General features: G+C 70.2%; 193 protein-coding genes, 1 tRNA gene, 1 other RNA gene and 4 pseudogenes (1 of these 199 running past the window's edge). 77 read left to right on the plus strand and 122 right to left on the minus strand.

Annotated features, from left to right (window positions below):
* The 5 genes from C464_RS13730 to C464_RS13750 form a co-directional block, all read right to left on the minus strand.
* Nucleotides 1-483, minus strand: partial view of a M28 family peptidase gene (locus C464_RS13730; RefSeq protein ID WP_006114357.1) — the beginning only. 840 nt of this gene lie to the left of the window's left edge; only the first 483 of its 1,323 coding nucleotides appear in the window; the start codon lies at nucleotides 481-483; its stop codon lies beyond the left edge, outside the window.
* A 122-nt stretch (nucleotides 484-605) separates the two neighbouring features.
* Nucleotides 606-1,265, minus strand: coding sequence for a DUF420 domain-containing protein (locus C464_RS13735; protein WP_006114358.1), 660 nt, complete (start codon nucleotides 1,263-1,265; stop codon nucleotides 606-608).
* A 94-nt stretch (nucleotides 1,266-1,359) separates the two neighbouring features.
* Nucleotides 1,360-2,412, minus strand: coding sequence for an NAD(P)-dependent glycerol-1-phosphate dehydrogenase (locus C464_RS13740; protein ID WP_006114359.1), 1,053 nt, complete (start codon nucleotides 2,410-2,412; stop codon nucleotides 1,360-1,362).
* Between the two features lie 66 nt (nucleotides 2,413-2,478).
* Nucleotides 2,479-3,177: a LysE family translocator gene (locus tag C464_RS13745; protein ID WP_006114360.1), complete on the minus strand. Its 699-nt coding sequence runs from the start codon at nucleotides 3,175-3,177 to the stop codon at nucleotides 2,479-2,481.
* Nucleotides 3,178-3,365: 188 nt separating this feature from the next.
* Nucleotides 3,366-4,166 carry a DUF2103 domain-containing protein gene (locus tag C464_RS13750; protein ID WP_006114361.1) on the minus strand — a complete coding sequence of 267 codons (801 nt, stop codon included), beginning with the start codon at nucleotides 4,164-4,166 and terminating at the stop codon, nucleotides 3,366-3,368.
* A gap of 90 nt (nucleotides 4,167-4,256) precedes the next feature.
* Between C464_RS13750 and C464_RS13755 the strand changes: the two genes are divergently transcribed.
* On the plus strand, nucleotides 4,257-5,018 hold the full coding sequence (locus C464_RS13755; RefSeq protein WP_006114362.1) for a hypothetical protein: 762 nt from the start codon (nucleotides 4,257-4,259) through the stop codon (nucleotides 5,016-5,018).
* Entirely contained in the window at nucleotides 5,015-5,668 is a 654-nt protein-coding gene (locus tag C464_RS13760) for a hypothetical protein (protein WP_049911195.1), read from the plus strand. Before C464_RS13755 ends, C464_RS13760 begins: the two co-directional genes overlap by 4 nt.
* Here C464_RS13760 and C464_RS13765 read toward each other — a convergent pair.
* A complete protein-coding gene (locus C464_RS13765; protein WP_006114364.1) occupies nucleotides 5,665-6,816 on the minus strand; it encodes an ArsA family ATPase in 1,152 nt (383 codons plus the stop codon). The two genes, C464_RS13760 and C464_RS13765, sit on opposite strands and share 4 nt — an antisense overlap.
* A 508-nt stretch (nucleotides 6,817-7,324) precedes the next feature.
* Between C464_RS13765 and priS the strand changes: the two genes are divergently transcribed.
* The 3 genes from priS (at nucleotide 7,325) to C464_RS13780 (ending at nucleotide 10,886) form a co-directional block, all read left to right on the plus strand.
* Complete coding sequence (gene priS / locus C464_RS13770; RefSeq protein ID WP_006114365.1) at nucleotides 7,325-8,488, plus strand: DNA primase small subunit PriS; 1,164 nt, start codon at nucleotides 7,325-7,327, stop codon at nucleotides 8,486-8,488.
* A gap of 10 nt (nucleotides 8,489-8,498) precedes the next feature.
* Nucleotides 8,499-9,569 (plus strand): hypothetical protein, encoded by a 1,071-nt coding sequence (locus tag C464_RS13775; protein ID WP_006114366.1) that lies wholly within the window; start codon nucleotides 8,499-8,501, stop codon nucleotides 9,567-9,569.
* Nucleotides 9,570-9,635: 66 nt separating this feature from the next.
* Nucleotides 9,636-10,886: an MBL fold metallo-hydrolase gene (locus C464_RS13780; protein WP_006114367.1), complete on the plus strand. Its 1,251-nt coding sequence runs from the start codon at nucleotides 9,636-9,638 to the stop codon at nucleotides 10,884-10,886.
* Nucleotides 10,887-11,377: 491 nt separating this feature from the next.
* Here the strand turns inward: C464_RS13780 and C464_RS13785 are convergent, their stop codons facing one another.
* The gene (locus tag C464_RS13785; RefSeq protein WP_006114368.1) at nucleotides 11,378-11,635 is read right to left on the minus strand and encodes a hypothetical protein; all 258 of its coding nucleotides are present in this window, start codon (nucleotides 11,633-11,635) and stop codon (nucleotides 11,378-11,380) included.
* Nucleotides 11,636-11,752: 117 nt separating this feature from the next.
* Here C464_RS13785 and C464_RS13790 point away from each other — a divergent pair, with 117 nt between their 5' ends.
* The 4 genes from C464_RS13790 to C464_RS13805 all read left to right on the plus strand — a co-directional run bounded on the left by C464_RS13790 (nucleotide 11,753) and on the right by C464_RS13805 (nucleotide 15,199).
* On the plus strand, nucleotides 11,753-12,604 hold the full coding sequence (locus C464_RS13790; RefSeq protein ID WP_006114369.1) for an inositol monophosphatase family protein: 852 nt from the start codon (nucleotides 11,753-11,755) through the stop codon (nucleotides 12,602-12,604).
* 464 nt (nucleotides 12,605-13,068) lie between these two features.
* Nucleotides 13,069-13,599, plus strand: coding sequence for a DUF5817 domain-containing protein (locus C464_RS13795; protein ID WP_006114370.1), 531 nt, complete (start codon nucleotides 13,069-13,071; stop codon nucleotides 13,597-13,599).
* Between the two features lie 68 nt (nucleotides 13,600-13,667).
* Nucleotides 13,668-14,684: a DUF7490 domain-containing protein gene (locus tag C464_RS13800; protein ID WP_006114371.1), complete on the plus strand. Its 1,017-nt coding sequence runs from the start codon at nucleotides 13,668-13,670 to the stop codon at nucleotides 14,682-14,684.
* The gene (locus C464_RS13805) at nucleotides 14,681-15,199 is read left to right on the plus strand and encodes a hypothetical protein (protein WP_006114372.1); all 519 of its coding nucleotides are present in this window, start codon (nucleotides 14,681-14,683) and stop codon (nucleotides 15,197-15,199) included. The genes C464_RS13800 and C464_RS13805 overlap by 4 nt, the downstream gene beginning before the upstream one ends.
* A gap of 36 nt (nucleotides 15,200-15,235) precedes the next feature.
* Here the strand turns inward: C464_RS13805 and C464_RS13810 are convergent, their stop codons facing one another.
* Both C464_RS13810 and C464_RS13815 read right to left on the minus strand, forming a co-directional pair.
* Nucleotides 15,236-15,604: a hypothetical protein gene (locus tag C464_RS13810; protein WP_006114373.1), complete on the minus strand. Its 369-nt coding sequence runs from the start codon at nucleotides 15,602-15,604 to the stop codon at nucleotides 15,236-15,238.
* 87 nt (nucleotides 15,605-15,691) lie between these two features.
* Nucleotides 15,692-16,531: a hypothetical protein gene (locus C464_RS13815; protein WP_006114374.1), complete on the minus strand. Its 840-nt coding sequence runs from the start codon at nucleotides 16,529-16,531 to the stop codon at nucleotides 15,692-15,694.
* A gap of 264 nt (nucleotides 16,532-16,795) precedes the next feature.
* Here C464_RS13815 and ppc point away from each other — a divergent pair, with 264 nt between their 5' ends.
* A complete protein-coding gene (ppc, locus tag C464_RS13820) occupies nucleotides 16,796-19,498 on the plus strand; it encodes a phosphoenolpyruvate carboxylase (protein WP_006114375.1) in 2,703 nt (900 codons plus the stop codon).
* A gap of 17 nt (nucleotides 19,499-19,515) precedes the next feature.
* Here the strand turns inward: ppc and C464_RS13825 are convergent, their stop codons facing one another.
* Nucleotides 19,516-19,992: an MOSC domain-containing protein gene (locus C464_RS13825; RefSeq protein ID WP_006114376.1), complete on the minus strand. Its 477-nt coding sequence runs from the start codon at nucleotides 19,990-19,992 to the stop codon at nucleotides 19,516-19,518.
* A gap of 261 nt (nucleotides 19,993-20,253) precedes the next feature.
* Between C464_RS13825 and C464_RS13830 the strand changes: the two genes are divergently transcribed.
* The gene (locus C464_RS13830) at nucleotides 20,254-20,682 is read left to right on the plus strand and encodes a CopG family ribbon-helix-helix protein (protein WP_006114377.1); all 429 of its coding nucleotides are present in this window, start codon (nucleotides 20,254-20,256) and stop codon (nucleotides 20,680-20,682) included.
* Between the two features lie 384 nt (nucleotides 20,683-21,066).
* Here the strand turns inward: C464_RS13830 and C464_RS13835 are convergent, their stop codons facing one another.
* The 5 genes from C464_RS13835 to C464_RS13855 form a co-directional block, all read right to left on the minus strand.
* The gene (locus tag C464_RS13835; protein ID WP_006114378.1) at nucleotides 21,067-21,522 is read right to left on the minus strand and encodes a 30S ribosomal protein S19e; all 456 of its coding nucleotides are present in this window, start codon (nucleotides 21,520-21,522) and stop codon (nucleotides 21,067-21,069) included.
* Nucleotides 21,523-21,657: 135 nt separating this feature from the next.
* Nucleotides 21,658-23,001 (minus strand): hydroxymethylglutaryl-CoA synthase, encoded by a 1,344-nt coding sequence (gene hmgB / locus C464_RS13840; RefSeq protein WP_006114379.1) that lies wholly within the window; start codon nucleotides 22,999-23,001, stop codon nucleotides 21,658-21,660.
* Between the two features lie 81 nt (nucleotides 23,002-23,082).
* A complete protein-coding gene (locus C464_RS13845; RefSeq protein ID WP_006114380.1) occupies nucleotides 23,083-24,627 on the minus strand; it encodes a carboxypeptidase regulatory-like domain-containing protein in 1,545 nt (514 codons plus the stop codon).
* A 105-nt stretch (nucleotides 24,628-24,732) separates the two neighbouring features.
* A complete protein-coding gene (locus C464_RS13850) occupies nucleotides 24,733-26,439 on the minus strand; it encodes a hypothetical protein (protein WP_006114381.1) in 1,707 nt (568 codons plus the stop codon).
* Between the two features lie 70 nt (nucleotides 26,440-26,509).
* Nucleotides 26,510-26,704: a hypothetical protein gene (locus tag C464_RS13855; protein WP_006114382.1), complete on the minus strand. Its 195-nt coding sequence runs from the start codon at nucleotides 26,702-26,704 to the stop codon at nucleotides 26,510-26,512.
* Nucleotides 26,705-26,892: 188 nt separating this feature from the next.
* On the opposite strand from C464_RS13855, the gene C464_RS13860 reads away from it, so the two are divergent.
* Nucleotides 26,893-27,618 carry a nucleoside phosphorylase gene (locus C464_RS13860; protein WP_006114383.1) on the plus strand — a complete coding sequence of 242 codons (726 nt, stop codon included), beginning with the start codon at nucleotides 26,893-26,895 and terminating at the stop codon, nucleotides 27,616-27,618.
* A gap of 23 nt (nucleotides 27,619-27,641) precedes the next feature.
* Here C464_RS13860 and C464_RS13865 read toward each other — a convergent pair whose 3' ends face one another.
* A complete protein-coding gene (locus C464_RS13865) occupies nucleotides 27,642-28,088 on the minus strand; it encodes a UPF0179 family protein (RefSeq protein WP_006114384.1) in 447 nt (148 codons plus the stop codon).
* A gap of 130 nt (nucleotides 28,089-28,218) precedes the next feature.
* Here C464_RS13865 and tmcA point away from each other — a divergent pair, with 130 nt between their 5' ends.
* Complete coding sequence (tmcA, locus tag C464_RS13870; RefSeq protein ID WP_006114385.1) at nucleotides 28,219-30,555, plus strand: tRNA(Met) cytidine acetyltransferase TmcA; 2,337 nt, start codon at nucleotides 28,219-28,221, stop codon at nucleotides 30,553-30,555.
* Between the two features lie 289 nt (nucleotides 30,556-30,844).
* Here tmcA and C464_RS13875 read toward each other — a convergent pair whose 3' ends face one another.
* A complete protein-coding gene (locus tag C464_RS13875) occupies nucleotides 30,845-31,174 on the minus strand; it encodes a 4Fe-4S dicluster domain-containing protein (RefSeq protein WP_006114386.1) in 330 nt (109 codons plus the stop codon).
* 131 nt (nucleotides 31,175-31,305) lie between these two features.
* Nucleotides 31,306-33,078 carry a glutamate--tRNA ligase gene (locus tag C464_RS13880; RefSeq protein WP_006114387.1) on the minus strand — a complete coding sequence of 591 codons (1,773 nt, stop codon included), beginning with the start codon at nucleotides 33,076-33,078 and terminating at the stop codon, nucleotides 31,306-31,308.
* 362 nt (nucleotides 33,079-33,440) lie between these two features.
* On the opposite strand from C464_RS13880, the gene C464_RS13885 reads away from it, so the two are divergent.
* The gene (locus C464_RS13885) at nucleotides 33,441-33,680 is read left to right on the plus strand and encodes a hypothetical protein (RefSeq protein ID WP_006114388.1); all 240 of its coding nucleotides are present in this window, start codon (nucleotides 33,441-33,443) and stop codon (nucleotides 33,678-33,680) included.
* Between the two features lie 78 nt (nucleotides 33,681-33,758).
* Here the strand turns inward: C464_RS13885 and surE are convergent, their stop codons facing one another.
* The 3 genes and pseudogenes from surE to C464_RS19995 form a co-directional block, all read right to left on the minus strand.
* A complete protein-coding gene (gene surE / locus C464_RS13890; RefSeq protein WP_006114389.1) occupies nucleotides 33,759-34,628 on the minus strand; it encodes a 5'/3'-nucleotidase SurE in 870 nt (289 codons plus the stop codon).
* Between the two features lie 165 nt (nucleotides 34,629-34,793).
* A pseudogene (locus C464_RS13895) lies at nucleotides 34,794-35,537 on the minus strand (carbamoyl phosphate synthase small subunit); the annotation flags it as partial.
* 5 nt (nucleotides 35,538-35,542) lie between these two features.
* Nucleotides 35,543-35,746, minus strand: a pseudogene (locus C464_RS19995) (carbamoyl-phosphate synthase domain-containing protein); the annotation flags it as partial.
* A gap of 96 nt (nucleotides 35,747-35,842) precedes the next feature.
* Between C464_RS19995 and C464_RS13900 the strand changes: the two are divergent.
* Together C464_RS13900 and C464_RS13905 are read left to right on the plus strand one after the other, a co-directional pair.
* Nucleotides 35,843-36,256, plus strand: a complete 414-nt coding sequence (locus C464_RS13900) for an Lrp/AsnC family transcriptional regulator (RefSeq protein ID WP_006114390.1) — start codon at nucleotides 35,843-35,845, stop codon at nucleotides 36,254-36,256.
* 176 nt (nucleotides 36,257-36,432) lie between these two features.
* Nucleotides 36,433-36,945 carry a hypothetical protein gene (locus tag C464_RS13905; protein WP_006114391.1) on the plus strand — a complete coding sequence of 171 codons (513 nt, stop codon included), beginning with the start codon at nucleotides 36,433-36,435 and terminating at the stop codon, nucleotides 36,943-36,945.
* A 74-nt stretch (nucleotides 36,946-37,019) separates the two neighbouring features.
* On the opposite strand, the gene C464_RS13910 is transcribed toward C464_RS13905, so the two are convergent.
* Nucleotides 37,020-37,952: an isoaspartyl peptidase/L-asparaginase gene (locus C464_RS13910; protein WP_006114392.1), complete on the minus strand. Its 933-nt coding sequence runs from the start codon at nucleotides 37,950-37,952 to the stop codon at nucleotides 37,020-37,022.
* Between the two features lie 86 nt (nucleotides 37,953-38,038).
* Between C464_RS13910 and C464_RS13915 the strand changes: the two genes are divergently transcribed.
* The 11 genes from C464_RS13915 to C464_RS13965 all read left to right on the plus strand — a co-directional run bounded on the left by C464_RS13915 (nucleotide 38,039) and on the right by C464_RS13965 (nucleotide 48,035).
* On the plus strand, nucleotides 38,039-39,550 hold the full coding sequence (locus tag C464_RS13915; protein WP_006114393.1) for an HTTM domain-containing protein: 1,512 nt from the start codon (nucleotides 38,039-38,041) through the stop codon (nucleotides 39,548-39,550).
* 119 nt (nucleotides 39,551-39,669) lie between these two features.
* Nucleotides 39,670-40,650, plus strand: coding sequence for a glycosyltransferase (locus C464_RS13920; RefSeq protein ID WP_006114394.1), 981 nt, complete (start codon nucleotides 39,670-39,672; stop codon nucleotides 40,648-40,650).
* 123 nt (nucleotides 40,651-40,773) lie between these two features.
* Complete coding sequence (icd, locus tag C464_RS13925) at nucleotides 40,774-42,036, plus strand: isocitrate dehydrogenase (NADP(+)) (protein ID WP_006114395.1); 1,263 nt, start codon at nucleotides 40,774-40,776, stop codon at nucleotides 42,034-42,036.
* Between the two features lie 128 nt (nucleotides 42,037-42,164).
* Complete coding sequence (gene cofD, locus C464_RS13930) at nucleotides 42,165-43,217, plus strand: 2-phospho-L-lactate transferase (protein ID WP_006114396.1); 1,053 nt, start codon at nucleotides 42,165-42,167, stop codon at nucleotides 43,215-43,217.
* A complete protein-coding gene (locus C464_RS13935) occupies nucleotides 43,214-44,038 on the plus strand; it encodes a tRNA-dihydrouridine synthase (protein WP_006114397.1) in 825 nt (274 codons plus the stop codon). Before cofD ends, C464_RS13935 begins: the two co-directional genes overlap by 4 nt.
* Nucleotides 44,035-45,084, plus strand: a complete 1,050-nt coding sequence (locus tag C464_RS13940) for a triphosphoribosyl-dephospho-CoA synthase (RefSeq protein WP_006114398.1) — start codon at nucleotides 44,035-44,037, stop codon at nucleotides 45,082-45,084. The genes C464_RS13935 and C464_RS13940 overlap by 4 nt, the downstream gene beginning before the upstream one ends.
* Nucleotides 45,081-45,785 (plus strand): DUF447 domain-containing protein, encoded by a 705-nt coding sequence (locus C464_RS13945; RefSeq protein ID WP_006114399.1) that lies wholly within the window; start codon nucleotides 45,081-45,083, stop codon nucleotides 45,783-45,785. Before C464_RS13940 ends, C464_RS13945 begins: the two co-directional genes overlap by 4 nt.
* 101 nt (nucleotides 45,786-45,886) lie before the next feature.
* On the plus strand, nucleotides 45,887-46,081 hold the full coding sequence (locus tag C464_RS13950; RefSeq protein ID WP_006114400.1) for a 30S ribosomal protein S17e: 195 nt from the start codon (nucleotides 45,887-45,889) through the stop codon (nucleotides 46,079-46,081).
* 128 nt (nucleotides 46,082-46,209) lie between these two features.
* A complete protein-coding gene (locus tag C464_RS13955; protein ID WP_006114401.1) occupies nucleotides 46,210-47,445 on the plus strand; it encodes a tripartite tricarboxylate transporter permease in 1,236 nt (411 codons plus the stop codon).
* A gap of 142 nt (nucleotides 47,446-47,587) precedes the next feature.
* Nucleotides 47,588-47,767, plus strand: a complete 180-nt coding sequence (locus C464_RS13960; RefSeq protein WP_006114402.1) for an HVO_2753 family zinc finger protein — start codon at nucleotides 47,588-47,590, stop codon at nucleotides 47,765-47,767.
* Nucleotide 47,768: 1 nt separating this feature from the next.
* Entirely contained in the window at nucleotides 47,769-48,035 is a 267-nt protein-coding gene (locus tag C464_RS13965) for an elongation factor 1-beta (protein ID WP_006114403.1), read from the plus strand.
* A 138-nt stretch (nucleotides 48,036-48,173) separates the two neighbouring features.
* On the opposite strand, the gene C464_RS13970 is transcribed toward C464_RS13965, so the two are convergent.
* Entirely contained in the window at nucleotides 48,174-48,611 is a 438-nt protein-coding gene (locus C464_RS13970; protein WP_006114404.1) for a DUF5809 family protein, read from the minus strand.
* Between the two features lie 36 nt (nucleotides 48,612-48,647).
* Nucleotides 48,648-49,142, minus strand: a complete 495-nt coding sequence (locus tag C464_RS13975; protein ID WP_006114405.1) for a DUF5810 domain-containing protein — start codon at nucleotides 49,140-49,142, stop codon at nucleotides 48,648-48,650.
* Between the two features lie 182 nt (nucleotides 49,143-49,324).
* Between C464_RS13975 and C464_RS13980 the strand changes: the two genes are divergently transcribed.
* The 5 genes from C464_RS13980 to C464_RS14000 are packed head-to-tail and all read left to right on the plus strand — an operon-like array spanning nucleotide 49,325 to nucleotide 52,475.
* A complete protein-coding gene (locus tag C464_RS13980) occupies nucleotides 49,325-50,569 on the plus strand; it encodes a translation initiation factor IF-2 subunit gamma (RefSeq protein ID WP_006114406.1) in 1,245 nt (414 codons plus the stop codon).
* A 1-nt stretch (nucleotide 50,570) separates the two neighbouring features.
* Nucleotides 50,571-51,032 carry a DUF188 domain-containing protein gene (locus C464_RS13985; protein WP_006114407.1) on the plus strand — a complete coding sequence of 154 codons (462 nt, stop codon included), beginning with the start codon at nucleotides 50,571-50,573 and terminating at the stop codon, nucleotides 51,030-51,032.
* A 21-nt stretch (nucleotides 51,033-51,053) separates the two neighbouring features.
* On the plus strand, nucleotides 51,054-51,629 hold the full coding sequence (locus tag C464_RS13990; RefSeq protein ID WP_006114408.1) for a DNA-directed RNA polymerase: 576 nt from the start codon (nucleotides 51,054-51,056) through the stop codon (nucleotides 51,627-51,629).
* On the plus strand, nucleotides 51,629-51,826 hold the full coding sequence (gene spt4 / locus C464_RS13995) for a transcription elongation factor subunit Spt4 (protein WP_006114409.1): 198 nt from the start codon (nucleotides 51,629-51,631) through the stop codon (nucleotides 51,824-51,826). The genes C464_RS13990 and spt4 overlap by 1 nt, the downstream gene beginning before the upstream one ends.
* 25 nt (nucleotides 51,827-51,851) lie before the next feature.
* The gene (locus C464_RS14000) at nucleotides 51,852-52,475 is read left to right on the plus strand and encodes a GTP-dependent dephospho-CoA kinase family protein (protein ID WP_006114410.1); all 624 of its coding nucleotides are present in this window, start codon (nucleotides 51,852-51,854) and stop codon (nucleotides 52,473-52,475) included.
* A gap of 17 nt (nucleotides 52,476-52,492) precedes the next feature.
* Here the strand turns inward: C464_RS14000 and C464_RS14005 are convergent, their stop codons facing one another.
* Complete coding sequence (locus C464_RS14005) at nucleotides 52,493-53,074, minus strand: hypothetical protein (RefSeq protein WP_006114411.1); 582 nt, start codon at nucleotides 53,072-53,074, stop codon at nucleotides 52,493-52,495.
* 149 nt (nucleotides 53,075-53,223) lie between these two features.
* On the opposite strand from C464_RS14005, the gene C464_RS14010 reads away from it, so the two are divergent.
* From C464_RS14010 to C464_RS19870, 4 genes are all read left to right on the plus strand, one after another.
* Nucleotides 53,224-53,529 (plus strand): 30S ribosomal protein S24e, encoded by a 306-nt coding sequence (locus tag C464_RS14010; RefSeq protein ID WP_006114412.1) that lies wholly within the window; start codon nucleotides 53,224-53,226, stop codon nucleotides 53,527-53,529.
* 9 nt (nucleotides 53,530-53,538) lie between these two features.
* Entirely contained in the window at nucleotides 53,539-55,281 is a 1,743-nt protein-coding gene (locus C464_RS14015) for a bifunctional N(6)-L-threonylcarbamoyladenine synthase/serine/threonine protein kinase (protein WP_006114413.1), read from the plus strand.
* 94 nt (nucleotides 55,282-55,375) lie between these two features.
* A complete protein-coding gene (locus tag C464_RS14020; protein WP_006114414.1) occupies nucleotides 55,376-55,678 on the plus strand; it encodes a DUF5808 domain-containing protein in 303 nt (100 codons plus the stop codon).
* Nucleotides 55,679-55,780: 102 nt separating this feature from the next.
* Nucleotides 55,781-55,915 (plus strand): hypothetical protein, encoded by a 135-nt coding sequence (locus tag C464_RS19870; protein ID WP_006114415.1) that lies wholly within the window; start codon nucleotides 55,781-55,783, stop codon nucleotides 55,913-55,915.
* Here the strand turns inward: C464_RS19870 and C464_RS14025 are convergent.
* The 4 genes from C464_RS14025 to pyrH all read right to left on the minus strand — a co-directional run bounded on the left by C464_RS14025 (nucleotide 55,912) and on the right by pyrH (nucleotide 59,629).
* Nucleotides 55,912-56,808 (minus strand): sensor histidine kinase, encoded by an 897-nt coding sequence (locus C464_RS14025; RefSeq protein WP_006114416.1) that lies wholly within the window; start codon nucleotides 56,806-56,808, stop codon nucleotides 55,912-55,914. The genes C464_RS19870 and C464_RS14025 overlap by 4 nt on opposite strands.
* Before the next feature lie 89 nt (nucleotides 56,809-56,897).
* Nucleotides 56,898-57,152, minus strand: coding sequence for a DUF7573 domain-containing protein (locus C464_RS14030; protein WP_006114417.1), 255 nt, complete (start codon nucleotides 57,150-57,152; stop codon nucleotides 56,898-56,900).
* Nucleotides 57,153-58,913: a lysine--tRNA ligase gene (gene lysS, locus C464_RS14035; RefSeq protein WP_006114418.1), complete on the minus strand. Its 1,761-nt coding sequence runs from the start codon at nucleotides 58,911-58,913 to the stop codon at nucleotides 57,153-57,155.
* A complete protein-coding gene (pyrH, locus tag C464_RS14040; protein ID WP_006114419.1) occupies nucleotides 58,910-59,629 on the minus strand; it encodes a UMP kinase in 720 nt (239 codons plus the stop codon). Before pyrH ends, lysS begins: the two co-directional genes overlap by 4 nt.
* A 129-nt stretch (nucleotides 59,630-59,758) precedes the next feature.
* Between pyrH and C464_RS14045 the strand changes: the two genes are divergently transcribed.
* From C464_RS14045 to C464_RS14060, 4 genes are all read left to right on the plus strand, one after another.
* Nucleotides 59,759-60,616 carry a molybdopterin synthase gene (locus tag C464_RS14045; RefSeq protein ID WP_006114420.1) on the plus strand — a complete coding sequence of 286 codons (858 nt, stop codon included), beginning with the start codon at nucleotides 59,759-59,761 and terminating at the stop codon, nucleotides 60,614-60,616.
* A gap of 346 nt (nucleotides 60,617-60,962) precedes the next feature.
* The gene (locus C464_RS14050) at nucleotides 60,963-61,223 is read left to right on the plus strand and encodes a DUF7123 family protein (RefSeq protein ID WP_004597322.1); all 261 of its coding nucleotides are present in this window, start codon (nucleotides 60,963-60,965) and stop codon (nucleotides 61,221-61,223) included.
* A 196-nt stretch (nucleotides 61,224-61,419) separates the two neighbouring features.
* Nucleotides 61,420-62,568 (plus strand): site-2 protease family protein, encoded by a 1,149-nt coding sequence (locus C464_RS14055; protein WP_049911199.1) that lies wholly within the window; start codon nucleotides 61,420-61,422, stop codon nucleotides 62,566-62,568.
* Entirely contained in the window at nucleotides 62,561-63,436 is an 876-nt protein-coding gene (locus C464_RS14060; RefSeq protein WP_006114422.1) for an FkbM family methyltransferase, read from the plus strand. The genes C464_RS14055 and C464_RS14060 overlap by 8 nt, the downstream gene beginning before the upstream one ends.
* 1 nt (nucleotide 63,437) lies before the next feature.
* On the opposite strand, the gene C464_RS14065 is transcribed toward C464_RS14060, so the two are convergent.
* The 4 genes from C464_RS14065 to C464_RS14080 all read right to left on the minus strand — a co-directional run bounded on the left by C464_RS14065 (nucleotide 63,438) and on the right by C464_RS14080 (nucleotide 67,133).
* Entirely contained in the window at nucleotides 63,438-65,111 is a 1,674-nt protein-coding gene (locus C464_RS14065) for an ABC1 kinase family protein (RefSeq protein ID WP_006114423.1), read from the minus strand.
* Between the two features lie 3 nt (nucleotides 65,112-65,114).
* Nucleotides 65,115-65,489, minus strand: a complete 375-nt coding sequence (locus C464_RS14070) for an Hsp20/alpha crystallin family protein (RefSeq protein ID WP_006114424.1) — start codon at nucleotides 65,487-65,489, stop codon at nucleotides 65,115-65,117.
* A gap of 90 nt (nucleotides 65,490-65,579) precedes the next feature.
* Nucleotides 65,580-66,272, minus strand: coding sequence for a hypothetical protein (locus C464_RS14075; RefSeq protein ID WP_006114425.1), 693 nt, complete (start codon nucleotides 66,270-66,272; stop codon nucleotides 65,580-65,582).
* A 90-nt stretch (nucleotides 66,273-66,362) separates the two neighbouring features.
* Nucleotides 66,363-67,133: an alpha/beta fold hydrolase gene (locus tag C464_RS14080; RefSeq protein ID WP_006114426.1), complete on the minus strand. Its 771-nt coding sequence runs from the start codon at nucleotides 67,131-67,133 to the stop codon at nucleotides 66,363-66,365.
* Nucleotides 67,134-67,353: 220 nt separating this feature from the next.
* On the opposite strand from C464_RS14080, the gene C464_RS14085 reads away from it, so the two are divergent.
* Nucleotides 67,354-67,605, plus strand: a complete 252-nt coding sequence (locus C464_RS14085) for an Hsp20/alpha crystallin family protein (RefSeq protein ID WP_006114427.1) — start codon at nucleotides 67,354-67,356, stop codon at nucleotides 67,603-67,605.
* Nucleotides 67,602-69,869, plus strand: a complete 2,268-nt coding sequence (locus C464_RS14090; protein ID WP_006114428.1) for a CDC48 family AAA ATPase — start codon at nucleotides 67,602-67,604, stop codon at nucleotides 69,867-69,869. The genes C464_RS14085 and C464_RS14090 overlap by 4 nt, the downstream gene beginning before the upstream one ends.
* A 45-nt stretch (nucleotides 69,870-69,914) precedes the next feature.
* On the opposite strand, the gene C464_RS14095 is transcribed toward C464_RS14090, so the two are convergent.
* On the minus strand, nucleotides 69,915-70,157 hold the full coding sequence (locus C464_RS14095; RefSeq protein WP_006114429.1) for a hypothetical protein: 243 nt from the start codon (nucleotides 70,155-70,157) through the stop codon (nucleotides 69,915-69,917).
* 421 nt (nucleotides 70,158-70,578) lie between these two features.
* On the opposite strand from C464_RS14095, the gene C464_RS14100 reads away from it, so the two are divergent.
* On the plus strand, nucleotides 70,579-73,734 hold the full coding sequence (locus tag C464_RS14100; RefSeq protein ID WP_006114430.1) for an adenosylcobalamin-dependent ribonucleoside-diphosphate reductase: 3,156 nt from the start codon (nucleotides 70,579-70,581) through the stop codon (nucleotides 73,732-73,734).
* A gap of 122 nt (nucleotides 73,735-73,856) precedes the next feature.
* Here C464_RS14100 and C464_RS14105 read toward each other — a convergent pair whose 3' ends face one another.
* From C464_RS14105 to C464_RS14110, 3 genes are all read right to left on the minus strand, one after another.
* A complete protein-coding gene (locus C464_RS14105; RefSeq protein WP_006114431.1) occupies nucleotides 73,857-74,291 on the minus strand; it encodes a hypothetical protein in 435 nt (144 codons plus the stop codon).
* A 129-nt stretch (nucleotides 74,292-74,420) separates the two neighbouring features.
* The gene (locus tag C464_RS19305; RefSeq protein WP_167539343.1) at nucleotides 74,421-74,576 is read right to left on the minus strand and encodes a hypothetical protein; all 156 of its coding nucleotides are present in this window, start codon (nucleotides 74,574-74,576) and stop codon (nucleotides 74,421-74,423) included.
* Nucleotides 74,577-74,668: 92 nt separating this feature from the next.
* Nucleotides 74,669-75,646, minus strand: a complete 978-nt coding sequence (locus tag C464_RS14110) for an aldo/keto reductase (protein ID WP_006114432.1) — start codon at nucleotides 75,644-75,646, stop codon at nucleotides 74,669-74,671.
* Nucleotides 75,647-76,013: 367 nt separating this feature from the next.
* Between C464_RS14110 and C464_RS14115 the strand changes: the two genes are divergently transcribed.
* The 3 genes from C464_RS14115 (at nucleotide 76,014) to C464_RS14125 (ending at nucleotide 82,222) form a co-directional block, all read left to right on the plus strand.
* A complete protein-coding gene (locus C464_RS14115) occupies nucleotides 76,014-76,949 on the plus strand; it encodes a helix-turn-helix transcriptional regulator (RefSeq protein ID WP_152420961.1) in 936 nt (311 codons plus the stop codon).
* Between the two features lie 653 nt (nucleotides 76,950-77,602).
* The gene (locus C464_RS14120; RefSeq protein ID WP_049911201.1) at nucleotides 77,603-80,686 is read left to right on the plus strand and encodes a right-handed parallel beta-helix repeat-containing protein; all 3,084 of its coding nucleotides are present in this window, start codon (nucleotides 77,603-77,605) and stop codon (nucleotides 80,684-80,686) included.
* 9 nt (nucleotides 80,687-80,695) lie between these two features.
* A complete protein-coding gene (locus C464_RS14125; RefSeq protein ID WP_006114435.1) occupies nucleotides 80,696-82,222 on the plus strand; it encodes a PGF-CTERM sorting domain-containing protein in 1,527 nt (508 codons plus the stop codon).
* Between the two features lie 73 nt (nucleotides 82,223-82,295).
* Here C464_RS14125 and C464_RS14130 read toward each other — a convergent pair whose 3' ends face one another.
* Entirely contained in the window at nucleotides 82,296-82,493 is a 198-nt protein-coding gene (locus C464_RS14130; RefSeq protein ID WP_006114436.1) for a hypothetical protein, read from the minus strand.
* A 190-nt stretch (nucleotides 82,494-82,683) separates the two neighbouring features.
* Here C464_RS14130 and C464_RS14135 point away from each other — a divergent pair, with 190 nt between their 5' ends.
* A complete protein-coding gene (locus C464_RS14135) occupies nucleotides 82,684-84,408 on the plus strand; it encodes a cryptochrome/photolyase family protein (RefSeq protein ID WP_006114437.1) in 1,725 nt (574 codons plus the stop codon).
* A gap of 3 nt (nucleotides 84,409-84,411) precedes the next feature.
* Here C464_RS14135 and C464_RS14140 read toward each other — a convergent pair whose 3' ends face one another.
* A complete protein-coding gene (locus tag C464_RS14140; protein WP_006114438.1) occupies nucleotides 84,412-84,657 on the minus strand; it encodes a hypothetical protein in 246 nt (81 codons plus the stop codon).
* Between the two features lie 97 nt (nucleotides 84,658-84,754).
* A complete protein-coding gene (locus C464_RS14145) occupies nucleotides 84,755-84,934 on the minus strand; it encodes a DUF7470 family protein (protein WP_006114439.1) in 180 nt (59 codons plus the stop codon).
* Nucleotides 84,935-85,073: 139 nt separating this feature from the next.
* On the opposite strand from C464_RS14145, the gene eif1A reads away from it, so the two are divergent.
* Nucleotides 85,074-85,364 carry a translation initiation factor eIF-1A gene (gene eif1A / locus C464_RS14150; protein ID WP_004597376.1) on the plus strand — a complete coding sequence of 97 codons (291 nt, stop codon included), beginning with the start codon at nucleotides 85,074-85,076 and terminating at the stop codon, nucleotides 85,362-85,364.
* A 174-nt stretch (nucleotides 85,365-85,538) separates the two neighbouring features.
* A complete protein-coding gene (locus C464_RS14155; RefSeq protein ID WP_006114440.1) occupies nucleotides 85,539-86,438 on the plus strand; it encodes an ATP-grasp domain-containing protein in 900 nt (299 codons plus the stop codon).
* Between the two features lie 23 nt (nucleotides 86,439-86,461).
* Here the strand turns inward: C464_RS14155 and C464_RS14160 are convergent, their stop codons facing one another.
* Nucleotides 86,462-86,842 carry an Hsp20/alpha crystallin family protein gene (locus C464_RS14160; protein ID WP_006114441.1) on the minus strand — a complete coding sequence of 127 codons (381 nt, stop codon included), beginning with the start codon at nucleotides 86,840-86,842 and terminating at the stop codon, nucleotides 86,462-86,464.
* A gap of 216 nt (nucleotides 86,843-87,058) precedes the next feature.
* Between C464_RS14160 and gap the strand changes: the two genes are divergently transcribed.
* Nucleotides 87,059-88,111, plus strand: coding sequence for a type I glyceraldehyde-3-phosphate dehydrogenase (gene gap, locus C464_RS14165; RefSeq protein WP_049911202.1), 1,053 nt, complete (start codon nucleotides 87,059-87,061; stop codon nucleotides 88,109-88,111).
* 108 nt (nucleotides 88,112-88,219) lie between these two features.
* A complete protein-coding gene (locus C464_RS14170; protein ID WP_006114443.1) occupies nucleotides 88,220-89,449 on the plus strand; it encodes a phosphoglycerate kinase in 1,230 nt (409 codons plus the stop codon).
* 31 nt (nucleotides 89,450-89,480) lie between these two features.
* On the opposite strand, the gene lrp is transcribed toward C464_RS14170, so the two are convergent.
* Nucleotides 89,481-89,939: an HTH-type transcriptional regulator Lrp gene (lrp, locus tag C464_RS14175; RefSeq protein ID WP_006114444.1), complete on the minus strand. Its 459-nt coding sequence runs from the start codon at nucleotides 89,937-89,939 to the stop codon at nucleotides 89,481-89,483.
* Between the two features lie 126 nt (nucleotides 89,940-90,065).
* Between lrp and glnA the strand changes: the two genes are divergently transcribed.
* Nucleotides 90,066-91,436, plus strand: a complete 1,371-nt coding sequence (gene glnA, locus C464_RS14180) for a type I glutamate--ammonia ligase (protein WP_006114445.1) — start codon at nucleotides 90,066-90,068, stop codon at nucleotides 91,434-91,436.
* A gap of 51 nt (nucleotides 91,437-91,487) precedes the next feature.
* Here the strand turns inward: glnA and C464_RS14185 are convergent, their stop codons facing one another.
* The 3 genes from C464_RS14185 to C464_RS14195 all read right to left on the minus strand — a co-directional run bounded on the left by C464_RS14185 (nucleotide 91,488) and on the right by C464_RS14195 (nucleotide 95,088).
* Entirely contained in the window at nucleotides 91,488-92,480 is a 993-nt protein-coding gene (locus C464_RS14185) for a phosphatase PAP2 family protein (RefSeq protein ID WP_006114446.1), read from the minus strand.
* 75 nt (nucleotides 92,481-92,555) lie between these two features.
* Nucleotides 92,556-93,878: a YihY/virulence factor BrkB family protein gene (locus C464_RS14190; protein WP_006114447.1), complete on the minus strand. Its 1,323-nt coding sequence runs from the start codon at nucleotides 93,876-93,878 to the stop codon at nucleotides 92,556-92,558.
* Nucleotides 93,879-93,957: 79 nt separating this feature from the next.
* Entirely contained in the window at nucleotides 93,958-95,088 is a 1,131-nt protein-coding gene (locus C464_RS14195; RefSeq protein ID WP_006114448.1) for a tRNA (guanine(26)-N(2))-dimethyltransferase, read from the minus strand.
* A gap of 183 nt (nucleotides 95,089-95,271) precedes the next feature.
* On the opposite strand from C464_RS14195, the gene C464_RS14200 reads away from it, so the two are divergent.
* Entirely contained in the window at nucleotides 95,272-96,159 is an 888-nt protein-coding gene (locus C464_RS14200; protein ID WP_049911205.1) for a hypothetical protein, read from the plus strand.
* A gap of 22 nt (nucleotides 96,160-96,181) precedes the next feature.
* Here C464_RS14200 and C464_RS14205 read toward each other — a convergent pair whose 3' ends face one another.
* The 29 genes and pseudogenes from C464_RS14205 to C464_RS14340 all read right to left on the minus strand — a co-directional run bounded on the left by C464_RS14205 (nucleotide 96,182) and on the right by C464_RS14340 (nucleotide 113,873).
* Entirely contained in the window at nucleotides 96,182-96,889 is a 708-nt protein-coding gene (locus C464_RS14205; RefSeq protein WP_006114450.1) for a universal stress protein, read from the minus strand.
* 425 nt (nucleotides 96,890-97,314) lie between these two features.
* Nucleotides 97,315-97,716, minus strand: coding sequence for a type II toxin-antitoxin system VapC family toxin (locus C464_RS14210; RefSeq protein ID WP_049911207.1), 402 nt, complete (start codon nucleotides 97,714-97,716; stop codon nucleotides 97,315-97,317).
* Nucleotides 97,713-97,865, minus strand: coding sequence for a hypothetical protein (locus C464_RS19310; protein WP_006114452.1), 153 nt, complete (start codon nucleotides 97,863-97,865; stop codon nucleotides 97,713-97,715). The genes C464_RS14210 and C464_RS19310 overlap by 4 nt, the downstream gene beginning before the upstream one ends.
* 250 nt (nucleotides 97,866-98,115) lie before the next feature.
* The gene (secY, locus tag C464_RS14215) at nucleotides 98,116-99,597 is read right to left on the minus strand and encodes a preprotein translocase subunit SecY (RefSeq protein ID WP_006114453.1); all 1,482 of its coding nucleotides are present in this window, start codon (nucleotides 99,595-99,597) and stop codon (nucleotides 98,116-98,118) included.
* Between the two features lies 1 nt (nucleotide 99,598).
* On the minus strand, nucleotides 99,599-100,093 hold the full coding sequence (locus tag C464_RS14220; RefSeq protein WP_006114454.1) for an uL15m family ribosomal protein: 495 nt from the start codon (nucleotides 100,091-100,093) through the stop codon (nucleotides 99,599-99,601).
* Nucleotides 100,090-100,554: a 50S ribosomal protein L30 gene (locus tag C464_RS14225; protein WP_006114455.1), complete on the minus strand. Its 465-nt coding sequence runs from the start codon at nucleotides 100,552-100,554 to the stop codon at nucleotides 100,090-100,092. The genes C464_RS14220 and C464_RS14225 overlap by 4 nt, the downstream gene beginning before the upstream one ends.
* Entirely contained in the window at nucleotides 100,554-101,201 is a 648-nt protein-coding gene (locus tag C464_RS14230) for a 30S ribosomal protein S5 (RefSeq protein WP_006114456.1), read from the minus strand. Before C464_RS14230 ends, C464_RS14225 begins: the two co-directional genes overlap by 1 nt.
* Complete coding sequence (locus tag C464_RS14235) at nucleotides 101,194-101,751, minus strand: 50S ribosomal protein L18 (RefSeq protein WP_006114457.1); 558 nt, start codon at nucleotides 101,749-101,751, stop codon at nucleotides 101,194-101,196. The genes C464_RS14230 and C464_RS14235 overlap by 8 nt, the downstream gene beginning before the upstream one ends.
* Nucleotides 101,751-102,212 (minus strand): 50S ribosomal protein L19e, encoded by a 462-nt coding sequence (locus C464_RS14240; RefSeq protein WP_006114458.1) that lies wholly within the window; start codon nucleotides 102,210-102,212, stop codon nucleotides 101,751-101,753. Before C464_RS14240 ends, C464_RS14235 begins: the two co-directional genes overlap by 1 nt.
* On the minus strand, nucleotides 102,205-102,912 hold the full coding sequence (locus C464_RS14245) for a 50S ribosomal protein L32e (RefSeq protein WP_006114459.1): 708 nt from the start codon (nucleotides 102,910-102,912) through the stop codon (nucleotides 102,205-102,207). The genes C464_RS14240 and C464_RS14245 overlap by 8 nt, the downstream gene beginning before the upstream one ends.
* A gap of 3 nt (nucleotides 102,913-102,915) precedes the next feature.
* Nucleotides 102,916-103,449: a 50S ribosomal protein L6 gene (locus tag C464_RS14250; protein WP_006114460.1), complete on the minus strand. Its 534-nt coding sequence runs from the start codon at nucleotides 103,447-103,449 to the stop codon at nucleotides 102,916-102,918.
* 2 nt (nucleotides 103,450-103,451) lie between these two features.
* Nucleotides 103,452-103,844 (minus strand): 30S ribosomal protein S8, encoded by a 393-nt coding sequence (locus C464_RS14255; protein WP_004597419.1) that lies wholly within the window; start codon nucleotides 103,842-103,844, stop codon nucleotides 103,452-103,454.
* Nucleotides 103,845-103,846: 2 nt separating this feature from the next.
* Nucleotides 103,847-104,020 (minus strand): 30S ribosomal protein S14, encoded by a 174-nt coding sequence (locus C464_RS14260; protein ID WP_004597423.1) that lies wholly within the window; start codon nucleotides 104,018-104,020, stop codon nucleotides 103,847-103,849.
* Nucleotides 104,017-104,457: pseudogene (locus tag C464_RS14265) on the minus strand (50S ribosomal protein L5); the annotation flags it as partial. The gene C464_RS14260 and the pseudogene C464_RS14265, both read right to left, overlap by 4 nt.
* Nucleotides 104,458-104,530: 73 nt before the next feature.
* On the minus strand, nucleotides 104,531-105,244 hold the full coding sequence (locus C464_RS14270; protein ID WP_006114462.1) for a 30S ribosomal protein S4e: 714 nt from the start codon (nucleotides 105,242-105,244) through the stop codon (nucleotides 104,531-104,533).
* A complete protein-coding gene (rplX, locus tag C464_RS14275) occupies nucleotides 105,241-105,597 on the minus strand; it encodes a 50S ribosomal protein L24 (RefSeq protein ID WP_006114463.1) in 357 nt (118 codons plus the stop codon). Before rplX ends, C464_RS14270 begins: the two co-directional genes overlap by 4 nt.
* A 2-nt stretch (nucleotides 105,598-105,599) precedes the next feature.
* A complete protein-coding gene (locus tag C464_RS14280; RefSeq protein WP_004597429.1) occupies nucleotides 105,600-105,998 on the minus strand; it encodes a 50S ribosomal protein L14 in 399 nt (132 codons plus the stop codon).
* A complete protein-coding gene (locus tag C464_RS14285) occupies nucleotides 105,998-106,342 on the minus strand; it encodes a 30S ribosomal protein S17 (RefSeq protein ID WP_006114464.1) in 345 nt (114 codons plus the stop codon). Before C464_RS14285 ends, C464_RS14280 begins: the two co-directional genes overlap by 1 nt.
* A complete protein-coding gene (locus C464_RS14290; RefSeq protein WP_006114465.1) occupies nucleotides 106,333-106,791 on the minus strand; it encodes a ribonuclease P protein component 1 in 459 nt (152 codons plus the stop codon). The genes C464_RS14285 and C464_RS14290 overlap by 10 nt, the downstream gene beginning before the upstream one ends.
* 1 nt (nucleotide 106,792) lies before the next feature.
* On the minus strand, nucleotides 106,793-107,011 hold the full coding sequence (gene rpmC / locus C464_RS14295) for a 50S ribosomal protein L29 (RefSeq protein ID WP_006114466.1): 219 nt from the start codon (nucleotides 107,009-107,011) through the stop codon (nucleotides 106,793-106,795).
* Nucleotides 107,011-107,949: a 30S ribosomal protein S3 gene (locus C464_RS14300; RefSeq protein WP_006114467.1), complete on the minus strand. Its 939-nt coding sequence runs from the start codon at nucleotides 107,947-107,949 to the stop codon at nucleotides 107,011-107,013. The genes rpmC and C464_RS14300 overlap by 1 nt, the downstream gene beginning before the upstream one ends.
* A complete protein-coding gene (locus tag C464_RS14305) occupies nucleotides 107,949-108,413 on the minus strand; it encodes a 50S ribosomal protein L22 (protein WP_006114468.1) in 465 nt (154 codons plus the stop codon). Before C464_RS14305 ends, C464_RS14300 begins: the two co-directional genes overlap by 1 nt.
* Nucleotides 108,414-108,416: 3 nt before the next feature.
* The gene (locus C464_RS14310; RefSeq protein ID WP_006114469.1) at nucleotides 108,417-108,842 is read right to left on the minus strand and encodes a 30S ribosomal protein S19; all 426 of its coding nucleotides are present in this window, start codon (nucleotides 108,840-108,842) and stop codon (nucleotides 108,417-108,419) included.
* On the minus strand, nucleotides 108,839-109,561 hold the full coding sequence (locus tag C464_RS14315; RefSeq protein WP_049897897.1) for a 50S ribosomal protein L2: 723 nt from the start codon (nucleotides 109,559-109,561) through the stop codon (nucleotides 108,839-108,841). The genes C464_RS14310 and C464_RS14315 overlap by 4 nt, the downstream gene beginning before the upstream one ends.
* Before the next feature lies 1 nt (nucleotide 109,562).
* Nucleotides 109,563-109,817, minus strand: coding sequence for a 50S ribosomal protein L23 (locus C464_RS14320; RefSeq protein WP_006114470.1), 255 nt, complete (start codon nucleotides 109,815-109,817; stop codon nucleotides 109,563-109,565).
* Nucleotides 109,814-110,560, minus strand: a complete 747-nt coding sequence (gene rpl4p, locus C464_RS14325; protein ID WP_006114471.1) for a 50S ribosomal protein L4 — start codon at nucleotides 110,558-110,560, stop codon at nucleotides 109,814-109,816. The genes C464_RS14320 and rpl4p overlap by 4 nt, the downstream gene beginning before the upstream one ends.
* A 3-nt stretch (nucleotides 110,561-110,563) precedes the next feature.
* Nucleotides 110,564-111,580: a 50S ribosomal protein L3 gene (locus C464_RS14330; RefSeq protein WP_006114472.1), complete on the minus strand. Its 1,017-nt coding sequence runs from the start codon at nucleotides 111,578-111,580 to the stop codon at nucleotides 110,564-110,566.
* A gap of 4 nt (nucleotides 111,581-111,584) precedes the next feature.
* Nucleotides 111,585-112,451 (minus strand): putative RNA uridine N3 methyltransferase, encoded by an 867-nt coding sequence (locus C464_RS14335; protein WP_049911251.1) that lies wholly within the window; start codon nucleotides 112,449-112,451, stop codon nucleotides 111,585-111,587.
* Between the two features lie 159 nt (nucleotides 112,452-112,610).
* The gene (locus C464_RS14340) at nucleotides 112,611-113,873 is read right to left on the minus strand and encodes a PQQ-dependent sugar dehydrogenase (protein ID WP_006114474.1); all 1,263 of its coding nucleotides are present in this window, start codon (nucleotides 113,871-113,873) and stop codon (nucleotides 112,611-112,613) included.
* A gap of 97 nt (nucleotides 113,874-113,970) precedes the next feature.
* On the opposite strand from C464_RS14340, the gene C464_RS14345 reads away from it, so the two are divergent.
* Together C464_RS14345 and C464_RS14350 are read left to right on the plus strand one after the other, a co-directional pair.
* Nucleotides 113,971-114,041: transfer RNA gene (locus tag C464_RS14345), tRNA-Gly, on the plus strand.
* A gap of 441 nt (nucleotides 114,042-114,482) precedes the next feature.
* Nucleotides 114,483-115,325: an aldo/keto reductase gene (locus C464_RS14350; RefSeq protein WP_049911210.1), complete on the plus strand. Its 843-nt coding sequence runs from the start codon at nucleotides 114,483-114,485 to the stop codon at nucleotides 115,323-115,325.
* Nucleotides 115,326-115,361: 36 nt separating this feature from the next.
* Here C464_RS14350 and gfo6 read toward each other — a convergent pair whose 3' ends face one another.
* Complete coding sequence (gene gfo6 / locus C464_RS14355; protein WP_006114476.1) at nucleotides 115,362-116,453, minus strand: D-xylose 1-dehydrogenase Gfo6; 1,092 nt, start codon at nucleotides 116,451-116,453, stop codon at nucleotides 115,362-115,364.
* A gap of 79 nt (nucleotides 116,454-116,532) precedes the next feature.
* Nucleotides 116,533-117,081, minus strand: a complete 549-nt coding sequence (locus tag C464_RS14360) for a redoxin domain-containing protein (protein ID WP_006114477.1) — start codon at nucleotides 117,079-117,081, stop codon at nucleotides 116,533-116,535.
* A gap of 136 nt (nucleotides 117,082-117,217) precedes the next feature.
* On the opposite strand from C464_RS14360, the gene C464_RS14365 reads away from it, so the two are divergent.
* Nucleotides 117,218-117,766, plus strand: coding sequence for a VTT domain-containing protein (locus tag C464_RS14365; RefSeq protein ID WP_006114478.1), 549 nt, complete (start codon nucleotides 117,218-117,220; stop codon nucleotides 117,764-117,766).
* A gap of 30 nt (nucleotides 117,767-117,796) precedes the next feature.
* Here the strand turns inward: C464_RS14365 and C464_RS14370 are convergent, their stop codons facing one another.
* The 3 genes from C464_RS14370 to C464_RS14380 form a co-directional block, all read right to left on the minus strand.
* Nucleotides 117,797-119,602 carry an acyl-CoA carboxylase subunit beta gene (locus C464_RS14370; protein ID WP_006114479.1) on the minus strand — a complete coding sequence of 602 codons (1,806 nt, stop codon included), beginning with the start codon at nucleotides 119,600-119,602 and terminating at the stop codon, nucleotides 117,797-117,799.
* An 87-nt stretch (nucleotides 119,603-119,689) separates the two neighbouring features.
* Nucleotides 119,690-120,583 carry a class 1 fructose-bisphosphatase gene (locus C464_RS14375; protein ID WP_006114480.1) on the minus strand — a complete coding sequence of 298 codons (894 nt, stop codon included), beginning with the start codon at nucleotides 120,581-120,583 and terminating at the stop codon, nucleotides 119,690-119,692.
* Entirely contained in the window at nucleotides 120,583-121,386 is an 804-nt protein-coding gene (locus C464_RS14380) for a class I fructose-bisphosphate aldolase (RefSeq protein ID WP_006114481.1), read from the minus strand. The genes C464_RS14375 and C464_RS14380 overlap by 1 nt, the downstream gene beginning before the upstream one ends.
* Before the next feature lie 213 nt (nucleotides 121,387-121,599).
* Between C464_RS14380 and C464_RS14385 the strand changes: the two genes are divergently transcribed.
* On the plus strand, nucleotides 121,600-122,457 hold the full coding sequence (locus C464_RS14385) for a 3-hydroxyacyl-CoA dehydrogenase family protein (RefSeq protein WP_006114482.1): 858 nt from the start codon (nucleotides 121,600-121,602) through the stop codon (nucleotides 122,455-122,457).
* Between the two features lie 67 nt (nucleotides 122,458-122,524).
* Here the strand turns inward: C464_RS14385 and C464_RS14390 are convergent, their stop codons facing one another.
* From C464_RS14390 to C464_RS14405, 4 genes are all read right to left on the minus strand, one after another.
* Nucleotides 122,525-123,205, minus strand: coding sequence for a hypothetical protein (locus C464_RS14390; RefSeq protein WP_006114483.1), 681 nt, complete (start codon nucleotides 123,203-123,205; stop codon nucleotides 122,525-122,527).
* A 71-nt stretch (nucleotides 123,206-123,276) separates the two neighbouring features.
* Nucleotides 123,277-123,555, minus strand: a complete 279-nt coding sequence (locus tag C464_RS14395; protein ID WP_006114484.1) for a hypothetical protein — start codon at nucleotides 123,553-123,555, stop codon at nucleotides 123,277-123,279.
* Between the two features lie 112 nt (nucleotides 123,556-123,667).
* Complete coding sequence (locus C464_RS14400) at nucleotides 123,668-124,984, minus strand: MFS transporter (RefSeq protein ID WP_006114485.1); 1,317 nt, start codon at nucleotides 124,982-124,984, stop codon at nucleotides 123,668-123,670.
* Between the two features lie 98 nt (nucleotides 124,985-125,082).
* Entirely contained in the window at nucleotides 125,083-126,867 is a 1,785-nt protein-coding gene (locus C464_RS14405; RefSeq protein ID WP_006114486.1) for a PAS domain S-box protein, read from the minus strand.
* A gap of 143 nt (nucleotides 126,868-127,010) precedes the next feature.
* Between C464_RS14405 and C464_RS14410 the strand changes: the two genes are divergently transcribed.
* The 4 genes from C464_RS14410 (at nucleotide 127,011) to C464_RS14425 (ending at nucleotide 130,603) form a co-directional block, all read left to right on the plus strand.
* Nucleotides 127,011-128,468, plus strand: a complete 1,458-nt coding sequence (locus C464_RS14410; RefSeq protein ID WP_006114487.1) for a DNA polymerase Y family protein — start codon at nucleotides 127,011-127,013, stop codon at nucleotides 128,466-128,468.
* Between the two features lie 49 nt (nucleotides 128,469-128,517).
* The gene (locus C464_RS14415) at nucleotides 128,518-128,973 is read left to right on the plus strand and encodes a hypothetical protein (protein ID WP_006114488.1); all 456 of its coding nucleotides are present in this window, start codon (nucleotides 128,518-128,520) and stop codon (nucleotides 128,971-128,973) included.
* Between the two features lie 66 nt (nucleotides 128,974-129,039).
* Entirely contained in the window at nucleotides 129,040-129,624 is a 585-nt protein-coding gene (locus C464_RS14420; RefSeq protein WP_006114489.1) for an NUDIX hydrolase, read from the plus strand.
* A 100-nt stretch (nucleotides 129,625-129,724) separates the two neighbouring features.
* Entirely contained in the window at nucleotides 129,725-130,603 is an 879-nt protein-coding gene (locus tag C464_RS14425; protein ID WP_006114490.1) for a CPBP family intramembrane glutamic endopeptidase, read from the plus strand.
* A gap of 21 nt (nucleotides 130,604-130,624) precedes the next feature.
* Here C464_RS14425 and panB read toward each other — a convergent pair whose 3' ends face one another.
* Nucleotides 130,625-131,431 carry a 3-methyl-2-oxobutanoate hydroxymethyltransferase gene (gene panB / locus C464_RS14430; RefSeq protein WP_006114491.1) on the minus strand — a complete coding sequence of 269 codons (807 nt, stop codon included), beginning with the start codon at nucleotides 131,429-131,431 and terminating at the stop codon, nucleotides 130,625-130,627.
* 134 nt (nucleotides 131,432-131,565) lie between these two features.
* On the opposite strand from panB, the gene C464_RS14435 reads away from it, so the two are divergent.
* Nucleotides 131,566-131,931 carry a DUF5822 domain-containing protein gene (locus C464_RS14435; protein ID WP_006114492.1) on the plus strand — a complete coding sequence of 122 codons (366 nt, stop codon included), beginning with the start codon at nucleotides 131,566-131,568 and terminating at the stop codon, nucleotides 131,929-131,931.
* 25 nt (nucleotides 131,932-131,956) lie between these two features.
* Here the strand turns inward: C464_RS14435 and C464_RS14440 are convergent, their stop codons facing one another.
* The 16 genes from C464_RS14440 to C464_RS14510 all read right to left on the minus strand — a co-directional run bounded on the left by C464_RS14440 (nucleotide 131,957) and on the right by C464_RS14510 (nucleotide 143,796).
* Complete coding sequence (locus C464_RS14440) at nucleotides 131,957-132,526, minus strand: HAD family hydrolase (protein WP_006114493.1); 570 nt, start codon at nucleotides 132,524-132,526, stop codon at nucleotides 131,957-131,959.
* Nucleotides 132,523-133,710 carry an acyl-CoA dehydrogenase family protein gene (locus tag C464_RS14445; RefSeq protein ID WP_006114494.1) on the minus strand — a complete coding sequence of 396 codons (1,188 nt, stop codon included), beginning with the start codon at nucleotides 133,708-133,710 and terminating at the stop codon, nucleotides 132,523-132,525. Before C464_RS14445 ends, C464_RS14440 begins: the two co-directional genes overlap by 4 nt.
* Before the next feature lie 84 nt (nucleotides 133,711-133,794).
* Entirely contained in the window at nucleotides 133,795-134,832 is a 1,038-nt protein-coding gene (locus C464_RS14450) for an AIR synthase family protein (protein WP_006114495.1), read from the minus strand.
* Nucleotides 134,829-136,064, minus strand: coding sequence for an alanyl-tRNA editing protein (locus tag C464_RS14455; protein ID WP_006114496.1), 1,236 nt, complete (start codon nucleotides 136,062-136,064; stop codon nucleotides 134,829-134,831). The genes C464_RS14450 and C464_RS14455 overlap by 4 nt, the downstream gene beginning before the upstream one ends.
* A 386-nt stretch (nucleotides 136,065-136,450) precedes the next feature.
* On the minus strand, nucleotides 136,451-136,651 hold the full coding sequence (locus C464_RS14460; protein ID WP_006114497.1) for a dodecin: 201 nt from the start codon (nucleotides 136,649-136,651) through the stop codon (nucleotides 136,451-136,453).
* A 92-nt stretch (nucleotides 136,652-136,743) separates the two neighbouring features.
* Nucleotides 136,744-137,178: a pyridoxamine 5'-phosphate oxidase family protein gene (locus C464_RS14465; protein WP_006114498.1), complete on the minus strand. Its 435-nt coding sequence runs from the start codon at nucleotides 137,176-137,178 to the stop codon at nucleotides 136,744-136,746.
* A 48-nt stretch (nucleotides 137,179-137,226) separates the two neighbouring features.
* A complete protein-coding gene (locus tag C464_RS14470) occupies nucleotides 137,227-137,565 on the minus strand; it encodes a DUF7116 family protein (protein ID WP_006114499.1) in 339 nt (112 codons plus the stop codon).
* A 117-nt stretch (nucleotides 137,566-137,682) separates the two neighbouring features.
* The gene (locus C464_RS14475; protein WP_006114500.1) at nucleotides 137,683-137,928 is read right to left on the minus strand and encodes a DUF5816 domain-containing protein; all 246 of its coding nucleotides are present in this window, start codon (nucleotides 137,926-137,928) and stop codon (nucleotides 137,683-137,685) included.
* A 95-nt stretch (nucleotides 137,929-138,023) separates the two neighbouring features.
* Entirely contained in the window at nucleotides 138,024-138,398 is a 375-nt protein-coding gene (locus C464_RS14480; protein ID WP_006114501.1) for a HesB/IscA family protein, read from the minus strand.
* Nucleotides 138,399-138,449: 51 nt separating this feature from the next.
* The gene (locus C464_RS14485; RefSeq protein WP_006114502.1) at nucleotides 138,450-139,592 is read right to left on the minus strand and encodes a mechanosensitive ion channel family protein; all 1,143 of its coding nucleotides are present in this window, start codon (nucleotides 139,590-139,592) and stop codon (nucleotides 138,450-138,452) included.
* A gap of 61 nt (nucleotides 139,593-139,653) precedes the next feature.
* Nucleotides 139,654-140,931 carry a histidinol dehydrogenase gene (gene hisD, locus C464_RS14490; protein ID WP_006114503.1) on the minus strand — a complete coding sequence of 426 codons (1,278 nt, stop codon included), beginning with the start codon at nucleotides 140,929-140,931 and terminating at the stop codon, nucleotides 139,654-139,656.
* Nucleotides 140,932-141,003: 72 nt separating this feature from the next.
* Nucleotides 141,004-141,213 (minus strand): hypothetical protein, encoded by a 210-nt coding sequence (locus C464_RS14495; RefSeq protein WP_006114504.1) that lies wholly within the window; start codon nucleotides 141,211-141,213, stop codon nucleotides 141,004-141,006.
* Between the two features lie 8 nt (nucleotides 141,214-141,221).
* Nucleotides 141,222-142,187: a phytoene/squalene synthase family protein gene (locus tag C464_RS14500; RefSeq protein WP_006114505.1), complete on the minus strand. Its 966-nt coding sequence runs from the start codon at nucleotides 142,185-142,187 to the stop codon at nucleotides 141,222-141,224.
* A gap of 159 nt (nucleotides 142,188-142,346) precedes the next feature.
* On the minus strand, nucleotides 142,347-142,478 hold the full coding sequence (locus C464_RS19875; protein ID WP_006114506.1) for an HVO_2523 family zinc finger protein: 132 nt from the start codon (nucleotides 142,476-142,478) through the stop codon (nucleotides 142,347-142,349).
* Between the two features lie 87 nt (nucleotides 142,479-142,565).
* Nucleotides 142,566-143,117 carry a hypothetical protein gene (locus tag C464_RS14505; protein WP_006114507.1) on the minus strand — a complete coding sequence of 184 codons (552 nt, stop codon included), beginning with the start codon at nucleotides 143,115-143,117 and terminating at the stop codon, nucleotides 142,566-142,568.
* Between the two features lie 100 nt (nucleotides 143,118-143,217).
* Nucleotides 143,218-143,796: a cysteine hydrolase family protein gene (locus C464_RS14510; RefSeq protein ID WP_006114508.1), complete on the minus strand. Its 579-nt coding sequence runs from the start codon at nucleotides 143,794-143,796 to the stop codon at nucleotides 143,218-143,220.
* Nucleotides 143,797-143,979: 183 nt separating this feature from the next.
* Between C464_RS14510 and C464_RS14515 the strand changes: the two genes are divergently transcribed.
* Nucleotides 143,980-145,737, plus strand: coding sequence for an Hvo_1808 family surface protein (locus C464_RS14515; RefSeq protein ID WP_006114509.1), 1,758 nt, complete (start codon nucleotides 143,980-143,982; stop codon nucleotides 145,735-145,737).
* Between the two features lie 110 nt (nucleotides 145,738-145,847).
* On the plus strand, nucleotides 145,848-147,008 hold the full coding sequence (locus tag C464_RS14520) for a nicotinate phosphoribosyltransferase (protein WP_006114510.1): 1,161 nt from the start codon (nucleotides 145,848-145,850) through the stop codon (nucleotides 147,006-147,008).
* 85 nt (nucleotides 147,009-147,093) lie between these two features.
* On the opposite strand, the gene C464_RS19880 is transcribed toward C464_RS14520, so the two are convergent.
* From C464_RS19880 to C464_RS14530, 3 genes are all read right to left on the minus strand, one after another.
* Nucleotides 147,094-147,228: a hypothetical protein gene (locus C464_RS19880; RefSeq protein ID WP_275039722.1), complete on the minus strand. Its 135-nt coding sequence runs from the start codon at nucleotides 147,226-147,228 to the stop codon at nucleotides 147,094-147,096.
* A gap of 2 nt (nucleotides 147,229-147,230) precedes the next feature.
* On the minus strand, nucleotides 147,231-148,058 hold the full coding sequence (locus C464_RS14525; RefSeq protein WP_006114511.1) for a DUF7260 family protein: 828 nt from the start codon (nucleotides 148,056-148,058) through the stop codon (nucleotides 147,231-147,233).
* A gap of 238 nt (nucleotides 148,059-148,296) precedes the next feature.
* Nucleotides 148,297-148,899: a TIGR00296 family protein gene (locus C464_RS14530; protein WP_006114512.1), complete on the minus strand. Its 603-nt coding sequence runs from the start codon at nucleotides 148,897-148,899 to the stop codon at nucleotides 148,297-148,299.
* Between the two features lie 129 nt (nucleotides 148,900-149,028).
* On the opposite strand from C464_RS14530, the gene rnpB reads away from it, so the two are divergent.
* Nucleotides 149,029-149,361, plus strand: an RNA gene (gene rnpB, locus C464_RS15615) — RNase P RNA component.
* A gap of 411 nt (nucleotides 149,362-149,772) precedes the next feature.
* On the opposite strand, the gene htpX is transcribed toward rnpB, so the two are convergent.
* Nucleotides 149,773-150,642: a zinc metalloprotease HtpX gene (gene htpX / locus C464_RS14535; RefSeq protein ID WP_006114513.1), complete on the minus strand. Its 870-nt coding sequence runs from the start codon at nucleotides 150,640-150,642 to the stop codon at nucleotides 149,773-149,775.
* 141 nt (nucleotides 150,643-150,783) lie between these two features.
* Here htpX and C464_RS14540 point away from each other — a divergent pair, with 141 nt between their 5' ends.
* A complete protein-coding gene (locus tag C464_RS14540; protein WP_006114514.1) occupies nucleotides 150,784-151,722 on the plus strand; it encodes an NAD-dependent epimerase/dehydratase family protein in 939 nt (312 codons plus the stop codon).
* Between the two features lie 38 nt (nucleotides 151,723-151,760).
* Here C464_RS14540 and flaJ read toward each other — a convergent pair whose 3' ends face one another.
* The 10 genes from flaJ to C464_RS14590 all read right to left on the minus strand — a co-directional run bounded on the left by flaJ (nucleotide 151,761) and on the right by C464_RS14590 (nucleotide 163,783).
* Nucleotides 151,761-153,497, minus strand: coding sequence for an archaellar assembly protein FlaJ (flaJ, locus tag C464_RS14545; RefSeq protein WP_006114515.1), 1,737 nt, complete (start codon nucleotides 153,495-153,497; stop codon nucleotides 151,761-151,763).
* Nucleotides 153,498-153,546: 49 nt separating this feature from the next.
* Nucleotides 153,547-155,220, minus strand: a complete 1,674-nt coding sequence (locus C464_RS14550) for a type II/IV secretion system ATPase subunit (protein ID WP_006114516.1) — start codon at nucleotides 155,218-155,220, stop codon at nucleotides 153,547-153,549.
* 68 nt (nucleotides 155,221-155,288) lie between these two features.
* Nucleotides 155,289-156,038 (minus strand): ATPase domain-containing protein, encoded by a 750-nt coding sequence (locus tag C464_RS14555; RefSeq protein ID WP_006114517.1) that lies wholly within the window; start codon nucleotides 156,036-156,038, stop codon nucleotides 155,289-155,291.
* A 1-nt stretch (nucleotide 156,039) separates the two neighbouring features.
* Complete coding sequence (locus C464_RS14560; RefSeq protein ID WP_006114518.1) at nucleotides 156,040-156,534, minus strand: flagellin; 495 nt, start codon at nucleotides 156,532-156,534, stop codon at nucleotides 156,040-156,042.
* On the minus strand, nucleotides 156,535-157,011 hold the full coding sequence (locus C464_RS14565) for a flagellin (RefSeq protein WP_006114519.1): 477 nt from the start codon (nucleotides 157,009-157,011) through the stop codon (nucleotides 156,535-156,537).
* The gene (locus C464_RS14570) at nucleotides 157,001-158,956 is read right to left on the minus strand and encodes a FlaD/FlaE family flagellar protein (RefSeq protein WP_006114520.1); all 1,956 of its coding nucleotides are present in this window, start codon (nucleotides 158,954-158,956) and stop codon (nucleotides 157,001-157,003) included. Before C464_RS14570 ends, C464_RS14565 begins: the two co-directional genes overlap by 11 nt.
* A gap of 146 nt (nucleotides 158,957-159,102) precedes the next feature.
* The gene (locus C464_RS14575) at nucleotides 159,103-159,690 is read right to left on the minus strand and encodes a chemotaxis protein CheD (RefSeq protein WP_006114521.1); all 588 of its coding nucleotides are present in this window, start codon (nucleotides 159,688-159,690) and stop codon (nucleotides 159,103-159,105) included.
* Nucleotides 159,687-160,877: a chemotaxis protein CheC gene (locus C464_RS14580; protein WP_006114522.1), complete on the minus strand. Its 1,191-nt coding sequence runs from the start codon at nucleotides 160,875-160,877 to the stop codon at nucleotides 159,687-159,689. Before C464_RS14580 ends, C464_RS14575 begins: the two co-directional genes overlap by 4 nt.
* The gene (cheY, locus tag C464_RS14585; protein WP_004597560.1) at nucleotides 160,877-161,233 is read right to left on the minus strand and encodes a chemotaxis protein CheY; all 357 of its coding nucleotides are present in this window, start codon (nucleotides 161,231-161,233) and stop codon (nucleotides 160,877-160,879) included. The genes C464_RS14580 and cheY overlap by 1 nt, the downstream gene beginning before the upstream one ends.
* A 210-nt stretch (nucleotides 161,234-161,443) precedes the next feature.
* On the minus strand, nucleotides 161,444-163,783 hold the full coding sequence (locus tag C464_RS14590) for a BGTF surface domain-containing protein (protein WP_006114523.1): 2,340 nt from the start codon (nucleotides 163,781-163,783) through the stop codon (nucleotides 161,444-161,446).
* Nucleotides 163,784-163,992: 209 nt separating this feature from the next.
* On the opposite strand from C464_RS14590, the gene C464_RS14595 reads away from it, so the two are divergent.
* Nucleotides 163,993-164,442, plus strand: coding sequence for a zinc ribbon domain-containing protein (locus C464_RS14595; RefSeq protein ID WP_006114524.1), 450 nt, complete (start codon nucleotides 163,993-163,995; stop codon nucleotides 164,440-164,442).
* Between the two features lie 36 nt (nucleotides 164,443-164,478).
* Here C464_RS14595 and C464_RS14600 read toward each other — a convergent pair whose 3' ends face one another.
* The 5 genes from C464_RS14600 to C464_RS14620 form a co-directional block, all read right to left on the minus strand.
* Nucleotides 164,479-165,294: a DUF7500 family protein gene (locus C464_RS14600; protein WP_006114525.1), complete on the minus strand. Its 816-nt coding sequence runs from the start codon at nucleotides 165,292-165,294 to the stop codon at nucleotides 164,479-164,481.
* Nucleotides 165,295-165,378: 84 nt separating this feature from the next.
* The gene (locus C464_RS14605; RefSeq protein WP_006114526.1) at nucleotides 165,379-166,032 is read right to left on the minus strand and encodes an archaellin/type IV pilin N-terminal domain-containing protein; all 654 of its coding nucleotides are present in this window, start codon (nucleotides 166,030-166,032) and stop codon (nucleotides 165,379-165,381) included.
* A 2-nt stretch (nucleotides 166,033-166,034) separates the two neighbouring features.
* Nucleotides 166,035-166,655, minus strand: coding sequence for an archaellin/type IV pilin N-terminal domain-containing protein (locus C464_RS14610; protein ID WP_006114527.1), 621 nt, complete (start codon nucleotides 166,653-166,655; stop codon nucleotides 166,035-166,037).
* A 316-nt stretch (nucleotides 166,656-166,971) separates the two neighbouring features.
* Nucleotides 166,972-167,556 carry an SHOCT domain-containing protein gene (locus C464_RS14615; protein WP_006114528.1) on the minus strand — a complete coding sequence of 195 codons (585 nt, stop codon included), beginning with the start codon at nucleotides 167,554-167,556 and terminating at the stop codon, nucleotides 166,972-166,974.
* Between the two features lie 241 nt (nucleotides 167,557-167,797).
* Complete coding sequence (locus C464_RS14620; RefSeq protein WP_006114529.1) at nucleotides 167,798-168,142, minus strand: hypothetical protein; 345 nt, start codon at nucleotides 168,140-168,142, stop codon at nucleotides 167,798-167,800.
* A gap of 186 nt (nucleotides 168,143-168,328) precedes the next feature.
* Here C464_RS14620 and C464_RS14625 point away from each other — a divergent pair, with 186 nt between their 5' ends.
* The gene (locus tag C464_RS14625; RefSeq protein ID WP_004597591.1) at nucleotides 168,329-168,667 is read left to right on the plus strand and encodes a helix-turn-helix domain-containing protein; all 339 of its coding nucleotides are present in this window, start codon (nucleotides 168,329-168,331) and stop codon (nucleotides 168,665-168,667) included.
* A gap of 19 nt (nucleotides 168,668-168,686) precedes the next feature.
* Here C464_RS14625 and C464_RS14630 read toward each other — a convergent pair whose 3' ends face one another.
* Entirely contained in the window at nucleotides 168,687-169,418 is a 732-nt protein-coding gene (locus C464_RS14630; protein ID WP_006114530.1) for an RAD55 family ATPase, read from the minus strand.
* A 144-nt stretch (nucleotides 169,419-169,562) separates the two neighbouring features.
* Between C464_RS14630 and C464_RS14635 the strand changes: the two genes are divergently transcribed.
* The 5 genes from C464_RS14635 (at nucleotide 169,563) to C464_RS14655 (ending at nucleotide 173,529) form a co-directional block, all read left to right on the plus strand.
* Entirely contained in the window at nucleotides 169,563-170,126 is a 564-nt protein-coding gene (locus C464_RS14635; protein ID WP_006114531.1) for a HalX domain-containing protein, read from the plus strand.
* Nucleotides 170,127-170,349: 223 nt separating this feature from the next.
* Nucleotides 170,350-171,276 carry a spondin domain-containing protein gene (locus C464_RS14640; RefSeq protein WP_006114532.1) on the plus strand — a complete coding sequence of 309 codons (927 nt, stop codon included), beginning with the start codon at nucleotides 170,350-170,352 and terminating at the stop codon, nucleotides 171,274-171,276.
* Between the two features lie 3 nt (nucleotides 171,277-171,279).
* Entirely contained in the window at nucleotides 171,280-172,866 is a 1,587-nt protein-coding gene (locus C464_RS14645; RefSeq protein ID WP_006114533.1) for a molybdopterin-dependent oxidoreductase, read from the plus strand.
* A gap of 85 nt (nucleotides 172,867-172,951) precedes the next feature.
* A complete protein-coding gene (locus tag C464_RS14650) occupies nucleotides 172,952-173,233 on the plus strand; it encodes a winged helix-turn-helix domain-containing protein (RefSeq protein ID WP_006114534.1) in 282 nt (93 codons plus the stop codon).
* The gene (locus C464_RS14655) at nucleotides 173,230-173,529 is read left to right on the plus strand and encodes a hypothetical protein (protein ID WP_006114535.1); all 300 of its coding nucleotides are present in this window, start codon (nucleotides 173,230-173,232) and stop codon (nucleotides 173,527-173,529) included. Before C464_RS14650 ends, C464_RS14655 begins: the two co-directional genes overlap by 4 nt.
* A gap of 63 nt (nucleotides 173,530-173,592) precedes the next feature.
* Here the strand turns inward: C464_RS14655 and C464_RS14660 are convergent, their stop codons facing one another.
* Nucleotides 173,593-175,011 carry a DHHA1 domain-containing protein gene (locus tag C464_RS14660; protein ID WP_006114536.1) on the minus strand — a complete coding sequence of 473 codons (1,419 nt, stop codon included), beginning with the start codon at nucleotides 175,009-175,011 and terminating at the stop codon, nucleotides 173,593-173,595.
* Between the two features lie 119 nt (nucleotides 175,012-175,130).
* On the opposite strand from C464_RS14660, the gene C464_RS14665 reads away from it, so the two are divergent.
* From C464_RS14665 to C464_RS14675, 3 genes are all read left to right on the plus strand, one after another.
* Entirely contained in the window at nucleotides 175,131-176,480 is a 1,350-nt protein-coding gene (locus C464_RS14665) for an O-acetylhomoserine aminocarboxypropyltransferase/cysteine synthase family protein (RefSeq protein WP_006114537.1), read from the plus strand.
* Nucleotides 176,477-177,775 carry a homoserine O-acetyltransferase MetX gene (gene metX, locus C464_RS14670; RefSeq protein WP_006114538.1) on the plus strand — a complete coding sequence of 433 codons (1,299 nt, stop codon included), beginning with the start codon at nucleotides 176,477-176,479 and terminating at the stop codon, nucleotides 177,773-177,775. The genes C464_RS14665 and metX overlap by 4 nt, the downstream gene beginning before the upstream one ends.
* Before the next feature lie 455 nt (nucleotides 177,776-178,230).
* Complete coding sequence (locus C464_RS14675; protein WP_006114539.1) at nucleotides 178,231-179,883, plus strand: long-chain fatty acid--CoA ligase; 1,653 nt, start codon at nucleotides 178,231-178,233, stop codon at nucleotides 179,881-179,883.
* A gap of 41 nt (nucleotides 179,884-179,924) precedes the next feature.
* Here the strand turns inward: C464_RS14675 and C464_RS14680 are convergent, their stop codons facing one another.
* Complete coding sequence (locus tag C464_RS14680; RefSeq protein WP_006114540.1) at nucleotides 179,925-180,374, minus strand: DUF5807 family protein; 450 nt, start codon at nucleotides 180,372-180,374, stop codon at nucleotides 179,925-179,927.
* A gap of 339 nt (nucleotides 180,375-180,713) precedes the next feature.
* Here C464_RS14680 and C464_RS20000 point away from each other — a divergent pair.
* A pseudogene (locus tag C464_RS20000) lies at nucleotides 180,714-181,188 on the plus strand (DEAD/DEAH box helicase); the annotation flags it as partial.
* Nucleotides 181,189-181,216: the final 28 nt, after the last annotated feature.

Raw genomic sequence — 181,216 nt, forward strand, 5'->3', positions numbered from 1 at the left:
CGTCCCCTCGACGTGGTTGACGAAGACGAAGGCGGCCGCGCCCGCGTCGACCGCGCGGTAGTACTTCTCGCGGCGGTGGACGAACCGGTCGACGGAGTCCGGCGTGTCCGACGACACCATCACGACCTTCCCCGCGAGGTCGGCCTCGAAGTCCTCGGGAACGCCGTGCCCGAGGTCGACGAACTCGCCGGTCGCCTCCGCGCTCGGGCTCCGCGGCAGCGCGATACAGGCGTTCGGGCCGACGGCGACGGCGTCTCCGGTCGCGGCGTCCCGGATCGCGCTGTCGCCGCGCTCCCAGCCCTGAATCTCGAACCCCTCGACGGCCGCGTTCCGCGCGCCCGCGTCGGCGAACGCGTCGCGGGTCAGTTCCAGCGCCTCGCGCTCGCCCGACGAGCCGGCCATCCGGTCGCCGACGTCGACGAGGTCGATGAGGTGGTTCCAGCCCGCGTCGCTCGTGAACGTCTCGCCGATCCAGTCGGTCATGCGCGTGAGTGTCGCGGCCGCCGCTCAAGCGTTTCGGTGGCGGCGGGGGCGGCCGGGATCGGGCGAGAGGATGAGTCGGGTGCTCGGCCCGGGAGCGACGGTCGAGTGCTCGGCCCGGGCGCTCAGACCGGGACGGCCGGCAGCAGGACCGCCGCGGCCTCGGCGGCCGCGAACGTCGAGTCGTACAGGTGGTTGAGGAGGAGGTAGGTGACGACTCCGAGCACGAGCGAGAGGATCCACGCGCTCGCGGCGATCCGCCCGACGCGCCGGTGGGGCGTCTCGGTCCGGAGCTCCCGTTCGGAGTGGGTGAGTCCGAGGACGATGGCGTACAGCACGACGGGGACCGACACCACGGAGAGGAGGATGTGGATCGCGAGCATGATCAGGTACGCCGGGTACACCCAGTCCCACAGCGGGACCCACGCGTACGCCGAGTCCAGCACGAACTCCTTCGTTCCCCCGCCGGCGACCTTCGGAAGGTACATCGCGAGGAAGAGGAGGATGAGTCCGAACGACGTCGTCATCGCCGCGGCGTGTTTCTTCACATCGTCGTTGCGGATCCAGTACCACCCGAGCGAGAGCGTGATCACGGTGACCGTGTTGACGGCGGCGATGGCGTGAGCGAGGAGGTCGACGGTGCCCTTCGTGAGCGTCGGGAACAGCGCCTGAAACTCGGGCACGAGGAACACGCCGCCGACGGCCCCGTAGCCGACGACGGTGAGGAGGGCGGTTATCGCCCCCGGGTGTTCTCCGGCCCTGTCGCGAACGCTGGCGGTGGACATACCGATCCTACTGCCGGGAGCGTTATTGTCCTTTCGAGGTCGGTCCGACAGCGTGCCCTCGTCGACGTGATCGGCTCGCCGCGAGCGCGCGCGGTCAGTCCTCGATGACCCCCGTCGCGGTCGCGACCTCCACCGCCGCCTCCTCGTTGATCCCGCCCTGGAGGATGGTGTAGCGGTCGCGGATCTCGTGGGCGCTGGTGAGGGCGGCGATCAGCTCGGCGTCGTCGACGCCCAGTTCGCTCGCAGTCGTCGGGGCGTCGAGCTCGTCGAGCGCGTCGCGGATCGCCGCCCACCGACCGTTCTCGCCGCTGTGGAGGAACTCGGTCATGATCGACGCCACGCCGACCTGGTGGCCGTGGAGCGCCTTGCCGGGCGCGATGCGGTCGAGCTGGTGCGAGATGAGGTGTTCCGCGCCGGACGCGGGCCGCGAGGAGCCGGCGATGGACATCGCGACCCCCGAGGAGACGAGCGCCTTCACGACCACCCACGCCGACTCCTCTAACCCCGGGCGGATCATGTCGGCGTTCTCGACGAGCAGCTCCGCCGTCATCTCCGAGAGCGCGCCCGCGTACTCGCTGTACTCGACGTTGCGCAGGCGGCGGGCGAGCCGCCAGTCCTTCACCGCGGTGTAGTTGGAGATGATGTCCGCACAGCCCGCGGTCGTGAGCCGCCACGGGGCGTTCGCGAGCAGCGTCGTGTCCGCCACGACGGCGAGCGGCGGGTCCGCGGCGACTGAGTGACGCGTGTCGCCCTCGGGGATCGAAGAGCGCCCCGAGACGATGCCGTCGTGGGAGGCGACCGTCGGGACGGAGACGAAGCCGACGTCGAGGTGGTCGGCGGCCATCTTCGCGATGTCGATCGGCTTGCCGCCGCCGAGCGCGATGAGGTAGCCGGGGTCGACCGCCTCTGCGGTCTCCTTCAGGTCCTCGACGGCCGCGAAGGAGGCGTTCTCCACGACCGCGGTCGCGGGGTCGTCGAACTGCGCTCTGACGCGGTCGCCCGCGATCTCGTTCGGCGTCGGGCTCGTCACGATCAGCGGCCGCCCGGTAAGGTAGAGTTCGCCGACCGCCTCCCCGAGGTCGTCGAGGACGTCGTGTCCCACGAGGACGTTCCGCGGGAGCTTGATCCACGTCGTCTTCTCGAACATACGGGACGGTCACGCCGACGGGTCAAAGCCGTTGTCCATGCGGGCGAGGACCCGTTCGGCCGCCCGCTACGCTCCGAGCGCCGCCAGCGTCGTCGCCGCGTCGTAGAGGAAGTAGACGCCGAAGCCGGCGAGCACGACCGCGGAGGCGACGGCGACGAGCGGCGCGAACGTCTCGATCCGGCGCTCGGCGGCGACGAGCCCCGTCGGGAAGCCGACGATCCAGACCAACACGCCGAGGAAGAACCCGCCGATGAGCGCGGGCGAGCCGGTGGCGACCACGAGCGTCCCAGTGAGGTCGGCTCCGACGACCGGGAGCCGGGACAACACGTCGAGTTCGCCCGGTCGGAGCAGGCCGACGCCGATCGTCAGCCAGAACAGCACCTGGTACGGGTTCGTCAGGGCGAGCACCAGCGCCTTGCGGAACCCCTTCCCCTCCGCCGCGATCGTCTCGCCCCCCGAGGTCGGGTGGAACGACGCCCGCGCGCCCTGCGCCGCGCCGACGGCGAAGTACAGCATGAGGACGCCGCCGACCGCGATCATGACGCCCTGTAACAGCGGGAACGACTCCACGACCGCGACGACGCCGACGTACGCGAGGAGGAAGAATATCGCGTCGGCGGTCGCCGCGCCGAGACCGGCCCGGAAGCCGGCGAAGCGACCGCGGAGGACTGCCTCCTCGGCGATCACCGCGTTCATCGGGCCGGGCGGCGCGGCGAGCGCCAGTCCGAAGACGACGCCCGCGCCGAGCGTAACGAGGGTGCTCACACCGGTCGCAACGCCCGGTTTCGTGAAAAAGCCCGCGACAGCAACGTGGTCGGTAGCGACCGTTTCCGGACGCTGCGACCGAGATGCGGACACCGGACGCCAGATCCGCACACGCCCGGCGCGGCCGCGGCGACGAACCGATGGCGACGGCCCGGCGAAGCGAGCGCGTCCGACCCGAGACGCCGGAACTACTCGTCTTGGAGTTCCGCGTCGCGGAGCGCCTCGTTGAGGTCCTCGCGGACGCGCTCGCCGGTCTCGCGGTCCATCGCCGTGGTGACGATCCGGTTCTCCTGAACGCTGGAGCCGTCCCGCAGGAGCAGCCGGACGTTACCGTTGGTCCCCGCCCGCGTCGCCTTCGCGCGGAGGCCCGTCCGCGACCCCGTTCCGCCGGCGTCGATGGGCCCGGGGACGATCTTCTTGACGTGCGGGTGTTCCGCGACCGTCTGGACGGCCTTCCGCCCCTTGCGATCGCCGATGAGCGTCGAGTGCGACCCGCCGATCTTCTCGCGCGGCGGGGTCTCGACCACCGCCAGCGACCGGTCGCCCCGGCGGTCGAGGACCCACCGAACCACCGGGCTCGCGTCCGCTCCGTCGTCGCCGTCCCGGGAGCCGTCCGCCGCAGTGCCGCCGCCCCCGTTCCCGCCCGCGCCGTCGTCGGGAACCCGGTAGAACTCGTGGTGAAGCTGCGCGCGCGTCTCGCGGAGCGGCTCGCGCTCGCCGGCGGCGTAGACGGTCTCGGGGCGTTTTCGCCGGATCTCGTCGGCGACGCGTCCGGCGAAGTTCCGCAGTTGGACCTCGGTCAGTCGCTCGTCGTCCTCCGGGCGCGTGGTGACCGTCGTCTCGCCGACGACGGCGTCCTCGTCCAGCATCGTCAGGCGCGCGCGGTCGGCGTCGAACTCGGCGACGACCGCGTCGACGTTGGCGGTGTTACAAGTCAGACAGTAGTCCCCCGGCTTCTGTAACGGGGTTCCACACCGCCGGCAGTTCATACCGGACGGAAGCGCGTGGCGGGTAAAAGCGCGTCCGTTCGTCCCCTCGCGGAGGCAACCCATATAGTGCGGGCCGACTTGGTGGTGCGTATGAACTCCGACCGCTCCGCGGCGGACGCCTCAGGCGGGGAGTCCGACGGCGAGGTCGAGGGGCGCGATCCGGACGCTCCGAGTCCCGGCGGTTCCGACTCGCTCGATCGCGTTCTCGGCGACCCACATCCGGACGACCCGGAGCCAGACGTTCCCGGCGGCGACGCCATCGAGGACCGCGTGGCGCGGCTGTTCCGCAGCGGGCGGACGAACGCGGTGATCGCTTGGGCGATGGTGGCGGTGCTCGTGGGGGTGTTCGTCGAGAGCCTGCTCGGGTTCGACTTCCTCCCGATGGTCCTCGTCGCCGCCATCACCGCCGTCGTGGTCGCGCCGGCGGTCGCGGCGCGCGACCCGCGAGTGATGCTCCCGTGGGAGGTGCTCGGTCTCGCGCTCCTTCCGGTGTTGGTGCGGGCGCTTCTCGGCGGCGAGCTGGGGACGTTCTCGACGTATCTGGCGATCGCCGCGTTCGCGCTCATCGTCACCGTGGAGCTCCACATGTTCACCTCGCTGCGGGTCACCCACTGGTTCGCGGTCCTGTTCGTCGTGCTGACGACGATGGCGACGGCGGCCGCGTGGACGGTGCTCCGGTGGAACGCCGATCGGCTGCTCGGCACCTCCTTCTTGACGACGAACGAGGCGCTGATGAGCGAGTGGATCTACGTGATGCTGGCCGGACTCGCCGCCGGCGTCCTCTTCGACGCGTACTTCCGGCGGCGCGGCGCACGACTTCGGAGCGCCATCTGGCGGGTGGTGCGCCGATGAGCGTCCGCGGCGTCCTCCGCGCTCGCCCGTCGATTCGGACGCAGCGCCGACTCACGAGAGTGATGCAGGTCCTGCTGGTCGCCATCGTCGCCTACGGGGCGGCGTTCGGCCAGCCGAAGGCGATCACCAACGGCGGACTCGGGCTGTTCGTCACGTTCGTGCCGGCGCTGGTCGAGCGCAACTACGACATCCCGCTCGACCCGTGGCTCGGCGTGTGGATCACGTCGGCGGTGTTCTTCCACACGCTGGGGTCCGCGTGGTTCTACGCGCAGATCGGCTGGTGGGACCACGTCACTCACGCGCTCTCCGCGTCGCTGATCGCCGGCGCCGGATACACGACCCTGCGCGCGATCGACATCCACAGCGACCGGATCCAGATCCCGGCCCGCTTCGCCTTCGTGTTCATCTTCGTGGTGGTACTCGCGTTCGGGGTCGTCTGGGAGCTGTTCGAGTTCGCGCTCGACATCGTCGCCGACGAGACGGGGATCTCGATGCCGCTCGCGCAGTTCGGACTCGACGACACGGTGCTCGATCTCATGTACAACTCCGTGGGGGCGCTGGTCGTAGCGACCTTCGGACAGGCGTACCTCTCGGGCGTCGCGGAGCGAGTCCGAGAGGGACTGTTCGGCCCGTCGGAGGAGCGACCCTAGCGTAGACACGCGGCCACGACCCGCAGCGCGGCCTCGCCCCGAACCTCGTTCGCGAGCAGCGGGACCCGCTTCACCTCGCGACCGCGGAACAGGTCGGTCGCCTCGCGGAGCGCGTTCTGTTGAACCTCCCACCGGCGCGCGCAGAACTCGCAGGTCTCGGGGTTCGGCTCGACGACCCAGTCGGGGTCGATCCCGGCCCCGTCCTCGCCGGCCACGTCGCCCACCCCCTCCATCACGCGGTTGACGACGAGCGTGTCCACCGGAATGCCGAACTCGTCGAGCCGCGCGACGAGCCGCTCGGACTCGACGACGCTCATCTCTTCGGGGATCATCACGACGCGGAAGTCGGTCTTCGCCGGATCGCGCAACACCGCGCGGAGCCGCTCGATGCGCTCGCGCAGCTCTTCGAGGTCGGCGGAGGGGTCGGGGTCGTCGTCGTCGCCGCCGAACATCCCCTTGATCCCGTCCATCATCCCGGAGAACCGCTGGCGGAGCTTCATCACTCGGCCGAGCATCGAGTCCATGATCTCCGGCAGCTGGAGCAGGCGGAGGGTGTGGCCGGTCGGCGCGGTGTCGACGACGACGCGGTCGAACCGCGGGTCGTCGAGGTACTCCAGCAGCTGGCGCATCGCCGCGGCCTCGTCCGCGCCGGGCATCGTCCCGCCGAGCAGTCCGCCGAGCCCCTCCTCGCCGTCGTCCGCGGCGTCGGCACCCCCGCCGGGCCCCATCCCGCCCATCGCGCCGAGTCCGCCGAGCGGGTCGCCGTCCGCCCCGAACATCCCCTCGTCGACCGCGGCGTCGGGGTCGATCTCGGCGGCGTACAGGGGGACATCTTCGCGGATCCGCGCCGGCTCGGCGGGGATCTCGGCCTCGTAGGTGTCGGACAGCGAGTGCGCCGGGTCCGTCGAGACGACGAGCGTCCGGACGCCGCCCGCGGCCGAGGCGAGTCCCGTCGCGGCCGCCATCGTCGTCTTCCCGACGCCGCCTTTCCCGCCGTACAGCACGTAGTCGGGCGCGTCGACGCCCGCGGGCAGGTCGGCGAGCTCCTCGTCGACGGTCACCGTATCGTCCGCCTCCGCGGGCTCGACTGCGCCCTCGTCTCCGGGCTCGTCGACGCGGTCGACGGGTTCGACGTCGATGTCGTCCATACGTGCGTGTCGTCCCGGCGGGCTTGTGTACCCGTCGGTCCCGAGAAGTCGCGGTCCCCGTAATGACGGTATTCGAGTTTCCAGCTGGTCGGCCATCCGTAGTGGCGTGCGGATCGACGAAGAACACTGCCAAAGCCCCAGCCGCGAGGCGGACACACGCTCGCTGTGCGCTTCAGTCGCTCACTGCGTTCGCTCCCTCCAGTGCTTGCGCCGCCTGTGCCCGCCTCGCGGCTGCCCCTTTGAGTCCACCCCCCACCGCACAGGAACCGCACCTCACGCCTCCCCAGCCTCGCGGTTCGCGCTCTTCGAGCGCTCACCGCGTCCAGCGAGGGACCAGTGGTCCCTCTGGCAGCCGGCGCTACGCGCCGGCGACCTCGCGCGTGCGACTCGCGCCGCGTCGCGGCGCTCGTCGGCACGCGCCACCGCCCCATTTATGATTGATTAGTCCCGTCGGGCCCGCCCGCGAACGGTAACGTTGATACGTCGACCGCGGGTACGAGATGAGAGGATGGACGACCGGACCCGCGAGTACCTCCGAGGGCGGTTCAGCGACTACTACCGGTCGGTGTCGCTGTCGCTCCCGCCGGACGCGTACCTCCGCGAGTGGGGCCACATCCCGTGGACCCCCGGATCGGGGACGACGATGGTCCGGCACCAAGCGCTGTCCGAACTGGGCGACGTCGACACGTTCTTCGCGGACAACGCGCCGCGGCACGCCTACTTTTCGGCCGCGCGCTACGACGACCCGGGAGCGGCGACGATGGGACAGAAGGGGTGGCGGAACGCCGACCTCGTCTTCGACTTAGACGCCGACCACCTCCCCGGCGTCGACCCGGAGACGACCTCGTACCCGGAGATGCTGGCGGCGTGTAAGGAGGCCCTCCTGCGGCTGCTCGACTTCGTCGACGACGACTTCGCGTTCGACGACGTGACCGTCGTCTTCTCCGGCGGGCGCGGCTACCACGTCCACGTCCGCGACGAGAGCGTCCGGGGGTTAGACAGCGACGCGCGCCGCGAGATCGTCGACTACGTGCGGGCGATCGATCTCGACACCGACGGCCTGATCCGCACCGTCTCCGACCGCGGCACGACGAAGCGCGTCCTGCGGACCGAGGGCGGGTGGGGCGCGCGCGTCCACGACGCGCTGGTCGAGTACGCCGACGACCTCCGGGAGATGGACGACGAGGCCGCGCGCGAGCGGTTGATGGAGCTCGACGGGATCGGCGAGGGGCGCGCGAACACGATCCTCGGCGCGTTCGACCGGAACCCGACCGCGGTGCGCGAGGGCAACGTGGAGGCCGGCGGGCCGGGCGTGCGTCGGCTCGTCTCCGCGCTCGCGTCGCGCGTGGCCGCGGCGGACGCGGCCCCCATCGACGAGCCGGTGACGACCGACACCCGGCGGCTCATCCGGCTCCCGGGGACGCTCCACGGCGGCTCCGCGCTCGTCGTCACGCCGCTCGACCGCGACGAGCTCGCCGACTTCGACCCGCTCCGAGACGCGGTCCCGGACCGGTTCGTCGGCCGCGAGATCCGGATCGAGACGGACGCGGATCGGACGGTAGAATTAAACGGCGAGCGCGTCAGAGTTGAATCCGGTAGAAACACCGTGCCCGAGTTCGCGGGAGCCTTCCTGATGGCCCGCGGCGAGGCGCGGAAAGCCCCCGAACGATGACCGACGACAGATGAACCTCGACGAACTCCGATCCGCGCAGGCGAAGGAGCGCCGGAAGGACAGCCTCCAACACCTGCGGGACTCGTTTTACGACGACGTCGGCGCGTACGTCGCGGACCTGCGCGCCGCGCGCGACCGGCGCGCCGAGCAGGTCGAGAACCCGTTCGCGGACGACGACATCCGCCGGCTCTCCGACGAGGTGGAGACCGCCGAGGAGGTCGCGGAGGCGCTCTACGAGCGCCGGGTCGGGAAGGTCGTCAAGCTCGCCTCCTTCGCCGCGGCCGACATGTCGGTCGACGAGGAGGGGATGACGGCCGAGGAGCGCCGGCTGTTCGACGACCTCGTCGATCGCATCACCGCGAACAAGTCGGAGGTGCTCGACGTGCTCGCCGGCGAGTCGCCGGCGACGGGCGATCTCCCGACGGACGACGGGGCTCCGACCGGCGACGACCCCTCCGCGTCGCGCGGCCCCGACGCCCTCGGTGGGGAGTCGACCGCGACCGATTCGGCGTCGACCGACCCGACACCGACCGACCCGACACCGGCCGACGCAGACGCGGGACCGGCGGACACCGGCGACGGAGCCGCCGTCTCGGACACCTTGGCCGGAGCGATGGGCGGATCCGAAGCGGCGTCTCCCCCCGCCGAGGAATCCGCGATAGCGGGCGGAGACGACTCGGCGGCGGCCGCTCCGGGGCCGACCGAGGGTCCCGCGGGCGACGGCGCAGACGAGCCGACGCCGGTCCCTCCCGAGCCGGCACCGCCGGGGGCGGTCGGCGTCGACGACGCGGGCGAGGAGGCCGACGGCGCGGCGGCGGACCGTCCCGCGAGCGACGCGGCCGAAGGGGCGGAGTCCGGAGCGACGACGGACGGCGGTCCGATCCCGGAACCGACGGCCGGCGGCGGGTCCGGAACGGAGCGCTCGGTCGACCGGGCGACGGTTCGGATCACCCGCGACGTGGGGGCCATCTTCGGCGTCGACGAGCGGGAGTACGACCTCGCGAGCGAGGACGTCGTCTCCCTCCCGGTCGAGAACGCCGACCCCTTGGTCCAACGCGACGCGGCCGAGCGGCTCGACTGACGCCGGTCGGCGGCGTCGCTCGCCCGACCGACGGACACTAACGCCGCGGGCGGCTACGGATGCGTAATGCAGGTCGAGTTCCTCGGCGGCGCTCGCGAGGTCGGCCGGAGCGCCCTCCTCGTCGACGACGCGCTACTCGTGGACTACGGACTCATGACCGCTGAGCCGCCGCAGTACCCGGTCCGCGACCCCGAGCCGGACGCGGTCGTCGTCTCGCACGGCCACCTCGACCACGTCGGCGCGGTCCCCGCGCTGCTGAAGGGCGACCGGCGGCCGCCGATCCACTGGACGCCGCCGACCGGCGAACTCGCGCGGACGCTCGCCGAGGACACGCTGAAGCTCCGCGGCAACAGCCCGCTGTGCCCGTTCGGGGCCGAACACGTCGCGCGGCTGGGCGAGGTGGAGCGGCGACACGACTACAGCGACCCCTTCCCGGTCGCGGGCGGAATCGACGACGGCGGGTACGAGGTGACGCTGTTCGCGGCGGGGCACATCCCCGGGTCGGCGCACGTCCTCGTCGACGACGGGGAGACGCGGCTGCTGTACACCGGCGACTTCCACACCGACGATCAGCGGCTGGTCGCGGGGACGACCGCACGTCCCGACGCCGACGTGGTGGTCTGCGAGAGCACGTACAGCGACGTGCGACACGACGATCGGGGCGAGGTCGAGGAGCGGTTCGCGGAGAGCGTCGAGACGACGCTCTGGGAGGGCGGGACGGTCGTCGTGCCGGCGTTCGCCATCGGGCGCACCCAAGAGTTACTGTTGGTCTGTGCGGCGCACGACATCCCCTGTTACGTCGACGGAATGGGGAAGGGAGTCACCGAGATGCTCCGGCGGTACCCCGGGTTCGTCCGCGACCCCGAGGCGCTTCGGCGCGCGAAGTCGCACGCGCGCTTCGTCACCGGCCGCGACGGGCAGCGCGAGCGCATCGCCGACGGGAACGCGGCGATCGTCACCACAAGTGGGATGCTCTCCGGCGGCCCCGCGATGACGTACATCCCCCAGATCCGGTCGAATCCGGTGAACAAGGTCGCGATGACCGGCTATCAGGTCGAGGGGACTCCGGGACGGGACCTCTTGGAGTCGGGTCGCGCCGAGATCGACGGGCGGGTGATGCCCGTGAGCGCTCGGGTCGAGCAGTACGACTTCTCCGCGCACGCCGACCGCGACGGGCTGTTCGGGTTCCTCGACTCCTACCGAGACGCGACGGTGATCGTGAATCACGGCGACCGCTGCGAGGCGTTCGCGGCGGACCTGCGCGCGGACGGCTTCGACGCGAGCGCGCCCGCGCTCGCCGGGCGGATCGAAGTGTGAGATGGGGAGAGCGAGACGCGATCGCCCGGAGGTGTGTCGCGTCAGTACCGGCGGCGTCTCGCTTCCGGCGGCTTTTCCGAGTTCCCGAGTCGCATCCGCCGCCCGATCGCGTGGTGGGCGGCGGCGGTTCGTGAGCAGATCGAAGGCTCGTTCGTCCGGCAGCGATAGGTCGCTCGTCGTTCCCATCGGGCTCGTCGAAGTATTGTGTGGCGCTCGCCGACCGAGGCCGCGGCGACGGCCTCCTGTTCGTCGGTTAACACTAAAATGTAGACAAACCTACATACAGAGCGTAGATATTCTATCCGACGTGTGGGCCTTCGGACCCCTCTGAGAGGGCCAGACCGGGTATCAATCACCGCTTGATGCGACGAATCTCCGGGTTTGAGCCGATGTTCGCGTCGTTTCGATATTCCAATCGAATTTCTGTTTAGAATATTTGATGAATTAAATTATCTAGCGCCAAGACTATACAGACTAGATCTCAGGTTGATTTACTCCCCGCCGTCGGTGAACGCCCAGTCGTCGAGTACGCGGTCAGCGACGTCGTTCGCCTCCGACGGAGAGGGACAGGAGCCGTCGGCGACCTCCTGTGAGAGCTCGCCCGCGAGGTCGTACACCGCGGCTCCGTCCGCGCGCTCGGCGACGCGCTCGAAGGTGGGCCGGTATCCCGCGGCGGCGCGCTGACCGATTTCGTCGAGCGAGGCGTCGATGCTGTATTCGAGCTGACGGACCGCTTCCTCTGGTTCCATACTCGATCCACGGGGTCCGATCCACTTAAAGGTACTCGGATTCGGAACTGAGTTAATCCCGACGAGCGACGCGCGCCGAACCGACGTTTATACGCGTCGCGAACGCCGATTACCGGCATGACCGACGCAGACGGCGGCGGCGCGGACCGCGTCCCTCCCGTCGCGGAGCGCGCCGACGACGTCGCTGAGCGCGCGGCCGTGGCGAAACGTGCGGCACGGGCCGGTGCCGCGGTGGCGAACGAGCGCTTCCGGAGCGACATCGCGGTGGAGACGAAAGGCGAGGACGACGTGGTGACCGAGGCGGACCGCGCCGCCCAGCGCGCCGTCATCGAGTCGATCCGCGAGACGTACCCGGACGACGCGGTCGTCGGCGAAGAGGAAGACGAGCGCAAGACCGTCCCGGAATCGGGCCCCGCGTGGGTGATCGACCCCATCGACGGGACGCACAACTACGTCCGCGACATCCGCGTGTGGGGCACCGCGGTCGCGGCGGTCGTCGACGGCGAGCCGGTCGCGTCGGCGATCGTCTGCCCCGCGCTCGGTGACACCTACGCCGCCGACGCCACGGGCGCGTATCGAAACGGCGAGCCGATCGCGGTGAGCGACGCGACCGAACCCCGGCGCGCGACCGTCGGCCCGACGATCTGGTGGGCGTACGACGCCCGCGACGAGTACGCCCGCGCCTGCGAGGCGATCGTCACCCGCTTCGGCGACATGCGCCGCCTCGGCGCGGCGCAGGTGGTCCTGCCCACGGTCGCCGCGGGCGGACTGGAGGGGACGATCACGAACGTCGCGGCGAACCCCTGGGACACGGTGGCGGGCGTCTTCGCGATCCGGCAGGCCGGCGGGCGCGTGACGGACCTCGACGGGAACCGCTGGCGACACGACTCGATTGGGCTGGTGGCCTCGAACGGCGCGCTCCACGACGAGGTGCTCGCGGCCGCGAACGAGATCGAATCGAACGAATGATCTGAATCCGAGTCGGTCATCGGCGATTCAGCAGAGAATACCGCCAGCGCCTCAACGGCTCACTTATATATAGACGTCAACAGAGCAACGGCATACACCGACAGAGCCCCAGCCGCTCGCTTATAAATAATTGAATCCAGATTGACGACGAACACCGACAAAGCCCCAGCCGCGAGGCGGGCGCACGCTCGCCGCGCTCCTCGCTCGCGTTGCTCGCTGCGGTGCTCGCGTCGCCTGCGCCCGCCTCGCGGCTGCCCCTTTGAGTCCCGCCCCGCACCGCTCCGCACAGCGCCTCGCGCCTCCCCAACCTCGTCGGCCTCCCTGCGGTCGGCCGACTCCCTCGCGCGTGCTGACTTCGCGGCCGCCGAGGGCGGCCGCTCGCAGGCACGCGCCACGACAGCGTATCAGACGTGATCGCGCCCGCGAGCCGAGGATTCAAATCGGGCGACGGCGAACCCCGTCGCATGTACGCGGTCGTCGGCTGCAACGAGTGCGCCAACATGTGGCTGGTCACGGACCCGGAGACGAGGGAGACGGCGCAGTGCTCGCGGTGCGGCAAGACCCACCGGACCGCCAAGCTCAAGCGCTTCTTCGAGTCTGAGGAGCGCGCGGCGGCCCGGCAGGCGCGGTCCGCGCTGCTCGCGAAGAAGCGCGGCGACAGCGCGGCGTTCGCCGAGGTGGACCACGTCGCCGACCTCGAAGCCGCCGTCGAGGACGCGGGCATCGACGACCGCGAGTACCTCGAATCGTCGGGCATCGACGCCGACGCCGTCGACGAGGCCGCCTCGCGCGCCGAGGGCGGCGGGGGCGGGTCGCGGAGCCGCACCGAAGTCGTCCGCGACGCGGTCGACGCCCTCGACGACCCCACCGAGTCGGCGATCGTCGAGCGCGCCGCGACCGACGGCGTCCCCGCGGACGCGGCCCGAGAGATCCTGACCCGCCTCGCGCGCCGCGGCGAACTCACCGAGTCGAACGGGCGGTATCGCGTCCTCTGACCCCGGTTCCGCGTCGGCCGGGCGACGACTGGACAAAGCACTTATATGACGCTCGTGAGGGGTCGCGTATGGACACCCGTACGGCCCTCCTGACGGCGGCGGCCGCGCTCCTCGTCGCGAGCGCGGTCGGAGCCGTCGCCGTCCCCGGCGCCGTCACCGACCCGCGAGAGACGAACGAGCCGCCCGGCCGGATCGACGTCGCCGGCGCGACCGTCTCCCCCGGCGAGGTGCGCGGCGAGACCGCCGAACTCCGGCTCGGCACCGACCTCCGCCATCGCGGCGGGACGGTCGAGAACGTCACGGTCCGCCACCGCGCGATCGGCAGCGAGTCCGGCCTCCTCGTCGACGAGACTACCGTCGACGTCGGCGACGTCGACTTCGAGGGCGAGCACACGGTCAACGGCACGGTCGACGTCGAGCGCGGGGGCGGCTACCGCATCGAGACGGTCGTCTTCGCGGACGGCCAGCGTCGCGAAGAGCAGACCACCCGCGTCGACGGCGTCGCGGCGCTCACGCCCGACTACGCGGACACGCGGGTCGGGTTCACCGACGGCTCCGTCTGGCCGACGGTCGCGGTGAGCGTCGTCGAGGCCGACAACCGGACGGCGACGCTGTCGGCGTCGGTCTCGGTGACCAACCGCGGCGACGTCGCCTCCGAGGACGTCGACCTCCGGCTCTACCTCCGGCAGGCGGAGTCGAACGTGATCGCGGCGGAGGCGGCGGAGACCGTCGGCACCGTCCGCCCCGGCCGCACCGACACCGTGCGGGCGACCGTCGAGGTCCCCGACGGCTACAACTACTACATCGACGCCGCGCTGTTCGACGACGACGTGCTCGTCGACGAGACGCAGGGCGTCGCGAACCTGAATCCGCAGGAGACCATCACCGCGAACGAGACCGTCCGCGACGTCCAGTTCGCCGTCGAGGACTTCGAGCGCGGCGAGGGCGGCGTCGGCGGCGACGACGGCGGCGACGGCGCGGCGCGGGACGACGGTGCGAGCGACGACTCGACGCCCGGGTTCGGCCCCCTCGTCGCGCTCGTCGCGCTCGTCGCCGCGGCGCTGGCAGCGCGGAGGCGACGATGACGGACGAGCCGACGCGCGACGACGCACCGACGCGCGACGACGCACCGACGCGCGACGACGCACCGACGCGCGACGAACCGACGGACGACCGAGCGACCGACGACAGCGACCGCACCCGCGACCCACCCCAGCCAATGACAGACGACACCCACGCGACCACGGACGCCGAGCGCACGACCACGGACGCCGAGCGCCGGGAGACGGACGCCGACCGCACGGAAGAGGGGTACTGGACCGAACCCGTCGACTCCTCGGGGTTCGGCCGCCTCTCGACCGACGACCTCCGCGGGCTGCTCGACCGCGTCGGACTGGCGGCGCTGTCGCTGCTCGCGGTCGTCGCCGGCTGGGGCTTCTACAACCAGTCCGGGAACGCGATCCGGACGTGGTTCGACCCGGCCTACCAGTCGGTCGCGCTCGCCGTCTTCAACCTCGCGGTCCTGCTCGTCGCGCTCGCCGGCGTGACCCACCAGCTCCGCCGGATCCGCGCGGCGGACTCCCGCGACGGCGAGCGCTGACCGGCGCGGAGGGTCGCCTCGAACGGGGCCGCGTCGCTACTCGTCGGGGAGCTGGTCGGTGCTGGCCGGGATCTGTTCCACCTGCCCGGCGAGCGTCGCGGCGTCGCCGGCGACCGTGGAGGGCTCGACGCCGGCCTCGCCCGCGACCAACCTGACGTGCGCGGCGAGCAGCGCGAGCGCGCGGAGGCCGGCCCCCTCGGGGTCGTCCTCGGTGCGCTGGGCGAACGTGGTGTCGACCTCGCCGTCGCGGACGACGCCGACGTGGACCGCGTCGATGTCCTCGCCGTCGAGGAGGTCGCGGGCGGCGGCGAGTTCCGTCTCGAAGTCGTCTCCGGCGGCGTCGGTCTCTTCGCGCGGAGCGCCGTCCGCGGGCCCGTCGCCGTCTGCGGGGGTGTCGTCGCTCATACCGATCACTCCGGCGAGCGGCGTGAAAAGCGCGGCGGGGGCCGCGGGCGAGAAGACGAGAAAACGAACCGAACCGCGACGAACTCGTTACTCTTCGGGACGGGGCCGCGCGATGAACAGCGCCTCTTCGAGGGTGAACGGGTCGTACACGGACTGGTGGCAGACGCAGTACGTCCCGTCGGAGGCGTCGTAGCGTGCGGACTCCTCTAACACCTTGTAGCCGGGGATACAGCAGAAGTGCGTACAGACGTTGAGGTACGCCATGAACCCCTGATCCGTCGACGCCTGAAGCCACTCGTCGTTCTGGGCCGCCTCCTCGATCTCCGGCGAGCGGATGACGATCGCGTTGAGGTTGGTGTCGGCGTCCTCGGAGCGCCACGTGGCCGCCGCCGGCTTGCCGACGCCGTCGCTGCCGATCCCGTTGCCCCACTCGTCGTAGTCGTCGAAGTCGTCGACGTGGAGGCGGTCGCCGCCCGAGTACGCCTCCGACTGCCAGTCGTACGGCGGGCCGCTCGCGGCGCGGAACAGGTTGTCGGACTCGAAGTCGGGCTGAACGTTCTCTTGGGACTCGACGCCGCAGTACTGGAACCACGCGCCGGAGTAGGTCTTCCCGCCGAGCTCCTGCTGGGCGACCTCGATCTCCTGTCCCTCTTGCGTGACGGTCGTCGTCTCGGGCCAAATGCCCTCGATGTACCCGTCGTCGGTGACCTGAAGCGGGATCTGCGGCAGGCCGCGCGGCGCGGGGCCGCCGGTGTGCGCGATGGTCGTCGCGACCGTCGACCCCCCGCCGATGCCCCCGGCGGTCGTCAGGGTGTTCACGGTCGCCGACCCCATCGCGCCGACCCCGGCGAGGGCCGCGCCGCCGACGACGCCCTTCACGAAGCGTCGCCGCCCGGACTCAGACGGATACTTGTCGGACGCACTCATACTCGCTCCTGAGGTTGGATCGGTAAAAAGGGTGACGAACCCTCCACCGGCGCGGGAATCGGGCGCGTCGCCGGTCGGGTCGCCGATCCGGAACCGGACGTCCGCCGGACCGCCGAGTCGCGCTCCGGCCCACGCCGCGAGAGCGGCCGAACCCGACCGCGAGCGCGGTCGACGAGGAACGTTCGTGAGGGAATTAACTCGAAACCGGGGCAAGCATTCGTCTAGCCCACGCATTTAACCGGTCCCGAGCGAACTGTCTGTGGTATGAAGTTGCACAATCGGGACGTGCGGACGGACGTTCGAGAACTCGGGGCGCTGGTGGGAGACGTCCTGGCCGCACAGGCGTCGACCGACGCGTACGAGACGGTCGAGACGCTTCGGAACGCGGCGATCGACTACCGTCGGGGGGACGCTGCGGACCGAACGGCCCTCCATCAGGCGGTCGACGAGCTCTCGACGACCCGCGAGGAGGTCGTCGCCCGCGCGTTCACGACGTACTTCGAGCTCATCAACCTCGCCGAGGAGCGCGAGCGCGTCCGCGCCGTTCGGAACGCGGACGACGGGACCGCCCTCCACGACTCCTTCGACGCGACGATAGCCGAGTTCGCCGAGGCGGGCGTCGACGCCGACGAGTTGGAGGGGCTGCTCGCTGACGTGCTCATCGAGCCGACGTTCACCGCCCACCCGACGGAGGCCCGGCGGTCGACGGTGAAGTCCAAGCTCCGCTCCATCGCGAACCACCTCGGCGAGCTGGACGAGCGCAACCTCACCGACCGCGAGCGGCGCGCCGTCTGGCGCGACGTCACCGCCGAGGTCACCAGCCTGTGGGGCACCCGTCAGGTCCGCCAGCGGGCCCCCGAGCCGGAAGACGAGGCGCGCAACGTCCAGTGGTACCTCGAGAACACGCTGTTCGACGTCGTCGGCGACGCCTACGAGGAGTTCGAAGAGACCATCTCGAAGGAGTACGACGACGTCGACTGTCCCAAGCTCTTCGAGTTCCGCTCGTGGGCCGGCTCCGACCGCGACGGCAACCCGTTCGTCACGCCCGAGGTGACCGACGAGACCCTCGAACGCCAGCGCGAGGTCGCCGTCGAGAAGTACCGCGACCGCTGTAAGCGGCTCTCCGCCGTCCTGAGCCAGGACGGCGACCGGTACGCCGCCGGCGACGCGCTGGCGCGGTCGCTCGCGGCCGACGCCGAGCGCTTCCCGACCGTCGTCGAGGAGGCCCGCGAGCGTTACCCCGACGAGCCGTACCGCCAGAAGCTGCGGCTGATGCGCGAGCGGCTCGACCGCGTCAACGACGTCCGGCCGGGCGAGTACCCCGACGGCGACGCCTTCCTCGACGACCTCGACGTCATCGCCGAGTCGCTGCGCGAGGACGGTCAGGAGTCGGTACTGGAGTCGTTCGTCGAGCCGTTCCGCCGACAGGTCGACACGTTCGGCCTCACCTTGGCGTCGCTCGACCTGCGGGACCACCGCGAGAACCACACCGAGGCCGTCGCCGAGGCGGTCGCGGTCGAGGGCGTCGACTACGCCGGGATGGACGAGTCCGAGCGCGTCGACTTCCTCACCGAGGCGATCCTCCAGGAGGACCCGGTCGTCGACGTCGACGAACCCGGCGACGTCTCGGAGACGACCGAGCGCGTCCTCCGGCGATTCGCGTCGTTCGCGGGGTGGCAGGAGGAGTACGGACAGCAGGCGATAGACACCTACTGTATCTCGATGACCGAGGAGCCCAGCCACGTGCTGGAGGTGCTCTTCTTGGCCGACCAGGTGGGCGTCGTCTCCCTGCCCGACCACTGCGCGGTCGACGTCGTCCCGCTGCTCGAGACCGAGTCGGCGCTCAACGGGGCCGAGCGCATCCTCGGCACCCTCTTCGAGAACGAGGCGTACGCGGCCGCGCTGGAGGCCCGTGACGAGGTCCAGGAGGTCATGCTGGGCTACTCGGACTCCAACAAGGAGAACGGCTTCCTCGCCGCGAACTGGGACCTCTACGAGAACCAGCGCCGGATCGCCCGGTTCTGTCGCGAGGAGGAGGTCACCCTCCGGCTGTTCCACGGCCGCGGCGGCTCCATCTCGCGCGGCGGCGGCCCGATGAACGAGGCGCTGCTCGCGCTCCCGAACGAGACCGTCACCGGGCAGGTGAAGTTCACCGAGCAGGGCGAGGCGATCGCCGAGAAGTACGCCAACCCGCGGATCGCGGAGCGCGAGCTCGAACAGATGCTCGACGCGCAGATCCGCGCCCGGAAGGAGGCGAACGAGGAACCGGTCGAGGACGTGCCCGACCGTTGGGTCGAGGCGATGGAGATCATGGCGCCCGCCGCCCGGGGGACGTACCGCGACCTGCTGAACAGCGACGGGTTCGTCTCCTACTTCGAGCAGGCGACGCCGATCAGCGTCGTCGAGGACCTCAACCTCGGCTCGCGGCCCGCCTCCCGCTCCGGCGAGCGCAGCGTCGAGGACCTGCGGGCGATCCCGTGGGTGTTCTCGTGGACCCAGACGCGGCTCATCCTCCCCGGCTGGTACGCGATCGCCTCCGGCATCGACGCCTACCTCGACGAGGTCGGCGAGGAGGAGGGGATGGAGACGCTCCGCGAGATGTTCGACGAGTGGCCCTTCTTCCGGACCACGCTCGACAACGCCTCGCTGGCGCTCGCGCGCACGGAACCCGAGATCGCCGCCGAGTACGCCGACCTCGCGGACGACGACCTCCGCGAGCGCTTCTTCCCCGAGCTCGTCGGCGAGTACGAGCGCGGCCGCGAGCTGGTCTTAGCCATCAGCGGCCGGGACCAGCTGCTCCGCCGCGAGTGGCTCGAAGAGAGCCTCGACCGCCGGAACCCCTACGTCGACCCCCTGAACCTCCTTCAGGCGAACCTGCTCGGGCGCACCCACCGCACCGACGAGGAGGAGCGCACCCTCCGGCTCACGGTCAACGGCATCGCCGCCGGGATGAAGAACACTGGGTAAGCCGCCGTGGGCGATCGCTACCAGACCACGTCGTCGCCGACTTCGATGGTCCCGGACTCGACGATGCGGGCGTCGAGTCCGCCGCGACCGTCGAGCGCGGTCGCCGCGTCCGACTCGCCCGCGAGGTCGGCCATGTAGCCGCAGGGTTCGCAGCGGCCCGTCCCCTCGACGGTCGCGTCGCCGACCCGGAACCGCTCGCCGACGAGCGCGGCGAGGTCGACCCCGCGCGTCGTGACGTTCCGCCGGTGGGCCCCCGCTTCGAGGTCGACGCCGTACTCGGCGGCGGCGGCTTCGAGCGCCTCGGCCGCGATCAGCGTGACGTCGCTCGGCTCCAAGTCCGACTGCTCGTTGTAGATCCCGTCCCCGTCGAAGTAGCGGTCGCCCCGGAGCCCGCGGTCCGCGACCGCCTCGACCGCCGTTCGCGACTCCGGATCGCCGCCCGTCCCCGAGGCGACGTGGATCCGTTCGACCGTGCCGACGCGTGGATCCGTCATGCGCGGCTCACGGAGACGCTCCGTGACGCGGGATCAAGAAGGTAGCGCCGGGCAGCGGGCGGAGCGGTGGTCCGGGGACGCCGAGTCGTCGCGCGGGAGCGACCGACGGAGTTCGCTTCGCGACTCGCGACGGTTCCGACGGGGCGCAGCGCCGCCGAGAGTGCCGGTCTCTCACGACGGGTGCGGAGGCGATTCGTGATCGCGACGCTGCCGGGGCTACTGATGGCAATATTTAATATTTCAACCCGGCTGTGTTATTATATGACCGTCGTCAGCGTTTCCATGCCGGAAGAGTTGCTGAACCGGATCGATCAGTTCGCGGACGATCACGGCTACACCGGTCGCAGCGAGGTGCTCCGGGAAGCGAGCCGGAACCTCCTCGGTGAGTTCGAGGACAAGAAACTGGAGGACCGAGACCTGATGGGCGTCGTGACGGTGGTCTTCGATTACGAGACGACGAGCGTCGAGGAGAAGATGATGCACCTCCGCCACGAGCACGAGGACATCGTCGCGTCGAACTTCCACAGTCACGTCGGCGGCCATCACTGTATGGAACTGTTCGTGCTGGAGGGGTCGCTCGAAGAGATTTCGACGTTCGTCGGGAAGATCCGGGCGACGAAGGACACGCTCACGATCGACTACTCCGTGCTACCGGTGGACGACTTCGGCCCGCTCGCCGATATGAACTGATCCGCCGGGCGCTCCGTCTGCTGGTTTTCGGAAGTCGAGTTCTCGACCGGTGAGCCCTCCCAGAGACGTCGTCTCCCGAGCCGGTTCGAGAGATAACCGCGAGGGTCCGATATCGGTACCCGGTCGGTGAGAGTCACCCGAAGGAGCTGCCGAGTCGACCACAGACCGTCCCACCCTCTGACCCCCCGGCGATCGACCGCTCTCGAATTTTGTATAGCGACATTAGATTTATGACGTGCGCAGCGAGCCGAACCGGGGAAACGAAGCAATCGCCGCGAGAAGCGTTGACGCGCCGGAGAACGTGCCGCTACGAGCGCAAAACGAACGGAATCGGGTCGAAGCAGTCGCTACGGGAGCGAAACGGACGAAGACAGAGAGATCGGCTTAGGCGTAGCGTTCGAGTTCCGGACGGTCGAGGTCCTCGAAGACCTCGGTCGCGACCTCGGAGAGGAACGCCTCGCCCTCGTCGGAGAGGCGGCGGCCCTCGCCGGAGGCGGTCGTGACGAGGTCCTCCTCTTCGAGCGCCTGAAGCGAGGAGCGGATGAGCTTGCGGGAGCCCCCCTCGTGCTCGCCGGGGCGGACGACGTAGCGGTTCGAACCGCGCTTCTTCGAGCCGTACTCGGTCGCGAGCCGCTCGATGCCGATCGGCTCGTTCTGCGCGACCTTCCGCAGGAGGCTCGCGGAGCGGACGTACCAGAAGTCGTCCTGCTCCGGCGGGAGCTCCTTGCCAGCGCCGGTCTTGGTGAACTCGACCCAGTCGGGCTCGTCGATCCGGTCCTCGAGTCGCGCGGCGACGGCCTCGATGAGGTCGTCGGCCGGCACGTCGTAGATGGTTACCATTGGGTCTCGATTCACGCCAGCGTCGTTTAAAACCATCGTATCGCGTACGGGCCGTGTGAGCCGTTTTCACGGGGTTGCGGGCCGCTGCGGGCGACTCGCGGATCCGAGACCGGCCGAACGGCGGCGGCCGCGACGCTACTCGGCGTACTCGTACTGCCGTTCGTTCATCCGGCCCCAGCCGGTGAAGACGAACTCGCCGTCGGGCTGGGTGAACTCCTCGACCTCCCGCCCGAGGTCGGCGTCGTACTCGTGGACATCGTGGACGTCCTCGTACTCGTCCCACGAGAGGTCGTAGCGGGCGTCGAGCTGCGCGTCGATGTCGAGCGCCTCGACCTCGGCCTGCCACCCCTCGCGGACCGTCTCGGCGTGGATCTCGGCCTGCGCGCCGGAGCCGTACGAGGCGACGAGGAGCGTCTCGCCGACGAAGTCGCGGTCGCGGGTCAGCGCGTCGCGGAGCGCGCTCACGCGGGCGATGTGGACCGAGCTGGTGTACCAGTTACCGACCTCTCGGGAGAGCCCGAGCGTCGGCTCGACGGCCGTGTCGTACCACGTCTGGTACTGTTCGGTCGTCTTCAGGTCGTCCATGTACCCGCGGATCGCCTCCTCGTAGGCCTCGCGGTCGTCGTATTCGTCCTCGCGGGGCTGGCGACCGATCTCGTCGGCCAGCGACTCCTCGTGAGCCGTGTCGCGGATGACGTGCCGGTAGGCGAGGAGCGCCGCCTTCCGGACCATGCCGGGGAACGGGGTGTGGAACGGCGCGTACGCGAAGTCCTCCAGTTCGATGTCGTCGGTGACGGACTCGTAGTCCTCTAGGGCCTCCCGCATCCGCGAGAGGTACACCTGGACCGACCGCTTCCCGTCGACGCTGGGGAACTGCTGGTTCGGCTTGAGGAAGTCCGTCTCGTCCTTCGAGCCGTACCCTTGGTCGGTCGACAGCTCGACGACCGAGGGGTCCTCGTCGATCAGCATCGCGACCGCGCCGGCCCCCTGCGTCGCCTCGCCGGGGTCGCCGCGGGCGTACAGCGCCGTGTCGGTGGTGATGACGATCGCGGGGCGGTCGCGGTTTCGGCCCGCGCGGATCCAGTTGTACGCGTCGTCTATCGCCTGCGTTCCCGCGAGACAGGCGAACTTCCGCTCGCCTTTGTTCGCGTGGGTGAAGTCGCCGTCGTACACCTGTTCGAGACAGCCGGCGATGTACGTCGACACCGGCTTCGAGTGGTCGAACGCCGACTCCGTGGCGACGTCGATCCGCCCGATGTCCTCGGGTTCGAGCCCCTTCCGGTCCATCAGCCCCTTTGCGGCGTTCGCGCCCATCGTGACGATGTCCTCGTACACGTCGGGGAACGAGGAGTTGGTGAGTCCGAGCCCCTTCGTGTACTTCTCGGGGTCGTCGCCCTTCTCCGGCGCGAACGTGCCCGGCAGGTCGAGTTTGAGCTTCCCGGTCCAGATCTCGATGCCGTCGATCCCGACTGCGGTCATACACGGTCGTTCACGAGACTGGCATATGGCTTTGTCGATGAGTATTACGTCGATCGTGGAAGAATCAGCCGTCCGGGTCGGTCAGGCGAGGGCCGGGTCGAACGAGGCTCCCTCGGTCAGGACGCCGCCGCCGGCGGTGACGGTAATGCGGCCGTCCCTGCCGCCGAAAAGACCGACTCCGGTCGCGTCGAACCGGCCCTCGCGGAGATCGGCGGTGCCGCCGACCGTCAGTCCGATGTCGCCCGCGCTGGCGAAGACCCAGTCCCTCGCGGCGGTGGTCACCGTCGCGCCGCGGGCGTTGAGGTCGCCCCCGACTCGGAGCGTCACGTCCCCCGGACGGACGAAGATCCCCACTCGTGAGGTGTCGATCGCGGCGCCGTCGCCGATTCGGAGGTTCCCTCCGGCTTCGAGCGAGACCCCGTCCGCCCGAAGCGTGACGCCGTCTCGGACCGTCACTCGATCGGCTGCGGCCGTGACCGGGACCGAGACCTCGACGTCGTCGTACACGACGAGGTGGCCGTCGACGGAGCCGAGGAAGGCCAGCTCGACGGCGGTGTACCGCTCGTCCGGATCGCCGTCCCCGTCGCGGTCGACGTACGCGACCGCGTCGGTGGCCGCGTCGAGGACTTCGACGGTCGTCGTCGCCGAGTCGTCCTCAGTGTCGACGGTCAACGTCCGCTCGCCGACGTCGGTCGGGAGCGTTTGCCAGCGCAGCGAGACGGTCCGGCGCTCGCCGGGATCGAGCGTAACGTCGACCGAGTCAGCCACCTCGCCGCCGGCACGGAGTTCAACGGTTTTCGTCCCTCGCTCGTCACCGACGTTCTCGACCGCGGCGTCGACAGTCAGGGGGTCGCCCGCGTCGACCGTCGCGTCGACGCCGGCGATTTCGACCGCGAACTCGGCCGGTTCGAGCGGGTCGAGCCGGAAATCGACGGTCGCCGTCTCGTTCGGCTCGACTTCGACGGTCGTCGTCGAGAGCGCGAGCCCCGGCGCGGCGGCCGACACCTCGTACTCGCCCGGTTCGAGGCCGCCGACCCGGTACGCGCCGCCAGATCCGGTCGTCGTCTCGGCGACGCGTCCCGCGCCGTCGACGGAAACGGTCGCACCGACGAGCGGGGTGGCGACCTGCCGGACACCGAACGAGGCACCGGAGGCGACCCGCATCGCGGCCGCGCCGGGACCGACGACGGTGCCCTCGATCGACCCGGTCTCGGCGACCGGTTCGGGCTCGGGGGTCAGCGTCGCTCGCGCGATCTGTTCGCCCGAGGGCTCGTGATAGAGCCACACTTCGTTCGAGGCGTTCGCGACGAGCGCGTCCGGGAACGCGCGACGGTCGCCGGGAGCGAACTCGCCGGGCGGCGGCGCGAAGGGGTAGCGCGTCGTGTTCCCGTCCGCTCTGACGACGACCCCGAGCGCCTCGTTCGGGAGGGCGTCGCCGCCGAGGTGGTCGACCCGCAGGTCGGTCTCCGCGGCGCTCAGATCGGCCGAGACGACGACTTCGTCGGCGTCGGAGGCTACGTCGCCGAGGTAGACGGTTCCGACCGCGCCGGCGCTCACGACGAAGACGCCGAGCAGGAGGATGATTCCCACCGTCTCGGACTGGGCGCGGGCGGTGGTGCGGGACATAGAGAGGGAAACTTGTTCGACTTCTGTTTAGCCGGCATTTCAATACCTCGTCACGGCTATTGAACGTGATAATTCGGTACAGGTTGAAATGTGCGTCAGGCGTAGTTAGGGATACGGAACCGTCTGCTGATCCTCTTCGTTCCCGGCGCCGTCGTAGAGGATGACGCGGACCTCAACGGCCTGGTTTCCTCCGCCAATTGTTACGGGCTGAGGCTCGTCGTAGGGCAAGAGGTCGGTCTCGTCTCGAATGCTTCCATCGCCACGGAGTGACTGTACCCGTATTTGCGCGTCCTGATCAGTGGTATCGATATCGAAGAACACGTCGATAGCGTTTCCACCACCAGATTGTGGGTTCACACTCACGATATCGTACGGCGTCGTGGACGCGACGACCTCGACCACCAGCCGGCCCACGTCGTCTCCGGAGGCCGCATACAAGGTGAAGTTGTCGCCCGCAGTTGCCCCGTTGGTGTCAAACTGAGTAACAACCGTCTGACCGTCCGCGTTGGTCTCAGGAGGCTCCTGAAAGCTCGGAATACCGTCCACATCACCAATAGGCGAAAGGGCGACATCGACGGCCGCGCCGTCGATTGGCGCGTCCGAAGCGAAGTCGGAAACCGAGATATCGAGTACGCCGTCATCCGTTCCCTGTTCGATCTGAATCGGGTCGATCTCGTCCCACTCGACGTCGTAGGTGCGGTTTCCGCTACCCACACCGCCGGCCGACACGTCGAAGGCGACCGACTCGTAGGTGGGTCCCGCAGTCCCGTTGATCGTCGCCGTCAGCGGGCCGCTCGCGGTCGGTTCGAAGAACGCTCGCCCGTCGTCGCCGGTGGTGCGGTTCTCGCCGCCGAAGGAGACGATTGCGTCCGGCACCGGATTGTTGTAGCGGTCGCGGACCTCGACGCCGACGCTCTCGCCGACGGCGGCGGTCTCGGAGCCGACGGACACGATGTACGCCGGCTCGGTCGTCCCGCTGGCATCGAGCGACACCTCGGACAGCGCCAATCGGTACGGGTCAGACCCGTTGTCCAGCGTGATCCTGAGCGCGTCGCCGGTCGCGTTCGGCGTCGCGGTCGCGGTCGCCGGGAGCGCCCGATTCCAGCGCGCGGCGAGCGCGGAGGCGTTCTCGACCGCGGTCGGGAGCTCCAGAGTGACGTTTCCACCGCTCGGGTCGAGCGGGACCGTGGTGTCGCTCGCGGAAACGGCGCGAGGGTCGACGCTCCGCGGGGTGACGCCGCTCTCTGACACCGACCCGGTCAGCGCGGTCAGGGCGATCCGGTCGTCCGAGACGACCGTCTGCCCGGTTCTGAGCAGGACCGCGTCGTCGAACTCGGCGGCGACGACAGAGTGCTCGGAGACGAGCTCGGGCGCGTCGCGGAACTCGTTGTAGCGCGCGTCATAGCGCAGCGAGCGCGTCTCGAACGTCCGGTTCGTGTCCCAGAACGCGGCGGCGTTCGGGTGCGCGCCGCCCCCGACCGTGGCGTTCCGGATCCGGATCGCGCCGGTTGCTTCCGTCGAGAGCGACCCCGACACGGGCGGCGGGTTCACGAAGAACGTCCGGGCCGGGTAGCGCGTGCCGAGTCGGACCTGCGTAGACCCGGTCGACCCCGTGGAACTCGCCCGGAGGATGTCGTTGCGGAGGTCGCTGAAGTCGTCTTCGACCGTCTGACTGTGTTCGAACTCGACGTTCGCGTTCTCCGTCGGGACGACTTGGACCTGATAAATGCCGAGCGCCAGGATCAGGAACCCGAACAGGATCACCGTCCCGACCACGACCGACTGGCCCCGACGGTCGCGACTGAAGCGCATTGTGCGGTTTCGACGCCGAGCGGGTATAAAATCCTCCGTCCGGTCTCTCAGTCGCGATACTCGGGGAGAGTCACCCGCCGGTCGCCCGCCGCTCCGTCAGCCACGCCGACGCGACGGCCACGACGCCGGCGAGCCCGCCGAGCAGCACCGCCTGCGTCCAGTTGAAGCCGAGCACCGTCCCCGCGGCGGTCGTGACGAGGAGGAACGCGACCACGAGCGCACCGAGCGTCGAGGCGAGGTCCGCCGAGGCGTCAGCGTCGGTCATGGCCGAACGTCGCGGCCTCGGGCGATAAAACGGACCGATCTGGCGGAGCCGTCGGTCCGGTGGGGCGGGGAGCGACGCCGCCCCGACCGCCGTAGTAAATCGTATATCGCGATATAAAATTCGTATTGGGGCGGTCTCCCCGCCGCCCGACCGGTCCGTTTTTGCGCGCGGCGGCTGTCTCCGCGCGTATGGCGAAACAGCCGCATCTGTTGGTCGAGGAGGGCGACGTACACGAGACCGCGATCATCCCCGGCGACCCCGGCCGCGTCGACCGGATCGCCGATCTCTGCGACGATAGCGAGGTCGTCGCGCAGAACCGCGAGTACAAGATCGTCAACGCGACATACGACGGGGTCGAGCTCACGATCTGCTCGACCGGCATCGGCTGCCCGTCTGCCGCCATCGCCGTCGAGGAGCTCTCGCGGGTCGGCGTCGAGACGTTCGTCCGCTGTGGCACCTGCGGGGCGCTCCAGCCAAAGATGGAGGTCGGCGACATGGTCGTCGCGACGGGCGCGGCCAAGGAGGAGGGGACGAGCAAGCGGTACGAGTCCGCCAACTACCCGGCCGTCCCGGACTACGACGTGCTCGCGGGGCTCGTCGACGCGGCCGAGGCGAACGACGAGGAGATCCACGTGGGCCCCATCGTCTCGGACGACGCGTTCTACAACGAGAGCGACGAGTACGTCGAGGACTGGAACGACGCGAACCTGCTCGCGATCGAGATGGAGGCCGCGACCGTCTTCTCGCTCGCCCGGCGCAAGGGGCTCGCCGCGGGCGCGATCTGTACCGTCGACGGCAACCTCGTCGCGGGCTCGCAGAAGGGCGCGGACTCCGACGACGAACTGCCGGAGAAGGCGAAAGACAACGTCGAGCGGGCGATCCGGATCACGCTGAACGCGGTCACGTCGCTGTAAACGACCGGTCCGTCCGCTTCGTTTTACTCCTCGGCGCGGAACTCGACGAGCGTCAGGTCGCGGTCGAGCGCGCACGTCTCGTGCGGGGGTTCGCCGAGCACCTGGTCGATGACGCGCTCGTCGTCGAAGTCGGCCCCGTCGGGGACGCAGTAGCCGTGGCTCGGGCACTCGGTGTGCGGGCAGGGGCCGGCGAGCGACGCCCTGCTCCCGGCGTACGCGCGCTTCGACGGGACGTTCGCGGGGACCGACGCGGGCTCGACCTCGACCGCGCGGACCCCCGCGTCGTGGACGGCGCAGTCGAGCGTCTGGGCGTTCTCGCGGATCCCGGTCACCCGGTAGCGAGTGCCCTCGGAGAGGTTGAGACACTGGCCGCGGTAGGGACACCCCTCGCAGTCGGCCGATTCCCCCTGATAGACGAACTCGCGGCCCACGTCCGCGAGCCGCGTCCCGATGAGCGTGACCGTAGTCATGCCCGGAGCGATGCGCCGAGCGTCCGTAAGCCTCCCGCCTCCGCGGGCGTCGGCGGGTTGGCCCCGCAGCCGAGCCGTGGGGGCGCGGAGGGTAAGACACATGTCCGCGCCTCGGCAACGACGAGCGGAGATGATTGGGGGAGTCGCGCGCGAACTGCGCGCCGAGGCCGAGCGGACGAACGAGCGGCGCGTTCTCGTGCTGGCGGGCGACCGCGACCGCGCGATCGACGCGGCCTACGACGCGGTCGAGTCGGTCGGCCTCGCCGACGAGGCGGTCTCGCTCGTCTCGACGCGGGATGGGTTCCGGTTCGAGGAACACCGCCCGCGGAGCGCCGACGAACTGCTCGGACGCACCCGCGAGGCGGTGGTGCTCGACTGCCACGAGCGGTTCGTTCCGAACGCGCTCGGCCGAGCGGTCGGAGCCGTCGACGGCGGCGGGCTCCTGATCCTGCTTACCCCTCCGCTCGACGACTGGCCGGCGGTCCGGGACCGCTTCGACGACTCGCTCGCCGTGCCCCCGTACGACATCGGCGACGTGACAGGGCGGTTCCGCGAGCGCCTCGTCGGGACGCTCCGGACGCACCCCGGCGTCGCGGTGGTCGCGCTCGGCGACGACCCGGAGGGCGACGCCGTGGTGCGCGACGGCCTGACGGGAGCGCAACCCGTGGGCGGCGCGAATCGCGCGGGGGCGGGCGACGACGCCGAGCCGCGGCGCGCGCCCCCGGGCGCGACGTTCCCCGCGAGCGCGTACACCGCTTGCCTCACCGCCGACCAATCGCGGGCGTTGCGGGCGTTCGAGGCGCTCTCCGAGCCCGGATCCGCTCTCGTGGTCGAGTCCGACCGAGGGCGCGGGAAGTCGAGCGCGGCCGGGTTGGCGGCCGGCGCGCTCGCGCTCGGGGGCGACGAGGTGCTCGTCACCGCGCCCGCGTTCCGGAACGCCGCGGAGGTGTTCGCGCGGGCCCGAGAGCTGATCGCGGAGGAGACGGGCGACGGCGAGGGCGGCGCGGTCGACCGGAGCGGCGAGGGCGGCCGGGGCGGCGACGCGGACGGGCGCGAGCTCCGAACGCCGGCCGGCGGTCGCGTCCGGTTCCTGCCGCCCGCGGCCGCCGCGGCGGTCGCCGGCGAGGCGGACGCCGTGATGGTCGACGAGGCGGCGGCGCTCCCGGTGCAGCTCCTAGAGGGTTTTCTCGGCGCGCCCGCGGTCGCGTTCTGTACGACGGTCCACGGCTACGAGGGGGCGGGCCGGGGGTTCGCGGTCCGGTTCCGGGAGCGGCTGCTGGACTCACGGTTCGCGGTCCGCGACGTGCGCCTCGACGAGCCGATCCGGTACGCGCGGAACGACCCGGTCGAGGCGTGGGCGTCGCGGGCGCTCCTGCTGGACGCCCGGCCCGCGGTCGACGACGCGGTCGCGGACGCGTCCGTCGGCGACGCGACGTACCGGGCGCTCGACCCGGCGGCGCTGCTCGCGGACGAGACGCTGCTCGGCGAGGCGTTCGGGCTGCTCGTCGCCGCGCACTACCGGACGGAGCCGAACGACCTCGCGCGGCTGCTCGACGCGCCGAACCTCGTCGCGCGGGCGCTGGTCGCCGACGGGCGCGTCGTCGCGGTCGCGCTCCTCGCGCGGGAGGGCGGGCTCGACGCCGGGACGCGGCGACGGATGTACGAGGGCGAGCGCGTCCGCGGCAACATGGTTCCGGACGTGCTCACGAGCCAGTTGCGCGACGAAGACGCCGCCGCGCCGCGCGGCCTGCGGACGGTCCGGATCGCGACCCACCACGCGCTCCGGGACGCCGGGTTCGGCTCGCGGCTGCTCGACGAGGTCCACGCGGAGTTCGGCGGCGAGCCGACCGGTGACGGCGCGGAACCGGTCGACTACTTCTCGGTCGGCTACGGCGCGACGCCGCGCCTGCTCCGCTTCTGGAAGCGGGCGGGGTACCGGATCGTCCACCTCTCGACGAGTCGCAACGAAGCCTCTGGCGAGCACTCCGCGATCATGCTGTGCCCGGAGACCGCGGCCGGGCGCGACCTGCTCGCCCGCCACGCCGTCGCCTTCCGAGACCGCGAGCGCGACGGGCTCTCCGACGCGCACCGGGACGTCGACCCGGACGTGATCCGCGGGGCGCTGGGGGCGTGTTCCGCGCCCGTGCCGGTCGATCTCACCGAGACCGAGTGGCGCTCCGTCGTCGGCGCGTCGGTCGGGCCGGGGATGTACGACAGCGCGCCCGGGGCGTTCCGCGACCTCGCGCTCGCGGCGCTGGTCGAGGGGACCGACCTCGACGACCGGGCGGAGCGCCTGCTCGTTCGGAAGGTCCTCCAAGGTCGGCCGTGGGAAGCGGTCGCCGACGACCTCGGGTTCGTCTCGACGAGCGCGTGTATGCGCGCGCTCGGCGACGCCTACACCCCTCTCGTGGAGCGGTACGGGACCGACTTCGCGCGCGAGGAACGGGAACGGTTTATAAACGACTGAGCGGATCAGCGGCGACTAATTATAACTGGATCTGCGGTGGCGCGTGCCTGCGAGGCCGCTTCGCGGCCGAGTAGCACGCGCGAGGGACGCGGTGAGCGACGCGGGCGACCGGAGGGAGCCCCGAGCGAACCGCGAGGCTGGGGAGGCGTGAGGCCGCGGTCCCGCGAGCGGAGCGAGCGTCCGTCGGCCCCACGACTGGGGCTTCGGAGGTGTCGTCTGTCGGTTCACACGCGAGCGTTTATCAGCGAACAACTCCGTCCGCAGCGGAGAAAACGAGACGTTCGGCGGCTTATAAGCGATTCTCGCGCCCGGGGTCGACGTCGATGGCGTCGACCGGGCAGACGTCGACGCAAAGCATACAGTCGATACACTGGTCCTCGTCGGCGGGGTTCGCCTTCCGCTCGGACTCGGGGTGTCCGGGGGTGTCGACCCACTCGAACACGTCGACCGGACAGTCCTCCAAGCACGCGCCGTCGGCGAGACAGATGTCGAAGTCGACCGCGACGTGGGTGCCGCGGATCCCCTGCTTCTCCGGCGGTTCGACGGGACCCCACACGGCGACGCCGTCCTCCTCGCCGACCCGCTCGCGGTTCACTTCGAAGTTCGAGTCGATGGCCATCGTTGCCCCCGCTTCGCCGGTCGCGGGTTTAAACTCCGCGACGAACGGATTCGGGCGGGCGCAGACCGGCCCGCCGGACGAGCGGGGGACCGGCCCGCCGGATCGGTCGGGGGACAGTCGGCCGGAGCGACCTACGGGTGCGCGTAGTACGCCAGCAGGTCCTCGGAGCCGTTCGGCCCGTCCGCCTCGTCGGTCGCCTCGGGATCGAACCCGTCGATCCGGGCGAAGCCGACGCGCACGAACTGGACGACCGTGTCGGGGTCGACGTCGGCGAGCGCGGGCTCGGCAACCCCTCGCACGTCGCCGTCGACGGTCCGGAGGAGCGTGTCGAGCCCCGCCTCGGCCGGGACCCAGTGGACCACGTCCACGTCGCCCTCGCGGACGACCTCGATGTCGGCGTCGACGAACGCCAGTTCGTCGCCCTCGTGGCGCACGCAGCCGTACCCCTTCAGCCAGACGCGCTCGCCCTCGCTCGGGAGGTCTGGGGACTCGACGAGGACCCGCCCGGCGGGCACCTCGCGGTCGCCGCGGTCCTCGTGGTCGGGGTGGAGCGGCGGGTGGCCGGCCTCGGGTGCTGGCGCGTCGCCGTCGACGACCGGGAGCTCGACTGCGGGCGCGTCGTCGCGGTCGCGCACGAGGAAGTAGCGGTTCGCCGCGTCGTCGACGAGGTCGCGGTTGTTCGCGTAGACGGCGGACATCGCGAGGTCGACGTCGGACGTGGACATCCCCAGCTCCGTCATCGAGTCGACGAGCGCCTGGCCCTGGATGCCGCGGCGACGCATCGACCGGATGGTCGGCGCGCGCGGGTCGTCCCAGCCCGTCAGCTCGCCGTCCGCGATGAGCCCCTTGATCGTCGAAGTCGACAGCTTCACGTCGTACTCGTCGACCTGGACGTGACCCCAGTGGAGCACCTCGGGGTACTCCCAATCGAAGTAGTCGTAGACGAACCGCTGGCGCTTCGCGGAGTCCTGGAGGTCGATGCCGCGGATGATGTGAGTGACGCCCGTGAGGTGGTCGTCGACGCCGGACTGGAAGTCGAGCATGGGCCAGCAGCGGTAGTCGGCCGCCGCCTCGCGCGGGTGCGGCGTGTCGATCATCCGGAAGGCGACCCAGTCGCGCAGCGCGGGGTTCTTGTGCCCGATGTCGGTGCGCACGCGGAGGACCATCTCGCCGGCCGAGTACTCGCCGTCGACCATCGCCGCGAACTCCTCGCGGACCGTCTCGGCGTCCTTGTCGCGGTGGGGGCACGGCTCGCCCGCGTTCTTCAGCTCGGAGAACTCGTCGCCGGAACACGAACAGGTGTACGCGCCGCCGGCGTCGATCAGCTCGCGGGCGTGGTCGTAGTACGTCTCCAGTCGGTCCGACGCGCGGAGCACGCGGTCGGGCTCGAACCCGAGGTACTCGATGTCTTCGAGGATGGCGTCGTACGCCTCTAGGTCGGGCCGTTTCGTCTCGGGGTCGGTGTCGTCGAACCGGCAGATGAACTCGCCGTCGTAGCGCTCCTTGTACGTCCCGATGACGGCGGGCATCCGAGCGTGACCGACGTGCCACGGACCGTTGGGGTTCGGCGCGGCGCGCATCACGACCGCGCCGTCCTCGGCGTTCGGGAGGTCGGGGAGGACGCGGTCGTCCGCCTCGTCGTCGGCCTTCAGCTCCGCGAGCTTGTCGGGGGCGAGCTCGCCGAGCCGCTCCCGGCGCGCCGCCTCGTTCATCTCGCCGACCTCGTCGACTACCGGCGCGAGGACACCCGGAATCTCGTCGCCGTGCGGGCGGAACTCGGGGTTCTCGCCCATGATCGGGCCCATGATCGCGCCCACGTCCGGGTCGCTGCCGTGTTTGAGCGCGTTGAAAAGCGCCGCGGCCTCGCCGGCCGCCGCAACGCGCTCGCGGAGTTCGTCGTCCATACCGCTGGCTTGTCGGGGTCGGGTCAAAAACGCCGCGAAACGGCGGGGAGGGGCGGATCCCGGGAGCGTCGAGTTGGCGACGCGCCGCGACGACCCGGGAGGGCGGGTAGGGGCACCTGACACCAGCGGCCGGACGGGGTTAAACGGCCCAGACCGTTCACGGCGGTATCGGGCCGCTACCGCCGTGAACGGTCGAGACGCTTTTTACCGCCCGGATCGGAGTTGTCCGGTCCGTCGCCGCGGCGCCTCGTCGTCGCTCCCGAGCGAACGAGTTCGGTTCGTCGCCTTGATGGTCGCCGGGAGCGTGGAGCGGGTATGAGCGACGCGTCGGCGGTCGTCGGCAGGGAGTCGAGGGGATCGCGGTGGTAGGACCCATCTCCGAGGCGGAGCGGGACGCGGGGAACCGGAAGATCAAGCTCGTGTTACTCGCCATCGTCACGGCCACGCCGCCGCTTATCGCCCTCCAGTTGGACCCGTCGCCGGTCGAACTGCTGGCCGCGGCCGGAGTCGGGTTCTGTCTCGGTCTCGTGATCGTGTGGTACCTCGGCCGGCTCGCGGCGGAGTTCGCCGGAAGCCAAGTGCGCTCCCGCCGTCGGCGCTGAGTCGACCGGTCGCCCCCCGGTCTCCGCGCCCCGGGCCGACTCGGCGAGATCACCCGCTCGGTCGCCCGCGACGGCTCGCTAGTCGGCCCCGGTCTCCGCGCCCCGAGCCGACTCGACGAGGTCGCCCGCCCGGTCGCCCGCGACGGCGCGCGAACTCGACAGCGGCGAGATGCTCACCTCGCCCTCGACCGCGGCGCGTCGGTCCGACCCCGGGTCGTCCGGGACGTCGCCGCGCAGGAACTCCCGCCAGAAGCGGTCGCGGAGCTCCATCCCCATCTCGCCGCGGCGCTCGCCGAACTCCCAGCCCTCCGGGACGTTCTCGTCGTCCGGCCCCTCCTCGCCCGGTCGGAGCTCGATCACGTCGAAGCCGCGGGCCGGCTCCGTCAGCCGATAGGTGGGGTCCGCCGCCGCCTCGTCGTCCGCGGCCGGGACGTTGACGTTCAGCACGTCCGCGCCGAACGGGAGCCGTCCCGCGTCCGTCCGACCGAGGAGGTCGGCGACGACCTCGCCGGCGACCGCGAAGTCGCCGTTGTCGAGCGTCGGCGGCACGGGGAGGTTCCCGCGGTCGTACAGCGAGACGGCTATCGCGGGCGTCCCGAGGAACGACGCCTCCATCGCGGCCCCGACCGTGCCGGACTGCCCGAGGATGTGCGCGCCGATGTTCGGGCCGTGGTTACAGCCGGAGACGACCACGTCGGGGTCGAGCCCGAGCGCCACGTCCGCGACCGCGACGCAGTCCGCCGGGGTCCCCTCCACCGCGTAGCCGCGGTCCGTCTCGGTGTAGTCGACCGTCGTCTCCCACCACGAGCGCGCGCCGCCGACGCCCGACTGGTTCGTCGCGGGCGCGACGACGGTCACGTCGTGGTCGCGGGAGAGGGCGTCCGCGAGCGCCCGGATCCCGACGGCGTCGATCCCGTCGTCGTTGGTGAGCAGGATCTCGGTTGTCACGTCTCACGGTGCGAGGTGACGGGAGAAAACGTCGCCGGTACGGGGCGGGGGAAAGGCGGGCGCGGACAGAGAGGCGAGCGGGGGCCGGGCGTCGCGGACGCCGGCCGGGTGGTACTCCGAGCGGTCAGTCGGGAGGGCGGCGGAGCGGGACCGTGGACCGCGGGATCAGTCGGCCGCGAGGCGGCGCGACGAGGTCGCGAGGTCGAGCACCTCGTCGAAGAAGCCGAGCGAGTCGTGCGGGCCGGGGTTCGCCTCGGGGTGGTACTGGCGGGTGATCACGTCGAGCTCCTCGCTGTCGAGCCCCTCGACGGTGTCGTCGTTGACGTTCACCTGCGTCACCTCCAGCGGGCCGGTGTCGTCGACCGTGTAGCCGTGGTTCTGGGTGGTCATCACGACCTTGTCCGTGCGGAGGTCCTTGACCGGCTGGTTGACGCCGCGGTGGCCGAACGCCATCTTCTCGGTCGAGCCGCCGAGCGCGCTGGTTATCACCTGCTGGCCGAGGCAGATGCCGGCCATCGGGAGGTCGCCGGCGAACTCGTCGACGACCGCCTGAGCGGCGACGAAGTTCTCCGGGTCGCCCGGGCCGTTCGAGACGAAGAGCACGTCGGGGTCGACGGCGGCCACGTCCTCGGCGGTCGCGTCGTACGGGAGGACGTGGACGTCCGCGCCGCGCTCGGTGAGCGAGGAGATGATCGAGCCCTTCGCGCCGCAGTCGAGCAGGGCCACGTCGACGTCGCCGCCGCCCTCGTGGACGGTCGGCTCCGCGACCGACACCTGCGCGCCGATGTCGACGTGGTCGCTCATCGGCTTGCACGCCTCCATCTCTTCGACCGCGTCCTCGGGGGTCGCGTCCGGCCCGGCGGCGATTCCGCAGGCCATCGCGCCCTCCTCGCGGACGGTGGTGACGATCTNTCGAACCGCTCGGTTCGGACGCCGTAGTTCCCGATGAGGGGGTACGAGAAGGTGAGGATCTGCTCGGCGTAGGAGGGGTCGGTGAGCGACTCCTCGTAGCCGGTGTACGCGGTCGTGAACACCAGTTCGCCGCGGGTCCGCCCCGGCGAACGAGCGCGCGCTTCGAGCACGCGACCGTCGGCCAGCGCGATGTAGGCGTCCGACATTACGAGAAACGTACGCGCAAAGGGTGATAAATGCGTCGTTCGAAGGTTCGTTACGATATTCGTAACGGGTAAGGCGACGCACCGAGACGGATCGGTATGGACGACCTCGACCGACGGATCCTCTCGATCCTGCGACGGGACGCGCGGACCCCGTACACGGAGATCGCGGACCGGGTGGGGACCTCCGAGGGGACTGTGCGCAACCGCGTCGACCGGATGACCGACGAGGGCGTGATCGAGCGGTTCACGGTCACGACCCGCACCGGGAACGTGAAGGCGATGATCGAGATATCGGTGGAGATGAACGTCAACACCGACGCGGTCGGGCAGCGCATGGTGGAGTGGGAGGAGGTCGACTTCGTCTGGCAGGTGTCCGGCGAGGAGGACGTGGTCCTCGTCGTCGACGCGGTCGACACGCGCGCGGTCAACGAACTGATCACGCAGGCCCGCGAGATGGACGAGGTCAAGTCGACGAAGACGCGGCTCATCCTCGACGAGCGGCTGGGGTAGCTCGGAGCGATCGCCGCGGAAATTTCGACGCTGCTACACTTCTGAGCGGTCCGGGAGCGGCGCTCGGCCGCGGTCGAACGAGCCGCCCGCGCCGCGGTCGCCGGCGATCGGGGACACGTATCGGGAATTACATATCAGCCGGGAGGGAACACGCGGCCAACGCCTCTCAGTCTCAGATGGACTTCACGACAGACGCACACGTCGACGAGTACGTCGTCGACGCCGACCGAACCGCCACCTTCTCCGGCTCGGACGGCGAACTCAGCTACACCCTCCCGTCCGAGGAGACCGTGTCGATCCCCACCGGCGACGCCGTCAGCGTCGAGTTCGAACGGAACACCGCCTTCCGTCGGCACACGTTCCTCGGACTGTTCTTCGCGCTCCTCGCGCTGGTACTCACCGTCGGAACGATCGCTTCCGTGTCCCTCGGACGGGTCGAGACGCGGACCGGGATGGCGCTCGCGGCGTTCCTCGCCCTCTTCGCGGTCGGCGGCTGGAACGAGACCTACAACCTCCTCTCGCGGTCGAACCGCGAGGTGATCGACGTGTACATCGCCACCGAGGAGCGGACGCACGTCCTCTGCGGAGCGCTGGGCGAGGCCGAGTTCGTCGACGCGTGCGCGGAGCTCGTCGACTCCGACGTGCCCACGACGAACCGCAATCCGAAACTCGAAGCCGAACTCGAGTAGCGGGCGGGTCGGACGCGCGTCGTCGCCGGCCGCCGAGGCGGATTTCGGCTGCGAGAACGCCCCCGCGCGGGAGATTACTCTCGGGCCACGCTCGTCTGCATCCCCTCCGTGTTGAACGCGCTCCCGGCGGTCTCGTCGCCGAGGACGATCACGCCCGCACCGGAGCCCGTGACCGCCTCGAACTCGTCTATCGCCCGGTCCGCCGCGTCCTGCGCGTCGAGGCCGTCGTCGAGGAGGTCGACGGCGCGCCGCGAGAGCGTGACGCGCGCGATGTCCTCGCCCGCCCCCGTCGCGCTCGCGCCGCCGGCCTCGGTACAGAAGAACCCGGACCCGACCTGCGGCACGTCGCCGACGCGCCCGGCGAGCGCGAACGACCGGCCGCCGGTCGAGGTCACCGCGGCGAACGCCTCGCCGTCGGTCGCGACCGCGCCGACCGTGTCGTGGTCCGGGGCGTGACCCGGATCGTCCCGCTGCGCGTCCTCCTCGTCGTCCACGTCCGCCGACCCGCCGCCCGCCTGATCGTCGCCCGAGCCGAAGCGCGAGGCGAGCCAGTCGAGGTGCTCGCGGGGGCCGCCGCCCGGCGGATCTTCCGCCTCGTACCGCGCCCGCGTCTCGTCGGTGAGCAGGTCGACGCCGGTCTCGACGCCGAACTCCGCCGCGAGGTCGACCGCGTGGTCCCCCGAGACGAAGACGTGCGGCGTCTCCTCGCAGACGACGCGGGCGACGCTCGCCGCGTGTTCGACGCCGGGCATCGAGCACGCGGCACCGACCTCGCGGTCGGAGGTCATCACGCCGGCGTCGGTGCGGACGACGCCGTCGGACTGGACCGCGCCGCCGACGCCCGCGTTGAACCGGGGGTCCGATTCGAGGACGGCGACCGCGGCTTCCACCGCGTCGAGCGGGGTGGCGGCGTCGGCGCCGCTCGCGGCCGCCTCGTCGAGGACCGCCTGTCTGGGCTCCGGGTCGTCCGGGGCCCCGCCGGCCCCGCCGTGGACGATAACTCGCATACTGGAGACACCCGCGGGGGCCACATAAGCGCCCGGGAGGCGTCGCCGCAAGACCTATTCCCGCCGCTGGGCGACCCCGTACCACTGTGACGACCGCCGAGTCCGCCGGCGCAGCCCCGCGCCTCCGCGCCGCGCTCCGTCGTCGCCTCGGGGTCGACCCGCGCGCGCTCGCCGCGCTCCGCCTCGCGCTCGGCGTCGTCCTCCTCGTCGACCTCGGACTCCGGGCCCGGAACCTCGTCGCCTTCTACACGGACGACGGGGTCCTCCCGCGGGCGACGCTGGCGGAGGCGTCCCCGCTCGGCGCGCGGCTCTCGCTCCACGCCCTCTCCGGCGAGCCGGGGGCCGCCGCGGCGCTGTTCCTCGCCGCCGCGCTCGCCGCCGTCGCGCTCGCGGTCGGGTACCGGACGCGCGTCGCGGCCGCGGTATCGCTGGTCCTGCTCGCGTCGCTCCAGGCGCGAAACCCGTTCGTCCTCAACGCCGGGGACGCGCTCCTCATCCAGCTGCTCGGCGCCGGACTGCTGTGCCCGCTCGGCGCGCGCTGGTCGCTCGACGCGGTCCGGCGTCGGACCGCGGACGCCGCGGACTCGGCGGTGAACGCGGCGGTCGACCGCGTCGCCGGTCCCGCCACGGCGCTCCTCTTGGGGCTCGTCGTCGTGGTGTACGTCTCGAACGCGGTCGTGAAGTTCCGCGGGACCGCGTGGCCCGCCGGGGAGGCGGTCGGGCGCGTCTTCCGGCTCACCTACCTCCACGGCCCGCTCGGCGGGCTCGTCCCCGAGTGGCCGGCGCTGCTCGCGGCGGCCACCTACGGCTGGGTCGCGCTGCTCGTCGCCTCGCCGCTGCTCGTCGCGGCCGCCGGCCGGGTCCGGGCGGCGCTCGCGGGCACGCTCCTCGCGGCGCATCTCTCCATGGCGCTCACGCTCCAGATCGGCGTCTTCTCGCTCGTCTCCGCGACCGCGCTGATCCCATTCTTCCCCCCGTCCGTCTGGGACCGGATCGAGCGCGCGATCGCCCCCGAATCCGACCGGCTCCGCGACTCCGCGGCGCGTCGGTTCGGAGCAGTGAGCCCCGCCGACGGCGGTGGAGCGCTCGGAGCCGTTCGCGAGCGGGTCGCGGGCGCGGTGCCGGTCGTCGCCGCGGTCCTCCTCGTCGCGCTCGTCGCGTGGAACGGGATGGCGCTCGGGTTCGTCGAGACGCCCGACGCCGTCGCGTCGGTGTCCGACCCGACGGAGAGCGGCTGGGACATGTTCGCGCCGAACCCGCCCTCGACCGACGCGCTCGTCGTGGCGACCGCGACGACCGCCGACGGCGACCGGATCGACGCCCTGTACGGCGACCGCGTCGCGCTGGATCGCCCGCCGTCGGACGCCCGCGCGTACCCCACCGCGCGCTGGCGAAAGCTCCTGTCGCTGCTCGCGGACGACCCCGACCCGGACCGCGTCGACCCGGTGCTCGCGCACCTCTGCGACCGCGCGACGCGGTTCGCGGACGGCGGGGCCCGCCCGGTCCGTTCCGTCAGGCTGTCGACCGTCTACGTCGACGTCGCGGACGGTGAGACGCGGGTCGACGAACTCGGGACGCGCTCGTGTCCGGGGTCGTGAACGGGGCCACGGGTCATGTCACGCGTCGTGAGCGGGGGCGAGAGCCGCGTCCGGTCTCGTGAGCGAGGCAGCGGGAGTCGATCGCGGACGTTTATGTTCGGCTCGCCCGACGCGTACCCGTGACCGCTTCGGAACCGCGCGCGTCGTCGACGCCGACCCCGGTGTCGGTCCTCCTCCCGACCGTCCGCTGGACCGACGCCTGCGACGAGGTGGCCGAACAGCTCCGCGGCCCCGAGGCGTTCGACGGCGGGAGGGGAGGCCGCGACGAACTGCTCGTGATCTGCGACTCCCCGGAGGACCCGGTGGCGGACCGCCGAGGGGATCTGCCGGCCCGAACCCGGATCGTGATCGCCGGCGAGCCGGAGGGCTGTTCGGGAAAGGCCAACGCCATCGCGGCCGGGACGGAGGCGGCCGCGAACGACCGGATCGCCTGGACCGACGACGACTTCCGCCATCCCCCCGACTGGCTGGCGACGCTCGACGCCGACTACGGCCGGCAGGGACCCACCACGGAGGTCCCGGTGTTCGTCGGACTCGACCCGCTGGCGCGCCTGTTCGAGCCCGGGTACGTGATCGGGGGGACGCTCGCGGTGTCCGCGGCCGGCGTCGCGTGGGGCGGGGCCGTGATCTTCGAGCGCGACGACCTCCGCGACGGGGAGGCGGCGTTCCTCCGGGACCTCCGGCGGACGGTCAGCGACGACGGGACGCTCACCGACCACCTCGACGTCGCGTCTGTCGACCGGACGCGGTACGTCCGGGCCGGCGGGTCGCTCCGGGGATCGCTGGAGCGGTTCGTCCGCTTCCTGACGATCACGCGGTACCACGCGCCCGCGGCGACCGCGTTCAACGTCTGCTTCGGGGTCGCGATGGCGGCCCTCTGCCTGTTCGCGCCGGTCGCGGGCGTGGCCCTCGTCACCGCGCTCGCGGGGGCCGCGTACGCGAGGTTCGGGATCCGGCGGGCGACCTTCCTGCTCGCCGCGCCGGGAGTGCTGATCGCCCCGCCGCTGATGGCGTACGCGTTCGCCCGGCGGACCTTCGTGTGGGGCGGTCGTCGCTACCGCTGGCGGTCGCTGTTCGACGTCGAGGTCGAACCGGTCTGACCGCGGGACGCCGCGGGGAGACGCCGAGCGCGCCCGCGGCGAGAAGCGGCAAAGGCTGCGAGCGCGACGCTCACGCCGAAAACGGCAACCACTTTAGGGGGCCACGGAAATCGTCGAACGTTCATGAGCTACGATAAGGTCGACGTCCCCGACGACGGCGAGGCGATCACGCTCGCCGACGAGGAGACCGGCGAGCTGAACGTGCCGTCGAATCCCATCATCCCGATCATCCACGGCGACGGGATCGGCACCGACGTCGGACCGGCCGCACAGCAGGTGCTCGACGCCGCCGCGGAAGCGACCGGGCGATCCATCTCGTGGATGCGCGTCTACGCCGGCGCCAGCGCCCGCGAGAAGTACGACGAGAACCTCCCCGAGGACACCGTCTCGGCCATCCGCGACCACCGCGTCGCGATCAAGGGCCCGCTGACGACCCCCGTCGGCGCCGGGTTCCGCTCGCTGAACGTCGCGCTCCGCAAGACGCTCGACCTGTTCGCGAACGTCCGCCCCACCTACCACCTCGAAGGCGTCCCGTCCCCCGTCAAGAGCCCCGGAGAGATGGACATGGTCACGTTCCGCGAGAACACCGAGGACGTCTACGCCGGCGTCGAGTGGGAGGCCGGCAGCGAGGGCGCGGAGCAGGTACGCGACTTCCTCGAAGACGACATGGGCATCGCGGACGTCATCCACGACGGGCCGGTCGGCATCGGCGTCAAACCCATCTCCGAGTTCGGCTCGAAGCGCCTCATCCGCGAGGCGGTCGACTACGCGCTCGCGAACGACCGCGACTCGGTCACGCTCGTCCACAAGGGGAACATCATGAAGTTCACCGAGGGCGCGTTCCGCGACTGGGGCTACGAGGTCGCCGAGGAGGAGTACGGCGAGGACGTCATCACCGAGGACCAGCTCTGGGAGGAGCACGACGGCGAGCAGCCCGAGGGCACCCTCGTCGTCAAGGACCGCATCGCGGACAACATGCTCCAGCAGCTGCTGACCCGCACGGACGAGTACTCCGTCATCGCGACGATGAACCTCAACGGCGACTACATGTCCGACGCCGCGGGCGCGCAGATCGGCGGCCTCGGCATCGCGCCCGGCATCAACCGCGGTCACGGCCGCTGTCTCGCCGAGCCGGTCCACGGCTCCGCGCCCAAGTACGCCGGCGAGGACAAGGTGAACCCCACCGCGATGATCCTCTCGGGCCGCGAGATGCTCGATTACCTCGGCTGGGGCGACGCCGCGGACCTCGTGCGCGACGCCGTCGAGGAGACCATCGCCTCGGGCAAGGTCACCTACGACCTCCACCGACAGATCGAGGGCGGCGAGAAGCTCGCGACGAGCGAGTTCGCGGACGCCGTCGTCGAGAAGATCGACGAGCTGGCGTAGGGCTCGACGATCCGCGTCGCGGTCGACGATTTCTGCCGTGTTTTCCTGTCGCTCGGTGAGCGACCGGTCCGCCGCCGGCGTCGCCCCCGGAGGCGAGGATACAAATCCGGGCGTCGCCTTGCGCCGGTATGGTAACCTTCCTCGCCGGGGGGACGGGCACGCCGAAGCTCCTCGACGGCGCGGCCCGGGTGTTCGAGCCGTCCGAGACCGCGGTCGTCGCCAACACTGGCGACGACGTCGAGATCGGCGGCCACCTCGTCTGCCCGGACGTCGACACGGTGCTGTTCGCGGGCGGGGACGTCCTCGACCGCGAGACCTGGTGGGGGATCGACGGCGACACGACCGCGACCCACGAGGAGCTCTCCCGGCTCGCGGCCGCGGCGGGCGACGCGATCGGGGGCGAGCCGGGCGCGCCGCGCTACCTCGCGGACGACGCCCAGACCGCGGGCCGGGAGATCGCCCGCTGGCGGCGGTTCTCGGCGGTCGGCGAGTTCATGGAGATCGGCGACCGCGACCGGGCGGTCCACCTCACCCGCACGGGTCTGCTCGACGAGGGGAAGTCGCTCACCGAGGCGATCCGGGCCCTCGCGGCGGCGTTCGACCTCGACGTCGACCTCCTCCCGATGTCGGACGACCCGGTCGCGACGCTGGTCCACACCGAGGGCGGCGAGACGCTCCACTTCCAGGAGTACTGGGTCGCGCGCCGCGGCGAGCCGCCGGTGGCCGACGTGGAGTTCCGGGGGGCCGCGGACGCCGAGCCGACCGACGCGGTGCTGGACGCGCTCGCGGAGCCGGTCGTCGTCGGGCCCTCGAACCCCGTGACGAGCCTCGGCCCGATGCTGGCGCTCCCCGGATTCGAGCGCGCGCTCCGGGAGACGCCCGTGGTCGCCGTCTCGCCGTTCGTCGGCGACGAGGTGTTCTCCGGGCCGGCCGCGGAACTGATGAGGGGGGTCGGCCGCGAGCCCTCGACCGCGGGCGTGGCGGACGCGTACCCCTTCGCGGACGCGTTCGTCCTCGACGACGGGGACCCGACCGCGCTGGACCGACACGTCGAACGCACCGACACGCGGATCGACGACGCGGACGACGCCGAGCGCGTCGCCCGGGCCTGCGAGCGCGCGCTGGCGGCCGTCGAGGCCGACGCGCCGGACGCGGGCCCGCCGCGGGGGGACGCGGAGTGACCCGGGAGCCGTTCCTCGTCGCCGCGAGCCTCAGCGGGGCCGCCGACAGCGAGTGGGCCCGCGCCGCGGCCGAACGCGTCGACGTCGCGCTCCTCGGGGGCGTGGCGCTCGACCCGGCGAGTCGGGCGGCCGCGCGTGATCTCGTTGCGCGCGGGCGATCGGAGTTCCTCCCGCCCGACCCGCTCGCGTTCGTCGCCGATCAGCTCGACGCGCTCGCCGACGAGCCGGTCCGGCCCGGCGTCAACGTCCGGAGCGCGACGCCGGAGCCGGTTCGGGAAGTCGGGCGGATCTGCGCCGACCGCGGCGCGGTCTGCGAGGTCAACGCCCACTGCCGGCAACCCGAACTGCGCGCGGTGGGCTGCGGCGAGTCGCTGCTGGCCGACCCGGACGGACTCGCGCGGTACGTCGCCGCCGCGAGCGGGGCGGGCGCGACGACGAGCGTGAAGGTCCGGGCGGAGGTTCCCGGCGTCGACCTGCGAGCCGTCGCGGAGACCGTCGCCGCGGCCGGCGCGGACTGGCTCCACGTCGACGCGATGGACTCGGAGGGGGTGATCGGCGACCTCGCGGCGGCGGTCGACGGCGCGGCCGGGGGCGACCGCGGCGCGCTCGCCGACCTGACGGTCGTCGCCAACAACGGCGTCCGCGGCCGCGAGACCGTTTCCGAGTACGCGGCCCACGGGGCCGACGCGGTGAGCGTCGGGCGGCCGACCGAGGACCCGCCGGTCCTCGCGCGCGTCGCGGACGCGGTCGAAGAGTGGCGAGCGGGAGCGTTGCGGGGGCGCGGCGGCGACGCGGGGCCCGAACCGGAGGTGCGACCGTGACCCGAGCCGAGCCGCCGGCGGGAGACACGGCGGCGACGGCCGGGACGACCGACCCCGTCGACGACGCGACGCTCGCCCTCTTGGTGGAGGTCGCCGGCACGCCCAAGCCCGGGAACGTGGACCGGCGTCGCGACCTCGACGACCTGCGGTTCGAGGCGTTCCTCGGCGGGGCCGTCGGCGCTCGGCCGGGGCTCGAACTGGCGGCGGGGAGGGGGCCTGCGCAGAGGGCAACCGCGGAGAGGGCGACCGCGGGCGAGACCCCGGCGGTCGGCGACGCGTTCGAGCGGGCCGTCGGGGGGATGGCCGCGCGCGCCGGGACGAACACGCAGTTCGGCTGTCTGCTCCTCCTGGTCCCGCTCGTTCGGGCGGCCGCGGATCCCGACCGAGAACTCTCGCCGGCCGGCGTCGACGCGGTCAGTCGGGCGACGACCGTCGACGACGCCGTCGCGTTCTACCGGGCGTTCGAGGCCGTCGACGTCGCGGTCGACGACCCCCCGTCGGGCGCGGCCGACCTCGACGTGCGCCGCGGGAGCGACGCCGAGCCCGCGCTCCGCGACCGCGAGGCGACGCTGCGGGACGTGTTGGCGCTGTCCGCGGAACCGACCGATCCGGACGCCGAGACCCCCGACCGGGTCCCCGACCGCAACGCGGCCGAGTGGACCGAGGGGTTCCCGCGGACGTTCCGCGCGGCCGAGTGGATCCTGACCGACGAGGGGCCGCTCGCGGACCGGGCGGCGCGGGCGTTCCTCGGGTTGCTCGCCGCGGAGCCCGACACGCTCGTCGCGTCGACGCGGGGGGTCGAGACGGCCCGCGAGGCGAGCGAGCGGGCGAGAGAGCTCTTGGAGCCTGACGGGAGCGATCCGACCGCACCGGTCGGCGACGTCGACGCGGTCGACGCCGAGGCCGTCCACGCCGTCGACCTCGACGCGGCGGAGTCGCTGGCGGAGTCGTTCGTCGCCGAGGGGATCAACCCCGGCACGACGGCCGACCTCACCTGCGCGGCGCTGTTCGTCGCGCTCCGGCGCGGCGCGGAGGTGTCGCCGTGACCGCGGACCGTCCCGACGACGAGACTTCGGAGCGGACCGGAGACGGGGCCGCGGACCCGCCCAGGAACGGGGCCGCGGAGCGGACCGACCCGGCGGGCGTCGCTCCCGACGGCTGGCCGGTGCGGCTGCGCGGCGTCACCGAGTCGGTCGTCGCGACGCTCGGGCCGAACGACCGGTGGAACGTCGCCGCGCTGGGGATTCACGCGCCGGACGACCCGGACGGGCCGGTCACCGCGCGGACGTACGGCCGCACTCGCACGTGGCGGAACTTCGACGAGCGCGGGGGCGGCGTGGTCCAGTTCACCGTCGACCCGCGGACCTTCGTCGACGCGGCGCTGACCGTACGGGAGGCGGACGACCCGGTCCTCCCGAGCGCCGACGCGTGGGTCGAGGTGCGCGCCGAGGAGGTCGCGGCCGAGACGGAGGGCGACACCACGATCCGAACGTGGGAACTGGAGCCGGTCGAGGCCGAGGTGGTGACCGAGCGCGTGCCGACGGTGAACCGCGGGTTCGGCGCGGTCGTCGACGCCACGGTGGCCGCCTCGCGGCTCGACGTGCCGGCGTTCGACACCGAGGAACTGCTCGACCGGCTGCGCTACTTCGCCGACGTGGTGGAACGCTGCGGCGGCCCGGCCGAGCGGGAGGCGTTCGCGCGGATCGACGGGGCCACCGGCTGGCGGGAGCGCGCGGACGAGTCGTGACGGGCGCGAACGCGACCGGCGGAGAACCCGCCGGGACTCCGGTTCGCGGCCGCTCGCGGCGGAACGAACCCTTTTAGTTCGGGCCGCCGGTATCGCTCGGTATGGCCATCAAACCCAAGTACATCAAGCAGCTCGGGAACGTCCTGCTGGAGCAGTATCCCGACTCGTTCAACACGGACTTCGAGACGAACAAGGAGAGCGTCACGGCGCTGACGACCGTCGAGTCGAAGGGCGTCCGTAACCGGATCGCCGGCTACGTCACGCAGAAGAAGTCGCAGGCGGCGCAGCACGCGTAAGCGGGTTCGATTTCTCTACCGGCTCGCTCGCACGACAGCGAGCCGCGGCGCTCGTCGGCGCTGCCGACGGCACCGTCGCGAGTCCGGCTCCGGGGGTTTATGTCCGAAGCCGCGGCCACCCCGGCTCGATGGACGCGCTCGTCCGGCCGGTGGTCGACCCGACGTTCGCGGCGGGCGCGCTCGCGTTCCTGCTCGGCGGCGTCGCGCTCGGGACCGCGAGCGGACTCGTCCCCGGGCTCCACGCCAACAACTTCGCGCTGCTTCTGGCCGGGTTCGCCCCATCGGTGCCGGCCGACCCGCTGTTCGTCGGCGTCGCGATGCTCGGCGCGGGCGTCGTCCACTCCTTCCTCGACATCGTCCCCACGCTCGCGCTCGGCGTCCCCGACGCCGCGACCGCGGTCGCCGCGCTCCCGGGACACCGGTTGGTGATCGCGGGCCGCGGGCGGGAGGCGGTCCGCCTCTCGGCGGTCGGATCCGGGCTGGCGGTCGCGCTCGCGGTGCCGCTGGCGGTCCCGATCACGTGGCTGATGACGCGGTGGTACCCGGCGCTCCGGGCGCACCTGCCGCTGCTGCTCGGGGGCGTCGTCGCGCTCCTCGTCCTCACCGAGTCGTCTCGGCGGGCCGCGCTCGGGGGGCTGTGCGCCTTCCTCGCGAGCGCCGCGCTCGGACTCGCGACGCTCGACGCCGACCCCGCGGCACCGCTGTCGACCGGCGGCGTCCTCGCGCCGCTCTTCGCCGGGCTGTTCGGCGTGCCGGTCCTCGTCGAGGCGCTCGGCGGCGACGGCGTCCCGCCGCAGGCCGACGCTCGGATCGCGATGCGGGCGCGCGACCTCGGAACGAGCGCCACCGCCGGGTCGCTCGCCGGTGCGGTGGTCGGGTACGTGCCGGGCGTGTCGGCGGCCATCGCCGCCGTCGCCGCGATGCCCGCGGTGCCGCGCGAGTCCGCCGACCGCGGGTTCGTCGTCGCGACGAGCGGCGCGAACACGGCGAACACGATATTCGCGCTGTTCGCGCTGGTGGTGCTCGGAACGCCGCGGACGGGCGTGACGGTCGCGATCGACCGGGCCGGCGTCCCGTTCGCGCTGCCGACGCTGCTCGTCGCGGCGGCGACCGCCGCGTGCTTCGGCTTCGCCCTCGTCGTGCTCGTCGGCGACCCGTACCTCCGGGTCGTCGGGAACGCCGACTACACTCGGCTCTCGGTCGGGGTCTTGGGACTGCTCGCGCTGCTCTCGTACGCGTTCGCCGGACTCGTCGGCGTCGGCGTCCTCCTCGCCGCCGGCGCGTTGGGACTCGTGCCGCCGCGGGTCGGCGCGCGGCGCGTCCACCTGATGGGCGTGCTGATCGGCCCGCTGATCGTCGGGTGAGCGCGGGGGCTGCGGCTCGGTCCGCCCGCCGCGAGCGGACGAAGCGCTCGGATGCCGCCGGGCGAGCGGCACGGTACCGGCCCGCACGACCCGTTCCGGCGAAAAGAACAACGGTTAAAAGTCGCCGCCGGTAGGTACGTGTATGAGCCAGAGCGACTCTCAAGCGACCCCGCAGTGCGTCTCCTGTGGGATTCAGGTGTCCGGCATGAACGCCGCACAGTTCTCCTGTCCGGACTGCGGTGCCACGATCTACCGGTGCTCGAAGTGCCGGAAGCAGAGCAACCTCTACGAGTGTCACGACTGCGGGTTCCGGGGGCCGTAAGATGGGCGACGTCGCCGCCAAGATCAAGGTCATGCCGAACAGCCCCGAGGTCGACCTCGACGAGCTTCAGGACCTCCTCGAAGAGGCCCTCCCCGAGGGCGCGAAGATCCGCGGCTTCGAGCGCGACGACGTCGCGTTCGGGCTGGTCGCGCTCCTGCCGACCGTCATCGTCCCCGACGGCGCGGGCGGCACCGAGGCCGTCGAGGAGGCGTTCTCGCAGGTCGACGACGTCGAGTCGGTCAACGTCGAGAACGTCGGCCGCCTGTAAGGATAGATCCGCCGTCCGCCGCTCGGGCGGCGTCCGCGGTGCGACTTCTGCGGTCTCGTTTCGCTCGGAGAGCGGTCGCTCCGGCGGTCGTGTCGGTCGAGGTATGCCGGAGTCGGCGGCGACGGCGCGGTCGGACGCCTACCGGCCCGACTCGTAGAACTCCTCGCGGTAGACGCGGCCGAAGGCGTTTCGTCGGAGGGTGCTGGCCGCCGCGTCCGGCTCGTCTTGGTACGTCGCCGCGATCACAGTGTCGGCGAACGGGACCGGGTGCCAGACGAGGTTGTCGACGTTCTCGGAGCCGATGCGTACGACGTCGGCCTCGTCGAACTCGCTGTCGGCGAGCCACGCGTCGAACTCGTCGCCCTCGCCGACGTGGACCGCGAGCAGCTCGGCGAACGTCGCGTCGCGGGCCGTCCGGATCACCTCGGGGGTGACGCGGTCGTCGTACTCGTCGGCGTCGAACGACATCGCCTTCGTCGCCTCGCGGACGACGACCTGCGCGACCGGGCCGACCTCCTCGTAGCGTTCGAGCGCGTCGGCTCGCGTCTCGGGGGCGAACGTGCCTCTGGTCTCCATACGCGCGGTTGGCCGGGGGCGGGGAAGGGCGTTCCGCTACGCGTCGCGGTCGGCGTCGTCGGCCGCGGAGTCCGGGTCGTCGTCCCGGTCCGCGTCGTCCGCGGCGGCCCGCCGGGTCAGCTCGCGCGCTTCGCGGAGCGCCTCGGCGACGGTCGGGTCGTCGACCGATTCGGGGTCGGGAACGCCGGCTCCGGGGGACGCGGTCGGGTCGGAACCGTGGTCGTGACCGTGACCGGATCCGTGGTCGTGACTGTGACCGGGCGAGTCCGCGTTCCCGCCCGAGCCCATCCCGACGTCCGGGCGACCGCGGGGCACGGTGTCCTCGAACACCTCCTCGTACTCGGCGTCGTCGGCGTGCGGCGTCACCTCGGCCGCGAGCGCCGCGGGCTCCCGCTCGCTCCAGTCGGCGACGCGCTCGTCGAGCCACGCCTCGTGGTCGCCGCCGTGGAGCATCGCCGTGAACGCGAGGTGGTGCGCGAGGTGTTCGCCGTCGCGCTGCGGGGTGTCGCAGACGGGGCACGCGTATCCCATGTCGGCCGATCGTTCGCGGGTGAGGCGTAAAGCCGCGTCGAAGGGAGAGCGGCCCGCGGCGAACGGCGAGCGCTCGCGGCCTCGCCGGGAGTCGTCGCGCGCGCTGACGCCACTATAACAGCAACTTTATCACTCGCACGGGGCGAAATTCGCATAAGACTACTCCGTTAGGAGGTCCAACAGTGACTGAAGCCAACACACAACCGGAGGTGAACATCGGTCTCGTCGGTCACGTCGACCACGGGAAGACGACGCTGGTACAGGCGTTGTCCGGCTCGTGGACCGACCAGCACAGCGAGGAGATGAAACGCGGTATCTCGATCCGGCTGGGGTACGCGGACGCGACGTTCCGGCGCTGCCCCGGCGTCGACGAGCCCGAGTGTTACACCGTCGACGAGGAGTGCGAGGACGGCTCCGAGAGCGAGCCGATTCGAACTGTGTCGTTCGTCGACGCGCCCGGCCACGAGACGCTGATGGCGACGATGCTCTCGGGCGCGTCGATCATGGACGGGGCGGTCCTCGTCGTGAGCGCGACCGAGGACGTCCCGCAGGCCCAGACGGAAGAACACCTGATGGCGCTCGATCTCATCGGGATCGAGAACATCGTCATCGCGCAGAACAAGGTCGACCTGGTCGGCCGCGACCGCGCCGTCGACAACTACGAGCAGATCCAGGAGTTCGTCGAGGGGACCGTCGCGGAGGACGCGCCGATCGTCCCCGTCTCGGCCCAACAGGAGGTCAACCTCGACCTGCTCATCGACGCGATCGAGTCCGAGATCCCGACGCCGGACCGCGACCCGGGCGAGAGCGCTCGGATGTACGCGGCCCGCTCGTTCGATATCAACCGCCCCGGTGCGACCGCCGAGGATCTAAAGGGCGGCGTCGTCGGCGGCTCGCTGGTCAGCGGCGAGCTGTCGGTCGGCGACGGGCTGGAGATCCGACCGGGCCGCGAGGTCGACGAGGAGGGCCAGACCGAGTGGCGGCCCCTCGAGACGACGGTCCGGTCGCTCCAGGCGGGCAACCGCGACGTCGACACCGCCCACCCGGGCGGTCTCCTCGGCGTCGGCACCGGGCTCGACCCGAGCCTGACGAAGGGCGACGCCCTCGCCGGGCAGGTCGCCGGCGAACCGGGGACCCTCCCGCCGACGCGCGAGGAGTTCGAGATGGAGGTCGACCTGCTCGAGCGCGTCGTCGGCAAGGAGGACGACGAGAGCGGCGAGAGCGACATCGAGGAGATAAGCACCGGCGAGCCCCTGATGCTCACGGTCGGCACCGCGACGACGGTCGGCGCGGTGACGAGCGCGCGCGACGGGGAGTGTGAGGTGAGCCTCAAGCGGCCCGTCTGCGCCGAGGAGGGCGCGCAGATCGCGATCAACCGGCGCGTCGGCGCGCGCTGGCGGCTCATCGGCGTCGGGACGCTCACGTAGCGTGACCGACGACGCCCCCGCAGACGGTCCCGACCGGACGCCCGAGAACGACGGCCGCACGGGGGGGCTCGGGGGGAATGACGTTCCCGTCGTCGCGCTCGACGCGAGCGCGCTGATGGCGCCGGTCGAGGCGGACCTGCGGCTGTTCGAGGAGTTGGATCGGCTCCTCGGCGGTTACGAGGCCGTGGTGCCGGCGGCGGTGCTCGCGGAGCTCGACGGGCTCCAGCGCGGGAACGGCGCGGAGGCGACCGCCGCGAGCGTCGGCGCGGACCTCGCGGATCGGGCGGAGGCGGTGGAGACGGACGAATCGTACGCCGACGACGCGCTCGTCGCCCTGGCCGCGGCCGGCCGGGTCGACGCCGTCGTCACCAACGACGGACCCCTCGCGAAACGGGTGCTGACGGCGGACGCACCAGTAATCGGTTTAAGGGGTCGGAACACACTGGCGATAACGGAACCCTAGCGGCCGCGGACAACCAACAACATGTACAAACGAGTTCGACTCAAGGACACGGTCGAGGTCCCGCCGAAACACTTGGCGGACGTCACCGACGAGCGGGTGAAAGCCCTGCTTCAAGACAAGCTGGAAGGACGGATGGACGAGGACGTCGGCAGCGTCGTGAGCGTCATCGAGGTTCACGACATCGGCGAGGGGGCGGTGTTACACAACCGGCCCGGCGTCTACTACGAGGCGGAGTTCGACGCGCTCACCTACGACCCCGACATGCAGGAGGTCGCCGACGGCACCGTCGTCGAGACGGTCGAGTTCGGTGCCTTCGTCGGGATCGGGCCGGTGGACGGGCTGCTCCACGTCTCGCAGATCACCGACGAGTACCTCACGTTCGACGGCGCGAACCAGCAGCTCGCCTCGTCGGACTCCGACAAGACGCTCGGCGTCGACGACGCCGTGCGCGTCCGCGTCGTCACCAAGAGCATCGACGAGCGCAACCCCCGGGACTCGAAGATCGGGCTCACGGCGAAACAGCCCGGCCTCGGGAAGCACGACTGGCTCGAAGGGCAGCGGAAACACCGCGAACAGACCGGTGAGGAGGCCGACTGATGGCCGAGGACCGCCTGGCGTGCCGGGAGTGTCACCACGTCAACGACCCGGACGCTCAGACCTGCGCGCTCTGCGGGTCGTCGTCGCTGACGGAGGACTGGGCGGGCTACGTCATCATCACCAAGCCCGAGGACAGCGACATCGCCGAGGAGATGAACGTCTCCGAGGCGGGCGCGTACGCGCTCAAGGTCAGATAGTCGCCCGCGCAGACGCCAGACGAAGATGACCGATCCGCTTCTCACCCTCCCCGAATCGCTTCGTGACGCGTTTAAAGAGCCGCTGGGGCCGGTGACGACCGACGCCGAGGCGCTGTTGGAAGCCGTCGACGAGACCCGCGAGCGACGCGGATCGACGAGCGAGGGATCCGCGCGGCTGGTCGCGGTCGGGGACGTGGTCACCTATCACCTCCGGGAGGCCGGCCGCGTCCCGGACGTGGCGCTGGTCGACGGGAGGACGGAGCGCGAGGCGGTCCGCGAGGAGATCGAGACCGCGCTCGCGGCGACGGAGGAGCGACGGATCGCGGTCGAGAACCCGGCCGCGGCGCTGTCGACGGCGCTGCTCGACGCGCTCGCCGAGGCGCTCGCGGCGAGCGAGCCGGTGACGATCGAGGTGACCGGTGAGGAGGACCTGGCGGCGTTGCCGGCGATGGTCGCGGCCCCGCTCGGGTCGACCGTCGTCTACGGGCAGCCGGGCGAGGGGATGGTCCGCGTCGCGGTCACGCCCGAGGCCCGAAGACGGGCGCGGGAGCTGTTCGAGGGGCTGTCGGGCGACATCGCGGCCGCCTACGACGCGCTCGGCGTCGAGCCGAGCGAGAGCGACGAGACCGGCCCGGAGGGCTCGGCGTAGCGGTCGACGACGGGGGATCAGTCGTCGTCGACGAGGACCGTCGCCGCGAGGACGGCGAGGCCGACCGTCAGCGCGACGGCGCTCGTCAGCCGCGGCGTGATCGGGAACGTCGACAGCGGGAGGTACGGCTCGACGCCGCTGCGGCGGAGTTCTTCGAGGGCCTCGACCCCCCAGTGGCCGCTCGCCAGCAGCGAGAGGCCGACGCCGACGCCGAGGCCGCCGGTGACGAACCCGACGCCCGTGAGCGCGTCTTCGAGCGCGAGGAACGTCCAGACCTCGTCGTCGCTCGGCTCGGGACCGCGCGCGAGCCGCCGCTGGAGCGCGACGAGGGCGAGGCCCGCCCCGCCGGCCGCGACGGCCCCGACCAGCACGACCGCCGCGACGCCGAGCGGGGTGACGAGCGGCGATCCGGCGAAGTTCGCCTCGCGGACGGCCGGGGGAAGGGTCGCGACGAGCGGGCCTGCTAGCGCGCCGAGGAGAGCCAGCGTCCCGCAGATCCGGGCCTTCCGGATCGGAGACAGCGGGACGACGATGTTCGCCGCCCGAGCGAGTTCGTATTGTGACCGGTCGGTTGGGTCGAATCGCGTGTCGTCTGACATCCGCGTGGTAACTGAACGCACGGTCCGGAGGTGGGAAACCCTGACGCCGAACAGTGTGGCTCGTCGACGGTCGGCGCGGAGTTCGGCGGCGACACCCCCGCTTCGAAATCCTTTTACAGCTTTCGAGGGGATATACGCCCAACTGAACCATGGACGTCGATATCATCTCCGAGGAGGAGAACCCGATGCTGCACCGCACGGACATCCGTTTCGAGACGACCCACGAGGAGGCCACGCCCTCGCGACTGTCGGTCCGCGACTCGCTGGCGGCCAAGCTCGACAAGGACTCCGAGGAGGTCGTCGTCCACGAGCTCGACACGAAGTTCGGCATGCGCAAGACGGTCGGCTACGCGAAGGTGTACGACTCCGCGGCCGACGCGCTGGACGTCGAGCAGGACCACATGCTCGAACGCAACAAGATCGGCGGCGAAGAGGCGGACGCCGAGGAAGCGTAACCCCGCCGGATGCGCGTTCTCGGCATCGAAGGTACCGCGTGGTGCGCGAGCGCCGCGCTGTACGACGCCGAGACCGACACGGTTCTCATCGAATCCGATCCCTACGAACCGGATAGCGGCGGCATTCACCCGCGCGAGGCCGCCGAACACATGTCGGAGGCGATTCCGGCAGTCGTCGACCGGGTGTTGACCGCGGCCGAGGAGCGACACGGCCCGGACGCCGTCGACGCGGTCGCCTTCTCGCGCGGCCCCGGACTGGGGCCCTGTCTCCGGATCGTGGGGACCGCCGCGCGGTCGCTGGCCGGGACGCTCGGCGTCCCCCTCGTCGGCGTCAACCACATGGTGGCGCACCTCGAGATCGGTCGCCACCGCTCCGGCTTCGACAACCCCGTCTGTCTGAACGCCTCCGGCGCGAACGCGCACCTGCTCGGCTACCACGACGGGCGGTACCGCGTCCTCGGCGAGACGATGGACGCGGGCGTCGGTAACGCGATAGACAAGTTCACCCGGCACGTCGGGTGGAGCCATCCCGGCGGGCCGAAGGTCGAGGCGGCGGCCGCCGAGTTCGCGACGGCCGCGAGCGGGGCCGGAAGCGAGGGGGAGAAGGCCGGAAGCGAGGAGGAGGGGCCCGAATCGACCCCCGGCGCCGACCTCCTCGATCTCCCGTACGTCGTCAAGGGGATGGACTTCTCCTTTTCGGGGATCAGCTCGGCCGCCAACGACGCCGCGGACGAGGGCGTTCCGGTCGAGGAGATCTGTTTTTCGCTTCAAGAGCACGTGTTCGCGATGTTGACGGAAGTCTCCGAGCGCGCGCTGTCGCTGACCGGCGCGGACGAACTGGTGTTGGGCGGCGGCGTCGCACAGAACGACCGCCTCCGGGAGATGCTGGCCGCGATGTGCGAGGCCCGCGGTGCCGCGTTCCACGCGCCGGAGCCGCGGTTCCTCCGCGACAACGCCGGGATGATCGCCGTGTTGGGCGCGAAGATGGCCGCCGCCGGGGACACCGTCGCCGTCGCGGAGTCCGCGGTCGACCCGAACTTCCGACCGGATCAGGTGCCGGTGACGTGGCGGACGGGCGAGTCCGTCGCGCGACGGGGCGAGCCGGATCGCCCGGCGACCGACTCGGACGTTGACCGCCGCGGCGCGGAGGCGACCGTCGAGGTCACCGGGACCGGAGGCGACCGTCGGGTGGTCAAGCGGCGGGTGCCGAAGTCGTACCGACACCCCGAACTGGACCGGACACTCAGGCGCGACCGGACCGTCGCGGAGGCCCGACTGACGAGCGAGGCGCGGCGCGCCGGCGTTCCGACGCCGCTCGTGTCCGACGTCGACCTCGCGAACGCGACGCTGACGCTCCAGCACGTCGGGGAGCGCGACCTCGCGGCCGCCCTCGACGAGCGGTCGGCGGAGGCGGTCGGTCGCCACCTCGCGCGACTCCACGGCGCGGGGATCGTCCACGGCGACCCGACGACACGGAACGTGCGGGTGGCGCTCGGCGGCGAGCGCGCGGAACGCGACGGAGGGGCGGGCGCGCCGCCGGAGACGTACCTCATCGACTTCGGCCTCGGCTACCACACGGGCCACGTCGAGGACCACGCGATGGACCTCCACGTGTTCGAGGGGTCGGTCCGGGCGACCGCGACCGACCCCGGACCGCTGGTGGCGGCGTTCGAAGCGGGGTACGAGGCGGTCGGCGACGGAGACGTCCTCGACCGCCTCCGTGACGTGGCGGACCGCGGCCGCTACCGCTGACGGTCCGCCGGCATGTCGGCGGCCGCCGCACCCGCGGTGCGATCGGCGGGCCGCGTCGCCACGATTTATGGTGTCGGCCGACAGATAGACTCGTATGGCAGATAAACCGTCTTCGGGAGAGATTCTCGGGATCCCGTACAACTTCGAGCGGCCGAGCCTCGGTCGGCTGCTCTCGTCGTACTGGCAGCCCGGCAAGGGGATGCTCGTCGAGAAGCCGTTCGGCATCGGCTACACGCTGAACCTCGCCAACTGGCGGTCGTGGATCGTGCTCGCGGTGGCCGGCGGGCTCTACTATCAGCAGCAGCAGTCCGCCGGGGGAGACCCGTCCGCCGGACCCGACGAGGACGCCGGCGAGGACGGTGACGGCCCCGTCGAAGTGATCGTCGACGACGACTGAACGAGGGCGGCGGGACCGCGCGCCGCGGTCGCGCGGCCGTCGGTTCTCACCGTTGATTCCGCATCGGTTTCATTTAAATACGAGAAGCCCGAAATCTCGACGATGAAAGTTCAGTTCGAGTGTTCGTGTTCGGAGGAGATCTCCGAGTTCACCCGCGGGGAGACGAGCCGGGGTGTCCACGTCGAATGCGGGAACTGCGGCGCGGTGTACGCCGTGACGATCACCGAACTGGACTAGCGCGGCGACGCGGACTCGAACCGGAGTCGAACCGTCGTGCCGTCGTCGGTCGCGTCGAACCGAACGGTGCCGCCCTGCGTCTCGCACATCCACTTGACGAGCCACAGCCCGATGCTGCTCGCGTGCGAGAGCGGCGTCTCCTCTTCGGCCTGCAACACCGCGCGCTCGTCCGGCGGGATCCCCGGTCCGTTGTCGGTGACCTCCAGACAGGTGGTGGTCCCGTTCTCGCGGATCGTCGCCTCCACGCGCCGCGTCGCGCCGTCGTTGTGGGTGACCGCGTTCTCGAACACCTCGCGGATCGGGAACTCGACGGAGTCGTCCGCGCGGATCCACGCCTTGGAGGGGGTCTCCACCGTGACGGCGGCCCCGCCGGCGTCGACGGCGGCGATCGCCTCGTGGACCGCGTCGACGAGGTCGACGCGGCCGTCCGGTCGCTCGGGCGACGCGTCCTCGATCACGCGGAGCTTCTCGCTTATCGCGACGATGTCGTCGGTCGTCTCGCGGACGGTCTCTAGACACTCCCGGCTCCGATCGTCCTCGACTCGGTCGGCCAGCAGGTCGGTGTACCCCTGGATCACGTTGAGATCGTTCCGCACGTTGTGGCGGAACACGCGGCTCAAAACCTGTAGCTGCTGGTTGGTGGTTTCGAGGTTCCGGCGCGCGGTCTCCGCCTCGCGCCGATGGTGCGTGACCGCGCCGTAGAGGATCCCGCCGGATCCGGCCACGATCAGCCAATCGGCGACGAGACGCGTCGGTGCTACCCCACCTGCGGATCCGCCCGCGGACGCGACGACGAGGTCGACGGCGACCGCGGAGAGCGCTCCGAGGCAGAGGTACAGCGCCGTGACGGCGGTCGCCGACCGCCCGTAGAGTAGTTCCGAGATATATTTCATTTATATTTAACTTGTTCCTCGAAGAATTTTCTTGACAGCCGATACGTCGGCGGCCGGCGGCTTAAGTTTTGACCGCCGGACGAACCCCGTTACCAAGAGGCACAGTCGGCGCAGACGAGGGCGTCCCCGTCGCGCCAGCGGCGTTCGGCCCGCTCCCCGCACCGGTCGCACGCCGCGCCGTCGGCGTGCCACGTCGACGTGGCGACCGCGGGCTCGACGCCGTCCGGGTCGGCGGTCTCCCGGTCGGTAGTGGTCGTCTCCGCGCCGTCCGACTCCGTCTCCGCGTCGTTCGAGCCGGCGGCGTTCGCCGCCGCGAAGTCGTCGAGCGAGCGGTCCTCGGACATCTACGCCTCCCGCCGGAGCCGGTCGACGACGTAGTCCCGCTCCAGTTCGCCGAGGAACTCGCCGAGCCGCGGCCCCTGCGTGTCGTCGAAGAACAGGCGGTAGCCCGCCGCGAAGAAGTCGCTCACCTCGACGTCGTGGTCGCGGGCCGTCTCGTACATGGCTCCCTGTATCTCCTCGCCGTCGTGGCCGGCCGCGACGAACTCGGCGAGGTCGTCGAGCGCGGCCGCGACGTCCTCGTCGAACTCGACCGCGGGGAGGTCGGTCTGGAGCCGGTAGTCGTACTCGTTTTCCGTCCGCTCGGCCCAGTTCCGCGCCTGCTCGACGCGGGCGAGCGCGGCGTCGACCGCGTCGGCGTCGGCGTCCGCGGGAATGTGGCCCTCGTCGCGGGCGAGGCGTTCGCGGAAGTCGGGGTCGTCGACCATGCCGAGGACCGCCGCGAACGTGTACGGGAGCCGGATCGGCCGCTCCGTCGGCGGGTCGTCGGGCCGGCCGACGACGAACGGGTAGGCGCGCTCGGCGAAGGCGGTGAGGTCCGGGTCGTCGACCTCGCCGAAGTAGGCGCGCTCGAACCGGTCGAACCGGTCGACCAGCTGGTCGAGCCGCTCGACGTCGAGGTCCCGGGCCTTCTTCGGGTGGAGCGCGAAGAAGTAGCGCAACACCTCGGGCTCGATCAGCTCCAGCAGCTCTTGGACCGTGACGACGTTGCCCTCGGAGGAGGAGAACGCCTCGCCGTTGAGCGTGAACCACTCGTACACCATCGGCACGGGCGGTTCCTCGCCGAAGACGTTCCGCGCGATGTCGACGCCGGAGGGCCACGACCCCTCCGCGTGGTCCTTCCCGAAGGGCTCGAAGTCCACGCCGAGGACGCCCCACTGGGCGGGCCACTCCAGCCGCCACGGGAGCTTCCCCTCGCGGAACGTCGCGGTCCCCTCGTGGCCGCAGCCCTCGATGGTGTTGCCGCCGGCGTCCATGTCGGTACAGACGTAGTCGACGGTCTCGGCCGCCGCGTCGATCCCGGTCACCGTCTCCGTGACCTTCCCGCACTCCGCACAGACCGGGTTGAAGGGGACGTACTCGCCGTCGACCTTGTCCTGATACGGGGAGAGCACCTCGCGGACGCGCTCGACGTCACCGAGGACGGCCCGGACCGCGTCGTCGAAGTCGCCGTCGGCGTACAGCTCGGTGTTCGAGAGCATCTCGACGGGGACGTTCAGGCGGTCGGCGTCGGCCTTCAATAGCCCCGCGAAGTGGGCCGCGTACGACTCGGCCTCGCCGAACGGGTCCGGAATCTCGGTGTACGGTTTCCCGAGGTTGCGACCGAGCGCGCCCGCGTCGACCTCCCCGAGCCCGACTATCTCGCCGTCAGCGTTCGCCAGCTTCCGCGGCACCTTCCGCAGCGGGTCCTTGTCGTCGGAGGTAAACACCTGCCGCACCTCGCGGCCGCGGTCGCGGAGCACCTCGGCGACGAAGTAGCCGCGCATGATCTCGTTGAAGTTCCCGAGGTGCGCCACCCCGGACGGCGAGACTCCCCCCTTGATCACGATCGGCTCGTCGGGGTCGCGGGCCTCGACCGCGTCGGCGACGACGTCGGCCCAGAAGGCGTGGAAGGTCTCGGCCGACTGCTCGGCCGCGTCTTTCTCATCCCCGGCGGGAGACTGTTCGGAGAGGATGTGCGGGGAGTCGTCCGGAGCCGCGTTCGGGGCGTCGGCGTCCGCGTTGGAGGCGTCGGCCGTCTCGTCCGCGGCGTCGTCCGCGCTCATCGTGCCTCCGTCCAGCGGCTCGGTTCGCCGGCACCGGGGAGAACGACGTCCGTCCCCGTGTGGTCGCCGCGCAGCACGGCGTCGACGACCGCGCTCGGGTCGGTCCCGTCGAGGACGATCGACCGGAGTTCGGCCCGGTCGATCAGCTTCGCCGCGAGGAGGTCGACGGGCGCGGACGCGCCCGCGTCGCGGCTCATCGGGAGGACGACCTCGACGAGCTCGGCCGGCGACAGCTCCGCGAACTGGGCCGCCTCGGGATCGGCGTTGGGGTCGGCGTCGTACACGCCGTCGGCGCTGGTGGCGTACACGAGCAGGTCGGCGTCGACGGACTCCGCGAACGCGGCGGCCACGGCGTCGGTCGTCTGTCCCGGCGTGACGCCGCCCATCACCGCGACCTCGTCGCGGCGGAGCGCCGCCGCCGCCTCCTCGTAGTCGGTCGCGGGCGCGAGGTTCGCGCGGTCGCCGAGGGCGGCGATCAGCAGCCGGGCGTTGAGCCGCGTCGTCCCGATGCCCAGCCGGTCGAGCTCGACTTCGTTGGCCCCGATCTCGCGGGCCGTCTCGATGTACTCGCGGGCGACGCCGCCGCCGCCGACGACGACCCCGACTTCGCAGCCGTCGGCGGCCAGCCGTTCGATCGCCTCGGCGTACGCGGCCACGCGCTCGGGGTCGAGGTCCGGCGCGAGCACGCTCCCGCCGACAGAAACGACGACTCTCATTGCCGACGAGTACCCTTGTCGCGGTCTTAAGGATTGTCAAGCCCGGACGCCGCCGACCGGGGTCCGAGCGCGGCGGGACCGGCGCTCGGACCGGGAAACGCCTAAGCCGGTCGGGGCCCGCCCTCGGGTATGCGACCGATATCGATCGTCGGCGACGGGGCGTCGGCGCTGGCTCGACGGCTCGCGGACCGCCTCGACGGGCGGGTCGCCGTCGTGGAGCGCGACGACGGCTCGAACGCGATCCCCGGTGACGAACCCGGGCCGAGCGACCCGGCCGCCGACGGAGGACTCGTCGGTCCGGCGCAGCGCCGCGGAGCCGGCACCGCCGTCGCGTTCGACGCCGACGGAAACTGGACCGGTCGAGGGAGCGTCGACGGCTTCGACGACCTCCTCGACGGGCTCGCTCCGGATCACGACTACCTGATCGCGGTCGGCGCGTCGCGGCTGCGCGTGCCCGCGGTCCTCCTCGGTCCGGACCCGGATCCGGAGGGCGTTCCGGGGACGGTCCTCGCGACCGCGGACGCCCCCGACGCGGTCGACCTCGACGGGCTCGTCGCCGACCTCGACGGGGCGGAGCCGTGGGTCACCCGCGAGACGCTGGTGCGCCGCGTCGAGGCGTCGGCGGACGCGGAGCGGTCGGGCGCGATCGCCACGTTCACCGGCCGGGTGCGGGCCCGCGACGCTCCGGAGGACGACCGGACGACGCACCTCGCGTTCGAGAAGTACGAGGGGGTCGCCGAAGAGCGGATGGACGCGATCGCCGAGGAGCTCGAGACCCGCGACGGGGTCTTCGACGTGCGGATGCACCACCGCACCGGCGTGATCGAGGCGGGCGAGGACATCGTCTTCGTCGTGGTGCTCGCCGGGCACCGCCGGGAGGCGTTCCGGACGGTCGAAGACGGGATCGACCGGCTGAAAGACGAGGTACCGATATTCAAGAAGGAGGCGACGGAGTCGGAGACGTTCTGGGTCCACCGGCGAGACTGAGCGACGCGGCGGGGCGGAGCGACCATCGGACCGCGGCCGCACACGGCTCGCGGGGTGAGCTCGAAGGGGGTCGCGCGAGGTGCGCGCAGTCGTTCCGGACCGATCTTTGCGGCGCATTTTGCTGCTAAATGACGCTCGAACGAGCGTCAGCCGGCGGTACTCCCGACCGATAAGCGGAGCGGTGAAACGGGCTCAAAACAGAGTATAAAATGTCTGCGCGCATTTGAAACGTTTTTAAAGAGTCCGTCAGACACGTTTTAGCCCGAACGGTTCGGTGAAACGCCCTGAACGTCACCCAACGGTGTTGTCTTTATAACACCCTCCGGGGGCAAGCGTGAGGTGTACTATGAGCGCGACTGCGAACCCCTCCACGAACGCGAGCGCGAACGACGACCGCAGCAAGGAAGAGCGGCTGAAGCAGTACCTGCTCGACCGCGCACAAGACGGCGAGATGTACTTCAAAGGGAAGTTCATCTCCGAGGACGTCGACCTCTCGCCGAAGGAGATCGGCGCGCTGATGGTGAAGCTCCGCGACTCCGCGACGGAACTCACCGTCGAGAAGTGGTCGTACACGGGCGCGACCACCTGGCGCGTCGAGCCCGCCTGAACGCCCGCGGTTCCGCCGACCGCCGCTCGCGGCACCGTCCCCGGCTCACACCACCGTCCCCTCTCCGCGGCTCGGTCCCCGTCCGCGCTTTTCCCGACGCCTGTCCCGAGTACCGAATCGGCGGCCGGTCCGTCGGTACCGGGTCTCGCACCCGCCGACGCGGGGTTTATACTCGCCGACCAGCTACCACGTGACGATGCCAGAACACGAGGACGCGGCGGCGGCCGGCGACGGCGCGCCGCGTCCGGAGCCGCTCCGGACGTTCTTTCGGATCGACGAGGTCCGCCGCGAGGACGGTCGCGTGCGATACCACGGCGAGTCGTACGTCCCGGAGCGGACGCTGTTACGGAAGCTGACCCCGCACTTCAGGGAGGCCGGCTACGAGGTGGACATCGAGATCGTCGACGGCGGCCACGTGGTCGTCGCGACCCCGTTCGATCGCGGCCGCGACGGGATCCCGTGGGTGAACGTCGCCATGTTCGCCGCCACCGTGCTGTCGACGCTGTTCGTCGGCGCGTACGGCTGGTACTACGTCCCGCTCGCCGAGATTCGCGCGAACCCGCTGACGCTGCTTCAGGCGTGGCCGTTCACCGCCGCCGTCCTCGGGGTGCTGATGACCCACGAGCTCGGCCACTACGCCGCCGGCCGCTACCACGGCGTCCCCGTCTCGCTCCCGTACGTCATCCCCTTCATCTTCCCGTTCGGCACGCTCGGCGCGATCATCCGCATCCGCGGGCGGATGCCCTCTCGGAAGGTGCTCTTCGACATCGGCGCGGCCGGGCCGATCGCGGGGCTCGTCGCGACGGTCGTCGTGACCGCGATCGGCCTCTCGCTCGACCCGATCCGGGTGCCGGCGGAGCTGGCGAACGCGTCGGGAGCCATGATCCGGTTCAACAACCCGCCGCTGTTGGACCTCATCGCCGGCGTCCTCGGGCAGCCGACGAGCTACGGCGACCCGCGGCTCACCGCGCACCCCGTGGTGATCGGCGGGTGGGTGGGGATGTTCTTCACCCTCCTGAACCTCCTCCCGGTGGGCCAGCTCGACGGCGGCCACATGGTCCGGGCGATGCTCGGGCCGCGCCAGGAGACGGTGGCGGCGCTCGTCCCCGGCGCGCTGCTCAGTATCGCCGCCTACCTCTACTTCTGGCGCGGGCTCGGGCTGAACGAGTCCGTCGGGCTGTGGGCGTTCTGGGGCGTGTTCGCGGCCGTGATCGCGTACAACGGGCCGGCGAACCCGACCGACGAGGGGGGGCTCGGATTGAGGCGGGTCGCGGTCGGCGTCCTCACCTTCGCCGTGGGCGCGCTCTGTTTCCTCCTGGTCCCGATCCAGGTCATCGGTGCGTGACGCCGCGATGATCCGGTCGTTCTCGCGACTGCGCGCGCGGGTCGAGCGGCTCGGCTTCCGGGCGCTGTACCGGCTCGCCGACATGACGTACGCGCTCGGCGTCGCGACGCCGAAGCGGACCGTCGCCGGGACGTACTGGAGCTACGAGCCGACGAACCCCCACGGCGACGACCCCGGGCTCGCGGCCCTCGATCGGCTGCCGGGCGACGCGGTGATCGTCGACGTGGGCGCGCACGTCGGCGAACACGCGATCCCGCTGGCCCGCGGGACCGACCGCCGCGTGGTCGCGTTCGAACCGAACGGCGAGAGCGCGGACCGGCTGGCCCGGAACGTCGACCGCAACGGGCTCGGCGGGCGGGCCGACCGCAGGCGCGCCGGCCTCGGGGACGCGAACGCGACGCTCACTTTCTACCGGTCGACGTTCTCGAAGTGTTCGGCGTTCGACCGCGACCTGGCCACGCGGTGGGGCGCGAGCGTCGCGGGCACGGAGTCGGTCCCGGTCCGGCGGCTCGACGACCTCGTCGAGGGGGTCGACGGGACGATCGCGGACAACGTCGACCCCGTTCCGCCGCCGGACGCGATCAAAGTCGACGTCGAGGGGCACGAGGCCGCGGTGTTGCGGGGCGCGGCGGCAACGCTCGCCGCTCAGCGGCCGCTGCTCGTCGTGGAAGTCCACGGGACTGAGTCGGCGGCGGAGGGCGGAGTCGTGGACGGAGGAGCCGCTGAGGGCGGGGCGGTGGATGGAGGAACGGCGGCCGCCGAGCCCGTCGCCCTGCGTGAGTGGCTGAAAGCGCGGGAATACGCGGTCGAGGAGGCGGAAGACGTGTGGATCTGCCGGCCGGTCGAAGCGTCGGACCCGGGGGAGTGAGTCAGTCGTCTCGGCGCTGTTTCATGCCCTGTCTGGTGAACTGCGGCGTCGCGCGGAGACCGCGCTTCTTCCGGAACGACCGGTACAGGGCGATCGCGAGCGGTGCGGCCAGCCCGAGGACGACGAGCGCGAGCCGCCAGTTGTTCGCGAACGAGTAGAGGATCGTCGCCGAGAGGACGCCGACCGCGAGCAGGACCGAGTAGGCGATCCGCATCGCCAACTTCTCTAAGACCTTGGTGTCGTCCTCCAAGACGACGTTGACCGTCAGGTCGTCGCGGTTGGCGCGGTCGAGGAACTCGTCGGCCTTCGGCGGGACCGTGAACAGCGCCTCCGTCGTCTTCTGGACCTGCCGGCCGGCGTCCTCGGCGAGGTCGCGGGCGGTCTGCTCGTAGTACCCCTCATCGCGGAGGTAGTCGGTCGCCGTCGAGATGAAGTCGAACTCGGGGTCGAGCGTGACGCAGACTCCCTCGACGACGGTGGCGACCCGGAGGACGAGCGCGAGGTTCGGCGGAAGCCGGAGCGGGAACTCGTAGATGGACGACTCCACCTGCTCGATGATCTGGTTCACCTGATACTGCTCGACGTCCTCGCCGCGGACGTCGGCGATGGCGAGCTCCATCACGTTGCCCATCACCTCGCGGTCGGCCTCCGGCGAGAGCGTCCCCATCGAGATGAGCGTGTCGAGGATGTCGTCGATGTCCTGTCGCGCGACCGCGACGTAGAACTCGACGATCTTCTCTTGGACGAACGGGTCGACGCGACCCGCCATCCCGAAGTCGTAGAAGATCACGGACCCGTCGTCGGCGACCGCGAGGTTCCCCGGGTGCGGGTCGGCGTGGAACACGCCGTCGTCGATGATCATCTGGAGGTACACCTCCTGGAGGATCTCCGCGATCGCCGTCCGGTCGTGGCCCGCCTCGTCGAGCGCGTCGATGTCGCTGATCTTCGTCCCCGGGACGTACTCCATCGTGAGCACCCGCGGTCCCGACACCGGCTCGTACGTCTCCGGGATCCGAATCCGGTCGTTGTCCGTGAAGTTCCCGCGGATCTCTTCGAGCATCGTCCGCTCGCGGGCGTAGTCCATCTCCTCGCGGATCGTCTTGGCGAACTCGTCGGCGAGGTTCTCCAGCGAGAACGCCCGACCCGCGCCGGTGAACCGCTTGACCAGTGGGATCGACCACCGGATCGTCCGCAGGTCGGCCTCGACGAGCGACTCGATCCCGGGGCGGCGTACCTTCACCGCGACCTCGTCGCCCTCGTAGGTGGCGGTGTACACCTGCCCGAGGCTCGCGCCGCTTATCGGGTCGCGGTCGAAGTCGTCGAACGTCTCGTCGACCGGGCCGAACTCGTCTTCGAGGACGACCCTCGACTCCTCCCACGGGGCGGGGGGCACGTCGTCTTGGAGCCCCTCCAGCACCTCGATGTACGCCGGCGGCAGGATGTCCGGCCGCGTCGAGAGTATCTGTCCGAGCTTGATGAACGTCGGCCCGAGCGTGAGCAGGATATCGAGCAGGACGGCCGCGCGCTCGCGCTGGGTCTCGGTGTCGACCTCGCGGCTCCCGCCGAACAGGAAGTACCGCCGCCTGTCACGCCAGTAGGCGACGATAAGCGGCGAGAATTGCCGCAGAACGACGACGAACCGCCAGTAGGCGCGAAGGTTGACCAGCGTGACCACCCGTCAGGCGTCGCCCTCGTCGTCCGCGTCGTCGACGGGGATGCTCGTGGAGACGTCGCGCTCCCGCTTGGGGAGCGAGATCTCGAGGACGCCGCGGTCTATCTCGGCGTCGGCCCCAGCGCCGTCGGCGTCGTTGGGGAGGGGAAGCTCGGCGTCGAGGAACAGCGGGCGGTCCTCGCGGACGTATTCGAACCCGTCGGGGACGGCCTTCTCGCGGCGCCCCTCGATGTCGATGCGGCCGTCCTCGACGAGCACCTCGGTGGTCTCGGCGGTCGCGCCCGGGAGGTCGACGACGAGCACGTACCCGTCGTCCGACTCGAGTAAGTCCGCAAACACCGCGTCCGGGAGGTCCCGGAGCGCGTCACGTAGCGCTGACATAAACCGAGGTAGGGTCGCCGCGGCGAAAAAGCTGTGGAAAGGGCGGGCGGGCCGCGGGACCGGGTGCGGGAACGGCCCCGACGCGACCCCTCAGTCGTCGCCGATGTCGAGGTCGAACTTCCCGAGGTCCTCGCCCTTCGATTCGCCGGGGAGGATGTCGCCGAGCCCCGCGCCGAACGCGGCCGCGGCCCAGACGACCGCGATCCGCCCGGCCCGTTCGAGCGCGGTGGGGTCGCCCTCGTGGAGCCGCCCCCAGAACAGCAGCATGGCCGACGAGGTGGCCAGCGAGACGAGGAGGACGCCCGCGTATCGCCGGGGGATGACGCCGAAGATCGGGTGTCGGATCGCGATCTGCCGGAAGTCGGCGTAGTAGAGGAGCCCGGCGGTCGCGAGGAAGACGAACCCGACGTGGCCGATCAAGAGAACCGGGACGCCCGCGACGGTGGTCGCCGCGAACCAGGCCGCGATCTCGAAGACGCCGCCCTCGACGAGCAGCGGGAGCGCGAACAGCACCGCGCCGACGAACGACTCGGCGAGGTCCCGCGTGGTGTACTTGGTGATCCGCTCCGCGAGCGCGCCGGTTCCGGGCATCCGCTCGACGAGCGAGATCGTCTGCCGCACCTTCTCGCGCTCGTGTCCCTCGTCGACCGCGTCGCGCAGGGCGTCGAGCTTCGCGAGCAGGTCGTCGATGTCCGGGTCCGCGGGGGGCGGGGCGGAGGCCGCCGACGCTCCGGACCCGTCCACCCGACCCGCCTCCGGCTCCCCGTCGTCGCTGTCGACCATGTGCCACCGGGACGCGCGGGCGACCTAAAGCTCGCGGCGGACGCGGCCTCCTCGCGGTCGGCGGATCCGCGAACCGGCCCGGCGGACGACCTACGGCCGGGAGCAGAACGCCGAGAGCGCCTCGTTGAACGCGGCCGGCGCTTCGAGCATGGCGAGGTGCGCGGCGTCCGGAAGTTCCGCGAACTCTCCCGCCGGAATCCCGTCCGCGAGGTACTCGTGGTACGCGGGCGGCGTGAGCTCGTCGTGCGCGCCGACGAGCGCGAGCGCCGGGGCGTCGACCGCGTCGAGCCGGTCCCGGATGTCGAAGCGGTGGCAGGTCAGGAAGTCTCGTTCGGTGACCGCCTGCCCGCACGCGCGCATGGACGCCTCGGAGAGCTCGACGTACTCGGGCGGCGCGTCGTGGAAGAGGCGGTCCGGCTCGTGGAGCAACGAGACGGCCCGCTCAAAGTCGTCCGCGAGGGCGTCTCGAAGGGGCTCGGCCACCGCGAGCTTCGCGCCCGTGCCGGCGAGGACGAGGCCGTCGAGCGCGAGGTCGCGCTCCAGAGCGATCCACAGCGCGACCGCGCCGCCGAGGGAGTTCCCGCAGAGCACGGTCGCGCCCGTCTCGTCCGCGACGGCCACGACGTCGTCCGCGTAGGCGTCGAGCGTCTCGGGGCCGGCGGGCGTCGCGACGTCGTCGCTGTCGCCGTGTCCGGAGAGGTCGACGGCGACCCCCGGGAATCGGTCGGCGATCCGGGACTGCGACTTCCAGACGTCCTTCGTGCCGCCGCTGCCGTGGACGAAACAGACCGTCGGTCCGTTGCCGCCGCGGTCGAAGCGGCGGTACGCCGTCGCGCGACCGTCGTGGGTGACCCGTTCCATGTCTCGACGGTTCGTCTTCGAGCGGCATAAACGCCGGAGGGAGCCGCGGCGCGGACCGGTCGATCCGCCCGATCGACGAAGGCCGGCAGGCGGTCGGCGGCGGTCAGCGGGCGGTCGTGTCGCCCCGAACCGCTACACTACCGTTACGAATTGAGATCACTCACGTCCTGCGATTTTGAGCGAGAGATTTATATACTCTCGCGACTAACTCGTAGTTAGGATGAATCACATACAGACCCGATCGACCGGCGACGGCGCGCTGCTGCGTCGGTACGAGTACGACGACGGCTGGACCGTCGCCGCCGACCTCGGCGTCGACGACGAGACCGTCACCGTCGACACCGTCGGCGGGACGGCGATCGTCGTCGTGGAGGGACCGGATGGGCCGGTCGAATCGGAGTTCGAGCTGCCCGGGACGGCCGCCGACGCGACCGTGAACAACGGGATTCTCACCGTGGAGGGCGACCGATGAAGCTCACCGTCAAGCCGCTGAAACAGAAGGACGCTGGTCGCCGCCTCGCGGCGATCGACCGCGTCGCGGCCGACGAGCTCGGACTCTCCGGCGGGGACATCGTCCGCGTCGAGAGCGCCGACGGGGCGGCGATCGCCCGCGTCTGGCCCGGCTACCCCGAGGACGACGGGACCGGCGTGATCCGCATCGACGGCCGCCTCCGCCAGGAGGCCGACGTGGGGATCGACGACCGCGTGACCGTCGAGGACGTCGACGTCTCGCGGGCGGACGCGGTGACGATCGCCTTCCCGAGCCAGCTGCGGGTGCGGGGACAGATCGCCCCGTTCATCCGCGACAAGCTCTCCGGCCAGCCCGTCACTGAGGGCCAGACGATCCGGACCTCGCTCGGCTTCGGGCTGATGGGCGGTCAGTCGCAGGCGGTCCCGATGAAGATCGCCGAGACGAGCCCGGGCGGCACGGTCGTCATCACCGACGAGACGGAGATCAGCATCTCCGAGATCTCCGCGGAGGAGATCGCCGACCGCGGCGACGCCGCGGGCGGGACCGGCGAGGGGCCGGACGTCACCTACGAGGACATCGGCGGCCTCGACGACGAGCTCGAACAGGTCCGCGAGATGATCGAGCTGCCGATGCGGCACCCGGAGCTGTTCAAGCGCCTCGGCATCGACCCGCCGAAGGGCGTCCTGCTCCACGGCCCGCCGGGGACCGGTAAGACGCTGATCGCGAAGGCGGTCGCCAACGAGATCGACGCGAACTTCCACACGATCTCCGGCCCGGAGATCATGTCGAAGTACTACGGCGAGAGCGAGGAGCAGCTCCGCGAGGTGTTCGAGGAGGCGTCCGAGGAGTCGCCCGCGATCATCTTTATGGACGAGCTCGACTCCATCGCGCCCAAGCGCGAGGAGGCGGGCGGCGACGTGGAGCGCCGCGTCGTGGCACAGCTGCTCTCGCTGATGGACGGGTTAGAGGAGCGCGGCGAGGTCGTCGTCATCGGGGCGACGAACCGCGTCGACGCCATCGACCAGGCGCTCCGACGGGGCGGCCGCTTCGACCGCGAGATCGAGGTCGGCGTCCCCGACCGCGACGGTCGCAAGGAGATCCTCCAAGTCCACACGCGGAACATGCCGCTGACCGAGGGGATCGACTTGGACGAGTACGCCGAGAACACCCACGGCTTCGTCGGGGCCGACCTCGAGTCGCTGGCGAAGGAGTCCGCGATGCACGCGCTGCGGCGCATCCGGCCGGAGATCGACCTCGAAAGCGACGAGATCGACGCCGACGTGCTGAACAGCATCCAGGTGACCGAGTCGGACTTCAAGGAGGCGATCAAGGGGATCGAGCCCTCCGCGCTGCGGGAGGTGTTCGTGGAGGTCCCGGACGTCAGCTGGAACGACGTCGGCGGCCTCGGCGACACGAAAGAGCGGCTCCGCGAGACGATCCAGTGGCCGCTGGAGTACCCCGAGGTGTTCGAGGAGCTCGACATGCAGGCCGCGAAGGGCGTCCTGATGTACGGCCCGCCGGGTACGGGGAAGACCCTGCTCGCGAAGGCCGTCGCCAACGAGAGCGAGTCCAACTTCATCTCGATCAAGGGGCCCGAGCTGTTGAACAAGTACGTGGGCGAGTCCGAGAAGGGCGTCCGCGAGGTGTTCAGCAAGGCCCGCGAGAACGCGCCGACGATCGTGTTCTTCGACGAGATCGACTCGATCGCGACCGAGCGCGGCAAGAACTCCGGCGACTCCGGCGTCGGCGAGCGCGTCGTCTCCCAGCTGTTGACGGAGCTCGACGGGCTCGAATCGCTGGAGGACGTGGTCGTCGTCGCGACGACGAACCGCCCCGACCTCATCGACTCGGCGCTGCTCCGCCCCGGCCGTCTGGACCGGCACGTCCACGTGCCCGTCCCCGACGAGGCGGCGCGCCGCCGGATCTTCGAGGTCCACACGCGGAACAAGCCGCTGGCGGACGACGTCGACCTCGACGCCCTCGCCCGCAAGACCGAGGGCTACGTGGGGGCCGACATCGAGGCGGTCGCCCGCGAGGCGTCGATGAACGCCTCCCGGGAGTTCATCGGCAGCGTCACGCGCGAGGAGGTCGGCGAGTCCGTCGGCAACGTCCGCGTGACGATGGACCACTTCGAGGACGCGCTGAGCGAGGTGAACCCCAGCGTGACGCCCGAGACGCGCGAGCGCTACGAGGAGATAGAAAAGCAGTTCAAGCGGTCGGAGATCGACCGCGACGAGGCCGAGCCGGGCGCGGCGTTCCAGTAGGTCGGACGCGCTCGACCCGAAGCGGCGGCCGGTCCGCGGCGGTTTTTAAACGAGTCCCAGCGTGGACAGCAGGTAGAACGCGGCGACGACGACGATGCCGATCGTGACGAGCCGCCACGCGAGCTTCAGCACGAACTTGCCGACGACGATGACGAGCGCGACGGCGACCAGCGCGACCAGCAGCTGCCCGACCTGACTGCCGAGCAGCGCGGCCTGCGCCGGTGCGACGAGCCCCGCGAGCGCGAGTGACGAAGCGGTCATGTCCGGGCTCACGGCGACGCCGGGCATAAGCTTGTGGGACGGGCCGCATTCTGTTATCGATACTGATAGGTCTCGGGGAGCGGTCGCGGCGAACCCGATCGCAGAACCGCGAGAGAGCGGTCACCGCGGCGGAGTCGCGCGTCCTCGACGCCGGAGACTCCGAGAAGCGGCCCCCCTTCTGTTCCGGTGGGGAACCGCGCCCTTCGAACGGTTTTTTCGTGTGGCGATCAGTTTCACTCCGGTCTACCTACGCTTATGTGTCCGGAGGCCCTTCTTATCCGACGTACCGGATTCAGCGTCAGACGCGCCGGGCGGACGTTACATACCGAATCGGACATGTAGATGCCGGACGGGTCCGAACATCCGAACGTACAAGGGCCCGCCTCGCCAGTACACCAACACTACAGATGATCCACATGCCACGCCAAGCCAGCGGGGTGGTCGTCGAATGAGCAGCGACGGCGTCACCGCGGACGGAGTCGAACTACCGATCAAACGAACCACGGGCGACACCATGGAGGAGCGCCTCACGGGCAACGCCTATCACAACATCCTGCCCGCGCGCTACCTCCGGAAGAACGCGGACGGCGAACCGGACGAGGATCAAGAGGAGCTGTTCGACCGCGTCGCGCGCAACGTCGCGCTCGCGGAGGCCGTCTTCGAGGCCGAGAAGCGGGGCGTCGAGGTCACCGTCACGCCCGACCAGCTGAAGCCCGACCACCCGCGGCGCGACGAGCTCGCCGAGGAGGTCTTCGGCGCGGGCACGACGGCCGACGACGAGACCGAGACGGCGCTCACGGCCCACAACGTCAACAAGTTCGCCTACGAGACGGTCGTCCCCGAGCTGCCCGAGAGCGTGCGCGACCACGTCGAGGCGACCGCAGAGACGTTCCGGAACGGGATGGAGTCGCTCTCGTTCATGCCGAACTCCCCGACCCTGATGAACGCGGGCGACGAGCTCCAGCAGCTCTCCGCCTGCTTCGTCGACTCGCCGGGCGACGACATCACCGACATCCACCAGACCGCCAAGGAGGCGGCCGAGGTGTTCCAGTCCGGCGGCGGCATGGGGTACGCGTTCTGGAAGCTCCGCCCGTACGGCGACTCCGTCGGGTCCACCGGCGGCATCGCCTCCGGCCCGATCACGTTCATGCGGACGTTCGACCAGATGTGCGAGACCATCGCGCAGGGCGGCGCGCGCCGCGGCGCGCAGATGGGCGTCATGCGCATCTCGCACCCGGACGTCATCCAGTTCATCCACGCGAAGAACAAGGACGTCTCCCTCGCGCACTCGCTGCGCCTGAACGACCCCGACGACTTCACGCACAACTCCTTCGCGGACGCCTTGGAGGAGGCCCGCGAGCTCATCGACGAGGACGGGAAGGTGCCCGAACACCTCCGGAACGCGGTCGAGGGGCACCTCTCGAACTTCAACATCAGCGTCGGCGTCACCGACGACTTCATGGACGCGCTGCGGAACGACGAGGAGTTCACCTTCACGAACCCCCGCACCGGGGAGGCGCACGTCGCGACGCCGGAGACGAAGGAACTCTACGACATGTTCGGGCTCGGCGAGCACGTCGAGGTCGGCGAGGAGCTCTCGATCCCGGCCGCCGAGATCTGGGACGACATGATCGAGGGCGCCCACGAGAACGGCGAGCCGGGCGTCGTCTACCTCGAACGGATCAATAAAGAGCACTCCTTCGACGTCGAGGAGAATCCGGACCACCGGATCCTCGCGACGAACCCCTGCGGCGAGCAGCCCCTGGAGGAGTACGAGGCCTGTAACCTCGGCCACATCAACCTCTCGACGCTCGCGGACCTCGACGCGCCGGACTGGCGGGTGTGGTCGGACGAGCACGCCGACGAGTACGACACCGAGGCGGCGGCGATCGACGCCTTCCTTCAGGAGGCGATCGACTTCGAGGAGTTCGACGACCGGATCGCGTACGGCACTCGCTTCCTCGAGAACGTCGTCACGATGTCCGACTTCCCGGTCGACGAGATCGAGGAGAAGGTCCGCGACATGCGGAAGATCGGGCTCGGGATCATGGGGCTCGCGCAGCTGTACGTCCAGCTCGGCGTCCGCTACGGCTCCGAGTCGGGTAACGAGATCGCCCGGCAGCTGATGACCCACATCAACCACGAGTCGAAGCTTGCCTCTCACGACCTCGCCGAGGAGCGCGGGACGTTCAACGACTGGGCGGACTCGAAGTACGCGAACCCGACGGAGTACGGCGACTGGTTCGAGCACTACACCGGGCTCGACGCCGACGAGTGGGAAGACGGCTTCCCGATCCGCAACCACAACACGACGACGATCGCCCCCACGGGCACGACGTCGATGATCGGCAACACGACCGGCGGCTGCGAGCCGATCTACAACGTCGCCTACTACAAGAACGTCTCCGACGACGTCCAGGGCGACGAGATGCTCGTCGAGTTCGACGACTACTTCCTGCGCACGCTGGAGGCCAACGACGTCGACGTCGACGCGGTCAAGCAGGAGGCCCAAGAGCAGATGGCCACGAACGAGTTCGACGGCGTCGAGGGGCTCGACACCGTGCCGGACGCCATCGGCGAGCTGTTCGTCGTCACCGGCGACCTCTCCGCGAAGGACCACGCCGGCGTTCAGGTCGCCTGTCAGAAGGGCGTCGACTCCGCCATCTCGAAGACGGTGAACGCCCCCAACGACTCCACGCTGGGCGACGCCAAGGAGGTCTTCGAGTACATCTACGAGAACGGCGGGAAGGGCGTCACCTACTACCGCGACGGCACCCGCTCGAAGCAGGTGCTCACGACGCGGGCGCAGAACACGGAGTTCGCCGACGAGAGCGAGGCGGCCGAGACGATCGTCGAACAGATCAACGAGGTCTTCGGCGGCGTCGAGGCGTTCCTCGACAACGAGGACGTTCAGGCCGCGATCGACGCGGAGGTCTCGGACCTGCTCGAAACGACCGAGCAGCCGCGGATCGACTACAGCGAGCGGAGCCCGCGTCCCGACTCCCTGAACGGGGTCACCCAGCGCGTCGAGACGGGCTACGGCAAGCTGTACGTCACCATCAACGAGGACGAGAACGGACTGCCGTTCGAGCTGTTCGCGAACATCGGCCACTCCGGCGGCTACACCAACTCCTTCACGGAGGCGCTCGCGAAGGTCATTTCGACGGCGCTGCGCTCCGGCGTCGACCCCGAGGAGATCGTCGACGAGCTCCAGGGCACCCGGAGCCCGAAGGTCGCCTGGGACAAGGGCGAGCAGATCCAGTCGATCCCGGACGCCATCGGCACCGCGCTGCGGCGCTACCTCGACGACGACGTCGACAAGGGGATCCCCCAACAGCAGAGCCTCGACGACGTCGAGGAGGCCGCGGCGGGCGCGAGCCCCCCGAGCCAGACCGACGGCGGCGCGGTGGACGCCGGCACGGCGACCGACGCGCCGAGCGGGGTCGCGCCGACGGGCGAGGACGACGCCGCCGGCGCCGACGACTCCACGCAGGAGCTCATCGCCGCGGGCGAGTCGCCCGAGTGTCCCGAGTGCGGCGGGATGAACCTCTACTACTCCGAGGGCTGTAAGACGTGCGAGTCGTGCGGCTGGTCGGAGTGTTAAGATAACGAGCGGTCGACGACGAGGTTTTTTACGGACGTCGGTTCACGCCACGCGCTCACTACTACTTGGTCGACTAGCGCGCCGCTGGCCGGGTCGAAAAGCGGAGAAGCGTCGCGAGGGGATTAGTCGTCTTCGAGCGCCTGCGCGATGCGCTGGAGCTGTCGGGTCGCGTCGCGGACCTCGTCGCGGAGCTGGCGGACCTCGCGGACGAGCTCCTCGTTGCCGCCGTCGTCGCCGCGGCCGCCGCGCTCGCCCTGCGCGCCGGGACCGCCGCCCATGCCGGGCGGGCCGCCCGCGCCGCCGGGGCCGCCGCCGCCCATCATGCCGGACATCATCTGCGCGAAGGGGTTGCCGCCGCCGCCACCGCCCATCCCCGGCGGGCCGCCGCCGCCCATCATCTCTTCGGGGTCGGGCCGGTCGCCCTCCTCGCGCTCCTCTTCGCGTCGCTCCCGGATCTCTTCGACGCGCTCGCGGAAGGACTTCTCCTCGCCGTCGTCGGAGTCGCCCTGTTCGCCGGCCTCGCCGTTCTCGGGGTCGGTGGCGTCGTCGTCTGCCATGCGCGAGCGTTCGGCGGCGCGGCCGAAAAGGGTTGCCGTGGCGTCCGCGACGGTGTGTTTATAAGTCCACGACGTGCGGCGCGGGCGGCGGGGTGCGGCCGCCGGTCGGCCGACCGGCCCGCGCCGGCGTCAGGTCCGAACCATGCGGTGACAGTTCGGGCACTCCGTCGCTTCGCGGTCCCCGCCGGCCGCGGGCACGCGGTCGCCGCAGTTCGGACACCGCGTCCGGGCGCGAGAGTACTCGGTGCGCGAACGGACCCGCGATCGGTCGGCGTCGTCGGTCATAGGCGTTTGGTATTTGTTGACACACAAATACGTTGTCAACATATCCCTAAAACGTGATTTAGGCGTCGAACGCGGCCGTCCGCGCTCCGTCGTCACTCGTGGCCGGAGACGCGGACCGGCTCGTACGGTTCTTCGAGCCAGTCGAGGTCCGAGTCGGAGAGGTCGATATCGAGCGCCTCGACCGCGTCCTCGAGGTGCTCGACGCTCGTCGTGCCGACGATGGGCGTGTCGATCGACTCCTTGTGGAACAGCCACGCGAGCGCGATCTGGGCCATCTTCACGCCCTTCTCCGCGGCGAGTTCCTCGACCCGTTCGTTGATCGCTCGGCCGCCGCCCTCGCGGTAGGGGTGCGCGTAGAGGTGCTCTTCCGTCTCGCCGCGGAGCGTGGCGTCGACCTCGTCGTGGGGGCGCGTCAGGTAGCCGCGCGCGAGCGGGCTCCACGGCATCACGCCGATCCCCTCCTTCCCACAGAGCGGGAGCATCTCGCGCTCCTCCTCGCGGTACGCGAGGTTGTAGTGGTTCTGCATCGTGGCGAACCGCTCGTACCCCTCGCGGTCGCTCGCGTGGAGCGACTCCGCGAACTGGTGGGCCCACATCGACGACGCGCCGACGTGCCGCACGTCGCCGCGCCGGACGGCGTCGTCGAGCGCGGCGAGCGTCTCCGCGATCGGCGTGTCGTAATCCCAGCGGTGGATCTGATAGAGGTCGATCGTGTCCATCCCCAGCCGGTCGAGGGAGTTCGACAGTTCCTGTTCGATGGCCTTCCGCGAGAGGCCGCCGGAGTTCGGGTTCGACTCGTCCATCTGGAAGTACCCCTTCGTGGCGACGACGAACTCGTCGCGGTCGTACCCGTCGAGCGTATCGCCGAGGACGCGCTCGCTCTCCCCGTTCGAGTACATGTTGGCGGTGTCGAAGAAGTTCACGCCCAGATCGATCGCGCGCTCGACGAGCTCGCGGCCCGCCTCGGGGTCGAGGACCCACTCGCGCCAGTCGGAGTCGCCGAAGCTCATACAGCCGAGACAGATCTTCGAGACGGTCGTGCCGGTCGAACCGAGCGTGGTGTACTCCATACGCCGGTCACGACGAGGCGCAGTAAAAATCCCGGCGTCGGTTCCGGGCACCGGACCGACCCGCGGCGGCCCGGATCCGTCCGGTGTCGGCGGTTCAACCGGCCCTCGATGCCGAACGAGAGGAGAGCGAGCGCCGGTCGCGGTGGAGCGAGAGCGGACAGAAGCGGGTTCAACTGCCGCCTGAAGTGTGACGAGAGCCGTATAACCATACCCGAAGCGCTGTATGAGATAATGTCTAACAGGTGTGCCGAAACAACCGAACGCGAACGGGCAGGGGCGACGTTCGGGGAAGAGACCGATTCGATTGTCCGCGGAGGGGCGGAGCGGCGGCCGAGCCGGCGTCGAGACGCGCGGGGGAGACGGCCGAATGAGCGACGAGGGAGAGTCCAGCGGGGTCGACGCGACGGCGGGCGGACGGCCGGAGGAGGCCGGGTCGCTGGGCCGAAGCGACCCGTCCGCGACCGAGGTGAGCCGGACCGCCGGCGGCGACGGCGGCGAAGGCGGCGACGGCGCCGTGACCGACGACGCGATAGACGAGATCGCCTTCCTCACCCGGTCGCCGGTGCGCGTCCGGGTGCTCGACTCCCTGCGGCGTCGAGGGACGGTGGGGAAGCGGGAGCTCCGCGAACGGGTCGACGGCGTCCGCACGACCGTGTCGCGGAACCTGAACGCCTTGGTCGAACGGGGATGGATCGAGGACACCCCGGACGGGTACGAGATCACGGACTGCGGGCGGATGATCGTAGACGACCTGATGGCGCTCACGGAGAGCGCGTCGCTGGCGGTCGAACTCCGCCCGGCGCTTCGCTGGCTCGACGTTGAGCGACTCGGGCTCGACTTACGGCAGTTCGAGCGCGCGGACATCACGACGGCCGACTCGACGAACCCGTACGCGCCGGTCGAGGAACAGGTCGCGCTCATCCAGCGCTCGACGGCGGTCCGCGCGGCGCTACCGGCCGTGAACCGACAGATCCTCCAAGCGTGTCGACGGACGGCCCGGACCGACGACGGCGAGGTCGAGATCGTCTTGGAGTCGGCGGCGGTGGACCGGCTACGGTCGGCAGACCGGTACGCGGAGCTCTTCGCGGACGTCCGCCGGCAGTGTACGGTGTTGGAGTACGACGGGACGCTGCCGTACTACGTCGGTGCCACGGCGGAGGGGGTCCAGCTCGGGACGACCGACGGTGACAATCTCGTCCGGGTGCTGTTGCGGTTCGACGTCGACGACGACGTCCGGGCGTGGGCGGACGACCGCTTCGAGCGGTTCGAGCAGCGCGCGCACACGGTAGAGGAGCGGGAGTAGACGAGCTCAGACAGCGAGGTTCGATCTTTTCGACGGTCGGTGAGCGGTACGCGCACTCGTGCGCGGCGCACACGAGAGCGGGGGTGCGACAGCGTGCGGTCCGCGCGACCGGTCCCGCGAGCGCGGGAGTGCGGGCCCGAGCGACGCGGCCGGTCGGCCGAACGCCCCGACGCAGCGAGCGCGACGGCGCGCGATCCGGCCCGGCCGAGCGCCGCGGCGAGCTGCTCGGTCGGGACGACGTTCGAGGCGACCTCCCGTTCGGTCGGGCCCGGCTCGCCGCGAGCAGCGGGTCGACGGCGGCGGGGATCGTCCGCGCGTCGCGTCGACCGAGTCGCCGGAGACGACGTGCCGAGAGAAATCGACGGACTGCGTCGGTGCCGCAAAAGTGCGGGCCGCAAACTAATTCACTGTAGCGTTCTGTGCGAGGCACGCACGTGTTCGCGGCCCGTTCTGTCACGCCGACGGTTTCGAGTGCGACGCAGCTGCTCGTGCGGCGATCGTCTTAGATTGTCGGTTCGTAGATGTGCGATTCGCGTAGATTGTGTGGCAATCGTTCGATTTCGTCGGTTCAGTGTCCAACACTGGCTACAGATGTACGGTAAACGCACTAATATGTGCTATTATTCTACATTGCGTTGGCGTCACAGCCAACTATGTATTCGACAGACACGGACGGTGGAAGCGTTCGGCAGTCGGCCGGGGCCGTACTGATGGCCCTGGCGATGGTGGTATCGATGGTCGCCGTGGCCGGGGTCGCGGTCGGACCCGCCGCGGCGGATCACACGGGTAACTTCCCCTCCGACGAGGACAACCTCGAGAGCGACGAGATCCTCGTCGACGACGACTTCGAGGAGGGAGAGGTGAACGAATCGGACCAGATATTCAACGAGCTCGGACCGGCGCTGGAGGAGGCCGAGTCCGCCTTCACCGTGTACGTCGCAGAGGGGGACTACACGGAGAACGTCGTGGTCGACACGAACGTCGACCTGATCGGCGAAACCGAGGGAGACGACCAGTCCGACGGGGTGCGGCTCGAGGCCGACGACCCCGCAGCGCCCGCGCTCGACGTTCAGACCGACGGCCTCACCGTTACCCACATGACGATCGTGGGCGGCGACGGTGGGACCGGCGTGCTCCTCTCGGGGAGCTCCGGGACTGACAACGTCAAGAACCTCGACTTCTCGCACAACATCGTCGTCGCCGGCGACGGCGGCGTCGGGTTCGACGCGGATCCGATGTCGCAGGGCGCACCCGACGACGGGAACGAGCTGATCGACAACACGTTCACCGTCGCGCCCGGCGCGAGCGCGGAGTCGCTCGCGTTCGTCGAGGGCGGCCCGGTCTCCGGCGGCGAACAGCCCGACGGCTACACCGTCGCGGACAACACGTTCACGACGGCGACGCCGTCCGGTTACGACGACGGCGAGACCGACATCTCGCTCCACTTGGAGAGCGACGACGCGACGGTGGAGAACAACGCGTTCCCGTCCGTCGGGTCGGGCGACAGCGGGACTTACGACGTCGCCGTCGCCGGGAACGACAACGAGGTCCTGAACAACGACCTCACGTCTGACGGCTTCGCCGACGGGCTCTTCCTCGCCGGTGACGGCGTCACCGCGACGGGGAACGTTATCGACGGGGCCGACGGTAACGGCGTCTTCGTCGCCGGCGGCTCCGCGAACGTGGCGATCGACAACAACGAGATCGCCGCGAGCGGCGCGTGGGGCGTCAACGCCAGCGCGGTCGACGACCTCGACGTGACGAACAACCTGATCGAGAACAACCTCGGCGGCGTGATCGCTGACGGCGGCTCGAACGCCACCGTGAGCGGTAACGACATCCTCGACAGCGAGGTCGAGGGCGTCTCCGTCACCGGTACCGAGGGCGTGACGGTCGAGTCCAACGCGATCGACGCGGCGGACGACGCCGGTGCCGGCGTCTCGATCGCCGAGTCGGGCGACGTGCTCGTCGCCGCGAACGACGTCACGGCCAACGGCGACGGCGGCATCGACCTGTCCGCGATCGCCGCGGGCGCGGCCGTCGAGAACAACCTCGTCGACGGCAGCGGCGGCGGGATCGCCGCGTCCGACGTCTCCGGCGGCCTCGCGGTCTCCGGCAACGACGTGACCGGTAACGCCGACGGCGTCGACGTGAGTAACGTCATCGGCGCGCTCGACGTGACCGACAACCTCGTCGACGCGAACGAGGACGACGGGATCGTCGTCGAAGGCGTCGCGGACGGCGCGACGACGGTGACCGGTAACGAAGTGACGAACAACGACGATCCGGGGGCTGATTCGTTCGAATACGGCATCTCGGTCACCGCCGTCGAAGCGCTCGACGTGTCGAGCAACCTCGTCGAGAGCAACGACGTGGGCGGCGTGATCGTCTCCGATGCGCGCGACGTCACCGCCGGGTCGAACACGATCGCTGACCACCTCGACAACGGTCTCTCCGTCTCGAACGCCTCGAACGTGACTGCCGCGGACAACGACGTCAGCGACGCCGGGTCCGGCATCGACGTCTCCGACGCGGCGGACGTGAGCGTCGCCGGCAACGACGTCAGCGAGATCGACGAGGGTGCCATCACGGTCGGCGCGGCCTCGACCGCGACGATCGAGTCGAACGGCGTCGAGAGCGCCGGCGACGGCATCGCGGTGAGCGCGATCGACGTCGACGCGAGCGTGACCGACAACGACGTCGACGACGTCGGCGTCGGCATCGCGATCGACGCGGCCGGCACCGACGAGCCGGTCGACGTCGAGCGCAACGTGCTCGACGCGTACGACACCGGCATCTACTTCCAGGCGTTCGACGCCGAGCAGCCGCCGTACGCGACGTACAACGACCTCCTCGACGAGGAGGCCGTCGACGTCGCCAACGACGGGCCGGCCACCGTCGAGGCGCTGTTCAACTACTACGACACCGACGCGAGCGTCTCGCACTCGGACGTCGACGAGAGCGCCGCCTTCGAGGGCGACGTGCTCTACGACCCGTTCCTGACCGTCTCGCAGTCGGACGTCAGCGTCCAGAAGCCGGAGAACACCCAGGAGTTCGGCCACGAGCTGACGCTCGAGGCCACGCCGGACACGACCGACCCGCAGGTCGTCGCCTTCCCGGCGGCGGTCGAGGGGACGGTCGGTGAGGTCTTCTCCGACCTGCCCGCGGGCGCGTCCGTGTTCGCGTACGACGCCTCCGAGGACGAGTTCGTCCCCGGCGGCGACATGGCCAACGAGTCGATCGGCGCGCTCGACGCGTTCGTCGTGACCGACCTCGACGAGGACGCGACGGTCGCGTTCGAGTACCCGTCCGAGGGCACGGCCAGCCCCGGCGTGAAGCAGCTCGAAGAGGGATGGAACCTCGTCGGTGCGCCGAAGAAGACCACGGTGAGCACCGCGTTCTCCAGCGTCCTCAACGGCCAGGAAGCGCAGGTGAACCACCTCTACGGCAACGCCGCCGACCAGCCGGACTTCGTGGACGACACGACGGCGACGCGGAACGGCGAGCCGCTGTGGTTCGAAAGCACCGAGGACGCGTCCGGGCAGGCGCCCGCGTTCAGCGTCCTGAGTGACGAGCCCGGCGACCAGATCGTGAGCCCGTACACCGGGTACTGGGTGAGCGTCGACGCCGGCGCCGAGGACGTGACGGTCACCGGGACCCTGTCCGACAGCGGTGCCACCGCGCTCGACGAGATCCAGACGCTCGAAACCGACGACACGCAGGGCGAGATCCAGTAACGAACACACATGAGAAACACCACCAGAACGCTGCTCGTCGTCGCCGTGGTCCTGCTCGCGCCGCTGGCCGCCGCCGGTCCGGCGGCCGCACAGCCGGATCCGCCGGCCGAGTTCTACGGGTCCGCCGCGGTCGACGGTGAGCCAGCGCCAGAGGGCACGACGGTCCAGGCCGTCCTCGACGGCGAGGTCGTCGACGAGACCGCGGTCGACGGTGACGGTCAGTATGGTGGGGCAGACCCGCTCGCCGAGCGGCTCACGGTACAGTGCGCCGCCGGCGACGGAAGCGAAACCATCGAGTTCCGGCTCGCGAGCGGCGCGACCGCCGACCAGACCGCGTCGTGTACGCCGGGCGAGGCCGTCGAAGTCGACCTGACGTTCCCGTCGCTCGGAGACGGTCCGGACGGCGGCGACGGCAGCGACGGCGGCGACGGCAGTGACGGCAGTGACGGTAGCGACGGCAGTGACGGTAGCGACGGCAGCGACGGTAGCGACGGCAGCGACGGCAGCGACGGCAGCGACGGTAGCGACAGCAGCGACGGCAGTGATGGCAGCGACGGCGGTTCGTCCGGCGCACCGAGCGGCGGGGGCGGCGGAGGCGGCGGAGGCGGCGGACAGGTCGGCGCTTCGACGCCCGACGGGCCGAGCGTCGACGTCATCTCCGTCGACGACGGCGCGACGCTCCGCGTCGAGGACGTGCCGGGCAACGACCCGGTCGATGTCGACGTCGCCGGGGCCGTCTCCGGTGCCGGCGTCTCGCTCCGGTCGATGACCGTCGATCACCGGCTCGAACCGGACGACTACCGCATCGAAGTGACGAACGTCGCCGAACGGCCGACCGGCGGCGCGTCCGCGCTGGACGGCGCCGAGCCCGTCGGCTACCTCGGCGTAGAGCCGATCGGCACCGACCGGATCCGGTCGGCGACGCTGCGGTTCGCGGTCGATCCGGCTGCGCTCCCGGAGAACGCGTCCGCGGATAACGTGGCGCTGTACCGCTACGCGGACGGCTGGGAGCGGATCGACACTGAGGCGGTCTCCACCGAGGGCGAACGCTACGAGTTCGCCGCGCAGGTCGACGCGTTCTCGTCGTTCGCGGTCGGCGTCGCCACCGCGGACGTCGCGGTGACGGAGGCGGGCGTCACCGCCGAGGAAGTCGCCGCGGGCGACGTCGTCGAGGTGACCGCGACCGTGACGAACGACGGCGCCGCCGACGGGGCGGCGACCGTCACGCTGCTCGTCGACGGCGAGGAGCGCACCGACCAGCGGGTGACGGTGCCCGGCGGAGAGTCGATCGAGGTGCTGTTCTCGACGCCGGTCGACGAGACGGGCGAGTACTCGTTCGCGGTCGACGGCGTCGACGCCGGCAGCGTCTCGGTCGTCGAGGGCGACGCGACAGCCGACACCGAGAGCGGCGACGCGGAGAGCACCGACGCCGAGAGCGGCGGCGATACGACGCTCGAGGAGCAGGCGCCCGGGTTCGGTCCGGTCGTCGCGCTGCTCGCGCTGCTCGGTGCGGCGCTGCTCGCGCGGCGTCGCTGACGCCGTACGGGCGGTTCGGAACGCCCCTTTTCTTTTTCATCGACGCGTCGGACGCGGGCCGCGAGAGCGCGCGCTAGAGGTCCCGGAACGACGCGGTGTACACGAGGAACGCGCCGGTGAGGAGGACGAACGCGAGGAACGTCACGAGCGCGAGCACGTTCGCGACCGGGGAGAGCGGCGCGAGGAAGGACTCTCCGGTCGAGTCGAGCACGAGGACGGCGAGGAGGGCGGCGATCAGCCCGAGCAACCAGTTCGTGAGAATGTCGTCCATGGCTCGCTCGACACGACGACCCGACAAAAAGCCGCGGATGACACGGAGGCGAGCGACGCCGAGCCGCAGCGGAGACGGAACCGCGGACGGGGCGGAACCGGAGACGACGCGGAGCCGCGGGCGGAGCGCGGGAGCACCGTGGGCCGGCGACGCCGCCGGAGCTATGAGAGTCGGGACCGTTGATCATTTCGTGAGCGACCGGACGACCTGCTGGCTGCTCGGCGACCAGCTCAACCCCGACCTCGACGTCCTCGATCGGGCCGACGACGTGCTGCTGATCGAAGCCCACGGGTTCGCCGATCGGAAGCGCTACCACGCCCACAAGCTGACGCTCGTGTTCTCGGCGATGCGGCACTTCCGCGACGACCTCCGCGAGCGCGGCCACGACGTGACGTACGTGCGCGCGGAGTCGTTCGGCGAGGGGCTCGACGAGTTCTTCGCCGAGCGGACGACCGGGGAAAACGACGGCGACGGCGACGACGGCGGCGGACCGCGCCTCCGGCTCATGCGCCCCGCGAGCCACGGCGCCGGCGAGCGGCTCCGCGAGCTGGTCGCCGAGCGCGGCGGCACCCTCGAACTCGTCGACAACGAGCTGTTCTGGACGACGCCGGCCGACTGGCGCGAGTGGGCCGGCGACGACGATGGGGACGACGACGAGCCGCTTCTCGGCGACGACGGGGCGGCCGAGCGGACCTACCGACAGGAGCACTGGTACCGGCACGTCCGCCGCGAGACGGGGGTGCTGATGGACGGCGACGAGCCGGTCGGCGGCGAGTGGAACTACGACGACCTGAATCAGGAGACCCCGCCGGACGACTGGACCCCGCCGGGGCGGCCGACGTTCGAACCGGACGAGCTGACCCGCGAGACCCACGCGTGGGTGCGCGACCGGTTCGACACGTGGGGGAACGACGCGCTCGACGGGTTCCGGTGGCCGGTAACTCGGGGCGAGGCCCGCGAGGCGCTCGACCGGTTCGTCCGGGACGGGCTGCCCGCGTTCGGGCGGTACGAGGACGCGATGGTCGGCGGCGAGCCGTTCCTCTCGCACTCGCTGCTCTCGCCGGCGATCAACCTCGGCCTGCTCGACCCGCGCGAGCCGGTACGGGCGGTCGAGCGCGCCTACGAGGAGCGGGGGGTCGAACCCGGCGCGTACGACCCGGACGACCACGGCGAGGCGGGCGGGGCGACGACGTCGCTCGACGAGTTCGGAGGGGGCGGGACGGCGGTCGAGGACGGGGCGGCCGAGGCCGACGAGCCGGCACCGGTGCCGCTCAACGCCGCCGAGGGGTTCGTCAGGCAGGTGGTCGGCTGGCGGGAGTTCATGCGCCACGTGTACCGCGAGGCGATGCCGGAGCTCGCGGACGCGAATCAGTTGGATCAAGAGCGGGAGCTCCCCCCCGCCTACTGGGACGGCGAGACGGACATGCGGTGTCTCTCGGAGGCGGTCGGGCACGTCCGCGAGTTCGGCTACGCCCACCACATCGAGCGGCTGATGGTGCTGTCGAACTTCGCGCTGGTGTACGGCGTCGACCCCGCCGACGTGAACGAGTGGTTCCACCTCGGCTTCGTCGACGCCTACCACTGGGTGACGACGCCGAACGTCGTCGCGATGGGGTCGTTCGGTACCGACGTGCTCTCCTCGAAGCCGTACGCCTCCTCGGGGAACTACGTCAACCGGATGAGCGACCACTGCGCCGACTGCCGGTACGCCGTCTCGCGGACCACGGGCGAGGGGGCCTGCCCGTTCAACGCGCTCTACTGGGACTTCCTGAAGGAGAACGAGGAGACGCTCCGCGGCACGGGGCGGATGGGGCTGATGTACTCGCACGTCGACAAGAAGGGCGACGAGGAGTGGGCGGCGATCCGGGAGCGCGCGGATCGGGTGCGTGAGCTCGCCGAAGACGGGTCGCTGTGAGGCCTACTCGCCGCTCGCGAGCCGGCGCAGCCGCGGGAGCGCCTGCTCGTACCCGAGGCCGACGAGCCCCACGTACAGCGCGAGCAGCCCCATGCCGACGGCCCACGCGCCGAGGACGAGTTCGCCGCCCGAGACCGCGGAGAGTCCGAACTGTTCGAGCACGACGCCGACCGCGGCGGCCGCGCCGGCGCCGACGGTGACGGCGAGGAGTTCGACGAGTTCGACCGCGACGGCAGGTACTTCGACCATACCCGAGGGGGACGGTCGGCGATTATGACTCTTTCGGGAGAACTGTGAACGTCGCGTCGTCGGTTGACTCACCGGGATCGGCCCGCTCGCGGACGGCTCACTTCAGTCCAAACGACCGCATGACGGTGTCGGCGAGCCCCTTCGCGATCAGGGCGAGGCCGGCGAGCAGCACCATCATCGCCCCGGCGATGACGGGGTCGCGGTAGGTGATGATACCGACCGCCGCGACGACGAGGAAGAGCCCGGCGATGCCTTCGAGACCGAGTTTGTTTCGCATGTCGTCAGGTCTCCGTCGAGCGGTGTTAAATCGGACTGATCCGCGCGGACGCGACGCGACGACGCCCCGGGAACGCGTCGGCGTCGCCCCGGCAGAGAGCGGCCCTTTTATTTCCGCGAGCGCGTATCACCGCGTACGCATGAGCAACGGAGACGGTGGCGGTCGGAACGACCTCCGGATGCCCGACGACGACGAGGTGTTCGCGGAGGTCGTCGAGATGCTCGGCGCGAACCGCGTCAAAGTGCGCTGTGCGGACGGGAAACAGCGAACCGCGCGCATCCCCGGCCGGATGCAAAAGCGGGTGTGGATCCGCGAAGACGACATCGTCCTCGTCGAGCCGTGGGACTGGCAGGACGAGAAGGCCGACATCTCGTGGCGCTATGAGAAGAGCGAGGCCGAACAGCTCCGCGAGGAAGGCCACCTACAGTAAGCCGTTTCGCGTCGATCGACGGGGGACGTCGCCGGGGGCGCGGTCGCCTGTCTGTGAGTCGCTGCCGGCGGAGCGACGGCGAACACCGCCAGAGCCCCGGCCGCCCGTCGGAAGGCGTCGCTGCCGTCGCGCCGCGCTCCACGTTTTTAAGTTCGACCGACCCGCAACACGGGTATGATCCGGCTCGCGATGACCACCGACGCGGAGACGTTCGAGCGCGTTCGCGGGCCGCTCGCGGACCGCGGCGTCCAGGTGGGTCACGTCCGAGCGAAAGAGCGGTCGCTCCGTGTTTCGAGCGGGGGAGACGGCGAAGCGGCGACGGTCGACGGCGAGGAGTTCGACGGCTTCGACGTGGGCCTCGTCTACCCGACCCGCCTGATGGAGGGCGCGGTCGTCGACGAGCGCCTCGGCGTCCCGTGGGTGAACGGCCGCGACACGGTCGTCACCTCGCGCAACAAGGCCGGCGTGCTGGCGACGCTCGACGCCGCGGGGCTGCCGACGCCGAAGACGACGCTCGTGTCGAACCCGGTCGACGAGTCGGTCGTCGTCGACGCCGTCGCGGAGTTCTCGTACCCCGTCGTCGTGAAGCCGAACTCCGCGACCCGCGGCGTGGGCGTCGCGGCCGCGACCGACCTCGACTCGCTCCTGGGCGTCGTCGACTACCTGAACCTGATCCACGACTACCGCGCCACCGGCGACAAGTCGTTCCTGATCCAAGAGTTCCTCCCGGACGCGCGCGACTACCGCGCGATGGTCGTCGACGGCGCGTGCGCCGGCGCGGTGCGACGCGAACTCGACGCCGACGCGCTCGCGGCCGGCCGGTGGAAGCACAACGTCCACCGCGGCGCGACGGCCCGCGGCGTCGACCTCGACCCCGAGGCGCGGGACCTCGCGGAGCGCGCGGCCGACGCGCTCGGGATCGACTACCTCGGCGTCGACCTGTTGGAGACCGACGACCGCCTCGTGATCAACGAGACGAACGCGCGACCGACCGTCGACGCCGCGACGAAGTACGAAGACGACTTCTACGACCGGTTCGCGACGCTCGTCAGGCGAACCGCCGAGGACGAGTGAGAAGCGGGGGGTGACGGGCCGACTCAGACGAGGTCGATCGACGCGCTGTCGTCGTCGCGGTCGAACGAGACCTCCAAGACGCCGTTGTTGAACGTCGCGTCCGCGGAGTGCTCGTCGACGGGCGCGGGGAGATCGACCGTCTCGTCGTACTCGCGCCGGTCGGAGACGGCCGAGATGGTGAGCGCGTCGCCGTCGCAGCGGAGCGAGAGGTCGTCCTTCGAGACGGCGGGGAGATCGGCGACGAGACGGACCGAGTCCTCGGTGGTGTACGCGTCGACGTGGGTGTCGGAGCCGAACCCGGCGTCGTCGGCCGACGGGGCGTCACCGGTGGCCATCTCGTTCATCATCCGCTCGATCTCCTCGAAGAAGTCTCCGAACGGATCGTCGCGGTCGTCTCTGTCCATACCTCACGTGAAGTCGGTGACCCCGATAAGCCTTCTGTCGGTCGCCGTATCGGCCGGTATCCGTCCGGTACCGACCAGTGACGGCCGGGCCGACGGGCGACGACCCGCCAGCGGCGGGGCGGATCGGCGACGGCGATCGTAATAAATTCGAACGATTATGACGATCTCCGGGCGACTGAGCCGGATTTAAGTAGTTGCGGCTCGCCTTTTTCGAACATGAGTAAATCGTATCTGTCAGCCGGTGACGACGTGAGCGACGACGAGGTCGTACGGGTGGGGCTCAACGGCTTCGGCCGCATCGGGCGCAACGTGTTCCGCGCGGTGTTGGAGCATCCCCGGATCGAACTCGCCGGGATCAACGACGTGATGGACTTCGACGACATGGGCTACCTCGCCAAGTACGACACCGTCATGGGCCGGCTCGACGGCGTCGAGCGCGACGGCGACGCGCTGACGGTCGGCGACACCGAGGTGCCGCTGTTCAACGTTCAAGACCCCGCCGACCTCCCCTGGGACGAGCTGGACGTCGACGTCGCCCTGGAGTGTACGGGCATCTTCCGCACCCGCGACGACGCCGGCGCGCACCTCGACGGCGGCGCGGACACCGTGATCATCTCGGCCCCCCCGAAGGGCGAGAAGGCGGTCAAACAGCTCGTCTACGGCGTCAACCACGACGAGTACGAGGGCGACGACGTCGTCTCGAACGCCTCCTGTACGACGAACTCCATCACCCCCGTCGCGAAGGTGCTCGACGCGGAGTTCGGCATCGACGCCGGCACGCTCACCACCGTCCACGCCTACACCGGATCGCAGGCCCTCATCGACGGCCCCATGAGCAAGCGCCGCCGCGGCCGCGCGGCCGCCGAGAACATCGTCCCCACCTCCACCGGCGCGGCCGGTGCCGCCCAGGAGGTCCTGCCGCAGCTCGAGGGTAAGATCGACGGGATGGCGATGCGCGTCCCGGTCCCGACCGGCTCCCTCACCGAGTTCGTCGTCAGCCTCGGCGAGACCGTCACCGAGGAGGAGGTCAACGCGGCATTCCGCGACGCGGCCGACTCCGGCCCGCTCGCCGGCGTCCTCGGCTACACCGACGACGAGGTCGTCTCCTCGGACATCGTCGGGCTCCCCTTCTCCAGCTACGTCGACCTCCAGTCGACGAACGTCATCGCCGGCGGGAAGCTGCTGAAGATCCTCACCTGGTACGACAACGAGTACGGCTTCTCGAACCGGATGCTCGACATGGCCGCGTACGTCCACGACGAGGCGTAGACGGCCCTATCGTCGGACGCGTCCGCTGTCGGCTCCGATCGGACAGGAGTCGGCCCGCCGCGCCCCGAAGCGCCGCCAGTTAAATAGCTCATCGACGACCGTTCACCCATGCCCGCGTTCGACACCATCGACGACCTCTTGGCCGACTCGCGCGTCCTCGTTCGACTGGACCTCAACTCGCCCATCGAGGACGGATCACCGCAGGACAACCGCCGGTTCGAGCGCCACGCGGAGACGGTCCGCGAACTCGCCGACGCCGGTCACCGGGTCGTCCTCATGGCCCATCAGGGCCGGCCCGGCCGCGACGACTTCACGTCGCTCGCCGGTCACGCGGCGATCCTCGCCGACCACGTCGACCGCGACGTGGCGTTCGTCGCCGACACGGACGGCGAGGAGGCGCTGGAAGCGATCGACGCCCTCGGCGCGGGCGAGGTCCTCCTGTTGGAGAACACCCGGATGTGCGAGGACGAGCTCCCCGAAGCGGAGCCCGAGGAGAAGGCCGAGACTGAGTTCGTCCGGACGCTCGCGCCGCACTTCGACGCGTACGTCAACGACGCCTACTCGGCGGCCCACCGCAAACACGCCTCGCTGGTCGGGTTCCCGCTCGTCCTCCCCGCGTACGCGGGCCGCGTGATGGAGACGGAGTACGAGGCGAACACCGCCATCGCGACCCGCGAGTTCGACGGTCCCGTGACGATGGTCGTCGGCGGGACGAAGGCGACCGACGTGATCGGCGTGATGGACGCCCTCGACGACCGCGTCGACCGCTTCCTCCTCGGCGGCGTCGCCGGCGAGCTGTTCCTGCGCGCCGCGGGCCACCCCGTCGGCAGCGACGTCGGCGGGATGGACCTGTTCGACGAGCAGTGGGAGCGGAACCGCGAGCTGATCGAGTCGGTCCTCGACGAGCGCGGGGACGCGATCCACCTCGCGAGCGACCTCGCGTACGAGGGACCGGACGGCGAGCGCGCGGAGGTCGCGGTCGACGACATCGCCGAGAAGACCGAGGGGTACCTCGACGTCGGCTCCGCGACGGTCGCCGACTACGAGCCGCTCATCCGCGAGTCCGACGCCGTCTTCGTGAAGGGCGCGCTCGGCGTCTTCGAGGACGAGCGGTTCGCCGACGGCACCGTCGGGGCCTTGGCGGCCATCGCGGAGACGGACTGCTTCTCGGTCGTCGGCGGCGGCGACACCTCGCGGGCGATCGAGATGTACGGCCTGAGCGAGGACGACTTCTCGCACGTCTCCATCGCGGGCGGCGCGTACATCCGCGCGCTGACGGGCGAGCCGCTCCCGGCGGTGGAGGTCTTGGAGGCGGCGGCGCGGCGAGCGGAGGACTGAGAGGGACGGACCGACGCGGCGGCCGACCGAACTACTCCTCGACGTCGAGGTCGAACTGCTCGTTTTCCGTGACCGCGTTCAAGACGACGCTCGTGTTCGACTCCCGGATGTCCGCGTCCGTGAGGATCGACTTGATCTGGTCGTTCATCCCGTCCGTGTCCGTGAACTTCCCGATGGCGATCACGTCGTAGTCGCCGGTGACCTCGTAGACGCTCACCATCTGTTTCTCCTGCCGCAGCTTCTCCGTGACGTCAGGCAGCGCGCTTCCCTCGACCTTGAGCTGGAGCACGGCCGTCACGTCGTACCCGATCTTGTCGTAGTCGACGACGGGGGTGTACCCCCGGATCACGCCCTCCTCTTCGAGGTCGCGGAGGTGGTTCGAAACGGTCGTCACCGAGACGTCGAGTTCGTCACCCAGACTCCGGAGGCTCGCGCGGCCGTTGCTGAGCAGCGAGTTGATGAGCTTCGCGTCAAGGTTTTCGTACGTCATCACACCTAACCACGCTTCCGGGGGTTTAGAATTTTACGAACGTCCAGCAGTTTTGCCTGTCCGGCGGTTCATGCGTCAAGCGATAAGGCCTTTATACTGGCAGATAACGATTCAACCGTCCAGAACATGACGGACGAACACGCGAAACCAGACGGCGGCCTCACGGCCGAGGAACAGGCGGTACTCGACGAGATCGAGGAGCAGAACGTCGATTTCCTGCGGCTCCAGTTCACCGACATCCTCGGTGTCGTGAAGAACGTCTCCGTCCCCGCCCACCAGGCGGAGAAGGCGTTTACCGAAGGGATCTACTTCGACGGCTCCTCAATCGAGGGGTTCGTCCGCATCCAGGAGTCGGACATGCGGCTCGTCCCCGATCCCGACACGTTCGCGGTGCTCCCGTGGCGCAGCGACGGTAGCGGCGACAGCGGGGCCGCCCGGCTCATCTGTGACATCGTCGACACCGACGGCGAACCGTTCGTCGGCGGTCCGCGGCAGGTCCTGAAGTCGGTCCTCGCGGAGGCCGAGGAGATGGGCTACTCCGTCTCCATCGGTCCGGAGCCGGAGTTCTTCCTGTTCGAGAAGGACGACGACGGCAACGCGACCACCATCCCGCACGACAACGGCGGCTACTTCGACCTCGCCCCCAAGGACCTCGCGTCCGACGTGCGCAAGGAGATCATCTTCACCCTCGAGGAGATGGGCTTCGAGATCGAGGCCTCCCACCACGAGGTCGCCGAGGGCCAACACGAGATCAACTTCAAGTACGACGACGCGCTCACGACCGCGGACAACATCGCGACGTTCCGCGCCGTCGTCCGCGCGGTCGCCGAGCAGCACGACCTCCACGCCACGTTCATGCCCAAGCCCATCGCCGACATCAACGGCTCGGGCATGCACAGCCACATCTCGCTGTTCGACGAGGACGGCAACGCCTTCTCCGACGACGACGACGAGTTCAACCTGAGCGAGACGGCCTATCAGTTCATGGGCGGCATCTTAGAGCACGCCCCCGCGTTCACGGCCGTCACGAACCCGACGGTGAACTCCTACAAGCGGCTGGTGCCCGGCTACGAGGCCCCCATCTACGTCGCGTGGTCCGACACGAACCGCTCGGCGCTCGTCCGCGTCCCGGACGCCGCGGGCGTCTCCGCGCGCTTCGAGGTCCGCAGCCCCGACCCGTCCTGTAACCCCTACCTCGGCATGGCGTCGCTCATCGCCGCCGGCCTCGACGGGATCAAGACCGGTGCGGACCCCGGCGACCCGGTCCGCGAGGACATCTACGAGTTCGACGACGCGAAGCGCGAGGAGTACGGCATCGAGACGCTGCCGCCGAACCTCGGCGCGGCGGTCGAGGAGCTAGAGACCGACGAGGTGCTTCAGGAAGCGCTCGGCCCGCACACCTCCGAGAAGTTCGCCGAGGCGAAGTCCCAGGAGTTCAGCGAGTACCTCACCCAGGTGTCGCAGTGGGAGGAGGACCGCTACCTGGAGACGTTCTGAACTCGGCCCGAGCCGAGTAGCCCGCGACCGACGACCCGCGACCGAACTTTTTCACGCGCCGCGCAGTCCGCCGAGCGCCGGCCCGACGCGCCCGGGCAGCGACGGGAGCGCGACGACGACGATCACGGCGGCGGTCGTCGCGACCAGCGTCACCGGGAGCGTCCCCGCGAGGGCGTACGCGCCGATCCAGAGACCGCCGGTGACCGCCAGCGCGGGGACGGCGACGCGGGCCGGGACCGACGGCTCCGCGCCGTCGACGAGCCGCCAACCAAGCGCACCCCCCGCGCCGGTGGCGATGCCGATCCCGGCCTCGACGACCTCACCCGTGTGTCCGCCCGCGACGGCGACGGCCAGCGCGCCGGTCGAGACGACCGCCGCGAGGGCGAACGCCGGCGCGGGGTCCAGTTCGGCGGTCGGTCCGGCCGACGCGTCCGCGCCGGTCGACCGGCGGACTCGCGGATCGCCTGCGAGCCACAGCGCGACGGCGACGGTCCCCGCGCCGACGGCGAGTCCCGCGAGCACGTCGACGAGGTAGTGGACCTCGATGATCACCCGGGAGGCCGCGACGGCGACGGCGACCGCTCCGGCCGCGAGATAGCGGGCGCGGTCGGTCCAGAACCGGTCGTACAGCAGCGCCAGCGCGAGGTACGCGGCCGCGCCGCCGGTGGCGTGTCCGCTGGGGAAACCGAACCCGTCCGAGAGCACCTGCGCCTCGTACCAGCCGGAGAGGAGGGCGGGGAGCCACGTCGGGACGTCGGCCGGCGGCATCGCGCCGGGCGGCCGGGGGACCGCGAACCACGCCTTCCCGAGCGCCGTCGCGGCGTACGCGCAGGTGACCGCCGCGATGGCCGTCGCGCCGGCGCGGCGCGGCGAACCGGCGACCCCGTCGCCCGCGAACCAGTAGCCGACCGCGAGCAGCGCGAAGAGGAACCACGGGTCCGCGAGGTGAGTGACGGCCGCGAAGGCGACGACGACGAACTCGGGGAGCGCGTCGACGAGGACGGTCTCGCCGACCCCGCGCTCGGCGGCGACGAGTCCGGTCACGCGCCGATCACGCGGCCGATCGCCGCCGGGTCGGAAGGCGCGGCGTCGATCGTCGCCGGGCCGGGAGGCGCGGTGTCAGTCATCGCCGCGGCGGCGGGCGTAGTCGAGCGCCTTGCCGGGCGTCTCGATCAGGTTGAGGCCGATGCCGACGACGACGAAGATCGTGTACAGGCCGAGCGTCGACAGCCCGAGGACGACGATCGCGCCGACCGCGTAGATCCCGTCGAGCGAGGTCAGCGCGGCGAGCGTCAGCACCGTCCCGTACAGCAGCACGAGGTACGGGCCCCAGCCGCGGGCGTGGCCGCGGCGCATCCGCGAGCGGACGTATCGTTTGAGCTCCGACTCGACCTCCGGTTTGTCGACCGTCCGGCGTTCCACGTCGTCTTCGAACTCGTCGAGCTGCGACCGCAGCTCCCGGACCTCCGCTTCGAGGGCGGCGACGTCCGGCGCGCCGCGCGGCCGTTCGTCGCCGTCCCCGTCGGGATCCGACTCGCCGTTCATACCCGTGGGTCGGACGCGGTCCTGTTGTAACTGCCGGTACGCGGCGTCGTCGGAGCCGCCGAACGCGACGCCGGGACCGTCGTCCCCCGCCTCGGTGAGGCCGTCACCGCCGGCCTCCCGGCCCGCGAGCACCACGTTGATCACGCCGCCGAGGACGACGACGACGGCGGCGAGGTACAGCCACGTGACGAGGAGCAGGATGCCGCCGATGACGCCGTACACCTGGTACTGCGCGGCCCCGGCCGCGTACAGCTGAAATCCGGCCTGTAGCAGCGTCCAGCAGACCGCCGCGAACGCCGCGCCCGGCAGCGCCTCGCGGACGCCGATCCGGGGCTGCGGCAGGAGGTAGTACATCGGGAGGAAGACGGCGGCGAGGAAGGCCGGTAAGGCGAGAACGCTCGCCGTCCCGACCAGCGGGACCACGTCCGCGGCGGCGACGAACGCGCCGACGACGACCATCACCCCGATGCCGACGCCGACCCCGACGACGACGGAGGCGGCGTCCGTGACCTGCTTGAGGAACCCCGGCGTCTCCTCGCCGCCGTACAGCGAGACGAACGCCGTGTCGAGCCCGCGGAACACCTTCAGCGTCGACCAGAGCAGCAGCCCGACCCCGAGCAGGCCCACGCCGGTCCGACCGCCGGCGGAGGAGACGGCGTCGACGACCACCTCCTCGCCGGCCGGCGTGAGGAAGTCGCCCGTCGACGCGACCAACTGCGCGGCGATGGTCTCGCCGAAGACGGCGGTGGCGACGACGACTAAGAGGAGGAGCGCGGGAACGAGCGAGACGAACGCGTAGTAGGCGATGGCGGCGGCGAGGAACGTCACCTGTCGGTCGACGGCGACGTCGGCGACGCGCCGGACCGTGCCGAGCGCGGTGCGCGAGTGTCGGGACACGTCCGGGGTTTCGACCGATACCGACAAAAACGGGGTGGTGCCCGCCGGGGCTAGAGGAGGCGTTCGCGGCGCGAGACGGTCAGTCGGCGTCGTCGCCGAGGACGGCCTCGCGCATCTCGGGGATCGACGCCGTACTCTTCACCGCCGTGCCGCGGTAGTGCGCGCGGCTCGCCTCGTGGCCCGTCGCGCACAGGCGCTCGACGAACTCGTCCATGCCGATGGCGGGCTCGCCCCACTGCTTGTACAGCCGGTGCTGGTCGTAGTGCGTTGGGGTGTCGAGTTCGCGCGCGACCGTGCCGAGCAGCTTGCGCGCCCGCTTCGCCTCGCCCATGTCGTCCGTCACCTCTCGGCGGACCGCGCGCGCGAAGTCGGCGTCCGCGACCGGGCCGAGCCAGAGCGGCCCGGCCGTGAGCACGCGATCGCTCCCGCACACCGGACAGGCGTCGACCGGATCCGCGATGCGCCCCGGCGTCGCCGAGCGCCACAGGCAGTCCTCGCAGTGATCGACGTGCCCCAGTTCGTCGAGGCAGTCGTCGGCCGGGCGCGCGCCGGACTCCAGTTCGAGGTACGTCCGCGCGTAGTGGCGAGAGACGTGCGAGAGGATCGGCGTCGCGGCCTTGTCGTACCGCGCGGCGGTCCGCACCAAGGCGGATATCAGCGTCCGGAGCCCCATCTCCGGGTGGTAGTCAGTGTTGCGCGGCACCGCCCCGTACTTGCGGATCCCGCTGTTGAGATGCGCGCCGCAGAGCGGCGCGGTGTCGGTCGCGGTGACGCAGACCAAGTTGCGGCCGTTCGCGAACGCCGCGTCGGCGAAGGGGATCGGCGTGCCGTACGGGTCGAGGTCGACGACGTCGAAGGGCCCCTCGTCGTACAGCAGGGCGTTGACGTCGCGGTGGACCGCCTCGCCGTCGAGGCCGTTGTCGTCGAGGTTCGCGGCGGCGAGGTCGACCGCGTCGGCGTCGACGTCGGCGCAGGTGACGTCGTACCCCTCGGCGGCGGCGCGGACCCCTCGGACCCCGGAAGCGGCCATCGCGTCGAGGTACGATGCCACGCGGGGTTCGCGGTCGCGGTAGGCGCGCAGCGTCGCGACCGTCACGTCGCGGTTCAGCTCTTGGGTCGGGTTGAAGAAGACGCCGCCGCCGGTGCCCTCGCTGGCTCCGTCGCGGGCCTCCGGGACGGAGACGGTGAGTCCGCCCTCTTCGATGTCCATACGGTCGATTCGGCCATCCCCACTAAAAGGACCGCGCTCCGGGGGCGCGGACTCGGAAGCGGCGACCGTGACGGCGCGACGCAACGAGGGAGGCTTTTACGCCGTCGGCGCGGAATGTGGACGTATGAACGGAGACGCCACGCGGCGACGCGATTCGGCCAGCGACGAGACGGAGGGGCACGGATGGTAAGTCCGGCGCGAGTGGACGCGCTCACCGACCTCGCGTACGGGGCCCTGATCATCCTGTCTATCGTGCTCATCGCGACGCTGCCGGTGTTCAACGTCGCGATCGCGTTCGGGATCGGGGTGTTCGCCTCGTACGTGATCCACGTCGTCTGGAAGATGGCGCGGTTCGACCCGGACTGGATGACCCGCGAGGTCGCGGACCAGGTCGGCAAGCAGGTCGAAGAGAGCGTCGGCGAGACCGTCGACAAGGAGGTCGAGAAGACCGTCGGTGAGACCGTCAACAAAGAGGTCGAGAAGACCGTCGGCGAGACGGTGAGCAAGGAGGTCGAGAGGACCGTCGAGGAGACCGTCGGCGAGAAGGTGAGCGAAGAGGTCGAAAAGAGCGTCGGCGAGACCGTCAACAAGGAGGTCAGCGAGGTCGCCGGCGACGTCAGCGACACCGTCAGCGAGGAAGTGACGGGGAAGGTCGAAGAGACCGTCGGCGAAACCGTCGAGAAGACCGTCGAGGAGAAGGTCGGCGAAACCGTCGAAGAGACCGTCGGCGAAACAGTCGAGGAGACCGTCGAGAAGACCGTCGAAGAGACCGTCGAGAAGACCGTCGAGGAGAAGGTCGGCGAAACCGTCGAGGAGACCGTCGGCGAAACCGTCGAGGAGACGGTCGAGAAGACTGTCGAGGAGACCGTCGGCGAGAAGGTCGAAGAGACCGTCGGCGAGAAGGTCGAAGAGACCGTCGAGGAGACCGTCGGCGAGAAGGTGAGCGAAGAGGTCGAAAAGACCGTCGAGGAAACCGTCGGCGAAGCCGCCACAGAGGGGGACGGAACCGGCGACGCCGAGGAGGACGACGACAAGGAGGACGAGGTCGCCGAACCCCGCGGCGACTCGTAACCGGCCGACGACGGGAACGCGGTCAGTAGTCTCGGTCGACGACGATGACCGGGTCGTCGGTCTCGTCCGCGATGCGGTCCGCGAGCGTTCCGAAGACGCGGTCGCCGAGCCGCGACTCCGGCTCGTACATCACGACGGCGTCGTAGTCGGCGGCGACGCGGAGGATCTCTTCGTCGTGTTCTTCGCCCTCGACGACCAGCGTGTCGAGCGACGCGGCGTCGAAGCCGGCTTCGACCAGCCGCTCCCGCGTCTCCGCCACCACGGACTCGCCGTGTTCGCGGGACTCGTCGCCCTCGACGACGTGAAATAGCGTAATCCGCTGCGTGGAGTCCTCGCTCAGGATCTCGATGAACGTCGGGAGGCGATCGAACTCGGCGACGTCCGGAAGCGGCACGAGGATCCGGCCGATACCCTCGGTCGGCGCGGGGTCGAGTTCGGCGGCACACCCCTCCTCGGTCGCGACCTGTCGGATCGCGGCCGCGCGGTCCTTCCCGAACACCAACCGCGTCCGAACCGAGGCCCCCGCGTCGGCGAAGTCATCGGCGACGTCGTCGAGCGTCGCCCGCGCCGCGTCGCCGAACTGGTCGCGCGCGGAGCTCGCCGGCGTCTGCTCGGGCAGACCGTAGTGGCCGAGCACCACGACGTCGAGCGACGAGAGGTCCTCGATCAACACCGGCGACAGCGGCTCGGGGTCGGGGAGTTCGAGCGGCACGAGGATCGTGTCTGCCATGGGTCACGGTTGACCGCCCGGGACAATAAACGGGGAGATCCGTGGGGGTGAGTTACGAGATCTGCGGCGGGGGCTCCGCGTCCGCACGACTCCCGCAGTCGCAGGAGATCGGCGCGACGCGCGGCCGGCGCTTTCAGGACGCGTCGCTCGGCGGTTGAGCAAAAAAGGCGGTCCCGCGGGGTCGGCGCTACTCGTTGCCGAACATCTGGCGCATGAGTAGTCGGCTGTATTTACTTCGTGAACACAGTGTGAGATGGGCCCGGAGGATCGTCCTCGTGAATCATTAGATCTTTGAGCGTGGCTTTATTCACAGTATCGTCTGTCATCGACCTAGAACACCTCGGTTCGGCAACGTTCGACACGGTGGTCGAGACCGGCGACCTCCATTCCGGTCGCATCCTTCAGCGTGCCGGTGGCGTCCCGATTCACTCGTCCCCGTCGAGTAATCGTCGCGGGAGTTCCGCACCGTGTTCGACCAGTTCGGAATCGAACGAGACGAGGGTCGCGTCGGCGGCGTCGGCCGCCGAGAGGATCATCGCGTCCATCGGGTACAACAGCGTTTCCGATTGGAGGCGATTCGCTGCCATCATGTCGGAGGCGTCGGGAAACGTCACGGTCATCCGAGAGGTAATTCGATTCTCGATATCGTCGATTCGATCCCGTTCGAACCGTTTCTTTTTGCTCAGAACGCTCCGCAGTTCCATGAGGCTGAGAACCGAAACAAGCGGGTCGTCGACCTGATCGAGCAGTTCGACTGCTTCCGCAGACCGATCGGTATCCCGAGTAACTGCTGCGACGAGAACGTTCGTGTCGAGGAGTACACTCATAACCGTTCGCGGACGTCACGAACGGCCTCCACGGAGTCGACCTCGACGTCAAGTCCCAGCTCTGACAGAGCCTGTCCGAGCGGGACCGTCTCGTCATCGTCAGGGTCCGAGGAAACAAACTCCTCGAAGTCGTCGGAAGTGAGACTCATACCTAATCTTGCCCACCAACTCGCAAAAGGATACTGGTGGTCCCGGTGTCCGTGGTGTGAGTTCGTCTTCTGTTCGCTTGACTAACGACCGGATCGGGTCAGTGCGGTCGTCGGTGATTGGGGCGGCCTCGTCGAGTCGCTCGAAGAAGTCGTCCGCGTCGGCCACTGTGACTACCCCCAGATGGGAGAGGGCTGCGCACGACGCAGTCGCTCAGGGTCGAAAGAGAACAGAAAGGAGTGTGGATGTTCGCTACTCGTTGCCGAACATCTGGCGCATCATCGGATGCATCTCCATCAGCTGCTCTTCGGCGATCTCCTCGTACAGCTTGTACGTGATAGAAACCGCGAGCAGCAGGCCGGTTCCGGAGACCTGCCCGATGGTGCCGAGCAGGTTAGCCATCACAGCGAGCAGCCCGACGAGGGCCCCGCCGATGACGGTCACCTGCGGAATGTACCGCTCCATGACCTTCTCGACGACCTGCGGGTTCCGGCGGAACCCGGGGATCTGCATCCCGGAGTTCTGGATCTGTTTCGCGGTCGCCTCCGGCCCCATGCCGGTGGTCTCGACCCAGAAGATCGCGAAGATGGCACCGCCGACGATCATGAACGTGAGGTCGATGGCGAGCCGGATCGCGATCATCCACGGCTCGACGGACGCCGGGATCTCACCGAGGAACCACATCCACTGCCCGCGGCTCTGGATCGGGTTCAGATAGTAGAACAGCCCGGAGATGGGCTGTCCGGCGTCGCTGTACTGGCCGAGGAACGCCGGCATCCCCGCCCACTGCGAGGAGAGGATCTGGCCGAGGAACTGGATGTTCGCCTGCAGCGCGCGGACGAGGATCATCGGCAGGACGGACGCGTAGATGAGCTTCACCGGGAAGCGTCCGCGAGCGCCCTTCACGCGGGCGTGCGACAGCGGGATCTCGACGCGGACCGATTCCGCGTACACGACGATCCCGAAGATGAACACCGTGGTGAAAAGCGCCAGAATGTTCCCCGGGTCGAACAGCAGGTTCTGGAGACCCTCCGCCGTGAACGGCGACAGCGAGGCCGGCACGTCGCCGACGATGACGCCGTACCAGCTGGCGAAGAAGCCGGTCGCACCGAGCGCAGAGAAGCTGAAGAAGCCGCCGACGATCTGCTGGCTCACCGACGCGATGATGAACAGCCCGACGCCGGATCCGACCCCCCACTTGCTCACGATCTCGTCCATGAACAGGATGAGGATGCCGCCGACGAAGATCTGTGCGAAGATCAGCAGCTGAACGCCGAACGTGCCGATCCCGAGCGCGCTCCCGACCGCCTCGTCGGCCGGCAGGAAGCTCCCGGTGAACACCATCGGGGCCGCCGTCAGCGCCGAGATGATGATCACCAGCAGCTTCTGGAGGCCCTGATAGAGGACCTGGTCACGCGGGTCGTTCTCCGTGTCGAGCCCGAGGAGGTTCGCACCGCCCAACAGCTGAAGGACGATGGACGCCGTGACGATCGGTCCGATACCGACCTGTAGCAGCGACCCGGACGAGCCGGCGAGCACGGACCGGAACTGCCCGAAGAAGTCTGACCCTTGACCGACGGCCAACCCGAAGGGGTTGATGTTGGTCAGGAAGAAGTAGACGATCAAGATTCCGGCCGTCCACGTGAGCTTCCGTCTGAACGGGACGTGCCCCGCGGGCCGCTCCACGACGGGCATCCGCGAAAGCACCGGTTCGGCGGCCTCCTTCCAGCTCATGTTACGCCTCGTCGTTCTCGTCGTCGGAAGTGCTTTCCGGTTCGTCGGGCTCTTCGGCGCGCTCGGAGAGCGTCGCCTCGCCGCCGGCCTCTTCGATGAGTTCGACCGCGCCGGCGGTGAACGCGTCCGCCGTGACGCGGAGCTCGCGCCGGACCTGCCCGCCGCCGAGCACCTTCACGACGTCCGCCTCGTGGCCGTCCTCGACGACGTCGCGCGCGTCGAAGACGTACGCGTCGCCGTCCTGCTCGGCAAGGTCGTCCGCGGCGTACAGCGCCGCGTCCTCGTCGAGCTTCTGGATCTTCACTTCGAGGACTTCCGTCTGAGCGTCCTCGGGACGTTTGAACCCGTGCTTGCCGAGCGGGCCGTAGTTGTGGTACTCGTGTTTCGCGCGACCGGCCGCGCCGCGACCGCCGCGGTGCCCGGCACCGCGCCGGTTCTTGTGCGTGCCGCCGCCGTGCGTTCGAGAGCCGCGCTGTCGTCGTTTCTTACTCGTCATCGCATCGCCTCCAGGAGACTGTCGATCTCCTCGGTGGTGTGTTTCCCGAGTTCGCCGCCCTCGATCACGGGGTGTTTGATGCCCTCGTGACCGCCGCGGGGGGCGTGGAGCCGCAGCGTCGGCGAGAGACCCTGCTCGCGCAGCGTCGTCTCCTCGTCGACGAGCGCCTCGGCCAGCGCCTCCAAGTCGGCGTAGTCGGTGTTGTCGTCGATCCACTCATCGTCGACGTCGGCCGAGCCCTCGAGGGGCTCGCCGCGCCGCGCGATCGTTCGCGCGACGGCCTCGACGCTCGGTTCCCCGAACGCGACGACGTCGTTGACCTTCGTTATCATGCCGCGGTACGAGTCCGTTTCGGGGACGAGCGTCGCGTGGTTGACGCGCCCGACGTTCAGCATGTCGAGCGTGTCCTCGACGCCGTAGTCGAGGTTGACGTCGCCGCGCAGCTGGACGATCGCCTGCATCACTCGCTCACCTCGTCGTAGTGGACTTCGCGCGCGTGCTGCGGTGTGCGGGACTGCGCCGCGTTCTCTAAGGCGTTGAACGTCGCCTTCGCGAGGTTCACCGTCGTGCGCGTGTTTCCGTCGGAGTTCGTCCAAGCGTCCTCGACGCCGGCGAGCTCTAGGATGTTGCGGACCGTCTCCGCGGCCGCGAGGCCCAGCCCCTGCGGGGCGGGCTTGATCTCGACGGTGACGGAGCCGGCCTTCCCCTTCGCCGTGCGGGTCAGGGAGTTGGTGCCGCCGGGCTGGTCCTCCCAGGACCCGGAGCCGCGGTCGACCGAGATGATGTTCAGCTTCGCGACGTCGATCGCCTTCTGGATCGCGCCGCCGACCTGATCGTCGCGGGCCTGCGCGTAGCCGAGGTAGCCGTCGCGGTTACCCACGGCGACCACGCAGCGGAACTTCACGCGGCGGCCGGAGTCGGTCATGCGCTGGACCATGTTGATGTCCAGCACCTCGTCTTCGAGCCCCGGGAGGAGCTGGTCGACGATCTCCGCCTCCTTCAGCGGGAGGCCGGATTCGAGCGCCTGTTCCATCGACGTGATGTCGCCGTCCTGTACCTTGCGGCCGAGTCGCGTCCGCGGTTCCCAGCCGTCGTTGTGTCTACTCATGGTCCTCCTGGATTGTCGCGAGCACGTCGTCGAAGTGCTCGGGTAGCTCGCTGGCGTCGAACGCGCCGCCGTACAGCGGCTCGTCCAACTGCTCGGCGTAGTCGGCGATGTGCTCGCCGCGCGTGCGCGACCAGTCGGCCAGCACGTCGTCGTTGTGCGGGATTTCGAGGCCCGCGTCGATCGCTCCTTCCTGTACCGCGAACGTCTTGTTGCCGGGCGTCGCCGTGTTGAGCCCGATGTCGAGGACGGCCTCGTCGAGGCCGGCGTCGACGGCGCGAGCGCCCGCGAGGTAGCCGGTGAGGTACGCGCTGGGGAGGTTGCCCGTGGGGGCGTCCCAGCCGTACTCGCCGAGCTCCTCGCTGGAGGCGGCCGCGTGGGTCTCGTCGCCGTCAGATCCGGGGGTCACCAGCTGCGCCCTGACGTGAGCGTTGCTCACCCGGGCGACCAGGCGAGGCTTGCCCGATTTCAGCAGGCGCAACCTCTGATGGTAATCCGTCCGGACCTCGCGGCGGCGCCGCATCGGCACCTTGTATCGTGGTCCTGTCGCCATTAGTCCGTCACCTCGTAACCGTACTCCGTCCGAATGTACGCCTCGAGACGCGCGACATCCTCGAAGTCTCCCCCGCTCGCCTTGTTGTACAGCGTGCGGTACTCGGAGGCGTCGAGCACGTCTTCGTCGTCGCGAAGCTCCTTCAGGCGCGCCCGCTGTGCGCGGATGCGCGCCTTCCAGTCGTCTTTCGTGTTCTGTCGCGCGCCGGAGCGCCCCTTGCGGGAGCCGGCACCCGACTGATGTCCGTACGAGCGCTTGTCGGCGCGCTCGCGGGCGCGACCGCGCGAGTTCGTCTTCGCGTCCTTCGCGCGGATCGTTCCCTGATCGATGAGTTCGCGGACGTCCTCGCGGGTGATGGCGTCCTCGATCTCTTCCTGTGCCTCGGGGTCGAGCCAGACGCGGCCCTTGCCGACGTCTAACTCGTCCGCTGCGAGCCGTTTCTGCGCCTTCAGATCACTCATCGTCGACCTCCACTTCGACGTAGGTCGGGTTCAGCACGCGAATCTCGCGCTCCTCCGCCTCGTCTTCGATCAGTTCGCGCTTGCGACCGCCGACCTTCGAGGCGATCCGCACCGCCTGCGTGTCGCCGTCGACGCCCTGGAGGTCGTCCGTGTTGTGGACGCGGACTTCCTCGAAGCCGCTCGGGTGGAGGTCGCGCGACGCCGTCGGCGAGCGGAAGCCGGCCTCGACGACCGGCCCCTTCGACTTCATGCGACGGCGCTGCTTGGAGAGCCCGCCGCGCGGCTTGCGCCACGACGTCGGGATCCGCTTCTTCTTGTGGTAGTCCTGCCGGTTGAACTGCGGTTTCCCCTCGCGGTGCTTCTGTGCGAGCGCGCGAGCGGTCTCGTCGTCCAGGGTCGGCGTCTTGTCGGCGTGGCCGCGGGGGCGAAGCTCCGTCTCGACGGTCTCGTCGGCGTCGGCCTCGTCGGCCTCTTCCTCGTCCGCCTCGTCTTCGATCTCCGCGTCCGCCTCCTCGTCGACCTCCAGCCCGCCGACGTCGGCCTTGATACGCGCTGCGAGCGCGTTGCCGACGCCGTCGACCTCGGAGAGCTCCGACTGAGAGGCGGCCTTCACGTCTTCGACCGTCTCGTAGCCGGCCTCGCGAAGGGCGTCCGCCTTCGAGGGACCGACACCGCTGATGTCTTCCAGTTCGTCTGCCATTGGTTAGGCACCTCCGGTGGGCTTCTCGACGATGTACACGCCGTCTTGGAAGACGCGCGTGTCCTTGTCGGTCACCTTCGTCAGCTGTTCGATGTCGGCGGCGGTCTGCCCGACGGCCTCCTTGTCGGAGCCCGTCAGCGTGACCGTCTCGCCGTCGATCTGTACGTCCGTGTCTCCGCGGATCGGAGTGCGCCGCGGGGCGCTCTCTCCGAGGAAGTTCTCGATGACGACCTCGTCGCCCTCCACGTTCACTTGCATCGGGAAGTGGGCGTAGTACACTTCCATCGCGTACTCCCAGCCCTCGGTGACGCCGTGGATCATGTTGGCGACGTGGCTCTCGAAGGTGCCGACGGTGGCGTTGGTCTTCGCGTCCTCGTTCTCGGAGGCGATGACCACCGCGCCGTCCTCGATCGTCACGTCGACGTCGGGGTACCAGAGGCGTCGGGTGACGCTCCCGTTGGGCCCTTCGACGGTGAGTTCGAGGTGGTCGGTCTCGGCGGAGACGTCGTCCGGAATCTCGATTTCGACTCTGTTCATTGTTAGTAGACGTATGCGATCACTTGGCCGCCGATGCCCGCTTCGCGGGCCTCGTAGTGGCTCATGACGCCGTGGCTCGTCGTGACGATGAGCGTCCCGTAGTCACGGGCGGGGAGGTATCGCTTCTCCCACTTCTCGAACTCGTCCGCACCCGCCGAGTAGCGGGGCTTGACGGCGCCACACTCGTTGATCGCGCCTTTCAGTTCGACTTCGAACTTGCCGGCTTTCCCGTCGTCGACGTACTCGAAGCCGTCGACGTACCCGCGGTCGTAGAGGACCTCGAGGACGGAGCCGATGATGTTCGAAGCGGGCTCTACCGTGTACGACAGGTGGCCAACGCTCTCGGCGTTGTCCATGCCGGCGAGCGCGTTGGTGAATGGATCGTTTCCCGTCATGATCAGCTGTACTTCTCGAATCCCATGTCTCGGGCGACCTCGCGGAAACACTGCCGGCAGAGGTTGATGTCGTACTTGCCGACGAGTCCCTGCTCGCGGTCGCACCGCCGGCACGTGTGCCGGGAGTCGGTGCGCTTCGCGGCGTGCTCGCCCGTGTCGTTGTTCGCTTCGCTCATTCGGTTACCTCGACGTCGAAGTTCGTTTCGAGGAACGCGGCCGCGTCCTCGGCTGTCATCCGGTGGCGGGCGGGGATGGTCCCCGTCGCCTTGTCGCGTTTCGAGACGCGGTAGCCGGGACGGACGATCGTCGTCGTCACGTCGAGGCCGTAGATCCCGATGTTGGGGTCGTACTCCTGGCTCGGGAAGTCGGTGTGGTCCTCGACCCCGAAGCTGAGGTTACCCGTGTCGTCGAACTGGCTCCGCGAGACGTCGACGAGATCGAGCGCGGTCTCGAGGAACGCGTGCGCGTCCTCGCCCCGCAGCGTCACCTTGACGCCGATCGGGTCACCCTTGCGGATCCCGAACTCGGCGATGGTGCGCTTCGAGGTGGTCCGGACAGACTGCTGGCCCGCGATCTCCTCGATGATCTCCTCGGCGTCCGCGAGGGGTTCACCCTGTCTCTTATACACATCTCTGAGCGGGCTGGCANCCTCGCGCCATCAGAGATGTGTATAAGAGACAGCGGCTTCACTCATCCGCATCACCCTCGTCGTCGATGAACTTCTCGTCGATGACGACCACGTACTCCTCGACCGTCTCGTAGCCGCCGTCCTCGCTGGCGACGGTCACGGTGTTGTCTCCGGAGCCGAGCGTCACGTCGATGTCTTCGATCTCGCCGATCTGGCCGGCGTGCTGGCCGGCGACGGCGGTCACGAGCTCGCCCTCCTCGTACTCGAAGTGGGCGACGATCTCCTTCGTCTCGTTGTCGACGACGATCGAGTCGTTCGTCTCGTAGTCCGCGTCGTCGTCGACGCGGACGTTCGTCCCGTCGTGGAGCGTCAGCTGGACGACCCCGCCGGGGACGACGGTCTTGTTCGTGATCTTCCCGAGCCGGCTGCCCGCGGCGTCCTCGTCGACGGGGGTCAGCGCGAGCCGACCGCCCTCGTCGGGGAAGACGCGGAAGTACTCCCCGCGCTCGGGGAACGCCAGGATGTCGAACATCCCGATCGGACGCTGTTCGTCCGAGACGGCGTCCCCGTTGACGAGGATCGAGTCGTTGTTCAGCGCGTAGCGCGCCTCCTTCGTCGAGTCGACGTAGCCGAGCACGTCCCGCAGCAGGACGACGAGCGGAACGCCCGCCTCGCCGTGCGGGCCCGCGCCCGCCTTCACGGTGAACGTGTTCGTCTTGCGCTCGACCGGCCAGGAGTTCGGTACCGACAGTCGCTTCTGGTGTCGCGTCATTCGTTATCCTCCTGGAGCCGCGCCTCGCGGCGCTCGTCCTCGAGGTCCAGTTCGGTCACCCGGACGTTGCTCGCCGGAAGCGGGCGGGGAACCTCTTCCCCGTCCGCCTTCTCGACGGTGACGTCCTCGACCGTGATCCGCTCGGCGGACAGGTCGACGGAGACGACCTCCGCCTCCGTGCCGGCCGCGTCGCCGCGAAGCACCTCGACGGTGTCGCCGGCGTTGACGCGGACGTTCCGCTGTCCGTACTCCTCGCGGAGGTCTTCGGTGAGGGTGGCCCGGACCTGATTCTGCCGCTCGTGGAGCGGCGCGGTCTCCGACCGTTTTCGTTGTTTGCGTGGCTGTTTCGTCATAGTTAGACGATCATCGTCGCGGTCGAGGCGATGCTCCCGAATCGTTCGGCGACCTCGCGGGCGACGGGGCCTTTGATCTCCGTGCCCCGCGGCTCCTCGAGGTCGTCGATGATGACGGCCGCGTTGTCCTCGAACTTCACGCGCGTGCCGTCCGGACGGCGGATCGGCTTGCGCTGACGGACGACGACCGCCTCCAGCACCTGCCGCCGCATCTCCGGGGTCCCTTTCGTGACCGAGACGGTCACCTTGTCGCCGATCCCCGCCTTCGGGTGGCGGTTCTTCGTGCCGGAGTAGCCCGACACGGAGATCACCTTCAGCTCACGCGCGCCGGTGTTGTCGGCGCACGTGATCAGCGAGCCCTTCGAGAGCCCCTGCGTGACGTCGGCCTTGAGCGCCTCCATCACTGATCACCCGAGCGGATCTCGACGACGACGTGGGACTTCGTCTTCGAGAGCGGTCGCGTCTCCGCGATTGTCACTTCGTCACCGACTTCGAGCGAGTCGAGCACGCCCGGCACGTGGGCCGGGATGCGCGAGCGACGCTTCATGTACCGATCGTATTTCGGTACGAACACGTCGTACTCTCGCTCGACGATGACGGTCTTTTCCATATCCGTCGACACGACCGTTCCCTCGCGGGTCTGGCCGCGGACGGAGAGCTGCCCGTAGAACGGGCACTTCTCGTAGTCGTAATCCTCCGGGTTGTCTGGCTCCGGAGGCGTGGGTACGTCGATTCCTATCGCCATTGTGTGGCACCTCGTTCGGTGCGTTCGGCGGGCCGATATCGCAACCGATCGCCATCCACCGTCGCGTAGACCGCGTCTTTGCACTCGCCTCGTCGGCTCGCCGGACCCGCGTCGTCACCGTCGACGACGCTTGTGGACCCGGACGGGCCAGACTGACGGGGGCGGACCCCCGTAGTATCCGACCCGAGTTGGGACGCGGACCCCGGCGACAGTCCGTCGCCGGCGGCTTCATCTGTGCGAGCGGTCGGCGTCTCGACGACGCCGAACTCGAACGTCGCGCCCGACTTGGGCACGCGTTTGTCCCCCGACCCCGTTCGGACCACGAGGGTTCCGAACGTCTCGTCGAGCACGCGACCGGCGATGCCCACGTGGGCGTCGCTGTCGTCGTCGACCACCCGAACCGGGAGGCCGACGAGCTCGTGCCGGACGAGTGTGTCGGGGGATATCATCTTACGCTTCGTCCTCGTCGAAGTCGCCTTCTTCGGCCTGGATCGTCTTGATCCGCGCGATCGTCTTCTTCAGCTCGTTGACGCGGCCCGGGCTCTCCGGCATCCCGCCGGCCGCCCGCTGCGCCTTCGAGTTGAGCAGCTCGGTCTCGAGCTCCTCCAGTTCGACCTGCCGCTCCGCCGCGGTCATGTCGCGGATCTCGTCGGTGTAGAGGATGGCCATTATTCGTCCTCCTCCTCGTCCTCGTCGGCCGCCTCCATCTCCGCGACGAGGTCGGCCGCCTCGGACTCGATCTCTTCGTCGAGCTCGTCGAGTTCGTCGGCCTCGACATCCTCGTCGACCGGCTCCTCCGCGGCGACGTCCGTCGCCTCGGCGGCCGTCTCCTGCGTCTCCTCGACGACCTCTTCGACGACCTCCTCGTCGATGACCTCCGTGGGGTCCTCGTCGGGGACGTCGACGTCGTCGGCAGCCCCCACGTCGGGGACCTCGTCGGGGTCCTCTTCGAGCAGCGACTCGACGCCCTCGTCGGCGTCGACCGCCGCCTGCTCGACCTCCGGGACCTCGGCGTCCTCCCGGATCTCGAAGTCGTCGGGCAGGGTCGCGCCCGGCGGGATGATCTTCACGTTGACGCCGATCGTCCCGAGCTTCATGACGGCGACGCCTTGCCCGTGGTCGACGACCTCCTCGGCGGGCTCACCGTTGTGCTTGATGTAGCCGCGGTTGAACTTCTCGACGCGCGAGCGAGCGCCGGTGACCTTCCCGGACAGGACGATCTCCGCGCCCAGCGCGCCCGCGTCCATGATGCGGTCGATCGTCGTGTGGCCGGCCTTCCGGAAGTACCAGCCGCGCTCGAGGGCGTTCGCCAGACGGTCCGCGACGATCTGGGCGTTCAGGTCGGGCTCGTCGACCTCCTGAACGTCGATCTGCGGGTCGTCCATGTCGAAGCGCTCCTCGAGCTCGGTGGTGATCTTGCGGATATTCTTCCCGCCCTTCCCGATCACCATGCCGGGCTTTTCGGCCTTCAAGACGATCTGCGTGCCCATCGGCGTCTGGGCGACGTCCATCCCGCCGTAGCCGGCGCGGCCGAGCTCGTCCGCGAAGAACTCGTTGATCTGGGAACGGCGCAGGCCGTCCTCGATGAATTGGTGTTCGTCAGCCATTAGTTATCAGCCTCCGGCTCCTCGATGATCAGTTCGACGTCCGCGAGCGTGGTGTTCCACTCCGTCGCGCCCGCGGCGCGTGGGTTCCGACCGGGTCGCTCGCCGACTTTGTGCGGGGCGACGTGTTTGATGACCATCGCTTCGCCGTCGAACCCCTGCTCGTCAGCGTTGTTCTTGACGTTCTCCAAGAGCTTGAGGAAGTCCTTGGCGGCCTTCTCGGGGTATCTCCCCGCGTCCCAGCCGTCGATGTCGGAGCGGTGGCCCGCGCCGGCGTTGTGCTGGCGCATCGGCACCGAGGTCTCCTCGTCGATGACCTCCTGGAGGAACTCCTCCGCGTCGGCGACCGTCTCGCCTTTGATCTCTCGGGAGATCTCCTTGCTGTCCTTCACGCTGATGGGCCGGTCGCGGAGCATCCCCTTGGCGGTGGTCTCCGGGTCGGCCTCGACGCTGTAGTTGATTCCCATGGGTTACTTGAGGGGCACGAACTTCGAGGACCGGGTCGCGCCGATGCCGGCCTGACCGTGTTCGACGGTGCTTCGCGTGAGGTGGAACTCACCCAGGTAGTGCCCGATCATCTCGGGCTCGACCTGAACGCGCTCGAAGCTGTGTCCGTTGTACACGGAGAAGGTGACGCCGACGAACTCCGGGAGGATCGGCATGTCGCGTAGGTGCGTCCGGATCGGGTCGTCCGCCGTCGTCTCCTTGTCGCGGCCGCGGACCGTCTCCAGCAGCTTCTGCTGTTCGGTGCCGAGTCCGCGAACGATGCTTCGCCGCTGGCGTGCGGGGAGCAGTTCCGCGACCTCGTCTACGTCCATCTCCTGCAGCTCGTCGAGCGAGTGACCGCGGTAGGCGAACTCCTTGCCCTCGCGGCCGGTTCGGTAATCTGAACTCATTTGTTGCCACCTCGTCCGGTGCGCTTGGATGCGATGTCACCGACCTTGCGTCCCGGCGGGGCGTCCCGCGAGACGGACTTCGGCTGGCCGGGGTGTTGGCGACCACCGCCACCGAAGGGGTGGTCGACGGCGTTCATCGCGACGCCGCGCACGCGCGGGTATTTGGTGCCGCGCGCTTTCATCTTGTGGTGCTTGTTGCCGGCCTTGACGAAGGGCTTCTCCGTCCGGCCGCCGCCCGCGACCACGCCGATCGTGGCGCGGCACTGGGGGTCGAGTCGCTTCACTTCGCCGCTGGGGAGCTGGACGACCGCGACGTCGCGGTCGTGGGTGAGGAGCGTCGCCGACACGCCGGAGGCGCGCGCGAACTTCCCGCCGTCCCCGCGGTTGCTCTCGACGTTACAGACCGGGACGCCCTCGGGGATCTCCGCCAGCGGGAGCGTGTTGCCCGGCTTGATCTCCGCCGAGACGCCGACTTGGATCGTCTCGCCCACGCGCACGCCTTCCGGCGCGAGCACGAGCCGACGGTCGTCGTCCTCGAACTCGACTTCCGCGAGGGGAGCCGAGCGGGCGGGGTCGTGTTCGATCCCGACGATCTCGCCGGTGATCGTGTCCACGTCTTCGAGCTTCTTGTGCGACAGTTCCGCCTTGTAACGGTGGGAGGGGGCCCGGAACGTCGGGCCGCCGCGTCCGCGCCGTTGTCCTTGGATTCGTCGTCCCATCTCAGAACACCCCGATGCGCGAGGCGATTTCGGTCGCGTCGTCGTCTTCGGACAGGGTGACGATCGCCTTCTTCTCGCCCTGCGGCGTCACCTGCGTGTTCACGTCGACGACGCCCACGTCGTATCGCTCGGCGACCTCGGAGCGGATCTCCGGTTTGGCCGCGTCGACGTCGACGAGGAACAGCAGCTTGTTGTTGAAGTCCATCTCGTTCATCGCCTGCTCGGTGACGATCGGATGCTCGATGATCGAGTTCATCGGTCGGCCACCTCGGCGACGGCGCTCTCGGTCCACAGCGTGAGTCGGCCCGGGTGCGCGCCGGGCGCGAGGTCCTCCGCGTTGACCTCGCGAGCGGTCGCGACGTCGACGCCCGCGAGGTTGCGGGCGGCGCGGGACGGCTCCTCGCTGGTGACGACGAGGACGGACTTGGGCTGGCGGTACTTGCGGCCGCGGGCCTTGCCCTGTCCGGCGCGGACGGAGCGGCCCTCCTCGGCGCGCTCGATGTCGGCGTCGGCGCCGACCGCTTCGAGCACGCCCAGAGCGTCCTGCGTCTTGTCGAGGTCCTCGAACTCGTCGCTCACGACGAGCGGGAGGTCGAGGGCCTCGTCGAACGCGTGGCCGCGCTCGGCGACGAGCTCGGCCTCGGTCGTGGCCGCGATGGCCGACTGGATCGCGAGCTGTCGCTCCTTGTCGTTCAGTTTCTTCGTCTGGTCCTTCTCGGCCTTCGGCGGGTGCGCGGCGCGGCCCGACACGGCGTGCGGGACGCGACGGGCGACGTTCTCGGAACGTGGCACGTGCGCGAGCCCGCGGCCGGAGCCGAACGACTCGGCGGGCGTCCGCAGCCCGGCGAACTCGTCGGCCCCGTAGGCCTGCTTCCGGTTGGCCTGAGCGGCGTCGACCGCGCGACCGATGAGGTCCGGTCGGAACGCGGTCTCGAAGACGGCCGGCAGCTCGACGCTGCCCGCCTCCTCGCCGTCCAGGTCGTGTACTGTTGCGTTCATTGGTTATCCCTGGTTGGATTCGGTGGAAACGTACCGGACCTCGGGGTCGAGGCGCGGCTGGTCGTTCGGCCGGATGGCCGGGCGGAACCGCAGCAGGCGCTGGTCCGGACCGGGCAGCGAGCCCTTGATGAGCGCGTACTCGCCGTCGACCTCGCCGTAGTTGACGAAGCCGCCGTCGACGGAGGCGTCGTCGCCCTCGCCGAAGTCGATGAGGCGCTTGTTGAGCTCGGTGCGCTGGTGGTAGCCGGTCTGCCCCTGCTGGGGGACGGTGGAGCGGACGCGGGAGGGGTTCCACGGACCGAGGTTCCCGATCCGACGCCGCCATCCCTGACGGGCGTGTTTGCCCTTCCGCTTCTGAACGCCCCAGCGCTTGACGGGACCCTGCGTCCCCTTCCCCTTCGTGATGCCGGAGACGTCGGTGTACTGGCCCGCGCGGAAGACGTCGCCGAACTCGTGAGCGCCGCCCTCGGCGACGAGGTCCAGCGCGAAGTCGACGCGCTCCTCGAGGGAGCCGCCGCCGACGCGCGTTTCCATGACGTCCGGCTTCTTCTTCGGGACGTTGGAGAGGTCCGAGGGGGCCGTGTGCGTGATGACGCGCACGTCGTCGACGACGTCGTCGTCGAGCAGCGCGCGGAGTTCGTCGGCGTCCGCCTCGAATGTTTCCTCGGCCGGGAGGTCGAGCGCGCGGTCGAGCTCCTCGTGGAACTCGGTCGCCCAGACCTCTTCGACCGGCTTCTGTCCGTACGGCGTGTTCTCGTAGGCGCGCACGGCGACGGCGTACATCTGCGGCGTCTCGACGACGGTGACGGGGACGGCCTCTTCCATCCCTTCACGCGGCGAGTTCGCCTCGTCGTTGACCATCATGACGTGGGTCATCCCGGCCTTGTAGCCGGCGAATCCCTGCAGCGCAGGGGCCCCATCGTCTTCTGGCCACGAACGGATGCGCGGCACCTCGCTCTCTGCGCGGGTGCGCGGGCCGTAGCCCAGCGAGCCTTTTCGTGGTCGGCTTGGTTGTGGCATGTGTTTACTCCGTGAGTGTGAGCGAGCCGAGGGTCGCGAACAGAGCCTCCTCCGTCCGGACGACCTCACTCGCCTGTGCCGGGATCGTGTTCAGCCAGAGGTCGAACCCCGGATCGGGTTCGACCGGACGGCCGTCGGCGACGGCCGACCGAATGCGGTCGGGCGAAAGCCCGAGCATCTCCGGAAGCCCCCGCTCGGGCGCGCCGAAGGCGACGGTGTAACCGCCGGCCTCGCGGGCGTCCGAGACGAGGTCGCCGAGCCGCGAGACGGAGAGTTCCCCTCCGTGTCGCGACGTCGCGACGGCCAGTCCGTCGCCGGCGAGCGCTTCCGACAGGTCCGCGGCCGCGACCTGGAAACCGACCTCCGGCTTCCCGGTGATGCGGGCGCGGACCGGTTCTCTCGAAGAGACCCTGATGGTGACGCGCTCCCCCCGCACGACCTCCATTCCGGAGGGGACGAGCAGGGAGATCGGGTGTTCCCGCAGCGGGGAATTGACCCGGACGCGGCCTTCAGGTCCGACCTCGGTCACGAGTCCCTGTGTTTTCGACTCTTCCCCGCTAGGGGTCGAGCCGGTCCGCCACGGCACGCGGAGCGGGGGGAGCACACCGACGTACCGGAGTTCGTCGCGTTGCCCCCAGAGGTCCTTTCGGAGCTCCGGCGGCGTCGCGGCGTACCCCAGCACGGTGCGGACGTACTCCCCGCCCCGTCGCCCGTCGCCTTCCCGGTCAGGGAAGACCACGAGCCGATCCGCCCGGAACACCGCCGCCGCACGGGCGACGTAGCCGAGTTTGCGAGTCGCCTCGCGGTCGTCCTCGGCTTCCCGGACGAGCGAAGACGGAACACAGATCGTGAGTCCGTCTTCGGTACGCATCGTGGCGAGACTGTACACCTCGATTCCGGACGCCACCGTAAAAGGATAGCGGTCCCGATATCCGGCTGTGCCGCGTTCACACGGTGTTTTCCGGGGGATTCGGCCCGCGGCTCCGAGCCAACACGTCACACGGATCGGCGCTGCCGCGGACCCGCCCCCTCACGCCGGGACGATCCGCGCGACCGGCGCGTCGGCGTCGTCGACGGCGGCGTAGAGGTGTCCCGTGTCCGGTTCGACCGCGACCGCGCGCATGCGCCACCCCCGGTCGGCGAGCAGCGGCTCCCGCTCGGTGACGGTCGCGTCGAGACCGGTCCCGTCGACCGCGAACCGGCCGAGGTACTGCGCGGCGAGCGTGCCGGCGAACAGGTCGCCCCGCCACTCGGGGAACGCGTCGCCGTCGTAGAAGACCGCGCCGCTCGGCGGGAAGCCGCCGGAGCCGCACGGCCAGAAGTGGACCGGCGCGATCACGCCGTCGCGCTCGCCGTGGGCCGGCGCGAAGGGGTCGTCGGTCCCGTAGCGGCACGCCTCGCTGGCGACCGGCCACCCGTAGTTCCCGCCGCGCTCGACGACGTTGATCTCGTCGCCGTCCTCCTCGCCGTGCTCGCACTGCCAGATCCGGCCCGTCTCGGGCCGCACCGCCATCGCCTGCGGGTTCCGGTGCCCGTAGCTGTACAGCGCGTCCGCGGCGTCCGGGTCGTCGACGAACGGGTTGTCCGGGTGGGGGTCGCCGTCCGACGTCAGTCGCAGCGTCGCACCGAGTTCGGTCGACCGGTCCTGCGAGACGTGGTCGGGTCCGAAGTCCGTGTCGCGCCGGTCACCGACCGTGACGTACAGCGACCCCTCGGGGCCGAACGTCGCCCGCGACCCGAAGTGGTTCGAGCCGCCGCGGAACGGCTCGGCGACGCGGATCGGTTCGAACCCGGCTAACCCCGGCGCGTCGTCGCCGTCGAGCGAGAGCCGGCCGGCCCCGACGTGCGTCGTCGCCTCGCCCGCGTCGTTCGTCGCCGCGTACGTGAGATAGACGCGCGGGTCGTCCGGGTAGTCCGGATGGAGGGCGACGTCGAGCAGGCCGCCCTGTCCCTCCGCGAACACCTCGGGCGCGCCCGCGACCACCTCGACGGTCCCGTCCGCGGGGTCGACGAGCGAGAGCCCGCCCGTCCGCTCGGTGATCAGCAGGCGGCCGTCGTCGGGGAGAAAGGCGAGCCCCCACGGGTTCTCGAACCCCGTCGCGACGGTCTCGACGTCGTACGCGACGTCCGCGCCGTCGTCCGGCGGGGCGTCGTCGTCGTCGGAGCCGTCGGTACCGTCGCTGCCGGAGTCGCCGAGGCAGCCGGAGAGCGCCGGGAGGGTGGTCGCTCCGGCGAGGCCGCCGGCCGCGCGGAGGGCGGTGCGTCTGTCGATTCGATCGAGACCGTCCGTCATGGTTCACAGGTGAGGACGCGGGACCGATGACCCTTCCGCCGACCGTCGTTCGGAACCCTTATATCTCCGACCCGGGCTACGATCGAATGCGAAGCACGCACCGGTAGTGTAGTGGTATCACGCAACCTTGCCATGGTTGCAACCCGAGTTCAAATCTCGGCCGGTGCATTTTGCGAACGAAGTGAGCAAAATCACCGAGAGAGATTTGAACGCTATCAGTCGCGCGCAGTGAGCGGTGCGAGTACCTCGACTGCGAGCGGCGAAGCCGCGAGCCATGAGCGAGCACGTCTGATTCTGAGTTCAAATCTCGGCCGGTGCCGTTCCTAACGTCGTGAGTCGACCCGGAGGGTGGTTCGTGTCAGTCGCAGTTACCGCGGAAACACGGGTTCGCTCGCGGACCGCACAGCACCTCACGCCACCCCAGCCTCGTCGCTCGCTGCTCGCGGTTTCACCGCTCGCAGTCGAGGTGCTCGCTTCGCTCGCACCTCGCACCGCTCGCGACTTCCTCGCGCGTGCGACTCGCAGCCTGACGGCTGCTCGTCGGTACGCGCCACCGCACGAAGTTCTCCGACCGGTAGTTTCAATCGGCGATCCGGCGAACGCCCTCGCGTGACCGTACCAACGAAGACGCTCCCGAGCGGCGCCGAGATGCCGGCACTCGGACTGGGCACGTACGACCTCGACGACGGCGAGACGGCCGACAGCGTCCGCGCGGCGCTCGACGCCGGCTACGGGCACGTCGACACTGCGGAGGGGTACCGCAACGAGGCGGCCATCGGCGACGCCCTCGCGGCGAGCGACGTCGACCGCGACGACGCCTTCCTCACCTCGAAGGTGCTCGCGAAGAACCTCAACTACGAGTCGGTGATCGAATCGTGCGAGGCGTCGCTCAACCGGCTCGGCACCGACTACCTCGACCTGTACCTGATCCACTGGCCGAACCCGGCCATCTCCCTGCGCGAGACGCTCCGAGCGATGGCCGAACTGCGCGACCGCGGGCTCGTCCGCGACGTCGGCGTCTCGAACTTCAGCGCGTACCAGCTGAGCTGCGCGCACCACGTCTCCGACGTGCCGATCGCGGTCAACCAGATCGAGTTCCACCCGTGGTTCCAGCGCCCGGATCTCGTCGACTACTGCCGCGAGACCGACACCGTGATCGAGGCCGCGGCCCCCTTAGCGCGGACGGACGTGTTCGGCGACGATGTCGTCGCCGAGCTGGCCGAGAAGTACGACAGACACCCCGCGCAGGTCGTCGTCCGGTGGGCGATCGACAGCGGCGTTGTCCCGCTGCCGCGCTCGTCGACCCCGGCCCACGTCCGCGCCAACGCCGACCTCGACTGGGAGCTCGACGAGGCCGACCGCCGGCGGCTCGACGACCGCGACCGCGACGCGCCGGTGTACGACACGCCGGCCCGCGACTGGACGAGCGACGTGTGGGGGATCGAGCAGTAGGTCGGCGGCCGCTCGCCCTCCTCCCTAAACCGCGACTCAGTCCCCGAGTTCGACCGGCCGCCCGGTCTCGGCCGACTCGTAGACGCCGGCGAGCGCGCGCATGTCCGTGAGCGCGTGCTCGCCGTCCGGGTGGAACGGCTCGTCCGCCAGCAGCTGGTGGCCGAAGTAGGCGAACTCCTCTTCGATCTGGTGGACCTGCTCGAAGTCGACGTCGACCCGGGTCCCGCCGCGGACGACGGCGAACCCGCGGTCCTCGCGCTCGTAAAACGCCGGGTCCAAGATGAGTCTCGCGTCCGTCCCGGTGACCTCCAAGCGGCTCGCGTGCTGCGCGTTCTGGCTCACCGTACAGAACGCGTCGACGTCGCCCGGGAACGCCAGTCGGAACGAGGCGTGCTCGTCGACGTCGGCGAACGCCTCGTGCGCCGAGCGGGTGCGCCCGGACGCCCGGACGGGGTCCGCGCCGAGCGCGAACCGCGTCGTGTTGAGCGGGTAGACGCCGAGGTCCATCACCGCGCAGCCGCCGGACAGCTCGGGGTCGAGCCGCCACTGGTCCGTGTCGCCGCCGAGCTCGCCGAGCATCGTCTGCGACATCGTCGCGTGGATGTGGGTCACCTCGCCGGCGACGCCCGCGTCGAGGAGGTCGCGGAGCCGCCGGACCGCGGGGTCGGTCTGCATCCGGTAGCCGACCATCAGCGGGACGTCGGCGTCGCGGCAGGCCGCCACCAGCTTCCGCGCGCGCTCCGGCGTCACCTCCAACGGCTTCTCGCAGAGGACGGCTTTCCCCTGCGCCGCGGCGGCCTCGACGTACTCCAAGTGGGTCGCGTTGGGCGTCGCGACGTAGACGGCGTCGTACTCGTCCGCGGCGGCCCCCGAACGCAGTTCCTCGGGCGTGACGCCCGTCAGGTCGCGCTCGGCGGCGACCCCCTCGACCGCGGCGGCGTCGACGTCGCTGACGACGGTCGCCTCGGTGTACGCCGACCGCGCGATGCCGGGCAGCGCCCACTCCCGGGCGAACCAGCCGAGGCCGACGACCGCGACCCTGACCGGGTCGGCGACGGCGTCCGGGTCGAGCGTCTCCCAGTCACGGCGCGCAAACTCGTCGAGGTACTCCGCGAAGGCGGCGTCCATGCCGCCCCCTCCGCGCGGGGGCGTCAAATAACCCCGGCGCGGTCCCGGACCACGGCGGAGTCACCGTCCCACGGCGCGCTCACCACGGGCCGTCGTAGTCCACCCGCGGTCGGTCGACGTCGAGGCCGAGGTCGCGGAGCGTCTCGGCCGCGCGCTCGACGGGCGCGGGGTCGGCGCGGTCGAGGGGGTCGTCGGTCGCCGCGGCGAAGCGAACGGTCCAGTCGCCGTCGATCACGACCGCCGCGCGCCGCGGGACGGCGGAGTGTCCCTCCCACGAGTCGGCGAGGAGGTCGTACGAGTCGGCGACGCCGCCGTGGAAGTCGGCGACGACCGGGAACGGGAGGGCGAACCGGTCGGCGTACGCGAACGCCGCGTACAGCGAGTCGCCGGTGAGCGCGACGACGGCGAGGTCGTCGCGGTCGTGCCAGCCGGCGTCCCGGACCGCGGCGAGCGCCGCGGTACAGGTCGGGACGAACGTCGCGGGCGCGACGCAGAGGACGACGGCGTCGTGCGCCTCGACGAGGCGGAACAACGCCAGTTCGGTGGCGGTGCGCTCCGCGTCGCCGCCGTGGGCGGCTCCGACCGCGGGCGCGGCGAAGTCGGGGGCGGTGTCGCCGACGGTGACCATACGTCCATGAGGTGCGCGGCCGATAAATAGCCACCCCGGCCCGGAGCGGAGACCGCGACCGGGAGCGCGGAGCGGTCTGACGGGTGTGAGCAGCCGGCTCGGGGGGTGTTTTACCCGTGGGCCGCGGAGGACGGTCGTGATCGGAGCCCACGCGGAGACGGCGCTCGCCCTGGTCGGTACCTACGGCGCCGCGGCGGTCTTCGTCGTCTTCGCGCTCGAAGGCGCGCTGGTGGGGAAACTGCTGCCGGCGCGGACGCTGTTCGTCGCGGCGGTCGTCGCCGCGGGCGTCGACGCGGTGGCGGTGGTCCCGGTGTTCGTCGCGGCGGTGGCCGGGGCGACGACCGGCCAGTCGCTCCTCTTCGTCGCCGTCCGCCGGTTCGACGTGGACCCGACGGCGTCGAGGGTCGTCCCGGTCGACGCGGGGCGACTCGACGGCGCGGCGCGCTGGCTCGACCGGTGGGGGCTCCCGGCGGTCGCCGCCTCGAACGCCGTCCCCGGGACGCGCGGGTGGCTCGCGGTGCCCAGCGCGAGCGCCTCGTCGGTGTCCGCGCCGCGGTTCGCCGCCGCGTCGCTGCTCGGATCGGCCGCCTACGCCGGCGCGCTGCTCGGGGTCGGGCTGGCCGTCGCGCTCGGCGTCGAGAGCGCCGTCGGGCTGTTCGGCGGCGACCTCGTCGCGGCGCTGTAAGCCGGCTCCGACTCGGTTTCGCCGCGCCGGCTACAGGATCGTCCCGTGCTTCTTGTCCGGCAGGTCCTTCTGAACGTCCTCGTAGAAGTCGAACCGCGCGGCGAGTTCGGCGCGGAGGTCCGAGGGCGGGATTATCTCGTCGATGACCACCTCGCTGGCCATCCGGTGGACGTCGATCCCCTCGCGGTACTCCTCGCGCAGGCGCTCCTCCTCGGCGGCGCGCTCCTTCGGGTCGTCGATCGCGGCGAGCTTCCGCGCGTAGACCGCGTTGATCGCGGCCTCGGGACCCATGATGCCGATCTCGCCCGAGGGGAGCCCGATGACGCTCTCGGGGTCGTACGCCGGGCCGCCCATCGCGTAGATGCCCGCGCCGTACGCCTTCCGGACGACGACGGTCTGTTTCGGCACCGTCGCCGAGGAGGTGGCGTAGATCATCTTCTTCCCCTTCTCTAAGATGGCGTCCTTCTCCACCTGCGAGCCGGCCATGAATCCGGGGGTGTCACAGAGGTACAGCAGGGGGATCTCGTAGGCGTCGCAGGTCCAGATGAACTCCGCGGCCTTCTCGGCGGCGTCCGGGAAGATCGCGCCCGACCGCTCCGTCGGCTGGTTGGCGACGACGCCGACCGGCCGCCCGTCGATCCGGCAGAACGCCGTGACTATCTCCGGGCCGTACCCCTCCTTCAGCTCGAACACCGACTCGGCGTCGGCGATCCGGTCGATCAGGTCGTGGGCGTCGTACGGCCGGTTCGGGGACTCGGGGATCAGCTCGTCGATCCCCTCGGGCGAGAACTTGGGCGGCTTCGTCTCGCGTTTCGGGGGCTTCTCGCCGGCCCGGTCCGGGAGGTAGCCGATCAGCTCCGCCACCAGTTCGCGGGCGTGCTCCTCGTCGCGCGCGACGAGGTCGGCGGAGCCGGACTCCTCGGCGTGGACGCGGGGGCCGCCGAGGTCGTCCAAGTCGATCTCCTCGCCGGTGACCATCTCCACCATCCGGGGGGAGGCGATCGCCATCGCGGACATCCCCTCCACCATCACGGTGAAGTCCGCGAAGACGGGCGTGTAGGCGGCCCCGGCGATACAAGGGCCGTAGAGGACGCAGATCTGCGGCACCGCGCCGGAGAGCATCGAGTGGTTGTAGTAGTACTTCCCGATCCCCTCGCGGTTGGCGAAGAAGCCGGTCTGCTGGTCGATCCGGCCGCCGGAGGAGTCCATCAGGTAGAGGACGGGGTTCCCCGTCTTCAGTGCGCGCTGTTGCATCCGGAGGAACTTCTCGACGCCCTTCGACGCCATCGACCCCGCCTTCACGGTGAAGTCGTTGGCCATGAAGTGGACGTCGCGCCCCTCGAACTCGGCCGCGCCCGTCAGCAGGCCGTCGCCCGGGAGGCGGTCGCCGCCGCGCTCGTTCTCCTCCCCGTCCTCGCCGGCGGGCGCGTCGGGGTGCCAGTCGTCGAAGGCGGCGAACTTCCCGTCCTCGAACTTCACGCCCGCGGGGTCGCCGTCGCCCGCGTCGCCCGTCCCCCGCGTCCCATCCTCGCCGCCGAACCAGAGGTTGAGGCGGTCGCGGACGAACAGCTTCCCCTGCTCCGAGAGCCGGTCGCGGTACTTCTCCGGCCCGCCCTCGCGGATGTCGGCTATCTCGGCGCGCAGGTCGCGCTCGCGGTCCGTGGGACCGAGGTCGTCGTCGAGCGGGTAGCTCGGCTCCGACGGCTCGGCGCTGGCGGCCGGCGTCTCCGCGTCCCCGACGTGGACGTCGACGTCGACGCCGAGGTGTTCGGCGAGCGACTTCGCGATCGCTTCGGCCTCCTCGGGGGTCGCCGCCGCGCCGACGTGGACTTTCATGGACGCAAGATTTGCGGTGGATCCTAAACAGTTTTCCATGCGAGATTCGGCGGTGGCGCGGGACCGCCGTCCCTCGCGCGACCGCTGCTATCCGGAGTCCACGGCGGCTTCCAGCCGCTCGATCAGCGCCTCGTTGCCGACGTACACCGGCGTGCGCTGGTGGACCGCCTCGGGCTCGACGTCGAGGATCGACCCGGTCCCGTCCGAGGACGCGCCGCCCGCGCGCTCGATCACGTAGGCGATGGGGTTCGCCTCGAACTGGAGCCGGAGCTTCCCCGCCGGCGCGCTCCGGAGGGCGGGGTAGGCGAACACGCCGCCGTAGGTGAGCACCTGGTTCACGTCGCCGACCATCGCGCCGCCGTACCTGAGCTTCAGGTCGTCTTCGATCGACCGGGCGTACGCGCGGAAGTCCGCGGGCCAGTCGGGGACCCGACCTCCGAACCCGTAGACGGTCGGCGTCGCCGGGAGCGTCAGGTCCGCCTCGACGACGGACCTGTCGACGCCGTCGCCGTCGGCCGTGACCACCTCCTCGCGGACGCCCGCCTCGTCGGCGACGACCATCGTCGTGATCGGCCCGTAGAGGACGTAGCCGGCGGCGACGAGGTCGCGGCCGCTCGCCGGGAGCGGCGCGTCGTAGACCCCGACGACGGTCCCCATCGCGTTGTTCGACCGGAGGTTCGACGAGCCGTCGAGGGGGTCGATCGCGACGGCGTACGCCTCGTCCGCGCCGCCCCCGACCGCGCCGCCCGCGTCGACCGCGGTCTCCCGCTCCTCGCTGACGAACGAGCCGACGCCGTCGACCGCGGTGATCGCGTCGCCGAGCAGCTCGTCGGCGTACAGGTCGCCCGCCAGCACCGACTCGCCGGAGGCGTTCTCGGTCCCGCTCTCGACGCGGCGGCCGGGCAGCGCGGCGCGGATCTCGGGGGCCGTCGCCGCGACCGCGTCGAACACCGCGTCGACGGTCGAGTCGGGAGACGCCATCAGTCGTCGCTCTCGGCGATGGCCAGCGCCTCGGCCGGGTCCGCCTCCTGGAAGATAACGGCCTCCAGGGCGTCGAGGATGCGCTCCGGCTCGTCGCGCTGGAAGACGTTCCGGCCGACGGCGATGCCGGTGGCCCCCGCGTCGATGGCGTTCGAGACGTTCCGGAGGAACGCCTTGTCGTCGCGCATCGTCCCGCCGGACATGACGACGTCCGCGGGGCCGGCCATCTCGACGGCGTCGCCCATCGCCTCGGCGGAGCCGGGGTACTTCACCTTCACCACGTCGGCCCCGAGCTCCAAGCCGAGCCGCGCGCCGTACGAGATGACGTCCGGGCTCCCGTCGTTGCGGAGCCCCTGGCCGCGCGGGTACGACCACATGACGACCGCCATGTCGTGTTCGCGGGCGCCCTCCTGCGCCTCGCGGAACTCCTCGGCCATCTCGATCTCGTGGTTCGACCCGCCGTAGATCGTGAACCCGACCGCGTCGGCCCCCAGTCCGGCCGCGTACTCCGCCGTACAGTTGACCGCGCTGTTCGGCTCGCCCATCCAGAGGTTCGAGGTCCCGTTGAGCTTCAACAGGAGGTTTACCTCGTCCTCGTAATCCGGGTAGTACGCCTCGGCGAGCCCCTTCTGGACGGCCAGCGAGGTGACCGCCTCGTGGGTGGCGAGCTCGAAGATCCGTTCCGGGTCCGCCGTGTCCGGGTTCGGCTCGAAGTCGACCGGCCCGTGTTCGAGGCCGTGGTCGTACGCGAGGATGAGCGACTTACCGTCCCGCGAGATGTCGTCGGCGGCGTGTGGAAGCATCAGTTCGTAGTTCCGTTACATAGATAAAAAGGGCTGTGGTGGAACCGCCGGACGTAAAGAAACCGAGCCACCGGTAGATCGGCCGCTCGCGCCGGTCACCGAACGATCGAGGAGAGACACTCGTTACTACTCATATTGTTAATTTCTCCGCGCTCCGCGCGTTCGACGGACGCTTTCGCAATACTTACCACCCGCGGCGCGGCAGCGGTCCGCATGCGAACGCTATCCGAGGTCGACGTCGTCGGCGTCGTCGGGGCCGGGACGATGGGGAACGGGATCGCGCAGGTCGCGGCGGCGGCGGGGTACGACGTGGTGCTGCGCGACGTCGAGGACGAGTACGTCGAGCGCGGGCTCGACGCCGTCGAGGACAGCCTCGACCGGCTGGCCGGGAAGGGGGCGCTCGACGAGGACCCCGACGCGGTCCGCGACCGGATCGCGGGGACGACCGCCCTCGACGACCTCGCGGACGCCGACCTCGTCGTCGAGGCCGTGATAGAGGACCTCGACGTGAAACGCGACGTGTTCGGGGACTTAGACCGCGTCACCGACGACGACGTCGTCCTCGCGACGAACACCTCCACGCTGTCGATCACGACCATCGCGAGCGCCACGGACCGCGCGAGCGACGTGGTCGGCCTCCACTTCATGAACCCCGTCCCGATCATGGACGGCGTCGAGGTCGTCGTGGGCGAACGCACCGACCCGGCGGTCGTCGACTTCGCGCACGCCTTCGCCGAGGCCCTCGGCAAGGAGACGTGGGAGGCCGACGACAAGCCCGGCTTCGTCACCAACCGCATCCTGATGCCGTGGATAAACGAGGGGATCCGCGCGTACGACGAGGGCGTCGCCGACAAGGCCGACATCGACCGCGGGATGAAACTCGGCACGAACGTCCCGATGGGCCCGCTCGAACTCGCCGACCACATCGGCCTCGACGTGGCGCTCGACGCCAGCGAGACGCTCCACGACGAGCTCGGCGACCGCTACAAACCCGCCTACCTCCTCAAGCGCAAGGTTGAGGCGGGCGACCTCGGCAAGAAGACCGGTCGCGGCTTCTACGAGTACGATTGACATCCTCCCCGCGCTGAAGCGCGAGGCTTTCTCCTCGACTCTCCGTAACGTCCGACGACCCCGGCGCTCACGCGCCCTCCGCCTTGCCGTCGCGGTCGTCGTCCGCCGTCCACCGACGCGCACCGGGCAGCAGGCCGACCAGCTTCGTCACGTAGCCGAAGCGGAACAGGCCCAGCTGCGAGAGCGCCCCGAGGACGAACACCGCGAGGAACGCCGGCGCGGAGAGGTCGAAGAGGAGGGGCTCGACGGTCGTCTCGGCGGCGGCGGTCTCGAAGTTCGCCGGGGTGAGCGACCGCGAGGCGAACGCCGCGCCGATGAGCGCCGTCGAGACCACGAGCGTCGTCCGCGTGAGGACGAAGCCGAACAGCGCGCCGACCGCGACGCCCGCGAGCGTCGCGCCGACGAGCAGGACCGTCCCCTCGATCCCCGCGGCGTCCGCCGCGTACAGCGGGCCCACCGCGAACCGTCCGGCGAAGCCACCGACGACGCCGCCGATCCCCAACACCGCGAAGGAGAGCCCGGCGTAGGCCAGAAAGCCGCCGAGGAGGCCGCCGACGGCGACCGCCCCGGCGGTGAGGACGGCCCCGTCGACCGCGACGAGGCCGACGACGTTCGGGGCGAAGAGGTAGCCGGCACCGGCCCCGACGAGCAGCCCCGTCAGCGTCACCGCGTAGACCGAGACCGCCGCGCCGACGAACGCGAGCGCCAGCCCGACGAATATCAGACCGCCGTTGAGTGGGGAGAGCACATCCGTATCGTGGCGGTCGCTGGCACTTAAATCGTCACGCCCGAGGCGACGCGAAGGCCGCGACCGGCGGGTCACCGCGCCCGACTTGCCGCCTGCCGGTCGAGGTAGCGCGTGTACCCGCCGACGGCGAGGCCGAAGCCGACGACGAGCAGGACGAACCCGAGGAGCCGGCTCGTCCCGACGCTCATCACGGCGAGGACGACGCCGAACAGCAGCGCGAACACGCCGGCGACGACGACGCCGACGTCGAGCAGCGGCGAGGGCTGAATGGCGCGGCAGTACGGGCAGATCCGCGCGTCGGTCGGGATCGGCTCGCGGCACTCCACGCAGTGGACGCGGTCGCTCGGCACGCGTCCGCGTTCGGCCGCGGCGGGTATGGGTCTGTTGACGGGCGAAGCCCGAGCGGAGCCGGCCTCGACGACCGGCTCCGCTCCGTCGGTCCGCCCCCGTCGCCGCGCTCCGTCAGTCCGCCCCCGCCGCGGCGGCCGGCTCGTCTCCCACGTCCAGCGTCTCCTCGACCTGCGTGAACACCGCGACCAGCGCGACCGCCGCGGCCGCGGCCCCGACAGCGAAGGGGACGACGAACCCGAAGCCGTAGAGCCAGCCGGACGCCAGCGGCCCGAGCGCGACGCCGAAGCCGAACCCCATCGTGAGCACCGACAGCGTGGTCCCCGACTCGCCCTCCCGCGCGAGGTCGCCGGCGAGCGCGAGCGACGGCGCGAACACGCACGCGACCGCGACCCCCTGCCCGAGCCGGACGAGCATCATCAGCGCCGGCTCCGTCACGATCCCCTGGAGCAGCGTCGTCGGGACGAGGAGGACGAAGCCGGCGAGCAGGAACGGCCGGCGACCGATCCGGTCGCTGGCGCGCCCCACCGGCACCTGGAAGATCACGTTGGCGATCGTGACGGCCGCGAACTGCGCCCCGAACCACACCGGCGGCTGGTCCAGCCGGACGTTCACCTGATTCTGGAGGGTCGCGAACAGGGCGATACACGCCCCCATCGCGACGGTCGCGAGCCCGAGCGTGAACACGGGGTCGAGCAGGCGGTCCTCGCCGCGGACTCGGATCGACACGTCGTCGCCCGCCTCGGCGGTGTCGTCGGCGTCCCTGACGAGGAGGAACACCAGCGCGAAGCTGAGATACGCCCCCGCACAGGCCGCGACGAAGGCGGCGTCGAACCCGTCGATGACCGGGAGTCCGACGGGAGAGAGGTCGTACGGTCCGCGCGCGACGACCGCGCCCGCGAGGACCGGTCCGAAGCCGAACCCGATGAGTCGGAACGTGTTGTACACCCCGAAGTTCCCGCCGCGGTCGGCGTCGCTCGCCGCGTACTCGTTCACCAGGGCGACCGTGGCGGGGATGATGAGCGCCGCGCCGAGCCCCTGGATCGCGCGGAGCACGACCAACGCGGGGTAGCTCGTCGCCACCGTGTACAGTCCGCTGGCGGTCCCCAAGAGGAGGATCCCGGCGAGGACGAAGGGGCGCCGCGCGCCGACGCGGTCGGAGAGCCGCCCGGTGAACGGCTGCGAGAGGCTGTTGAGGAAGCCGAAAAGCGAGAGGACGACCCCGATGAGCAGCGGTTCGGTCAGCGTGACCGCGGCCGCGCCGACGCCGACCTCGACGCCGAGTAACCCCTCGATGTCGACGAGGTCGCTGGTGATGTACAGCGGGAGGACGACGATGAGAAAGGAGTTCCCGGCCGCGCCGACCATCCGCGCGAGCGCCAACACGATCACGCGGCTGTCGGTGTCGGTGACGCCGGAGAGGATCCCCATTTATTGATCGTTCGGAACGGATCATAAAGGCGCTTGTGAACGGGGGGAGTCGATCCGCTTTCCGGCCGGCGGGTGCGGTCGCGGCGACGCCGGTCGCCTCAGTGGGTCGCCGGCGTCCGCTTGTCGACCCCGCGTACCTCGAACCGCGCGCCGCCGTCGGCGGCGGTCGTGGCCTCGACGGACCAGCCGTGCGCCGTGGCTATCTCTTGGACGATCGTGAGACCAAACCCGGTGTTGCCCGCGGTGCCGCTCTCGCCCGGCTCGAAGAGGGAGTCGGCGACCGCGGGGTCGATCCCTGGGCCGTCGTCCTCGACGAAGAACCCGTCGGGCAGGTCGCCGACCCGGATCGACACGTCCTCGCCGGCGTGGTCGACGGCGTTGCGCATCAGGTTCTCGAAGAGGTTCCGGAGGCGGTCGGGGTCCGCGAGCACCCCGCGGTCGGTCTCGACGGAGAGCGTCGCCGCCCCCGTGTCGACGGTCGACCAGCTGTCGTCGGCGACGTCGGCGAGGTCGACGTGCTCCGGGTCCCCGACCGTGTCGCCCTCGCGGGCGAGCGCGAGCGTGCGCTCGACGATCGACTCCATCCGGTCGAGCGCGTCGAGGGCGGCGTCCAAGTTCTCCGCGTCGTCGGAGAGGTCTCGCGCCAGCTGGACGCGCCCCTGCGCGACGTTCAACGGATTGCGCAGGTCGTGGGAGACGATGCTGGCGAAGGAGTCGAGCCGGTCGTTCTGTCGTTCGAGGGCCGCCTCGCGCTGTTTGAACTCCGTGATGTCCTCCTGGAAGCCGACCCAGTGCGTGACGGAACCGTCCGCGTCGCAGATCGGGGCGATGCTGACTCGGTTCCAGAACTCTGTCCCGTCCTTCCGGTAGTTCAACAGCTCGACGGTCGTCGGGTCGTCGGCGTCGATCGCGTCGCGGAGCTCCTGGACGGACGCCTCCTCGGTGTCCGGGCCCTGGAGGAACCGGCAGTTGACGCCGATCGACTCCTCGCGGTCGTAGCCGGTCATCTCGACGAACCGGTCGTTGACGTACACCATCGGATTGTCCTCCTGTTCGGGGTCCGTGACGGTGATCCCGACCGGTGCCTCGTCGAGCGCGCGCGTCTTCGTCTCCAGCTCCTCGCGGCGCTCCCGCTCGTCGGAGACGTCTCGGAGGATGCCGACGCTGCCGTCGAAGGTGTCGCCCTCGTACGGGAGCGCCGCCATGTGGTCCCGACACGGGATGGGCTCCCCCTCCTTCGGGAAGATGTCGACGCCGAAGTGCTGGACATCGGGGCCCGAGGACGAGAGGATCGTGCCGAGCCGGTCTTCGGCCTCTTGGACCGCCGCGTCGTCCTTGATGAATCCGGGCTTCTCCCCGATGATCTCCTCGCGGTCGTAGCCGGTGAGCTCGGCGAACGGCTCGTTGACGAAGCGGAACTCGCCGGTCTCGTCGACGACGTAGACGGGGTAGCCGAGCGCCTCGATGACCGTCGAGTAGCGCTCCGCGATCGCCTTGGTCCGGTACTCGTCGACGGCCTGGTCGACGCGGTTCGCGAGCCGGCGGAGCTGCTCGGGGCCGCCCTTCTGGAAGTAGCCGGTGACCCCGGCGTTTATCGCCTGGCTCGCGATCTCCTCGGATCCCTTGCCGGTGTACAGCACGAAGGGTATCTTCTGGTACTGCTCCGGGATCGCGTCGAACAGCTCCAGCCCGTCCATCGCGGGCATGTCGTAGTCGCTGACCACGCAGTCGAAGGTGTCCTCGTCGAGCCGGTCTAAGGCGGTCTCGGGGTCGGTCACGCTCGTCACCGCCACCCAATCGAGCTCCCGCTCCAAGTACGCCTCCGTGAGGTCCAGGACCGACGGATCGTCGTCGACGTGTAGCACGTCGATCGCTGCGGACATACGGCGTAACACGGGCGCGCCGAATAAACGACTACCGACCCGGCTATCGGATTTGGATCTGTGATCGGAGACGGCCCGGACCCGCGTTCAGTTCCGCCGCGCGTGGCTGATTCTTAAGTCCGCGGAGCGCGGAGTCTGGGGCAATGACCGGCGGGACGCCAGTCGCCGGGGAGACGCTCCCGGGTGCCGGCGGCGGGGACGACGACGCCGCGGACCGCGTCGTCTGCCACGTCGACATGGACTGCTTTTACGCCTCCTGCGAGCGGCTGCGTCACCCCGACCTCGCGGGCGAGCCCGTCGTGGTCGGGATGGGGTACGAGCCGGGCGAGTCTATCGGCGCGGTCGCGACCGCGAGCTACGAGGCCCGCGAGTTCGGCGTCGAGAGCGCGATGCCGATCTCGAAGGCGCTGGAGCTGCTCCCCCGCCGCGCCGACGCGGACCCGGACGACCCCGACGCGCCGGACCCGGCGGACGCCGGCCGGTACGTCCCGGTCGACCTCGACTTCTACGAGGACGTGGCGAGCGAGGTGAAGGAGGTGCTTCGCGACTGCGCCGACACCCGCCGCGAGGTGAGCATCGACGAGGCGTACCTCGACGTCACCGACCGGACCGCGTGGACGGTCGCGGGCGACGACCCGGCCGACCCGCCGCCGAGCGCCGCGGCCGGGCCCGCCGAGGCGCGGACGCTCGCGGAGGGGTACGCCCGGTACGTGAAAGACCGGATCGAGCGCGAGGCCGGCGTGCCCGCGAGCGTCGGCGTCGCGCCCAACATGTCGGCCGCGAAGGTGGCGAGCGACGCCGACAAGCCGGACGGCCTCGTCGTCGTGCCGCCGGGGTCGGCGGCCGAGTTCCTCGCGCCGCTGCCGACCGCCGACGTCCACGGGGTCGGGCCCGTGACCGAGGCGACGCTGGCCGACTTGGGAATCGAGACCGCCGGCGACCTGGCCGCCGCCGACCGCGACCGGCTCGCCGACGCGCTCGGCGAGCGCGGCCCCGAGCTCTCCCGGCGCGCCGCCGGCGACGACGACCGGGAGGTGACGCCGACCGGCCTCCCGAAGAGCCTCTCGCGGGAGTCGGCGCTGCCGACGACCGCCGACGGGGCGACGAAGCGGGAGACGGTGTCGGCGCTCGCGGCCGACGTGGCCCGCCGCGCCCGCGAGCGGGGCTGCCTCTACCGCACCATCGGGATCAAGGCGGTCGAGCCGCCGTTCGACGTGAACACCCGCGCCCGGAGCCTCCCCGGCCCGGTCGACGACCCGGACCTCGTCGAGGAGGTGGCGCTCGACCTGCTCGCCGAGTTCGACGAGACCCGCGTCCGGAAGCTCGGCGTGCGCGTCTCGAACCTCGACTTCGCCGAGACCGACCAGGCGACGCTCGGCGGGTTCGACGCGGACGACGGGCGGGGAGAGGGGGACCGCGGGGCGGGCGACGACGCCCGCGGGGCCGGCGCTCGGACGACCGCCACCGACGGCGACGGCGGGAAGCTCACCGACTGGGTCGACGGGAAGCCCGAGTCGGAAGCGGCGGAGGGCGACGCGACGGCGCGCGACGCCGAGCGCCGGACCGCCGACGGACAGGCGTCGCTCGGCGACTGGTCGTGAGCCGCTCCCGGGGCGTGGATTTATCACTCGGTCGAAACGATCCAGGACCATGTCCCTCGCTCGCCGCGTCCTCCTCGGTGCGACCCCGGACGACTCGTCGCGTCGGTATCGGCTCCTCGTCCCGCCGCTGCTGTTGCTCGTCTCCTTCGCCGGCTACGCGCTGGGCGTCTTCTCCCACGCCGGCGGGGTGGTGTTCCTCGCGATCGACGCCGCGACCGTCGGCGTCCTCGCGGCCGCGGTCCTCGCCTACCGGCGGGCCGGGATCGCGCTCGCGTGGGGGGCCGTCTACGGAGCGCTGCTCGGGGCCAACGCCGACCACTACCTGCTGGGCCTCTCCGGTCGGTCCCTCGGGGAGCGCGTCGGCGCGCTCGGCGAGCTCGACGGCCTCGTCTTCGTCGGGGTCGAGGCGCTCGCGCTGGGGGCGATCGCGTGGGTCGCCGGCGCGGTCGCGGGGCGGGCGGTCGCCGAGGTCAGAGACCGGCGACGGGACGCGGCCGCGGAATGACGCGCCCGGCGAGTGACGCGCCCGCGGAGTACGGGGATTAAGACGCCCGAGCGCCGATCCGAACGCATGGACGACCTCGCGTGGGAGACGCTCGACACCGACATCGACTACGCCTGCCCCGGCTTCGACGTGCGACGCGACGAGGTGCGGTTCCCGGACGGGGAGACCGACGGGTTCCACTACGTCGACGAGCCGCCGGCGGTCGTGGTGCTCCCGCTGACGCCCGACGGCGACGTCGTCGTCATCGACGAGTGGCGGCAGGCGGTCGGGCGGGTGAACCGCGGGATCCCCGCCGGGACGATGGAGGCGGAAGACGGTGACGCGGAGTCCGCGGGCGAGGGGGAGGCCGCGACGACCGACGCGATCGAGCGCGCCGCGGCCCGCGAGCTCGCCGAGGAGACGGGGTACGAGGCCGACGCCTTCGAGCGGTTGACCACCGTCGAGCCCACGAACGGGATGGCCAACGCGGTCCACCACCACGTGCTGGCGACCGGCTGCGAGCCGACCGCCGAGCGCGAGTTGGACCACAACGAGTCGATCGCGGTCGAGACGGTGCCGTACGACGACCTCCTCGCCGCGGTCGTCGACGACGAACTGCGCGACGGGCGGGCCGTCACCGCGGTGCTGTGGTACGAGCTGCTCCACCGATAGCGGGCGGCGGGCGGTTCGTGAGCTACCGGTCGGCCGAGGGTCGACGCCGGCCGCTTCCGACACGGACAATCATTTTGCCGCGGGGGCCCTACCCGAGACGATGACAGATCCCTCCAGCGGCGATCCGACTCCGGACGGCGGGGTCCCCGAAGAGTTCGACGAGGTCGACCCGGACGCCGTCTCCGACGACGCCGGCGGCCCCGGGACGACCGGCGGCTCGCCGGGTGTCGCGGTGGCGACGGCGCTGGTCCTCGGCGTCCTCGGCCCCGTGATCGCGATCGCGAGCGGCGGGATCATCTTCGCCATCAGCGCGTTGACCGGGGGGCTCTCGCTGGCGGCGAGCGTCGTCCTGACCCTGATATTCGGCCAGTACGTCGCGTTCGGCGGGCTGGCGATCGCCTACCTCGCGTGGCGCGGGTTCGACCGCGAGGGGATCGTCTCGTACCTCGGCGTCCGGGTGCCGAGCCTCAAGGAGATCGGGATCGTCCTCGGCAGCTGGGTCGTGATCCTGATACTGGTCCTCGTGATCTCGACGATCGTCCAGCTGCTCGGGACGGAGACGGCGGCGAACCAGAGCGCGGAGCTGGCGATGGGGAACCCGGCGATCATCCCGCTCTTTATCGCCGCCTCGTTCCTCGTCATCGGCCCCTGCGAGGAGATCCTCTACCGCGGCGTCGTCCAGGGGCGGCTCCGCGAGTCGCTGCCCGCGGCCCCGTCGATCGTGCTCTCGGCCGCGATCTTCGCGGTCATTCACGTGATGGCGCTGACCGGGGGGCTCTCCGCGCGGCTGACGACGATCGGCATCCTGTTCGTGCCGAGCCTCGTGTTCGGCGCGGTGTACGAGTACACCGAGAACCTCGTCGTCCCCGCGCTGCTCCACGGCCTCCACAACGCCGTGATCTTCACCATCCTCTACGTCACCGTCACGCAGGTCGGTCCGGACGCGATGCCGGCGGTGATCGGCTTCCTCCCGGTCTGATCCGCGAGCGGTCGAGCGCCCTCAGTACAGGTCGCCCAGTTCCTCCTCGACGTGCGAGTGTTCCTCCGCGGGGAACTCGCCGCTGGTCACGGCCGCCTCGTACGCCTCGACGGCGTCGACCATCTCGCCGCGCACGTCCCCGAACCGCTTCGCGAACGGCGGCGACCACTCGCCGAGCCCGACCGCGTCGTTGATCACGAGCACCTGCCCGTCGCAGTCGGGGCCCGCGCCGATGCCGATCGTCGGGACGTCGAGCGCCTCGGTCACCGCGCCCGCGAGGTTCGCGGGGACGTGTTCCAACACGAGGGCGAACGCCCCGGCGTCGGCGTGCGCCCCCGCGAGGTCGATTATCTCCTCGGCCGCGTCCTGCTCGGTCCCCTGCCGGGTGTAGCCGCCGAGGCGGTTCACGTGCTGCGGCGTCAGGCCGAGGTGCGCCATCACCGGGATCCCGACCTCGGTCATGCGCCGGGTGGTCTCGACGGTGTGCGGGCCGCTCTCGATCTTCACCGCGTCCGCGTTCGCCTCCTTCAGCAGGCGGCCCGCGTTGCGGACGGACTCGGCCTCGTCGACGCCGAAGGAGAGGAACGGCATGTCGGCGACGACCAGCGCGTCCTCGGTCGCGCGCGCCACCGCCGCGGTCCGGCCCGCCACCTCGTCGAACGTGACGGGGAGCGTGGAGTCGTAGCCGAGGGCGGCGTTGCCCATGCTGTCGCCGACGAGGACGACATCGATCCCCGCCTCGTCGACGATCGCCGCCGTCGGGGCGTCGTAGGCGGTCAACATCGTGATCGGGTCCTCGCGCTCCCACAGCCCCCGCGTCGTGGTCATGTCTCGGAGTCACCCGCGCGACGCCGTAAAATCGTCGGGAACCGGAAAGGCGGGGCGGCACGTCCGAACGGCGTGGCGGGCCCGGACCGCCGCCGACCGCCACCGATTTGCCGCTCGGCCGCCGAGTCGGTCGCGTGCAACCAGTCGAACGGGCCGAGTACGAGGGGGTCGACTACGCGTGGGTGATGCAGACGACGTTCGTCGTCACCATCCTCGTGGGGGCTCCCGTCGTGGCGCTGCTGTCGACGCTCGTGACGCTGGAGACGTGGGGCGCGCGCGCCGCGTTCGCGGTCCGGGTCGGCGCACCCATCTGGTTCGTCACCGCGGTCGCGGTCGCGCTGTACGCGCGGCGGGCCGAGGCCGGCGACGGCGGCTCGAACGGCGACGCTGCCGGCGGAACGGAGCGAGACGGCGACGACGACGGCGCGGCCGGAGAGGACGGGTCGGAGTCCGTCGACTCGACCGCCGACCCGACCGACGAGACCGAGAGAGCCGACTGAACCGCGAGCGGCGCGGTACGGGTCGCTACTCGGCGAGCAGGTCCGAGACCCACGCGAAGTCGACGTCACCGCGCTCGGCGGCCACCGCGTCGGTCCGCGAGTCGCCGACGAACAGCGCGTCCGCCGGGGGGGCCCCGAGCCGGTCGATCGCCGCGAGCAGCGACGCGGGGTCGGGCTTGTGGCTCCCGACGGTGTCGCGGCCGACGATCGCGTCCGCGACGAGCGCGTCGTCGAGCCCGTGCGTCTCGGCCGCGATCCGGCACGCCGCCTCGCAGTTGAGCGAGCAGACGCCCGCGGGCGGGTGGGGGGCGTCGCCGTCCGCGAGTCGCTCGGCGAGCGGGAGCCGCGTCGAGCCGCGGGCGCCGGGGCGCTCGTGGCCCGCGATCGCCTCCTCGACCGCGTCCCGGATCCCGTAGTCGTCGGCCGCCCCGAGGAGCCCCCACAGCTCCTCGGTCGGCGGGATGAGCGCGTGTTCGGCGTACACGTCGAGGACCGCGTCGGCGACCGCGTCCCAGTCGACCGCGAGCTCGACGAGCGTCCCGTCGAGGTCGTAGACGACCGCGTCGTACGCGGCGAGCCGGGACCCGTCGCTCACTCGCCGAACACCCCCCGAGCGACGATCGTCTTCTGGACCTCCGTGGTCCCCTCGTATATCTCCGTGATCTTCGCGTCGCGGTAAAGGCGCTCGACGTCGAACTCGGTCGTGTAGCCGTAGCCGCCGTGGATCTGGATCGCCTCGTTCGTCACCGACATGGCGGCCTCGCTGGCGCGGTACTTCGCCTTCGAGGCGGCGACGCGGTAGTCCTCGCCCGCCTCCGCCTGCCGGCACGCCTCGCGGACGAGCAGCCGTGCGGCCGACACGTCGGTCGACATCTCCGCGAGCTTGTGCCGGATCGTCTGTATCTCCGCGATCGGCCGGTCGAACTGCTCGCGCTCCTCCGCGTACGATTTCGCCTCGTCGAGCGCCGCCTGCGCGACGCCGACCGCCTGCGCCGCGATGCCGATCCGGCCCTCGGTGAGCGTCCGGAAGGCCGCGGATAGCCCCTTCCCCGGCTCAGTAAGCCGGTTCTCGGCGGGGACCCGGCAGTCGTCGAAGCTGATTCCGGTCGTGTCCGACGCGCGGAGCCCGAGCTTCTCCTCCTTCTTGCCGACCTCGAAGCCGTCCGTGTCGGCCGGCACGAGGAACTGCGTGATCGCGTCGTCGGGGTCGCTGGCGTCGTCGCCGTCGCGTGCCTCGTCGTCGACCTTCGCGAAGACGATGGCGACGCCGCCGCGCTTCCCGTTCGTGATCCACTGCTTCTCGCCGTTCAGGACGTACTCGTCGGTCTCGGGGTCGTACGTCGCGGTCGTCGACATCTCCGCGGGGTTCGAGCCCGCGTGCGGCTCGGAGAGACAGAACATCCCGACCGGTCTGCCGGTCTCGGCCATCTCGGGGAGCCACGCCTCGCGCTGGGCCTCGCTGCCGAACTCGGCGATACAGGAGGTGGCGAGGCAGTGGACGGAGAGCGCGGTCGCGACCGCGAGCGACCCGTGCGCCAGCGCCTCGTTGGCGACCGCGTAGGTCGTCTCGTCGGCCCCGAACCCGCCGTACTCCTCGGGGACCGTCAGTCCCGTCAGGCCCAGCTCCGCGAGCCCGTCCCACACGTCCTCCGGGAACGTCTCCGTCTCGTCGGCTTCGGCCGCGGTCGGTCGGACCTCCGCGGCCGCGAACTCCTCGACGAGGTCGTGGACCGCCTGCTGTTCGTCGGTGAGCGCCGAGCCGACGCGTGCTCCGGTCATGTCACCGACTTCGGTCCCTCACCGAAAAAGGTGAGCGATCCGCGGGACCGTCCGCCTCGGTGTCCCGGACGGCGTCGACGCCGCCTACTCGCCCGAGTCGCGCGCCGCCCAGAGCGGGTACAACTCGTCGCGGGGCGGCTCGGTGAGCGCCTCCCCGCCGAGTCGGACGGTGCCCGCGGCGTGACCGGCGGCCGCGTCGTCGGCCGAGTCGGCGTCCCCGGTCGCGGCGGCCTCGACGACGCCGATCTCCGCGCCCGCGATCCCGGCCGCGTCGAGGGCGTCGAGCGCGTCGTCGACCCGCGCCGGCGGGACGGCGGCCAGCAGCGCGCCGGAGCCGAACGTCGCGAGCGGGTCGACGCCGAGCGCGTCACAGCAGGCCCGCGTCTCGGGGCGGACCGGGACCGCGCCCCGGTCGACCGCGAAGACCGCCTCGCTCGCCGCCGCCATCTCGACGAGGGCGGTCGCGACGCCGCCCTCCGTCGGGTCGTGGAGCGCGGTCGCGGCGTCGCGGACCGCGGCCGCGTCGGGGACGACGCTCACCTCGTCGAGGAAGTCCGCGGCGGCGTCGAGCGTCGCGGGAGCGACGCCGGCCGCCAGACACTCCTCGCGGAAGTCGGTCGCGAGGATGGCCGTCGCCTCGATCGCCGCGCCCTTCGTGAGCAGGAGGCGGTCGCCCGGCTCGGCCCCGCCGCTCGACACGAAGCGGTCCGTCGTCCCCATCGCCGTCATCGAGCAGAGCGGGCGGTCGAGCGCGTCCAGCACCTCGGTGTGGCCCCCGACGACCGACGCGCCGAGGGCGCTCGCGGTCGCGTCGACCTGGTCGACGACGGCCCGGAGTCGGTCGGGATCGTCGTCCGGCAGGAAGAGCGTGTGCGTGAGCCACCGCGGGTCGGCCCCGCTCGCGGCGACGTCGTTACAGGCGACGTGGACCGCTAGCGTCCCGACCGACTCGGCCGCCAGCGACAGCGGGTCGGCCGCGACGACGAGCGTCTCGCCCGCGCCGCGCAGGTCGATCGCGGCCGCGTCCTCGCCGTAAGCCGGTCCCTGCGTCACCGCGGCGTCGGGCGCGCCGGTCGCCGCGAGCGCCGCGGCGAGCGCCTCGGGGCCCAGCTTCCCGGTCATCGCTCGCGGAGCCACGCCGCGACGGCCTTCGGGTCCGCGTCGAGGCCGCCGCCCTGCGCGAACGTCGGGCCGCCGCCGCCCCCGCCGCCGAACTCGTCGGTGACCGCGCCGACGGCGTCGCCCGCGTCGACGGTCGCGTCGCCGGCGGCCGCGACCACGACGAAGGGGGCGTCGCCCGCGCCGACCGCGGCGAGGGCGTCGAGGTCGTCGTCCGGTCCGCCCGAGTCGCCGTCGACGATTGCGGTCGCCGGCTCCCGGAGCTCGTTCGGTTCGGCGTCGGCGACGGTCCCGATCGCCCACCGCGCGCCGTCGACCTCGACGGTCGGGAGGTCCCGCAGGCGGGCGGCGAGCAGCTCTCCCCGCGCCTCCCGGAGGTCCGCCTCCAGCCGGTCGGCCTCGTCGCGGAGGCGGGAGACGGCGTCGGGGAGGTCGCCGACGCGGGCGTCCAGCGTCGTCGCGGCGTCGAGCGCGGCGGCGTGGACCGCGCCGATCTCGTCGATGGCGGTCGGCCCGACCGCGAACTCGACGCGGGTCACGCCCTCGCCCGGGTTCGACCGGTCCAGCACCGCGATCGGTCCGATCTCGGCGGTGTTCGCGACGTGGGTCCCGCCGCAGGCGGCGACGTCCCACGGGTCGTCCGCGTCGCCGACCGTCACGACACGGACCGCGCCGCCGCTCATCGCGCCCTCCTCGGTTTTGGTGTTGAACGCGATCCCGTCGACGTCGCGGGCCTCCTCGGCCGAGTGCGTCGCCCACGAGACGGGCAGCGAGTCCCAGACGGCGCGGTCGGCGAGCCGCTCTAACTCGACCAGGTCGCCGTCGTCCAGCGGCTCGGCGGTCGTCAGGTCGACGCGGACCTTCGTCTCCGAGATGTCGAAGCCGGCGTAACCGAGGTCCTCGGCGATCCGGCGCGCGGCCCCGTACAGCACGTGGGAGGCGGTGTGCGCGCGGGCGCAGTAGGTCCGGAACGCGTCGTTGATCAGGCCCGCGACCTCGTCGCCGGGCGCGAGGTCGGGGTCCGCGTCGGGGTCGAGCGCGTGGACCACGTCGCCGTCCCGCTCGGTCACGTCGGCGACGAGGTGGCCGTCGAGCGTCCCCCGGTCGGCCGGTTGGCCGCCCGATTCGGGGTAGAAGTACGTCTCGTCGAGGACGACCTCGCGGCCGTCGACGCGGTCGACCGTCGCTTCGAACTCCCGGACCGTCGGCTCGGCCGGCGCGCGTGAAGCGGTCATTGCCGGGTCGTGGGCGCGGGCGGGTAAATAGGTGACCGCCGCCGCATAGCTGATAACCGACTGCGGTGGCGTCGCCGGCGGCTCTGCCGCCGGCTGTAAGAGGCGCGTCGCGCCTCTCTGCGTGCCTCCGAGTGGCCGCCGAAGGCGGCCGCGAGGCGCACGCGCGAGGGAGTCGCTGGCGGCGGGAGCCGCCGGCGACGAGGCTGGGGAGGCGTGAGGCTGCGGAGCTGTGCGGGGCGGGGCTTCGGTGGTGGTACTGGCGGTGCCGGCAATGTACGACCGAACGACTGGGCCTCGCGGTACTCGTCGACGATCCGTGGGGATCAATTCGTAAACGGACGCCGGCACCGCTAGCGGCTACTCATAAATGGCGAGAACCGCCGAGCTCACCCCTCCAGTTCGAACGCGACCTCGACTTCGGCCTGATACTCGCGGTCGGTCGCGCCCTGTAACTCGACGCCGAACTCCTCGACTTCGACCCAGTAGACGTTGTCCAGCGTGTCCTCGGCGCGGTCGATGGCGTCGTCGGCCGCGGCGTCGAAGCTCTCCTCGCTCGTCCCGATCAGCGTGATCTTCTTGAACACCATGTCACGTGCTGGTAGGACACACGGGGGGATAAAAATAGGCGTCTCCGGGGGCGAAGTGGGGGCGACCCCCGTCTCCGGCGTCGCTCAGCCGGCTACCTGCCCACGGTCGCGCGACCGGTGACGGTCTCCATCCGCAGTTCGTAGAGGTCGAACGCGACGTCCTCGACCGCTTCGTCGAAGAGCCGGAACGGCTGGAACCACTCGTTGAGCGTCGCCTCGTCGACATCGCGCTCGTACCGCCTGATCGGCCCGCGGACGTGGACGCTCCACGACTCGTCCGTCGACCCCTCGTAGCACACGAACGTGGCGGTGTCGGTCGCCTCGATGAACCGGCCCTTCTCGCCGTCGCCGTCGTGTGCGCTCACGCGGAGGAGGAGGCGGTCGCCGTCGTAGTGGTAGCTGAGCGGGACGGCGTACGCGTCGTCGCCGTTCGCCAACCCCAGAACGCCGTGTTCGCCGGCCCGGAGGCGGGCGTCGATAGCCGACTCGGTCATGCCGCTGGTGTAGACGTACTCGACGTGTTCCATGAGGACCGTACGCGACGGGGCCGCAAATACCCGTAGCCGCGGGGGCGGTCAGGGGCTTCCCGGCGCGCCTTCCATCACGGCGAAGTCCTCGCCGTCGTGGTCGACGCCGATGACGGCCCAGTCGTAGGGGGGTTTCGAGGTGACGAGCCGTTCCTGGAGGTCGGCCGCGCGGTCGCGCCACGTGACGAAACACCGGAGCCGAGCCGCGTCACCGCCGTCTGCGAGATACGGGTCGAGGTCGTCGTCGTCCATACACAGCACCGTCACGAACACGCGCCGCCACTTGCGTTCCGCGACGAACTCTCGTCCGCCGTCGGAGACGGTGTATCCCAGTTCGCGGAAGACGTCTCTGGCCTCGGTCGTCGGGGGGATGCTCGCAGTGGCCATCTACCTCGGAGTTCGGTTCCATCCGTGATAAAGTTTCTCACGATTTCGGATGCGGAGAATCGTCGGTGCGACCGGGAACGGTCGGGAGAGCCGCGAGCGCGGCTCGTCGCCGGAGACTCACTCGTGGGCCGCGTCCCAATCGTCCGGCTTCCGGAGGTTGCCGCACTCGGTACACTGGATCCGGCCCATCGTGTCCATCGCCGTGTCGAACGAGCCGCAGTTGCCGCAGCGGAACCCCCAGCGGGACTCGGCCGCCTCGTCGGCGAACACGAGGTAGAAGGGGCCGTCCGCGCCGCGTTCCGTGCGCGACCGGTCGGTGTACACCCGCTCCCCGCTCGGCGTCGTCGTCGCTTCCAGACTCATGAGAGCCCGTACCCGCCCGAGCGACTTAAGCGGCGGACTCGCGGGTCGCGGAACGGGGAGGTCGAAAACAGGAGATCGAACCGCGAACGGGGCCGTTACGTCCGGAAGGACTCGCCGCAGCCGCACTCGGAGACGACGTTCGGGTTCTCGACCTCGAAGCCGGCCGCCTGGAGCCCGTGTTCGTAGTCGAGCGTGCTCCCGCCGATGTAGTTCCGGCTCGCGGGGTCGACGAACACGCGGAGCCCGTGGTGTTCCACGACGAGGTCGTCCTCCTCCGGCTCGGTGTCGAAGCGCATGCCGTACGACAGCCCCGCGCAGCCGCCCTGCTGGACGAACAGCCGCAGTCCGGCGATGTCGGTGTCGAGCCCCTCGCCCGCCAGGAGCGAGAGCGCCTCCTCGGCGGCGTCCGGCGTCACCTCGATCGCCGGGTCGTTCCCCTCGGTCCCGGTGTCGGCCGGTTCGGTACTCATGCGAACGCGTTCGGCGTCGACACTCAAAACCCTGCCGGCGGAGGCGACCCGTCAGGTCGCTGCGTCAGCGCTCGGATCCGCGTCGGTGTTCGGGTCCGACTCGGGTTCGGGCGCGCCGTTGCGAGCGGCCGCGGCAGGGCCGACGGCCCCGCTGACCGTCACGTCGCGCTTCGGGTACGGGATCTCGATGCCGGCCTCCTGAAGCGCCACGTACAGCGCGCGGTTGAGTTCGTGTTGCGCGCGCCGGCGACGGGTGGGCCCGTTCACCCAACAGAGGATCTCGTACCGGAGTGACGAGTCGCCGAACGACCGGAACCGCGCCCGCGGCTTCGGGGAGTCGAGGACCAGCGGTTCGGCCTCCACAACCGCCATCGCGAGCGCCTCGAACTCGTCCACGTCCGTCCCGTAGGCGACGCCGATCGGGACCCGGACGCGGCGGCGGCGCTGGGGCGCGGACTCGTTCGTCACCTTCGAGGCGTTGAGCGCCGCGTTCGGAACCGTCACCAGCACCTCGTCGCGGGTGAGCAGCGTCGTCGAGCGCACGCCGACCTTGATCACCGTGCCGGCGGTGCCGTCGTCCAAGACGATGTAGTCGCCGATCTTGTAGGTGTCGTCGAAGTACAGCGCGATCCCGCCGAAGAAGTTCGCGACGGTGTCCTTCGCGGCGAAGCCGACCGCGATGCCCGCGACCCCCGCCGCGCCGAGCAGGGGCGTGATCTCGATACCCCACAGCCACAGGAGGGTGCCGACGCTCCCGACGAGCACCGCGAGCGTCCAGACGTTCGAGAACACGGGCGCGAAGTCGAACCGGCCGCCCTCGGCGTTGACCGCGGCGACAAGTCGGTTCACGACGGTGTTCGCCCCGTACGCCCAGACGAGGGCGATGACCGACAGCGACGGCCGCCCGAACGCCGCGTCGAGCAGTTCGGGGCTCACGAGCACCGACGACCGGACCGACGGCACCTGCGTGAGGAGGAACACGCCGGCGAGCGCGGCGGTGACGACGAGCGGCGCGCGGAGCGAGGAGACGACGATGTCGTCGTACGCGGAGTCGGTGCTCGCGACGTACCGGCGGGCGGCCCGCAGGATCGCGTACTCCATCCCCACGGCGGCGACGACCGAGACGACGAGGACCGCGACCGTCGCTTCCAGCGCCGTGAACCCCTCGAACAGCGTCAGCGGCGACGGAAACATACCGTTCCGAGGCGGTTCCGTGACATAACCGTTGCTGCCCGCCGAACCGCCGGACGCGCGGCTACTCGAACCGCTTCCGGACGCTCTCGGCGTGCGCGTCCAACCCCTCCGCCTCGGCGAGCGTCGTGACCGTCTCGGAGAGGTCGGCGAGCGCGTCGCGGTCGAGCCGCTGGACCGTCGACGATCGGAGGAACGTGTCCACGGAGAGTCCGCCGTACCGCTTCGCGCCGCCGTTCGTCGGCAGCACGTGGTTCGTCCCGGCCGCGTAATCGCCCGCGGCGACGGGCGAGTACGGCCCGAGGAAGACGGAGCCGGCGTTGGTGATCCGATCTAAGAGCGCCTCGTCGTCGGCGGCGACGATCGAGAGGTGCTCGGCGGCGTACTCCTCGGCGAACAGCACGGCCTCGGGCATCGACCGCGCGCGGAGGACGCCGGAGGCCTCGTTGTCGAGGGCGGCCCGGATCGTCTCCTCGCGCTCGCGCTCTGCCGCCTGCGCGTCGACCGCGTCGACGACCGCGTCGGCGAGGTCGGCGTCGTCGGTGACAGCGACCACGGAGGCGTTCGGGTCGTGTTCGGCCTGCGCGACGAGGTCGGCCGCCACGAGGTCGGGGTCCGCCGTCTCGTCCGCGAGGACCAGCACCTCGCTCGGCCCGGCGAGGAAGTCGATCTCCACGTCGCCCTGAACGATCGACTTCGCCGCGGTGACCCACTTGTTCCCGGGCCCCACGATCTTCTGGGTCCGCGTCACCGTCTCCGTGCCGTACGCGAGCGCGGCGATGGCCTGCGCGCCGCCGACCTGGTACACCGCGTCGGCCCCCGCCTCGTGGATCGCCGCGAGGGTGACCGGGTTCAGGTCCGCCGCCGGCGGCGTGGCGACCGCGACGTGGTCGACGCCGGCGACGACCGCGGGGATGACGCCCATCAGCGCGCTGGAGGGGTACGCGGCCGCGCCGCCGGGCACGTACACCCCGACGCGGTCGATCGGGCGGAAGCGCCGGCCGAGCTCTCGGCCGCCGAAGTCGTCGCGCCAGTCTTCCGGTCGCTGTCGTTCGTGGAACTCGCGGACGTTCGCGGCCGCCTCTCGGACGGCGTCGAGGACCGGATCGTCCGCGTCGGCGAGCTCCTCGTGCGCCCGCGCCGCGTCGTCGGTGATGTCCACGTTGCCGACGGCGACCCCGTCGAACTCCTCGGCGAACTCGCGGACCGCGACATCGCCCTCCTCGCGGACCCGGTCGACGATCTCCCGCACGTCTTCGCGGACCCCCTCGACGCCGGCGTCGCGCTCGAAGAAGGCGCGCCGTTCGGCCGGCGAGAGGTCCGCGACGGTTCGTACGTCCATACGCGTCGTGGGGGACCGCGGGGCAAGGGCGTTCCGACTCGGTCGGACCGCCCGGGCCGACCGCGCCGGCGCTCACGTCAGCGGTCGGATCCCGGTGACGTCGAGCAGTGCGAGGACGAGGAGCGCGGCCAGCAGCGCCGCCGCCGCGAAGAGGACGGGGGCGGACGCGGCGACGGCGACCCCGTACGGGGCCACCAGTCGCGTCGTGCCGCGGATGAGGAAGGAAATGAACACGAGGCCGAACGCGGCGAACGCGAGCGCGACGAACCGGGAGCGATCCATCCGGGCGCTCAGTCCGTCTGGGGGACGCCGGTCCCGTGGGGGCCGTGGCCGTGGGGCTCGCGGCTGGGGTCGAAGTCGGTACACATGTCGTAGAACACCGCCTCGGGGTCGCGGTTCCACTGCCACTTCCAGCGGGTTCGGACGAGCAGCGACAGCTTCCGCGTGAGCGACAGCTCCGGGGTGGTCGAGACGGTGTCGTACCCGAGGTCGCGGATGAGTCGGTGGTGGTCGACGTACAGCACCGCCGCGAGCAGCACCGCGAGCTGACAGTCCTCGGGGAGGTACTTGATCCCTGCGACGCCCTCCTCGTAGAGGCGCTCGGTGCGGGCCATCTCATCGCGGATCGCGGCCGCGACGTCCTCGCCGAACTCCAGGTCGAGGATCTGCTCCTCGCTCACGCCGTGGCGGCGGAGGGTCTCCAGCGGGAGGTAGATCCGGTCGCGCTCGACGACGTCCTCGCGGACGTCCCGGAGGAAGTTCGTCATCTGGAACGCCTCGCCGAGCTTCGTGGCGTGCGGGAGCGCCTCGGCCTCCTCCTCGGGGCCGAGGTCCATGATCGCCGTCATCATCCGCCCGACGGCGGCCGCGGAGCCGTCCATGTACGTCTCCAACTCGGCGTACGTCTCGTACCGGTCGGTGTCGATATCGCTCGCCATCGCGTCCACGAACGAGTGGACGTCCTCGTCGCGGATCCCGTTGCGCTCGCGCACCTCGGCGAACGCCTCCAACACGGGGTCGTCGGTCGACTCCTCGCCGAGCGCGGCGGCCCGGAGCCGGTCGAGTTCGGCCCGCTGCTCGGCGGGCGGCGCGGTGTCTTCGGCGTCGACAACCTCGTCGGCGATCCGGAAGAATCCGTACAGCACGTACGTCGGATGGCGAATCCGCTGTGGCAGCAGCCGGGTGGCGACGTGGAAGGTCTTCCCGGTGCGGCGCTGGATCCGCTTGCTCCGGGCAACCTGGTTTTGCTCTACCATGCTGACCTCGGGCGGTCGGCAAGGAGGGTCACGTACGGGTCGCCCATCATAAAAGAAAAGTCGGCCTCCAAGAACATAACAGTTCGCACAACACAGTTCGGGTCTCGGCCGGACCGGGGAATTCCGGCGACCGCCGCGACGCGCGAGGCGACCGGCGGCTCAGTAGAAGGTGTCGCTACAGTCGTAGACGACGCCGTGAGCCGGGCAGACGTACTTACAGTGCCGGTGGTACATCGGGGTCTCACAGAGCGGACAGGGGCGGCCGCCGTCTCGGGCGCGTTCGTCGCTCACGGGCGGACTTCGCGGTCGAGAGACAAAACGCTATCCGACGGCCGCCCGCCCAGACCCTGACCAGTCAGCGTCCGGCCGGCGACGGGGTCACTCGTCCGCCAGCCTGTCGTACACGGACCGGGCGACCGACTCCTCGCCGAACGGGAGCGTCAACACGCCCTCCCACTCGGACCCGGTGAGCGCGTCGACCGTCTGGCGGTCGAGTTCGACGCGCCGCACCTCGGTCCCGTCGAGCGTCATCGACACGACGAACGCCGCCGGGTCGTCCGTCGCGCCGGCCTCGTCGAGGCGGGTCCGGAACGACTCGACGCCCGCGTCGGGGAGCGCGACCTGGACGAGGTACTCGCCGTCCTCGGCGAAGACCCCCTTGACGCGGTCGAGGTCGCCCGCGTCGAACAGCAGCGCGTCGGTCCCGTCGTCGCCGGTCAGGCGCGCGACGAACGGCGCGTCCGGGTCGACGGCGGCCGATCGCGGGCCGGCGTCGGCGTCGGAACCGCCGCCCGTCGGTCCGGGTCCGTCGCCGCCGACGCCGGCGAGCGCCTCGCCGTCCGTCACCCTGGCCGCGCCCGCGAAACCGACGGCACCGACCGCGCAGACCGCGCCGAGGCCGCCGAGCACGCCCCGTCGAGAGATGTCCATACCCCGCGGTTTCGGCGAGCGGTGAAAAGGATTACACGCCGATTTCCGCGCGCGATAATTACGGATATCCGGAACGTTCGCCGCCGGGGGGGCTCTCCGATCACGCGGACGCGAAGGCGACGTCGTCGCGGGTCGCCGTCTCGCCGAACAGCCAGTCGGCGTGGTCGACGGCGTACTCGCGGTGTCCCTCGGTGATGTAGCCGAGCGCGTCCTCGACGACGACCGGGCGGTAGTCCCGGAGGCCAGCGCTGCCGGCGGTGTGGAGGACGCAGACGTTCGCGAGCGTGCCGCAGATCAGCAGGTCGTCGATCCCGTGCGCGTCGAGGTGTCCCTCTAGGTCCGTGCGATAGAAGGCGTCGTAGGTGTGCTTCTCGACGACGTGGTCCCCGTCGCGGACGTCGAGGTCGCCGACGAGTTCGGCGTCCCACGACCCCTCGACGACGTGTTCGCCCCACCGGTCGAACTCGTCGTAGTAGTGGGTCTCGTCGAACTGCTCGGGCGGGTGGACGTCGCGGGTGTAGACGACGGACGCGCCGGCCTCGCGGGCGGGGTCGACGAGCGCCGTCACCGGTTCGATGGCCGCCTCGCTCGGCTCGGCGTAGAGGCTCCCGTCGGGGTGGCAGAACCCGTTTTGCATGTCGACGACGACCACCGCGGTTGCTGTCGGATCGAACGCCATACCGGCGGTTGGCGCGCGAGGGCAAAAAGCGTCGTCCGCGCCGCGGGATCCGCCGGCCGGCGCCCCGTCGCGGCGGCGGCGCGCGACGCGGGCACGGGGCGGCTCGCCGGGCCGAAAAAATCCGCCGGCCGCGGCGGCGAAGGAACCGACAAACTACTTACCGGCGCGTCCGGTACGATATGTATGCGACGGGTTCTCACCCCCGCGAACGCGACCGCGATCGCCGTCGCGGTCGCCGTCCTGTGCGTCGTTTTCACCGCCGGCGTCGCCGCCGCTGCGGACGCCGGCTCGGTCGCCTCCGCGTCCGGGAGCGGGCCGGCAGCGCCGGGCGTCGCGCCCTCCGTCTCCGCCGACGAGTGCGGCCCCGGCGACGGCACCGAACTGGTCGGCTGTTGGAACGGGACCCACTACGAGGAGTCCGTGAACTTCGCGGAGACCGACGGACTCAACGAGACGCAGCTGGAGGCCCTGACGGACCTGACGATGGCGCGCGTCGAACACGTCCGCCAGCGTCCCTTCAAGAAGGACGTGCCGGTCGAGACGGTCAGCCGGAGCGAGTACGTCAACGACACCGCGAGCGGGAACGGCTCCGAGGCGTTCCGGCGCTGGAACGACCAAGTGTGGGAGGCGCTGTTCGTCGTCGGCGAGGGGACGGACGCCAACAGCGAGATCGACTCGGTGTTCGGCGGCGCGGTCTCCGGTTTCTACTCGCCGTCGCAGGACCGTATCGTCATCGTCGTCCCCGACGGGGAGTCGCCCGACATCGATCCCTCGACGCTCGCCCACGAGCTCCTCCACGCGATGCAAGACCAGTACCACGACCTCACCGACCCGCGCTACGTCGGCGTCACGCAGGACGGCGACCTCGCCGTCGACGGCATCATCGAGGGGGAGGCGGTCCACGTCGAGGAGCGCTACGCCGCCCGCTGTGACGCCAACTGGACCTGCGCCGAAGCGCCCGAGGGCGACGGCGGGGGCGGCGGCGGGCAGGAGTTCAACTTCGGCATCCTCCAGACCGTCCTCCAGCCGTACGGCGACGGGGCCGTGTACGTCCGCGAACTCCGCGACGAGGGCGGCTGGGCCGCCGTCAACGCGACGATGAACGACCCGCCGGCGTCGACGGCGGAGGTCATCCACCGGAACCCCGACTACGAGGAGGGCAACGTCTCGTTCGAGGACGCCGCGACCGGCGGCTGGGAGACGTACGCGGACCAGGGGGCCGACGGCGCGGAGACCGCCGGCGAGGCGTCGATGTTCGTGATGTTCTGGTACCAGAGCCTGGAGTACGAGTACGCCGTGTTAGAGCCCGGCGCGACCGTTCGGGAGAACGTCCAGATCCACCTCGATTCGGGGCCCCGGCTCCAGACCCGGGCGAGCTACAACTACGCGCACCCGGTGACCGACGGCTGGGCCGGCGACGAGCTGTACCCCTACCGGAACGGCGACCGCGACGGCTACGTCTGGGCGACCGAGTGGCAGACCGAGGACGACGCCGCGGCGTTCCGCGACGCCTACGTCCGGATGCTGACCGCGCACGGCGAGGACGACTACGCCGACGGGGCCGTGTACGAGATCGGCGAGGAGAGCGACTTCCCCGGCGCGTACGGCGTCGAGCGCAACGGGACGAGCGTGACGATAACGCACGCGCCCTCGCCGGCGGGCGTCCTCGAACTCCGACCGGACGCCGACCTCGCGCTCCCGGACGCCGGCGACGGAGCCGACGACGGAACGGACGGCGACGACGGCGGGAACACCACCGACGGCAACGGGACCGACGGTGACGATGAGAACGTCACCGACGAAGACGGCGGCGACGGGACCGACGGCGGCGACGGCGACGACGGGGAGAGCACCGAGGGCACCACCCCGGGGTTCGGCGTCGCGGCGGCGCTCGTCGCCCTCGTGGCGGTGCTCGCGCTGGGCGCGCGGCGGACCGCGTAGGCTCGTCCGTCTCGCGCGCGGGTCCGCTGGGAGCGTCGGGCGGGCGCTCCGTCGCTGCGGCGACGGCGCGACACGGGTGGCTTTTCGTCCCCGCGGTCGAACCACCGACCATGAGCGAGTTCGACATCGTCGACGCGGCCGCGATCCGGGACGGCCGCGCGACCGACGCGTACTTCGAGCGGACCGAGGCGGCGCTGGAGGCGGCGGACCGGAACCCCCGCGTCGTCGCCGAGGTGACCGCGGACCAGTTCCCGGACGGGGAGTTCGAGGTGTTCGCCGGGCTCGGCGACGCCGTCGAACTGCTCGCCGGCCGCGACGTCGACGTGGACGCGGTCCCGGAGGGCCACCTGTTCGACGGCGGCCCGGTGATGCGGATCGAGGGGCCGTACCTCGCGTTCGCGCGGCTCGAGACGTCGCTGCTCGGCTTCGTCTCGCACGCGTCGGGGATGGCGACGGCGGCGCTCGACTGCCGGGTCGCCGCGCCGGAGTCGCAGATCCTCTCGTTCGGCGCGCGCCACGTCCACCCCGCGATAGCCGCGGCGGTCGAGCGGTCGGCGCTCGTCGGCGGGTTCGACGGCTTCTCGCACGTCGCCGCCGGCGAACTGCTCGGGCGCGAGGCGTCCGGGACGATGCCCCACGCGCTCGCCATCTGCTTCGGCCGCGGCGAGCAGGAGGCCGCGTGGCGCGCCTACGACGAGGGCGTGCCGGCGGACGCGCCCCGGATCGCGCTGTGTGACACCTACTCCGACGAGGTCGACGAGGTGCTGCGGGCCGCGGAGACGCTCGGCGACGACCTCGACGGCGTCCGCCTCGACACGACCGGCTCCCGTCGCGGCGACTTCCGCCACATCGTTCGCGAGGTCCGGTGGGAGCTCGACGTCCGCGGCCACGGCGACGTCGACGTGTACGCCTCCGGCGGGCTCGGTCCCGCGGACCTCCGAGAGCTGCGCGACGTCGTCGACGGGTTCGGCGTCGGCGGATACGTCTCCAACGCGGACCCGGTCGACTTCGCGCTCGACATCGTCGAAGTGGACGGCGAGCCGGCCGCCAAGCGGGGGAAGCTCTCGGGCGCGAAGTCGGTCTACCGCACCGCCGATGGGGGCCACGCGGTCGGGCTCGCGGACCGCTCGGGGCCGGCGGGCGCGGAGTCGCTCATGGAGCCCGTGATCCGCGGCGGCGAGGTCGTCGACGGCGACGCGGGCGACCTGTCGGCGGCGGCGGAGCGGGCGCTCGCGGACGCGGAGGCGGCGGAGTACGGGAGCGATCGGTAGGTCCGGGTCTCACGCCTATTTTCGCGGACCGCCGCCGGCGACCGGTGTTCAGGGAGGGACGACGCGAGCGGCTACTCAGTGCGGGTCACTCCGAGTCGGTCGCGGCGTCGTCGCTCGGCTCGTCGCCGCGGTCGTCGACGCGTTCGCCGTCCGGTTCGGAGAGGGCGAGACAGGCCCACGCCCAGCCGCGGGCCCGGACGCGGCGCGGCGAGTCGGACACGGTCACGCCCTCCGGACGAGGTGGTCGCGGACCGCGCGCCCGCACTCGCGGAGCGTCTCGACGAGGCGCGTGACGGTCGAGAGGACGGGATGTGACACCGGGAAGTCGTCGTACAGGTACGCGACGGTCGACCGCTGCCGGAGCCCGACCGAGGCCCCGCGGCTCGCGGTGCGGTCGAGGTCGCTCTGCCGGTCCGCCAACAGCGTCTCGCAGGCCTCGATGCGTTCGCCGAGCGCCTCGTGGCGGCGGCGCAGGTCGTCGAATCCGAGCGCCGAGAGCGGCGTCTCGTCCGCGGTCGACAGCCAGTCGGTGACCCCGTGGACCGTCTCGCCGGCCGACCGGAGCGACGCCGCCTCGCGCTCCAGAGTTCGGTCGAACACCGCGAGCTCCGCAAGCCGGTCGTCGACGGCGGACTCGACAGCGGACGCGACCGGCCGCGTGAAGTCGTGGTCCGTCTTCGGCGAGAGCGCGACGGCGACGGAGTCGCCGAGTTCCTCGCGGACCGTCGCGAGCAGCGGTTCGCCGCCGGAGCCGTCGGGCACGCTGTGAGGTCGCACCGTCTCGGCGAACGCCTCGCGGACGCGGCGGCAGCCGTCGGTCGACGACGCGTTCGCCCCGCCGGCGACCGCGCGAACGCCGCCGCCGACCGGTCCCGAGCCGGTCCCGGCGCCGAACCCGTTGCCGGCGCTTCCGCCGTCGCCCGCGGCGACGGTGGGAACCGACGCGACCGCCGACCGGAACCGCTCGTAGGCGCGCCGCTCGTCCGCGGTCGCGTCGCGCTCAGCGGCCACGCGGTCGCGGGCGCGGTCGACGTGCGTCTCGACGGTCACCGCGGATCACCGCCGTCGAAGCGCCAGACGCGTGCGTTGCCCGTGTTCGTCATAGGGATTAGGCTAACCTAAAACATCAAAAAGCCACCGGTTTTTAGGACGGCCTAAGAAAACTGCGGGCCAGCGAGGTGTCGGAGAGCGGGCGCGAGCGGGACGGGCGGGGAGGCGGGAGAGCGGTGCCGCGGCTCGGCGGTGCGCGTCGAGCGGAAAGGAAGCGGTCCGCGAGGGGTCGGTCGGCCTACAGCTCTTCGACGGCGCCGCCGTCGGCGCGCTCTCGGAACACCTGTCCCTCGATGAGCGTCACCATCGTGTCCTCGTCCTGCCAAGCGGTCGGCGACAGCTTCGCCTTCCGGCAGGTGCGCGAGAGGAACTCCGCGCCGGACCAGCCGTTCTCGACCGGGACCGTCGGGTAGAGCCAGCCGTGGGCGTTACCGCTGTCGACGGCGACCCCGTGAGTGCCGATCCGGAGATCGTCGAGGGGGTCGTTCGTGAGGACGGTGTTCGAGACGACGAACACCGAGACGGTGATGTTGTCGAGCTCCTTCGGCTCGACCTCGGAGCCGCAGGAGTCGCCGGACGCCGCCTTGATCGCGGCCTCGACGATGGCGTGACCGAGCTGATCGGAGGTGTCCCACGCGCCGGCGCAGCCGCGGAGACGGCCCCGACCCCGAGTCGACTGGAGGCGGACGAAGGCTCCGGTGCGAGCGTAGAACGCCTCTCGCATGCTTCCGGGCTGTTCGCGTTGCCCGTGTCGAACGAACGACTCCACCGCCTCCCGCGCGAGTTCGACCGCTCGTGCACCGTCGTCGTACGACAGCTGAACGGTCTGGGCCTCGGACATGAGAGACTATTACGTTGCTGACGACTTGAACGCTTCCCTTGTGGCACCGCTCTCGCGGCGCTCGCGCCGTCTCGGCCGAGAGGCGGCCGACCGAACCGCTTATTCGCCGGCGGGCGCAACGACGGACCGGACAGAGGGAGCCCGACTCCCGTGCCTCTGGCATGAGGAAAGTCCCCCCACCGGCCGGACAGGCGACCGGGCACACGCCCGGAGTCGGAGACGGCTGGCTCTGGAACAGCAACGACACCCCCCGCCCCGACCGATGATCCGTGCGAACCGACCCGCAAGGGAAGGGAGTTAACCCGGAGAGGGTGCGTGGATTTCCCACGCCACGGACGGGCGGGAACGGATGGAACGGCGAATCCTCGCCGGTGCAAGTCCGCGCCACAAGGTAGTCCGGCCGCGGCGCGGACGCTCAGCCGAATGTCGGGACGAACCGAAGGGGGCTTACTCCCCTCAGTCCGCTCGCACCGACCAGCGGCGCGACCGTCCCGCGATTATTTGTGACTGAACGAGAGGCGGTGGCGCGTGCCTGCGAGGCCGCCCCGCGGCCGAGCCGCACGCGCGAGGGAGTCGCTGGCGGCTGACGCCGCCAGCGACAGGACGAGAGCGAAGCTCTCGCTTGAAACCGGACGTAGTCCGGTGACGAGGCTGGGGAGGCGTGGGGTGCGGCCACGGTGTGGGGTGGGACTCGAAGGGGCAGCCGCGAGGCGGACAGAGGCGACGTAAGCACCGCAGGAGCGAGTGAAACGAGCGACAAGGAGCGCAGCGAGCGTCTGTCCGCCTCGCGGCTGGGGCTTCGGCGGTGTTCGTGGTCAAGCCGCGGTCAGCGGCTTACGGGCTACCCATAAAATCCGGTAATCAGATTCCGTATCAGGCCGTCTCCATCTCTTTTTCCAGCTCGCGGAGCCGCTCGATGCGGTTCTCCGTCGAGGGGTGCGTCGAGGCGATCTTGCCGACGAAGCCGGCCTTGATCGGGATGATGAAGAACGCGTTCATCTCCGCCTCCTCGCGGAGGTCCTCCTTGGGAACCTTGTCCATCCGGCCGTCGATGGTCATCAGCGCCGAGGCGAGCGCGCCGGGCTTCCCGGTGATGAGCGCCGCGCCGCGGTCGGCGGAGTACTCGCGGTACCGCGAGAGCGCCCGGATGAGCAGGAACGAGACGACCCAGACGACGAGCGACACGAGGATCGCCACGATGACGGGCGCGCCCTGCCGGTTGTCGCCGCCGAGCAGCCACCCCCACCGCACGATGAAGAAGGCGATCGTCGAGAGGAACGACGCGATGGTCATCACCATCACGTCGCGGTTCTTCACGTGGGCGAGCTCGTGGGCGAGCACGCCGTCGAGCTCGTCCTCGTCGAGGCTCTCCAAGAGTCCGGTCGTCACCGCGACGGTCGCGTTCTTCTTGTTCCGGCCGGTCGCGAACGCGTTCGGGACGCGGGTGTTCGCGACCGCGACCGTCGGCTTCGGCAGGTCGGCCTGCTGGCTCAGGCGCTCGATCCGGCGGTGGAGGTCCGGGTACTCGTCGGGGTCGACCTCGCGGGCGCCCATGCTGCGCAGCGCGAGCTTGTCGCTGAAGAAGTACTGCGCGACCGCGAACCCGCCGAGCATGATCAGCGGGAAGAGGAAGTCGCCGAAGTACACCGTCAGGGCTCCGACGAACACGACGTAGAGGGCGAACAGGAGGAACATCGTGAACGCCATCCGTCCACGCAACCCCCAGTCTGTCTTCCAGTCCATGCCATTGAGTTACCGTTCGGCGCGTTAAAGCCTGCCGGAGCGGGAAGGCGTGGTCGTCGATCGACGGTCCGGACCGACGGCGGATCCCGTCGCGAACGCGGCGAGCAACGACCTTTTGCCCGCGCTGCGCGAGGCGTCCGCATGGACACCGTTCTCGTCACCGGCGGCCGGGGCGCGTCCGGGCGCTGGGTCGTCGACCGCCTCGCCGGCGACTACGAGGTCGTCGTCGTCGACTACGACCATCCCGGGCTCGGCGTCGACCCCGCGCCGCACGTCTCGTTCCGCGCTGCCGACCTCGCCGAGCGCGACCAAGCGCTCGACGTCGTCGCCGCCGTCGACCCCGACGCGGTGGTCCACTGGGCGGCGATCCCCGTCGCCGGCACGCACCCGGAGGGGCGGGTGTTCGAGACGAACGCGCTCGCCGCGAAACACGTCCTCGACGCCGCGGGGCGGGCCGAGGCCCCGGTCGTTCAGGCCTCCAGCGACGGCGCGTACGGCTTCTTCTTCGCCGACCCGACGCCGTTCCCGGACGAGCTGCCGGTCACCGAGGCCCACCCGCTCCGCCCGGAGGACCCGTACGGGCTCTCGAAGGTGACGGCGGAGGCGGCGGCGGGCGCGGCCGCGCGCCGCCACGGCGTTCCCGCGGTCTCGGTCCGGCCCTCGTGGATCCAGTACCCCGGCGCGTACGCCTGTCGCGCGGACGACTACGTGACCGACCTCGCCGCGGGCGCGGGCAACTTCTGGTCGTACGTCGACGTCCGCGACGTCGCCGACCTCGTCGCGGCCGCGCTCGCGGACCTCCTCGGAGAGCGTCCGACCGTCGCGCCCGGCGCCCACGAGGCGGTCAACTGCGTCGCGGCCGACAACGCGCTCGGTCGTCCGCTGCTCGAACTCCTGCGCGAGTCGTACGGCGAGGTCCCCGACGGCTGCGCGGTCGACGAGAGCGCGCTGGCCGAGGGCGACGACCGCGGCGCGTACGCGGTCGCGAAGGCGGAGCGGCTGTTCGGGTGGACGCCGTCGCGGTCGTGGCGCGACGCGGCCGACGAGGCGGTCGCCGAGCCGACGCTGTTCGAGGGGTGACCGGGGTCGGGTCCGAGGGAGACGCAACGAGTCCGCCGTCAGATCGACAGGATCGCGTTGACGAGCGTCCGCGTCGCGATGGCGGTCACGGAGCCGAGCCACGTCAGAAGGACGAAGTGGATGTAGCCGTTCGCGGGGTTGCCGCCGTCGATCCGGCGGATCATCTGCGAGGAGAGCGCCGCGTTGAACAGCACGACGGTGAGGAGGAGGTACTCGATGAGCGGGATGTCGTAGGCGCCGGGGTAGACGATCTGGGCCATGTCCATCTGTTCGAGGCCGAAGTCAGCGGTCAGGTCCGCCAGGATCGCGACGACCTCCAGCCCGATGAAGAAGGCGAACGTCGCCGCCGCGGTGATCCCGTACAGCAGCCCGATGAACGTCATCGCCGCCTGCCGGCGCTGCTCGCGGAGCTGGTTGACGGCGTTCATGTTCTTCGAGATCAGCTCGCCGAGCATCTTCGGGTCGCCGCCCATCCGCCGGCCGACGAGGTACATCTCGGAGAACTTCTGGATGAGGTACGAGCGCGTGTCGCGCGTGAACGCCCGCCACGCGCCCTCCGTGCTGATCCGCATGTTGAGCCGGCGGTAGAGCCGCTCGATGGAGTCGGAGAGCTCGCCGAAGTTCTTGTCGCGCAGCGTCGTCAACACGTCGGTGGTCGTCGACTGCTTCGCGCTCTCGGTCGCCCCCAGCGCGCGCACGAACGACGGGAACTCGCCGTCGCGGGCGGTGATCGCCTGCTCCTCGCTCCGGAGGACGACGCCGGTGACGATGAGCGGCGAGATGGGGACCGCGAGGTACAGCGGCAGCCGGACGTCGTCGATGAAGAAGAGCAGGCCGGGCAGCCCGGGCCCGTATCCGAACATCCCGGCGGCCGTGATCCCGATGAGGAGGAACGAGAGCGCGCCGCCGCCGATCAGCGACCCCCACAGCTTGAGGTCGCCCGGGGCCCGCTCCTCGGGGTGGTACCAGATCGGGTCGTACGGCGAGGTCGCGCGGATCATCGCGTAGAAGCCGAGCTGGACGAAGACGAACAGCACGATGACGGCCGCGACCGTCGCGGTCGGGTCGTTGCCGGTGAGGATCGGGAGGACGACGGCGAAGACGAGGGCGAACGTCATCGAGAGGATCATCGACATGTAGAGGTCCTTCATCACCTCCAGGTTCGAGAGCGCGGACTCGTAGCGGGTCTCGTACTGCGCGAGCATGACGTCCTGCTCGGAGACGAGGAACTCCTCTAACGACTGCCCCGCGCCCATCGTGTAGCCGAGGCGGTCGAAGAAGTCGGCCATCGCGTCGGAGGGGACCTCCTGCGCGCGCCGGCGACACGCGTCGTCGAGGCTCTGGTTCCACGTGTCGACGAGGTGGACGACGCGACCGATCTCCTCGGCGGCGACGCCGTACTCCTCCTCTTTCGCCAGCGTCCGGAACACCTCCATCCGGTCGATGTTCGTCGTCGACAGCACCGTCATGTGCGTCATCACGAGGTGTAGCTGGTTGTCGATCTTCGTCTCCAGGCCGGAGAGGTAGATCTTCGGGTAGATGACGGCCGCGAACAGCACGAGCCCGCCGAACATCGGGATCGGAACCCGGGCGGCGAAGGGGAGCGGCAGCGCGACCAGCCCGACGACGCTGCCGAGGAAGACGAACACGGCCGGCACCAACACGAGGCCGACGTACTTCCCCTTGGAGATATCGAGCTGCTCGTACGACTCCATGACCTCGGCGGTCAGCTTGGCGGCCGTCGCGAGCCCGTCGCCCATCTGTTTCACGGCCATCGTCAGTGCCCCTCCGTCCCCATCGCGGGTGAGTCGCTCCCGAGCATCGTCACATCGTGTTCCGGTGCATGTCGAAGGGGAGCCCCTCGACGCCGTCGCGCTGGAAGGAGTTGATCGCGTCGTTCACCTCGTGGTAGCCCAGGATTCCCTCCTGGATCATCCGCTCGATCAGCTCCGCGCGGAAGTCGAGGTCGTCGTAGATGTCGCGGGTGTCGGCGTAGCCGAGCAGCGTCGCGATCTGCTCTTCTAACACGTAGGAGTTGTTCATCCCCTGGAAGACGATATCGTCTTCCACGGGGTCCCAGCTGAACACCTCCCGGGTGACGACCCCCTCCATCTCCTTGGAGTACCCCTCGATCTCCTGGACGCTCGTCACGCGGCGCAGGACGTCATCGCCCTGTTTCACGCGGTTCTGGAACAGCGCCACGTCGGCGTTGTCCATGAACGTCTCCGGGACGTTGATCGGCTCGGAGGGGAACCGCTGGATCATCGAGACGATGTCGGACGCGTGGAACGTCAGCATGACCGGGTGGCCGGTCTGGGCCGCCTGGAACGCCATGCGCCCCTCCGCGCCGCGGACCTCGCCCACGATGATGTAGTCGGGGCGCGACCGCAGCGCGGCCGCGACCAGGTCGAACATGTCGACGTCGGTGGACCCCTCGTCGCCGCCCTCGCGGGTCAGCAGCTGCTGCCAGGTGTTGTGCGGCGGAATGACCTCCGCGGTGTCCTCCGCGGTGTAGATCTTCGAGTCGTCGGGGATGTACGAGAGGATGGCGTTCAGCGTCGTCGTCTTCCCGGACGCCGTCTCTCCGACCACGAACACCGTCTGTTCGTTCTCTAGACAGAGCCAGAGGTACGCCGCCAACTGCGGCGAGAGCGTCCCCCAATTGGTGATCTGGTTGATGGACAGCGGCACCTCGTCGCCCTGCCGGATCGTGAGCGAGGAGCCCTTCAGCGACACGTCGTCGGAGTAGATGATGTTGATACGCGACCCGTCGGGCAGGGTGGAGTCGACGATCGGGTCGGAGTCGGAGAGGGGGTCGCCCATCCGCTCGCCCATGTTTCGCAGCCAGTTGTCGAACTCCTGGGGCGTGCCGAAGTCGACGGTCGTCTCCAGCATGCCGTACGTGCCGTGGTCGACGTGACACTCCTTGGGACCGATGACGTGGATGTCCTCGTTGGCCGGGTCGCGCATGATCGGTTCGAGGGGCCCGAGCCCGACGATGTCGCGGTTGAGCCGGTATCGGATGTTCTCGTACGTCTCCTCCGTGACGGAGAGTTTCCCCATGTTCAGGACCTTCGAGAGGTTGCCTCGCAGTCCGCCGTTCTGCTCGTCGATGTGCGTGACCTCCTCTAACAGTTCCTCGATCAGATCGTCGTACTCGGCCTCGTTCTCCGGTGCGGTGTGCTGGCCGCTCACGGTGAGGAGCCGGTTTTTCACCTCGTTGAGGATCTTCGCCTGCGAACCGGAGAGCTCCGGCTCGATGGCGTAGTACTTCGTGTCCTGTCCGAGGTCGCCGTAGATGTGGCTGTAGATGGGGCCGCCGACCGGGTAGATGACGTTCGGCCGGTTGGACTCGTACTCGTCTTTCGGCTCCTCGATGAACTGGGGGAACTCCCCCGTGATCTGTTTGAACTCGCGGAGGTGCTCCCGGAGGTGGGGCCGTCGCATGGCGGCCTTGCGGAGCTCTTCTGACGGTTGGGCGGTGCCGTGTTCGGTCATCTCTCACTCCGTGTCGGGGTAGTCGCGGTCCGGCCGTCCGGACCGACTGTGCGTCGGCGGGGCATGCGTTAGGCGACGCTCCGGCTCTCGATGACGATTCCGGTTCCGGAACGCACCGAGAACCCGATCGTGTCGCCGACCTGTTCGCCCATGCCCGCGAACCGCTTCACGTTGATCTGCCGGCGGATGTCGTTGCCGACCTCGATCATCTCCAGTTCGAGGAACACGTCGGCGATGGAGCGGAACGGCCCGATCGCCTCGTCGTCGACCGCCGAGGGGTCGACCGTGAGCACCACCACCTTCCCCTGCGAGATGATCTCGCGGAAGAAGGAGATGATCTCCAGGGCGGCCTGCCGCTCCTCGTTCTTCCGGACGAGGGCCTCGAACGTGGGGTCGTTCCGGAAGATGGCGTCGAACGTGTCGAGGAAGACGACGTCGGAGTTCCACATCGCCTCGGCGTTCATCAGGCGCTTGAGCAGCTCCTTGCGCTCGCCGTCGCCGTCGGAGAACGCGCCCCCGGAGTCGAAGTCGGCGTGGAGGAAGAGCAGCTCCTCCTGGAGGAGCGGCTTCACCATGTCGTACTCCAGCGAGTGCATCTGGTCGATGAACCCGCGGACGGTGAGCTCCGTCGACATCATCGTCACCGACGCGCCCTCTTCGACGAGCCCGTAGGCGAACCGCTGGGAGATGGCGCTCTTGCCGGCCCCGTAGTCGCCCTCCATGAGAACGATGCTGCCGCGGGGGACGCCGCCGCCCAGCTCCTTGTTGAGTCGGTCCCGCTCGCCGAGCCCCAGGGAGAGGAGGTTGTCGTGGGGCATCTCAGTTACCCCCCTCCACGCGGAACTGGAACAGCTCCTCGTCTCCGTTCACCGAGAGGAACACCCGGTGGTCGCCGTCGGCGAGGCCGCTGTCCCCGTCGATCTGGTTGGTGTCGATCGTGAGCCGGAGCACGTCGCCGCGGCTCCACGCGTTCGCGCCGTCGACGGAGACGATCTCTCCCGAGGTCGCGTTCGGCCGGACGTACGCGCCGTCGAAGACGACGTCGAGGTCGGAGCCGTCGGGAGCCAACCGGTACGTGCCGGTGTTCTTTATCAGCAGCGTCACGTTCTGATTACCGCTCGCGTTGTACACCCCCGCGCTCGGGTCGGAGATGATCGTCACGTCGGTCCGGAGCTGTTCCGTCGCGTCGAGGCCCGCGTCGTCGACGGCCGCGCTCACCCGGTCGACGCCCGTGGTGATCGTGCCGACGACGCCGGCGGCGATGACCAGGCTCGCGATGAACAGGATGAGGTGCGAGACGGGGACGCTGGCCATCTACGCGCCCACCTCCGTCACGGTGGCGGCGTCGCGGACGCCGGACTCGACGACGAGGACCACGCGGGTCTCGCCGCCGACGATGTCGGTCTCCACGGCGGCGTCGTCGACCGTGACCGACAGCGTCTCGTCACCCAGCCAGAGCGCGGTGTCGGCGTCGCCGTCGACGGTCGTGGCAGCGTTCGAACCCCCGACGTCGACGTACTCGTTGCCGACGACGAGCGTCGCGTCGTCGGCGACGAGCCCGATCGACCCCTCGTTGGTGGCGTTGATCGTGAGGTTGCCGGTCCCGGCGTCGTAGGTCGCGTTCGTCACCGCGAAGTCGGTGTTCTGCCGTTCGAGCGCGCGCTCGTTGATGCCGTGTTGCGCGTCGGAGACGCGGTCGAGCCCGTTGGCCGCCACGGGGTAGAACGTCGTGAACGCGAAGAACAGCCCCGCGACGATGATGGCCGTGGACGCGGAGACGCTAACGCCCATCTCCCCACCCTCCGTCGGCCGGATCGGCGCGGTCGGAACGGGGATTCGGGTCGTTCATCGGTCGCGTGGAGCCGTTCCGGTCGCGCCGGTCGTCGCGGTGGCCGTTGTCGTGGCGGGACGCGTCCGCCTCGGGCGTCGCGTCGCCGCGCTCCGTCGCGTCGTGGTCCGCACCGTTCGTTCGCCGTTCGCGTCCGTCGGGCGCGTCGCGGCGACCGGACGAGTCGTGGCCGTTCCGGCTCGGCTCGGGTCGGTCGCGCCGACCGTTCCGGCCGTTCCGACCCGCGTCCGCGCGCCCGCCGCGACGGCCGCCGCGGCGACCGCGGACGGGCCCGCCGCCGACGATCGAGCCGCCGGCGAGGTCGTCCCAGCGGTCGAGGAGGACGGTGTGGCTGCTGGTCCCGTTGAGCTGGGTCACGTACCGCAGGCTGCGGGTGTGGTGCTCGCGGACGAGCCGGTCGGTGCCCGGTCGGTCGACGAGGTTGCGGTCGATCGTGCCGAACCCGGAGAGGAAGTCCCGGAGCCGCGCGGCGGCGTCGGGACCGATCCACTCGATCCGCTCGTAGTAGTTGATGGCGCGCACCGCGTCGGTGACGTCGCTCTCGGAGACGAGAAACTCCAGCCACTCCATCACGAGGAGGTCGCCGACGTAGTCGCCGGGGAGCTCCGTGAGGTACGGCTTGCCGCGGCCGCTGCCCCCCGAGAGGTCGTCCTCGCCGACGTACTCGAAGCCGCCGGCGGCCTCTGCTGGGTCCCCGCCGGCCCGCCGGTCGGGGGCGGGCTCCGGGTCGACCGCGCTCGCCGGCTCCGGATCGACCGCACCCGTCGGCTCTGGGTCCGCGGGTTCGTCGAAGCCGACGCCGTCGTCCTCGACGCCGCCGAGGTCGTCGTCCCCGAAGCCGTCGCCCGCGTCGCCGAGCGAGTCAGTTTCGTCTGCGGGGTCGTCGAACGAGTCTTCCCCGTCCTCGAACGGGTCGTCGTCCGCGGCGTCGTCGCCCTCCTCGGCCCAGTCGGCCTCCCCGGAGTCGTACTCTTCTTTCAGTTCGCTGAAGCTCTTTCCGTCGTCGTTCATATCGTCTCCGTCGTCCGCCGTTTCGGTCTCGGACGCGGCGTCGTCCGTGCTGTCGTCGTCCAGTTCCTCGAAGTCGTCGTCGAGGTCGTCGAAGCCGCCGTCGTCGAGATCCTCGTCGAGGTCGTCGAAGCCGTCGTCGTCGAGGTCCTCGTCGAGGTCGTCGAAACCGTCGTCGTCGCTCTCGAACTCGTCCGCCTCCGCGTCGTCCTCCTCGTCGAGGAGGTCGTCGTCGAAGAAGCCGTCCGCGTCGGCGTTCGCGACGTCCTCGTCGAGGTCCTCCTCCTCGCCGCCGTCCTCGTCGTCGAAGATGCCGAACGACCCCTCGCCGCCGCCGGCGACGCTGTCGAAGCCGCCGGAGTCGTCGACGAAGGGGTTGATGCCGCGGGTGACCATCTCGTAGATGTCGAGGAGGTTGCGGACGTCCTCCTCGATGTCGTCGACGGCGTTCGAGATCTCCTCGTTCTCAGAGCGGACCGTCGAGACGGTCGAGGAGAGCGACGCGACCTCGTTTTCGAGCTCGTCGAGCCGGTTTTCGAGTTCGTCGGTGGCCGCGCCGCCGCCGCCACCGCCGCCACCGCCGTCGTCGAACTCGTCGTCCCACTCGTCCATGCCGTCGAAGTCGTCGAAGCCGTCGCCGCCGCCACCGCCGCCCATGCCGCCGCCCATCCCTCCGCCGCCCATGTCGCCGCCACCCATGTCGCCGCCGCCCATGTCGCCGCCGAAGGGATCGTTATCGCCGTCCATACCACCGGAACCGTCGTCGTCGGATCCGTCGTCGTCGAGGAACCTGTCGAGGACGCTCGCACCGACGAGCCCCAGCGTGGCGACTGCCCAGGCGGCGGTTGGAGCTCCCCACACCGGTAGTTCGAGGCCCATTACCGTGTACGACCCGCAGAACACACTTCAATTCACCCCTCAAAATATCAACCGTGAGAAAACACGTCACGGGACGGCGATCGGCCGCGGTCGAGTCGGGGCGAGAGAGCCGGGCGGCGAAGGCCTCTCCCGGAGAGCGACGGGCGTCAGATAGCCCGTTCGAAGCCGTCTGCGGCGCGGACGACGAGTCGACCGTCCGGGTCGAACCTGACCGTCCGCCCCACCGTGTCGCCGACGTCGCTGGCGACGATCGGGACGCCGGCGCGGTCGAGCACCTCGCCGACCCGCTCGACGTTTCGCGGGCCGACCGCGTCGGTGAGGTCGAGCATCTCGGCCCCGCCGGCGACGCGCGCCTCCAAGCGGCGGGGGTCCGCGCCGGCGTCGTCGAGCGCGCCGATCAGCGAGTCGATGCCGGTGTCGACGTACTTCGCGGGCCGCGAGGCGGCGGTCGTCCGCCCCTCGCCCGCGGGCAGCATGGCGTGGAGGAGTCCGCGGACGCCCGCTCGCTCGTCGACGAGCGCGACCGCGACGCAGGAGCCGAGCCCGCTGGTCGTCAGCGTCGACTCGTCCGTCGTGACGGCGAGTTCGCCCACGCCGACCTTGATGCGTCCGCGGTCGTCCGCACCCGGGCCGCCGGTGACGGCGGCGGGATCGGCGTCGTCGACCGCGTCCCCGTCGCTCTCCGCCGGTTTCGCCGAGTCGTCCGGTCGGTCGTCGGAGAGCGAGCGGGTCACGACTCCGAGAGTCGGTCGAGGGCCCGGGCCAGTTCGCGCTCGTCGGGGAGCGCGTACACGTCACAGCGCGCCTGAATCCCCTCCGTCTGTATCGCGGTGTCGATCACGAAGCCGTAGTCCTGTCGCTCGCTGAGCTTCGCGACGAGCGGACTGATCGTCGACGCGCCGATGTCGTGGACGAACTCCGGCGGCGAGTGGGTGATGGTCGTGCCGAGCACGTTGGCCCACCCGTCGATGAACCCGCTCGTCATCACGTTACCGAGCTCGCAGAGCGCGTTCTCCGCCATGTCGCCGAGCGGCTCGTCCGTCTCCATCGGGAGCATCGCGTCGGCGACCGCCGCCGCCGAGGACTCCTCGAAGAGGATGGCGAGGTAGCCGCTCGGTTCGCCCTGAAGCTCGAACACCGTCCCCGCGTGGGGCTCGGTGCCGACCTCCGCGGGAACGTCCGCGAGCGGCACGAACCGGAGCCGGCTCACGTCGACGCTCGTCTCCAGCCCGGTCATCATCGCGATGTTGTCGGCGGCGTTGGCCGACCCGCGCTTCGCGAGCGACGAGAACGTCGACAGCGACTCGTAGGGCACCGCCGTGCTCGTCGTGCCGCCGTCCGCCTCGCCGCCGGCCGTCACTGCGGGCGCGGTCTTCCCGACGATGAGGTCGCGGAAGGGGCCCGAGTCGGGCAGCATGTAGATGGAGAAGTCGAGGTCGGTCGTCGTCGCGTCGAGGCGGCTCTCGAAGAGGAACACGCCGTCGCCGGCGAGCGCGCCGTCCGGCAGCACCGCCGCGCCGTCGGCCTCAAAGTAGCGCGGCGGCGACATGTCGATCGCCTTGCCGAGGTAGTTCGCCCACCCGTCGAGGAAGCCGCCGAGCGCGATGTTGCCGACCTCCGTCACCGCGCTGCGCCCCATCGACTGCCCGCCGGGGAGCAGCGAGAGCAGGGCGTCGGCGTTGACGGCGTCGAACGCGAGGACCGCCTCGCCGTCCAGCCCGCCCCGGAGGCCGACGCTCACGCCGATCGACTCCCGGCCCGCGAACGACTCCGCGAGGTCCTCGCCGCTGGCGACGCTCGCGCCCGTCACCTCCACCGCCAAGTCGGTCCCGGTCAGGTCCGAGAGCGCGCCGGCGGCCTGTTTCGCCCCCCGCTCCGCGAGGCGGTTACAGGCGCCCAGCGCGCGGACGTCGACGCGCATTATACCGCCGATCCGATGGCGTCGAGCACGTTCGGCTTCTGGAACGGCTTCGTGATGTACCCCTCCGCGCCCGCCTTGATGGCCGCCTTCATCTTCTCCTCCTGCCCGACGCTGGTACACATGATCACCGTCGCGTCGGGGTTCTCCTCGAGGATCTCGGTCGTCGCCTCGATCCCGTCGCGGATCGGCATCACGATGTCCATCATCACGAGGTCCGGGCCGTGCTCTTCGTACATGTTGACCGCCTCCACGCCGTTCTCCGCCTCCCCGACGATCTCGAACTCGCCTTCGAGGATCTCCCGGAGGAGGTTCCGCATGAACTCCGAGTCGTCGGCGATGAGTACCCGCGTAGCCATTGTTGTCTGAAGCGGGGGAAAGCGAACACTTAATCGCTCCCCCGCGGTTCTCAGCTCTGAGAATGGCGCGACGGGACGGCGAACCGGGTGAACGGTCGAAATGAGGTCCGCGTGGCGGCCGGAGAAGGCTTGGAGAAGTGAGTGGTCAGCGAAAGGCACCGTCGACGAGAATCGGGAACCGTCCTAGGCGCGTCCTAGGTGACCGAGAGATTAGACCCAGTGCCCGAGAAGGTGGACGGCCCCGACAAGGATGGTCCCACCGAACGCCTCGCGCGTCCCGAACGGAAGCGGAAGCATGCCCACACTTTGAGACGCGCCACCGTCCGGCGTCTCGTTGGCGGGCGCGTCGTCGTTTGTCGTCCCGTTGGACGCTCCCTCCTCGTCGGAGCCCTCGTCAGTGTCAGACGTGTTGCCGGTGTCCGCTCCCGACTCGTCCTCGTCGGACGTCTCATTCCCCGTGTCACTGTTATTTTCTCCGTCCTCGCTTGCTCCGCCGCTGTCGGAATCGGACGTTTCGTCGTCGATCGTCGTCTTGGCCGGGTCGGCCTCGACGACGAGGGTGCCACTGTGAGTGTCACCGTCGAGTCGAAGCGTGAAGGGGTACGTGCCGGGGTCGAGGTCGGCAGTCACGGAGCCGAACCCGTACGTTCGGGACTCGTCCGGCGCGAGCTTGACCCCCCACGAGCCGATGACGCTCCTGTTGTCAACGGTGAGGTTGAGCTCGCCCTCACCTTTGATACCGCCAGCGTTGCGCGTCGTTGCGCGGATCGACGATAGGTTCGCGCCTTCGGAAACGGTGACGTTCTCGGGGGCGTCCTCAATCACCAGCTCGTCTGGGTTGCCGATGTCGCTGACGACGATAGCCGTCCGACTGTCCTGAAGTGCTACCCCATGATATAGTTCGTAGTTCAATCGGGTGCCGGGCTTGGTCCCGTTGAGGTCAGCATTAACCGAAAAGTTTCCTTCAGAGACGTTGAGCGATGTTTGTGTCCTGAAGGGGGTATCGCTGGCATCGTTTACGAACGTCGCTGATAGTTCAGGGACAGATAGTAGCGATGTCGATCCGGTGATACGCCCATCTCCAGCCTCAACGAGTATCTCCCCGTCGTCAGTGACGTGATCGTACCGAACGTATCGCTCACGGACGGTGAACGAAGTCTCAACTCGTGCCGTGCTATCCGCCGCCTCCCAATACGGGAACTGTGCTGGGGCGTCGTCGACCGCGTCGAACGCAGCCGGCGGCTCAGCGCTGTCTGCGAATGAGTACCGCTGTCCCTCTACGCCTTCCAGTGCGAGTTCGACGGCAAATTCGTCACCTGGTTCGGGGTTATGTGTGAACGCCCCTTCGTCGCTCGTATCAATCACGAGGTAGAACCGCCCTGGTGCGTCAGGTGTCTCCAGTGCCGTCGCGTCCGCTGTGAAGAGTTTCACGTCGTTCGAGTCGGCGTACGAGAGGTCGAGTTCCGACCGCTTCTCGTTTCCACTAAGATTGGTCTGTCGGACCTGGAGCGACACCCCTTCTTCCGCCGTCAGGAGGTCAGCTAGCACTCGGTGGTCGACCGCCTGGCCGGCCTCGATCGGCTCCGTTGAGCGCTTCGCCGCAAAGTGCGAGAGTGCGCCCCAGATGCCGGTTGACTCGAACCCGAGGACGATCCGGTTTCCCTTCGTCACCGCGGTTCGGTCGAGTCTGTTGGCCCGAATCACATCGAGCGAGTTGGCCTTGTCGTCGTCGAGAGCGCTCGGGTCGGGGGTGGTGAACACCCCAATCTCATCCCGGAGCTGCGGCTTCTTTAGCACGAGGTCGGCCTGGTCCGCGCTCTTGCTCGGCGTCACTACGCCAGCGTCGTCCACGACGAACGTTCCGTTGGTGATCGCGAGCCGGTAGCGCTGCGGGACCAGCGGCCGGGCTAGTCCACCCGCGCCGGTTGCGCTCGGGAGCCCGCTGAGGTTTTTGGCGACGGTGTCTCCATCCTCGTCGATAAACTCCAAGTTACATGACGTGTTCTCGCGACCACAACTATCCACGTTAGTGGCGTCAGTGCCGATCGTCCGGGTGTTGATCGTCGTCTCGCTTGACCCCGAAATCTTAATAACATCCACAAAATCGACAGGCTCGCCGGTGTCGCTGAGTCGGTTGCCGCCGACGAGGAGGTACACATCCCCGTCCAAGTTGTCGGCGGTATAGCGTATCCTGACCGGGTCGCCCGCGACGCCGGTGTACGTCGGCCGAGAGAAGCCGCCGCTGACTTCGGGACGGTCGTTGGGACCGGCCGAGCCGGAGGGGTCGATCGCGGTGGTCTCAGATGCTCCGGCGTCGACGGACGGAGCGGAGGGACCGGGCGACACGCCGGTCACGGCCGGAGCAGTCGCGACGACACCGCCGATCGCGATGATGAGCGTTAGCCCGATCACGCTCACCTGGAACGCCGACAGTTCGGGTAGCGTCAGCCGGCGTCGCTGGTCTACGTCGGAAACAGCCGTGCGGTCGCTGCTGGTGTCCGTCGAGCGGGTCGTGGCGGTGTCGGTGGTGTCGTCGTGTTCCATCGTCATGAGGGCGTGTTCGACGGGGGCGGACCGGACCGCGGCCCGCGGTCTATTAAACATGGTTCGGCAAGTCACCGACTAAAGAGTACCCACCTGATTATCAGGACATGTAACTAGAGACGAGGCGAGCATGCCAAAAATCCGAGAATCGCCCGACTCGAGCGGAGTCCTCGGTCCGAAGAATTAAGCCCGGTCGCCACCCGATACATGCCAAGATGCCATCGTGTCCCCGCTGTGACGCTCCGGTCGGCGAAGAGGCGCGGTACTGCGCGCAGTGCGGTGCCCCGCAGACGGAGGACGCGGCCGAGGAGCTGGACGAGTACGTTCAGCGGCAGGCGGAGCAGGTCGCCGGCAGCGGGGGTGGCGGATCGGGAGGGACCGAGTCGAGCGCGAGCGACGCGTTCCCGTCGACCGAGGACCTGACCGACCGCGAACAGCTCTGGCGGCGGGGGTCGTACGTCCTCGGGTACGGGACGATCGTCGTCGCACTCACGCGAGTGCCGGCCGCAGAGTCGTGGCCACTGCTCCTCGGGGGGATCGCGATCCTCCCGCCGATCCGACGGCTCACCGCCGAGCCGCTCGGCAGCCCGCTGAAACGGGAGGTGATGGCGGGGATCTACGCGGTGTTCGCGCTGATCGGTATCGCGCTGTTCGTTCTGTTATAATCGAGACGAGCCGTTCGACGAGGCGTTCCCGCCGGATCAATCGATCCGGAAGCCGCCCGCGTCCTCGGCGGCGCGCACCAAGTCGCCGATGCTGTCGCTCGCGGAGAGCCCCTGGCTCGCCGCAAACCGCTTGATCATCACCGGCGGGAGGTCGACGGTGGTCTCCGAGGCCGCGAGCAGCAGGCCGATCGCCTCCGGCGTCGGCGAACTCGGGCCGGCGTTCGACGCGAACCACGAGACGAGCGTGTCAAACGTCGCCGTCACGTCGTTCGATACCATTCGCTGGCGGGTGGTGTCGCCGTTCGCGTGGAGCGTCGCGTCGATGCCGTAGTCGAAGCCGTCACCGTCGAAGGAGTTCGCCAGCCACCGGCTCACCGCCTGGCGGTCGACAGTGTTCCCACCGGTCTCGGTCCCGGATCGCTGTAACCCACTACCGCGCGCGCCGCTCGGCGGGGGTTGGCCGCCGCCAGACGATCGGCCGCCGCCGCGTTCGCGCCCCGCGGCGTGGTCGCCGCCGGGCTGCCCGCCCGCAGCGCCGCCTCTCGACGGCTGCTCGTTCGCGGGGGGGCCGCGCTCGCCGACGCCGGGGCTGGCCGCGCTCGCACGAGGGTCGTCGCCCGCAGGGCGACGCTCGTCGGGGTTCGCCGGGTCGGCCGCGGTGAAGCCGGAGTCGTCCTCGGGCGGCGCGCGGCGCTGGCCGCGAGACCGCCGGACGTTGGGGCGGCCGTTCGTCCCGACGACGTAGCGACCCTCCCCGATCTCGACGACGCTCTCGTCGTCGGTGAAGTCGAGCTCGTCCGGATCGGCCGGCATCGCGTCCGCGTCGTTCGCCGGCGGATCGTGGTCACTCATGAGTCGTGGTAGCGCACGCCGTAAAATAGGTGTTGCGGGCGGCCGAGCCGCCAACGTTGTGGTTACCGCGCTGTTCGAGGCCCGTTAGAGCCGAACCGCTTCGCCTGTCTTGCTGAACAGGTCAGGAGCGGTCAGGTCGACGGAGGTCGTCGCGCCGGACGGCGAAACAATGTCAAGCGACGAGGTGTCGCTTTCACCGAACGTGGTGGATTCACCGGTGACACCGAAGGGATCCTGTTCAGGATTGAATACGAGCGTGAACGAGTTGCTCGAGTTGAGCACAGCCTCCGATGACTGAACGAAGTCGCCGGAACTGTTCTCTACGGCGAACTCACCGTCATCAATGGCAGTCGCCGACTCACCGGCACTCCGGTCCAGATCGAAGGTGAGTGTCGCTTGGCCGTTCGGACCGACTGCTTGAATCGTTGTTTTGTTTAGATCGATCTGGTCAGCTCCTGCGGCACCAGAGACACCAACACGGATCGAGGTGAGATTCTCAGGGTTTCCGTCACCCGCGCTCGATTCGACGATACCCACAGTGCTTGTCACGTCGATCCGCTCGGAGACGAGGTCGGTACTTTCCTGACCGGTTGCTTCTGCTTGGGACTGAAGGAACCCGGCCGTGTTGATCAGGACGCCAGCGGCAATCGCTGCCACCAGCACCATCGCGATGAACACGATGAGAGTCCCGATTCCAACTTGGCCGCGGTTTTCCTCACTTGATATTTTTTCGAACATTTTTACAGCCTCACGGAGCTCTGGTCACTGGTAAGCGTCGTCGGGACGCGGATTTCTTTCGTCGTCGAGGCACCCGATGCCGTGGTGAAAGTGACGGTGAGGTCTTCGCCCGGATCGAGCGCACCGTAGTTGTCGAAATCCCCACCGGTTGTATCGGAATTACTCAGGTCGTTCGAACTAACGTTCAGGTAAATAGCAGCACGGTCGCTGTTATCAGTGAGAACATTGTTTTCAACATCCAAGATGCTACTTGTTGTAAGATCCGAGACCTGTGTGCTATTCTGGCCCTGATCACCGATGATTTGTATCGTAGTCTCGTCTAAATCAACGTTTCCAGCACCCGGCGCCTTGGCGACGACAAATGTGACATTGTCAACCACAAAATTTCCCGTTGATGATCCAGTCTCAGTCACATTCCCGGAGGTACTCACAACCTGAATCCGGTCAGAGACCTGACTTGTACTTTCTTCGCCCGTTGCTTCTGCCTGCGTCTGAAGGAACCCGGCGGTGTTGATCAGGACGCCGGCGGCGATCGCTGCCACCAGCACCATCGCGATGAACACGATGAGGGTCCCGATCCCCACTTGACCGCGCTCTTCTTCGTCCAGTATGGTTTCGAACATTGGTTGTGTTGCGTTGGCCCCCGGCCTTCCCGGCGGGCGTTATCGTTCACGATGGGGATTTCCTACTTAAGATCACGTACCCGGTTATTCAGATTGATAAAGTACTCAAGTCGTGCGGTTTTCGGGTTGTTTTGAGAGGATTAGTTACAGAATATATCAACGATATCGCCGAGCGGCTATCAGATCTGGATCCGTCACGGAGCGCGGATACCGAGGGGTCTGCGTCACGAATTCGGTGTGCGGACGAGTGGCTACCCGATCGAGAGGGAAACCGTTCGGCGGTGACGCGGAGTGCGGCGAGAGATAGGGGAGAGACTCAGCGCTCGCGGGCGGGCGAGACGGATTCGGTCGGCTCGGAGCGGTCGACCTCGGAGCGGTCGCGGTCGTCGGTGGCGGCCAGCAGTCGGTCGAGCCGGCGCTCGAACTCCGCGTCGGTGATCTCGCCCTCGACGTAGCGATGCTTGAGCCGCTCGACCGGGGACGCGGTCGCCTCGCGGTCCGTGTCCGCCCGTGACGCGCGGTCCGCGGCGATTCGGTCGGCGAGGTAGCCGCCGAGCGCGCCGCTGCCGACGACGTACGCCGCGCCGACGAGCGTGAGCGCGAGGACGCCGACGGTCGCCGCGGGCGACACCGCGGCGGCGACCCAGACCGCGAAGAACGTCAGCGGCAGCGACAGCAGCGCGACCAGCGCGCCCGTCGCCGCGCCGATCTGCGGGCCACGGGCGGTCGCGGACTCGTCGGTCCAGCTCGCCACGCCGGCTCCGACCGCGGGCGCGATCAAGCCGATGACGGGCAGGACGCTCACGAGCACCGTGACCCCGGCTCCGACGCCGGCGCGCGCGGCGAGGTCCGAGAGGCGAGCGACGGTCGAGCGACCGCCTGAGGGGTCGGCGTGGCTCATCGGCGGCGAGCTGAACGGGACGGCGATGGGGCGGGTCGGTGCGTTCCGGGAGCGAGCCGCGAGCGCGGCGTCGCTCGCCCGTCTCGGCAGCGGTCTAACATGGAAGAATCTACGAGACGCGCGCGCAAAAGCGCGTCGGGGGTGGGGGTTGTGGCGGGGGTGGTTCGGTGGTCATGACCCAGACGTGAACGCTCCGAGAGGGGCCGTGTCGGCTCGCCGGCTCAGGACGCCCGTCGGGGTGTCAGTCGCCGCGGTCGCGCAGCCGCGACAGCTCCGACTCCGGGATCACGAACTCCTGCGTGCCGGGTTCGTAGACGGCGAGGCTACCGGCGACGAGCGCCATCGACGCCGCGAGCAGGCCGCTGTTGATCAAGAGCAGCCCCTCGGCGTTGGCGAAGCCGGTCCAGAAAGCGGCCGCGGGGGTCGCCACCGCCGCGACGACGACGAGTCCGAATCCGACCGCCAGATACGCCATCGCCGTGCGACCGGACGACCGGTACGCCGCGATCGCGAACGCGACGAGCGTCGCGCTCGCGCCGGCCACCACGGTGGTCGTCATCAGGTACAACCCCTCGATGAGCTCCATACCCACTCTGTACGAACAGCGGTCATAAACCCACGGGAGCGGGTATCAGCGGCGATAACACGACGCGATCGCACGGCGTCCGAAACGGAGGCTGGACCCGGGTCTAACGCCGGACTGGGGGGATTCGTCGAGACACGCAATCACCGGTACTCTTATAATACATAAAAATCAATCTCGATAACGTGAATGGTGGGGGACGATCTGATCACCGTACTCGGTAACAAATACAACACTGACATCCTGACGGCGACGGGCGACGCGAAGTCGGCGCAGGACCTCAGCGACCAGTTGGACGTCCCGATCGCCACGTGTTATCGACGGATCAACGAACTGGAGGAGGCGGACCTCCTCGAACTCCACGACCGCCCGCTCTCGGACGAACATCGGCGCGTGAAGGTGTACCGCCGGAAGGTCGACGGGGTCGAGGTCGACTTCCGCGATGGTCTCACCGTCGAGGTGGAGGAGCGGTCGGCGGTGAAGAACCGCCTCGACGACGTCTGGCGCGACCTCTCGTCGCGCGAGTAGTCGAAGCCTCGTCGGCGTCTCAGAAGGACGGCTGGTCGTCGGAGCCGCCCATCATCGAGAAGCCGCCGGCGCGCTCGTGGACGGTGATACCCCCCTGTCCGATCTCCATCGGGAAGATGTCGGTGTCGATGTCCTGTTTCCGCATCTTCGCCACCCAGACGTAACGGTTGACGCCGGAGTCGGTCGGCGTCTGAATGAAGTAGATGTTCCCGTCGGTGAGGAAGTTCTCCAACCCCACCTCGGTGTCGGGGAAGACGGCTCCCTGCTCGTTGATGAGCAGCGAGGTGAGCCCGTTCGCCTTGAGGATGTCGGAGAACTTCAGCAGGTAGGTGCGCTTCTCCTGTTCGGCGTCGAAGAAGAGCTGGAACATCGACAGCGAGTCGAGCACGAGGCGGTCGAAGTCGCCGTCCTCGACGGTGTCGAGGAGGCGATCGACCGCGGTCGAGAAGTCGGTCTCGCGGAGCATCTCGCGTTTGTCCAAGATGACGATGTCGCCGTCGTCGACCATCTCGTCGAACCCCTCGAAGCCGACGGACTCGGCCGCGCCGCGGATGTCGGCCTCGTCCTCCTCGAAGGAGACGTACACGCCGCGCTCGTCGTGTTCGGAGACGCCGTGATGGAGGTACTGGATGCCGAAGATGCTCTTTCCGGTGCCCGGGTTGCCGGAGACGAGGACCGTCGACCGCTGGGTGATGCCGCCGGTGAGAATGGAGTCGAGCCCCTCGACCCCGGTGGAGACGAGTTCTGACATTCGTCTTCCCCTTGGCAGTCGGAGTATATAAAAGACGGTTCAGTACATCGGGCGAACGGACGCCGACAGTTTTATCTCTCGACACACCCCCCGTTCGTGTATGCCCGGTGAAGCGTGCCCGGTCGCTCCCGGCGGTGGTCGACGGTGAGCGATCCGTCGATACTCGTCGTGGAGGACGAGCCAGACATCGCGGCGCTGTACGCCGGCTTCCTCGAGGAGCGGTACACCGTCGACGTCGCCGAGACCGCCGCCGAGGCGATCGACCGGGTCGACCCCGGTCTCGACGTGGTGCTCCTCGACCGCCGACTCCCCGACGGGAGCGGCGACGACGTCTTGGAACACATCCGCGAGGCGGAGTACGACTGCCGCGTGGCCATGGTCACCGCGGTCGAACCCGACTTCGACATCATCGACATGGGGTTCGACCTCTACCTCACCAAGCCGGTGAGCCGCTCGAAGCTGCTCGCCGCCATCGACACGCTCCTGACCCGCAGCGAGTACGACGACCTCGTCCAAGAGGCCGCCGCGCTCGCCAGCAAGCGCGCCGTGTTGAGTTCGCAGAAGCCGGCCGCCCAGCGCGAGGGCAACGAGGCGTACGCCGAACTCGTCGAGCGGCTGGAGGACTTGGACGCCGACATCGACGACCTCGGCGAGTCGCTGTCGACCGACGACTACCGCGCGATGTTCCGCGACCTCGGCGAGGCCTGAGACGCCGACCGTTTTCCGCCGCTCGCTCGACACCGTCGAGTCGGCCTGACGCCACGCTCACCGACGCCGAGCGCCGCTGTCCGCACCGGTAGCGACCGATCGCGGAACCCGTCGACCGCGTTCGGATCCCGAACGAAGTTTGAACGGATCCTGCCCCCACTCCGCACGGAATTTGTCCAGTAGTTGAAAAATCTATATCCCCGTCATCGCCCTCGTCGAGAACATGACGCACCGAGACACGCGGCGGCGGTTCCTGGCGGCGAGCGGCGGACTCGTGACGCTGGCGCTGGCCGGTTGCCTGAGTGACGGCGGGAGCGACGGTCAGACGGGTGACGAGGACGGGATGGACGGCGACGACGAGATGGGAGGAAATGACAGTATGAGCGGTGACGACGGGACGGACGGCGACGACGGGATGGACGAGGATAACGAGACGGACGACGACGGGATGGCGGAGTCGGCCACCGTTCGGGTCCGGATCGAGAACGTCGCGCCAGCGGACTTCTATTCGTCGGACGGGCCGACGAACGGCGCGATCTGGATCACGCCCGGCGCGTACGCCGTCCACGGTGGGCAAAACCCGATCTACGAGCTCGGCGAGCCGGCCTCGATCGGCCTCGAAGCGCTCGCGGAGGCGGGGCCGCCGACCGGCTTCGAGGGGGAGGACGGACTCGTCGACGAGCTCGAGGCAACGTCGGGCGTCGACCACTCGGGAGCGTACACGCCGGCGGACACCGTCGCGGACCCGAACGATCCGACCGGCGAGGTCCCGGGAGCGCCGCCGATCGCGCCCGGCGGCGCGTTCGAGTTCGAGGTCGACGTCTCGCCCGGCCACCGGCTCTCCTTCGCGTCGATGTTCGTCCCCTCGAACGACGCGTTCGTCTCGACGGACGAGGCAGGGATCGAGCTCTGGCCCGAAGGCGGCGACCCGGTCGACGGCGACGTCACCGACGCCGTGATGCTGTTCGACGCGGGGACGGAGCCGAACGCCGAACCGCCCGGAGCCGGCCCCGACCAGGCCCCCGCGCAGGACGCCCCCGACCAGGGCCCGGGGGAGGACGGCGTCGTGCGCCGACTGGGCGAGGTCGACGACGGCCACGAGTACCCGGCGGTCGGGGACGTAGTTCAAGTGACCGTAACACCCACGTAGAGCATGATCAACGATATCAACCGCCGAGACGCGCTCCTCGCGGCGGCGGCCGGGGCGGCCGCGGTCGCGGGGTCGTACCTCGTGACGGGGTGGACCCCGTCGTTCGTCGTGCGGCCGATCGACCAGGCCATCGTCAACCTGACGCCCGGACCCGTCGTGAGGTTCGCGATCACGACGTTCGGCACTGCCGGCCACCTGATCCACATCGCCATGGCGGTCGCGGCCGTCGTCGGGCTGTTCGGCGCGGTCGCGTTCGCGGGCCTTCGGCTCGCCGCCCGCACCGACCGTCGGGCGACCGCGGTGGCCGTCGCCGGCGGCGGGACGTGGCTCCTCGCGGCGGCGCTGACCGGTATCTCGATCGGCGCGCTGGGCGCGGCGCTCCCCGCGGCGGCGGTCGTCGGGATCGGTTGGTTGCCCGCGTGGGCCGACCGACCGACCGCCGACGGCCCCGGTTCGCCGTCCCCGTCGGAGTCTGATCCGGACGACGCCTCCGACGTGTCTGCGGAGAGGGTCTCCGGGGGAGCGAGTCGGCTCCCCGCGGGTTTCGACGCGGTTCGCCGCCGGACGCTCGGCGTCGTCGCGGGGGCGCTCGGGTTCGTCGTCGCGGCGGCCGGCGGCCGGCGGCTGTTCGTCGGGGTCGACGACCCGCTCGCCGACGCGCCGCGCTCCGAGGGCGCCGCCGCCCGGCTCCAAGAGCTCGACACGGCCGGGCTCGCGTTCGAGAGCGAGGACCTCCACGACATGGTGAGTCCGATCGGGGAGTTCTACAACGTCGACATCGCGGAGTTCGACCCGGAGGTCACCGCGGCCGAGTGGTCGCTGACGTTCACCGGGGAGACCGAGACCGACCGGACGGTCACCTTCGACGAACTGATCGACCGGCCGGTCGAACACCGCGCGATCACGCTGCGGTGCGTCGGCGAGGACCTGAACGGGCGGCAGCTGGACAACGCCGTCTGGACGGGGACGCCGATCCGCCCGCTCCTCGAGTCCGTCGACCCGCAGGGCGAGTGCGACTGCGCGATGCTGCGCGGGGAGGACGGCTACTACGTCCAGTTCCCGGTCGACGTGCTCGCCGAGGGGTTCCTCGCGTGGGGGATGAACGGGAAGGAGCTCCCCTCCGGGCACGGACATCCGGTGCGGGTGCTGATCCCGGGTCACTGGGGCGAGACGAACGTGAAGTGGCTCTCGGAGATCGAGCTCCTCAGCGTCGAGGACGACGGTTACTGGGAGGAGCGCGGCTGGGAGGGGACCGGCGAGGTGAACACGATCGCCAAGCTCTGGGACGAGGGGATCACCGAACTCGACGACGGGCGGGTCGAACTGGCCGGCCACGCCTACGCCGGGACGCGCGGAGTCGAGCGCGTCGAGGTGTCGACCGACGGCGGCGACTCGTGGACCGACGCCGCCCTCTCCGCCCCGCTGCCCGACGCGGACGTCTGGCGGCAGTGGCGGCACGTCTTCGAGCCGGACGGGGAACACGAGGTCGTCGTCCGCGCCACCGACGGGACGGGGACGCTCCAGTCGAGCGAGGAGTCGGGCTCCGTCCCAAGCGGCGCGTCGGGATGGGTCCGTCGGACCGTCGGCTGACGCGGTCCTCGCGGCCCGAGCACCGCGGGGGACCCACCCGGGACGAAACGACTTTCACCGCCTGCTAGACACACCAGTACGTCAGATGGAGAAGGCCCTGTGGTACCTGTTCGTCGCGAGCCGCGGTGGCGCCAACAGGGTCCGGATCGTCCGGCGGCTCCGCGACCGCCCCCGGAACGCGAACGAGCTCGCGGAGGCGCTGGACGTCGACTACAACACGATCACACACCACCTCGACATGCTGAAAGACCACGACGTCGTCGAGCCGAGCGACCACGACTACGGGAAGCTGTACTTCCTGACCGACCGCTTCGAGCGCCACGCGGAGACGTTCGAGGAGATCGCCGCGGAGGTGGACGCCGAATGAACCCCGCGTCGCCGACCGGGGTCGCCGTGCTGATCGCGGTCGTCAACAGCGCGCTGTTAGCGGTGCTGGCGGAGGTCTGGCTCCGCAACTACCGCGAGTTCGGGTCGACGCTGCTGCTCGGGCTGGTCGGGTTCAGCGGCGTCCTGCTGGTCGAGAACCTAGTCTCGATCGCCTTCTTCTTCGCGAGCATGCGGACGCTGTACGCGATGGACCCGCTCGTGGGCCGGGTGGTGCTCGCGATGAGCGTGCTGGAGCTGCTGGCGGTGTCGCTTTTGACCTACGCGACGGTCCGGTGACCGAGGCGGCGGGGCGGCGACCGGGGCCGCCGCGTCGGCGCGGGCGAGGGAGACGGAGACGACTCACGAGAGCTGGTCGTCGACGATCCGGTCGGCCTCGGCGAGGAACGCGTCGCGCTGCTCGATCGGGATCGTCGCGCCCGCGGCCACGTCGTGACCGCCGCCGTCGCCGCCGACCGACCGACTCGCCTCGCGCATCACCGCGGAGAGGTCGAGTCCGCGCCGGACGAGGGCGTGCGAGCCGCGCGAGGACACCTTCAGTTCCTCGGCGCTCTCCTCGGCGAAGGCGATCACGGGCTTCGAGCGATCGACCGCGGGCGAGCCGACCGCCATCCCGGCGACGATGCCGACGATGGTCTCGCGGATGCGCGACCCGGCGTCGAACCACTGGAGGTGCTCCTCGTGGGTGACGCCCTCCGTCTTGACCCACTGGAGCCCCTCGGAGAGGTTCTTGCGGTGGGTGCGGAGGAGCCGCCGGGCCTCCGCGAGCGCGTCCCCGCGGTCGCCGAGACACACCGCGAGCCCGACGTCGCCGCGCTCGTAGCGCGCGGTCGCGTTGAGCAGGGTGGAGAACTCGCTGACGTCGCGGAGTTCGGTGCCCGGCTTCTCGTCGACGAGGGTGTAAGCGGTGCCGACGAGCGATTCGATCCGGTCGGCCGGGACGCCGGAGGCGACCGCGCGGCGCATCAGCGCGGAGGCGAGCCGCTGGCGCTCCCCGGCGTCGAGGTCGACCCAGCGCCGCCACTCGCCGTCGCGTTTCGCGTCGACGTCGACGTCCCCGAGGAAGGAGATGGCCCCGGCCTCGTCGTTGGTGATCCCCGGGATGCGGACGTCGGAGGCGTACTCTAGGAACTTCGGGAGCGGGCGGGTCTGTCTGCCGTACAGGTCGAGGTCGGTCCGCGCGTCGAGCACGCCCGCGTCGACGCCGTCGGCGACGATCGACTCGTTCGCGCCGACGAGGCCGTCCGTCGAGTCCTGCATGTCGCCGACCGCCCCGACGACGGCGAGCCCGGCGAGGTCGCGGTTGTCGCCGTCGGGGCCCTCAAGCGCGCGGGCGAGGAGGTAGCTCGCGCCGGCGCCCGACAGCTCGCTCGCGCCGTCGATCCCCTCGAGGAGGGGGTTGAGGTGGTACCGCGTGTCGCTGTCGGCGGGCTGGTGGTGGTCGGCGACGACGGGGACGAAGTCGCCGCGGGCCTCGTGGTCGGCGATGACGTCGAGCTGGCCGGAGCCGAAGTCGGTGAAGCAGACGACGTCGAACTCCCGGGCGGCGATCCCGGCGATCGAGTCGGCGTCCAGCTGCTTCTCGAAGACGACCTCGTGGTCGATACCGGCCCGGGCGAACGCGGTGGACGCGATCGCGGCGCTCGTGATCCCGTCGGCGTCGATGTGGGAGGCGAGCAGCACCCGGTCGGCCTCGCGCAGGCGGTCGGCGCAGTCGGTCGCGCGGGCGGCGAGGTCGGGAACAGGGGCGGCGACTGCCATTACCACCGTTTGGCTCCCGATCGGGCATAAACGCACGCTTCGGGCGGAGCGGCCGGGAAGGGGGCATCAATTGCCGTAACTGACAGTTATAGCCGTGCGTAGGCGTATGAGCAACAAACATGACACGTGGGTTTTCGACCCGGAGCCTCCACGCCGGCGGCGGGCCCGACGCGGCCACCGGTGCTCGGGCCACGCCGATCCATCAGACGACGTCGTACGTCTTCGACGACGCGGACACGGCGGCGGAGCTGTACGCGCTCCGGGCGGAGGGCCACGTCTACTCCCGGCTCTCGAACCCGACGGTGAACGTCTTGGAAGAGCGGATCGCCGCCCTCTCCGGGGGGTCGGACGCGGTCGCGACCGGCTCGGGGATGGCCGCGTTCGACGCGATAACGACCGTCCTCGCGAGCGCGGGCGACAACGTCGTCGCCAGTTCGGAGATGTACGGCGGGACGGCCGCGTACCTCACGAGCATCGCCGACCGCCGCGGGATCGAGACGCGGCTGGTCGAGACGCTCGATTACGAGGCGTACGCCGACGCGATCGACGGCGACACCGCGTTCGTCCACGTCGAGACGCTCGCGAACCCCTCGCTCGTCACGCCCGACTTCGAGCGGCTGGCCGCGATCGCCCACGAGAACGCGGTGCCGCTCGTGGTCGACAACACGTTCGCGACGCCGTACTGCTGTCGCCCGTTCGAACACGGCGCCGACATCGTCTGGGAGTCGACGACGAAGTGGATCACGGGCAACGGCACCACCGTCGGCGGCGTCGTGGTCGACGGCGGGCGGTTCCCGTGGGACCACCCGGACGCGGACTACGCCGAACTCGACGGCGAGTCGCCCGCGTACCCGATCGACTTCGTCGAGCGGTTCGGCGACGCCGCGTTCGCCAACGTCGCCCGCCAGCGCGGCGTGCGGCCGACCGGCGGCCAGCAGTCGCCCTTCGACGCGTGGCAGACGATTCAGGGGCTGAACACGCTTCCGCTGCGGATGGAGCGCCACTGCGAGAACGCGCGGCGGGTGGCCGAGTTCCTCCGCGACGAAGACCGCGTCGACTGGGTAAGCTACCCCGGGTTCGAGGACCACGAGAGCCATGACAACGCCGCGAAGTACCTCGACGGCTTCGGCGGGATGGTGACGTTCGGCGTCGACGGCGGCTACGAGGCCGCGAAGACGTTCTGCGAGGCGGTCGAGCTGACGAGCTTCCTCGCGAACATCGGCGACGCGAAGACGCTCGTCATCCACCCGGCCTCGACGACCCACGCGCAGATGGACGCGGACCAGCGGCGGCTCGCAGGCGTCTACCCCGAGATGCTCCGGCTCTCCGTGGGGATCGAGGACCCCGACGACGTGATCGCCGACCTCGACGTCGGGCTGGCCGCGGGCGAGCGCGCCGCGGCGGGGCGGGGCGGCGACGAGCGAACCGCGGACGACCGGGCCGCGGACGAGGGGGGTGTGAACCGATGAGCGCCGTCCCGACCGACCACGGCGTCGCCTCGCTCGGTGAGTTCACCTTCGAGTGCGGGCAGTCGGTCCCCGACTTCGAGGTCGCCTACGAGACCCACGGCGAGTTCGACGGCGACAACGTCGTGCTGGTCTGTCACGCGCTCACCGGGAGCCAGAACGTCGCGCGCTCGCCCGAGCCGGACCGGGACGCGGGGACCTCGGAGGCCGGACAGGCGGGGCAGGCCCGCGCGTGGTGGGACGACGTCGTCGGCCCGGGGAAGGCGATCGACACGACCGAGTACTACGTCGTCTGCGCGAACGTCCCGGGCTCCTGTTACGGGACGACCGGCCCCGCCAGCGAGCGGCCCGCCGACCTCGACCTCCGCGAGGAGCCCGACCACGACCGGTGGGGGACCGCCTTCCCGCCGGTCCAGGTCGAAGACTGGGCGCGGGCGCAGCGGCGGCTGCTCGACCACCTCGGCGTCGGTCGGCTCCGGGCGGTCGTCGGCGGCAGCGTCGGGGGGATGAACGCCCTGGAGTGGGCGAAGCGGTACCCGGACGACGTCGACCGCGTGGTGGCCGTCGCGACCGCCGGCCGGCTCGACGCGCAGTGTCTCGCGCTCGACGCGGTCGCGCGGCGGTCGATCCGGGCGGACGCGGACTGGAACGGGGGCGACTACTACGGCGGCGGCCGGCCGGCCCCGACCGAGGGGCTCGCGATCGCCCGGCAGATCGGCCACATCATGTACCTCTCGAAGGCGTCGATGGAGCGGAAGTTCGGGCGGCGGTCGGCCGGCCGCGACTCGCTCACCCGCGAGGACGGCGACCTCGGGTTGCCGCCGGAGCCGACGGCCGGGTTCTTCCCGTACCGCGAGGTCGAGTCGTACCTCGACTACCAGGCGGAGGGGTTCGGCGACCGCTTCGACGCGAACAGCTACCTCTACCTGACGCGCGCGATGGACGAGTACGACCTCGCCGCCGGGCATGGCACCGACGCCGACGCGCTCGCCGCCTTCGAGGGCGAGACGCTGCTCATGAGCTTCACCGCCGACTGGCACTTCACCGTCGAGCAGTCGGCGTCGCTCGCGGACGCCTTCCGCGAGAGCGGCGTCCCCGTCGCTCACCACGTGGTCGACTCCGACCACGGCCACGACGCGTTCCTCGTCGAACCTGAGCACGTCGGCCCGCCGGTCCGGGACTTCCTCGCCGACGGCGTCGACGGCCGAGCCGTCTCCGACGAGGACGGCGACGACGGCGACGACCCGCGGCCCGACTCCGACCACGCGCCCGTCCACGCGAGCCTGTTCCGAGGCTGAATTTCTTTTTAAATAGCGAGTGCCCGGCCGGCGTGTGCCCGGTCGGCGCGTGCCCGTGAGCGGCCGCTCCCGGCGGCCGCGAACGGCACCGCGCGAGGGACGCCGCGAGCGACGCGGGCGACCGGAGGGAGCCCCGAGCGAGCGGCGAGGCTGGGGAGGCGTGAGGTGCTGTGGGACGGGGTTCGAAGGGGCAGTCGCGAGACGGGCGCAGGCGACGCGAGTACCGCGGGAGCGAGTGAAATGAGCGACGAGGAGCGCGGCGAGCGTGCGCCCGCCTCGCGGCTGGGGCTTCGGCGGGGTTCGTGTCGATCCTCTACTTATAACCGGGCGCGTGTAGCCGAGCGACGAGACCCTCGGCGGTGTCCGCCGAGGATCCGCGATCAGTCGGTCGTTCGCGGAGATTCACGATCAATCATGATAACGTTCATAGTTCCCGACCTCGTGGTGTGTGAGGTATGCCAGGCGGACACGCTCAGACCCTGCGACCGTTCATGTGGCGCGCGGAGCGACTGTACCCCGACACCGAGATCGTCTCGCGGACCCACGAGGGGCGGACGCGGCACACCTACGCCGAGTACGCCGACCGCACCGCGCGGCTCGCGAACGCCCTGGACGACTACGGGATCGAGCGCGGCGACCGCGTCGCGACGTTCTGTTGGAACCACACGCGCCACTTCGAGACGTACTTCGGCGTCCCGAACACGGGCGCGCAGCTCCACACGATAAACCCCCTGCTGCCCGACGAACACATCCAGTACATCGTCGACGACGCCGACGACGAGATAATCTTCGTCGACCCCTCGCTGGCGGAGAAGATCGCCGGCGCCGCCGAGGGCGCCGCGGAGTTCGACGGCGTCGACTTCGTCGCGATGGGATCGGAGGGGATCGACGCGCTCGACGCCCCCGCCTACGAGGAGTTCATCGCGGACCACTCGACGGAGTACGACTGGCCAGACCTCGACGGCGACCAGCCCGCCGGCCTCTGTTACACCTCCGGCACGACAGGGAAGCCGAAGGGCGTCGAGTACACCCAGTCGATGCTGTGGAGCCACACGATGGCCTCCCAGACGCCGCAGGGGATCCCGATGGAGGACTCCGACGTGGTGATGCCCGTCGTTCCCATGTTCCACGTCAACGCGTGGGGGATGCCGTTCACCGCGGCCGCCGCGGGCGCGAAACACGTCTACCCCGGTCCCTCGCCGGACCCCGCCGACCTCGGCGCGCTGATCGAGGAGGAGGGCGTGACCATCTCCGCGGGCGTGCCGACGGTGTGGCTCGGGCTCCGCGAGCACGTCGAGGCGGGCAACGACGTCGACCTCTCGACGCTCGACACCGTGATCATCGGCGGCGCGGCCGCGCCGCAGGCGCTCATCGAGTGGTACGACGAGCGCGGCGTCGAGGTGCTTCACGCGTGGGGGATGACGGAGCTGTCGCCGATCGGGACGGTCTCGCACCTCAAGAGCGACCTGCGCGAGGCCGACTACGAGACGCAGGTGAACAAGCGCTCGAAGCAGGGGCTCGTCGCCCCCGGCCTAGAGTTCGAGGTCATCGACGAGGACGGCGAGGAGATCCCGTGGGACGGCGAGGCGTTCGGCGAGCTCCGCATCCGCGGCCCGTGGGTCACGAAGGAGTACTTCAAGCGCCCCGAGGCCAACGAGGAGGAGTTCGTCGACGGCTGGCTGAAGACCGGCGACGTGGTCACCGTCGACGAGGACGGCTACATGCAGCTCGTCGACCGCACGAAGGACGTGATCAAGTCCGGCGGCGAGTGGATCTCCAGCGTCGAGTTAGAGAACGCGATCATGGCCTACGACGGCGTCAGCGAGGCGGCCGTGGTCGGCGTCCCCCACGAGCGCTGGCAGGAGCGCCCCGTGGCCTTCATCGTCGTCGCCGAAGGCGTCGACCGCGACGAGCTCGTCGAGCGGATCGAGACCGGCCTCCGCGACGAGTACCCCAAGTGGTGGGTACCGGACGCGGTGGAGTTCATCGACGAGGTACCCAAGACCGCCACCGGGAAGTTCTCGAAGAAGGACCTCCGGGAGCAGTACGGCGACCAGTCGCTCGTCGACGGGGCGGTGCCGGAGGACGACGCGCCCGAGCAGGAGTAGAGCGAGGAGGGAGGTAGCGTCGGGGGCCGCGCGGCGGTTTTTTACTCGTCGCGGTCGCCGACGACCCACTTGTGCGAGTAACTCTCGCCGCACGTACAGTGGGCGTAGGCGTGGACCACGTCGCCCTCGGCGTAGAGGCCGCCGACCTCCTCGTTTCGCGCCTCCGCGAACGCGAAGACGAACCGGATGTCGTGGTCGTCGTCGGGGTCCGCGTCCGGGTCGTCCGCGAACGGACACGCGCCGCCGTCGAGCGAGCGCTCGATCTCGCCCTCGGCGTCCATCGCCGTCTTCGCGAATTCCATCGCGCCCATCCCCGTACCGGCCTGGAACGCGGACCGACCGGTCTCGCCGTCGAGGATCAGCCGGACGCCGCAGTCGGTCTCGGTGCCGACCTCGCGCAGTCGGGAGTCGTCGTCGAGGTACGCGTCGCTCAGGTAGAAGACCACGTCGTCGAGCCGCTCGCCCGCGAGGAACTCGTCGAGGTTGCTCATGGCGGCCGGAGGCGCGTGAGGCGTAAAAGGCGTGCGTGTCGGCCCGGGCGGAGCCGAGTCGTCTCGCGGCCGACCGGAAGGGTACGAGCCGGGTCGATCGCGGGCCCGTCGCGCTCGGATCGATAATAGATCGTGTGGAATCAGGGCAACTGTTAAGACGTATCACGGAGATCCGTCGCGTGATGAGTACGCAGACTAGATCCGGCGACCGGCTCGTCGAGTGGGCACAGCTGGTCGACGAGGACGTTCCGGAGGAGCTCCGAGAGGAGCGCTCCGGCGAGAGATAACTTTCACCCCGCTTCGCGAAGGCTTTAGGCCGACGGCGGCGAAGCCCCGCCGATGGCGACCGAGGCCGCCGGAATCGACCGAGACCTGATCGTCGACGGGTTCCTACAGCGACGCCGTTACCAACTGGAGCTCGCGGACGCCGCCGCCGACGAACACACCCTCGTCTGTCTCCCGACCGGCCTCGGCAAGACGACCGTCAGCCTGCTCGTCACCGCCGAGCGCCTCCGCGAGGCGGGCGGGAAGGCGCTCTTCTTGGCCCCCACGAAACCCCTCGTCCAGCAGCACGCGGACTTCTACCGCGAGGCGCTGTCGATCCCGGACGACGACGTCGTCGTCTTCACCGGCGACGTGAAGCCCGACGACCGCGCCGCGCTGTGGGACGACGCGCGCATCGTGATCGCGACGCCGCAGGTCGTCGAGAACGACCTCGTCGGCAACCGGATATCGCTGCGCGACGTGACCCACCTCACCTTCGACGAGTGCCACCGCGCGACCGGCGACTACGCGTACGTCTACATCTGTCTCTTATACACATCTCTGAGCGGGCTGGCAAG

The sequence above is a fragment of the Halorubrum coriense DSM 10284 genome (assembly GCF_000337035.1).
GTDB lineage: Archaea > Halobacteriota > Halobacteria > Halobacteriales > Haloferacaceae > Halorubrum > Halorubrum coriense.

Bases quoted from the DNA above. Each gene is read 5' to 3' on its own strand.
- C464_RS14470 (WP_006114499.1), bottom strand. From the start codon at position 137,565: ATGGCCACTGCGAGCATCCCCCCGACGACCGAGGCCAGAGACGTCTTC.
- C464_RS14225 (WP_006114455.1), bottom strand. From the start codon at position 100,554: ATGCAGGCGATCGTCCAGCTGCGCGGCGACGTCAACCTCGACTACGGC.
- C464_RS14580 (WP_006114522.1), bottom strand. From the start codon at position 160,877: ATGCGCGTCGACGTCCGCGCGCTGGGCGCCTGTAACCGCCTCGCGGAG.
- C464_RS14570 (WP_006114520.1), bottom strand. From the start codon at position 158,956: ATGGGCCTCGAACTACCGGTGTGGGGAGCTCCAACCGCCGCCTGGGCA.
- C464_RS13830 (WP_006114377.1), top strand. From the start codon at position 20,254: ATGACCGTCGTCAGCGTTTCCATGCCGGAAGAGTTGCTGAACCGGATC.
- C464_RS14305 (WP_006114468.1), bottom strand. From the start codon at position 108,413: ATGGGAATCAACTACAGCGTCGAGGCCGACCCGGAGACCACCGCCAAG.
- C464_RS14330 (WP_006114472.1), bottom strand. From the start codon at position 111,580: ATGCCACAACCAAGCCGACCACGAAAAGGCTCGCTGGGCTACGGCCCG.
- glnA (WP_006114445.1), top strand. From the start codon at position 90,066: ATGACGGACGAACACGCGAAACCAGACGGCGGCCTCACGGCCGAGGAA.
- C464_RS13790 (WP_006114369.1), top strand. From the start codon at position 11,753: ATGACCGACGCAGACGGCGGCGGCGCGGACCGCGTCCCTCCCGTCGCG.
- C464_RS14675 (WP_006114539.1), top strand. From the start codon at position 178,231: ATGCCAGGCGGACACGCTCAGACCCTGCGACCGTTCATGTGGCGCGCG.
- priS (WP_006114365.1), top strand. From the start codon at position 7,325: ATGGACGACCGGACCCGCGAGTACCTCCGAGGGCGGTTCAGCGACTAC.
- C464_RS14510 (WP_006114508.1), bottom strand. From the start codon at position 143,796: ATGGCGTTCGATCCGACAGCAACCGCGGTGGTCGTCGTCGACATGCAA.
- C464_RS13860 (WP_006114383.1), top strand. From the start codon at position 26,893: ATGGCGAAACAGCCGCATCTGTTGGTCGAGGAGGGCGACGTACACGAG.
- lysS (WP_006114418.1), bottom strand. From the start codon at position 58,913: ATGAGCGCGGACGACGCCGCGGACGAGACGGCCGACGCCTCCAACGCG.
- C464_RS14605 (WP_006114526.1), bottom strand. From the start codon at position 166,032: ATGTTCGAAAAAATATCAAGTGAGGAAAACCGCGGCCAAGTTGGAATC.
- C464_RS14420 (WP_006114489.1), top strand. From the start codon at position 129,040: ATGGACGACCTCGCGTGGGAGACGCTCGACACCGACATCGACTACGCC.
- C464_RS14125 (WP_006114435.1), top strand. From the start codon at position 80,696: ATGAGAAACACCACCAGAACGCTGCTCGTCGTCGCCGTGGTCCTGCTC.
- C464_RS14050 (WP_004597322.1), top strand. From the start codon at position 60,963: ATGAGCGCGACTGCGAACCCCTCCACGAACGCGAGCGCGAACGACGAC.
- C464_RS13765 (WP_006114364.1), bottom strand. From the start codon at position 6,816: ATGGACGACATCGACGTCGAACCCGTCGACCGCGTCGACGAGCCCGGA.
- C464_RS13775 (WP_006114366.1), top strand. From the start codon at position 8,499: ATGAACCTCGACGAACTCCGATCCGCGCAGGCGAAGGAGCGCCGGAAG.
- C464_RS13880 (WP_006114387.1), bottom strand. From the start codon at position 33,078: ATGGACGACGAACTCCGCGAGCGCGTTGCGGCGGCCGGCGAGGCCGCG.
- rpl4p (WP_006114471.1), bottom strand. From the start codon at position 110,560: ATGAACGCAACAGTACACGACCTGGACGGCGAGGAGGCGGGCAGCGTC.
- C464_RS14625 (WP_004597591.1), top strand. From the start codon at position 168,329: ATGGTGGGGGACGATCTGATCACCGTACTCGGTAACAAATACAACACT.
- C464_RS13780 (WP_006114367.1), top strand. From the start codon at position 9,636: ATGCAGGTCGAGTTCCTCGGCGGCGCTCGCGAGGTCGGCCGGAGCGCC.
- C464_RS14515 (WP_006114509.1), top strand. From the start codon at position 143,980: ATGCGACGGGTTCTCACCCCCGCGAACGCGACCGCGATCGCCGTCGCG.
- C464_RS14120 (WP_049911201.1), top strand. From the start codon at position 77,603: ATGTATTCGACAGACACGGACGGTGGAAGCGTTCGGCAGTCGGCCGGG.
- gap (WP_049911202.1), top strand. From the start codon at position 87,059: ATGAGTAAATCGTATCTGTCAGCCGGTGACGACGTGAGCGACGACGAG.
- C464_RS14520 (WP_006114510.1), top strand. From the start codon at position 145,848: ATGAGCGAGTTCGACATCGTCGACGCGGCCGCGATCCGGGACGGCCGC.
- C464_RS14260 (WP_004597423.1), bottom strand. From the start codon at position 104,020: ATGAGCGAAGCGAACAACGACACGGGCGAGCACGCCGCGAAGCGCACC.
- C464_RS13825 (WP_006114376.1), bottom strand. From the start codon at position 19,992: ATGACGGATCCACGCGTCGGCACGGTCGAACGGATCCACGTCGCCTCG.
- rplX (WP_006114463.1), bottom strand. From the start codon at position 105,597: ATGACGAAACAGCCACGCAAACAACGAAAACGGTCGGAGACCGCGCCG.
- C464_RS14030 (WP_006114417.1), bottom strand. From the start codon at position 57,152: ATGTCCGAGGACCGCTCGCTCGACGACTTCGCGGCGGCGAACGCCGCC.
- C464_RS14290 (WP_006114465.1), bottom strand. From the start codon at position 106,791: ATGATATCCCCCGACACACTCGTCCGGCACGAGCTCGTCGGCCTCCCG.
- C464_RS13740 (WP_006114359.1), bottom strand. From the start codon at position 2,412: ATGTTCGAGAAGACGACGTGGATCAAGCTCCCGCGGAACGTCCTCGTG.
- C464_RS14370 (WP_006114479.1), bottom strand. From the start codon at position 119,602: ATGAAAGTCCACGTCGGCGCGGCGGCGACCCCCGAGGAGGCCGAAGCG.
- C464_RS14505 (WP_006114507.1), bottom strand. From the start codon at position 143,117: ATGGACATCTCTCGACGGGGCGTGCTCGGCGGCCTCGGCGCGGTCTGC.
- C464_RS14565 (WP_006114519.1), bottom strand. From the start codon at position 157,011: ATGGGCGTTAGCGTCTCCGCGTCCACGGCCATCATCGTCGCGGGGCTG.
- C464_RS14245 (WP_006114459.1), bottom strand. From the start codon at position 102,912: ATGGCAGACGAACTGGAAGACATCAGCGGTGTCGGTCCCTCGAAGGCG.
- C464_RS14555 (WP_006114517.1), bottom strand. From the start codon at position 156,038: ATGCCCCACGACAACCTCCTCTCCCTGGGGCTCGGCGAGCGGGACCGA.
- lrp (WP_006114444.1), bottom strand. From the start codon at position 89,939: ATGACGTACGAAAACCTTGACGCGAAGCTCATCAACTCGCTGCTCAGC.
- C464_RS13965 (WP_006114403.1), top strand. From the start codon at position 47,769: ATGGGCGACGTCGCCGCCAAGATCAAGGTCATGCCGAACAGCCCCGAG.
- C464_RS14400 (WP_006114485.1), bottom strand. From the start codon at position 124,984: ATGGGGATCCTCTCCGGCGTCACCGACACCGACAGCCGCGTGATCGTG.
- C464_RS14105 (WP_006114431.1), bottom strand. From the start codon at position 74,291: ATGGCAGACGACGACGCCACCGACCCCGAGAACGGCGAGGCCGGCGAA.
- C464_RS14000 (WP_006114410.1), top strand. From the start codon at position 51,852: ATGACCGATCCGCTTCTCACCCTCCCCGAATCGCTTCGTGACGCGTTT.
- C464_RS19305 (WP_167539343.1), bottom strand. From the start codon at position 74,576: ATGACCGACGACGCCGACCGATCGCGGGTCCGTTCGCGCACCGAGTAC.
- panB (WP_006114491.1), bottom strand. From the start codon at position 131,431: ATGACCACGACGCGGGGGCTGTGGGAGCGCGAGGACCCGATCACGATG.
- C464_RS14195 (WP_006114448.1), bottom strand. From the start codon at position 95,088: ATGGACATCGAAGAGGGCGGACTCACCGTCTCCGTCCCGGAGGCCCGC.
- C464_RS14070 (WP_006114424.1), bottom strand. From the start codon at position 65,489: ATGTCAGCGCTACGTGACGCGCTCCGGGACCTCCCGGACGCGGTGTTT.
- C464_RS13815 (WP_006114374.1), bottom strand. From the start codon at position 16,531: ATGAGTGCGTCCGACAAGTATCCGTCTGAGTCCGGGCGGCGACGCTTC.
- C464_RS13785 (WP_006114368.1), bottom strand. From the start codon at position 11,635: ATGGAACCAGAGGAAGCGGTCCGTCAGCTCGAATACAGCATCGACGCC.
- C464_RS14590 (WP_006114523.1), bottom strand. From the start codon at position 163,783: ATGACGATGGAACACGACGACACCACCGACACCGCCACGACCCGCTCG.
- C464_RS14145 (WP_006114439.1), bottom strand. From the start codon at position 84,934: ATGCGAAACAAACTCGGTCTCGAAGGCATCGCCGGGCTCTTCCTCGTC.
- C464_RS14665 (WP_006114537.1), top strand. From the start codon at position 175,131: ATGACACGTGGGTTTTCGACCCGGAGCCTCCACGCCGGCGGCGGGCCC.
- C464_RS14110 (WP_006114432.1), bottom strand. From the start codon at position 75,646: ATGGAGTACACCACGCTCGGTTCGACCGGCACGACCGTCTCGAAGATC.
- C464_RS13905 (WP_006114391.1), top strand. From the start codon at position 36,433: ATGGACTTCACGACAGACGCACACGTCGACGAGTACGTCGTCGACGCC.
- C464_RS13970 (WP_006114404.1), bottom strand. From the start codon at position 48,611: ATGGAGACCAGAGGCACGTTCGCCCCCGAGACGCGAGCCGACGCGCTC.
- C464_RS14445 (WP_006114494.1), bottom strand. From the start codon at position 133,710: ATGACCGGAGCACGCGTCGGCTCGGCGCTCACCGACGAACAGCAGGCG.
- C464_RS13910 (WP_006114392.1), bottom strand. From the start codon at position 37,952: ATGCGAGTTATCGTCCACGGCGGGGCCGGCGGGGCCCCGGACGACCCG.
- C464_RS14425 (WP_006114490.1), top strand. From the start codon at position 129,725: ATGACAGATCCCTCCAGCGGCGATCCGACTCCGGACGGCGGGGTCCCC.
- C464_RS14015 (WP_006114413.1), top strand. From the start codon at position 53,539: ATGCGCGTTCTCGGCATCGAAGGTACCGCGTGGTGCGCGAGCGCCGCG.
- C464_RS14250 (WP_006114460.1), bottom strand. From the start codon at position 103,449: ATGAACAGAGTCGAAATCGAGATTCCGGACGACGTCTCCGCCGAGACC.
- C464_RS14560 (WP_006114518.1), bottom strand. From the start codon at position 156,534: ATGGCCAGCGTCCCCGTCTCGCACCTCATCCTGTTCATCGCGAGCCTG.
- C464_RS13875 (WP_006114386.1), bottom strand. From the start codon at position 31,174: ATGGCCATCGACTCGAACTTCGAAGTGAACCGCGAGCGGGTCGGCGAG.
- C464_RS14415 (WP_006114488.1), top strand. From the start codon at position 128,518: ATGTCCCTCGCTCGCCGCGTCCTCCTCGGTGCGACCCCGGACGACTCG.
- C464_RS14255 (WP_004597419.1), bottom strand. From the start codon at position 103,844: ATGACGGGAAACGATCCATTCACCAACGCGCTCGCCGGCATGGACAAC.
- C464_RS13800 (WP_006114371.1), top strand. From the start codon at position 13,668: ATGGACACCCGTACGGCCCTCCTGACGGCGGCGGCCGCGCTCCTCGTC.
- C464_RS14410 (WP_006114487.1), top strand. From the start codon at position 127,011: ATGACCGGCGGGACGCCAGTCGCCGGGGAGACGCTCCCGGGTGCCGGC.
- C464_RS14300 (WP_006114467.1), bottom strand. From the start codon at position 107,949: ATGGCTGACGAACACCAATTCATCGAGGACGGCCTGCGCCGTTCCCAG.
- C464_RS14595 (WP_006114524.1), top strand. From the start codon at position 163,993: ATGCCATCGTGTCCCCGCTGTGACGCTCCGGTCGGCGAAGAGGCGCGG.
- C464_RS13795 (WP_006114370.1), top strand. From the start codon at position 13,069: ATGTACGCGGTCGTCGGCTGCAACGAGTGCGCCAACATGTGGCTGGTC.
- C464_RS19310 (WP_006114452.1), bottom strand. From the start codon at position 97,865: ATGAGTCTCACTTCCGACGACTTCGAGGAGTTTGTTTCCTCGGACCCT.
- C464_RS14650 (WP_006114534.1), top strand. From the start codon at position 172,952: ATGGAGAAGGCCCTGTGGTACCTGTTCGTCGCGAGCCGCGGTGGCGCC.
- C464_RS13810 (WP_006114373.1), bottom strand. From the start codon at position 15,604: ATGAGCGACGACACCCCCGCAGACGGCGACGGGCCCGCGGACGGCGCT.
- C464_RS14235 (WP_006114457.1), bottom strand. From the start codon at position 101,751: ATGGCGACAGGACCACGATACAAGGTGCCGATGCGGCGCCGCCGCGAG.
- tmcA (WP_006114385.1), top strand. From the start codon at position 28,219: ATGATTGGGGGAGTCGCGCGCGAACTGCGCGCCGAGGCCGAGCGGACG.
- C464_RS14085 (WP_006114427.1), top strand. From the start codon at position 67,354: ATGAATCACATACAGACCCGATCGACCGGCGACGGCGCGCTGCTGCGT.
- C464_RS14210 (WP_049911207.1), bottom strand. From the start codon at position 97,716: ATGAGTGTACTCCTCGACACGAACGTTCTCGTCGCAGCAGTTACTCGG.
- C464_RS13950 (WP_006114400.1), top strand. From the start codon at position 45,887: ATGGCCATCAAACCCAAGTACATCAAGCAGCTCGGGAACGTCCTGCTG.
- C464_RS14155 (WP_006114440.1), top strand. From the start codon at position 85,539: ATGATCCGGCTCGCGATGACCACCGACGCGGAGACGTTCGAGCGCGTT.
- C464_RS14010 (WP_006114412.1), top strand. From the start codon at position 53,224: ATGGACGTCGATATCATCTCCGAGGAGGAGAACCCGATGCTGCACCGC.
- C464_RS14075 (WP_006114425.1), bottom strand. From the start codon at position 66,272: ATGGTCGACAGCGACGACGGGGAGCCGGAGGCGGGTCGGGTGGACGGG.
- C464_RS14450 (WP_006114495.1), bottom strand. From the start codon at position 134,832: ATGACCGGGAAGCTGGGCCCCGAGGCGCTCGCCGCGGCGCTCGCGGCG.
- C464_RS13805 (WP_006114372.1), top strand. From the start codon at position 14,681: ATGACGGACGAGCCGACGCGCGACGACGCACCGACGCGCGACGACGCA.
- pyrH (WP_006114419.1), bottom strand. From the start codon at position 59,629: ATGAGAGTCGTCGTTTCTGTCGGCGGGAGCGTGCTCGCGCCGGACCTC.
- C464_RS14220 (WP_006114454.1), bottom strand. From the start codon at position 100,093: ATGACGAGTAAGAAACGACGACAGCGCGGCTCTCGAACGCACGGCGGC.
- C464_RS14455 (WP_006114496.1), bottom strand. From the start codon at position 136,064: ATGACCGCTTCACGCGCGCCGGCCGAGCCGACGGTCCGGGAGTTCGAA.
- C464_RS14640 (WP_006114532.1), top strand. From the start codon at position 170,350: ATGACGCACCGAGACACGCGGCGGCGGTTCCTGGCGGCGAGCGGCGGA.
- C464_RS13755 (WP_006114362.1), top strand. From the start codon at position 4,257: ATGAACTCCGACCGCTCCGCGGCGGACGCCTCAGGCGGGGAGTCCGAC.
- C464_RS14660 (WP_006114536.1), bottom strand. From the start codon at position 175,011: ATGGCAGTCGCCGCCCCTGTTCCCGACCTCGCCGCCCGCGCGACCGAC.
- C464_RS14025 (WP_006114416.1), bottom strand. From the start codon at position 56,808: ATGAAATATATCTCGGAACTACTCTACGGGCGGTCGGCGACCGCCGTC.
- C464_RS13975 (WP_006114405.1), bottom strand. From the start codon at position 49,142: ATGGGATACGCGTGCCCCGTCTGCGACACCCCGCAGCGCGACGGCGAA.
- C464_RS13850 (WP_006114381.1), bottom strand. From the start codon at position 26,439: ATGCGCTTCAGTCGCGACCGTCGGGGCCAGTCGGTCGTGGTCGGGACG.
- C464_RS13760 (WP_049911195.1), top strand. From the start codon at position 5,015: ATGAGCGTCCGCGGCGTCCTCCGCGCTCGCCCGTCGATTCGGACGCAG.
- C464_RS14475 (WP_006114500.1), bottom strand. From the start codon at position 137,928: ATGAGTCTGGAAGCGACGACGACGCCGAGCGGGGAGCGGGTGTACACC.
- C464_RS14480 (WP_006114501.1), bottom strand. From the start codon at position 138,398: ATGAGTACCGAACCGGCCGACACCGGGACCGAGGGGAACGACCCGGCG.
- C464_RS13750 (WP_006114361.1), bottom strand. From the start codon at position 4,166: ATGAACTGCCGGCGGTGTGGAACCCCGTTACAGAAGCCGGGGGACTAC.
- C464_RS14495 (WP_006114504.1), bottom strand. From the start codon at position 141,213: ATGGATCGCTCCCGGTTCGTCGCGCTCGCGTTCGCCGCGTTCGGCCTC.
- eif1A (WP_004597376.1), top strand. From the start codon at position 85,074: ATGAGCAACGGAGACGGTGGCGGTCGGAACGACCTCCGGATGCCCGAC.
- C464_RS14655 (WP_006114535.1), top strand. From the start codon at position 173,230: ATGAACCCCGCGTCGCCGACCGGGGTCGCCGTGCTGATCGCGGTCGTC.
- C464_RS14090 (WP_006114428.1), top strand. From the start codon at position 67,602: ATGAAGCTCACCGTCAAGCCGCTGAAACAGAAGGACGCTGGTCGCCGC.
- C464_RS14115 (WP_152420961.1), top strand. From the start codon at position 76,014: ATGAGCGACGAGGGAGAGTCCAGCGGGGTCGACGCGACGGCGGGCGGA.
- C464_RS14310 (WP_006114469.1), bottom strand. From the start codon at position 108,842: ATGAGTTCAGATTACCGAACCGGCCGCGAGGGCAAGGAGTTCGCCTAC.
- C464_RS14095 (WP_006114429.1), bottom strand. From the start codon at position 70,157: ATGCCCGGCGTCGCCGTGAGCCCGGACATGACCGCTTCGTCACTCGCG.
- C464_RS14500 (WP_006114505.1), bottom strand. From the start codon at position 142,187: ATGGTAGAGCAAAACCAGGTTGCCCGGAGCAAGCGGATCCAGCGCCGC.
- metX (WP_006114538.1), top strand. From the start codon at position 176,477: ATGAGCGCCGTCCCGACCGACCACGGCGTCGCCTCGCTCGGTGAGTTC.
- C464_RS14200 (WP_049911205.1), top strand. From the start codon at position 95,272: ATGGTAAGTCCGGCGCGAGTGGACGCGCTCACCGACCTCGCGTACGGG.
- C464_RS14530 (WP_006114512.1), bottom strand. From the start codon at position 148,899: ATGTCCGAGGCCCAGACCGTTCAGCTGTCGTACGACGACGGTGCACGA.
- C464_RS14170 (WP_006114443.1), top strand. From the start codon at position 88,220: ATGCCCGCGTTCGACACCATCGACGACCTCTTGGCCGACTCGCGCGTC.
- C464_RS14380 (WP_006114481.1), bottom strand. From the start codon at position 121,386: ATGCTTCCACACGCCGCCGACGACATCTCGCGGGACGGTAAGTCGCTC.
- gfo6 (WP_006114476.1), bottom strand. From the start codon at position 116,453: ATGGACGCCGCCTTCGCGGAGTACCTCGACGAGTTTGCGCGCCGTGAC.
- C464_RS14550 (WP_006114516.1), bottom strand. From the start codon at position 155,220: ATGACCGAACACGGCACCGCCCAACCGTCAGAAGAGCTCCGCAAGGCC.
- C464_RS14375 (WP_006114480.1), bottom strand. From the start codon at position 120,583: ATGGCGTCTCCCGACTCGACCGTCGACGCGGTGTTCGACGCGGTCGCG.
- C464_RS14610 (WP_006114527.1), bottom strand. From the start codon at position 166,655: ATGTTCGAAACCATACTGGACGAAGAAGAGCGCGGTCAAGTGGGGATC.
- C464_RS14485 (WP_006114502.1), bottom strand. From the start codon at position 139,592: ATGTTTCCGTCGCCGCTGACGCTGTTCGAGGGGTTCACGGCGCTGGAA.
- C464_RS14615 (WP_006114528.1), bottom strand. From the start codon at position 167,556: ATGAGCCACGCCGACCCCTCAGGCGGTCGCTCGACCGTCGCTCGCCTC.
- C464_RS14005 (WP_006114411.1), bottom strand. From the start codon at position 53,074: ATGTCAGACGACACGCGATTCGACCCAACCGACCGGTCACAATACGAA.
- C464_RS13990 (WP_006114408.1), top strand. From the start codon at position 51,054: ATGTACAAACGAGTTCGACTCAAGGACACGGTCGAGGTCCCGCCGAAA.
- C464_RS14460 (WP_006114497.1), bottom strand. From the start codon at position 136,651: ATGGTGTTCAAGAAGATCACGCTGATCGGGACGAGCGAGGAGAGCTTC.
- C464_RS14080 (WP_006114426.1), bottom strand. From the start codon at position 67,133: ATGGAACGGGTCACCCACGACGGTCGCGCGACGGCGTACCGCCGCTTC.
- C464_RS14270 (WP_006114462.1), bottom strand. From the start codon at position 105,244: ATGACGCGACACCAGAAGCGACTGTCGGTACCGAACTCCTGGCCGGTC.
- C464_RS14160 (WP_006114441.1), bottom strand. From the start codon at position 86,842: ATGGACAGAGACGACCGCGACGATCCGTTCGGAGACTTCTTCGAGGAG.
- cheY (WP_004597560.1), bottom strand. From the start codon at position 161,233: ATGGCTACGCGGGTACTCATCGCCGACGACTCGGAGTTCATGCGGAAC.
- htpX (WP_006114513.1), bottom strand. From the start codon at position 150,642: ATGGACTGGAAGACAGACTGGGGGTTGCGTGGACGGATGGCGTTCACG.
- C464_RS14340 (WP_006114474.1), bottom strand. From the start codon at position 113,873: ATGACGGACGGTCTCGATCGAATCGACAGACGCACCGCCCTCCGCGCG.
- C464_RS14680 (WP_006114540.1), bottom strand. From the start codon at position 180,374: ATGAGCAACCTCGACGAGTTCCTCGCGGGCGAGCGGCTCGACGACGTG.
- hisD (WP_006114503.1), bottom strand. From the start codon at position 140,931: ATGGACGTACGAACCGTCGCGGACCTCTCGCCGGCCGAACGGCGCGCC.
- C464_RS13855 (WP_006114382.1), bottom strand. From the start codon at position 26,704: ATGACCGACGCTGACGCCTCGGCGGACCTCGCCTCGACGCTCGGTGCG.
- C464_RS14230 (WP_006114456.1), bottom strand. From the start codon at position 101,201: ATGAGTAGACACAACGACGGCTGGGAACCGCGGACGCGACTCGGCCGC.
- C464_RS14405 (WP_006114486.1), bottom strand. From the start codon at position 126,867: ATGTCCGCAGCGATCGACGTGCTACACGTCGACGACGATCCGTCGGTC.
- spt4 (WP_006114409.1), top strand. From the start codon at position 51,629: ATGGCCGAGGACCGCCTGGCGTGCCGGGAGTGTCACCACGTCAACGAC.
- secY (WP_006114453.1), bottom strand. From the start codon at position 99,597: ATGAGCTGGAAGGAGGCCGCCGAACCGGTGCTTTCGCGGATGCCCGTC.
- C464_RS14315 (WP_049897897.1), bottom strand. From the start codon at position 109,561: ATGGGACGACGAATCCAAGGACAACGGCGCGGACGCGGCGGCCCGACG.
- hmgB (WP_006114379.1), bottom strand. From the start codon at position 23,001: ATGACCGCAGTCGGGATCGACGGCATCGAGATCTGGACCGGGAAGCTC.
- C464_RS13735 (WP_006114358.1), bottom strand. From the start codon at position 1,265: ATGTCCACCGCCAGCGTTCGCGACAGGGCCGGAGAACACCCGGGGGCG.
- C464_RS13865 (WP_006114384.1), bottom strand. From the start codon at position 28,088: ATGACTACGGTCACGCTCATCGGGACGCGGCTCGCGGACGTGGGCCGC.
- ppc (WP_006114375.1), top strand. From the start codon at position 16,796: ATGAAGTTGCACAATCGGGACGTGCGGACGGACGTTCGAGAACTCGGG.
- flaJ (WP_006114515.1), bottom strand. From the start codon at position 153,497: ATGGCCGTGAAACAGATGGGCGACGGGCTCGCGACGGCCGCCAAGCTG.
- C464_RS13900 (WP_006114390.1), top strand. From the start codon at position 35,843: ATGGACGACCTCGACCGACGGATCCTCTCGATCCTGCGACGGGACGCG.
- C464_RS14055 (WP_049911199.1), top strand. From the start codon at position 61,420: ATGCCAGAACACGAGGACGCGGCGGCGGCCGGCGACGGCGCGCCGCGT.
- C464_RS19870 (WP_006114415.1), top strand. From the start codon at position 55,781: ATGAAAGTTCAGTTCGAGTGTTCGTGTTCGGAGGAGATCTCCGAGTTC.
- C464_RS14320 (WP_006114470.1), bottom strand. From the start codon at position 109,817: ATGAACTCGATCATCGAGCATCCGATCGTCACCGAGCAGGCGATGAAC.
- C464_RS14020 (WP_006114414.1), top strand. From the start codon at position 55,376: ATGGCAGATAAACCGTCTTCGGGAGAGATTCTCGGGATCCCGTACAAC.
- C464_RS13955 (WP_006114401.1), top strand. From the start codon at position 46,210: ATGGACGCGCTCGTCCGGCCGGTGGTCGACCCGACGTTCGCGGCGGGC.
- icd (WP_006114395.1), top strand. From the start codon at position 40,774: ATGAGCTACGATAAGGTCGACGTCCCCGACGACGGCGAGGCGATCACG.
- C464_RS13835 (WP_006114378.1), bottom strand. From the start codon at position 21,522: ATGGTAACCATCTACGACGTGCCGGCCGACGACCTCATCGAGGCCGTC.
- C464_RS14100 (WP_006114430.1), top strand. From the start codon at position 70,579: ATGAGCAGCGACGGCGTCACCGCGGACGGAGTCGAACTACCGATCAAA.
- C464_RS14645 (WP_006114533.1), top strand. From the start codon at position 171,280: ATGATCAACGATATCAACCGCCGAGACGCGCTCCTCGCGGCGGCGGCC.
- C464_RS13845 (WP_006114380.1), bottom strand. From the start codon at position 24,627: ATGTCCCGCACCACCGCCCGCGCCCAGTCCGAGACGGTGGGAATCATC.
- cofD (WP_006114396.1), top strand. From the start codon at position 42,165: ATGGTAACCTTCCTCGCCGGGGGGACGGGCACGCCGAAGCTCCTCGAC.
- C464_RS14045 (WP_006114420.1), top strand. From the start codon at position 59,759: ATGCGACCGATATCGATCGTCGGCGACGGGGCGTCGGCGCTGGCTCGA.
- C464_RS14140 (WP_006114438.1), bottom strand. From the start codon at position 84,657: ATGGTCGAAGTACCTGCCGTCGCGGTCGAACTCGTCGAACTCCTCGCC.
- C464_RS14540 (WP_006114514.1), top strand. From the start codon at position 150,784: ATGGACACCGTTCTCGTCACCGGCGGCCGGGGCGCGTCCGGGCGCTGG.
- C464_RS14630 (WP_006114530.1), bottom strand. From the start codon at position 169,418: ATGTCAGAACTCGTCTCCACCGGGGTCGAGGGGCTCGACTCCATTCTC.
- C464_RS13960 (WP_006114402.1), top strand. From the start codon at position 47,588: ATGAGCCAGAGCGACTCTCAAGCGACCCCGCAGTGCGTCTCCTGTGGG.
- C464_RS14240 (WP_006114458.1), bottom strand. From the start codon at position 102,212: ATGAGTGATCTGAAGGCGCAGAAACGGCTCGCAGCGGACGAGTTAGAC.
- C464_RS14130 (WP_006114436.1), bottom strand. From the start codon at position 82,493: ATGGACGACATTCTCACGAACTGGTTGCTCGGGCTGATCGCCGCCCTC.
- C464_RS14600 (WP_006114525.1), bottom strand. From the start codon at position 165,294: ATGAGTGACCACGATCCGCCGGCGAACGACGCGGACGCGATGCCGGCC.
- C464_RS14285 (WP_006114464.1), bottom strand. From the start codon at position 106,342: ATGGCGATAGGAATCGACGTACCCACGCCTCCGGAGCCAGACAACCCG.
- C464_RS14335 (WP_049911251.1), bottom strand. From the start codon at position 112,451: ATGCGTACCGAAGACGGACTCACGATCTGTGTTCCGTCTTCGCTCGTC.
- C464_RS14360 (WP_006114477.1), bottom strand. From the start codon at position 117,081: ATGGTCACCGTCGGCGACACCGCCCCCGACTTCGCCGCGCCCGCGGTC.
- C464_RS14465 (WP_006114498.1), bottom strand. From the start codon at position 137,178: ATGGAACACGTCGAGTACGTCTACACCAGCGGCATGACCGAGTCGGCT.
- C464_RS14620 (WP_006114529.1), bottom strand. From the start codon at position 168,142: ATGGAGCTCATCGAGGGGTTGTACCTGATGACGACCACCGTGGTGGCC.
- C464_RS14280 (WP_004597429.1), bottom strand. From the start codon at position 105,998: ATGGAGGCGCTCAAGGCCGACGTCACGCAGGGGCTCTCGAAGGGCTCG.
- rpmC (WP_006114466.1), bottom strand. From the start codon at position 107,011: ATGGCCATCCTCTACACCGACGAGATCCGCGACATGACCGCGGCGGAG.
- C464_RS14205 (WP_006114450.1), bottom strand. From the start codon at position 96,889: ATGGCAGACACGATCCTCGTGCCGCTCGAACTCCCCGACCCCGAGCCG.
- C464_RS14385 (WP_006114482.1), top strand. From the start codon at position 121,600: ATGCGAACGCTATCCGAGGTCGACGTCGTCGGCGTCGTCGGGGCCGGG.